The organism is Arthrobacter sp. zg-Y750 (assembly GCF_020907365.1).
In the GTDB taxonomy this organism is placed as follows: domain Bacteria; phylum Actinomycetota; class Actinomycetes; order Actinomycetales; family Micrococcaceae; genus Arthrobacter_B.
This window is the reverse complement of record NZ_JAJJOC010000008.1, coordinates 1-162274: the sequence shown is the minus strand read 5'-3', so window position 1 is coordinate 162274 and position 162274 is coordinate 1. Positions and strand designations below refer to the sequence as shown.

Below are 162274 nucleotides of genomic sequence, written 5' to 3'. Positions count from 1 at the left end.
TGTTCATACAGACACAATGCCGGGGCCAAGGAAAATTGGCCGCCAGGCACTGCACTAAATTCGAAACCAGCTAAAAAAACCATTCCAGCCCACGGGGTGGGCGGAACAGTCGATTCAACCAATTAAAATAAATTGGTATCAATAAAACTTGGCACACTATTGAGTTCTCAAACAACAGACGCAATCCGAAAATACTCGGGAAAACAATGTTTTCCTTTTCTTCTTCGCTGCAAGGTTTTCCATCTTATTCCATTCCGGCGTTTTCCGCAATTCCCGGTTTTCCTTATCGGAAGCCCCGGGAAGGCGTGTCTACCGCCGTTCCGGCCCAGCAAAAAGCCTGAGTCTTTCCTGCCGGCCCGTGAAGGGCGCACCAGGGAAACTCTGTTTTTTGGTGGGTTTGGCCGCCATGCTTCGGGCGCTTATTTCAGCGTCCCGGCCGCGGCGACTCGTCTATCTTTGCACACCCGGCCCGGTCCCCGCAAACCGTTTCGAAGTGACCTGTCACACCCCTTCCGAGGGTCGCAGACCTCCGCCCGGCGGGCAGCGGCAAGGCCCGGAATCCGACACCCGCTCCCCGTGCGCAATCCCTTATAGAGGCGCACGTAGAGAGGTGGATATAGAGGGGTACATGCTTACGGGTTTTCGGGACCACTATGGATGAAGTACAGCTCCTCTGCTGCCAAGCCGGTGGCCGGAACGCCGAGCCTCCGCGCTTCAGCCAGGACGTCCCGGCAAATCACCTTCGGTTCCTGAGTCTCCGGGTCTGCGTGCGCCTCGAAGTTGGCGCGGGCCGGCGGGAAGTGGGCAAGGACCCAAGCCAGGATGGTAGCCGTCAACCATGCGGGTGCCCTGAATGGAAGCACCGAACCTCGGTGGCGGCGCAGATCGACGCCGCGGGCCTGCAGCAGCGCCAGCAGTTCCCGGCTGGTCCTCATCGCTCTGCGCAGGCCGGCCTTGTTCCCCACCAGCCCCGCCATCGACCCCGCCTTCAGACCCTGGGCGTGCAGTCCTGCGTCCGAAACGAAGTGGGTCCACAGCCAGCCGCGAAAGTCGGGTTGCTCGCGAACCCGGAACCCGGACTGGCGAAACATTGCCCGGACCGCCCGCTCCCGCTCCTGCGGAGGACGGCCGAACGTGCCAAAGATGACCGTGGCCAGCAATGTTCCCCGCAAGACGCCGTCGGAGCCGAACCCGCCTCCGCCCTGGGGGAAGCCCCACACCACACACTCAGGATCAAGAGCCGCGACGGCCTCGAGCGGCTCATCCCATACGTTGCCGAAAACCAGCACCGACGCGCTGCCGATGCGGGGAGCCAGGAACGCTGCCGCTTCCGTCAAACGGTAATGCGGGACGCTCAGTACAACGAGGTCGAAGCCGTCCTCAGGCGTCAACTCCTCCCGGAAGCGGAGCGGCATCTCTCCGGTGCGGCGCCTGCCCCACGGCCGGCGCCGGGCATCCAGGAGGTCCAGTTCAACGCCGTCGCCGTAGTGCGCCGCGCGGCCGGGCCGGACATGGAATTCCACCTCGTGGCCAGCTTGCTCAAGTGCCCACCCGTACATAGTGGCAATAACGCCTCGTCCGAACATCAGGATCTTCATGCAGTACCTCCCGGAATCGGTGGAAGTGGAGACTGTCTCCACTTGGTACGATATGGAGATCGTCTCCATTTGTCGATCCCGAGGAGTGCCATGACCGCCACCAAGCAGCTGCGCGCCGATGCCCGGCGGAACAGGGATGCTCTCATCGCTGCGGCGCGGCATGTATTTGACGCCGGCGACGTCGAGCTGCGCTTTGACGACTTCGCCCGCTTGGCCGGTGTTGGCACGGGAACCCTGTATCGCCACTTCCCCACCCGGGAAGCGCTGGCTGAGGCCGTTTACCAGGAAGAGATCGACTCCCTGTGCGAACGGGCAGGGGAATTGCAGGACGCTATGCCCGCCGAAGAAGCACTGGAGGCATTCCTGCACGGGATGGTCGATCATATGGAGTCGCAGAAGGGACTCGGGGCAACCCTGGCGGTCCTCCTGTCCGGCAGTACGACGGCGATCGCCGACGGCACCCGGAAGCTCACGTCAGCGGTGGACACCTTGGTGACCGCAGCCGCTGCCGCTGGGACCATACGGAAGGACATAGGAGCGGGGGCCGTCCTGCTTGCCTTGCACGGCATCGGAACCGCCTACGGCCAACCGGGTTGGCGCCATGACGCAGACGGCATGATCACCCTTCTGATGGACGGAATGCGCACAACCGGCTCCGGCCGCAGTTAACAAGGGCCTGCAAGCCCGCGCGGTCCCGCGGCTCAAGGAGCCCGCCAGCGCGCATTCGGCACCCTCAAATATCGGGTAGACTGGTTCCCGGCCCCTCATGTGGTGTCATCCTGTGAACTCCCCCAGGACCGGAAGGTAGCAAGGGTAAGCGGGCTCTGGCAGGTGCATGGGGGGTCTTTAATTTTCCCCGGAGAGCGCTTCGTCACGCACCGGGCGCCGGAGTGAAAACCGTCAGTGCCAACCGATAGGCTTCTATCTGTGAGTACAGCCCTTTACCGCCGCTACCGTCCCGAGAGCTTCGCGGATGTGATCGGCCAGGAGCACGTCACGGAGCCGCTGATGGCGGCCCTGCAAAAGAACCGCGTGAACCACGCGTACCTGTTCTCCGGTCCCCGTGGTTGCGGCAAAACCACTTCCGCGCGCATCCTGGCGCGCTGCCTGAACTGCGCTGAAGGCCCCACTCCCGTTCCCTGCGGCAAGTGCGACAGCTGTATTGAGCTTGCCCGTGACGGTTCCGGCAGCCTCGACGTTATCGAGATCGACGCCGCCAGCCACGGCGGCGTGGACGACGCCCGCGACCTCCGGGAGCGGGCCACCTTCGCTCCGGTCCGTGACCGCTACAAGATCTTCATCATTGACGAGGCCCACATGGTCACCTCGGCCGGCTTCAACGCGCTCCTGAAGATTGTCGAAGAGCCCCCGGAACACATCAAATTCATCTTCGCCACCACGGAGCCGGACAAGGTCATCGGGACCATCCGCTCCCGCACCCACCACTACCCCTTCCGCCTGGTCCCGCCGGAGCCGCTGCTGGCCTACCTGGAAAAGCTCTGCGCCCAGGAACAGGTAGCCGTGGCACCCGGTGTGCTTTCCCTGGTGATCCGGGCCGGCGGCGGGTCGGTGCGTGACACCCTGTCCGTCCTCGACCAGCTCATGGCCGGTGCCGGCCCCGAGGGACTGGACTACGAACTAGCCGTTTCCCTGCTGGGTTACACGCCGGTATCCCTGCTCGACGACGTCGTTGACGCTGTGGCCGCAGCGGACGCAGCAACGGTATTCCGCGCCGTCGACCGTGTCATCCAGACCGGCCAGGACCCGCGCCGATTTGTCGAAGACCTGCTGGAACGCTTCCGCGACCTGATCATTGTCAACGCCATGCCGGACAGTGCCGCTGCCGTGCTGCGCGGCATGCCGGAGGACCAGATCAGCCGGATGCAGACCCAAGCTGCACAGCTGGGCGGCAGCGAGCTTTCCCGGGCCGCGGACATCACCAACACCGCTTTGACCGAGATGACCGGCGCCACCTCGCCGCGCCTGCATCTGGAGCTGCTCTGCGCACGCATCCTGCTGCCGGCCGCAGACCAGACCGAACGCGGAACCGCTGCACGGGTGGACCGCCTCGAGCGGCGCCTGAGCTACGCCGGCGATCCCACCGAAGCCATGGGCCGCGCAGCCGCTGCTGCCTCGCCGGTAACCACCATCCCGGCCGCCGCACCCACCGCATCGCAGTCGGGTGCTTCCGCGCCGTCCGTGGATGAAGCACCTTCCTCGCCGCGGGGCATCGACTTTGCCGCCACCCCCTCCCCCGGGGAAACTTCGGACCAGGGCGGATCGGATGCACCTGCGGCAGATAGTGCTCCTGCTGCGGGGGGCAGCTCCCTGGACTGGGGCGGTACCTGGTCCACTCCCGTGGATGCACCCGGCCAAAGCTCTCCCGCTGCCAGCAGCACTGCCGGCGCTGCGTCCGCACCCGCGCAGAGCCCGGCCGCTGACCGGAGCGGCTCGGCTCCGTCGTCCGCAGCTGCGCCAGCGGGACCGGCCGGAAGCAACGGTTCCTCCACCAACGGCTCACAGGCGCCGGCACAGCAGCCCACCGCCCCGCAGCCGGCACAGCAGCCTGCCGCCGGCAGCCCTGCAGCCCCCTCCCGTCAGGCACCCGCCGCCGGGCACGGAGCTGCTCCCACAGGCGGAGGCGGGCAGATCGAGATGATCCGCCGCGCCTGGCCCGAAATCATGGATGCCCTCACGAGTATCCGCCGGGCCACTTGGCTGAACGTCAGCAAGAACTCCAGCCCTCGCTCCTTTGACGGCAAGGTTCTGGAACTGGCGTTCTCCAACCCGGGTGCTGCCACCAACTTCAACCGGCCAGACCACTTGGATAACCTGCGCAAGGCCATCCATCAGGTCCTGGCGCTGGACTGCCAGATCAATCCGATCCATGACAGCTCGGCGTCAGCGGGTGAGTCGGGCCCAAAAGCCGATAGCCGGCGCGCGCCGGCATCCGCCCCGGCTGCAACGGTTCCTGCGGGTGGCCCCGGCAGCTCCGCAGCCAATGCACCGGCTGGGCAGGCACCCTCCGCGCCGTCGGCTGGGCGCCCTGACGCGCCGGCCACTGCCGAGCACCCGGACGAACCGGTTGCGCCTGGCACCCCTGCGAGTGCCATTGCTGGCACCGTTGCAAGTGCCCCTACGGTCGGCCCGGCCGGCGCCGCACGTACGGCAGAAGCCCGTCCGGATGCTGACACCGCAGCGGCTGGCAACGCCCGCACAACATCGCCTGGCTCCGGAACTCAGGACGCCGGGGGCTCCGGCGCGCCGGCTTGGCCGCTGGCAGCTGCGGCAGTTTCGTCCTCAGCCGCGACGGTAGCACCCTCGGTTGCGTCCTCCCCCGCAGCCCCCACCCACGCCGCCGGCCGGAATCCGGAAGCTGCGGACACGAAGGCATCAGAACCTGCTGCGGCCGCGCCGGTGAATGCGGCATCTGCTGCGCTGCGCCGTCGGACCGCCTCGCCGTCCAACGCGCCGGGAGCTTCTGCCTCCCGGGGCACAGGCGCCGGCCGTGGCGGCGGACGGGCAGCCCAGTCCGGACCGCGCCAGCCGGCACCGTCGGATGAGCCGTGGCCGGACGAGCCTTCCGATCCCTTCAACGACGCACCGGAAAGCAATGCCTGGGAAACCGCCGAGGCACCTGCCGACGTGTACTCCGGCGGCCACCTCTCCGATTCCGAGTGGGCCACCACCAACTGGGCGGGCACCGGATCGAGCGCCGCTCCAGCGACCGGAGCAAACGGCCAGACGGGAGCAGCCTCCGCGCCGGCGGCTGCGAAGCCCGCAGCGGAGGCAGCGGCCCCAGCAGCACGAGCTTCGGCTCCTGCGGCGCCGGCCGCTCGGGCTTCCGCTCCTGCTGCACCGGCCGCTCGGGCTTCCGCTCCTGCTGCACCGGCCACACCCGCAGCACCCGCCGGCCCCAACCAACCGCTGAGCCGCTACCAGAAGCTGCTCAACGAAGCCGCCCAGCGCGGCGGCGGAGCCCCCGTCAGGGGGAGCCGCCCAGTAGACTCGGCATACGTCGAAGACGTTCCCAGCGCCGATGACATCACGCTGGAGGACTCGGGACTGGTGGGCCGCAAGGCCATTGAGCGGATCCTGGGCGGCCGGCTGATCGAGGAACGCAGCGTCGACGGCCGCTGACCGGACGGCACCAACGACGGCGCTCCCCGCCAAGTATTCCGGCAGCGGCTCCAGCCGGTTGCCGGCAGCAGATGATTGAGCAACAAATGCAATTCAACCCAGCAGAGAAGGTTACGTGTACGAAGGTGCGGTTCAGGAACTCATCGATGAACTAGGCCGCCTGCCCGGCGTGGGGCCGAAGTCCGCCCAGCGCATTGCGTTCCACATCCTCGAGTCCGATCCCGATGACATGAAGAAGCTGGCCACGGCCATCGTCACGGTCAAGGAGCGGGTGAAATTCTGCACTGTGTGCGGCAACGTCACGGAGCAGGAAACCTGCGCCATCTGCCGCGATCCGCGGCGCGATCCCACCATGATCTGCGTGGTGGAGGAATCCAAGGACGTCATCGCGGTGGAACGCACCCGGTCCTTCCGCGGCCGCTACCACGTGCTGGGCGGCGCCATTAACCCCATCGGGGGCATCGGCCCGGACCAGCTGCGCATCCGTGAACTGCTCAGCCGGCTCTCCGACGAACAGATCTCCGAAATCATCATCGCCACCGATCCGAACCTCGAGGGTGAAGCCACCGCCACCTACCTGGTGCGGATGCTCAAGACCCTTGGCATCAAGGTCACCCGCCTTGCCTCCGGGCTGCCGGTGGGCGGAGACCTGGAATACGCCGACGAAATCACCCTGGGCCGGGCCTTCGAAGGCCGCCGCAGCATGTCCTAGGCGATCCGCGTTCCGGCAGAGAGGTTCCGCACCGGCGTCACCAGCCGGCGTCGTCCCAGGAAGAGCAGCAGCGCGGCCACGGCAAGCTGGATTCCCAGCCCCAGCGGCCAGATCGGCGTGACGGCCAGTGAGCCGGCCGTGACGCCCGGTTTCTTCTCGCCGTTCACGCACGGCATCCCGCTCTCGGGACCGGCCTGGGCCTCGCGGACGAGAATGCTGATGCTTTCCATGACTCCGCTCTCGACGCCGGGTTTTCCGCTCTGCGCCGGCATGGCGTCGGCAACAAGCACAAAGGGATTGGCGGCGAGGATCCAGGCGACCCGTTCGGTGCGCAGCGCCGGCATATCCTGCACTTCTCCCACGCACTCGTAGTTTTCCGGGTCGAAAGGCACGGACTGGGAGTACTGGACCGGACTGGCACGAACCGTTCCCTCGGTCAGTGTGGTGCTGAGCCCAAAGGCAATCAGGGTACCCAACCCCAGTAGGGCCACCAGCATGTAGGTCACCACAATGGAGAACAGCGGACGGGCGGCCAGCGCCGAAACTCCCACCCCAACGGCGCACACAATCCCCAGTTCCACGGCCAGCATCACTACGGCCACGAGCGCGGAGAGCGGACGGACCCCGCCCAGGACGAGCGCCCAGAGCAGGAACGGTACGCTCGCTACCAGGAAACCGAGCGAAGCAACCCATGCCGCCAGCCACTTGCCGGCCAAAATTTGGCCGGGCCGCAGCAGCGTGACCTGCAAAATAGCCAGAGTGCCCGCGGCGCGGTCACCGTTGACCCCGTTGGCTGACAGGGCCGGGGCCAGCAGCAGGCCGAAGAACAGGACAAAGCCGACCATCAGCTCGAACAGGACCGGGCCTCGCTGGCCCTGCTGGGAGCCGGCGTTCAAGGCCGTCAGCATCGCGACGAGCCCAATGACGAAAAACCAGACTGTCAACAGGACGTACCAGCTGCGCGTTCGCAGCCGCTGCTTCATTTCCAGGGCAAACACGGACCGCACGCCGCTGGCGTAACCAAGCGGGGAAACAACCGGACTTTGGCTCAGGGTACTCATCGGCGATCGGTTTCCAAACTCATGTAGGTCTCTTCCAGGGCGCCGCCGGACGGGGCGAAGGCGGTGACGCCGACGTCGGCAAGCACCAGGTTGCGCAGCAGTTCGGCGGCTGCGTCCTCGCCGGACACCCGGATCTGTACGTGGGGCCGCTGCTGGTCCTGCGGCTGCCGGTATTGGAGCTGCTGCGCATCCACCTGCCGCAGCAGTTTCCCGGTGTCCAGCGCACGGACGGTGTACCAGCGTTCCTGCGTGCCGGCGTCGGAAAGCGACTGGGTCTTCACGGTTTCACCGCGCGCCACGAAAACTGCCCGGTCCGCCATTTCATCCAGCTCGGAGAGCACATGCGAGGAGACCAGAATCGTTTTACCCTCGCCGGCCAGCCGTCGCAGCAGCACCCGCAGGTCCACCCGAGAGGCCGGGTCAAGGCCGGACGCGGGCTCGTCCAGCAGCAGTACGGAGGGATCGTGGATCAGCGCCCGGGCCAGGCTCAGCCGCTGCTGCTGCCCCCGGGACAGAACGCGTGCGGGCTGGTCCGCGTATTCGGTCAGGTGCACGGTGTCCAGCAGTTCGGCAGCACGGGCAGCGGCAACGGACCGGCCCAATCCGTAGAAGGCCCCCATGGTGGTCAGGATTTCCGTGGCGGTCAGCGATTCCCAGGTTCCCAGCGTGTCCGGCATCCAGCCCACGGTGGCGCGCACCGCACCGGCTTGGGTCAGCGGGTCGAACCCGTTGATCCGCACGGAACCGGCATCGGGTGCCAGCAGGGAGGCAAGAATGAGCAGGAGCGTGGTTTTGCCTGAACCGTTCGGGCCGATCAGCGCCGTCACTTCCCCGGCGGGTGCCGTGAAATCCATGGCACGGATCGCCTGCACGCTACCGAAACTGCGCTGGATTCCCTCGGCGACTATGCCCGTGCTCTCGGCACTGTTATTCCCCATGGCGCCCACCATAGGGTCCGGCAGTCCGGGACTACGGTACAAACTCGCCGCAAAGTGACGTTAAGTGCATGTTGCCGTGATATTTCAGCCCGGCCCAAGCGCAGCTATAGACTTTCTGGACGGACGTCGCGGGTAGCGCGGCCCGTTTTCCAGGGGAATACCTGCCACGCCGAAGATGCCGGGCACACCAGAGAACAACAAAACTCAGAAAGTGTACGCATGAGCCTGATAGTGCAGAAATTCGGCGGTTCCTCCGTAGCGGACGCCGAAGGCATCAAGCGCGTGGCCAAGCGCGTGGTGGATACCCATGCCGCCGGCAACGAAGTGGTGGTAGTGGTTTCCGCCATGGGCGACAGCACCGATGAGCTCCTCGATCTGGCCGGACAAATCACCACCCTGGGCAACGCCCGGGAAATGGACATGCTGCTCAGCGCCGGAGAACGCATTTCCATGGCCCTGCTGGCCATGGCCATCAACCAGCTGGGCGGCTCCGCGCAGTCCTTCACCGGCAGCCAGGCCGGCATGATCACGGATGCCATCCATGGCAAGGCCCGCATCATCGACGTCTCCCCGCACCGGATCAAAACGGCCATTGAGCGCGGCGACATCGCCATCGTGGCCGGCTTCCAGGGCGTCAGCCAGGACAGCCACGACATCACCACCCTCGGCCGCGGCGGCTCGGACACCACTGCCGTAGCGCTGGCCGCCGCCTTGGATGCCGATGTCTGCGAGATCTACACCGACGTCGACGGCGTGTACACCGCCGATCCGCGGGTGGTTTCGAGCGCGCAGAAGATCGAGAAGATTTCCAGCGAGGAAATGCTGGAACTGGCCGCTTCCGGCGCCAAGATCCTGCACCTGCGCTGCGTGGAATACGCCCGCCGCTTCGGTGTGCCGCTGCACGTCCGCTCGTCCTTCAGCTCACACGAGGGAACCTGGGTACTGCCCAGCCCCGACGACAAGATCAAGATTCAAGAGGGAGAACCCTTGGAACAGCCCATCATCTCCGGTGTTGCCCACGACCGTTCCGAAGCCAAGGTCACGGTGGTGGGTGTCCCTGACATCCCCGGCAAGGCGGCTGAGATCTTCGGCATTGTGGCCGGCGCGAACTCCAACATCGACATGATCGTGCAGAACGTCTCCACCAAGGGTTCGGGACGGACCGACATCTCCTTCACGCTGCCGATCATCGACGGTAAGGAGGCCATTGATGCGCTGAACGCCGCCAAGGACGAGGTCGGTTTCGACACGATCCAGTACAACGAGCAGATCGGCAAGCTCTCACTGATCGGCGCCGGAATGCGTTCCAACCCGGGTGTATCGCACCGCTTCTTCGAGGCCCTGCACCACGCCGGGGTCAACATCGACATGATCTCCACCTCGGAGATCCGGATTTCCGTAGTGACCAGTGCCAAGCTGCTGGACACGGCCGTGCGCGCGGTCCATGCGGCGTTCGGGCTCGACGGCGAGGACGAGGCCACGGTTTACGGCGGCACCGGGCGCTAGGGTTCCGGCTTAACCGGTTGGAGCGGGGATTCCGCGGGTAGCCGCCGCCGGGTGCGGGCCCGGTGGATCCACAGGGCGGCTGCCGCCAGCACGGCTCCTGTCAGGGCGCCGGCACTGTTGGCCAGCCAGTCCGTGGCGGTGCAGCTGCGGCCGAGCACGGGGACGAACGCCTGGACCGCCTCGATCAGTGCCGACAAGCCGACACCGGCAACGAACATGGCCACAGGTAGTGGGAAACATGGTCAGCAGCAGGATGGCGGCCGTGTACAGATTCAGCAGTACGCGGGCCGCGCGCGTCCTGGTATCAGCCACGCCCCCAGCAGGGGTCCGGCGATGACGAGCGCTGCGAACGCGGTCTGCACCAGCCACATATGGGTGCCCAGGAAGTGGCTAATGACGCTCGCGGGAGACGATGTAACTGCTGCCGTCGGCCCGGGTCTTGGTCTCCCACATGACCTTTTCCTGTTCCTGCTGTGCCTTGAGCAGTGCCTTATTTTCCTCGGTCATGGGGTGCTCGGTGGAACCCTGCTGCGCCGGACCGAAGATCAGCCGCACTTTGCCCGTGGTCCGCATGAACCGGGACACGAAGCTTTCCTTCTCAACCATGCTGCACCTTTCGAACGGGCTTCCGTTCACATCCTACTAATGATCACGCGGGAAGGTTCCGGCGGCGGCAGGCGGACGCTCCGCAGATGCCGACGACGTCCATGCCGGCAGGCAGGATAATGGAGGCGTGATTCCTTCCGCCCATCCCGTTGTCCTCCCCCAGGACCAGTGGCTGCCTCGCCAGGCAGCGCACGAAGCACGTGTGCGCCCCTTCACCGAGGACTACCTGCAGCGCCGCTCCGCCGGACGCAAGCACCCCGTGGAAGATTTCCTCTTCACCTACTATTCCCAAAAGCCGGGCCAGCTGCTGCGCTGGCACCCGGGCGCCGGCGTCGTCCTGACCGGTGAAGCTGCGCACGAGCGTGCCGGCTGGAAGTTCTACCGAAACCTCACGGCAGACGAAACGGCCGCGGCCGGCCTGGACGCCGCCGCCCCGGCCGTGACCGTGGACGTGGCCGGGTTTGCCGCGGCACGAGGTGAAGCGGCGGCCTTTACCGCCATGCTGCTCTCCCGCACGGCCGCCCGGAAACCGGTGCTGGGCTGCTTCGGCATGCACGAGTGGGCCATGGCGTACAAGTCCGAGGACAACGGGATCCGCCACGACTACCTGCAGCTGCGGCTGGGTGCGCAGGGCACCGACGAACTGGTGGAGCGCAGCAAAATCCGCTGCACCCACTTCGACGCCTTCCGGTTCTACACCCCCGAAGCCGTACCCCTGAACGAACTGACCCCCACCCGTGAAAACCAGCGGGACCTGGAACAGCCCGGCTGCCTGCACGCCAACATGGACCTGTACAAATGGGCGTACAAGCTTGTCCCGCTGCTGCCCAGCGAGCTGGTGATGGACTGCTTCGAGCTGTCCTGGCGGATCCGGATGATGGACATGCGCGCCTCGCCCTATGACCTTGAGGACTGGGGTTATGCACCCATTCCGGTGGAGACACCGCAGGGGCGGGCGGAGTATGCTGCCGCGCAACGGGCATTTGCCGAGGAATCACAGCAGCTCCGGGCCCGCATCCTGGACCTGCTGGCCCAATTGGGAGAGCAGCCATGGAGCCAGAGCCCACCGGCCGGGTCCTCCGCACAGGAGACCAGTCCTACCAGCTGATCCTTACGCGCGGTTTTCCGGTGCCCCCGGCGGACATATGGTCCGCCCTCACCGATCCTGCTCAGGCGGCGGCGTGGTTCGGCCGCTGGGAAGGGCACCCGGCCCGGAACAGCAGTTTTGACCTGCAGATGCTTTACGAAGAGGGTCTGCCCTGGAGCCGGGTGCAGGTCCGGGATTGCGCGGCGCCTGAGCTGCTGCGGCTGCTGGTCGGGGACGACGACGGCGCCTGGGACCTGGAGATCCAGTTGCAGGACGCTGCCGGCGGAACGCGGATGGAATTCATCCAGCATCTGGCCGACCCCGCTGCGGCCGGCAGCTACGGTCCGGGCTGGGAATACTACCTGGACCGGCTCAAAGCGGCACTGAACGGCACTCCTGCGCCGGAGTTCGGCGATTATTATCCGGCGCAGGGTCCTTACTTCGAGGAGCAGGCCCGGACCGCACTGGGAGCGGGTTACGCCGGTTGAGCGTGCGGGCCGATTTGGGTGGTCCGCCGCTTGACGGGGCCACTAGGCTGGGGCCACCGACTGATGGAGGTCTCACCATGATCCGTCCCCGCCGCACCGGCTTCCCCCTGCTGCTGCTCTGTTCCGTGCTGGTTTTGGCCGCCTGCGGCTCTAACGCCGGCACCCCTGGCGATGACAGCTCGGCCTCAGCCTCTGCCACTCCCGGGGTTTCGCCCTCCGCAGCATCCCCAACTGCCTCCGCTCCGGCCCCCACCTCCGCCCCGGCCCCCGCCCCCGGTCAGGCGGCCGCAACCTCCCTCACGGTGGAATTCATGGCGGACGGCCAGAACACCACTGACACTTGGACCCTGCAGTGCGAGGGCACCACCCCGCTCCCCGGCTCAAATGTTCCCGATCCTGCGGCGGCCTGTGCCGTGCTGGCCGGGCAGGGGGCAACGCTTTTCGCCGAACCGGAGGCCGGCATGATGTGCACGCAGATCATTGCCGGCATGCAGCGCGCCCATGTAACCGGGACCGTCAACGGGAGCGCGGTGGACGCGTCCTTCGCGTTAACCGACGGCTGCCAGATCTCCCGCTGGGAAAACCTGACCGCCCTGCTGGGCCCGGCCAACGGCAGCCTGTAACGGGCTGCAACCGGGCAGCCCCTAACCTGCTGCGGTGTCCCCCGCGGCCGGAGCAACGGCGTCCCGGCTCTCCCGGTCCCGCTTCCGGCGGATGTAGACCTGCTTGCGCACCCGCGCCACCACCGCACCGGTCTTGTCCGTGATGTCCACCGAGAACCACTCAAGGACCTTGTCCCCGTTAGCAGCCAACTTACGGAGACGCTCGACGTCGGCCTTAGCCAGCGTGAACTCGGCGGTGACCTCGCCGTTGCCGGGCTTGATGAAATCGACTTCCGCGGACTTGTCCCACACCACGTGGTCTTTGCCGAGGTGGTGCAGCAGGAGCATCATCCAGAACGGGTCGGTCATGGCGAAGAGAGAACCGCCGAAATGCACACCGGCAACGTTCCGGTTCCACCAGTGCTCGCGCAGCTGCACCGAAACGCCCAGATAGTCCGGATCCAGGCGGGTGACCCGGATTCCGGTGAAGGCGAACGGCGGCCAGATGTTCATAAACCGGCGGACAGTACCCGGTTGTGCTTTGAGCAGTTTCACCGCTCCACTGTAGCCACCCGTGATCCAGGTCTCCGTCAGGCGGGGCCTGTACATGCCACCGCGGTTCGTGGCATATTATGAGTAAGCATGCTTACTATCCGTTCTGGACGATGGAACTGTCCGTCCGGACCTGACTTGAAGGTCTCGTATTATGTCCATTGAAATCAGTCCCGAAGATCTTTCCGGGGCAGGCTCTGCCGCTCCGGGTGAGTTCTACGGCCACGGCATCGGGCATTCCTTGGTCTGGGCACGCGGCCTGGCCGAACCCGCGGACGCCGAGTACATGCACTGCGGCGAACCCATGCAGCCCCGCGACGGCCGCCAGCTCTCCATCTTCGAACCGGTCAGCACCGAATCCATGCCGGCGAACGCCCCCGCCGAAGTGCAGCTCGAGACCACGGTGCTGCGCTGCCGCTGCGGGTTCCAGCTGGAAATCCCGGCCTGACCGGGCACGTCCACGTAACGCGCGTAACGCCGCTAGACTGAGTCGTGCAAGCTCGCGGAGCGCTGAATCAGCGTGAGACGGCAGGGTCCGCGGCCACCCATTTCACTCACAGGAGTTGCCGGATGCCCCGGATCGTTGTTGATGTAATGCCCAAACCCGAGATCCTGGATCCGCAGGGAAAAGCCATTGCCGGGGCGCTGCCCCGCTTGGGGCTGACCGGGTTCACCGGCGTCCGGCAGGGCAAGCGTTTTGAGCTCACCGTGGACGGGGAGGTCACCCCGGAAATCCTGGAGCAGGCCCGCAACGCCGCCGCGACGCTGCTCTCCAACCCCGTGATCGAAGACGTTACCCGCGTCGAAGTTCTCCCGGAGGCCTGACCTTGAGCACTCCCCTCATTGGTGACTTCTCCGTCGCCCCCGAAAATGACGCCCTGCGGGCGGTCCGGGTTGGTGTGATCACCTTCCCCGGCACACTGGATGACCGCGACGCCGCGCGGGCCGTGACCATCGCCGGCGGCACCGCCGTCGGGCTGTGGCATGCCGAAGCGAACCTGCAGTCGGTGGATGCCGTAATCATTCCCGGCGGCTTCTCCTACGGCGATTACCTGCGCGCCGGTGCGATTTCCCGCTTCGCTCCGCTGATGGAAAAGGTGGTGGATGCCGCCGCGGGCGGCATGCCCGTGCTGGGCATCTGCAACGGCTTCCAGATCCTCACCGAGGCGCACCTGCTGCCCGGCTCCATGATCAAGAACAACCATTTGAAGTTCTCCTGCGCGGACCAGCTGCTGCGCGTGGAGAACAACACCACCGCCTGGACCTCGGCCTACGAGCCCGGTGCGGGCATGGTCATTCCGCTGAAGAACCAGGACGGCCAGTACGTCGCGGATGAAAAGACGCTGGACGAACTCGAGGGCGAAGGCCGGGTGGTGTTCCGTTACGACGGCGAAAACCCCAACGGCTCCCGCCGCGGCATTGCCGGCATCAGTAACGCCGCAGGCAACGTCGTCGGCCTGATGCCGCACCCCGAACACGCCGTGGAACCGGGCTTCGGCCCGGACTCCTCCGCCTACGGCGAGGTGGGCCTGGGCTACGGCACCGATGGCCTGCGCATCTTCTCCTCAGTTCTCAACTCGCTCGTTGCCGGAGGCAAGTAATGACCGTTTCCCCTGCAGCGGACCAGAAGAAGTTCCGCATCGACACCGTTGAGCACGCCGCGGCCACCCCGGACACCGAGCTGCCCTGGGCTGAACTGGGCCTGAAGGAAGACGAATTCAGCAAGGTCGTGGAGATCCTTGGCCGCCGGCCCACCGCGGCGGAACTGGCCATGTACTCGGTCATGTGGTCCGAGCACTGCTCCTACAAGTCCTCCAAGGTGCATTTGAAGCAGTTCGGTGACAAGGTCACCGAGAAGATGAAGGAACACCTGCTCGTGGGCATCGGCGAGAACGCCGGCGTCGTCGACATCGGTGAAGGCTGGGCCGTGACCTTCAAGGTCGAATCCCACAACCACCCCTCCTTCGTGGAGCCCTACCAGGGTGCCGCCACCGGCGTCGGCGGCATTGTCCGCGACATCATCTCCATGGGCGCACGCCCGGTGGCCGTGATGGACCCGCTGCGCTTCGGCGCCATTGACCACCCGGACACCGCCCGGCTGGTGCACGGCATCGTCTCCGGCATCGGCGGCTACGGAAACTCCCTGGGCCTGCCGAACATCGGCGGGGAACTGGTCTTCGACTCCGTTTACCAGGGCAACCCGCTGGTCAACGCCCTGGCCGTGGGCGTGCTGCGGCACGAGGACATCCGCCTGGCCAACGCTTCCGGCGCCGGCAACAAGGTGGTGCTCTTCGGCGCACGCACCGGCGGCGACGGCATTGGCGGTGCCTCCGTGCTGGCCTCCGAGTCCTTCGACGCAGACAAGCCCTCCAAGCGCCCCGCTGTGCAGGTGGGCGACCCGTTCGCCGAAAAGGTACTCATTGAGTGCTGCCTGGAACTGTTCAAATCCTCCGTGGTGGAAGGCATCCAGGACCTGGGCGCGGCAGGGATTTCCTGCGCGACGTCGGAACTGGCCTCCAACGGCGACGGCGGCATGCACGTGGAACTGACCAACGTGCTGCTCCGCGATCCCACCCTCACCCCGGGCGAGATTCTGATGTCCGAGTCCCAGGAACGCATGATGGCCGTAGTGACGCCGGAGAACGTCGAGGCGTTCGAAGCCATCATGGACAAGTGGAACGTGGAATACTCCTGGCTCGGCGAGGTCACCGGCACCGGCCGGCTGATCATCGACTGGGACGGCGAGACCATTGTGGACGTGGATCCGCGCACCGTGGCCCATGAAGGCCCGGTCTACCAGCGCCCCATGTCCCGGCCCGCCGCACAGGATTCCATCCAGGCCAGCTCCTTCAGCGCGGAACGCCCGTTCGGCAGCGCCGCGGTCAAGGACGCCATCCTGGAACTGATGGCCTCCCCCAACATGTGCGACAAGTCCTGGGTCACCAACCAGTACGACCGCTATGTGCAGGGCAACACCGCCCTGGCCATGCCCGATGACGCCGGGGTGATCCGCGTGGATGAAACCACCGGACTGGGCGTGGCCATTTCCACGGACGCCAACGGCCGCTACTCCTACCTGGACCCGTACGAGGGTGCCAAGCTGGCGCTGGCCGAGTCCTACCGCAACGTCTCCACCGCCGGTGCCACGCCACTGGCCGTCACCGACTGCCTGAACTTCGGCTCCCCCGAGGACCCCGAAGTGATGTGGCAGTTCGCCGAGTCCGTGCGCGGACTGGCCGACGGCTGCAAGGAACTCGGCGTACCGGTCACCGGCGGCAACGTCTCGCTCTACAACCAGACCGGCGGCGTCGCCATCCACCCCACCCCGGTGGTGGGCGTCCTGGGCGTGTTCGACGACGTCGCCCGCCGCACGCCGTCGGGCTGGCGGCAGGATGGACAGGCCATCTACCTGATGGGCACCACGCAGGACGAGCTGGACGGCTCCGAATACGCCAACCTGCGCGGACACCTGGGCGGCCGGCCGCCGAAGGTGGACCTGCAGGCCGAGAAGCTGCTGGGCGAACTGCTGGTCAACGCCTCCCGCGACGGCATGATCGACGCCGCGCACGACCTCTCCGAGGGCGGCCTCGCAGCGGCCCTGTCCGAAATGGCGCTGCGCTTCGGCGTCGGCGCCCGCATCGGGCTCGGCGAGGTTTGTGAGCGGGACGGGGTGGACCTGTTCACCATGCTCTTCTCCGAGTCCCAGGCCCGCGCCGTGGTGGCCGTGGCCCGCAGCGAAGAGGTGCGCTTCAACGACATGTGCTCGGCCCGCGGCTTCCCGTACGCCCGGATCGGCGTGGTGGACACGGAGATCGGCGCGCTGGATTTCCAGAGCAACTTCGTGCTGCCGCTGGACGAGCTGAAGGCTGCGCACGAAGGAACGCTGCCGCGGCACTTCGGCTAACCCTGCGCGGATGAGCAGCAAGGGCCCGGCGGTCTTCCGCCGGGCCCTTGCACGTTCCCCATGTAGGCTCCGGGGGTATGGAGAAAACACTCGAGGCCCGGACCGCGAGGGCACGGCTGCTGTGCGGGCTGGCGAGCCTGGCAGTCGGCTCCGTCCCCCTGATCCTGTCCTGGCCGTACCTGTTCACCGGCGGCGATGAGCAGATTTCCGCCTGGCTGGCATCCGCAGCCGGACTCATCGCAGTCGGCACCGGGGTATGGCTCTTGACCGGTGCCCGGAGCCGGGGCGAAGAGCAGGTGCTCACCCAGGACCGGTCCCGGACCGGATACGCGGCCGTCATGATCGGCGTATGCGTCCTCCTGCTCGCCGGTTCGCTCAGCCTTGATCAGCCCACCGTTTCCACGGGCGTGGCACCCCTGCTGATAACGAACTGTTTCCGAATGCTTTTCGAGCGCGATGAGCGTGCAAACAAGTAGTGTCCGACACCGTTCAGGGCGTCGGATGGGGGCAAATGCGCACGCAGCGTGCAAAATTAGCTCGTGAGCATAATCCCCGAAAACCGCGCAGCCGACGCCGGCCTCCCCACTGAGCGTTTGTCGTTGGACCTGATGACGGTGAACGAGGTGGACGCCCTGATCATCCAGACCCGGGGGACGGACTGGGCGCCGGACTTTCCGCAGCCCGCGGACTACGACGCAGCCCGGCGTGCGTTTGAAGCCGGGCTGCTGACTCCGGCGGCCGCTGCCTTCGGCATCCGCATGATCCGTGAACGCTCCACCTCCCTGGTGGTGGGCACCATCGGCTTCGAAGGGATCCCGCTGGACCGGGCTGTGGAGGTCACGTACAACGTGGTGCCGTCCTGCCGGGGCCAGGGGTATGCGGCCGAGGCGCTGATCACCCTCACCCGGTTCGTCCTGACCCGTCCCATGGTGGAAGAGGTCCTGGCCTTCACCGAACCCACCAATGAAGCTTCCCAATCGGTGCTCCTGAGCGCCGGATTCCTGCCGCAGGAAGAAAGCGACATGGTGCTGCGGTTCAGTTTCCGCCGCTCTCAGCTGTCGGACACCAGCCGGTAGGCAGCCGCAAAATACCGGTTGGTGAAGAACTGCTGAACCCGGACGTTGACGGCGTTGGCTGCACCGATCACGGCGTTGGCCGGACGGCTGTAGGCCGCGATCCGGAAGTACAGGCGCCCGTCGTCGTCGAGCTCCGCATAAAACCCCTCTTCGCCCCTTTCCGGGTGCCCGCGCAGTGTCCCGTAGCCGAACCCGGCCCGTTGCCCGGGCAGCGGCGTCCCGGCGTCATCCAGCACCGGTTCCGCCGCCCACAGCACCCGGCACGGAGCGTAGTACCGCACCTTCCCCAGCCCGATCCCGGAGGCCATTTCAACGCCGGGCGCAGCCCGCGGCGTCGCCGGAGCCACCCACAGGCCCGCCCCGCGGTGCACGTCCCAACCCAGCAGGCTGTCCGCAAGCCGCAGGAACGCTGCCGCCGGATCAGCCACGGCCAGCTCCTCCTTGCGCAGGACCAGCCGGTATTCCGCCGGCCAGCGGTCCGTCATGGGCGAGGGGTACGGCCGCTCGGTCCGCCCGGGATCCGGATAGGTCAGCTCCCGGTACTGGCTGTTCATGCCTCCGCGAGTCCCTTCCAGGCCAGTGATTCGCGGTCCTTTTTCGGCAGCGAAGCCACCACCAGGTCATAGGAGTCTTCCACCAGGTCCCGGATCATGTCCCGGGCCAGCCCGGCGGCCACCTCCACCTGGTTCCAGTGGGTTTTGTTCATGTGCCACGCGCCGGTGATCTCCGGATGAGCGGCACGCAGCTGCAGCGCCAACTCCGGCTCGCATTTGAGGCTGACCAGCAGGGGGTCCACCTGTAGTGACGACATGGCGAACATCTTCGCCCGCCCGCCGGCTGCCCGAACCTTGAACACGGATGTTTCCGGCCCGAAGGGAAAGTCCTCGAACGCCCCGGGCAGGGCCAAACACATCTGCCTCAGCTCATGCGCATCCATGCCGAAAGCCTAGCCCTGGTTGCCGCGCCGCGGCACTGCCGCCCACTACGGGTGACAGGATAGAGGAAGGAGGTACGTGTTCGGCGTATCGCAGGCAGAGCAGAGGACGGTTGGTGTGGCGCAGGAGAACGGCAACGGCGGGCCCGTGGCGGAAACAGCGGAGCGTGCCGCGGATTCCCGGACCTTCGAGCGGATTGCCCGGCTGGGCTATGTGGCCAGCGGGATAGTGCACGTGGTCATTGGCGCCATCGCCCTGCAGATCGACGCCGGCCGGTCCGGCAACGCGGACACCAACGGCGCCGTGGCCGCTCTGGCGCACCAGCCGGCGGGTTACCTGCTGCTCTGGTTCTGCTTCATCGGCTGCTTCGCCCTGGCGCTGTTCCAGTTCAGCCGGATCTTCTTGGCGGGCCAGCGGCTGTCGGACAAGGAGCTGTGGAAGGACCGCGCCCGCGACGCCAGCCAGGCCATTGTGTACGCGGGCATCGGCAGCATCTTTGGCTCCTTCGCCTTGGGCCGCGGCAGCAATGACGGCAGCTCATCCTCCGTCAGCTGGACCGCACGGCTGCTGGCCGTTCCGGCCGGGCAGTGGCTGCTGGGGATCGCCGGCCTGGTGGTTGTGGGCATTGGCGGGTACTTCATCTTCAAGGGAGCCACCCGGCGCTTCCGCGGCAACCTGACCGGAGTGGCCGGACGGGTTTGGAATCGTGCCGTGGATATCACCGGCGTAGCCGGCTACATCGCCAAGGGCATCTCGCTGGTGGTCCTGGGCATCCTGCTGACCCTGGCCGCCGTGAAGTCGGATCCGGAACAGTCCACCGGCCTCGACGGCGCCCTGCACACGCTGCGCGACCAGCCGTTCGGTGTGGTTGCCCTGGCTGCGGTGGGCATCGGCCTGATGCTCTACGGTCTGTACATCGGCATCATCAGGGCCCGTTTCGCGAAGCTGTAGGCGTTACAGGCCAAAGCGCGGGGCTTCGATCACAGGGCAGGTGTCCATCACGACGTCGAGTCCGGCGGCCTTCGCGCGGGCGGCCGCCGCTTCGTCCACTACGCCCAGCTGCAGCCACACCGCCTTGGCACCCACCGCGATGGCCTGATCCACAATGTCACCCACCCGGGAGGAATTCACGAAGCAGTCCACCACGTCGATACTGCCCGGAACCTCGCTGAGTTTCCGGTACCCCTTGTTGCCGTGCACGTCATCCCCTTTGAGGCTGACCGGGATGATCTCCATGCCCAGGGTGTCCTGGACGTAGCGCGAGACGCCGACGGCGGTGCGCAGCGGGTTGTTGGACAGGCCCACCACGGCCCACCGGCCAGGGGTGGTCAGGAGCCGGCGGAGAACCTCCGGATCGTTGGCGTGTGCGGTGCTGGCGGAATTGAGCTGGGACATCTGCCGTCCTTCGTGGTTGCCCGAAGATGGGGCTCCAGCTTACGCCCGGACCAATCAGTCCAGGAAAGACTCGATGGCCTCTGCCACCGCGGCGTCGGGCACGCCGCCCGCATCCGCGTCCAGCAGCCGGAACTCCCCGGATTCCAAGGCATCGGCGGCCCGTTGGGCAAGATCCCGCGTCTCATCGGCGCTGCCGCTGCCCGCCAGGATGAGGACCGGGACGCTGATGCCGCCGAGTCCCTCGATTTCGGTCTGCATCACGAGCAGTTCGTCCTCGCCCTCCGCCGGGGCGAGGGCGGGTTCCAGCGCCACCACCCGGTTGACCACCACCGACTCCTCGGCGGCCCGCAGCGCCAGGAACGCTCCCTCGTCAAAGCCGTAAAGGTCCGTTGATTCGCCGGCCACCTGGAGCACGGCCAGCAGGTCATCCACGTCGGATTCGGCCGTGTATTCCTCACCGATCCCGCTTTCCCCGATACCCCGGCGGTCATAGGTGTACACAGTGTGGTTCCGGGACAGGATGTCTGCGAGGGCCGCCGTCGCGCGGCTGCTCCGGTGCGCCAGGAGGGGACCGACTATGGCCAGCGGCGGGCCGCTGCCCTGGCGGGACCAGGCGATGGGCGTTCCGTCTGCGGACGAAACAGTTCCGGAGGCGCTGGGTTCCATGACCGCTCCTGCTCGTTGGATGCTCTTTAGTGCTCACTGGGCCGGTGCTGCTGGGCCGGGGCCGGAATTCAACGGTAGGAGCCGGTGCCGGACAAGGTCAATGCCCTGCACACTGCCGTGCCCGATGCCGGGAACATGTCGTTTTGTGAACCGGCTCACAGGCCAACACTTGTCGGATGTGCGGATCCGGCGTTTAGTTGTCCGTGACCATCCCGAGCGGCTGAGAGACCTGGATCGATGAAGCCGCAGCAACCCTGGTTGCCGCATTTCCTCCTTGAAGCGCGGCAATAACGAGGCTGGTGTCGCAGGAAGCCGTTATCCCGGCTCAGGACACTTTCCGTAGGGTGCTACTGCCAGGAACGATGGAGTGTTTCTATGACAGCAGTTCTGGCTTTTTCCACGCCCGCTTCCGGCACCGCCCAGCCGGCCGGGCCCGCCCTTCCGATCACGTTTGACCGGCTCGGCCGCAGCTTCGGCACCGGCAATGACGAACACGTAGTCCTGCGGGACGTCAGTTTCGACGTTGTCCCGGGGGAGGTGCTGGCCGTTCTCGGGGCCAGCGGCTGCGGCAAATCCACCCTGCTGCGCGCTGCGGCCGGCCTGGACCGGCCTTCCTCCGGCGCCGTCCTGATCGGCGGCAAGCCGGTGAACGGCATCAGTGAGCAGTGCGCCGTCGCCTTCCAGGAGCCGCGGCTGCTGCCGTGGCAAACCCTGCAAGCCAACATTGCAATCGGCCTGCCCAAATCCTCAAGCGCCAGCCGGGGCAAGGCCCGCGTGGCCGAACTTTTGGACCTCGTGGGGCTGACCGCCTTCGCCAAGCACCGGCCGCGGGCGGTGTCCGGCGGCATGGCGCAGCGGGCTTCACTGGCCCGGGCACTGGCGCGTGAGCCCGGTGTCCTGCTGCTGGACGAACCCTTCGGGGCCCTGGATGCCCTGACCCGGCTGAAGATGCAGGACCTGCTCCTGTCCCTGCACCGGGCAGCCCCCGCCACGGTACTGCTGGTCACCCATGACGTGGATGAGGCCCTCCAGCTGGCGGACCGCATCATTGTGCTGGGCACCGAACCGGGGGCACCCGGCGCAACCATCACCAACGTTGTCGCTGTACCCGGCGACCGTCCGCGGGACCGCGCCTCGGCGGAACTGGCCCGAATGCGCGGCGAGCTTCTGGCCCTGCTGGGCGTCGAACGCCGCTAGCTTCCCGCTTTCCAGCCTGCTTTTCAGGCTCCTCTTTCCGGCCCTCAGCCGTCCTCAACTGCTCCCTGCCTGCCCTGTCCCCGCATGCGCGTACCCGCGGGCCCTCTGCTAAGGAACCCACATGTTCAGCCGATCTTTCCTCCCTGCCCGTTTTTCCCTCCCATCCCGCACGGCCCGCACCCTTGGAGCCCTCGCCGCCGTCGCCGCCCTGTCCCTGACCGGCTGCGTGGCCGGAGAAGACACCACCGGCGCGTCCGCCGTCCAGGACGCCGACGGCGGAACGCTCACCATCGACTTCGCTACCTACAACCCGCTGAGCCTGATCATCAAGGACCAAGGCTGGCTGGAGGACTCCCTGGCGGATGACGGCGTGACGGTCGAGTGGGTACAGTCCGCCGGCTCCAACAAGGCCAATGAGAACCTGCGTTCCGGGGCCATCGATATCGGTTCCACCGCCGGCTCCGCGGCCCTGCTCAACCGGGCCAACGGCTCGAAGATCAAGGCCATTGACGTGTTCTCCCAGCCGGAATGGTCCGCCCTGGTGGTGGGCGCGGATTCCGGCATCACCTCCGTGGCGGACCTGGCCGGCAAGTCCGTGGCTGCCACCAAGGGCACCGACCCGTACTTCTTCCTGGTCCAGGCCCTGGACGAGGCGGGACTCAGCCTGTCCGACGTCACGGTGGAACAGCTGCAGCACGCCGACGGGCGTGCTGCCCTGGACAACGGTTCCGTGGATGCGTGGGCGGGGTTGGATCCCATCATGGCCGGGGCGGAACAGAACGGGGCCCGGCTGGTCTACCGCAATCTGGACTTCAACACGTACGGCCTGCTCGCGGCCAACGAATCCTTCCTCGAGGAGAACCCGGAGCAGGCGCAGGCAGTGGTCAACGCTTATGAAAAGGCCCGCGCCTGGGCCGCGGAGCACCCGGACGAGACGGCAGGGATCTTGGCCGACGTCGCAGGACTGGACCCCGCCGTCGCCAAGACCGTGATCCTCGAACGCAGCAACCTGGACGTGGACCCGGCTCCGGGAGAGGACCAGCGCCGCGTCCTGGCCAAAATCGGCCCGACCCTGGTGGAAACCGGGGACGTCGCCAGCCAGGAACAGGTTGATGAGGCGCTGGCCGGCCTGCTGGAGGATACCTACGTCAGCAAGGCCGACCCTGATGCCGTGGCGGCGTCCCGATGAGTACTGCTGCCGCCCCGGTACCGGTTCCACCCACCCTCTCCCCGACCGGCACACCGGCAGTTCCTGCAGTACCGGCGGCCGCAGCGGCACCGGCCCGCGCCGGATCATTACTGCACCGCCGGCCGGTGCGGCTGGTCCTGGGCCTGCTGGTTCCGGCCCTGCTGCTGGCCGCCTGGCAGCTCGCCGCCGCTGCCGGGACCTTCAGCCCGGTCCAGCTGCCCTCCCCCGCCGCGGTGTACACCGCTGCCGCGGACCTGCTCCAGCGCGGACAGCTGGGCCGCCATGTTGCCATTTCCACCCAGCGGGTGCTGATCGGCTTCGCGCTCGGCTCCGCTTTGGGCCTGGCATTGGGGGCACTGCTGGGTCTGTCCCGGCTGGCCGAGACCCTGCTGGGACCGGCCATCGGCGCCCTGCGGGCCGTGCCCTCCCTGGCCTGGGTGCCGCTGCTGATCCTGTGGCTGAAGATCGGCGAGGATTCGAAAATCACCCTGATCACCATCGGCGCGTTTTTCCCGGTGTTCACCACAGTGGCCCTGGCCCTGCGGCATGTTGACCGGAACCTGGTGGAGGCCGCGCGGGCCTTCGGCCTGCACGGGCTGAAGCTGCTGACCACCGTGCAGCTGCCCGCCGTGGTGCCGGCGGTTTTCTCCGGACTGCGGCTGGCCCTGGCCCAGTCCTGGCTGTTCCTGGTAGCCGCCGAACTCATCGCTTCCTCCATGGGGCTGGGGTTCCTGCTGACGGATTCCCAGAACAACGGGCGGACCGACCGGTTGTTCCTGGCGATCATCCTGCTGGCCGTGCTCGGCAAGGCGACCGACGCCGTCCTGGGGCTGGCACAGAACCGGGCGGTGAAGAAATGGACGTGAGCGCCGTTGCCGGACCGGCCGCGGCATGCTGAGGACGGAAAGGGCGGGGCTAGTGCTTGCGGGTCAGCGTGACACGGTCCAGCACCACGGATCCGCCCATGGCCTGGTGCACGCGCAGGAACTCCGTGGCCGACACCTCCAGGATGTGGCTGTCGGTCCGGGCCGGCAGCAGGTCCTCATGCCTGCCCTCCATCAGTTCCAGGAACGTGCGGGTCGCTTCCCAGCGCGCCATCGGTTCCGTGAACGTCATCCGGTGCGCGGCCGAGGCCATCTTGTAGCCGGTTTCCACAACAATCACGTATTCGTCCACTGCGGCCTCCCTGCGCCCCATGCATCCGTGTCCGGCCCTGCCTACCGCAACCTAAGCCCACACCCGGCGCAAACCGCAACGGGGAACCGCCCCGCGGCGGCCCGGCACCGCCAAGTTCAGCAGCACCCTCCGTCAACAGCAACGAAAGGCCCCCATGAGTGAGCACCAGTTCGGATTCCGCACCCGCGCCCTGCACGCCGGCGGCACCCCCGACGCCCTGCACGGGGCACGCGCGGTACCCATCTACCAGTCCACGTCCTTTGTCTTCAAGGACACGGCCGACGCCGCGAACCTGTTCTCGCTGCAGAAGTACGGCAGCATCTACTCTCGGATCGGCAACCCGACTGTTGCGGCCTTCGAAGAACGCATCGCCTCCCTCGAAGGCGGAATCGGAGCCGTGGCGACGGCGTCGGGCATGTCCGCTGAGTTCCTCACCTTCGCCGCACTCTGTTCCGCCGGCGACCACATTGTCGCCTCCGCCCAGCTGTACGGCGGCACCGTCACCCAGCTTGACGTCACGCTGCGCCGCTTCGGCATCGAAACCACATTCGTGCCCGGCACGGACCCGGCGGACTATGCCGGCGCGGTGCAGGAGAACACCAAGGCCGTTTATGCCGAAGTCGTGGCCAACCCAAGCGGAGACGTCACCGACATCGAAGGCCTGGCCCGGGTGGCGCACGACGCCGGGGTGCCGCTGATCCTGGACGCCACCCTCAGCACGCCTTACCTGGTGCAGCCCTTCACGCATGGTGCGGACATTGTGATCCACTCGGCCACGAAGTTCCTCGGCGGGCACGGCACCACCCTGGGCGGCGTCATTGTGGAAAGCGGCCGGTTCAACTGGGGCAACGGGAAGTTCCCGGCCATGACCGAACCGGTGCCCAGCTACGGCAACGTTTCCTGGTGGGGGAACTTCGGGGAATACGGTTTCCTGACCAAGCTGCGCTCGGAACAGCTGCGCGACATAGGCCCCTCACTCAGTGCGACGTCGGCGTTCGCCCTCCTGCAGGGAGTGGAGACGCTGGCCCAGCGCCTCGACGAACACGTGCGCAACGCCCTGGCGGTGGCGCAGTGGCTGGAAGCGGACCCGCGGGTGTCCTGGGTCAGCTACGCCGGACTGCCCTCCCATCCGCACCACGAACGGGCGCGCAAATACCTGCCCAAGGGCCCCGGGTCAGTGTTCAGCTTTGGCGTGGCCGGGGGCCGGGCAGCTGGACAGGTGTTCATCGAATCCCTGCAACTGGCCTCGCACCTGGCCAACGTAGGTGATTCCCGGACGCTGGTGATCCACCCGGCCTCCACCACCCACCAGCAGCTCTCCCCTGACCAGCTCTCCGCCGCCGGAGTATCCGAGGACCTGGTGCGCATTTCCGTGGGGCTGGAGGACCTGGCGGACATCCTCTGGGACCTGGACTCGGCCCTGATCGCAGCCGCCGGCACCAGTGCCGCCGGTGCCGCCGCCAGCGGTGCCGCCGACCTTTCGAAGGAGACCGCCGATGTCCGCTGAAACTCCTTCCGGCACCGCCGGAGATTCCGGAACCAGGACTTGGACCGGTCCGACGGCGGCGGAACGCCTGGCGCTGCTGCGCGGGGCCCGGACCATCGCCATTGTGGGAGCCTCGGACAAACCATCGCGTGCCTCTTACTTCGTGGCCACGTACCTGCTCTCCTCGTCCCGCTACCGGGTTTATTTCGTGAACCCCGCGGCGAAACGGATCCTGGGCCAGCCCGTTTACGCCGCGCTGGCGGACCTTCCCGAAGCACCGGACATTGTGGATGTGTTCCGCCGCCACGAAGACCTGCCCGGGGTGCTGCAGGAAGCAAAGGCTGCGGGGGCAAAGAACCTGTGGCTACAGCTGGGGTCCTGGCACGAAGAAGTGGCCAGGGACGCCGAAGCAGCCGGCATGGGGGTGGTGATGGACCGGTGCGTGAAGATCGAGCACGCCCGGTTCCACGGCGGGCTGAACCTCGCCGGCTTCAACACCGGAGTGATTTCCTCCCGGCGCCAGCTAACGGTGTAGGCGGTGTAGGCGGGTCCGTGCGGAGGCGGACTACCGTCCTCCGCCGGGCCAGCCGTAGCCGTTGTTGTTGCCCTGTCCGTTGTGGCCCCGGCCGTTGCTGTTGTGCGCGCCGTTGCCGGACTGTCCGCCGTTGAACATCGCCGCCGCACCGCCGCCAGGGCCCATGGTGTCCCGTACACCGCCGTCGTTGCGCCGGTTCTGGCCCGGGATATAACCAGTGGGCGGCCCGTCGAATGTGCCGGGGTTCTTCCCGGCGTCTTTCCCGCTGCCCGGATATCCGGGCACGTGCTGAACTGGGGGTGCGGGCACTGCTTCCACCGGTGCGGCTGGCGCCGGCATGGGAACCGGTGCCGGATCAGGCACCGGCTCAGGTGCGGGAGCAACATTTTCCGGTGTTGACGGCACACTTTCCGCGGCCACCGGGGCAAAAGTTTCTTCCGGAACAACGAGTTCTGTCGTGCTTCGTTCGGCTGTGGGCGCAGGCTCCGGCGTAAAGCTGACAACTGGTGCCGGATCCGCGCGCACCAGGAAATCCTGCGTGGCAGCAACGCCGGTGGCTCCGGCCGCCATGGCGCCGATCAGCGCGGTGCTGAGAATGATCCCCCGGCGGCGCTTGGACTTCAGGGGCACCGGAGCACCGTCCAGCAGTGCGGCCAGCTTCCCGCTCGGTTCCGGTGCAGCGGTATGCGCCTGCGCCCGCAGGGACAGGAGGCCCGCGAGCAGTTCGGGGGATTCCTCCACCCCGGCTTCGGTCAGGAGGCCGCGGATATACCGGGCGTCTTGGTCGTCAGGATGCTCGCTCATTGTCCGGTGCCTCCTTCCCTTCCAGTTGGCCTTTCAGTATCCCCAACGCACGGCGTTGCAGCTGCTTCACCGCTCCGGGAGTGCGTCCCATGATTTTGGCCGACTCGTCGATGGACAGGTCCGCCACCACCCGCAGCAGCAGCACTTCCTGCTGCTGGGGTGTTAGTCCCTGCAGCAACGAGGCGACGCCGGTGTCTGCGCCCAGCGCGCTTTCCTCGGCGGACTGCGTTGACCTGCTGTCCAGTTCCGGGTCAAACACGGCCGTCGCCGGTTCACGTTCCCGCCGGCGGATGTCATCCACCATGCGGGCATGGGCTACGGAAAAAGCGAAGGTACGTGCCCCGCGAAGACCGCCGGATAGTGAGTCCAGCTTGGCGAACAGCGTCAGGAACACTTCCTGGGTGAGGCCCTCGGGATCTTCACAGCCTTTGGACCGGAGGTAACCGAGGATGCCGGGTGCGAAGTCGTCATAGAGTTCCCGCAGCGCGGCCGGTTTCCGGGCGCGCGCATCACGGAGCGTCTGCTCGGTAAGCGCTGCGGCCACGACGGATCACTTTCGTAGGAAGCGGGGTGGTGCAAATGCTACCTTGCTCCGAGCCGTAGACGCATGTGCAACGGCCGCACCGATGCTCGTTGGGGGGATAAGCCTCGGCGCGGCCGTTACAAACAGGTAATCGTCGGGGGGTACGAAAAGGTTACGCACCTGGAAAAAGTTTTTTCAGCAGGTGCTTCGGTGCTTATCCGGCGTCAATAATCCGGGTGTTTTCGGCGAAACGGCGGTTCTTGAGCACGGGCAGGAACTCCCGGACCTCGCTGATGCGCTGCCGGGTGACGTCCGCCGTCGCCACTGCCTCGCGTTCCTCCGCCAGGGAGGCCTGCGGCACACCCATGGGATCAAGGATGACGGAGTGGCCCACAGTGTGCCGGCTGGAAGTACCTGCTGCCGCCACCCAGACCGTGTTCTCAATGGCGCGTGCCTTCAGCAGCGTCTCCCAATGATCAATCTTGTGTTCGCCCCGGAACCAGGCGGCCGGCACCGCCAGCAGGTCCGCCTCCTGGTCCGCGAGCGCCCGGGCGAGTTCCGGGAAGCGCAGGTCATAGCACGTCATGACCCCCACCCGCAGTCCGCCCGCCTGCAGAACCTTCACGCCGCCGTCGCCCGGCTTGATCCGGTCCGATTCGGCGTAGCTGAACGCGTCATAAAGGTGCAGTTTCCGGTACGTGCCGGCAATCCGCCCGGTCGCTTCGATCAGCACCAGGGTGTTGTACGGGCGTTCCTCGCCGCTGGACTCGTACCCACCGGCCACAATGGCGATCTCCAGTTCGGCGGCCAGCAGGGACAGCTGCTGCACGAACGTGCTCCAGGACGCGTCGACGGCGGCGGCGAGCGGCCCCTGGACCTGCCCGATGCTGAACATGGACTCTTCGGGAAAAATGACAAGCTCCGCGCCCTCGGCCCGGGCCTTGCCGGCCAGGGCACGCATGGTATCCAGGTTCTCGCGCACTTCACCGGACGGACTGAACTGACCGACGCTGACTAACACTGCGGACCACCTTCGTCTCGGGCTTGGGTGCTCCCAGCCTAGACCAGGTTGCATTGCCCGGCCCCCGCGCTCCCCTACACTTGGTCGGCATGGAAGAACTCACCGCCCCCGTTGACCTTGGCACCCCCGGCGGGCTCCTGAACCCCGCGGCGGTCGCGTTTTCCCGCACTCCGCTGCACCGCCCGGTAGTACCCTCCGGGGCCCGCGGGGGTTGGCGGACCAAGCGCTGGGAATACTGGGGCATCCTCACCCCGGAACTGGCCGTCGGTCTGACCATTGCGCACCTGGACTATGCCGCCACCCTGCAGCTCTACGTCTTCGAGCGCAGCACCGGCAAGGAGATCAGTGCCGACCCCCTGAAGCTGCTGCCCTCCTATGCGGACATTTCCCTGCCGGATACCCTGCCGCCGCTGACCGCGTTCGGTTCCTTCGGCGGATCATCGCTGCGCTTCCACGACGCCGACGGCGGCACCCGCCTGACCGCGTCGTCGCCCCGGGTTTCCGTGGACCTCTTCGCCGAGGCGGACGGCGATGTGCTGGGCGTGGTGGTGCCCTGGTCCGGGCGCCGCTACCAGTACACCCTCAAGGACGTGGCCCGCCGGGTCTCCGGCACCGTCACCGTGGACGGCCGGGAGTATTCCGTGGGCGGCGAGGATTCCTTTGCCGTCCTGGACCGCGGGCGCGGCCGCTGGCCGTATTCGAGGCGCTGGAACTGGGGCGCGGGTGCCGGCACGGTGGACGGGGTGCGGCTCGGGCTGCAGGTCGGCGGGAAGTGGACGGCAGGCACCCCCGCCACGGAGAACGCCCTCATTGTTGACGGACGCCTGCACCATTACGACGGCGAACTGGAGTTTCAGTACGATCTGGCCGATCCGGCGTCGGCCTGGCGGGTCCGCGGCGAGTGGATCGATGCCGTCCTCACCCCGTTCCACCGGCGGGTGGCCGCCACCAACGCCGTGGTGATCAGTGCCCGGACCTGGCAGGCCTTTGGCACATGGACCGGAACGGCCCGCACTCCGGACGGCACCGAGTATGCGCTGGACGGGCTGGGTGGCTGGATCGAGGAGGCCAGGAACCGCTGGTAGCCGGCGGAAGGCCCCGCAGCATCACATGCTGCAGGGCCTTCCTCAAGGGACCTACTCGTTGATCAGGTCCCGCACCACAATGGTCTGGTCCCGGTCCGGGCCCACGCCGATAGCGGAGAACCGGGTGCCGGACATCTTTTCCAGCGCCAGCACGTAGTTCCGGGCATTTTCGGGCAGGTCCTCCAGGGTCTTGGCCCCGGTGATGTCCTCGGTCCAACCGTCGAAGTACTCGAAGATCGGCTTCGCGTGGTGGAAGTCGGTCTGCGTCATCGGCATCTCGTCAAAGCGCACGCCGTCGACGTCGTAGGCCACGCATACGGGGATCTTCTCGATGCCGGTGAGGACATCGAGCTTCGTCACGAAGTAGTCCGTGAACCCGTTGACGCGGGACGCGTGGCGGGCCAGGACGGCGTCGTACCAGCCGCAGCGGCGGGGCCGGCCGGTGTTCACACCGAATTCGCCGCCGGTCTTCTGCAGGTACAGGCCCATGTCGTCGAACAGTTCCGTGGGGAACGGTCCGGCGCCCACGCGGGTGGTGTACGCCTTGATGATGCCCACGGCCCGGTTGATGCGGGTGGGGCCGATGCCCGAGCCCACGGACGCGCCGCCGGCGGTGGGGTTGGAGGAAGTGACAAACGGGTAGGTGCCGTGGTCAACGTCCAGGAAGGTGGCCTGGCCGCCCTCCATGAGGATTACCTTGCCCTCATCCAGGGCAGTGTTCAGCTCATAGGTGGAGTCGATGACCATGGGGCGCAGCCGGTCCGCGTAGGAGAGGAAGTACTGGACCATCTCTTCGGCGTCAACGTCACGGCGGTTGTAGACCTTCAGCAGCAGCTGGTTCTTCTGCTTCAGGGAGCCTTCGACCTTCTGGCGCAGGATGGATTCATCGAAGATGTCCTGCACGCGGATGCCCAGCCGGGCGACCTTGTCCATGTACGCCGGCCCGATGCCGCGGCCGGTGGTGCCGATGGCCCGCTTGCCCAGGAAGCGTTCGGTGACCTTGTCCATCACCTGGTGGAACGGGGCCACCAGGTGCGCGTTGGCGGAGATCCGCAGCTTGGATGTGTCTGCGCCGCGGGACTCAAGGCCGTCGATCTCGGCGAAGAGCGCCTCAAGGTTCACCACGCAGCCGTTGCCGATCACGGGAATGGCGTTGGGGCTGAGGATGCCTGCAGGCAGCAGCTTGAGTTCGTATTTTTCACCGCCGACGACGACGGTGTGGCCGGCATTGTTTCCGCCGTTGGGCTTGACGACGTAGTCGACGCGCCCGCCGAGCAGATCGGTGGCCTTACCTTTACCTTCGTCGCCCCACTGGGCGCCGACGATGACTATAGCTGGCATGGGATCCTCCCCCATTAGTTACGGGGCAGAGCTGCTAGGTGCAGATCCGCTACCGTGCATGAGAACGCCCCTGAACTCGCCGGTCAAGCCGTGATGGCCTGGCTACGCGCAAGTCGCGGGGCTCTTACCTGCCAAGTTTAGCCGATCACGCTTTGCCCGCCCCGGAATTACGACATCAGGGGCAGTATCCGGTGCGGCGGCGCAGGTACCGTAGCGTCATGGACCGATTCCGCGGGTACATTGCCGGGCTGGGAACCTCCTCCGGTGTGCGGCTGGTGGTGGGGCATTGGCTCGACTCACCCTTTGGTGCCTTCACGGACGTTATGGCGGAGCACGACGACGGCGTCCGGACACTGCTCGCCCCCTCAGACGCGGTGGCGGAGTATGTGGGCGGGACGTACCGGTTTGACCGGACCGTGGTGGCACCGGTGGACGCGGTGCTGTCCGCGAGCGCATTGCGGGTGGCCGCCGGTCCGCTGCGGCTGGAGGTGGAATTGGGTCCGGTGACGGTTCTGGGCCGGCTGCTCGAACATGTGCCGGCTCCGCTGGCCGTTGCGCCATGGTGGCTGCGTGCCGTCAACCCCGTGGCCGGATTGATTGTTCCCGGCGTGCAGACCGCCGGTTCCGCCGGCGGTGGGCGGCGGGAGTTCTACGGCGTCCGGTCCATCCGCTCCCTCGTTGCAGCGACGGCTGCCTGGGACGGTGCTGATCTGGGGCAGCTGCGCCGGATCGATCCGCCCGTGAAGTTCGGTTTCAGCTCCGTTCCGGCCACACCACAGATGGTCGCCGTCACCACCACGATCCTGCCCTGAGACCACCACCCGGCGTTCATAGTGCACCTAATGCCGTGTGGCCCCACCCTGGGCAGCATTAACTGCACTATGGAATTAACTGCACTATGAACGCTCTGGGCGGCACTTGACGGCCCGTGGCGGCGGATTCCCTGCAGTTTGGGAAATCCCCTCCAGTTTGGGCATTTCCTGCCACTGCGCAGCGCAGGGATTTCCCAAACCGGTCGATTTTTCCCATCCCGGAGCTTTTAACCTGCCTGACAACCCCAGACAACCCCACCCACCCGTCCTGGGTTGTTGCCGGAGGACAACTTTTGCCCGTGCGAACTAATTGGCGGCTCTGCGGACCAATATCTGCCTGCGGGGAAGCGCGCCGATTACGCGAGTACCTACGCTTTCAGGGTCATCCTCTCCTGGATGCCCTCCTTTACTCAGAAAGCAGGGAATCGCATGAAAAAGACGACAGCAGGACTCACTTTTACGGCCATCACCGGGTTCGGGCTCCTCACCGCCGGACCGGCGCTGGCGGTAGATCCGGCAATGGCCAGCCTTCCTCCATTCGCAAATTGTGACGAGGCGCGGGCAGAGGGACGTACCAACATCCCATCGACCGACCTTCGATTCAGCCCCGGCTTGGACCGCGACGGAGACGGCATCGGGTGTGAAGAGGACCCGACCGAGCCGCCCACTCCGTCCCCAACACCGACCCCCTCCCCGACAACCGTCCCACCAACCGTGACCCCTACGACGCCCGTAACCCCGGGCGGGCAGGTCGGCCAGATGCCGGCTGGCGGGGCCAACACCGGCATCACCCAGGAGCCCGAGGAATCCAATGCCGGAATCCTTGCCCTGAGCGGTGGCCTGGTCCTGGCTGCGGCCGCCGGCGGAACCTACGTGGTGCGCCGCCGTCGTACAGCTGACTAAGACCCACCGTTTACACCGGACTCTCCGAAAACCAACAGGACATCCCATGGCACATGCATCCGGCACTGGGGACGGACAGACATGACCAGCACCGTTAGGGGCGGCCGCCGCAGGGGCCTGCGGGCAACTGCGGCGGCTGCCGTCCTGCTTCCGGCAATGGTCCTCGCCGGGGGATGCGCCGCGAACTCGGACCCTAAGGGTGGGGTTCCCCTGCTGGCTCCGTCGCCGTCGGCCACGGCACAGGTGTCGTCCCTGCCCGCGGCCCCGGTGACGTCCGCCGAGCCCGCCGCACCCCCACTGCCAGAGTCCACGCCGGTGTCGCTGACTATCCCCTCGATCGGCGCGCAGTCGAAAGTGATCCGCCTTGGCCTCGATGCCCAGGGCGCGCTGGAAGTGCCGCCGGGAGAGCCCGGGTCGCCCGCAGGATGGTACGAACACTCCCCCACCCCGGGTGAGCTCGGCCCTGCCGTGTTGCTGGGCCATGTCAACGCCGAGGGCGGCGGACCCGGAATATTCGCGGACCTGCGCCGGCTGGCCGCCGGGGACCGGATCGAAGTTGCCCGCGAAGACGGCAGCACGGCTGTATTCACGGTGCAGGCAGCGGAGCAATACGCGAAGGACAATTTCCCCACGCTGAAGGTCTACGGAAACACGGCAGGCCCTGAACTGCGCCTGATCACCTGCGACGGTTACGATCCGGAAACCGGAAAGTTTGACGACAATTACGTGGTCTACGCCGTGCTGGCACCGGTAGACGTGCAGTAACCCTAGGACGGTGACCGGGCGGATTACCCCGAATCCGGCCGGACCGGCTGGCGCAGCACCGTCCGCAGTTTCGCCGGGGCGGTGCGCCGGGGATCGTTCAGGTAGACCTCGTGGTGATCGCCGTTGAACGCCAGATCATGTTCCGGCATCCAGGCATCGTGCAGCCGCGCCAGGACCGGCGCCTCGTCGTCGTAGGGGCCTACAAAAAGGATCTGCGCGGACAGCCCTTCATCGAGGGGCAGCAGCCGCACCCGGTCGATGCCGGGCGGATCCTTTTTCGCGGCCACCGCGGCCACCGCCTGTTCCACCATCCCGGCGGTGATCCATTCCGGCTGGGCAATCAATGCGGTCCAGTCCCACGAATCCTTGTCCCCGGCAGTGAACGCGCTCATGTCCGCCGCCCGCCATAGCGCTTCGAGCGGCGGCACCGTGAAGTCCTGCTCCAGCTCGTTCTTGGACCGGAACTTCACTGCGTACGCGACGGGATAGAGGCACTCCAGGGCCTGGGCGTATTCGGGCGAGATATTCGGGTTCCCGTGTCCATCCACGGCCAGGTACTGCAGGTGCGGCACCTGCACCAGGGTGAAGTCCCGCCGGCCGGGCGAGTACAGCTCCGGGTAGGACTTCCGGAAGTCGAACTTATCCATGCCCGCACCGGCCTTTCGCGTCGGGTCCAGCCTACGCACCGTCCCCGGCGGTGCACTACACCCCTACTACCCGGCTGATGCCCGCGGGAACAACCTGTGCCGGGGACTGCAGATCCACCCGCCGTACCCGGCACTGCGTACACCGGACATAGAGGAGGACGCCGGCGGATACCTGGTGGCGGGATTCCGTTATCCAGGAATGTTCGTGGCTGACACCAACTACTTGGAGATCGTGGTTCGAGACCGGACTGATATGCATGGACTCAACAATGCTGTAATGGCCTTATGCATCTCAACCCTTACGGCGAGTACGCCGTGCTGCTGGCCGCGTCACTGGCGAACAACTGGCCGGGCAACCGGGACGCCCTGGTGGAGCGGACGTTGGAGGCCGGCATGACCATGACCTTCCCCGCCCGCCCGGACGATCTTGCGCGCACCCGCACCTTCATTGACGAGTGGCTGGCAGTAGTGGACACACCTGCTCCGGAGCAGCGGGCGGCACTGCTGAACGCGCAGATGGCCGACGCCGCGGCCTACCCACGGCTCACGAACCACGACGGCGAAGGCTGGCACCTGCACTACCGCGACAATGACGAATCCCTGCCGTCGGTGCTGCGGGCCATCATCAGCGTCGGGACTTCCCTGCATCTGGTCACCCGCGGCATGCACCGGCTCGGACGGTGCGCCGCGGAGCCGTGCCGAGCGGTGGTTGTGGACGTCACCCGCAACGGCCGGCAGCGGTATTGCTCGGTCCGCTGTGCCAACCGGGCGGCTGTCCGCCGGCACCGTTCCCGCCCCCAAGCCGGATAAGGATGGGCAGGCGGGCACAAAAAACCGGCGGGCCCTGCCTCAGGGACCGCCGGTTTTCCAGCAGGAACGGCTAGAGGGCCTGGCCTTCAATGGCTGCCTTGGCCTGCGGATCGGAATCGTCGAGGAACTTGCGGATCCGGTCCACTTCCTCGGTCTCGCCGATGGCTGCTGCGGCGCGGCCGAGGGCGTACAGCGAGCGCAGGAAACCGCGGTTGGGGACATGCGACCACGGGATGGGGCCGATGCCGCGCCAGCCGGCACGGCGCAGGGAGTCCAGTCCGCGGTGGTAACCCACCCGGGCGTAGGCGTAGGACTCGACGTTCCGGCCCTCCTCGAACGCCTCGTCGGCGAGTGCAGCCCACACCTGGGAGGAGGTGGGGTACTTGGCGGCAAGGTCCACCGGTTCGTCGCCTGCTTCCAGGCGGGCGACGACGTCGGTCTCCTCAGGCAGGTACGTGGCGTCGGGGCCGAGCAGGTTCTTGCGGAATTCGTCTGACATTAGAGCGCCTTGCCTGCCGATCCGAGGTTCTGCGCGGCTTCGACCACGCGGGCGGCCATGCCCTTTTCGGCGGAGGCACCCCAAACACGCGGGTCGTACTGCTTCTTGTTGCCCACTTCGCCGTCCACCTTCAGCACGCCGTCGTAATTCCGCAGCATGTGGTCGGCCACCGGGCGGGTGTACGCGTACTGGGTGTCGGTGTCGATGTTCATCTTCACGACGCCGTAGGAGACGGCGTCGGCGATCTCCTGGGCGGAGGAGCCGGAGCCGCCGTGGAAGACCAGGTCAAAGGGCCGGTCCTTGCCGAGGGATTCGCCGACTGCGTCCTGGATCTCCTTGAGGATCTCCGGGCGCAGCTTCACGCCGCCGGGCTTGTACACGCCGTGCACATTGCCGAAGGTCAGGGCCGTGAGGTAGCGGCCCTTGCTGCCGTCGCCGAGGGCTTCGATGGTGGCCATGCCGTCCGCCACGGTGGTGTAGAGCTTTTCGTTGATGGCGTTTTCCACGCCGTCCTCTTCACCGCCCACAGTGCCGATTTCCACTTCGAGGATGATCTTCGCGGCAGCGGTGCGCGCCAGCAGTTCCTGCCCAATGCGCAGGTTGTCGTCCAGGGTTTCGGCGGAACCATCCCACATGTGCGAGTTGAAGATGGGGTCCTCGCCGCGCTTCACCGCAGCTTCGGACGCGGCCAGCAGCGGCAGGACGAAATCTTCGAGCTTGTCCTTGGGGCAGTGGTCGGTGTGCAGTGCAACGTTCACGTTGTAGCTCTTGGCTACTTCCTTGGCGTACGCCGCAAACGCGAGGGAACCGGCAACCATGTTCTTCACGGTGGCGCCGGACCAGTAGGCCGAGCCGCCGGTGGAGACCTGGACAATGCCGTCCGAGCCGGCCTCGGCGAACCCGGCCAGGGCTGCGTTCAGGGTCTGCGAGGAGGTGACGTTGACTGCCGGGTAAGCGAACCCTCCTGCCTTGGCACGGTCGATCATCTCGGCGTAAATCTCCGGGGTTGCAATAGGCATGCTGACTCCAAGTGTCGTGCGGCAGGGCCTGGCGCCCTCTCTGGCTTCCTACATCCTAGCCACAAGTACCCGCGCGGCATCAGGTGCGCCCGGCGGATAACCGCGGCCGGTTGAGGGGCGGCAGGTCCGGGGCCTACCCCTGCTCTGGCAGCATCAGCCAGGAACGGTCCGGGTTGATGTCCACATGCACGTAGGTTCCGGCTTCCATCAGGTCCTCAGGGGCAGGATCACTGACCACGGAGGTGACGTTTCCGGCCTCGCTCTCCACGTCATACTCAATCCAGGAACCGTAAAAAACAGAGTTCAGCACCCGACCGACCCGCCCGGATACCTGCCGCTCGACGTCGGAAGCCGCCGGCTCGATCTTGGTCACCGCCACCGATTCAGGCCGGACCAGCAGGGTTGCGGCGGAGTTGTCGGTGACGGCATCGTGCGCGGGCACCAAGTACTCGCTGCCCAGGACCGTCACCTTCGCCATCTTGTCCCCGGCGGTCCCTGATACAACATGTTCCTGGATATCGATGAAATTGGCCCGACCGATGAAGTCGGCAACAAACACCGAGGCGGGGCGCCGGTACACCTCGGTGGGAGCGGCAACCTGTTCGATCCGCCCCTGCCGCATTACGACGATCCGGTCCGAGAGCGTCATGGCTTCATCCTGGTCATGCGTCACGTAGACGCTCGTGATGCCGAGCTTGTGCTGGAGGCTGCGGATCTCAGTGCGCATCTGGACGCGCAGCTTGGCATCGAGGTTGGACAGCGGTTCGTCGAAGAGCAGCACCTTGGGCTTCATCACCATGGCCCGTGCCAGGGCCACACGCTGCTGCTGACCGCCGGAAAGCTGGTTCGGAGCACGATCCGCGTACGGGGAGAGGCTCATGGAGGCGAGGGCGAAGTTGACCTCTTGCTCAAGGGTTTTGGCCGGTGTTTTCTTCAACCGCAGCCCGTAGGCGACGTTGTCGAAAACGCTCATGTGGGGAAAGAGCGCGTAGGACTGGAAGACCATCGACATGGGCCGCTTATCCGGAGTCAGGTTGACCATGTCCTCGCCGTCGAGGGTCAGCTGCCCGGTGGTGGGCTGCTCGAAACCGGCGATCATCCGCAGCGTTGTGGTTTTGCCGCAGCCCGACGGGCCGAGGAGGGTGATGAACTCTCCAGGGCGGATCACCAGGTCAATGCCGTCTACAGCGGGGGCGGCATCCGGGCCGGCGAAGGTCTTGACCAGGTTGTGTAGGCGAAGCTCGCCCGTTTCCGCCGGTCCGGTGCGTGCGGTGGGCCGGTCATCAAGTGTTGTGCGTGCCATGCTGTCCTCAGGTTCAGGTAGTCAGGGTGGAATTTTGGCGGGGTGCTGATGGTCAGCGGGAGCGGGTTTTGACCCTGGGTTCGCGGATCAGGAGGTTCATCAGGCCGATGACCGTCAGGACAATCGCAATCAGGATGGTGCAGTAGGCGAAGGCGTTGCCAAAGCGGCCCGCGTCTACCTCCGAGAGGATCTGGGAGGTCATGATCTTGGTTTTGGGCGTGGTGATGAAAATGATCGGCGACAGCGTGGTCATGGCCCGGGCGAACGCATAGGTGAGGCCGGAGAGCAGGGCAGGCCGGATCAAGGGCAGGGTTATGGTGCGGAACGTCGTCAGGGACGAGGCACCCAGGGAAGTGGACGCTTCGTCGATGGCAGGATCAATCTGCTGCAGGGCGGCGACGCCGGAGCGCTGGCCCGAGGGCATGGAGCGGATCACGTAGACCATCACAATTGCGAGCGCACCGCCGAACATTCCCGCGCCTCCAGCCAGCGCCGGCAGGAACTGCAGGTTCCCGATGATGAAGGGCTTGTTGAAGGCGACGGCGTACCCGATGCCCAGGACAGTGCCGGGCACGGCCAAGCCGAGCATGCCGATGAAGTCCAGGACGCCCCTCCCACGATTGACCTTACGGACAATCAGCCAGGCCATCACCATGCCCAGGACGCCGGCCACGGGGGTGGCGATGAGCGCCAGGATGGTGGTGGTAAACATGGCATCCGAGCCTATGCCCGAAAGGACATAACGGTAGTTGGCCAGGGTGACGCTGTTGTTGATGCCCAGGATCTTGGTGAAGGCACCCACGAAGACGGTGAGGTAAATGCCCACGATCAGGGCTGCGACGAGTCCCACGAAGGCCAGCAGCGGGACCCGGCCGGCCGCAGAAGTGATCATCAGGATGTTGCCCGACGGTTTGCCGGAGACCGAAACCACGCTCTTACGTTCGGCCCAGTACCGCTGCACCAGGAACACCAGGAGGCCGGGCAACAGCAGGACGAGCGAATAGGCTGCCCCGGCGGCGACGTCGTATTCCCCCGTGATCGCGATGTAGGCGCGCGAGGAAAGGACGGTGAAGTCGCCGCCGATCACCAACGGGTTGGCGAGGTCGGCAATGGCCTCGACAAACAGCAGCAGGAAGCAGCTGGCGAAGCCCGGGACGAGCATCGGGATGGTCACGCTGCGGAAGATTTTCCATTTGCTCGCGCCCAGGTTCGCCGCGGCCTCGTCCAGCGAAGGATCCAGGCTGCGGAGCATTCCCAGCAGGTTCATGTATGCCACCGGGAAGAAGGACAGCGACAGCACCAGGGTGAGTCCCGTCAGCCCGTAGATGTTGTATTCCAGGCCGAGGAGCTTGTTGGTGACCAGCCCGCCGCGCCCAAAAAGGGTGATGACGGCAGTTGCCACGGCGAACGGCGGGGAAACAATGGGCAGCAGGGCAATCAGGTGGAGGAGTTTCTTGCCCTTGAACTTCAGCCGCGCCTGGGCGTACGCGAAAGCGAAGCCGATGACCGTGCCAACTGTCCCCACCAGCAGGCCCAGCACCACGGTATTGAGCAGGATGGTCCGGTTGGTGCTTGAAGTGAAAATCCGGCCGAGGGTTTCACGGCCGTCCGAGCTGAAGGCCTGGGCCAGGATCCGGACCAGCGGATAGGCGATCAGCACGGCGAGGATGAGCACCACCAAGGCGATGACCACCTTGGTGAGCGGATCCAGGCGGGCGCCGGCCGCCCTGATCCTGCTGCTCCGGCCCGGTGCGGGGACGGGAACAGCAACCGGCTGCAAGGTTTCTAGACTCACGAAAATCTCCTACTGTGCACGGCCGGGGTCCCGGCCGTGCACCTAGTGGATAAAAGGCATGGCAGGAGGCGGCTACTCTCGCGGTTGGGCAGCGATCTCGGCGTCGAAGCGCTGCGTCAACTCCTTCTTGGCCTTCGAAGCGGCATCGAAGTCGTAATCGACCAGCTTCACCTCGTCGAGGTTGACCATGCGCTCATCCCTCGTTGAGTCCGGATTGGTGGGGATCTGGTAGGAACCGACAGTGACGCCGAGGTTCTGCGCCTCGGGGGTCAGGGTCCAGTCCACATATGCCTTCGCAGCAGCGGGATTCTTGCTCCCCTTGACCACGCCCACCCCGCCGATTTCATAACCGGTGCCTTCTTCGGGGAAGGACACCACCAGATCCGTCATTCCGGCCTCCTGGTACTTCACGCAGTCATGCGAGAACACCAGGCCTACGGCAACTTCTCCGCGCCCTGCCGTCTGGCCGGGTGCGGTGCCGCTCTTTGAGTACTGCAGGATGTTGTTGTGCAGGCCGCGCATGTACTCCATGGCCTTGTCTTCATCTCCGCCGTTCAGCGTGACCTGGGTCCACAGTGCCGTGAAGGCCGTTCCGGAAGTGGAGGGATGCGCGGTGGAGACCTGTCCCTTCAACTTCGGATCCAGCAGGTCCCGCCAGGATTCCGGGGCGTCCACGCCCAGCTTGTCCAGGACGGACTGGTTGGAGCAGAACCCGAGGGCGCCTACGTAGACACCCGTCCAGTACCCGTCGGCGTCCTTGTATTTTTCCGGGATGGCATCTGCGTTGGGTGAACTGTACTGCTCAAGCAGGCCGGCATCCCGGGCCATGCCGTACCCGTCCGCCGGTCCACCGTGCCACACGTCAAACTCCGGGGAGTCCTTGGCTGACTCCAGACGGGCAACGGTTTCTCCCGAGGAGAGCCGGACAAAACTGGTTTCCACTCCGGTTTTCTCCTGGAAGGCCGCCGTCATGGCCTGGCACCAGTCCTCCATGGCCCCGCAGGCCACGGTCAGGCTTCCCCCGAGCTCCTCACCTTCGGAGGCGGGTTCGGCGTCGTTCACTACACAGCCGCTCAAGGCGAGCAGCGCAGCGGTCCCCATAGCGAATGTGAGCGCGGCTTTGCGCTTCATGGCGTCCCTTTCGTTGAGGGGCGACTCTGCCCCTGACTACGCGGCCGGGTAGCACCGGCCAAGCCCCAATCTATGGAGGGAACGCACCCAGCCGGTGCCCGGTTCGGTCACAGTTGGTCACAGTGCCGTGACTTTTACAGCGACGGCGCCTTCGTGCCCGGCCTCGCCGGCACCGGTGCCGTGAAGGTCAACTGATACCCGGCGCCCCGCACCGCCCCGACCGCTTTCTGATAACCGTGTTCGGCCAGTTGGAGCCGCAGCCGGTAAACCGCCGTCTTCAGCATCTCCTTGGCCCCGGGGCCCTCCTCCATTTGCCAGCCGGCCAGCAGGAGGTGGCGGAAGCTCACCGGTTTCCCCTGTTCCGAGGCCAGCCTGACCAGGAGACGGAATTCCGTTGGTGTCAGGTTGAGGATCCGCCCGTTCAAGCTGGCCGAAGAGCCGGCAATCTGCAGCGGCCCGTACACCAGGGTCCCCGGTGCAGGTTGGCTTCGGGTACGCCGGACGATCGCCTCGGCGCGGAGCGCGAGTTCGCGGGGATGGAACGGCTTGGTGACATAGTCATCCGCTCCGGCTTCCAGTCCTTCCACACGGTCTTTGGTCTCCCCGCGTGCGGTGAGAAGGAGAATGGGAACGCTGCTGACCTCCCGGATACGGCGGCACAGGCTCAGCCCCGATGCCTGCGGCAGCATAACGTCCAAAACCAGCAGGTCCAGGTCCCGGACCTTGAAAATCTGCCAGGCCTTCTCCGCATCGCGGGCCGTTACGGTTTCGAATCCCTGTGTTTCCAGTGCGAAGCTGACGATGTCGATCATCTGCGGTTCGTCGTCGACCACTAGGGCAAGGGGCTGGGCGGTCATTGCAGTGCTCCGTTCCTGCCGGCTGTGACGGCCGGTTGGGGCGTTTCCCGCGGAAGGCTCAACAGCATGGTTGTCCCGCGTTTGGGTGTGCTGTCCACAAAGATGTCACCTCCGTGCATTTGCACGATCGCCCGCGTGATCACCAGCCCAAGCCCCGTTCCGTCGCGCAGCGGACGGCCGCTTTGGAACCGTTCAAAAAGCTGCTGTCTTTCCTCGTCAGGAATCCCGTCGCCGTCATCCGAGACCGAAATGAGGATCTGTGCGTCTGCGTTGACCACCCTCACCGTGATGAGCTTGGCGTTGTAGGCATGCCCCACAGCATTGTTGATGAGGTTGGTCAGGGCCTGGCGCAGCAACTGCGGATCGGCCCAGACGCGCGGCGGAGCTCCGGGACAATCCAGTGCGAGCGGCAGCCCGTGCAGGTGCCGGAGTTCGGCGATCACGGAAGCACTGAGCGTACGGAGGTTGACCCGCTGGGGGTGAAGCGTGAACATTCCAGCGTCCATCCGTGCCTGGGCGAGGAGGTCCTCCGCCAGTGCGATCACGGAGTGGCAGTTGGAACTAATGGTCTCTACGAACCGCGTCTGACTGGCTGTGAGCGGCCCCGGTGATCCTTCGGCAAGCAGGTCCGAAGCGCCCTTCATCAGCGCCAGCGGAGTCCGGATCTCGTGGCTGACCACGGAAATCTGATCGGCATTGCGGCGGGCAATGCTGCGCAGCCGCTGCACTTCGGCCCGGTCCGAGGCCCAGGCCCGCAGCAGGAGGTAAATGACGAACAGCGCCAGCACCAGGATGGCTTCCAGCACTCCGGCCTCCTCTGCGAGGAGGCCGGAGGGGCCCAGGGCTGCTGTGGCGGCCGCTGTCAGGACCAGGAGTATGGCCACTCCGACGACGGAGGCTCGGGGCAGTTTTGCCCGCACCAGCGGAACCAATCCGGCCAGCGGAACCAGAGCGACGAAATACCATAGCCAGTCCACCCTGTGATCCTAGTCGCACCCGAACCGCGGCCGGTTTTTGCGTGCCCGACCGTCGTACCCGCCCGCTCCCGGGTTAGCCGGCCTTCTGGCCGAAAACGTGGCGGCGGATCCAGCTGTGCATGGCGATGGCCGCGGCCGAGCCGGCGTTGATGGACCGGGTGGAACCGAACTGGGCAATGGACAAGGTGGCGTCTGCGGCGGCGTGGACCTCGGGGCTCAGGCCCGGTCCTTCCTGCCCGAACACCAGGACGCAGTTTTCCGGCAGCTCATAGGTTTCCAGCGGCACGGAATCGGGAAAATTGTCGATCCCGATGATGTGCAGGCCTTCGCCGTGCGCCCAGACGACAAAGTCCTCGACCGTGGGGTGGTTGCGGATGTGCTGGTAGCGGTCGGTGACCATGGCGCCGCGGCGGTTCCACCGGCGTCGTCCGATGATGTGCACTTCCTTGGCCATAAACGCGTTGGCGGTGCGGACAACGGTGCCGATGTTGAAGTCGTGCTGCCAGTTTTCGATGGCCACATGGAAGGGATGCCGTTTGGTGTCCAGGTCCGCCACGATCGCGTCATGTTTCCAGTACCGGTATTCGTCCACCACGTTGCGGGCATCGCCGTTCGCCAGCAGTTCCGGATCCCAGTGCTCCCCTTCGGGCAGCGGCCCTTCCCAAGGGCCTACACCCACCTGGTGCATTGGGGCGGCGGTTGCATCCGTGGCGTCATCAAGGGGTTCCCGGGGGCTGCTGTCTATCACCCTTCCAGCCTAAGGTGAAAGACTGGCTGTGCCCGCCGCAGCGTGCCCGTCACGGGCCGGTTGTGGGCGGGGCCACCTAGGCAATGAAGCGAGAAATGGGAGACCGTGGGCGAAAACGAGAACATTGAGTGCTGGCTGACGGACATGGACGGTGTCCTGGTCCACGAAAACCATCCGATTCCGGGCGCGGCGGAGCTCATTGAGCGCTGGGTAGCAACGAGCAAGCGGTTCCTGGTGCTGACCAACAACTCCATCTACACGCCCCGGGACCTGGCCGCACGGCTGCGCGCCTCGGGCCTGGAGGTCCCGGAGGAGAACCTGTGGACCTCCGCCCTGGCCACAGCGGAGTTCCTCAAGGACCAGGTCAAGAACTCCGGCGCCCCGGGCCGCTGCTTTGTGGTGGGCGAGGCCGGGCTGACGACGGCGCTGCACGAGGCGGGCATGATCCTCACGGACACGAACCCGGACTATGTGGTGCTGGGCGAGACCCGCACCTACTCCTTCGGCACCATCACCAAGGCCATCCGGCTGATCCTGGGCGGCGCCCGGTTCATCGCCACGAACCCGGACGTCACGGGCCCTTCGCAGGAAGGCGTCCTGCCGGCCACCGGTGCCATCGCGGCGCTGATTACCGCGGCCACCAAGATGGAGCCGTACATTGTGGGCAAACCCAACCCCATGATGTTCCGTTCCGCCATGCGCAAGATTGACGCGCACTCGGAGACCACCGCCATGATCGGCGACCGGATGGACACCGACATTGTGGCCGGCATCGAAGCGGGCCTGCACACGGTGCTGGTGCTCAGCGGCATCACGCAGCGCGAGGACATCAACCGGTACCCGTTCCGGCCCACGCAGATCATGAACTCGGTATCGGACCTGATCAACACCATCTGACCGGGCTCCGTCCGCGGCTGCAAGCCGGTCATTCCTCCGGCCGGACACCGCCGGAGGGGGCCGGCTCGTAAAGCCGCAATACCTGCAGCAGGACCTCTTCGTAGATCTCCGGGTTCCACTGCGGGCTGGCATGTGCGGGGCGGGCCCCTTCGGTCACCGGGGAACCGGGCAGCAGGTTCGAACCGAAGGCGTCCGTCCAGCCCGCCCGGGCCGACGCGGAATTCACGGTTTCATCCCGCGGATTCCCGATGAACGCGGCCTTGGTGCCGGCGAGCGCCGCCGTGAAGCGTGCGGCGCTGAAGTGGTAGATGAACGAGGCCTGGGACTGGATGAGGGTGCTGGAAGGGGCCAGAGGTGAGAGCTGGGCCAGTGTCTGTTCGCCGATGGTCCGCCAGGACCGCTCGTCTTTGTGCACCAGGCGCTCGCCCAGTTCGTAGCCGCCGCGCAGTCCCAGCGGCACCCGGTAGCCGGCGTCGTACAGGAACACCGCTCCCTCGAACATGGCCCGGTCCAGGACGTCCTTCTTCCCGGACGGGCTGGAGTCCAGGATGATCAGTTCGACGGCGACGCCGCGCTCGCGCAGGCCGGCCGCCACCTGCACGGCCACCATGCCGCCGAAGCTGTGCCCGTAAAAGTAGATCCGCTCCAGCCGCAGGTCGAGGATGCAGCGGTGGACGGCGTCGAGGATGTCCTGCACCCTCAGGCCCAGGTTCGAGTAGCCAACCGCGGCCAGCTGTCCGCGGGTGGTGAGCGCCGGGCGCAGCGAGCCGAGGATCCAGCGGGTTTCCTCCCAGCTGATTTTGTACCCCGGGAAAAGGAACCACATGGCCCGGGGAAACCTCCGCTGCGCCTCTTTGTCCGGCACCCGCAGGATTTCCAGTTCCTCGCGGTAGCGCTGGATCCGCGAGGTGACGGCCAGGTCCGTGGCCAGCAGCAGTCCGGCGGCGGAACCGGCCAGGAACCGGCGGCGGGAAATCCGGTGCAGGTCTGAGACCTTGCGGAGGAATGCTCCCGGGTCGCCGGGCGTCCCAGGGGCGGGCAGCATTTCCGGGTCCCGGACGCTCTCCGGTTCCGGGTCGCCGCTGCCGCGCCGGTTGCCGCGGCTACTCGAGGCCGAGTTCATCCTTGCCGAACACAAACAGGTACGGCACCCCGGCCTCGGCCTCGATGCGTTCCTTGGCACCGGTATCCCGGTCCACAATCACGGCTACGGCCACCACGTTGCCGCCGGCCTTCCGCACACCCTCGACGGCAGTCAGGGCCGAGCCGCCGGTGGTGGAGGTGTCCTCAAGGACCACCACGTTGCGTCCGGCGACGTCGGGGCCTTCCACCTGGCGGCCCATGCCGTAGGACTTCTGCGCCTTGCGCACCACAAAGGCGTCCACCGGGCGGCCCGCGCGGGCGGCGGCGTTCATCAGCGCGGTGGCCACCGGATCGGCGCCCATGGTCAGGCCGCCGGCGTTGGTGAATTCGATTCCTGCGCTGTCCAGCAGTTCCAGCATCACCTCGCCCACCAGGGCGGATGCTTCGTGCTGCAGCGTGACGCGGCGCAGGTCTATGTAGTAATCGGCCTCTGCACCGGAGGACAGCACCACCTTGCCGCGGACCACCGCCAACTCCTGGATCAGGTCCAGCAGACGGGTACGGGCGGGCGCAATGGCGGGCGATGTCATGCCTTAATCCTAGCCATGGCCGTGCCGCGCACGGATGTTTGTGCATCTTTGCGACGGCGCGGCGGACCAACTCGCGCCGGCCGTTGCCCGGGCAGGGCGCCGGTGACGGATATAGGCTGAGGTCCATGCGGAAACTACAAGAGGAAATCATTGCCGAATTGGGAGTTCAGCCCACTATTGATGCGGCCGCGGAAATCCGCCGCCGGGTGGACTTCCTCAAAGAATATCTGCACGCCTCGCACACCAAGGGCTACGTTCTGGGCATCAGCGGCGGCGTGGATTCCACGCTCGCCGGCAAGCTGGCCCAGATGGCCGTGGATGAGCTGAAGGCCGAAGGTACCGAGGCAACGTTCATTGCCCTGCGCCTGCCGTACAAGGTCCAGCATGATGAAGCGGACGCCCAGGCTGCGCTGGAATTCATTGCCCCCGACCAGTCCCTGGTCTACAACGTGGGCCCGGCAGTGGACGGTTTCGAAGACGAGTACGTGAAGATGACCGGCGAGAAGATCACCGATTTCAACAAGGGCAACATCAAGGCCCGGGTGCGCATGACCGCGCAGTACGCCGTGGCAGGCCAGCACAACCTGCTGGTGATCGGCACGGACCACGGCGCCGAATCCGTTACCGGTTTCTTCACCAAGTTCGGCGACGGCGGCGCGGACCTGCTGCCCCTTTCCGGCCTGGACAAGCGGCAGAACCGTGCACTGCTGACCGAGCTGGGAGCCCCGGAGAAGCTGGTAGCCAAGGCCCCCACCGCCGATCTGCTCGATGACAAGCCCGGGCAGACGGACGAGACGGAGCTGGGCCTGAGCTACGACACCATTGACGGCTATCTGGAGGGCGAGGACACCCCCGCCGACGCGGCGGAAAAGATCGAGGCCCGCTTCGTGATGACCCGGCACAAGCGCACCATCCCGGTCACGGTGCACGACACCTGGTGGAAGTAACACCTGACCCTGCCTGTGCTGCACCGCACTGCGCCGCGCATCCGGCCCCGCCGGGCCCGCGGCGCAGTGTGGGAGCGGGCCGGATTGGGTAACGTAGCAGTGTGAAGATTGCTACCTGGAACGTAAACTCCATCCGCGCCCGAGCCGACCGCATCGAGGCCTGGCTGCAGCGCTCCGACGTCGATGTCCTGGCCATTCAGGAGACCAAGGCGAAGGACGAGAACTTCCCCTGGGAACTGTTCGAGAAGAACGGCTACGAAGTGGCGCACTTCGGCCTGAGCCAGTGGAACGGCGTGGCCATTGCCTCCCGCGTGGGCCTCGACGACGTCGAACGAACCTTCCCCGACCAGCCGCACTTCGGCAAGACCGCGGAGACCACCGTGGCCGAAGCCCGTGCCATCGGTGCGACCTGCGGCGGAGTGCGCGTGTGGAGCCTGTACGTTCCCAACGGCCGGGCGGTGGAGGATCCGCACATGCCGTACAAGCTGGAATGGCTGAAGACCCTCAAGAACCATGCCGCCGAGTGGATCACCAAGGATCCGTCCCTGGAACTGGCCCTGATGGGTGACTGGAACATCGCCCCGGAAGACGACGACGTGTGGGACATCGACTGGTTCCGCGCCCAGAACGCCACCCACATCACCGATCCCGAACGGCAGGCCTTCAAGGACTTCCTCGACGCCGGCTTCACCGACGTGGTCCGTCCCTTCCACCCCGGGCCCGGCGTCTACACCTACTGGGACTACACCCAGCTGCGTTTCCCCAAGAAGCAGGGCATGCGCATCGACTTTGTCCTGGGCTCCCCCGCCCTGGCGAAGCGGGTCACCGGCGCGGTGATCGACCGGGAGGAACGCAAGGGCAAGGGCGCCTCGGACCACGCTCCCGTGATTGTGGAACTGGACTAGCCGTGGCGCGGCATCCCTCGCTGTACCGGACCTTCCCGTTCGTCTCTTACCTGCGGGTCTACGAGCCGCTGGATGCCTTCGATGACGTCCAGCAGCTGGCCATCATGGAGCAGCGGGCCCGCGGCCGGCACGAAACCGAGGTCCTGGAGCGCACCGACGCCGTCCGCCGGCTGGTACGGGTGGTTTCGGATCCGTTTCCGCACAACGCCACGGACCTGGTCCGGGTGCTGCACTACCCCGCGCAGGAGGGGGTGACCAACCGCCTTTACTGCCCAAACCAGCTGGCGGTGCGCACTTCCCTGGCTGCTGAATCCCTGGGCGAGTCCATCCGCGGACCGCTGGTGGACGTGCTGGTGCCCGAGGTGGCCCGCGAGGCCCACGCAGCGCGGCTGAATCCGGATTCCTTTGCCGATTCGCTGGCCAAGCTGCACACCCGCTCCGCTACCTGGGGGGTGCCGTTCGGCTGGTTCGTGCTGCTGCACGAGGAGGACCACACCGAAGTGGTGGAGGACGACGGCCATGTGCAGACCGTGCGGCTGTCCGCACCGGTGCTGCAGTGCATCGAACGGGCCCGGGCGGCGTCGGCGTCGCTGTCCATGGCCGCGCCGGAACTGGACCTGCTGGATGAACTCGCGGAACTGATCGCCTGGCTGGAGGTCTTCGACCCGGATGCCGTCCTGGAGTTGGACTACGGCCCGGTGGCGGACCTGGTGTTCCCCGACGATTCGCCCTCGGACGTCCGGTTGGGCATCGAGTCCCTGGCCGACGGCGACATGACCGGCGCGGCCGCGGCCTACCGCCGCCTCGCCTCCCGGTGGATTCCCATCCGGCAGCTGGCCCGGGCCTCCTAGCGGCGGGCGGCTGGCCGCCCTAGCGGACCCGGTCCTCCCGGCCCAGACGGATCCGCCGGCCCGCTTCCAAGCTCAGCAGGACCGGTGTTTCATGACCCAGGGCCAGGTCCAGGCTTTCCACCAAAGCGGTGGCATCAGCGGCAATCAGGTGCGGGGCTGCCCCCTGGCGCGGGGTGATCCGCACCCGCAGGGCACTGCGTCCCCTCACCCGGTAGGTGCTCACTGCGGAACCCGCGACATCCGGGTCCTGCTGCAACGCGTTGCGCAACGCCTGCTCAGCCACGCCGCCGCTGATCGCCACCCGCCCGGGGGCGCCGTCGTCGTCGTATTCGGAGACCAGCGTGTCCGTGCGGCCGCCGCCCTGGGCAGCCATCCACAGCACCATCAGCACTATGCCCACAAAGGACAGCACTGCGGCGGCCACCCAGATCCAACTGGCACCGCTGCCGGGCATGACCGTGGATGAGAAGGCGGCGGCTCCTTCTGTGCCCGCCCGGGCGGCGAAGCCGTGCCAGGCACGGGCAGCGGCCGGCCAGGCGGAAATCAGGGCCAACCCGCCGCCGACACCCATCAGCAGCAGGCCCAGCAGTGCGAGCAGGAAACGGTTCAGGGCCCGCGGTGTGGCGTTCACTGTCCGATCACCCCGGACGAGGCAACCTGCACGCGTACAGCCGGCTGCGGGTTCAACTTGGTCAACTGCAGTTCCTCCTCCACAGCGGCCCGGACGGCCTCGGGGTCAACAGGGGTACCCGACGTCGGCCGGATCTGCACATCCACCGCCGTGCGGCCCACGGTGACCAGCACCTGCTGCGGCGTGACGCCGGCACTGGTGCGGGCGCAGCGGGCCAGGGACGCGGCCAGGACTTCGCCGTCCACCACGACGGCGGCACGCGGGTTGGGCAGCGCGTAGCGGGCACGCCATCCCGGCAGCACCGCCTGCAGGAAAAAGAGCAGGCCGGCAAGGAAGATCAGCCCGCCGGACAAGCCGAGGATCAGCGGGTCAGAGCGGGCGGGCAGGTTCGCCAGCCAGCGCCAGAAGGTGGGCGGGTCGATCAGCCAGGCGTCCTGCCCCAGGGCCTGAAGCACGGTTTCCAGCAGGACATAGGCGAAAAAGAGGATGCCGATGGCTGCCGCGGTCACCGCTGCCGGCGTGCGGGCGGAGTGGGTTTCGCGTTTGACGATCCGGTCCGTCAGTTCAACGTCGGCGCGCTTCACCGCACCCGCCTGCCTTCGGCCGGGAGGGCGCCGGTGATCCGGATATCCACGCGGGACAGCCGTGATCCGGTGAGCTCGGCCACGCGCTGCAGCAGCACCGGCTTGGCGGCGTGCGCCCGCTGCCATACCGTGCCGCCGGCAAGCTCCAGCATGGCCGGCGTCAGGGTATTGAGCGGCGGCAGCGCTATGGGCAGGGATAGGGACAGTGCCAGCAGTCCCTGGTCATCTCTCCACAGCACCCGGATCTGCTGCGCCGGCACACCGAAGTATTCCGCCGCGGCGGCCTTTGCCGTGCTGGTCAGTGCCTGGGTGCTGATCCGGTTGTGCCCGGCGAGGACGGCTCCGGTGTCCAGCGCCGGCGGTGCGGACATAACAGTGCTGCTCACGAAGAGGAGCGGCGGCCGGTCAGGGCGTCCGAAACGCTGCGGAAATCAATCTTGCCCTCCGCTGCGCGGCCGAGCAGCGCGCCGAGGGCAATAAACAGGGCGGTCAGCAGAAAGCCCCAGAAGTCGAATATCAGCGCCGCGAAAGCCAATACGGCGCCCGTTGCCATGCCCACCACAGTTGCTTTCATTTGCCTGCCTCATAACCTGCGTCTAACGGCCAAACGGCCTGGTGCGTCCTTTCGAGGAACGTGCTTTTGACCCTATACCGCTTTGGCGCCGGCCACCGGTTTGGCGGCAGCCTCAGCATTGTCGGTGGGCAGGTGGACATCGGTGATGTCCACGTTCACCTCCACCACGCGCAGCCCCACCAGTTGCTCCACGGATCCGTAGACCGCTGCGCGGACATTGTTGGCCACGGTGGTCAGCGCGTTTCCGTACACGGCAACCAGGGCAATATCCACGGCCACCTCCCGTTCCCCGACCTCCACGTGAACTCCCTGCGTGGCGCTGGAGGCACCGACAGCGTCACGCACGGCACCCAGTGCCCGCCCGGTCGGGTTGCCCAGGGCGAATACGCCGGGCACTGCGCGGGCGGCGATGGCGGCGACCTTTGCCACTGCCTGCTCGCTGATGGCGGTGCGGCCGACGACGACGGCGGCATCAGTGGCGCCGGCGGGGTCAGCAGACGGTGTGGCCGGGGCTGCGTGTGCCGGGGAAACGGGGGTAGTTGCCGGTGATGTGTTGCGAAGCTCATCCATGGCTTCAGCGTATCCCGGGCGCCGGACCTTTGTGCAGGGCGCGTGGCGCGCATGCGGGGAACGGGAATTCCCACGCTTCGGTACCAGAGGGGCCAATGTGACCCCACGGGTAACAGCAGTCCCACAGCGTGGGAAGTTTGGAGCAGCCGCGCCGGCGCTCTCCGAATTGGCGGGACGGGACCCCGGACAAAAGGACCCCGGACAAAAGAAAAACCCCGTCCTGCCTCTTGCGAGGCAGCTACGGGGTTTTAGCTGGTGGCTCCGACCGGCGTCGATCCGGTGACCTTTCGATTTTCAGTCGAACGCTCTACCAACTGAGCTACAGAGCCTGGCATCATCAACCGATGATCACCGTGATCTTCCAAATCGCTTCAGAAAATCTGAGCGACCCTGACGGGACTTGAACCCGCGACCTCCGCCGTGACAGGGCGGCGCGCTAACCAGCTGCGCTACAGGGCCTTGCTTTTCACGAGTGTAAACTCTACCAGATTATTTCCAGCGGATTTACCACTCCTGAGTACCCCCAACGGGATTCGAACCCGTGCCGCCGCCGTGAAAGGGCGGTGTCCTAGGCCGCTAGACGATGGGGGCCAACAGAACACACATTGCTTGAAGCGGCTGGAGAACCAGTCGTTTCGCGCCGTTGTGGACTCTAAAACTATAGGTCTATTTTCCGGAATATCCAAAACGGCTGAGGTGAGGCGTGCGCCACTACAGTGGAAGGGTGCCAATCGAGATGAACCCGGACGAGTTCGAGGCCTGCGTGGAAGCAGCGCTGGACTCGATCCCGGCGGACCTGTCCTCCGCCATGAACAACGTGGCCGTCTTCATCGAAGACGAGTACGTACCCGGCCCGCACGAGGACCCGGACACCGAACTGCTCGGCGTGTATGAGGGCACGCCGCTGACCGAGCGCGACTCGTGGTGGGATGCCGGTTCCCTGCCGGACCGCATTGTGGTGTTCCGGGGTCCGCTGCTGCGGATGTGCTCCAGCCGGGAGGAAGTAGTGGACGAAGTGCGCATCACCGTGATCCACGAGGTAGCCCACCACTTCGGGATCGACGACGAACGCCTGCACGAATTGGGTTGGGGCTAGCCTTAAAGCATGAGCGCCCCCACCGGCCACACGCATTCGCACGGCCTCGGCTCCGGAACCGCCACCGGAAAGCACCGCCGCCGCCTGCTGACCGTTTTCGTCATCACCATGTCCGTGGTGCTGATCCAGGCTGCCGGCGCCCTGCTGTCCGGTTCACTGGCGCTGCTGGCCGACGCCGGGCACATGCTGTCCGACGCCGCCGGGGTGTCCATTGCCCTGCTGGCCGCCTGGATTGCCGGGCGGCCGGCCACGGCCCGGCGCACCTACGGCTACCAGCGGGCCGAAGTCCTGGCCGCGCTGGCCAACGCCGTGCTGCTGATTGTGATTGCCGCAGTCATTTTCATCGAGGCGGTACGCCGGTTGGGAAGCGACGCCGCGGATGTCCACACCGGGCTGATGCTGGCTGCGGCTGTAGTGGGCGGGCTGGCAAACCTGGCGTCCCTGCTGGTGCTGCACTCGGGACGGAAGGAGTCCCTGAATGTGCGGGGCGCCTATCTGGAGGTGCTCGGCGACCTCCTGGGCTCGGCCGCAGTGGTGGTTTCCGCCGTCGTGATTATGGCCACCGGCTACCAGCGGGCGGACGCCTGGGCCTCGATCCTGATTGCCCTGATGATCCTGCCCCGCGCCTGGTCGCTGCTGCGCGAAGTCATTGACGTCCTCCTTGAGGCGACCCCGGAAGGGGTGGAAGTGGCACTGATCCGCGACCACATAGTGTCGGTGGACGGGGTGGCCGACGCGCACGATATCCATATCTGGACCATCACGTCCGGGGTGCCGGTATTCTCCGCGCATGTGGTGGTCGAGGATGAGCATCTGACGTCGGAGGGCATGGACCGGGTCCTGGACCGGCTTACCCGGTGCCTGAGCAGCCATTTCGACACCGAGCACTGCACCTTCCAGCTGGAGCCGGCCAGCCACGCCGTGCACGAGGGCCAGCAGCACGCCTAGCGGCCGGCCTTTCCCGCAGGGAACCCCGCGGCCGGGGCTACTCCATCACCATGGGTCCGAAGTTGGGGCGGTCCAGCAGGCGGGGGTCCTCATGGTCCGGCACCACCATCATGGGCCCCTTGGCATGGTGCAGCACGCTCTGGCTGGTGGACCCGAGCAGCATGCCGGCAAAACCGCCGCGTCCGCGGGTACCCATCACCAGCAGTTCCACCTTGGCGGTGCGCTCCACCAGGATTTCCGGCGGTGTGCCGTCCACCAGTTCAACGCTCATTTCCAGGTTCGGGAAGTGGCTCTGCAGCCAGTCCTTCCCGGCGTCGAGCTGCTCCCGCAGCTCTGCGTGCAGGGCCTCGATGTCCAGCGGCGCAGGCACCCACGCCAGCGAACCGGTGAACGGGGGAAGCGCGCACAGGATGCGCAGCGGCAGGCCCATGCCCTGCGCCTGTTCCGCGGCCACCAGCGAAGCTGCCCGGCCCTGTTCGGAACCGTCCACTCCCACCACCACGGCTTGGTGCACCGCACCGGGATCGGGTGAGTTGGCCGGGGGCCGCACCCCGGAGTCCGGCAGCCGCCCGGCGGTGCGCAGCGGGACCACTACGGTGGGGCACTTTGCGTGTGCGGGCAGGGCGCTGGAAACGGATCCGAGCAGGCGCCCGACAAATCCGCCGCGGCCCCGGGAACCAACCACCATCAGGTCGGCGTCTTCGGACAGTTCCAGCAGCACGGCGGCCGCGTCCCCGGTCTCCACCCGCGGGATCACTTCCACGCCGTAGTGGCTGATGCGCTCGACGGCGTCATCCAGGACCTGCTGCGCGCCCTCGCGGATCATCTCGTCATCCACCGTGGTGTACCCGGCGTCCATGGAGGACGCGGCGAAGATGGGCACCGTGTAGGCGGTCACCACGTGCAGCGGGCATCGCCGCCGCCGGGCCTCCCGCGCCGCCCAGAACAGGGCGCAGATGCTCTGATCGGAACCGTCCACACCCACCACAATGCCCGCGGGTCCTTCCGCACCGTTCCCGGCTCCCCAGGTCGAATCAGTCATGTGCTGCTCCTTCCGGTCCCCAACCGGTACACCTTCCGGCTGTCCTTAGCAGTAGCGTACCGCGCACGGGCTCCGGGCTACGCTACCGCTGGCCAGCATCTGCCTATATGGTTCGGCGGCAGGGCGCTGAGGCTCTGGGGGTGGGCTGAGGTTCCGGAACCAGGACTCTCGGAAAGAACCGCCGATGAACATGCCTGACACAGATACCAACGACGACGCCGCGGCGCCGCTCACTGAACTGACCGGCGCCGTGGTCATCGGCTGCGGCCTCAGCGGCATGGCGGTGGCCCGGGAGCTGAGCCGGCAGGGTGTGGACTCCATTGTCATCCATGGTCCGGTGGCGGATGCGGATGCCATCCGTGAAACGTCCGGAGAGCCCGCGGTTTTCCCCGAGCGGGTGGAGCTGGTGCGGCTGCTGCAGGCCTACGCGGCAGGGCACCACCTTGATGTACGGGAGGATTCCGAGGCCCGGGAGATCAGCCTCGCCTCTCCCGCGGACGGCGTGCTGCCGGCACCGGTGCCAGCCCCCGCCGCGGGGAAATGGGCGGTCCGCACGGGCAGGGAACTGCTCTTGGCGGACTACGTTGTCCTCACCAGCTGCTCCCGGGCCGATCTGCGGAAGCTTTCCCGCGCCGTGGGCGCCGGCTCAGGCCCCGGGGCAGCCACGGCCCTGCGCGGCATTGGCGTGTATTTGGTGGGCGTGGATCCACTGCCCGTCGGAAGCCTCATCCGCCAGGCCCGGGCAGCGGGCGAAGCGATCGCGGACGCCGCACCGCCTGCTTAGTCCTCGCGCAGCCGCCTGCGGACCACCAGGGCAATCAACACGGCAACGGCAATCAGCACCACTACGGCCGGAACCGCCACAAGCCACGGAGATCCGCCCTCCTCCGGCTGGTTCAGGACCGGGGTCTGCGTCATGCCGGTGGGCCCGGCGGCATTGGTCTGCGCCGTGCCGGTAGGTGCACCGGAGGCGGAAACGGAACCGGACCCGGTGTCTGCTCCGGCGGCCACGCTGAAAGCGAAGGTCCCCTCAATGGGATGGGCGTCGGAAGACACAACACGCCACTGCACCGTGTAGCTGCCCGCGGGCGCACCGGGCCTCAGCTGCTGGGTTGCACTGTTGTCCAGGATCCGCACGTCCCCCTCAGCCCAGTCCATGCCTTCCTCGTCCAGCACCCGCACTTCGGAACCGATGGCGGCAGGGACGTTGGAAAAGGTCAGTTCCACGAACTGCGGCGGAGCGGGAAGCACTGCACCGTCCACGGGGGTGGAGCCCGTCAGCTCATCGTGCGCGGCAGCTGGCGGAGCGGTCAGCAGCAACCCGGCAAACAGCGTCAGTGCTGCAACGGCGGCGGCGGCGCAACCGGACCGGGAAAGGAAACTGCGTGCAAAATTCATCACAGCTTCAGCCTAGCGGCACGGGATCAAAGGGACCGCCATGCGCCCGCGATAAGATCAAGATGCAGGATTTCCCCTCACCATCCCACCATTTGTTCAGTTCAGAGGACGCGTCATGCTCAAACAAGGTTCAAAGCTGGACCGCTACTTCGAAATCACTAAACGTGGTTCAACCCTTTCCACCGAAGTACGCGGCGGCCTGGCCACCTTCTTCGCGATGAGTTACATCGTGGTCCTGAACCCGCTGATCCTTGGCGGCGAAGACTCCATGGGGAACACCCTTCCCGGCCCGGCCGTCGCCGCCGGCACCGCACTGGTGGCCGGTGTGCTGACACTGATCATGGGTATCTGGGCCAAGCACCCCTTCGCCATTGCCACCGGTTTGGGCGTGAACGCGTTCGTAGCCGTTACGGTCGCTTCCAATGACGGACTCACCTGGCCGGACGTCATGGGCCTGGTGGTCATTGCCGGCCTGGCAATGGTCATCCTGGTTCTCACCGGTTTCCGCACCGCGGTGTTCCGCGCGGTTCCGCCCAGCCTGAAGACCGCCATTGTGGTGGGCATCGGCCTGTTCGTGGCGCTCGTGGGACTGGTCAACGCCGGGTTTGTGCGCCGCAACCCGGACGACGCGGGCACCACCGTTCCCCTGGGGCTGGGCAACGGCGGCGAGCTGCTGGGCTGGCCCACCCTGGTATTCGTCTTCGGCCTGCTGCTGACCATTGTGCTGATGGCACGCAAGGTCCGCGGCGCCATCCTCATCGGTATCGTGGCCTCCACCATCTTCGCGGTAATCGTTGAGTGGCTGGCCAGCCCGGGCAGCCAGGGCGCCGGAACCGCCACCGGCTGGTCGCTGGTGACCCCCAGCATGCCGGAATGGGGCGCACCTGATCTTTCCCTGATCGGCGACGTCAGCCTCATTGGCTCCTTCCAGACCCTGGGCGGCATTGCCGCCTCGCTGCTGGTCTTCGTGATCCTGCTGAGTATCTTCTTCGACGCCATGGGCACCATGGTGGGCCTGGCCAGCGAGGCCGGGAGCCTCGACAAGGACGGCAACATCCCCAACGTTGAGCGCGTGCTGCTGGTCGACGCAGCGGGTGCAGTGGCCGGCGGCGGCGCCGGTGTTTCCTCCAACCAGATCTTCGTGGAATCCGGCGCCGGCATCGGTGAAGGTGCCCGGACCGGCCTCGCCTCCGTGGTAACCGGCCTGCTGTTCATCGTGGCCATGTTCCTGACCCCGCTGATCTACCTCGTCCCCTTCGAGGCCGTGGCTCCGGCCCTGGTGGTGGTGGGTTACCTGATGGTCTCCCAGGTGGGCAAGATCGACTGGACGGACATTGGACTGGCCCTGCCGTCCTTCCTCACATTCGCACTGATGCCCTTTACCTACTCCATTGCCAACGGACTGGGTGCCGGGTTCATCTCCTACACCGTCATCAGGCTCTGCCAGGGCCGCGCCCGGGAAATCCACCCGCTGATGTACGTGGTGGCTGCTGCGTTTGTCCTGTACTTCGGAGTGGGTCCCATCACCGAGCTCCTCGGAGTCTAGGCCGGTTCCGAACAGGACGAATAAGGGGATCTGCGGCTGCTGCCGCAGATCCCCTTATTCGTTCATCATTCGTTCGTCCGCGGATTGGCGGGACAGGTCAGGCTACGGGGAAGCGCTCCCAAACCCGGTGGTTGGCGAGCAGCCCGGTCACTCCGGACACAACCTCGGCAGCAGCGCCCACAACTACGCCGGGCGTTTCCGCAGGGATGCCCGCAGCCGCAAGGACTGATGCTCCGTCGCCCCAGGCCCCAATAGCCTTGACATGGCGGAAGGCTTCGGCCAGGAGCATGGTGACCCGTGGGTCCTGGGACGGATGGCCCTCCGGGTTGCCGGCCTTCGCGTCCAGGCTGTCCGCCGCGTCGGGTGCCGGAGCACCCGACGCTGCTGCAACAACGGCGTCGAACTCGGTGGAGCGGGCCGTCAGGTAGGTCCGCTGGATCGTGACTTCCCCGCCGAGCTTGCCGCCGTGCGGAGCGACGACCAGCGGAACCATGCCCGCCGCGTTCAGGGAAGTGAGCACGTCGGACAGTGCTCCCAAGTCGGTGGAATCGTCGGCAATTACGCCCACCACGCGCCCTGCCACGGGCCACGAAGCCCCGATCTGGCTCAGCGCGGGGCTTGGGTCCGTGTCTTCAACCGCGGTGTCAGGGGCAGGCGCTTCGAGTCCCAGTCCGGTTGCCACTTCGGCGGCCAGCCGTTCGTCGATGTTCGCCAGTGACTGGAGCTGGCGCAGGCGGATGTTCTCCTCATAGCACTTGCCCAGCTCAAACGTGTAGGCCTGGACCACGTGGTCCTGCTCCACCGGCGTCAGGGAGCGGAAGAACATCCGCACCTGGCTGTAGTGGTCATCGAAGGTGGCCGGGTTCTCGCGGACCTTGCGGGAGGCGGGCACCGGCGCGGGAACATCAATGAACGCCCCCATGTCCGCCCCCGCCATGAATGGGCATCCGCCGTCCAGCGAATTGGGCTGGTACGGTGCGACGCCGGCATGGTCGGCATCCTGGTGGAAGCCGTCCCGGAGCATGTCATTGACGGGTGCATGCGGCCGGTTGATGGGAATCTGGCTGAAGTTCGGTCCGCCCAACCGCGTCAGCTGGGTGTCGATGTACGAGAACAGCCGGCCCTGCAGCAGTGGGTCGTTGGTGACGTCGATGCCGGGCACCAGGTGACCGGGATGGAAGGCCACCTGCTCGGTTTCGGCGAAGTAGTTGGTGGGGTTCGCATTGAGCGTCATGGTGCCGATGATTTGCACCGGCGCCAGTTCCTCGGGTACCAGCTTGGTTGGATCCAGCAGATCGATGCCCTCGAACATTTCGTCCTCGGTGTCCGGGAACACCTGGATGCCCAGGTCCCACTGCGGGAACGCGCCGGCTTCAATGGCATCGGCAAGATCGCGGCGGTGGAAGTCCGGATCCATGCCGTTGATGATCTGTGCCTCTTCCCAGACAAGGGAATGCACGCCTTGCCGGGGCTTCCAGTGGAACTTCACCAGCGTGGTTTGGCCGGCGGCGTTCACCAGGCGGAAGGTATGGACGCCGAAGCCTTCCATGGTGCGGTAGGAGCGCGGAATTCCGCGGTCCGACATATTCCACATGGTGTGGTGCTGTGCTTCGGTGTGGAGGGAAACGAAGTCCCAGAAGGTGTCATGTGCACTCTGGGCCTGCGGTATTTCGCGGTCCGGATGCGGCTTGCCCGCATGGATAACGTCGGGGAACTTGATGGCGTCCTGGATGAAGAACACCGGAATGTTGTTGCCGACCAGGTCATAGTTGCCCTCGGCTGTGTAGAACTTGGTGCTGAATCCGCGGGTGTCCCGAACGGTATCCGCGGAGCCGCGGGAGCCGAGCACGGTGGAAAAGCGCACAAAAACGGGGGTCTCCACGCCCTTGGCGAGGAAGCCCGCCTGCGTGACTCCTTCGGCGGTGCCGTTGGCCACGAATGTTCCGTGGGCCGCCGCGCCGCGCGCATGCACCACCCGCTCCGGAATACGCTCATGGTCAAAGTGGGTGATTTTCTCCCGCAGATGGTGGTCCTGCAGCAGCACTGGGCCGCGGGGTCCGGCTTTGAGGGAGTGGTCGGTATCCCGGAGCCGGGCTCCCTGGGCGGTGGTCAGGAACGGTCCACTCTGGGCGCGTGCAGCCTTCGCGGCGCCGGTTGGAACACCCGTGGCGGAGACGGTTTCAGGCCCGGTCTGATCCGGCTTGGGCGGAAGCGGTTCGCGCGGCGAGGTGGGTTCGGCCAACTCGGGCGCCTGGGATGCCGGAGCGCCGGGGACGGGCGGATTGGTTTCGGATGAGTTCTTGCTGAACATGCAGCCTCCATCATGGGTCGGTCCAGGCCCCGCAGAAGCGGCGCCCATTCCTCCACCCTACCCAGGTAATAAGTATGCTGACTACTTGCCGGGCCGGGACCTCTCCCCGGGTGCCCCTGCCCCAGGCAGTTCGGGGGCTTCCCCGTCCTCCGGAGCGGGGGCGTCATGCAGGGGACGGGCACCGGCAGCGAAGCTGCGCATTTTCGCGTCGTCCCACAGGTGCGCGGGCACACCGCCGCCCAGCAGGGTGCGCGGCAGCGACGGGTCCTGCGCAAACGGGGCATCGCTGCCGGCGAGGATGATGTTGCCGTAGCGGCGGCCCTTCAGCATGGCCGGATCGGCGATGGCCGCCGTGTATTCGAAGGCTGCGCAAATGGTTGCTGCCTCGGCCCGCGCTCCGCGCAGATCCGGAGTGTCGCCGCAATTGACCACATACACACCGCCCGGCGCCAGTACGCGCCGTACATGCTCGGTGAACTCCGCCGTCGTTAGTGAAACCGGGGTCTTGGCGCCGGCAAACACGTCGCGGATGATCAGGTCCCGGCTGTCCTCGTGCAGCGTTTCGGTGACGGCGCGGGCCTCCCCCACCCGCAGCCGCAGCAGCGGCGCCCGCGGAAGGTCGAACCAGCCGCGGACCAGCTCGGCCAGCCGGCCGTCCAGTTCCACGGCCACTTGCCGGGCCCCCGGATATACAGCGGCAAAATAGCGTGCCAGCGAGCACGCGGCACCGCCCAGGTGCAGGGCCCGCAGGGTGGCATCCGGTTTCCAGCGGGACTCGACCAGGGCCGCGATCCACCGCATGTATTCGAAGTCCAGATGGCGCGGATCGGCCAGGTCAATGTGGGAGCTGTGCACCCCGTTGACCATCAGGATCCACCCGTCCGGGTTAAACGAATCAGGCACCAGCTCACACGTGCCGGTGTCAATCGGATAGCTGCCGGCCACGGGGCCGGTTCCCCCGCCGGCCGGCGCTGCCGGTTCCTTGCCCGGCCGTTGGCGCCCCATCAGCGCCGCACCATGCGGATTTCGAGCATGCCGGTTCCGGCCCATACCTGGGGAAGGTTTTTGGACGCACCGTCCGGGATGAAACCGTTGCGGCGGTAAAAGGCCTGGGCGCGTGGATTGTCTTCCAGCACCCATACATATGCCGGTTTGTCGCCGACGGCGTGCTCCAGCAGACCCTGGCCTACGCCGCTTCCATATGCCTGCGCGAGGATGTAGATGGACCACAGCTCCAGCGGAACATCAATGCCGGTGTCACGGGCAGGACCGGCAGAGGCAAAACCGAGGAGCCGGCCGTCGCCTGCGTGCGCCACCCAATTTCCGATCTCCGGGTCCAGTGCCTGCTCGGCCAGCCGGGCACGCCGGTGGTCGACGGCGGCGGCACGGTCCGCTTCCCGGCGGGTGAAAACCTCGTCGCCCAGCACATGGGCGTAGCTTTCCCGCCAGGCCTGCAGATGGACGGAAACGAAATCCTCGGCGTCGCCTGCCGCGGCGCGCCGGATGCTAAAGCTCATACCTACAGCTTAGGACGGCCGCCGGCGGGTTACCCGACCACGGCCAGCGCGAAGCCGTCCCAGCCCTTGGATCCCACCGTCTGCAGGGCCGTAGCCTCCAGCCGCGGATGAGATCCGAGCACGGACAGGGCTTCCCGGGTGCCCTGCACGGCGTCGTCACCGGAAGCGTCCAGGACACTGCCGCCGCGCACCACGTTGTCCACCACAATGACGCTGCCGGGCCGGGACAGCTTCACTGCCCAGTCCACGTAGGCCGGATTGTTGGCCTTGTCCGCATCGATGAAGAACAGGTCAAACGGCCCGGCAAGTGCCGGCAAGATGTCCAGTGCCGCACCCACCCGCACCGTGACACGGTCCGCGAGTCCGGCGGCGGCCAGGTTGGCGCGGGCCACCTCCGCATGGCGGGGCTCATATTCACAGGTGACCAGTTCTCCCCCGGGCGGCAGTGCCCTGGCCAGCCACGCGGTGCTGAAACCGCCCAGCGTGCCGATCTCCAGGATCCGCCGGGCACCGGACAGGCGGGCCAGCAGCATCAGGAGCTTCCCCTGCGCAGCGGAGACCTCGATGGGCGGCAGTCCTGCGGCGGCGGTCGCTGCGACGATGGCTCTCAGGTCATCGTCCGGCTGCACGATCACGCCGGCCAGGAAGTCCTCTACCTGTTTCCACTGCTCCATTGCAGGCTCCGTTCATTCGGATAAGCGGCCGCTAGGCGTGGCCGCCGTATTCGTCCTGTTCGGCCAGCACCTTCTCAAGCCGTTCCACCTTGCCGGTGAGCTCGCCGGCGTGCCCGGGGCGGATGTCCGCCTTGAGCACCAGCGATACCCGGCTGCCGTACCGGCCCACCGCTTCCGTGGCGCGGCGGACCACGTCCATGACTTCATCCCACTCACCCTCGAGGGTGGTGAACATGGCATCGGTGGAGTTTGGCAGCCCGGACTCGCGGACAATCCTCACGGCGGCGGCTACGGCGTCGTGCACCGAGGCATCACCTGTTCCGGCGGGAAGGGTCTGCGGTCCGGTTCCGGACGGGGCAACTGAGAAGGCAACTAGCATCCGCCCAGTGTGCCACCCCGCCCGGAACCGCGCACGGGGAAACGCGCTACGCTTCCGCGGCGTCCCTGCCTGCGCCGGCACGGGCCACGTCTGAGAACTTCTCGTTCAGGCGGGAGTGCCGCTGGCCGTAGGCGAAGTAGAGCAGGAAACCGATCAGCAGCCAGCCGGCAAAGTAGAGCCAGGTTTCCACGGCCAGGTTGGTCATCAGGTACAGGCACAGCACGGCGGAAAGGACCGGAATGACGGGCCCGAACGGAACCCGGAAGGCCGGCCGCAGGTCGGGGCGCTTCTTCCGCAGGACCAGGATGCCCAGGCTGACCACCACAAAGGCGGACAGCGTGCCGATGTTGATCATTTCCTCCAGCACGTCCACCTGCGTGAACCCGGCCACGAAGGCCACCAGTGCGCCGCAAAGGATCTGCAGCCGCGCCGGGGTGGAGTGCTTGTCGCTGGTGCGGGACAGTCCACGGGGCAGCAGGCCGTCGCGGCTCATGGCCAGCACCACCCGGGCCAGGCCCATCAGCAGCACCATGATCACCGTGGTGAGTCCGATGAGTGATCCAACGGCGATGACCTTCGCGGCGGCCGTGTTGCCCACCATGGTGAAGGCGGTGGCCAGGTTCGGGTTTTCCGCCGTCGCCAGATCCGTGTAGGAGACCATGCCCGTCAGGGCCAGGGATACACCGATGTAAAGCAGTGTCACTACGGCCAGCCCGGCGAAAATGCCGCGCGGCAGGGTCCGGCCTGGATCCTTGACCTCTTCGGCGGAGGTTGCCACCACGTCGAAGCCGATGAAGGCAAAGAACACCACGGCGGCGCCGGCGAAAACGCCGAGCATTCCGTACTGGGCCGGCGCTGCGCCGGTCAGGAAGGAGAACAGGGACTGCTGCATAACGCCCGAGCTGCCTTCACTGGCAGTGGACACCGAATCCGGGATGAACGGGGAGTAGTTCTCCGCCTTGACGTAGAAGAAACCGGCAACGATCACAAAGAGGACCACGCCCACCTTGATCAGCGTAAAGACGTTGCCCACCTGTGCGGAGAGCTTGGTGCCCATCACCAGCAGGATGGTGAACGCGGTGACAATCAGGAACGGACCCCAGGTGAGGTCAATGGGTCCAAGGTGAAGGGTTGCCGGGATATCCACCCCGATCAGGGCAAACACCTCGCTGAGGTAGATGCCCCAGTACTTGGCGATCACCGCTGCGGCGGTGAACAGTTCGAGGATGAGGTTCCAGCCGATGATCCAGGCGACGAACTCGCCCATGGTGGCGTAGCTGAAGACGTACGCCGAACCCGCAACGGGAATGGCGGTGGCGAACTCGGCGTAACACATGATGGCCAGCGCACAGGTGACGGCCGCCAGCACGAAAGAGATGGTGACGGCGGGGCCGGAGAACTCCGCCGCAGCTTTGGCACCCACCGAGAAGATGCCGGCACCCACAGCGACGGCGACGCCCATGATCATCAGGTCCCACGCGGTGAGTGACCGCTTCAGCCGGCGGCCAGGTTCGTCGGCGTCCGCCAGGGAAGCTTCGATGGGTTTGGTACGGAAGAGACTCACGTGGTCCTCGCCTTGTCTTGAGGAATATAACCGGTCAATCGTAGGCTGGGCGTCCGGCGGCACTTATTTTAGTCTCACATCCTGAGACAGAAGAGTCCACGAAGCCTTGTACCGCGCCTGGGGTGAAGCGTGCTCCGCTGGCAACTGCCGCACGCTTTTGCGAGTATGGATGTGACCTGATCCACCCCGCCCCCGGGATGGGAAGAACCCCGCTACGAACGGATCACAGCTATGGCCCGCGGAATCTATGTAAGCGCCATGACGCCCGGATCCGGCAAGTCCCTGATCAGCCTCGGCTTGGCCGACATGCTGGGCCGCCACGCGGACCGGGTGGGTTTCTTCCGCCCCATCGTCGAAGGCGACGATCCGGCGCAGGACCCCATGGTGGAACTGATGCAGAGCCGCTTCGACCTTGGCCCCGCCACCTGCCGCGGGGGGCTGACCCGGGCCCAGTTGCGTGCACTGCTGGTCGCCGGTGAGCGCGGCGAGGTGGATGCCCGCTGCCTGGCCGTCTACAGCGAGATCGCCGCCAACTGCGACGTCGTGATCGTGGAGGGCACGGACCTTTCCGGGCACGACGTCGCCCTCGAGTTCGATCTCAACGCCCGTCTGGCCAATGACCTGGGCACCGTGGTGCTCGCCGTCGTCAACGCCCAGGAAATGAGCGCCGCAGAAACGGCGGATGCCGTGGACGTGGCCCGCCGCCAGCTGGCCGATGCCAAATGCGATCTGCTGGCCATGATGGTCAACCGCGCCGCGCCGTCGGAAGTCGAACCCATCGCTGCGGCCATGCGCCCGGGCAACAGCGGACGCCCGGTTTATGTCATTCCGGAACAGAGCGAAATCTCCCAGCCGTCCATCGCCGAGGTACAGAAAGCGCTGCAGGCGCGCCAGGTGGCCGGCAGCGCCACCCTGGAGCGGGATGTTTCAGCAGTGAAGGTGGCGGCCATGACGGTTGGCAACTTCATCCCGCAGCTCACTGACGGCACGCTGGTGATTGTGCCGGCGGACCGTGCCGACGTGATGGTGGCTACCCTTGCTTCCTCCTTCTCCTCCGACTTCCCGGTGGCGAGCGGCATGATCCTCACCGGCGGCATGGAGGTGGAGCCGGCCATCCTTGAGTTGCTGGCCTCCGCGCCGTTCCCGGTGTTCGATGTCAGCACGGATACCTATACGACGGCGCGCCGGGTCAGCCGCGTCCGCGGAGAGATCTCCAGCGGCCACCGGCGCAAGGTGGCGGCCGCCCTGGGTACCTGGTCCCGGCACGTGGACGAAGTGGAACTGCTGGAACGGCTGGCGCTTCCCCGGCCGGCCACCACCACCCCGCTGCGGTTCCTCAACGAGCTCATTGTGCGCGCCCGCGCCAGCCGGCAGCGCATTGTCCTGCCGGAGGGACTGGACGTGCGGATCCTGCAGGCAGCGGAGATCCTCAGCCGGCGCGACGTATGTGCGCTGACGGTCCTGGGACCGGAGGGGCAGATCCGCGAACTGGCGGCAAGTGAAGGCATCGACCTCTCCAACGTCAACATCATCAACCCCGCCACCAGTGCCCTGCGGGACGAATTTGCCCGCGAATACGCGGCACTGCGCCAGAAAAAGGGCGTCACCCTGGAGGACGCGCAGGAGCGTATGCTCCATGGGGCATACTTCGGCACCATGATGGTCCAGCTGGGCCGGATGGACGGCATGGTCTCCGGCGCCGCCCACACCACCGCCAACACCATCCGGCCCGCCCTGGAGTTCATCCGCACCAAGGAGGGCGTAAAGATTGTGTCCTCGGTGTTCCTTATGCTGCTGGCAGACCGGGTCCTGGTCTACGGCGACTGCGCCGTGAATCCGGAACCGGACATGGAGCAGCTGGCGGACATCGCACTGGCCTCGGCCGCCACCGCCGAACAGTTCGGCGTCACGCCCCGGGTGGCCATGCTCTCCTACTCCACCGGTTCCTCCGGCACCGGCGGTTCCGTGGAGAAGGTCCGCAAGGCCACCGAGCTGGTCCGCCGCGCCCGGCCGGATCTTCCGGTGGAAGGCCCCATCCAGTACGACGCCGCCGTAGACGCCTCGGTGGCGGCCTCCAAGGCGCCGGGATCCTCCGTGGCGGGGCAGGCAACGGTCTTCATTTTCCCGGACCTGAACACCGGCAACAACACCTACAAGGCCGTCCAGCAGTCCGCCGGGGCGGTGGCGGTGGGACCGATCCTGCAGGGGTTGCGCAAACCGGTCAACGACCTCAGCCGCGGCTGCACCGTGGAGGACATCGTCAACACCGTGGCCATTACCGCCGTCCAGGCACAGGAGGACTAAATGCTGGTGCTGGTCATCAACTCAGGCTCGTCGTCACTGAAATACCAGGTGCGGGACACAGACAGCCAGGAGCTGCTCACAAAGGGCCTCATCGACCGGATCGGTGACGTAATCCCGGACCACACCGCGGCGCTCGAGGAACTCAGTACCCGGCTGCGGCGGGAACTGGACGGGCGGAGCATCGACGCCGTGGGCCACCGGGTGGTGCACGGCGGCGAGCGCTTTAGTGAACCGGTCCTGGTGAACAACGAGATTGTCCGTTCCATTGAGCGGCTGAGCCCGCTGGCACCGCTGCACAATCCGGCCAGCGCCATGGGTATCCGGGCAGTACACGACAAGTGGCCGTCAATTCCCCAGGTTGCCGTTTTCGACACCGCCTTCCACCGCACCCTGCCGGAACGGGCCTGGCGCTACGCGCTGCCGGACAGCCTGTACCGCCGGCACGGCATCCGGCGCTACGGCTTCCACGGCACCAGTTACGGCTTCGTGGCTCCGGCCGCCGCGCGTTTCCTGGGCATAGAGCCCGAACGGTTCCGCGCCGTCATCGCCCATCTGGGCAACGGCGCCTCCGTTGCGGCCATTCAGGACGGCAAGAGCATCGACACCTCCATGGGATTCACGCCGCTGGAGGGCCTGGTGATGGGTACCCGCAGCGGAGACGTTGATCCGTCCATCCTGGTGTTCCTGGCCCGCCAGGGTTATGACGCCGACACCCTGGACAATATGCTCAACCGCGAATCCGGGTTAAAGGCCCTGGCCGGCGAGTCAGACATGCGCAGCATCGAGGAGGCCGCGGACGCCGGCGATGAACGCTCGCGGCTGGCCCTGGCCGTTGCCGCCTACCGGCTGGCGAAGTACATCGGCGCCTACCATGTGGCCGTGGGCGGTGCGCAGGCGGTGGTCTTTACCGCGGGAATCGGAGAAAACTCCGGGAAGTTCCGGGAGTTGGTGGTGGACCAGCTCGGTCCGCTGGGTATCCGGCTGGATCCGGAGGCCAACCTTGCCCGGGGGAAGCAGGCCCGGCTGATCAGCACGCCGGACTCGGCAATTCCGGCCCTGGTAGTGCCCACGGATGAAGAGGAAGCGATCGCAGAAGCCACGGCCGCCGTCGTCGCCGGGAGCCGGAAACCCGCCGCTTCATTCTGATCCGCCCCTGCTGCCCGGCGGTTGCCCTGCCGGCCTTGCCGCCGGCAGGGCCAAAGACGGGGTAAACGGCAGACAGCAGGGCAACGGCCGTTGTACGGTGGGATACCCGGTTGAGCAGTGGCCGGGAGCACTGTCGGCGTGGAGATGACATGGAAGATCCACTGCGGGTCCTGGTCAGCGTAGATACGAAGAACGCAGCCGCCTCCATTGAAGTTCGGGGTGCCCTGACCGGCTCCAACTGCGGCACCCTGCTGAATATCCTGCGCCATACGGCAACGCTCGGTGCCAACATCCTTATTAACCTCACGCGTACTGCCGGCATCGAGGACGCGGCACTGGAGGTCCTGGCAGATGCCGCCCGCGAGGTCGAACGCGCAGCTCCCACCGTCCCGGCGCTTCATGTGGGCGTACAGCTGCCCCCGGCAGACGCCGCACGGGCCGTATTGCAGCCGCCACCCTTGTCCGCGCGGCAAACGCTGGATAATGCAACCGCGCTGGACATGATCCTGGCGCGGGACCCCCGGGTACTCCCCGGACCGCGCCCGAGCCGGACCGGCCGAAACTCCTAGCCTCCACGAGCCCGCTCACCTGCAGACTTTCCGCAAACCCCTGACTGCGGCCTGTTTTGTCAGTACGCTTATGAATTGGCACAATGGGGATAAGTTCTTTCAACGCACTCAGAATGCAACCAGCAGGAGGATCGCACGTGAAAGCAGTCACATGGCAGGGAAAAAACTCCGTAAGCGTGGAGCAAGTACCTGATCCCACCATCCAGGAACCCACCGACGCCATCATCCGGGTCACCTCCACCGCTGTATGCGGCTCCGACCTCCACCTTTACGGAGTGCTCCTGCCCTACATGAAGGAAGGCGACATCCTCGGCCACGAAGCCATGGGCATTGTGGAAGAGGTCGGCTCCGCCGTCACCAGCCTGAAGAAGGGCGACCGCGTGGTTGTTCCCTTCCAGATCGCCTGCGGCAGCTGCTTCATGTGCCGCCAGGGCCTGCAGACCCAGTGCGAGGTCACCCAGGTCCGCGAAAAGGGCTCCGGCGCTGCCCTCTTCGGCTTCTCTGAGCTGTACGGCTCCGTTCCCGGCGGGCAGGCCGAGTACCTCCGGGTGCCGCTGGCCGACTACAACCCCATCAAGGTCGGCACCGAACTCCCGGACCACCGTTACCTGTTCCTCTCCGACATCCTTCCCACTGCCTGGCAGGGCGTCCAGTACGCCAATGTGCCCGACGGCGGCACCCTCGCCGTGTACGGCCTGGGCCCGGTCGGCCAGTTCGCCGCCCGCATCGGCACACATCTGGGCTACCGTGTCATTGGCGTCGAGCCGGTGGAGGAACGCCGGAAGCTCGCCGGCCAGTACGGCGTGGAAACCCTGGATCTGCACAAGGACGTCGCCGACGAACTGCGTGAAATGACGGACGGCCGCGGACCGGACTCCGTGGTGGACGCCGTCGGCATGGAGGCCCATGGCTCCCCCGTGGGCAAGGCAGCCCAGACCATCGTCGGACTGCTGCCGGACAAGCTGGCGCAGAAGGCAATGGAAACCGCCGGAACGGACCGCCTGTCCGCCCTGCACGGTGCCATTGACGCGGTCCGCCGCGGCGGCACGGTGTCCCTAAGCGGCGTTTACGGCGGCACGGCCGACCCGATGAACCTGATGGCCATGTTCGACAAGCAGCTGAACCTGCGGATGGGCCAGTGCAACGTCAAGCGCTGGACCGAGGACCTGATGCCGCTGGTCGAGGATCCCGCCGATCCGCTGGGCGTCACCAACCTGGTTACCCACCAGGCCTCCCTTGAGGATGCACCGGAGCTGTACGAGAAGTTCCAGAAGAAGGAAGACGGCTGCATCAAGGTTGTCTTCCAGCCGGGCGCCAGCAACTAGGGCACCAGCAGTACCAAGCACCACCGGCAAAGGCCGGGGCAGCCGCAAGGCACCCCGGCCTTTGCCGTTTAAGCGCTACAGCGTTAAGCGGCCCTCCGCGGCGGAAGCCGCCGGAGGTCGGGTGTGATGCTCTTCCCGTCGAGGTCCAGGCGCAGATAGGTGCAGAAGGGCTGCCGACGCCGGTCGGTGGGCGAGCCGGGGTTCAGCAGGCGCATCCCGGACGGGGCGGTGGAATCCCAGGGGATGTGGCTGTGCCCGAAAATCAGCAGGTCGGTATCCGGGAACTGCGCGTCCATGCGTTCTTCCCGCAGCCGTGCGGGACCGGTTTCATGCACGACGGCGAGCCGCACCTCCTCGACCACCGCCGTCGCCACCAGCGGCAGGCGGGACCGCAGCCCGGCGCCGTCGTTGTTTCCGTAGCAGGCCAGGAGGCTGCGGGAACGGGCCTGGATCTCCTCCAGCAGTTCAACGTTCACCCAGTCCCCGGCATGCACCACGAGGTCTGCGGCTTCAATGTCCTGCCAGAGCACCTCGGGAAGTACCTTGGCACGGGTGGGCAGATGGGTGTCCGAAAGGACCAGCAGCTGAGTGGCCACGTGCTATTTCCGCAGGTTCCATGCCCAGAGGATCAACGGGACCTGGAGCGGCAGCCGCAGGCTGTGGACCAGCTTTTCCTTGTCCCGGCCGCGCGGACCGAAGGCGCGCTGGAGGGCGCAGATGTGGCCGGCGATAAAGGCCACGTACATGGCGGCGGTGCCGGTGGCCGCCAGCCGCCGAGTTGCGGGCAGGAGCAGGCCCAGTGCCGCAGCGAACTCCAGCACACCGCTGGCATGGGTCCACTGCCGGCGGGTCATCACGCCGTACCTGCCCTCCGTATCGGTGCTGATGCTGCGCGGCACCACCGCGTTGTAGAAACGCGGGTTGCGGAAGTGGTTGACGGCGCTGGTGGTCAGCAGTGCTGCCATGGCCGCGGCGGAGAGCGTCTTGCGGTTCATCGGGTTCCTTCGGTTGGGGCTGCTGTCCGGGAGCGGGCAGGGGACGGCGGCCGGGATTCGGCACCCGCGAGGGCGTCCGCAGCCCGGACCAGTGCCAGATGCGAGAAGGCCTGCGGGAAGTTCCCGGCCATGTGTCCACTGGCTGCATCATATTCTTCGCTGAGCAGGCCCAGCTCATTCGAATAGCCCACCAGCTGGTCCATGAGCCTGCGCGCCTCCGGCAGCCTGCCGGTGAACGCATACTGTTCCACCAGCCAGAAACTGCACGCCAGGAACGGGTTCTCACCCGCCGGGAGCCCGTCCGCACCGGTTTCGGTGGTGTAACGCAGCAGCAGTCCGGAGGGGTCCAGCAGTTCCTTCTCCAACCGGGCCACGGTGCCCAGCATCCGTTCGTCGTCGTAGTCGATGAACCCCACCTGCGGCAGCTGCAGCAGCGCCGCGTCCACCGTGGTGCTGCCGTAGTACTGGGTGAAAGAGTTCAGCTCCGGATCAAAGCCCCGTTCCATCACCTCCCGGCGCAGTCCGTCCCGGAGCCCCTCCCAGACCTCCACCGGGCCTTCCAACCCGTATTTCCGGGCGGCCTCCGCGGCCCGGTCAAACGCAGCCCACATCATCACCCGCGAGTGCGTGAAGTGCTGCGGCTCCCCGCGCATCTCCCAAATTCCGTGGTCCGGCTCCTCCAGGTGCTTTTCGAGGAAGTTCAGCAGTGCACGCTGCAGCGGCCAGGAAAAGTGGTCCTCCGGCACGCCGCGGTCCCGCAGCCGGGCCAGCGCCACCATCACGTGTCCCACCACGTCCGCCTGGTACTGCCCCACAGCCCCGTTGCCCAGCCGAACCGGTGCCGCGCCGCCGTAGCCCGGAAACTGCGGCAGGATCTGTTCGGGCAGGTCCCGCCCGCCGTCCACGGCGTAAAGGATCTGCAGGTCCTCCGGATCCCCGGCCACGGCCCGGAGCAGCCAACTGCGCCATTGCAGCGCTTCGTCCTGGTAGCCGTGGGTCATCATGGCCACCAGGGTCAGGGCGGCATCCCGCAGCCAGCAGTAGCGGTAGTCCCAATTCCGTTCCCCGCCGGCCACCTCCGGCAGGGAAGTGGTGGGAGCGGCCACAATACCCCCCGTGTCTTCGTGCGTCAGGGCCCGCAGCACCAGCAGCGAGCGCCGCACCGCATGCTCGTAGCCGCTTGACTCCAGGCAGCGGTTCCCCCAGTTCTGCCAGTACGCGGTGGTGCGGGCCAGGGCCGCATCCAGGTCCTGAGGCGCAGGGACAGGGCGGTGAGAGGGGTACCAGGTCAGTTCAAGGTCGAAACACTCCCCCGCCGCGACGTCGAACCGGCCAATGTGGCTGTGGTTGCTGGCCACCGGCAGGTTGGTGCCGCGCAGCACCAACGCTCCGGGGCCGGCGATCGCGGAGAGGTGCTCCCCGGCGCTGTCGGTGCCGCGGAAGACCCACGGCAGCACCAAACCGTAGCCGAACCGGATCTTCAGTTCCTGCTGCATGGGGACGGTGCCGCTGATGCCCTCGATCCGGCGCACCAGGGAGGCGCGGCGGTCTCCGGTGGGCATGTAGTCCGTGACCCGTACCGTCCCCGTGGGGGTCTGCCAGTGGGTGCGCAGCACAAAGGTGGATTCCAGGTAGGCCCGGTGGGTGACCACGGCAGCCGGATCGTCCGGCGCCAGGCGCCACCGGCCGTGGTCACTGTCGCCGAGCAGGGCGCCGAACACCGACGGCGAATCGAACCGCGGCAGGCACAGCCAGTCCATGCTCCCGGTGCGGGAAATCAGCGCTCCGGTGTGCAGGTCGGAGATCAGAGCATAGTCCTCGATGGGACAGGGAAGCTGCGGCGGTGCGGGCGCCGGCTCGGCAGGGAAGTCCACGGGGGATGCCATGGCACTACTCAACCACACCGCCCTCGTAGCGCGGGTGCCCAAATCACTGATTAGATTGGGAAGAGGTGGTCCGGCTCGCCGAAGTTGACTTGCCGGGCCCGCACTGGAAGATGAGGGAGCGGTATTGAAAGACGCGTCAGCCATGTCCATGCAGGCCGGGGAGGTGCACGCGTGAGCACCCAAGCGGTCCCCACCGATGAAGAACGCGCCTACGCCCTGCGGCGGATGAAAATGCTGGCCACGGGCCTGCTGATCCTGCTCGCGGTGATCTTCCTGTTTTCCTTCGCCCTGCAGGACCGCTATCCCTGGCTCGAGTACGTCCGCGCCGCGGCGGAAGGCGGGATGGTGGGCGCTCTGGCGGACTGGTTTGCCGTCACCGCCCTGTTCAAGCACCCCATGGGGATCAAAATCCCCCACACCGCGATCATCCCGGAGAAAAAGGACCAGATCGGCGCATCGCTGGGCCAGTTCGTGGAACAGAATTTCCTCTCCGAGGAGATCATCCGGACGAAGCTGGACTCTATGCAGGTGGCACGCAAGGCGGGCATCTGGCTGTCCCGCCCCGAGGGGGCGGAGCGGGTGGCCACCGAAGGCGCCGCGGCAATCCGGGGCGCACTGCGGGTACTGGACGACGACGCCGTCCGCGACGTCCTCGAATCCATGTTCCGCCGGCACGTGGTGGACCCGCAGTGGGGACCGCCGGCCGGACGAATGGCCCAGCGCATCTTCGAGGAGGGCCACCACCACCAGCTGGTGAACCTGATCGTGGACAGCCTGGCAGACTGGGTGCTGGCCAACCCCGAGGTGATCGGACGCCTGGTAGCCGAACGTTCGCCGTCGTGGGTTCCCGCGTTCGTGGATGATCTGGTGGGTGAACGGGTGCAGATCCAGGCCGAGCGGTTCCTGATCGACGTGCAGGAAAACCCCAACCACCAGCTGCGCGTGGCGCTGGATAACTACCTCACCGGGGTGGCCAAGGACCTCCAGGAGGATCCGGCAACCATGGCCAAGGCCGACGCCGTCAAGGAGCAGGTGCTGGACGATCCGCGCGTGCGCGAGCTGATGACGCAGACCTGGACCACCATCAAGAACGCCCTGATGACCGCGGCCGAGGACCCGGACAGTGAACTGACCCGCAACTTCAAATCAGCACTGCAGGACTTCGGTACGCGCCTGGTGGAAGAACCGGAGCTTGCCGCCAAGATCAACGGTTACGTTGCCGACGCCGCCGGGTACCTGGTCCGGACCTACCGCAGCGACATTGCCGGCGTCATCACTGAAACGGTGGAACGCTGGGACGCGAAGGAGACCTCGGAAAAGATTGAACTGCAGGTCGGCAAGGACCTGCAGTTCATCCGAATCAACGGCACCGTGGTGGGATCCCTCGCCGGTGTGGCGATCTTTACGGTCGCCACGGCGGTCTTCGGCTAGGCGGTCTTGGGCTGGTTCTCCAGCCGCTCCAACTCCCCGGCCAGCTCGCCCGGAATAGTGGCCGGCGGTTCACCGAAGGCTGCACGGGTGGCCTTGATGATGCCCTTGCCCATTGCCCGGTTGCCGAATCCGCCAACGACGGCGCCCACACCGAGCGGCAGGGCACGTCCCAGCATGGCAGTGCCCTGGCGCGCCATGACCCGCTTCAGGAACTGCTTGCGGATGCTTGAGCCGACCGACCCCATCAGGCCAGAGGGCATGGCGCCGATGGTGCTGCCCCAGGACTGCGCGCTGCCGCGGCCAGCAAGGGACTGCATCATGGAGGTTCCTTCTTCACCCAGCATGATGGCCATCACCATGGTCCGGGACTTCTCCGGATCGGCGAGCCGTACACCATGCAGTTCAGCCACTGACTGCGCGTACAGGGCGGTGGCTTCCAGGAAACCGACCGTCGCTGCGGCGGAGAGTCCGAGGGCGGCCACGGTTCCGACGGCGGGAACCACCGCCGTGGCACCCACGGCCGCGCCGCCGCCCATCACCGCGTTCAGGTAGTGGCGGTCAAGGATGGCAATCAGCTCTGCGGCGGACGCTTTGGGGTGCTTGCGCTGCATCCGGCGGATGTTCGCCAGGACCAGTGGGCGCTGGACCTCCACGGCCCGCTCGATCGCCTTCACTACGTGCGGCTTGGGTTGCCCGTCGGGTCCGAAGGTGGCCTTCCCGGCCAACTTGGCTGCGGGGTTGAACTTACGTCGCTTCACAAGAACTCTCCTTGGGGAAATCCGGTGCAGGCTTCAACTCTACGGGGCGCGCCCGGAGCCGGGGGTCCCCCTGCACCTGGTTGCTTAAAGCAAAGGGCGGGGTCCGGCGGAAAATTCCGCGCGGGCCCCGCCCTTACTAATCAACACGCCGGGTTAGCGGCGCTCACGCACTACTTAAGCGCGGTTGCTGCTCTTGCGGGTTACGAAGCCGTAGATCAGCAGAACGATGATCGAACCAACGATCGCCAGGACCCAGGTCCACAGATTCGTCAGGCTGAAGAGCTCTCCGCCGTTGTTGAAAATGAGGCCGCCGAGCCAGCTACCCAGAAGAGCGCCAATAACACCCAGGATCAGGGTGGCGATCCAGCCGCCGCCCTGACGACCCGGGAGGATCATCTTTGCAATTGCACCTGCGATGAGACCCAGAATAAGGAACGCAATGAAACCCATTTGATTCTCCTTGCTGTGTGAGTGACAGTGATTTCAGCACTGCTTTGTGGGCAGCGCTTTCCTCCAGCCTACTTGATAAGCATGCTTAGGCGTAGTTTTTCCGAGAATTTTCATCTGGGTGAATGTGTGTTAGTTACCGCGGGCGTGTGGCCTGCGGCTGAGATACGGCATGGCTACGGCGTGTCGGAGCGCAGATACGCGGACAGAAATACGGACACGTCGGAAATCTCCGCGGCGGAAAGCGCGTGGCCCATTCCCTCGTAGGTACGGGCGGTGAGGGCCGTATTCTCCTCGAGCCACTGGCCGGTGTACTGCAGCGCATCGTCATTGATTACCCAGTCCTGCCGGTCCCGTCCCCAGAAGAACGGCACGCGCACAGGCAGCGGTTCGGCGACGGCCAAGAGCTCGTTCGGGGCTACAAAGCCCGACAGCCCGACGACGGCGCGGAAGTCCCGGGGACGCAGGCGCAGCAGTGTGGCGGCCATGGCCATGCCCTGGGAAAAACCGACGAGCGAGACCGCAGTGAAGCCGTATTCGGTCCGGACCCGGTCAATCCAGGCCAGCACGGACAGCGCCGTCTCCAGCACCTCCGAGGTGTCAGAGTTCAACAGCGGATCGAGCAGGAACCAGCCGCTGCCCTCGCCGACCGGCAGCGGTCCGCGCACCGCCGCCCCCACAGCGGTGTCCGGCAGCGCGGCAAAAAGCCGCTCCATTGCCTGTTCCCCGGATCCGTACCCGTGCAGGAGGACCACCAGGGAGCGTCCATGGCGCCGGTCCGCGGGCAGTGACCAGATGACGTTTTCCGCCGGCACGGTTTTCATCGGCCCAGCCTAGCCGGGGCACACCGTTTCCGGGCGGCGGGGGCCGGGCGGTCCGTGTCCCATTGCCACGGGCAGCGGACCAAAAGTAAAGTCGCATCAGCGAAGAAGCAGTGGCAGTCGCCACGGATCGCAGGTGTGCAGGTATCCGTACAGCGGCCGCCCCAGGACCGGGAAGCATCCCGAGTTCCGCCCGAATACCGGCCGTTTCCACGGGAACCACGGCCTGGATGGATCTCATTTATGATCGTTACCCTTACCGCCAATCCCAGCCTGGACCGCACTGTCGAGCTCCCGGGCGCGCTGGTGCGGGGCGCCGTCCAGCGTGCGGCGGGAACCACAGAAGAATCCGGAGGCAAGGGCGTCAACGTGTGCCGGGCACTGACGGCGTCCGGGGTCGCCTCGCTTGCAGTCCTGCCGGGGGCTGACGAGGATCCGGTGACCGCCGGCCTGCGGCAGGCCGGAATTCCCTACCTGAATATGCCCATCACCGCTCCGTTGCGGAGCAACATCACCCTGACGGAACCGGACGGCACCACCACCAAGGTCAATGCCCCGGGCCCCTCGCTCAGCCCGGTGGAGCAGGAAGCCCTGATCGCATTGGTGGTGGGGGCCTGCACGCCGAAAGAGGGCAGCGGACCGGTGTCCTGGTTGGTGCTGGCCGGATCGCTTCCGCCCGGAGTGCCGCCGAACTTCTATGCCCTGGTGGCGCAGGCGGTGCGGGAGCGGCTGGGCACTGAAGCCCCGCTCATCGCGATGGACTCCTCCGGCCCGCCGCTGACGGGTGCATTGATGCACGGCGCAGCACCGGACCTGCTGAAGCCCAATGCCGAAGAACTGGCCGAGGCGGCCGGTTTCTCCAACGAGGCGGCACTCGAGGCGGACCCGCTTCTCGCCGCCCGGGCCGCCGGCGTCCTGCGCGAACGCGGCGTCGGTGCCGCCCTCGTCACGCTCGGCGCCAAGGGCGCACTGCTGGTGACTGCCGACGGGAGCTGGTTGGCAACCCGCCCTCCGGTGCAGGCACGTTCCACGGTTGGTGCCGGCGATTCGGCCCTTGCCGGTTACCTGCTCGCCGAAGTGGCCGGCGTCCCCCCGGCGGAGTGCCTGCGCCAAGCCGTGGCCCACGGAGCAGCCGCGGCTGCCCTGCCGGGAACGGCAGTTCCCACCCTGGCCCAAACGGATCCCGGTGAAGTGACCGTTACCGCACTCAACATTGAGCCACAAGGCCCGATTGCCGGGAGGGCCGCCGCTGCGCCTCAAAAGGAGGAAAGCTAATGTCGGACCTCATCACCCCGGATCTGGTCACCCTGGACTCGGATCTGGGCGCGGACAAAGGCGGGGTCATTGAGCATCTGGCCCGCAACGTGGTCTCCGCCGGCCGTGCAACCAGCTATGACGAGCTGTACGCCGACGCCATGGCCAGGGAAGGCAAAACGGCCACCGGCGTTCCCGGCGGCATTGCCATCCCGCACTGCCGGTCAGCTGCCGTCACCAAGGCCACCCTGGCAATGGCCCGGCTTCGTCCCGCAGTGGACTGGGGCGCGAAGGACGGTCCGGCGGACATCGTCTTTTTCATTGCCGCTCCCGAAGGTGCGGATCAGGAGCACCTCCAGCTGCTGGCCAAGCTCGCGCGCTCCCTGATCCGCAAGGACTTCACCGGTGCGCTCCGTTCCGCAGGCTCCCCGCAACAGATTGTGGAGCTGGTGGACGGCGCGCTGGGCCTTGGCCCTGCCCCGGCGGAGGCGGGGTCCGCTGCCGGGGCGGGCGGGGCGGCAGCGGCCGGCACGGCCACCGGGGCCACGGCTGCGGGCACCGACGCCGGCTCCCGCGGCGGCGGGCAGGCCGCCGGTACGGGGGGATCCGGCGGAGACCGTGGAGGTGGTCACGGAGCAGATGCCCCGGCATCCGAGGGCGGTACGGGGGCCACGACGTCGGACACCTCCAAGTCCCCGCACATTGTTGCGGTGACCGCCTGCCCCACCGGTATTGCCCATACCTATATGGCGGCGGATTCCCTGGCCGCAGCGGCCGCCGAACGCGGCATCGACCTGCAGGTGGAAACCCAGGGCTCGGCCAAGTCCACGCCGTTGGACCCCACCGTGATCCGCAACGCCGACGCGGTGATTTTTGCCACCGACGTGGACGTCCGGGACAAGGGCCGCTTCGCGGGCAAACCCGTGATCAGCGGGCCGGTGAAGCGCGGCATCGACGAGCCGGGGGTGATGATCGATGAAGCCCTTGAATCGATCAACAACCCCAACGCGCGGCGGGTGTCCGGCGGCGGAGGCGGCGGCGAGGAACGCGAAGGGGCCGCCTCCGGAGGGGAGAGCTTCGGCGGCCAGCTCAAGCGCGCCCTGCTGACCGGCGTCAGTTACATGATCCCGTTCGTCGCCGGCGGCGGACTGCTGATTGCCCTCGGGTACCTGCTGGGTGGTTATGAACTGGCCCTGGCCTCGGACGGCGGGGACGGTGTCGCCAACGGCGACGTGATGCTGGACGGGACGTCGCTCTTCAGCTTGCCGCCCGAGGGGCTGATCCCGTACCTGGGTGCGGTGTTCTGGAAGATCGGCAACCTGTCCCTGGCATTCCTGGTGCCCGCACTGGCCGGCTACATTGCCTACGCACTGGCGGACCGCCCCGGCATTGCCCCGGGCTTCACCGCCGGTTCCGTGGCCCTGTTCATGGATGCCGGGTTCATTGGCGGCATCATCGGCGGCCTGCTTGCCGGGTACATGGCCCGGTGGATCGGCAACTGGAACGTACCTTCCTGGATGCGGGGACTGATGCCGGTGGTCATCATCCCCCTTCTGGCCTCTCTCATCGCCTCCGGCCTGATGATCCTGGTCCTTGGCGGCCCCATTGCCGCGCTGACCCTTGGGCTGAACAACTGGCTCACGAGCCTCACCGGTGTGGCGGCCATTGGGCTGGGTGTCATCCTGGGGCTGATGATGGGCTCGGATCTGGGCGGGCCCATCAATAAGGTGGCCTACGCCTTCGCTGTGGCCGGCCTGGGTGAAGGCAGCTTCGAGAACCAGGTGCCGTGGGAGATCATGGCCGCAGTGATGGCGGCGGGCATGGTTCCCCCGCTGGGCATGGCCTTTGCTTCAACGGTGCTGGCCAAGAACCGGTTCAGCATGGCTCTGCGGGAGAACGGCAAGGCCGCCTGGCTGTTGGGCGCCGCCTTCATCTCGGAGGGTGCCATTCCGTTCGCCGCGGCCGACTTCTTCCGGGTTATTCCCTCCACGATGCTCGGAGGCGCCGTGGCCGGTGCCATCTGCATGGCAACCGGCGTAACCTCACAGGCACCCCACGGTGGGATATTTGTCTTCTTCGCTATCGGCAACCTCCTGATGTTCGTGGTGGCGATCCTGGCCGGGGCTGCGGTCACAGGCTTCGTTTACGTGGGCCTGAAACGGTTTGTCGCTCCCCGCAGGAAAGTGGAGGAACCCGTTGCTGCGTAAGGCACCGACTCAAACAGGAAGGCATGGATGATGCGGACCATCAAGGGAATCGGAGTCAGCGCCGGGCGGGTCCTGGGTCCTTCGCGCCGGATGCCCCCTCCGGTGCCCGAGCCGGACGCAGACGCGAAGTTCGGTCCGGAGGCAACGGTGGACGGTGAGAAGGCCCGGCTGAAGGACGCTGCGGAAACCGTCCGGGAGGATCTGAAGCACCGCGCCGAAACCGCGTCCGGAGACGCTAAGGCGGTGCTGGATGCCACCGCCATGATGGCCACGGATCCCATGCTGCTCAAAGCCGCCGGCAAACACATCAACGCCGGCATGGCTCCCGACCGGGCCGTCTGGGAGGCGGGCATGGAAGTGGCCGCGATGCTCCAAAGCCTGGGCGGGTACATGGCCGAACGGACCCAGGACGTGCTGGATGTGCGCGGCCGGATTGTGGCTGAACTCAACGGGCTGCCGGCCCCGGGAATCCCCGGCTCCGACGCGCCCTTCATCCTGACCGCTGTGGAACTGGCGCCGGCGGATACCGCCACGCTGGACCCGGCCAAAGTGGTGGGCCTGGTGACCAGCGAGGGCGGACCGCAGTCCCACACCGCCATCCTGGCCCGCTCGCTGGGACTGCCCGCCGTCGTCGGCGCTCCGGGTGCGGACGGTATTGCAGACGGGGCGGAAATCTACCTGGACGGCGCCTCCGGCACAGTGGTGGAGGACCCCGGTGCGGCCGAGCGTGAGGCCGCGCAGAAATACGCCTCCCGGTCCGCACTTCCGGCCTTCAACGGCACCGGAACCACCGCGAACGGGCACCGGGTACCGCTGCTGGCCAATGTGGGCTCCGGCAAGGACGCCCGCGCCGCCGCAGAGGCGGGCGCCGAAGGCGTTGGCCTGCTCCGTACGGAATTCTGCTTCCTGGGCCGAGATTCCGAGCCCAGCGTAGAGGAGCAGGTGGATGCCTACGGAGCCGTGTTCGCGGCCTTCCCGGGCCGGAAGGTAGTGATCCGAACCCTCGACGCCGGCGCGGACAAGCCCCTGCCTTTCCTCACGGACGCATCGGAACCCAACCCGGCCCTCGGGGTGCGGGGTTTCCGCACCGACCGGACCTCTCCCGGCGTGCTGGCCCGCCAGTTGGAAGCCATTGCCGTAGCGTCCGGGGCGCACGAGGCCGACGTCTGGGTCATGGCCCCCATGATTTCAACCGCCGAAGAAGCAGCGGACTTCGCGGTGCTCTGCACGGCAGCCGGGCTGGGCATGCCCGGTGTGATGGTGGAAGTTCCTGCCGCGGCCGTGATGGCCGAAGCCATCCTGTCCCGGGTCCGGTTCGCGTCCCTGGGCACCAATGACCTGACGCAGTACACCATGGCCGCTGACCGCCAGCTGGGCTCCCTGGCGACCCTCAATGACCCCTGGCAACCGGCGGTCCTGCAGCTGATCTCCGCCACCGTTGCCGGTGCCGCCCGCGCGACGGCGGCTCTGCCGGCGGAACCGGGCACCGCGACGGCCGCTGCCGGAGCCAAGACCGTTGGAGTGTGCGGCGAGGCAGCCGCAGACCCGGCCCTCGCCGTCGTCCTGGCCGGCATGGGGGTAAACACGCTCTCCATGACGCCGCGGGCCTTGTCCAGCGTTGGTGCGGTCCTGGGCTCGGTGACCCTGGAGCAGGCGCAGGAGCTCTCCGCCCGCGCACTGGCGGCGCATTCCGCAGCCGAGGCCCGCACCATTGTGCGCAGCAGGCTGCCCGTCCTTGAACAGCTGGGCTTGTAAGCGCGGCCGGACATCCGGCACAACCACGGAAGGAAAAACAATGGCAGAACGCAAAGCCACAGTGGCCAGCCGGGTGGGGCTCCATGCCCGTCCGGCATCAATATTCGCCGAAGCTGCCGCAGCCTCACCGGTGGACGTGACCATAGCTATGGAAGGGACTCCGGCTGAGGAGGCTATGGACGCCTCCAGCATGCTTTCGCTGATGAGCCTGGGTGCCTCGCACGGAGACGTGGTGGTGCTCCGCTCGGACGGCCCCGGCGCTGAAAATGCCTTGGAGGATCTGGCCCGGGTGCTGGAAACCGACCTGGACGCACAATGATCCCGGGGCTGGCGATCCAGCCTTCCGCCTTAAAGTGACGAAGCCAGCGGCGCTGCCGCTGGCTTCGTTGCAACCTCACGCTGACCCCCCACAGGCAGCGGATGTTACATATTCATTATTCTGACACATGCGCATGAAAATGTGAACAAGTTTATCTAATCGTCACTTTACGTATGTTTGCATCAGAGGCGTTTGCTTAATTCGCTTCTTTGAGGCGATCCGCTGGCTGCCCAGCAAGGCCAGGCCCACGGTCGTGAGAATGATCGAGGAATACGGCACCAAGTGGTCCCAGGGATTCACGTCCAGGGGCGTAACGTCCTGGATTGCATAAAGCACGACGCCGATCAGACCGACACCCAGCAGTCCGGCTCCGGCCCGCATCAGGGACGGACGCCGGCGGTGCGCGGCTATGCGCAGGGCAGGGCCAACTAGACAGGCAGCTACATATCCCGGATAGACCCGCCCAAGCATCCCGTAGAGCATCACCGGCAGCTGCCCGCCGTAGCTCCGCAGGCCCGGCGAGGATACCGGCAGGTCCGCAAGGATAAACAGCACCACGGTGGCAATCCCCACTGCGATTACGACGGCGACACCGGCCGGGCCGGCGATCAGGCGGCCTGCTCCGGGGGCACGGAAGGCAACAGCAGCCTTCACACCAAGGATCAGGAAGAAGCCGTACATCGCGAAACGGATAATCACATTTGCAATGTTGATGCCGCCCAACGCGTTGTCGACGGCCAAATAGACTGGCGAGATCCCCAGTGCAATGGCAATGCAGAGCATCAGGAGTGCCCAAAAGAGCAGCGGGTTCCGCCCCTTCACCGCCGAGGGCAGGCGGGTCAATGCGAAAAGGCCGGATACGGCGAGCGCACCAACCTGAAACGCGGTGGCAATGCTCATCCCAGGTTCTCCAACAACGTCAGTTCATTTTCATTATCGTGTTCAAGCTTTTTCATGATCTTCCCCAAATAATCCAGCCGGTCCCGGGCCAGCAGGACCAGTTCGGAATCGCTGAGGGACGCCAGCGCCTGCTCTTGTCCGCCCTGGGGCCATCCGGCCTCATCCGGGGTGACCAAACCGATGGCGACCAATCCGCCGGGCAGGGACACGCCGGCGATCCGCGCCGCTTCCACGGCAAGCTCGGGTGCGAGGCGGCCTGCAGAGAGCTGCGCCGAAATGTTCTGCGGCGCAACCCCGGACTTGGCGCTGAGGCGTTGGCGCAGGTCCCCCGGATCCACCGCCTCGAACCAGGAGCGGATGGCGTTCCCGTGTCCGAACCCGGCGAGATCGGGCCCCTCCGGCCCAGCCGGTCCTTCCTGGGTAGCACGGGCCAAAATCATCTTCAGGATGCAGACGTAGGACACCTGGCTGATCAGTTCGGCGGTGGTGGGACGCCACGGTCCGCTGAGCAGATCGGCGTATTCCTCAAAGTCAGAGAGGGCTTCCACCGGGTTCTTACCGTAGGCGCGGGCCACGCGGACCACGGTGATTTCGGAGACCTTGCCGCGGACAATCTGCTGGGCAAGCGTGGAGCGCTTGATGCCGGTCCGGCGGCAGAGGGCGGCATTGGACTCACCCGGAGCAACTGCAGCCCGCCAACTCTGGAAAGACCTGGCAGGCAGCGCCATCCCGTCCCCCTCAATTGGATTTACTCCGACAACTGGAAGTATACTGTTGGAACTGGCTTCCCCTTCTGCGTTCCCCCCATATGCAGAGCGGGAAGCCAGCTCCAATTAACGCACACTTTGCGGATGGTCCTCAGCCCTGCGGCCAGGACACGTGATGGCTGTACTCCGGGTGTTTGCCGAGGTAAGCGGCCATATAGGAGCAGTAGGGCTTGATCCGCCGGCCGTCGCTGATGATGTCATCCACGGCATATTTCGCCAGCCGGGACGAGTAGCCCTGATGCCGGAAGGCCGGCTCCACCACCGTGTGGGTCAGCGCCACCGCATCAGGTTCAATCCGGTAGTCGGCAATACCCACCAGTTCTCCGTCCAGCCGCAGTTCGTACCGGTCCTGCCCGTCATTGCGCGAGACACTGATGTCTTTGGTTGTCATAGGCCGAGACTGCCACGTCAATCCCCCGCGGTCCACCCCGTTCCCGGCGCGGCCGCAGCTACGCTGCCCGGCCTCCCCCGGCAGCCCTTTCCGCCGCTTCCAGGCACCCGGCCAGCCGATCCACCGCTTGGCTGTATGCTGCTGCGTCCTCCGGTGTCCGCACCCCTGCACGCAACTGGTCCGCTGTTTTCAGGGCCCGGATGAAGTCCCTGGTCTCCGGGCTGCGTACATCCTGCAGACGGGGATACTCTGCGGCGAGCCACGGGTCCAGCTCATAGGCACTCCAGCGGGAAAGAACATCCCGGTGCCGCAGCGTGGTGCCGTGCACCTGAACCGCGGTGCGGTTCCGTTCCTGCTCCACCGCGCGGCGGCGGTTCCGCCACACCACCCACGCTGCCGCCGCCGTACTGCCCGCCGCGACCGCCCATCCCGCCACAGGGGTGTAATCCGGGGAAGCGGCCACCGCCCAGGCTGCGGTCATGAGCACACCCAGAAACGCCGTGAATCCCACCCAGAACAACCGCTCCCCGTCGCGGGCACGAAGCGCACGGTCAACGCCGGCGGCACCGGTCACCAGGACCAGTGCGAGCAGGAGCAGCGGAGGGATGACGGACCACACCGTACCGGACATCAAATGCTCCTTCCCGCTGGCCCGGGGCCGGCTCTTTCCTCCATTGCATCCAACGGGGCGGCAAAGGTCAATGCCGCAACTGCCGTTGCGGACAGGGTGCCTTGAGCCCATACCAAGTATGCTGACCTGTGGATTTGTCCCAGCCGTCCCGATGACTACTGCCGTCAAACGCGCCTTCAGACGTAAGGAAAGCAATGAAGATTCCCGCCCCGAGAGGGCGCGTCAGCGCCACCCTGATCGACCTGCTCCACGCCGGCCGCAGCACTGCCGGTTACGCTGCCCTGGACTCCGCAGTAACCGAGGCCCTGTCGGCCGGCGGCGACCTGCTGCGCGATGAAGACCTGCAGCTGGCCCTGTTCTGCCTGTACGAGCTGCACTACAGCGGCCTGGACGGCGTAGCGGACGACGCCGAATGGGAGCCGGACCTGATCCGCATCCGTGCCCGGCTGGAGGCCGCTTTCGAAGAGGTGCTCCGCCGCACCGTATCCCTTCCCGAGCTGCCCGCACCGCGCAGCGAAGACGTTGCCGAAACCCTCTTTGCCCTCGCCGCCAAGGACGACGGACCCAGCGTGTCCCGTTTTATCGCCAGCAAGGCAAGCGTCGAGCAGCTGCGCGAATTCCTTGTCCTGCGCTCGGTTTACCAGCTCAAGGAAGCCGACCCGCACAGCTGGGCCATTCCGCGGCTGCCGGTGGGCCGCGCCAAGGCCGCCCTGGTGGAGATCCAGGCGGACGAGTACGGCGGCGGCCGCCAGGAGCGTATGCACTCCAAGCTGTTCGCCAACACCATGGAGGGCCTGGGACTGGATGCCGGCTACGGGCACTATATCGACCTGGTGCCGGCCCTGACCCTGGCGTCATCCAACGCCATGTCCCTCTTTGGCCTCAACCGCCGGCTCCGGGGCGCGATCGCCGGGCACCTTGCCGCCTTTGAGATGACGTCCTCAATTCCCAATTCGTTCTACGCCCGGGGTTTCCGGCGGCACGGATTCAGCGACGAAGTCACCTATTACTTCGACGAGCATGTGGAAGCCGACGCCGTGCACGAACAGATCGCCGCCAGGGACCTGGCCGGCGGCCTGGCCGAAGCCGAGCCTGACCTGCTTGAAGACATCATTTTCGGGGCAGCAACCGTCCTGGCCATTGATGCCATGCTGGGCGAAGACCAGCTGCTGGCCTGGCAGGCCGGCAGCCCGGCGCTGCTTGCGCCCCTGCCCGACGGCGGCCCGGAAGAGGCCGGCCCTGCAGGATCCGCCTTGGCTGCGGCGGCCATCGCCGGCGGTGTAACCCCGTGAGCACCGAATCCGGCGCTCCCGTTCCCGACGGCGAAGGCACCCCGGCTCCGGGCGCTCCGGCGTCGATCGTTGCCTGCCCCAACGGCCCGCTCCTGGTCCGCGGCAACTTCGAGATAGTCACTCCGGACGGTGTCCCCGTGCCCAGGGACCGGGAAACCGTGGCGCTGTGCCGGTGCGGGGCCTCCGCCATAAAGCCTTATTGCGACGGCACGCACAAACTGATCAAGTTCGATACCGCCCGGCGTCGTCCGGTCCCCGGACCTGCACGCAAGGCGGGGCAGGACGCGGCAGCGGAATAGGACGGCTTCCCGTTTTACCCGCTGCACCAACCGCTGCCAACCAACCGCTGCCAACCAACAGAAATGGCCTGCCTTCCGAAGAAGGCAGGCCATTTGTATTGGGTGCGCCCAGCAGGGCTCGAACCTGCGACCCACGACTTAAAAGGACGTTGCTCTACCAACTGAGCTATAGGCGCACGCCGGGCTGCTGTGCAGACCGACTGTCCCACTTTATCGCACACCGCACAATCGCGGAAAACCCGTGCCGCCGGCCGTCCGGAAGTACCCCCGGGCAGGGGAAATCGGTTCCGCGGAGCGGCCTTGCCGAGGGCTGTCCACCGTCCCGGAACCCGCCTCGATTCTGCCCAAGGGCGGGAGTATTCTCGGATTATGAGTGAGTCCAATTCAACGCCGCGCCATCACAAGCCAAAGCCTCTTGCACCTGTGGACTTCGCCAATTTCCCCGGCGGCGCCGATCCGGCCCGCGTCTCGGAAGCGGCCCACCTGGCCGCGCAGGCCCTGGTCCACCACGGCCGGGAGAGCACCGATCCCGAGGTAACCCGCCGCCTGGTGGAACTGGCGGACCAGCAGGGGTTGGAAGCCGTGGCCGAGATGTGGGCCGAAAGCCCTGCCCGGTCGCTGCCCGGCGCGCTGTGGCGGCTCTATGCCCTGCGCACCTCCATCCAGCAGAACCCGGAGCGGGTGGCCTCCTTCTACGCCGCAGGCAAGGACGTTGCCCAGGTCTCCAAGGTTGTCGCCGGAGTGGCGGAACCGCTGGGCGCAGACGAAGTACGAACCATGGCTGACACCATCCTCTCCGGCGCCTTTGAGGGGGATTTCGACGTCGCGCTGGAACGCTTCGCCGCGTTCTGCCGGGTGGTCGCCCTCGGCCAGACGAACCACGCCGATTCCTCGGAGGCTTCCGACGCCAACCGTGCCACCATGCTGACCCGCAACGCCCGCCAGCTTGTCCGCACTGCAGAGGACCTGGAACATTCCGCGGCGGCGTGGCGGCGGGGTGAACTCGACTGAGGGGAAAACGGCCGCGCAGCACCGTGCCGGTGTGGCGGCCATCACGGTCCCGCCGCTGCGCGGGCAGCCGTGTTGACATCCCCGGCTGAGCGTAGAAAACTGAAATTGGTGTCGGACTGCGGAACCCCCGGGCTTCAACTCTGAGCCGCTTCGAGCGGCCTTCCGCCGAGAGGCGCTCCCGGTCCGGCACCGTTACTTTTCCCCCGCAGCCTTCCGTAGCCCGCACGGGCCAATCGGATACTCTTGGGCCTGTGAGAATTTCTGTCCCGCCCCCCGCCAATGTGCGGCAGCCGGCGTGAAACTTAGACTCTTCCCGCAGGAAAACGCCGGACTTGAGCTGCTCGCCCGGATGGCCGCGCAGTTGCTGCGCGGAACCGGCGTGCTGGCCGAAATCCTGGGCGCGGACCCTGAGGAATTCGACCGCCTCACCGAACAACTGCACCAGATCGATGCCGATACCACTGATCTGCACTTCGCCTTGATGACGCAGATGCGGACCAGCTTCGTCAATCCGCTCCCGCGTGAGGACCTGTACGAACTGTCCCTGATCCTGATGTCCGCCATGGACTGCCTGGATGCTTCCGCTGAAACCATCTCACTGTACAAGCTGGCGGGCGTGTCCCGCCGGGCATCCGAACAACTTGAAGTCATCGGCCGGCAGGCTGAGCTGACGGCCTCGGCCATGCGCCGGCTGGCATCCTTGGACGATCTTGAGGAGTACTGGATCGAAATGCTCCGCCTGGCCCGGCGTGCCGAGCGCACCCGCCGGATCTGGGTGGCGGAGCTGATGCGCGAGCACAAGCCGATGGCCTATGCCAGGCACCGGGACCTGGCTGACCAGCTTTCCGGCACGACGGCGCAGCTGCGGCGCGCCGCCACATTTGTGGGCGGCGTCCTCGTGCGGGAATCCTAGGTGGCCGCCGTCCTCCTGGCGGGCGTTGTCCTGCTGGCCGGCGCCTACGCCTTCCTCAACGGCTTCCACGACGCCTCCAACTCCGTGGCGACGTCGGTCCGGACCAGGGCGCTCACTCCCACCGTGGCGGTCTTGCTGGCTGCCGGCTTCAATATGCTCGGCGCACTGGTCAGCACGGCACTGGCCGTAGCCCTGACGGTCCGCTTTGTGGACCTGCCGCCGGGCCCCGAGGGGCTGGGCATCCTGATTGCCAGCCTCGGAGCGGCCTGCGCGTGGGGCGTCTGGACCTGGTGGCGGCGGATGCCGTCGTCGTCCACCCACGCCCTGGTTGGCGGGCTGGTGGGTTCCGGTGCCGCCTCAACCCTGGTGGGCGGGCAGAACATTGCCGAGTCCTACCGCCTGATCTGGGAGCAGATTGCCCTGCCCCTGCTGCTCTCCCCCGTCATCGCCTTTGTGCTGGCCTACCTGCTGGTGTTTCCGGCGACCTGGCTGATGCGGTACAGCTCTCCGCGCCGCGGGGACGCCGGAAACCGGATTGCCCAATCGGTCTTCACGTCCGCTTTCTCCTTGGGGCACGGCATCCAGGACGGGCAGCGGACCATGGCCGTGCTGGTGCTGGCACTGCTTGCTGCCGGCCAAACCACGGACACCGGCATACCGTTGTGGGTGCAGCTGTTCGCGGCGCTGGCCCTGGCTGCCGGCACCCTGTTCGGCGGCTGGCGGATCACCCACACGCTTGGCTACCGGCTGGTACGGATGGACCCGCTGCGGGGCATGAGCGCCCAGGCCGTCAGTTCGGCCATGCTCTTCCTCGGCGCACTGTGGCTGCACATCCCGCTGTCCAGTACGCAGACCATGACGTCGGCCATCGTCGGGGCCGGCGCCAACCAGCGTTTTTCCACGGTGCGGTTCATTCCGCTGCGCGAAATCCTGGTGACCTGGCTGACCACCGCCCCGGTGACGGCACTGCTGGGCGGCATCCTGCTGCTGGCACTGAGCCCGCTGCTCTAGGCCCGCTTCTCTAGGCCCGCTTCTCTAGGCCCGCTTCTCTAGGCCCGTCCGCTTACCCGAAGCGCCCGGAGACGTAGTCTTCCGTGGCTTTCTCGGCCGGGTTGCTGAAGATGACGGGCGTGTCCGCATACTCGATGAGCCGTCCCGGCTGGCCGGTGCCGGCAATGTTGAAGAAAGCCGTTTTATCCGACACCCGTGCCGCCTGCTGCATGTTGTGGGTCACGATCACCACGGTGTAGTCGCTCTTGAGTTCCTCGATCAGGTCCTCAATCGCCAGCGTGGAGATGGGGTCCAGGGCCGAGCAGGGCTCGTCCATGAGGATCACCTCCGGGGATACGGCAATGGCCCGGGCAATACACAGGCGCTGCTGCTGGCCGCCGGACAGTCCGGAGCCGGGCTTGTCCAAGCGGTCCCGTACTTCCTTCCACAGGTTGGCTCCGGTGAGGGAGCGTTCCACCAGGTCATCGGCGTCGGACTTGGAAATCCGTTTGTTGTTCAGCTTCACGCCGGCCAGCACGTTGTCCCGGATGGACATGGTGGGGAACGGGTTGGGCCGCTGGAAGACCATGCCCACATGGCTGCGCACCGTCACCGGATCAACGCCCGGGGCGTAAAGGTTCTCCCCGTCCAGCAGCACTTCGCCCTCCACGCGGGCGCCGGGCAGGACTTCGTGCATCCGGTTCAGGGTGCGCAGGAAGGTTGACTTGCCGCAGCCTGAGGGGCCGATGAAGGCAGTAACCGAGCGGGGTTCAATGTTGATGTTGACGTCCTGGACGGCAAGGAAATTGCCGTAATAGACATTCAGGTCTTTGACGTCGATGCGCTTGGACATGGGTTCCTTCAGGGTTGTTTCGCGTCTAGCGGGAGGTGCGGGGGGCGAAGATGCGTGCGATAAGGCGTGCAGCAAGGTTCAGCAGCATGACCATAACGATCAGGATCAGGGCCGCCGCCCAGGCCCGCTGGGTACTGGGATCCGTATTTGTCGGCGAGGTGGGGCTCATCAGCTGCCGGTAGATGTAGGTGGGCAGTGTGCTCATCCAGCCCGCAAACGCGTTGAAGTTGATCGTGTTCACAAATCCTGCCGTCACCAGCAGCGGCGCTGTTTCGCCGATGACGCGGGCAATGGCCAGGGTAACGCCGGAGGCAATGCCGGAGATGGCGGTGGGGACAACCACCTTCAGGATGGTCCGCCACTTGCGTACTCCCAAGGCGTAGGAGGCTTCCCGCAGTTCATTGGGCACAATCTTCAGCATTTCCTCGGTGGACCGCACCACCACCGGGATCATCAGCACGGACAGGGCGACGGCGGCTACAAAGCCGGTCCGGGTACCCGGCCCGAACACCAGGCCGAAGAAGGCCGCGGCAAACAGGCCGGCCACAATTGAGGGAATGCCCGTCATCACGTCCACAAAGAAGGTGATGGCCCGTGAAAGGGCGCCGCCGCGGCTGTATTCCACCAAGTAAACGGCGGCCAGCAGGCCTACCGGCACCGAGATCACAGTGGCCCAGAAAGTGATCAGCAAGGTGCCCACAATGCCGTGGTAGACGCCGCCGAGCACCGCTGTGCCGTTCTCCGCCGAGGCATTGTCCACGGCGCCGGTCATCCCGCCCATGGAGGTCAGCAGGAAATCCGGGCTGAGGCCGGGCAGTCCGCGGACCAGGACGGTGAAGATCACCGAGACCAGCGGCACCAGGGCCAGCAGGAACGCGCCGCAGACCAGGTTCGTCGCGAGCCTGTCCACGGCGTGCCGGCGGCCCTCCACCAGCCACGTGACGGCGGTGCCGCCCAGGGCAAACAGCACGGCGGAAAATACCGCGAAGGAGGCAACGGAGAACCCAATCAGGGCCGACAGTGCCGCTCCCAGCACCAGCGCCGCAGCGAGGACCAGCCAGGGCGTGTACCGGGGCAGCCGGTTTTTGGTCAGCATGGATCCGGGACGGTTGAGGACGGGCGGTGTATCAATCATCAGTTGGCTCCCGAAAATTCTTTGTGGCGGCTGATGATCCAGCGGGCAACCATATTCACTGCCAGCGTGATCAGGAACAGCACGAGTCCTGCGGCAATCAGCTCCGAAAGCCGGAGCCCGTAGGCTTCGGGGAAGTTCAGGGCAATTTCGGCGGCGATGGTCTGGTTGCCGGGCCGTATCAGGCTGGCGATCAGGCTGCCGGAGGAGAGCACCAGGGCCACTGCCATGGTCTCGCCCAGCGCCCGCCCCAGGCCGAGCATCACCGCACTGATCACGCCGGGACGCGCGAACGGGAAGACCGCCATGCGGATCATTTCCCAGCGGGTGGCGCCCATGGCCAGCGCTGCCTCTTCGTGGAGCTTGGGGGTCTGCAGGAAGATCTCGCGGGTCAGCGAGGTGATGATCGGCAGCACCATCACGGATAGCACTATGCCGGCGGTGAGCATGGTCTTGCCCGTCTGGCTGGCGGGCCCGGCAAATATCGGGATCCAGCCGGCGTTCTCCGCCAGCCAGTTGTACGGCCCTACCAGCGCCGGGGCCAGCACCGTCATGCCCCAGGCACCGTAAACCACGGACGGGATCGCGGCGAGCAGGTCCACCAGGTAGCCAAGCCCCTGCGCGAGCCGGCGCGGAGCGTAGTGGGAGATGAACAGGGCGACGCCGATCCCCACGGGGGTGGCGATCAGCAGGGCGATGGCGGCGGCAATCACTGTTCCGACGACCAGCGGCAGGATGTATTTGCCGAACCCGCCGCCGGAGATCTCGGCGGGGTCGGCGGCGAAAGTCGGCAGGGCCTGCCACAGCAGGAACACGGCCACGCAGAAGAGCACAAAAAGGATCAGGCAGCCGGCGGCAACGGTTACGCCGGAGAAAACCTTGTCTCCTGCACGGCCGGTGCCGCTTTCACCTGTTATTGACTTGCTCGACACTGCTCAAACCCTTCGACGTGATGGCGGGGCTTCTTCTATCAGTTTAAGTACTGCACCGCGGAAGCGGAGGGTGCCTGCCCTCCCCGCCCGCATAGGAGGAAGGCAGGCGTGCCTGCGTTGCTAGGGACCGACCTTGATGGTCTCCAGCGCTGCTCGAGCCCGGCCGCGCAGGTCCTCGGACAGGGGTGCGCTGCCGGCAGCGTCAGCCGCCGCGTCCTGGCCTTCGGTACTGATGACATAGTTTCCGAAGGCCTTCACCAGGTCCACCGTGCCCTGGTCCGGGTAGGCCGTGCAGAAGACGTGGTAGCTCACCAGCACCACCGGGTAGGCACCGGACTGCGCGGTGTCCCGCTCCAGGTCCATGGCCATGTCCGCTTCCGGCCGCCCCGGCCCGGTGACGTCGGTGGAGGATTCGACGGCGAGCGCAGCCGCCTCGGCGCTGACGGGAACGTAGTCCCCGCCCACTTGGACGTGCACCAGTCCCAGGTCCCCGACGGCGGAGGCATCGGCGTAGGTCACGGCGCCTTCGGTTGCGGTGACGGTGGAAATGACGCCGCCGGTCCCCGACGCATTTTCACCTGCCGGCACCTCTGCGGGCCATTCGCCCGAGGCCTTGTCCGGCCAGGCATCCGGTGCCGCCTTGGCCAGGTAGTCGGTGAAGTTCTTGGTGGTGCCGGATTCATCGCCCCGGTGCACGGCCGTGATGGGGGTGGCAGGCAGGTCGACGCCCGGGTTCTGGGCCGTGATGGCCGGATCGTTCCAAACCGTGATTTCGCCGCGGAAGATTTTCGCGATGGTGGCCGCGTCCAGGTTCAACTCCTTGACGCCGTCCAGCCGGAAGGCCACCGCGATGGGAGAAATGTAGACGGGCACGTGGATGGCGCCCTCCGGGCCGCAGACCTCTGCAGCGGCGGCGGCTTCGTCATCGTCGAGATACGCGTCGGTGCCGGCGAACTGCACACCGCCGGCCAGCAGCGCTTCCCGGCCGGCACCGGAGCCGTCCGGGGAGTACTGCACGGATGCCTGCGGGTTGGCGGCACTGAAACCGGCAATCCATGCCTGCATGGCTGAATCCTGGGAGGTGGCGCCGGCACCCGAGAGCGTGCCGGCAACGGTGCTTTCGGTGCCACCGGAGGGTGTGGCGGCCGGCGCCGCGGTATCCGTGCCGCAGGCGGCCAGGCCCAGCACGGCCGCAAGGGAAATACTCAGTACGGAGGCATAGCGGCGTGGATGTGAAACCTTCACCATCGTGTCCCTTTCAAGGGGTTGTCCGGCACCGATGTGCCGGAAGCTGTTCGCATGGACTTGCTGGAACCACGAACACGTTCCTGTCCCAGCGTGGCGAAGCAAGGTGAACGGAAAGTTAACGCCGTCAGGGCATCCGGGGAACATCCCATTGCCTGTCGGAGGTGACGCCGGATACAGCTTGCCTGTCCCTCCCCCTAGACTGGATCCATGCCCCAACGCAGCTCCTTCGCCAAAAGCCGGGGTTTCCTGCGGAACCGGGCCCGGGTAGGTCTGCAGCGCAGCCGAAACTCCGTGGTTCCGGCCCTGCAGATGACGGTCTGCGCCGTGGGTGCGTATGCCTTCGCGGAATACGTCCTGGGCCACCAGGGCCCGCTCTTCGCGGCCACAGCCGCCCTGATCTCGCTCGGCTTTTCCCGGGAACCGCGCACCCGCCGCGTCCTGGAAGTCGGGGTGGGCTGCACCTTGGGCATCACGGTGGGGGAAATCCTGCTGACGCTGCTGGGCAACGGGCTGATTCAGGCCGCAGTGGTCCTGTTTGTATCCGTGATGCTGGCGCGTTTCCTGGACCGGGGCGTCATCTTCACCACGCAGCTTGGCCTGCAGTCCCTGCTGGTGGTTCTGCTGCCTCCACCGGACGGCGGCGTTTTCACCCGCAGTGTTGATGCCATTGTGGGCGGGGTGTTTGCCCTGCTGGTAACCATGCTGGCGCCGCGGGATCCGCGCCGCGAACCCAAATCCAATATCCGCGAACTGCTGAACGAGCTCTCCGCCGTGCTGCGCCAGTGTTCCGAAGCGATCGCCAAGAGCGATTCCACCATTGCCTGGCATGCGCTGGTCCGGGCCCGCAACACCCAGCCGCAGCTGGACACCTTGGCCCGCAGCGTCCGGGACGCCCGCGAAGTGGCACGGATTTCGCCGGCTTACCGGCGGTACTTGGCGGAACTGGGAGATCTGCGCGGATCCATCGGTTACCTGGACCTGGCGGTCCGCAACAGCCGGGTCTTCGCCCGCCGCACGACGTCGGCCATCAACCATGCCTCGCTCAACGACGACGCGATCGAGAACGTGGCGGAGATCCTGACCGACACGGCCGACGCCGTCGACATCCTTGCCCGGGCACTGGGCGGCGGGGAAAGCGGAGACGCACGGCTGCGGCACCTGCGGCAGGCACGCAACGAACTGGCCGTCGTCGGATCGCGGCTGCATCCCGCGGCCCTGGGTATTACTGACCTGCAGGGCGATGCGCTGATCATGCTGTTCCGGCCGTTGGTGGTGGACCTGCTCGAGTCCACCGGCCTCACCCACGAAGAAGCGGTCGGCTACCTTTCCGAGGTCTGACCCGCGCTGGTGGCCGGCCATGCCCGCTTCTGCCCGCAGGCAGGACTGTCAGTGCCCCGGGATAGCCTGAGGTCATGGCAACAAAGACTGCACGGCCGAAGACCGCCAATTTCCGCTGCTCGGAATGCGGCTGGACCACGGCCAAATGGGTGGGACGCTGCGGCGAGTGCCAGGCGTGGGGAACGGTGGAGGAATCCGGCGAGGTCCTGGCCCGCACCACAGCCGCCACCGTGGTGGCCCGTCCGGCGCAGCGGATCGGCGAGGTGGATGCCACCACCGCTGCCTACCAGGCCACCGGTGTGGGCGAACTGGACCGGGTGCTGGGCGGCGGCTTGGTGCCCGGCGCCGTCATCCTCCTGGCCGGCGAGCCGGGGGTGGGCAAGTCCACACTGCTCCTGGATGTGGCCTCGCGCGTGGCAGGCGCCGGCCGCGACGTCCTGTACGTGACGGGCGAGGAATCCACGGCGCAGGTGAAGCTGCGCGCCGAGCGCATCGGTGCGGTATCGGACAACCTCTACCTCAGTGCCGAAACAGACCTGGGCCAGGCGCTGGGGCAGGTGGAGCAGGTGGCTCCGGGGCTGCTGATCGTGGACTCGGTCCAGACCCTGAGCAGCACCGCGGTGGACGGCAGCGCAGGCGGCGTCAGCCAGGTCCGTGAAGTTGCCGCGTCACTTATCAATGCCGCCAAGACCCGCAACATGACAACCCTGCTGGTTGGGCACGTCACCAAGGATGGTTCCATTGCCGGCCCGCGGCTGCTGGAACACCTCGTGGACGTTGTATGCCAGTTCGACGGTGACCGGCACTCCCGGCTCCGCCTGCTGCGGGCGGTCAAGAACCGGTACGGACCCACCGACGAGGTCGGCTGCTTCGACCTGACCGAAGACGGCATCGAGGGGCTGGCCGATCCCAGCGGCCTGTTCGTATCGCGCACCAAGGACCCCGTGTCCGGCACCTGCATCACCGTTACCCTCGAGGGCAAGCGGCCTCTGGTCGCCGAGGTGCAGTCCCTCGTGGCTGAAACCGGGAACGCCCAGGCCCGGCGTGCCACCAGCGGCGTGGACGCCTCCCGGGTGGCCATGCTCCTGGCCGTCCTGCAGCAGCGGGCTTCCATGAGCCTGGCCAAGGATGACAGTTACGTGTCCACCGTGGGCGGCGTGAAACTGGGCGAGCCCGCCACGGACCTCGCAGTGGCCCTGGCCGTTGCCTCGGCAAAAATGAACAAACCGCTGCCGGCGCAGCTCATAGCCTTCGGCGAGGTCGGCCTGGCCGGCGAGGTCCGCCCCGTCCCGGGCATCGGACGCCGCATCAACGAGGCTGAGCGCCTTGGTTTTACGCACGCCGTGGTTCCCGCTTCCCCCAACGGACCGGGAAACGTGCCCGCCGGGTTCAAGGTCCGCGAGGTCTCCACCCTGGCCGAGGCACTGGAGTTGCTGTTCTAGCCCCTGGCCGGACCTGACTGAAGCGACCGGACGTGACCGGACCTGCCGGTGGCGGTGCCGGTGCGGCTGACCCTTGCCAACTCGCACTAGTATAGGGACGGGCAAGCCTTGCCCAGGATCGTCCAGGGCCCCCGGGCCGGAAGGAAGTGACCATGGCCCGCAGCCCGGAAGACGCGCTGAAAGCAACACTGGCGCGGGTTGCACCCGGAACCGAACTGCGCGACGGGCTGGAACGCATCCTGCGCGGACGCACCGGCGCCCTGATTGTGCTCGGCTTTGACCGGACCGTGGATTCCATCTGCTCCGGCGGTTTCGACATCGGCATTGACTTCTCCCCCACCCGGCTTCGTGAGCTCGCCAAGATGGACGGCGCGATTGTATGCGACCGCGATGCCAAGAACATCCTCCGGGCGGCAGTGCAGCTGGTCCCGGACCACACCATCGAAACGCATGAGTCCGGCACCAGGCACCGGACCGCCGAACGGGTGGCCATCCAGACCGGATTCCCCGTGATTTCGGTCAGCCAGTCAATGCAGATCATCCAGCTATACGTGGGCGGGCTCCGGCACGTCCTGGAGGGTTCGGAACCGGTCCTGGCTCGTGCCAACCAGGCGCTGGCCACCCTGGAACGCTACCGGGCACGGCTGGACCAGGTCACCAATTCCCTCTCCGCACTGGAAATCGAAGCCATGGTCACCGTCCGCGACGTCGCGGTTACGCTCCAGCGCCAGGAAATGGTCCGCCGGATCTCCGAGGAAATTTCCCAGTACGTCCTGGAACTCGGCCTGGATGGCCGGTTGCTCTCCCTCCAGCTCGAGGAACTGACCACCGGGCTCGGCCCCGGCAGCGAAATGATCCTGCGGGACTATGCCGACCTCAACAACGGCCAGCGGAACATCGAGGAGCAGATTGCCACTCTGCAGAACATGAGTTCCTCGGAAATGGTTGATCTGGGCAGGATCGCCTCGGTAGTTGGTTTCCATCCCGGCCAGGACTCCCTGGAAGCAGTGGTTCAGCCGCGCGGTTACCGCCTGCTGAGCAACATCAAATCCGTGCCGCCGGCAGTGTCCAACCGCCTTGTGGACCACTTCGGCGGTCTCCAGAACCTGATGGCCGCCAACATTGATGACCTGATGACCGTCGACGGCATCGGTGAGCAGCGGGCGCGCACCGTACGCGAGGGACTGTCCCGGATCGCCGAGACCAGCCTGCTGGACCGGTTCATGTAGCCGGCCGCCGGGCTACTCCAGCTGGAAAACGGCGTTTTCGCTGCTGGTCTGCCCCAGCCGGGCGGTGAAGATGTAGTACCCCGGGTTGGGGTTGGAGGCCACGGCGGCACAGCCCGGTGCGGACCGGTTGCGCTCCCACGGGAAGTTGGCCGTCTCCGAAGCGCCCGGCTCCACCTTCTTGACGTAGTCCTGGGCCCCGTCCTGGCAGTCCATTGACGAGAAGATCCGGTCGGATCCGCTGGCAACGATGAACTCCATCTGCGTGGTGCCGACGTTGATCTCGCACGCCGTGTCACTGGTGTTGGTCACGGTCATGGTCAGCAATGGGCTGGAGCCGGCCGGATAGACCACCGCGTCGGTGGAGGCGCTCACCTTCACCTTGTCGGCCGGGCAGGCGGACCCCGCCGGCTTCGCGGCCGTCGGGGTGGCAGAGGGCGTTGCCGGGGCGGGCGCCGCGGCAACGGGTGTTCCGGCGGGTACGCTGCCTGCCGGACTCTGGGTTGGTCCGGGAACGGTTGCAGGGACGGACTGTTCATCCGGGGACAGGGCCCTGACCACCGAGGTCACGGCGAGGATCAGCCCGACCAGGACCAGCACGGCAAGAACGCCGGCCACCAGCCTGCGCCGGCGGTAGACCGCCGGGCTTGGCCGCCTGGGCGCACCCGGGCGCTGCAGCTGCTCAGTTCCTTTCCCGTCCATGCTTCAAGGCTAGGTATTAGGGGTGCGATTACTGGGCACACCACGCCGATCAGTAGAGTATTGCTGGTCATAACAAGGGAGCGCCGGATGGATCCGCAGGCAGAAACGCTGCGCCGCAGTATTACTGAGTGGTTCGCGGCCAATGCCCGCACGCTGCCGTGGCGGGATCCCGAATGCAGCCCTTGGGGCGTATTGGTCAGCGAAATCATGCTCCAGCAGACACCTGTGGTCCGTGTCCTGCCCGTCTGGGAGGAATGGATGCGGCGCTGGCCCACCCCCGCAGCTCTGGCCGCCGAGCCCAGCGGTGAGGCCGTGCGGGCCTGGGGCCGGCTCGGTTATCCGCGCCGCGCGCTGCGCCTGCATGCCGCGGCCACCGCCATTACCGCGGATTCCGCCGGCGAGGTTCCCTCCACGCACGCCGCACTGCTGGCCCTCCCCGGCGTCGGGGACTACACCGCGGCGGCGGTGGCGGCTTTCGCCTTCGGCAGGCGCGAGTGCGTGGTGGACACCAATATCCGACGGGTGCATGCCCGCGCCGTGACCGGCGACGCCCTGCCCTCGCCTTCCCTCACTGCTGCGGAAATGCGGCTGGCCCGTTCCCTCCTGCCCGCCGACCGCGTCGAATCAGTAGCCTGGAACGCGGCGGTGATGGAACTGGGCGCGCTGATCTGCACCGCCCGCAGCCCGCAGTGCGCCGAATGTCCGGTCCTGGACCGCTGCGCATGGGTGGCCGCCGGCCGTCCCGAACCGCACTTTACGGCCAAAGGCCAGGCCTGGGCGGGAACGGACCGGCAGGTACGCGGCGCCATGATGGCCGTGCTGCGGCACGCGACGGAACCGGTACGCCGGGAACTGCTGCTGCACGCTCCCGTTGACCTGGCAACGGAGCCGCGGGCGGCAGCGGAACTGTCTCCGCTGCAGGCCCTGCACCGGCTGCAGGCGCCCCAGGAGCAGCTGGAACGTGCCTTGGCCGGGTTGATCAAGGACCGGCTCGCCGCCGAAGATCACCACGGAGTGTCGCTTCCGCTGTGATGCCGGCTGCGGCGGCCGGCCCCGCGCTACATTTCTCCGAAACCGTTGCGGACCTCTGCACCGAGCAGCTCAATGGCCCGGTCAGCGTCCGGTCCCGTTGCGGTGGCACTGAGCGTTTCACCCGGTTTCAGCCCGAGGGTCATCAGCATCATGACGGATTTTCCGTCCACGCCGTTGATGGTAATTTCCGCATCGAGATCCGCCAGCAGCTGCGCCACCGCAGCGGCCGGGCGCGCATGCAGGCCCATCGGGTTCACCAGCGTCCACGAACCGCTGGCTTCATCCGCCGCAGCGGTTCCGGCGTCAGTCCCGGCCGCCTCGGTCCCGGAGTCAGTCCCGGCTGCCTGCCCGGCGTCAGTGCCGGGCGCCGCAGGCTGCACAGCTGCTTCGGCGGCAGCCAGCACCTCGGGCAATGGCTTTCCGGTCTGCGCGGCGACGGCGGCGGCCACGGTACCTTCCACCAACGCGGCGTCGGCCATCCGCACCCGCTTCTGCTGATCCGGGTCGAGGAACTCCAACGCCATCTCCGCAGTCATCACTGCCGAACCCAGGTCCGTGAGCAGGAGCACCCCGTCACCGGTGTCGGCCGAGGCGATGCCGGCCTGGATTTTCTCCAGGCTGGTGCCGATGCCGTCGTCGTCGGTACCGCCGGCGGCCGCAAGATGCACGTCCGCCGCCATTTGCGCTGCCAATTCGCACACTCCTTCGGCCAATTTCCGGCTGTGCGAAACAACCACCAGCCCCACGCTCATGCCGCGGCCTCCGCCGCTTGCACGGCCGCCTGCAGGATCAGGGCCGTGGATGCCGCCCCCGGATCCAGGTGCCCGGCGCTCCGCTCACCCAGATAGCTGGCCCTACCCTTGCGGGCAACCAGCGGCTCGGTTCCGGCCAGGCCGGCCTCCGCGGCATTGGCGGCGGCAATCAGGATCCCAACGGGCGTGGCATCGGCCGCTTGCGCCGTGGCCGCGGCATCCACCGCGGGCGTCCAGGCATCGATCATCGTTTTATCGCCGGTTTCCGCCTTCCCGCGTGCCACAATGCCATCGCGGGCGGCAGTCAGGACGGCCACCAGCTCCTGCGGCCCCAGGGCGGCAGAGCTTCCCGCGGCCGTGGAGGCTCGCAGGAAGGCAGTTCCGTACAGCGGCCCCGCCGCCCCGCCCACCTTCGACATCAGCGTCATGGCAGCGGTCTTGAACACCTCCCCCGGAGTGTCCGGCGTGCCGTCGGTATCCATCTTCTCCACAATGGCGGTGAAGCCGCGTTCCATGTTCTCCCCGTGGTCCGCGTCTCCGATTTCCCGGTCCAGGGTGGTCAGGCGCTGACGGTTTTCGGTCATGGCCTGCGCGCTCAAACGCATCCAGCGGTCTGCCCATGCTGCGTCCAGTTCCATCCCCTACACTCCCCACCGCATGGCCGGCGTGTTGACCGGCGAGTCCCACAGCTCCGTCAGCTCATCATCCAAACGCAGGACAGTGACTGAGGCCCCCTCCATTTCCAGGGCGGTGATGTAGTTGCCCACCAGGGACCGTTGAATGTCCACCCCGCGTTCTGCCAGGATCTGGGCGGCGCGGCGGTACACGATGTAGAGCTCGCTCAGGGGTGTTCCGCCCATCCCGTTCACAAAGAGCAGCACCTTGTCCGAACCGGTGATGCCCAGGTCGCTCAGCACGGGTTCCATCAGCTGGTCGGTTATCGAATCCGCATTGGTCATGGGCACCCGGTGCCGGCCCGGTTCCCCGTGAATGCCCACCCCCATCTCGATCTCGTCCTCGGCGAGGGTGAAACTCGGCTCACCGGCATGGGGCACCGTGCACGGGGCAAGGGCCACACCCATGGACCGGACATTCGCGTTGACCCGTTCGGCAACCTCCGCCACCTTCGCCAAATCATCCCCGCGGTCCGCCGACCCGCCGGCTATCCGCTCCAGCAGCACGGTGCCGGCCACCCCGCGCCGTCCGGCGGTGTAGGTGGAGTCCTCCACTGCGACGTCGTCGTTCACCACCACGGTACGGACGTCGATGCCTTCCACGCCGGCCAGTTCGGCGGCGGTTTCGAAGTTCAGGATGTCCCCGGTGTAATTCTTGACCACGAGCAGCACACCCGAACCCGAGTCACTCTTCACGATGGCGGGAAGGATCTGGTCCGGTGTGGGTGAGGTAAACACAGCGCCGGGAACCGCCGCTGTGAGCATGCCCGCCCCAACGTATCCGCTGTGCAGCGGTTCGTGGCCGCTGCCGCCGCCCGAGACCAGGGCCACCTTGCCCTGCACCGGCGCGTCCCGCCGCACCACATAGTCGGGATCCAGGTGGACTTCCACCAGGTCCCGGTGGGCCTGCCCGAACCCCTCCAGCGATTCCGCAACCACGGATCGGGGGTTGTTGATCAGTTTCTTCATGGCGCTGGAACTCCTTCGTAGAACTTCCTCCGGCACAGAACGACCCCCACGTCCGGTCTCGACCCTACCCGCGCCGGGCGCGGTGCAACAGGGTCAGCGCGGACAGCCCGCCCGGGCGTCCGGACAACAAAAACATCCGGACAACAAAAAGCGGGAGGGGTTACCCCTCCCGCTTTCCATGCCTTGGCGCCCGCTTCAGCGGGCCGGCTACGCTACTTGCCCTTGAAGGCGTCCTTCACGTTTTCGCCGGCATCCTTGAGCTTGGACTTGGCCTGGTCGCCGTGGCCCTCGGCCTCCATGCGCTCGTTGCCGGTGGCCTTGCCAACGCCTTCCTTCACCTTGCCGCCAAGGTTCTCAGCCTTATTCTGCATCTTGTCATCTGCGCCCATTACTGAACTCGCTTTCTGATCGGCTTCCGGAATTACCTGCCGCGAAGGTCCATAGTGCGGCTGGCTTTCCGTCGGCATCGGATGATGCTAAGTACCCTTACACTATCGCGTAAGCCGCCCAATCGCCACCGGAGGCCGGCCGGGACTTACGGCAGCGGACACTAGAGCCAGCGGATCATCCGCGTATTTCCAAGGGTGTTGGGCTTCACCCGGGCCAAATCCAGGAACTCCGCAACACCCTCGTCATGGGAGCGCAGCAGCTCGGAGTACACCACTGGATCCACCGCATTCTGGTTCTCCATGACCTTGAAACCGTGCCGCTCGAAGAACTCCACCTCGAAGGTCAGGCAGAAGACGCGCGCCACTCCAATATCCAGGGCATCCCCCAGCAAGGTCTCCAGCAGGGCATGCCCCACCCCTTGTCCGCGGGCCGCGGGATCGGTCGCCAGTGTGCGCACCTCGGCAAGGTCTTCCCACATCACGTGCAACGCTCCGCAGCCGATGACGTTGCCGTCGCCGTCCTCCGCGATCCGGAATTCCTGCAGCCCTTCGTAGTAGGCAACCGCTTCCTTCGCAATCAGGACCCGCTCGCGGGCCAGCGGCGCCACGAGCCGTCGGATGTCATGGACATCTGCGGTTCGGGCACGGCGGACGGTGATTTGCGAAGCGGACATCATCGGACCAGTCTAGGACTTCCAACCGAGCCTGCCGCCGCGCGGCCGTAACAGGCGGACTCGCGGCGGTGGACCGGGTTCCGGGTCGGGAGCCTGCCGGGAACACAAAGGGAGCCCCGGATTGCTCCGGGGCTCCCTTTGGTGGAACCTTGCGCCTGCAGGGCGGGCTTAGGGGTTACTCCCCGACGCCGGCCTCGATGGCAGGATTAGCTTCCTCGATGGCCTTCGGCACGCCGTGGCCAACAAAGGTGAACTGTGCTTCGTCACCTTCACCCTCGACGTCCACCGAAATCAGCTCGCCGGGCTTGATCTCCCCGAAGAGGATCTTCTCGGACAGCTGGTCCTCGATTTCGCGCTGGATGGTCCGGCGCAACGGACGGGCACCCATGGCGGGATCGTAGCCGCGGGTGGCCAACAGCACCTTGGCCGCCGGGGTGAGCTCGATGCTCATGCCCTTCTCGGCCAGGCGCTTGCCCAGGCGGTCCAGGAAGAGGTCCACAATCTGGACAATCTCGTCCTGGGTCAGCTGCGGGAACACCACGGTGTCATCCACACGGTTGAGGAACTCGGGGCGGAAGTGCTGGCGCAGCTCTTCCGTGACCCGGGCCCGCATCCGGTCGTAACCGGTCTTGGTGTCCGTGCCGGACTGGAAGCCGGTCATGACGCCCTTGGAAATGTCCTTGGTGCCAAGGTTGGTCGTCATGATGATGATGGTGTTCTTGAAGTCCACCATCCGGCCCTGTGCATCCGTCAGGCGGCCGTCTTCGAGGATCTGCAGCAGCGAGTTGAACAGGTCCGAGTGGGCCTTTTCAACTTCGTCGAACAGCACCACGGAGAAGGGCTTGCGGCGGACCTTTTCGGTCAGCTGGCCACCCTCTTCGTAGCCCACATATCCCGGAGGGGCACCGAACAGGCGGGACACAGTGTGCTTCTCCGCGTACTCGGACATATCCAGGGTGATCAGGGCGTCTTCGTCTCCGAACAGGAACTCCGCGAGTGCCTTGGCCAGCTCGGTCTTGCCGACGCCGGTGGGGCCGGCGAAGATGAACGAGCCGCCCGGACGCTTGGGGTCCTTCAGCCCGGCCCGCGTGCGGCGCATGGCCTGCGAGATGGACTTGATGGCCTGGTCCTGGCCGATGACGCGCTTGTGCAGTTCGTCTTCCATCCGCAGCAGTCGGGTGGACTCTTCCTCGTTCAGCTTGACGACGGGGATGCCGGTGGAGTTGGCAAGCACCTCGGCAATGAGTTCTTCATCCACCTCGGCAATGTCATCCAGGCCGCCGGACTTCCACTGGCGTTCCTTCTCGGCGCGCTGGTCCTGGAGCTTCTGCTCCTTGTCGCGCAGCGAGGCGGCACCTTCGAAGTCCTGGGAGTCGATTGCCGACTCCTTCTCCATCTTCAGGGCGGAGATCCGCTCATCGATTTCCTTCAGCTCCGGCGGCGCAGTCATCCGGCGGATGCGCAGGCGGGCACCGGCTTCATCGATCAGGTCGATCGCCTTGTCCGGGAGGAAGCGGTCACTGATGTACCGTTCCGCCAGGGTTGCGGCCGAGGCCAGCGCAGCGTCGGTGATGGATACCCGGTGGTGCGCTTCGTAGCGGTCACGCAGGCCCTTGAGGATCTCGATGGCGTGTGCCACCGAGGGCTCGGCAACCTGGATCGGCTGGAAGCGGCGCTCGAGGGCTGCATCCTTTTCGATGTGCTTGCGGTATTCGTCCAGCGTGGTCGCACCGATGGTCTGCAGCTCGCCGCGGGCCAGCATTGGCTTCAGGATGGAAGCGGCATCGATTGCGCCCTCGGCGGCACCGGCACCTACAAGGGTGTGGATTTCGTCGATGAACAGGATGATGTCGCCGCGGGTGCGGATTTCCTTGAGGACCTTCTTCAGGCGTTCCTCGAAGTCGCCGCGGTAACGCGAGCCGGCAACGAGGGAACCCAGGTCCAGGGTGTAAAGCTGCTTGTCCTTCAGGGTCTCGGGCACGTCGCCGCGCACGATCGCCTGGGCGAGCCCTTCAACGACGGCGGTCTTGCCGACGCCGGGCTCACCGATCAGGACCGGGTTGTTCTTGGTCCGGCGCGAGAGCACCTGCATCACGCGTTCCATTTCATGCTCGCGCCCGATAACCGGGTCGAGCTTGGCTTCGCGCGCCGCCTGGGTGAGGTTGCGGCCGAACTGGTCCAGCACCACGGATCCGGCGGGCTGGCCTTCCTGCTGCTGGCCGCCGGTGGAGACGGGCTCCTTGCCCTGGTAGCCGGACAGCAGCTGGATGACCTGCTGGCGCACACGGTTCAGGTCGGCACCGAGCTTGACCAGGACCTGCGCGGCAACACCTTCACCTTCGCGGATCAGGCCGAGCAGGATGTGTTCGGTACCGATGTAGTTGTGGCCGAGCTGCAGGGCTTCACGGAGCGAGAGCTCCAGCACCTTCTTGGCCCGCGGGGTGAAGGGGATGTGGCCGGTCGGGGCCTGCTGGCCCTGACCGATGATCTCCTGCACCTGCTCACGGACAGCACCAAGCGAGATGCCCAGGGATTCAAGGGCCTTAGCTGCAACACCTTCGCCCTCATGAATGAGGCCAAGCAAAATATGCTCGGTGCCGATGTAGTTGTGGTTGAGCATGCGGGCCTCTTCTTGGGCAAGCACGACAACGCGACGGGCACGGTCGGTAAATCTTTCAAACATGAGGCACACTCCTAGCTAACGCGTAATTCGATGCTACGTGCCTGAGGGGTGCAATAGGGGCTTGTTCGCCGTCGGCGTGAGACCTGCGCGGAAACCCGCCTGTGCAGGCCTAGCCCTGGGCGGCGCGGTAGGCGTCGATGATCTCGCTGTTGACGCGGCCGCGCTCGGAAACGTTGTATCCGTTCTTGCGGGCCCATTCGCGGATCTGCGCCGCTTCGTTGCTGCGGGCGGAGCCGGCGCTGCGCGGACGGCCGGTGCGGCCACCCACCTTGCGGCCTGCATCTACATAGGTCTTCAGCGCATCGCGGAGACTTTTCGCATTGTCCTTCGACAGATCAATCTCGTACTGTGACCCGTCGAGGGCGAACCGAACGGTCTCATCCGCACTTCCACCGTCGAGGTCGTCCACGAGAATGATTTTTACCTTTTGTGCCATGACAGGCTCCTAAGCAGCTAAAAACGGGAAGACTTAATATGAGACCACTTAGAGTATGGCGCAATTAGCAAAGCCCCGTCAAAGCACTCGGGTATTAATTCTCTTCTTCACCTGTTTTCTTCAAAGGTTGCTGGTCTACACTCTGGTCAACTTCACGTTCCGCCTCGGCCAGCGCCTTCCGTTCGGCGCGGTCCGAGTTCAGGAGAGCCTTCATCACGAAATAAAAGAGAGCTGCAACACAAACTGACGGCAAGAGTACTTCTACATATTCCATGTCTAACCCATTTCCGGCTTAAGGAGGGGAAACAGAATTGTTTCCCTGATTCCGGTATTCGTGAAAAGCATCACAAGGCGGTCAATTCCCAGGCCAATGCCACCCATGGGAGGAGCGCCGTATTCCAGTGCCCGCAGGAAGTCCTCGTCCAATGCCATGGCCTCGTCATCGCCGTTGGCGGCAAGACGTGACTGCTCGGTGAGGCGCTCCCGCTGGATTACCGGGTCAATCAGCTCCGAGAACGCCGTACCCCGTTCCATGCCCCCGATGATCAGGTCCCAAGCTTCAATCAGCCGGGGATCGTCCCGGTTGGGACGGGCCAGCGGCTGGGCTGAGGGCGGGTAGTCATAAACGAAGGTGGGCTGGAGCAGCGTCGGTTCAACAATTTCGCCGAACAGCTCAATGACAAGCTTTTCCGCATCCCACTTGGGATCCACCTTCACGCCGTGCTTATCGGCAATCTCCCGCAGCTGCGCAGCGTCGGTGTCAGGGGTGATTTCGGTGCCTACGGCTTCGGACAGGCCGGGGTAGACGCTCAGCCAGCGCCATTCGCCGTCGAGGTCGATGGTTCCCGCAGCGGTCTCGATCTGCCTGCTGCCCATCAGGTCGGCGCAGTGCAGGATGATTTCCTTCATCCGGTCGGCCATCACGTACTGGTCGGCATAGGCCTCGTAGCATTCAAGCGTTGTGAATTCCGGGGAATGGGTGGAGTCCACGCCCTCGTTGCGGAATATGCGCCCGATTTCGAAGACGCGCTCGATACCGCCCACCACGGCACGCTTGAGGTACAGCTCGGTGGCGATGCGCAGGGTCATTTTCTGGTCAAAGGCATTCAGGTGCGTCTCGAACGGCCTGGCAGCGGCACCGCCGTGCACCAGCTGCAGCATGGGGGTTTCCACTTCCACGTAGCCGTGGCCGTGCAGGGTGTCGCGGACCCCGCGGATGATGGCGGCGCGGTTGTAGACCATGTCCCGCGCCTCATCGCGGACCATCAGGTCCACGTAGCGCTGCCGGACGCGGGTTTCCTCATTCAATCCGGCATGCAGCACGGGCAGCGGCCGCAAGGCCTTGGAGGCCATGGACCAGGACTGGGCCATCACGGAGAGTTCACCTCGGCGGGAGGAAATAACTTCGCCGCGGATGAAAACAATGTCGCCCAGATCCACCAGGGACTTCCAGTCCGCCAGGGACTCCTCGCCCACCACCGAGAGGCTGAGCATGGCCTGCAGCCGGGTGCCGTTGCCCTCCTGGAGCGTTGCAAAGCAGAGCTTGCCGGTGTTGCGGATAAACACAACGCGGCCGGTGACTCCCACCGTCTCCCCGCTGGCTTCATCAGCCTGCAGGTGTCCGAACTTTTCCCGGACCTCTTTGAGTGAGGACGTGCGTTCCACCCCTACCGGGTATGCCTGGTCTCCGCGGTCAATGAGCCGCGAACGCTTTTCGGCGCGGATGCGCATCTGCTCGGAGGTATCAGCGGCTTCGGGAACGGAGTTAGATGTGGTCACGGTTATTAAGTTTACAGAGCAAAGCGCCGCTGCCTCTCCCGCACTCCGGGCACCCCGTCGGGATGCGTGCGGAGCACGGGAGAAATGCCCGGGTATTCCTCCAGGACCACGGCCCGCGGGCCCTGCTCAGGCCAGGACGGCATTGTCGATCAGCCGGACCGGGCCCACCCGTGCGGCCAGCAGGGCCAGGGCCGGCCCAGCCAGGGGTTCGTCCGCGGCGAGCGGTTCCAGCGTGCGCGGATCCACTACTTCGAAATAGTCCAGGTCCACGCCGGGCTGGGAGCGGACCAGGTCGACGGCGGCTGCCAGGTCCAACGCTTCGCCGGCGGCAGCCCGGTCCTTCAACATGGTCAGGGCCTTGGACAGCACCAGTGCTGCCTGCCGCTGGCCGGCGTCCAGGAACCGGTTGCGGCTGGACTCGGCCAGGCCGTCCGCGGCCCGGACAATGGGCACCGCGGTGATTTCGACCGGGAAGTCCAGGTCGGCGACCATCCGGCGGATCAGGGCAACCTGCTGGGCGTCCTTCTGCCCAAAGTAGGCCCGGAAGCGGGCGGGCACCGGCGGGGCGGCGTAGTGGAAGAGCTTGGCCACCACGGTGAGCACTCCGTCGAAGTGTCCGGGCCGGGATGCTCCCTCCCAGCGGGTGCCCATGGTGCCGGCGCTGAGCCGCACCTGCGGCACCCCGTCGGGATACACCTCCTCCACGGAAGGGGCGAACACCAGGTCCACCCCGGCCCGGCCCAGCAGTTCCAGGTCCGCGTCGAGGGTGCGGGGGTAGCGCTCAAGGTCGGCGGGGTCGTCGAACTGGAGCGGGTTGACGAAGACCGAGGCGGTGACGACGTCGTTGTCCGCCCGGGCGGCGGACATCAGGGAGGCGTGGCCTTCGTGCAGGGCACCCATGGTGGGCACCAGGGCGAGGCTGGGCAGACGGGCGGGATTCGCGGCCGCCGCCCGGGTGAGCAGCTCCGCAGTGGCGGAGCGCAGTTCTGCAGCAGTGGTGACGAGGCGGGGGGTGTTCAACGCTGTCCTTCTGGGTTTGGTTCTTGTGGGTTTGGGCTTCTGGAACTTATTCTTCCGGACTTATTCTTCCGGGCCCGGCAGTTCCGGCTGCAATGCCTTGAGGATCGCATCACGCTGTTCGGTACTGAGCAGGCCTCGGTCCGCAGCCCGGGAGGCGGTGGCCGCTGAAAGCGCGCCGTATGCGGCGCGGAAGTCTTCGGTGCCGGCATCGGCAAGGGCACGGGTGTGCGCCTCAACGGTGCCGACATCGCCGCGGGCCACCGGCCCGGTCAGTGCACCTTCACCGGAGGCGAGGGCATTTTCCAGCGACGCGCGCATCAGCGGTCCCAGCAGGCGGTCCGGGTGTTCGACGCCGAGGGACGCCAGCAGCTGGGTGGACTGGGCGGCGAGCGTGACCAGGTGGTTTGAAGCATGGGCCAGGGCCGCGTGGTAGAGCACCCGGTCTTCGTCGTCGATGACCACCGGCTCGGCGCCCATTTCCACCACCAGCGCCTGGGCAATGGGCAGGACGGCCGCCGGGGCGCTGATGCCGAAGGAGCAGTCCGCCAGCCGGGTCAGGTCCAGGCTCATGCCGGTGAAGGTCATGGCGGGGTGCAGGGCCAGCGGGATGGCCCCGGCCGCCCGGGCAGGCGCCAGGATCTCGGTGCCGAACCGGCCGGACGTGTGGGCCACCAGCTGGCCGGGCTGCCATGCACCGGTTTTGGCCAGCCCGGAAACAAGCGGGCCCAGGGCGTCGTCCGGGACGGCCAGGAGCACGAGCTCGGACCGTTCCACAATGTCGGGAATGTCCAGGATCGGCACCCCGGGCAGCAGGTTCTCGGCCCGCTCCCGGCTGGCTTCGGACACGGCGGAGACGCCGACGACGGCGTGTTCGGCAGCTCGCAGGGCGGCACCGAGCACGGCACCGACGCGGCCCGCGCCGATCACCCCGATACCCAGCCGGCCGCGGCGCCGTCGTTCTTCTGCGCTGTGGGACTCAGGGGTGTTCATGCTCCTCCTTGGAGAGGGATAGCGGGTAGTTGGGGTTGTGCCGCAGCCACTGTTCGGGCAGGTCGCGGTGCCGGGCCGCACGGGCCCGGGCCGCCTGTTCGTCCAGCAGCGCCAGGGCGGTGCCGGCGTCGAGCTCCACCACTTTGGGGGACACCGGGCCGGGCGTGGAATGCAGCACCAGGCTGGCCAGCCGCAGCCGGCGCTGCACCGGACCCTGTTCCAGCGCCAGGGACTGGGTGCGGCTGTGCGGAACCACGTCCAGGGAGCGCCAGAAATAGCCGCGGCGCGCCAGCAGCGCGGAACCGGTCACCAGGAAACCGTTCCGGCGGCGGGACAAAGGGGACAGCCAGCGTGCCCGCCGCGGAGAGACGGTATATCCGGCACGTTCCCCGCTGCCGTTCATTCCGGCCGTGAAAACTTCCACGGGGTCCTTGGTCCCGGGATCGGGAAGCACCAGGGCAAGCATGCGGAACACCTCCTCGGCTGTGCCCACCGGCAGGAGCCGGGTACGGGCGGCGCTGTCCCCGGTGGAGGAACCTGCACCGTAACCGGCCACGTTCACTGACACCGAGTACCAGCCGGCGAGCCGCCACAGCGGTGACTGCCGCACGGCCACAGCCTGGATGCGGCCCGGGGGAACCGTTTGGGCCCGCGTGTCCAGCAGGCCCGAGCGGATCCGGATCCCGTCACGGGACACGGAGGCCCGGAAGTTGAAGGAAGAACTGAACATGCCCCAGTAGGCACTGCCAAAACCGAAGATGATCGGGACCATCGCGGCCACTGAGCCGAGCTCGCCGGTGACTTTGGTCAGGATAACCACGGCAGCCACGGCCAGCAGCAGCAGCACCGTGGTGCTGGAGAGCACGGCCGAGCCGATGACCCGCCCGGCGGAAAGGGACAGCACCTCCTGCTCACCGGGCACTGTGGACGCACTGCCGCCGGCGGCGGCCTCCTCCGGATCTTCACCGGCGCCGGACGCCCCCCGGAGGATCCGTTCCCGCAGTGCCTGCGCATCCGGAAGCCGGAGGTAAGCCAGGCGCACTGCGGATTCGCCGGCGTCGGCCACCTCGAAACGCAGTTCGGCCAGGCCGAAGATGCGCGCCAACAGCGGCTGGACAATGTCTATGGCCTGGACGCGGTCCAGCCGGGCCTGGCGCTGCTGGCGGAAAAGCACGCCCGAATGTACCCGGATGTGTTCGGAAGCGAGCTGGTAGCGCGTGAACCACCAGGACAGGAAAAAAGCGCCGGCAATCAGGACCAGCACCGCGCCCAGGATCAGCAGGGTCCAGAACAGTGCTTCGCCATGCGGGAGCCGCATGCCGCCGCCCGAGAACCAGCCTTCGGCCTGGTCGCGGCCCACGAAGTAGGCCACGGCAGCCAGTGCTATCCAGCCGTGGACCAGCGGGGATACCGGATGCACCCGGTTCCAGGCCGGTTCCGCGGCGGTACCCGCCGGTTCAGGGGCGTCCGGCGGCCCGTCCGGGACGGGAGCTGCTTCTCCCTCGGTCACAGTCCGGCCAGCTGCGCTTCGCCGCGCGCGGACAGGTGCTCACGCAGGCGGGCGCCCTCGGCGGCGGGCAGTCCGGCGATGGAGGCGTTGGTGCCCGGTGAGGCGGTGTGCAGTTTGAGGGTACACAGGCCGAACGCCCGCTCCAGCGGACCCACCGCCACATCCACGTACTGCATGCGGCCGTACGGGACCACCAGGGTGCGCTGGAAAAAGATGCCGCGGCGCAGCAGCAGGTCCTCGTTGCGTTCGGCATAGCCGATGGCCCGGACCTGGCGCGGCAGCAGCAGTCCGCGCCACAGCAGGGTCACGGCGAAAAAGACCGGCAGGGCCCAGGCCAGCCAGGTAGGGTATCCAGGCCAGATCCCGGTCAGCAACAGCACCAGCGGCACGCCGGTCACCAAGAGGGTGATGACGGTTTCCAGGCCCCAGCCCAGCAGCCGCAGCCGCAGGTACCGGGGCGAGACCCGCTGCCATTGAAGTGCCGGCGGGTCAATGGCTTCGCTAGGCAAGTTGTCCTCCGCCTTCTGAGCCGCCGTCTTCCCCGGTGCCGCTCCCGGACGCAGGTCCGGTGCCGTTCCGGTCATCGGGCGGCAATTTGCAGAACCGCTCCACGGTCAGCCCGGTCGCCACCATCAGGATCCCGCCCGCGGTGACGGCCAGGGAAGCCAAGGTGGCGGCATGGCCCGGCCGCAGCTGCCACAGCGGCAGCAGGTCCAGGAAAACGCCCGCGTGCCAACCCAGCAGCAGGGCACCGGCGTAGGCCACGGCCTGCGCCAGGACCACTGTCCGGGCAGCGGCCAGCGGGTCCAGTTCACGGTCCCGCCGGCCGTTGCGCCACCGCCGCACCCGCAGTCCCAGGACAAGCGTGGCAGCCGTCACCAGGATCATGGCCACCAGCGCCACCGGGTTGAGGACGGGCGAGGGGTAACCGTTGTCCGCGAGGAAGGTGTTCACGGCCCAGCCCACAATCCCGGCGGCAAGGGCAATCACGGCCAGCCACCGGTAGCGGATGGTGATCACGGGCTCATTCTCCTTCGAAGATTTCCAGTCCGGGGAGATCCTCGGCTTTGGCGGCCAGTTCGGCCACCGGCACCCCGTTCAGCACGGCGTCCGGCTCCATCCAGGCCCAGGGCTGCAGGACAAAAGCGCGTGAGGCCGCGCGCGGGTGCGGAATGGTGAGATCTTCATCCTCAAGGCGCAGGTCACCGTAGGCAATGATGTCGACGTCGAGCGTGCGCGGGCCCCACCGTACTATCCGTTCGCGGTGATGGCGTGCCTCAACCGCTTGGCAGTGTGCCAGCAGGGCGTGCGGTTCCAGGCCTGTTTCCACCGCCACCACCAGGTTCAGGTAGTCCGGCTGCTCGGGCCCGCCCACCGGGCGGGTGCGGACCACCGGTGAAACGGCGGTCAGTACTACCTGCGGATGGTCGGCCAGCTCGGCGACGGCGCTGGAAAGGGTGTCCCGGCTTTCGCCCAAATTGCTGCCCATGGCCAGGATGGCGTGCACGGTGCTCATGGGCGCTCCCGGTAGATGGTGACAGCGACGTCGCCGAACTCCACGGCGATGGGCGCCTTCGGTTTGTGTACGGTGACTTCCACTGCTGCGAGGACACTGAAGGACGTGAGAACGGCACCGGCGATGCGGCCGGCCAGGGCCTCGATGAGGTTCAGGGGTTCGCCCGTAATGACCTGGACCACCAGTTCGGCCACCTCGCCGTAATGCGCGGTCTTGGTCAGGTCATCGCTTTGGGCTGCCGGGGCAAGGTCGGTGAACAGCACCAGGTCCACCACAAACGGCTGGCCGTCACGCCGTTCCTCAGGGAAGACGCCGTGGTAGCCGGTGGCCGTGATCCCGCGCAGTGAGATCCGGTCCAAACCCGTGGTTTCCGGTGTTTGCCGCAGTGCGGGCCGCCCCGGAGCCGTGCCGGTCATCCCTTAGCCTTTCCAGGCAGCGGCGACTTTGACCGCGTCCAGATTGGCGGGCACGTTGTGCACGCGCACCGCCCAGGCGCCGGAGCGGGCGGCCAGGGCGGATACAGCGGCCGTTGCGTTGTCGCGTTCCAGCGGCGGGGCAGCCTTGCCGAAAGATGTGAGCAGCGAACCCAGGAAACGCTTGCGGGAGGCACCCACCAGGACACGGTGGCCGAGGGACCCCAGCCGGTCGAGGCCGCGCAGCAGCTGCCAGTCATGCTCAGCATTCTTGGAGAAGCCCAGCCCGGGGTCAACAATGATCTGCTCGGGGGCTACCCCTGCGGCATAGAACCGGTCACGCACCTTCGCCAGTTCAGCGACCACTTCCTCGACGACGTCGTCGTAGCTGGCATTGGGATCATCGCTGCGTACACTGCCGCGGCTGTGCATCAGCACATAGGACACGCCTGTGCGGGCCACCAGTGCGGGCATGTCAGAATCGATTTCAGTGCCGGACACGTCATTGACTATCGCCGCGCCGGCATCGATGGCCTGCTGGGCAGTGGAGGCGTTCATGGTGTCAACGCTGACCAGGGCGCCGGCCCGGACCAGGGCCTGAACCACGGGCAGCACGCGTGCCTGCTCTTCTTCGGGCGGAACCCGGACGGCGTCCGGCCTGGTGGATTCGCCGCCGACGTCGATGATGTCCGCACCCTCGTAGTGCATTTTGAGTCCGGCGCGGATGGCCGCGTCAGTATCGGCGAACTGTCCGCCGTCGCTGAAGGAATCGGGCGTGACGTTCAGGATGCCCATCACCAGGGTGCGGTCCGTCGGCAGGTCCGCCAGCTTCCGCGGCGAACGGGCGGGGCGCAGTACGGGCAGCGGCGACGTGGCCGGTCCGGTGCCGGGCGCGGCAGCGAGTGAATCCATGGTGGTCCTATCGTCCGAGTATCAGGCTCATTGCTTCGGCGCGGGTCGCGGTCTCGCGCAGCTGGCCGCGCACCGCCGAAGTCACGGTTTTGGCGCCCGGCTTGCGGACCCCGCGCATCGACATGCACAGGTGCTCGCATTCAATAACCACTATGGCACCGCGGGGGGAAAGATTAGTCATCAGTGCGTCCACGATCTGGGTAGTCAGCCGCTCCTGCACCTGCGGACGGCGGGCGTAGACCTCCACCAGGCGGGCCAGCTTGGACAGGCCCGTCACCTTGCCCTCGTGGGAGGGGATGTAGCCAATGTGCGCCGTGCCGTGGAAAGGCACCAGATGGTGCTCGCACGTGGAGTAGAAGGCAATGTCCTTCACCAGGACCATTTCCTCATGGTCCAGGTCAAAGGTGGTGGCCAGCAGGTCCGAGGGACTCTCGTGCAGCCCGGCGAAGATTTCCGTGTAGGACTTCGCCACCCGGCTGGGGGTGTCCTTCAGTCCGTCCCGGTCCGGGTCCTCCCCGATGGCGATGAGTATCTCCCGGACCGCCCGTTCGATGCGGGGCTGGTCCACCGGGGAGTCTTCTGCCGCGGGCAGTAGTTCGTCGTCGAAATCCGTCACTGGTCGATCCTATCGCGCCCGGGCATGCGTCCCGGCGGACGGCAGACGAAAGCGGGCGGCCCCGAAGGACCGCCCGCACTGTGGTATTTCCCGGTGCCTACGCTTCCGGTGCCGAGCTGCCGGAGCTTCCGCCGCGGCCGGAATGGCTGCCCTGGCCGCTGCTTTCGGGCTGCGGCAGGCCGTTGCCGGAGACATCGAAGTCCTGCGGCAGGTCGGCGTCGGCAATCTGGTCCTGCGGAGCAACCGATGCAGGGTCCGGAGCGCCGAGCTCCTTGGCTTCGCGCCGTTCCTTCGGGGACACCACGGGCGGCATGCTGTGCACCGGGCGGGTGGGCTTGGACAGCCAGACCTCGCGGACGTCGCGCTTGCGCACGTCGGAGAAGACCTCGGCGATTTCCTGCTGGTTCAGCGTCTCGCGTTCCAGCAGTTCCAGGGCCAGCCGGTCCAGCACGTCGCGGTTCTCCGTGAGGATCTGGTACGCCTCGTCATGGGCGTTGTCCAGCAGGCGCCGGACTTCTTCATCCACCACGTAGGCCACCTGGTCGGAGTAGTTCCGTTCCTGGCTCATGTCCCGGCCCAGGAACGGTTCGCCGCCGCCGGAACCCAGCTTGACGGAGCCGATCCGCTCGCTCATGCCGTACTGGGTGACCATCTTGCGGGCCGTGGAGGTGGCCTTTTCGATGTCGTTGGAGGCACCGGTGGAAGGATCGTGGAAAACGATCTCCTCCGCTACCCGGCCACCCATCGCGTAGGCCAGCTGGTCCAGCAGTTCGTTGCGCGTGACCGAGTACTTGTCGTCCTGCGGCAGCACCATGGTGTAGCCCAGGGCCCGGCCGCGCGGCAGGATGGTCACCTTGGTGACCGGGTCCGTGTTCCGCAGCGCCGCCGCCACCAGGGCGTGTCCACCCTCGTGGTACGCGGTGATCTTGCGTTCCAGTTCCTTCATCACGCGGCTGCGCTTCTGCGGCCCGGCAACCACGCGGTCGATCGCTTCGTCCAGGGCGCGGTCGTCAATGAGGTCCGCGTTGGAGCGGGCGGTCAGCAGCGCGGCTTCGTTGAGTACGTTGGCCAGGTCCGCGCCGGTGAAGCCCGGGGTCTTGCGGGCCACGGTCTCCAGATCCACGCCGTCGGCCATGGGCTTGCCCTTGGCGTGGACCTGCAGGATGCGCAGGCGCCCCTGCATGTCCGGCGCCTCGACGCCGATCTGCCGGTCGAAACGGCCCGGGCGCAGCAGGGCCGGGTCCAGGACGTCGGGCCGGTTGGTGGCGGCAATCAGGATGACGTTGGTGTTGCCGTCAAAACCGTCCATTTCCACCAGCAGCTGGTTCAGCGTCTGCTCGCGTTCGTCATTGCCGCCGCCCACGCCGGCACCGCGGTGGCGGCCGACGGCGTCAATTTCGTCCACGAAGATAATGGCCGGGGAGTTGGACTTCGCCTGCTCAAAAAGATCGCGGACACGGGAGGCGCCCACGCCAACGAACATTTCCACGAAGTCGGAGCCGGAAATCGAGTAGAACGGCACGCCGGCCTCACCGGCAACGGCGCGTGCCAGCAGGGTCTTGCCGGTACCGGGAGGACCGTACAGCAGCACGCCCTTGGGAATCTTGGCACCCACGGCCTGGAACTTGCCCGGGTCCTGCAGGAACTCCTTGATTTCGTGCAGTTCCTCCACGGCCTCATCGGCACCGGCGACGTCGTCGAACGTCACCTGCGGCATGTCCTTATTGGTCAGCTTGGCCTTGGACTTGCCGAACTTCATGACCTGGGAACCGCCGCCCTGCATGCGGGACATCAGGAACCAGAAAATCAGGCCAATAATGATGAACGGCAGGAACAGACCCAGGAAACTGGTGAACCAGTTGGTCTGCACCGGCTGGTCCGTGTAGTTCGCACCGGAATTATTGACGGCCTGGACTATTTCCTCGCCGCGCGCAGTGCTGAAGTAGAACTGGACGTCGCTGGTGCCCTGTTCCTTGACGGCGTCGTCCTTGAGGGTCAGATCGACCCGCTGCTCGCCGTCGTAAATCTTGGCCTGGGACACGTCCGGACCCCTGAGCAGATCCAGGCCCTCCTTGGTATCCACCTGTTTGGTGTTCCCTGCAGAAAGGCTGGGCAGGATGATCAAAAGAGCGGCCAAGGCCAGCACGATCCATATCAGCGGACCCTTGAAGAAGTTCTTGGATTTCATTCGTCGTCAGGGCTTGTGCCCCGTCCCTCCTGATCAACAACGCTGCTTTGCGCGGAATTTACCTACTAGCTATACACCGTCCCCCAGAAGAACACGGTCCAAGGCGGGGTTTAGTTCCCTGTGGGCGTAGCGGTATTTCCGTGACGGTCATCGCTTTTGCGAGGCCGCGGGACGGGGAGTCCGGCGTTTACTCGTAGACGTGCGGTGCCAGCGTGCCGATGAAGTCCAGGTTGCGGTAGCGCTCGGCAAAGTCCAGGCCGAAGCCCACCACGAATTCGTTGGGGATTTCGTAGCCGACGTACTTGACGTCGATTTCCACCTTCGCAGCGTCCGGCTTGCGCAGCAGGGTGCAGATTTCCACGCTGGCCGGGCCGCGGGATTCCAGGTTCGTGCGCAGCCAGGACAGCGTGAGGCCGGAGTCGATGATGTCTTCGACAATGAGCACGTGCTTGCCCAGCAGGTCCGTTTCCAGGTCCTTGAGAATGCGGACGACGCCGGAGGACTGGGTGCCGGAGCCGTACGAGGACACTGCCATCCAGTCCATGGTGACGTGGCTGTGCAGGGCCCGGGAGAGATCGGCCATCACCATGACGGCGCCCTTGAGGACACCCACAAGGAGGACGTCGCGGCCGGCGTAGTCGCGGTCAATTTCGGCCGCCAGTTCCGTGATCCGGGTTTGGATCTGTTCCTTGGTGTAGAGAACGTGCTTGAGGTCTGACTGGACGTCGTGTGAATCCACGAATGACTCCCGGGTGCGCAGTGTTGCAGCTTTGGATGTTAGGTGCTGCTCTTTTTCCTAAAAACAAGATTGCCATAGCTTGCGGTGCCGTGGTGAACCGATGTAGAGCGGGGCTGGCGGTACACACTGACTTTGCCCACCAGCTGCACGGGCCCGGCCGAGCCGGTCCGGCGCAGCAGCGACTCCACGGCGGCGAGCCGCTCATAGCTGGGCTGCGCACCGCCCAGGGCGAGCGCGGCGAGCGCCAGGACGCGCTGCCGCACGGCAGGAGCGAGCCCGCGAAGCTGTGCTTCGGGCAGCAGCAGCTCTTCGGCTCCGGCACCCTCGCCGGCCGGCGGAGCGGCCCGCAGTTCCTCGAAGGTACGCGCAGCCACGGCATCCATATAGTCGGCGTCGGCGGAGAGGATACGTGAGGAACGGAACAGCGCCTCGGCGATGCCGGGCCCGAGTTTCTCCTCCAGGAACGGCAGCACCTCGGTGCGTACCCGCGACCGGGCGTAGGCCGGGTCGCTGTTGCTGGGATCCTGCCACGGGTCCAGCCCGGTGTGCGCGCAGATTTCCAGGGTCTGTTCCCGGCGCAGCCCCAGGAAGGGCCGCAGGTAGATGCCGCGCACCGCGGGCATCCCGGCCAGGGAACGGGTGCCGGAGCCCCGCATCAGCCCCAGCAGCACCTGCTCGGCCTGGTCATCCAGCGTGTGCCCCAGCAGGACGGCGGAGGCGCCCAGCTCGGCTGCGGCGGCATCCAGGGCGGCGTACCGGACCGTACGGGCGGCCGCTTCCGGTCCCATCCCGGAGGCGGGCACGGTAACCCGGCGGACCAGCACGGGGTCCAGCCCCATCCGCTCGAGCTTGCCGCGGGCCTGCGCTGCCACCTCGGCGCTGCCTTCCTGCAGTCCGTGGTCCACAACGACGGCGCCCACGCGGTAGTCCCCGCGCCGGGCGAAGAAGGAGGCGGCTTCGGCCAGTGCCAGGGAATCGGGTCCGCCGCTGCAGGCGACCAGGATCAGCGGCGGGCGCTCCCCGCCCGGGGCCAGGCCGGCGTCGCGCAGTGCATCACGGACCGCGTTCCGGGCGTTGCCCAGGGTGGGCAGGAGCCGCTTGCGGACCCTCGGGGCACGCTGGGACATGCCGGACAGGTTTCCGGTTTTATTCTCTTCCAGCACGTTCGGTTACAGTCCCATCCGAGTGATCCAAAGGTCGGCCGAGTGAATTTCCGCCTCGGACGGCAGGTTTTCTGCGCGTTCCCATACCCGGTTGAAGCCCTCCATGCCCACCTGGTCGGTGACGGCGCGGACAAAGCGGGCGCCGTCGCTGTACTGGCGCATCTTGGCGTCCAGGCCCAGGACCTGGCGGAGGAACCGGTCGATCCAGCCGCGCTTGGCACCGCGGTTGTTGAACCGCTGCCGGATGGTCTTGACGCTGGGCACAATGCTCGAGTCGACGGCGTCCATCACAACGTTGGCATGGCCCTCCAGCAGGGACATCACCGCGGTCAGGTGCGATAGCCGTTCCTTGTCCTCCGGGTCCTGCAGCAGGGACAGCAGGTCCGCCGGCTTCTGCGGCACGCCGTCGCCGTCGTTGCCGTCCTTTCCGTCCTTGCGGGCAGTCAGGGCCTTGACTGCGGTGCCCAGGCGTTCGGAGAGGGTTTCCGCCTTGTCCATCATGCCGTTGGAAAGCTGGCTGATCTGCTCCAGCATGTGTTCGCGCAGCCAGGGGGCAGCGGCAAACTGAACCCGGTGGGTCTGCTCGTGCAGGCAGACCCACAGCCGGAAGTCGTCCGGGTCTACGTTGAGTTCCCGCTCCAGGGTGATGATGTTCGGTGCCACGAGCAGCAGGCGCCCGCCGGGCTTGCCCACGCCGCCCAGCGCGGCAAACGGATCATACTGGCCCAGGACCTTGCTCGAAAGGAAAGCCAGGACAGCACCGAGCTGCGCGCCGGTCAGGGTGCCGCCCAGGGCTGTATTGGCTGCTTCCAGCTGCTCCGGACGTGTGGTGGCCAGGTGCTCCAGGGCCGGACCCATCAGCACGGAGAAACTCTGCGAGTTCGCGCGGGCCCAGGACGCACGGTCCACAATCAGCACGTCGGAGTCGCGCAGGTCCCGTGCTGCTTCGAGGCCGGTAATCCGGTGCACGTGGGCCACTGATGCGTCGGCGGCGGCACGCAGGTCGGCCACGGCATCGCGGATTTCACGGGCGGACATCTTCGGGCCGGGCGCCACCATGGCTGCTGCGGTGGACGCGGCAAGGTCCCAGTTCACCAGGGACGGAACGGAGGATGCGGACGGAGACTTCTCGGTGGACGGACTGTGGTCAGGTGCCAGGCTTCGATCGTTGCTCTCCATTGGTCCATTCGACCACATGAGGACAATGTCCACACCTCCTCCGCAGGCGGGCGGAAGCTGATGCGGGTCAGCGGCAGCCGCAGCCGGCGAGAACCGCGGCGGCCGCATCCACGGCATCACGGGCCGCCATGGTGTTCCCGTCCAGCCCGGTGGCCACGAAGGTGAAGACCAGGACCCTTCCGTCCGCGTCAGTGGCGTAGCCGCTCAGCGCCGTGACGGCCAGCAGGGTGCCGGTCTTGGCCCGGACAATACCGGCGGCACCGGAGTCGGCGGCCTCGTCGTAGCGTCCAGCCAGCGTCCCGCTCAGCGCGGCAACGGGCAGGCCGCCGGCCACCGAGCGCAGATCCGGATCCGAAGTGGTCAGCAGGATCCGCATCAGCGAGGTCAGCTGGGCCGCCGAAACGGAGGTTTCGGCGGACAGTCCGTTGGTGTCGCCGAGCACCATGGCCGAAGTGTCCACTCCCAGTTCGGCTATTTCCGCCTGGACGGCCTCGATGCCCCCGGCAAAGGAGGCGTCCCTGCCGGTGGCGGAAGCGGTCAGCCGGGCCAGTGCTTCGGCCAGGTAGTTGTCGGAGTTCAGCAGCATGTAATCCACCTGCTCGGCGAGCGGTGCCGAGCGGACCTCTGCCAGGGCTGCGGCGTCGGCGGGGGCGGTGCCGCGTTCCGCCACGGGTTCCACGTCGATGCCGGCCGGGGCCAGGGCCTCGGCGAGGGCGTCCCGGTAGGACTGTGCGGCGGCCAGCGCGGCGTCGTCCACCCGCGGCCCTGGACCGGTGCCTTCCTCCGCCCACGCGGAGCTGACGGCAAGGGCATGGACGGGGGCAATTTCGCCGGCTTCCACGTCAGCGGCTCCCCACGCGTCGGACAGTGCGGGCCCGGTGAACAGCGTGTCATCAACGCGGACCCGCACCGGCGAACCGGTGCCGTCTGCGGTGAGGGCGGCAGCGGTCCGCTGCGCCAGGGTCGCCAGGCCGGCGCGGCCGGCCACCGTGTCCGGGCTGGAGGCCCCGGCCGTCAGCAGCACATCGCCGCCGCCGCGCAGCACCACGGTGCCGGGCTCTTCCCCGGCCAGCACGGTGGTGGCAAAGCGGGTGTCGGCATCCATGGCGGACAGTGCGGCCGCAGCGGTGAGGACCTTCAGGTTCGACGCCGGTGCGAGACCCGTGCTCCCCCCGCGCTCATATAGCACCGTGCCGGTCAGCGCATCCGAAACCACCGCATGGAAACTGCCGCTGCCCTCGATGGACAGCTCCTCGTCCAGCAGCTGGCCCAGCCGCACTGCGTCCGGCATCGGGTCTTCGGGGCGCGGTGCGGACACCGGGCCGGTGCCTTCGAGCTCCGACGGCGGCTCCTGGTAGTCCGGCACCGCCTCGGCCCGCTCCACCCCGGACCCGGCCATGGACTCGGCAACGGGAGGCAGGACATAGCAGGCCAGAGGAACCAGCAACACCGCAAAGGCAAGCGCCAGCAGCGCGCCGGAGAACACCCGAGACATGTCCTCACCGACTCTTTCCGTCCGCCGGTTTCCCCGGCCCGTCCGCCCCCATGCACCGTTCAGCGCACAGGACATATATCTTTAAGACTAGACCGACGCCGGCGTCTTCCCTGACCCCGCCCCGCGGGCCGTCCACGGACGCGTCGGCGCATGATCCTTTAGCAAGTCTTTCCAGTGGTTCCTCCGCGGGCCACGCCAGTGAGGAGTCGCAATTATGAAGCTCGACGTAACCATCGAGATCCCCAAGGGATCCCGGGTCAAGTACGAAATTGACCACGAAACCCACCGCCTGCGCCTGGACCGGGTCCTGTTCACGTCCATGGCCTACCCCACGCACTACGGGTTCTTCGAGAACACCCTGGGTGAAGACGGCGATCCGCTGGACGCCCTGGTGATGCTGCAGGACTTCGACCTGATGCCCGGCGTCCTGGTGGAATCCCGCCCCATCGGTGTATTCAATATGGTGGATGACGGCGGCGGAGACGCCAAGGTCCTCTGCGTGCCGGTGGATCCGCGCTTCGACCACATCCAGGACCTCTCCGACGTGTCCGACTTCCTGCTGGACGAAATCAAGCACTTCTTCACCAAGTACAAGGACCTGGAGCCCGGCAAGTGGGTTGAAGCCGCTGACTGGGCCGGCCGCGAAGCAGCCGAAGCTGAGGTTGAGGCTTCCCTCGCCCGCTTCAAGGCGCTTGGCGAAGGCCACGAAGAGGACCAGTCCCAGGGCCGCGACGTCGACGCCAACCCGGTCAACAACTAGCGTTTCCTTCCACCGGCCCGGCCGGTACGACGGCGGCTGTTCCCTTTCGGGGGGCGGCCGCCGTCGGCGTTTAACCCGGCTTCTGCTGCCGCCTCCGGTGTCTGCTGCCGCATGGAACGGGCAGCAGATGTTTGGCAGCGGATCCCCGAAAGAGGCCTTACCCCCGGCGGTCCTGCCGCCGGGCCCAGGCACGCACATCCGAGGCGTGGGTCCGTGCAGGGAAAAGGGCCACGGCAACCGCAACCGCAAGGACCACCCAGCTCGAAGTCAACCACGCCGCCCAGAGGCCCAACAGGATGACCCCGCAGGCAAACAGCAGGGGCAGCAGCGGGGAGCGGTTCGATCCAGGGCGGTTCGGTCCAGGGCGGTTCGGTCCGGTGTGCTCCGGCGGGGTGCTGGTCATGCGGCAGACTCTACCCGCGTCCGGTTCCTCCGGGCCGGGCTGCAGGAACCAGGCTTCCCAGCCTCCGGTACGCATGGGGCTGATGGGACCCCGCCAGCCCCATCTGTAACGAAGCGTGGGAAGTCCGGCAGACAGCGGCACGGCTCGGGCGCGCCGCAACCGCATTCGGTTGTTTGTGCACGGGGTCTGCGATGCTGATGCCATGCATTTTGTGCTGACCATCAACCAGCGGGACTCCCGCGAGGCAGGGGACCTGGTCCCGCAGCTGATCCGCTCACTGCGGCACCTGCCGGCGGCCCTCCCCTTCCAGCGCACAGTGGGCGACGAGGCTTCCGGTGTGCTGAACGACGCGTCCGCGGCGGTGGCTGCCGCGCTGTCCGCAGTTAGGGAACGCCGCTGGCACGTGGGCATCGGCGTCGGGGAACTGCATGTTCCATTGCCCGCCGACCTCACGGACGCCCGCGGCTACGGACTGGTTTATGCCCGGCGCGCCGTAGAACGGGCCCAGCGCAGCGGCGACCGGGTTCCGCTGGCCGTCGAGGGACCGGACGCGGAACTGGCCGCAGAAGCCGAAGCGGTGCTCCGGCTGCTGGGCCTGATCGTGGCGGCACGGACCGAAGCGGAATGGAAGGTACTGGACCTGATGACCCCCGGCGCCCGCGGGCAGCAGAAATTCGTGGCCCAGGAACTGGGCATCACCGCCCAGGCGGTGAGCAAGGCGGTGGTCCGCTCGCATTGGAACGAGGAATGGGCCACGCGCCCCGCGGCCGCCCGGTTGCTGGGACTGGCCTACGGCCCGGCGTCGCTGCCGCCGGCCGTGCTGCCCTACCGTGCCTGAGCGGACTAGACGCCGCGTTCCAGCACACTGTTGAGCACGCTCGCGGCGCCGTCTTCGTAAACCGTTCCGGTTACCTCGGCAGCCACAGCGAGCACTTCGTCCGGCGCCTGGCCCATGGCGACCCCGCGCCCGGCCCAGCCCAGCATCTCAATGTCATTCCGCCCGTCGCCAAGGGCAACGGTCAGGGCGGGATCCACCTCAAGCCGGGAGCGGACCTGCTCCAGCGCGCTGGCCTTGGTAACACCGGCGGCGGCGATATCCAGCCATGCCGTCCAGCCCACGGAATACGTCACCCCGTGCAAGCCGATTGAAGCCACTGCGGAGCCAAACTGCTCCGCCGTGCTGTCGGTGCTGAAAACCACCACGCGCACAGCGCGGGCATCCAGCAGGGACTCGAAATCCACGGCGTGGGCTTCGGCCCCGAAACTCGCGTCCTGGAAGCGTTCAGTGGACAGGAAACGCCCCTCCGCATCTTCCAGGGCGAACTTGGCCGTGGGGAGTTTGTCGCGCAGCGCGGCCAGCGCAGGTTTCGGATCGAACACCACGCGGTCCACCACTTCGTAGCCGTCCTCCAGCGCCGGATCCAGGCGCAGGGTCACAGCGCCGTTGGAGCAGACGCAGTAGCCCTCGGTCAGTCCGAGCAGCTCAAGGATGGGCAGGGCCGCCCCGTAGGACCGTCCGGTGGCAATGACCAAGTGGTGCCCGGCGGCGATGGCGTCCCGCGCGGCACGGCGCACGCCCGGGGACATGTGTCCGTCGTGGTCCACGAGGGTCCCGTCAACGTCCAGTGCAACAAGGTGTCTTTTGTCAGGAATTTGCTGGTCTTCGATGCCAGCAGTACTCAGAGTTGTCATCGTTTTATCTAAGCAGATTCCGGGCAAAGGCGGCTAGGACGCAGACCACGCGCGGTTCTCAGGCCGCACAGAAGACCCCTTACAGAACCGGCAGGACTTCCAAGCCGCCAAGGTAGGGCTGCAGCGCAGCCGGCACGTTGACGGAGCCGTCCGGGTTCTGGTGGTGCTCCAGGATGGCCACAATCCAGCGGGTGGTGGCCAGCGTTCCGTTCAGGGTAGCGACGGCGCGGGTTCCCTTGCCTTCGGCCTGGCGTTCGCGGATGTTCAGGCGCCGGGCCTGGAACGTGGTGCAGTTGGAGGTTGAGGTCAGCTCGCGGTACGCGTTCTGGGTGGGAACCCAGGCTTCGCAGTCGAACTTCCGGGCGGCGGACATGCCCAGATCACCCGCGGCCGTGTCGATGACCCGGTACGGCAGTTCCACCTTGGCCAGCATTTCCTCTTCCCAGGCGAGCAGCCGCTTGTGCTCTTCAGCAGCATCCTCGGGGCGGGTGTAGACGAACATTTCCACTTTGTTGAACTGGTGGACGCGGATAATGCCGCGGGTGTCCTTGCCGTGCGAGCCGGCTTCCCGGCGGTAGCAGGAGGACCAGCCGGCGTAACGGACAGGGCCGCCGTCGAGCTCAAGGATTTCATCGGCGTGGTAGCCGGCCAGCGGCACCTCGGACGTGCCCACCAGGTACAGGTCGTCTTCAGCCAGGCGGTAGATCTCGGCGTCGTGGGCCACGTCGAAGCCGGTGCCCTGCATGGTTTCCGGGCGGACCAGGGTGGGGGTGATCATGGGAACGAAGCCGGCCTTCACGGCCTGGTCCATGGCCATGTTCAGCAGGGCCAGTTCCAGGCGCGCTCCGACGCCGCGCAGGAAGTAGAAGCGGGAGCCGGAGACCTTGGCGCCGCGCTCCATGTCGATGGCGCCCAGCATCTCGCCCAGTTCCAGGTGGTCGCGGGGCGCAAAACCCTCGGCCTCGAAGTTCCGCGGCGTGCCGACCATCTTGACAACCTCGAAGTCGTCTTCGCCGCCGGTGGGAACGCCGTCGGACACCAGGTTCGGGATCCGGCGCAGGAGGGCATCGGATTCGGCCTGGATGGTGTCGGCTTCGGCGCCGGCAGCCTTGACGGCTGCGGCCAGTTCCTTCACCTCGGCCAGCAGGGCCTGCTTTTCCTCGCCCTTGGCCTGCGCCACGCGCTTGCCGAAGGCGTTCTGCTCGGCGCGCAGGGTTTCGTAGCGGGTCCGGGCGTCACGGCGGGCAGTGTCGGCGGAAATGATCGCGTCCACAATGCTCTCGTCGGCCAGCCGGGCGCGCTGCGAGGCTCGGAATTTTTCGGGGTTTTCGCGGAGCTCATTTACATCGATCACGTCTCAAGAGTACCGAAAAGCGGCCGGGCCTTTGGTTCGCCGGGCGGGGACTATTCTGGGAAGCATCATGCCCGTAGAAATTACCCTCCTCCTTGTGCTGTTCGCGGCCCTGCTGGCCTCCGCGGCAACCTGGGCCATCCTTGCAAAGCGAAGCCGACGGCGGCTTGCGGCCGAGGCGGCCGTCTTCGCCCCGCGCGGGGCAGCCCACCAGCGGGTGGCGATGGTCATTAACCCGATCAAGGCGCAGGCAGACGAGGCCCGGGCACTGCTGGAAGCGGCCTGCGAGCTGGCCGGCTGGGACGCTCCCCTGATCCTGGAGACCACCGTGGATTCTCCCGGCTACCTGCAGGCGGTGCGGGCACTGGAAGCCGGTGCCGATGTCGTTGTGGCGGCAGGCGGGGACGGTACCATCCGCGAGGTCTCCCGGGCCGCGGCGCATTCCAACGCCTCGCTGGGGCTGGTGCCGCTGGGCACCGGCAACCTGCTGGCGCGGAACCTCGACATTTCGGTGGCCGACCTGACGGGCAATGTCCGCAACGCACTGCACGGGGATACCCGCCGGATCGACATGGCCACCATCCAACTGGAGGATTCAACCGCCGGAACGGCCTCCCGCAACGCTTTCCTGGTGATGGGCGGCATCGGCTTGGATGCCGAAGTCATTGCCGCGACGCGCGACGAGCTGAAAAAGCGGGTCGGCTGGCTGGCCTACAGCGAAGCCGGTGTGCGCCTGCTGCCGGGGCGCCGCACCCGCATGAACATCAGCATTGACGACGCCCCGGTCCATTCGCAGAAAGTGCACAGCGTGCTGGTGGCCAATACCGGACGGCTGCCTGCTGGAATCGACTTCATCCCGGATGCCGTGGTGGATGACGGGTTGCTGGACATCATCATCATGAGTCCGCGCAGCGTCCTGGGCTGGGCCTGGGTGGCCGGCAAGGTGATGACGCGCTACCCCAAGGACCTGCCGGTCATCCACCACCACCGGGCCCGGAAAGTGACCGTGTCGGTGGCCGAACCCACGCAGACCCAGCTCGACGGGGACCTGACCGGGGCTGCCACGTCCATCACCGTCCAGGTGGATCCCGGGGCCTTGCTCGTGCGGGTACCGCAGGCCCCCGCGCTGCCTGTACCGAAGAACCGCAGCAACGCCGCCGCAACGGCCTAGCCAGGGAATATGCAACGGGGCCGCACCCTTTCGGATGCGGCCCCGTTGTTACCGGAGTTGATGCCGGCGGCGGAACCGGGACGGACTACTTCCCGTCCTGGGTTCCCTCGGAATCGGTGTAGCCGCCTTCGCGGTTGCGGTCCGTCCGGGCGCCGTCGGCGTCGGTGTACTCGCCTTCTTCCTTAGGCAGGGAGGATCCGGAGGACTGTTCCCGGATCAGTGCCTCTTCCTCGGCAAAGCGGATGTCGTTGCCCTGGTCGCCGACATCGCCGCGGTAGTTGTCATCATTGGTGGAAACACCGCTGGGCTTCGGGTCCTTGAGCTGTTCTTCTTCATTGGGGTACTCGCTCATGCCGGCACCTTCCTTCTTGGGGTGGTTGTCCAGTGCGCCAATACTGCGCGCGCCTTCCATCAGCATACTTATTGCCGGGCGCCGCGGAAACCCGGTTAGTCCTCGAGCATCAGGCGCACCGCGGTCTCCGACGCCGAAAACCCGGTAACCGGGATGACGTCGCCGTCAAAGAACCGGTCCACCACGCGGGGATCAATGTAGGACTTGCGGGCGATAGCCGGCGTGTTGCCCAGGTGGTCCGCGACGTCCCGGGCGGTTGCCGCCACGGCCTTCAGCTTGGCCCGTTTAGTGACGGCTTCGGGCGCGAGCCGGGCCAGGGACATTGCAGCAACTACCGTGGCCTGCCAGGTGCGGAAGTCCTTGGCGCTGAAATCCCCGCCGGTTACTTCCTTCAGGAAAGCGTTCAGCGCTGCGGCGTCCACACTGTGCCAGCTGCCGTCCGAGCCGATGTAGGCCAGGGCCGTGTCGGCGCCGGGCCGTTCGAGCATGGGCTCCAGCGCTGCGGCGAGGTCCTCGTCATTGATGGACGTGTGCCATTCCTGGCCGCTCTTGCCCGGGAAATCGAAGCGGACCTCGGTGCCGGCCAGATTCACGTGCTCAATGCGCAGGGTGGTCGTGCCGTAGGAACCGTTGGCCTCGGCATACCGGGTGCCGCCCACCCGCAGGGCACCGGCGTCGACAATGCGCAGCGCGGCGGCGAGGGCACGTTCGGGACCCACCCCTTCGGCACGCAAATGCTTGGTAATCAGGCGGCGGGCCGGCGGAAGGGACTGCGCAAAGGCCAAGGCGCGGTCGAACTTTTCCCGGTCCTTCATTTCCCGCCAGTGCGGATGATAGATGTACTGCTTCCGCCCGGCCCCGTCCGTGCCGGTGGCCTGGATGTGGCCGTTGGCGTAGGGGCTGATCCAGACGCTGGTCCACGCCGGCGGGATCGCCAGCGAACGGATGCGTGCCAGCACCTGCCGGTCAGTGATCACCCCGCCGCGGATGTCCCGGTAGCTGAAGCCTTTTCCCCAGCGCCGCCGGGAGTAGCCGGGATGCTCGCAGTTGCTGCGCCTCAGTCGAGCCATGGTGCTTCCCTTTCACCCGGCGCCGCAGCCGGTCCGGCCGCGGCATGCTTCCAGCCCTAGTATCCGTTCAGCAGGGATTCGAGCCAAATATCCGCGTCCCGGAAAGCTTCGTCGCTGGTGTGCCGGGAGACCTCGGGCTCCCGGCGGTCCGCCCGGGGGTAGGAGCCCAGGAAACGCATTTCCGGGCTGATCCGGTGCAGGCCCTTCAACGCATCCGCCATCCGGGCATCGGCCACGTGTCCGTCGGCGTCAATGCTGAAGAAGTAGTCGCCGAGGAACATGCCGGTGGGGCGGGACTCGATCCGGCTCAGGTTTACCCCGCGGGTGGAGAACTGCTCAAGGATTTCCATCAGGGCACCCGGGTGGTCCTCCGGCAGCGGGATCACCAGGGTGGTCTTGTCCGATCCGGTGGGTTCGGGCAGCAGGCCAGGCTGGCTGATCATCACGAACCGGGTCACGGCGTCGCGCACGTCTCCGATGTCTTCCCGCAGCACCGTCAGCCCCAGCCGTTCGGCGACCAGCGGCGCGCAGATAGCAGCGTCGAAGGAGGGCTCTGCACCGCTAAGTTCCACGGCGGCTGCGGCAGTGGAGGACGCAGGGAGATATTCCGCTTCGGGAATATTCGCCGCGGCCCATTCGCGGCACTGGGCCCAGGCATGCGAGTGGGTAGACACCGTGCGGACATCCTCAAGCGCCACTCCCGGCCGGGCTGCCAGCACAAAGGTAATAGGTACCAGGATTTCGCGCAGGATCCGCAGAGTGGCGCCGGCCGAAAGCGCATCGAGGGTGGCGCTGACGCCGCCCTCCACCGAGTTCTCGATCGGAACCACGGCGGCATTGGCCTGACCGGAGCGGACCATTTCCAATGCGGTGTTCACGCTGGCGGACGGAACACGGACGGCATCCTTCGCGCCGGGCACCTGCAGCAGGGCCGCTTCCGTGAACGTTCCTTCCGGGCCGAGATAGGTGTACACCACGGTCTCGCCCGACGGGCCGGAATGGTGCGGAGCAGCTTGGGCGTGCGCCGTGTGCGTCATCGAACGGTCGGCTCCTGGCCATTGTCCGAAACCATGGGCTTGCCCGCTTCCAGCCAGGCGCCCATTCCGCCGTTGACGTTAACGGCCGAGTAGCCCTGTGCGTCCAGCCACGCAGTGGCGCGGGCGCTGCGGCCGCCGGTGCGGCAGATAACGGCCAGATCCTGGTCGGGGTCCAGGCTGTCAAGGCTTTCGGGCAGCTGGTCCAGCGGGATATGGACGGCGCCGTCCACGTGACCGGCCTCCCATTCATAGTCCTCCCGCACATCGAGGATTTTTGCGCCCGCCGGAATGCTGTCTACGGATACGCTCTGCATCTCACTCATTGCTGCCCTCACTGTTGAACCGGGTTGTTCCGCGCCGCCGCCGCACCCGGGCTTCCGGGGCCGCGGCGTTCGTTTTGTCCAGCCTATAGTGGGACGCGGCCCGAAGAAATAAACGTCCAGGTCCCATGCACCGGAGGTACAAATTGCCCGCTCCCCACGAGATGACCGCCGTCGAGCTGCGGGATGAACTGGCAGCCGGCCGGCTCGGCGCCGAAGAGGTGACCACCCACTACCTGCAGCGGATCGAAGAGCTCAACCCCGCGCTGGGCGCCTTCCTCACGCCCACCCCTGAGCTTGCCGTGGCCGAGGCGCGGGCCGCTGATGCGCGGCGCGCCCGGGGAGAAAAGCTGGGCATGCTGCACGGCATGCCGCTGGCCCACAAAGACCTGACCGATGTGGCCGGCGTCCGTACCACCATGGGCAGCGCCGCGTTGAAGCCGTGGACGGCGGACACCGACGGCCCGCTCCCGGCCGTACTGCGCCGGGCCGGAGCCATCAGCCTCGGCAAAACCCAGGTGCCGGAATTCGGGCTGAGCAGCTACAGCGAAAACCTGGTGGGCCCGCCGGCGCGGAACCCGCGGGATCTGCGGTTGAGCCCCGGCGGATCCTCCGGTGGCAGCGCAGCGGCCGTAGCTGCCGGGCTGATTCCCTTCGCACCGGGCACCGACGGCGGCGGTTCGGTACGCATCCCCGCCGCCGCCACCGGGCTGGTAGGGCTTAAGCCCAACCGCGGCAGGGTCCCCTCCGGCTCCGCCCAGCAGGATTTGGGCCAGTTTGTGGTGGCCGGTCCACTGGCCCGAACCGCGGCCGACGCCGGACTGCTGCTGGACGCCATGGTTGCCGGGCCGAACCACCGCGCCACCAGCGCACCGCCGTCCACGGACGGCTTCCTGGCCGCTGCGCAGCGGGCCGAAGGCACATTCCGGATAGGCGTCAGCACCCTCTCACCTTTCGAGTCCAGGCTGGAGATCCGCCTTGATCCCGAGGCGCTTCAGGCGCTCGACGCCGGGTCGGCCGCGCTAACTGCGGCAGGCCACGACTTGGTGGACACGGACCTGCGCTACGACGAACGGTATCCGGATGCGTTCGAGGCGGTGTGGACGGCGTTCCTGGCTACGGCTGTGCTGGAGCCGGGGGCCGAATCGGAACTCACCGGCATTGCAGCGTCCAAGCGGCAGCGGGCACTGGGCCGAAGCGCTGCGGACCTGGTCACGGCCATTGACATCCTGCGCACCTTCGAAACTGACACCATCCGGCAGTTCGGTGCCTATGACATGATCCTCACGCCGTCCCTGGGCATGACGCCGCGGCCCATCGGCTGGTACACGGACGGCGGCGGGGAGGAAGACTATGTACGGCAGTGCCTCTACTCGCCGTTCACGTCCATGGTTAATGTGTGCGGACTTCCCGCCATCTCCGTCCCCGTGTACAACACGGAGGCCGGACTGCCGATGGGTATCCAGCTCATCGGCCGTCCGGGGGCCGAAGCCGACCTGCTCGCCGTCGCCGCGCAGCTTGGCTACTGACCCCGGTTCCCCATCCAGGCGGGGCCGCTAATCCGTGAACAGGCCGGCGAGCAGCCGGTCGGACTCCCGTTGGCCCGCGAGGTCATAGGCTCCCCCGGTGGCCAGGAGTTCATCGGCACCGGTTGCGGCCACGAGCCCACCCAGCTTCTCGCGGACCTGGTCCGGGGTGCCGTGGATGGAATTGGCCAGTGATTCCCGGATAAGTTCCTGCCGGCGTTCCGGGCCTTCCGCAGCGCTGCCGCTCCCGGCCAGGGCGGGGAACACACCCTTGGTACGTGAATCGGCCAGGGCCGCGGCCTCGGGGAGGAGCAGTTCAGCGGCTGCCCTTTCCGTGCCGGCAACCGCCACGTTCACCGCGGCCAGCACGTAGGGGCGCGGGAACCGGTCCGAGGGTCGGAAGGATGTCCGGTACCGTTCCAGCACCTGCCCGGGGTTGTTTCGGAACAGGCCCGGCCCGCCGAAGACCAGGCCCAGGCCCGCACGCGCAGCGATATCGGCACCGGCTCCGGTGGCCAGCACAAAAACCGGGGTTTGGCCGGAGTCCCGCGGCCGCGCCGTGATCGGTGCCGTGCCGTCGAGGTAGGCCAGCAGTTCCGCCAGGTCCGCTTCGAACCGTTCGGCCTCAGCCTTTCCTGCCTTTAGTGCCCGCCGCACCGCCTGCGTGAAACCCACCGAACGGCCCAGCCCCAGGTCAATGCGGTCCGGGTAGAGGGCGGACAGGGTGGCGGCCTGCTCGGCGACCAGCAGCGGCGGATGGTTGGGCAGCATGATGCCGCCGGAACCGATGCGGATGCTGCTGGTCCGGGCGGCAAGGGCGGCCATCAGCACCGCCGGTGCTGAACCGGCAATACCGGCCACGGCATGGTGTTCGGCCACCCAGAAGCGCCGGTACCCCAGCGCTTCAGCAGCTTCGGCACGCTCGAGGACTGCCTGCAGGGCATGGGCCTCGGAAAAGCCCAGCCGTGAGTTGGCGCGGTCAAGGATCGAGAGGGGGACGCGGGTGGGCATACCGGTGGCAACCCTGCACACTCCCCCGGAATTCCGGCTGCTTGTAGGCAGCGCCCCGGGTTTGCGCAAAATCCGGGCGTAACGGGGGCCCTATTGCACGTAATCTCGCGGAAATCGACCTGCAAACGGGTGACCTTCAGCACATGGTTAAGGGAAACCTGCCCGGTTCGGGGCGGAATACGCCGGTTTTCCCGGCGCTTACCCCCGCGGGGAGTGGGACCATTAATCCGTGAGCCATACCCCCAGTAACCCAGGCGTCCAAGAAGCGCGTAAAACCTTCTTCGGCCATCCCCGGATGTTGGCCAATCTTTTCAGTGTCGAGTTGTGGGAACGCTTCTCGTTCTACGGCATGCAGGGCATCCTGCTGTACTACATGTACTACAGCGTCACCGAGGGCGGCCTTGGCATCGATAAAGCCATCGCCACCTCACTGGTGGGCGCATACGGCGGTGGTGTGTACCTGTCCACCATCATTGGTGCGTGGCTTGCGGACCGGGTCCTCGGATCCGAACGCGTGCTCTTCTACTCCGCCGCGATTGTTGTGCTCGGCCACATTTCGCTGGCCGTGCTCCCGGGCGCAGTGGGGCTGGCCGCCGGCCTGATCCTGATTGCCCTGGGTTCCGGCGGCGTCAAAGCCAACGCCACTTCGCTGGTGGGGACCCTGTACGACGAAAAGGATGAACGGCGCGACGCTGGTTTCTCCCTCTTCTACATGGGCATCAACCTCGGCGCCCTGGTCGGCCCCCTCCTCACCGGCCTGCTCCAGGTGAAGCTCGGCTTCCACTACGGCTTCGGCCTGGCTGCCATTGGCATGGCCATCGGCCTCGTCCAGTACGGCCTGACCCGCAAGTACCTGCCCGAGGCTGCCCACCAGGTGACCAACCCGCTGCCGCGCCGCAAGTACGCCACCATGGGCGGCGTTGCCGCCGGCGTTGTGGTCATCGTTGCCCTGGCCGTGGTCTTCGGCCTGCTCAAGGCGGAGAACCTCGCAGTGGTCATGGCGACCGTGGCCATCCTTGCCTCGATCGCATACTTCGTGATCATCCTGCGCAGCCCGAAGGTGGGCGCCGTCGAACGCCGCCGCGTGTACTCCTTCATGCCGCTGTTCATCGCCAGCGCCGCTTTCTGGGCCCTGTTCCAGCAGCAGTTCACCGTGGTGGCGCTGTACGCGGACACCTCGCTGGACCGGTCCATCTTCGGCTTCACCATGCCGGCGGCCTGGGTGCAGTCCATCAACCCGATCTTCATCATCATCTTCGCGGCCGTCTTCGCCGCGGTCTGGACCAAGCTGGGCGACCGGCAGCCGTCCTCGCCGCTGAAGTTCTCCCTGGGACTTGCCGTAATGGGCCTGGCCTTCCTGGCCTTCATCCCGTTCTCCGGCGGCGGCCCCAACAGCACCCCGCTGCTGGCAATTGTCGGCATCCTGCTGCTGTTCACCTTCGCTGAGCTGTTTATCTCCCCGATCGGCCTGTCCGTGGCAACCAAGCTGGCGCCGGAAATTTTCCGGACCCAGATGGTGGCGCTGTTCTTCCTTTCGGTCTCCCTGGGCACCACGCTGGCCGGCTGGCTGGCACAGTTCTACGACCCCGAAACCGAGGTCAGCTACTTCCTGTTCAGCGGCGGAACCGCCATTGTCCTGGGCATCGCCCTGGCAGCGGCGACCCCGGCCATCAAGAAGCTGATGAGCGGCGTGCGCTAACCGGCACAACAGTTTCAGTTCCACCAGGACGGCGGCACCGGGCAACCCCGGGGCCGCCGTTCTTTTTGCCTGCCGTCACATGCTTGGCCTGCGCCCGGCGTCGTGGTTAGGATGGGCACCAGCTTCAGGAGACACGGCCGCCAAGCTCCGACTTGGCCGTGCACCAACCCCATGCTTCGCGGGTGGTTCGGATGACGAAGCGGCCTGCACCGCCTTTTCCAGGCATCCGGTGCAGGCAAGAGCACGTGAATCCCAAGGATTATTTCCATGCGCAAAAGCACCGACCGTATCCTGGCCACCCATGCCGGTTCCCTGCCCCGCACCCCCGAACTCCTCGCGGCCAACGCGGCTCGGGACGCGGACCCCTCCGACACCGGGGGCTATGCCGAACTGCTCAGCGACGCCGTCGCCGACCTGGTGCTGCGCCAGCAGCGGGCCGGCATCGACATCCCCAACGACGGCGAGTACGGGCATTCAATGTCCGCCGAGGTGGACTACGGGGCCTGGTGGTCCTATTCCTTTGCCCGGCTCAGCGGCCTGACCGTGGCGGAGACCGGCATCTGGGAGATGGAGCCCGTCCGTTCCGAGCCGGGAAAACCGGTCCTCACCAGCTTCGGTGACCGCCGCGACCGGGGGCGCTTCCGCGAGGCCTACACCGACCCGTCGTCGAGCATCACCACCGGCGCCCAGAAGGTCTTCCCGAAGGTCACCGGCAAGGTGGAATACACCGGGTACGACGCCGTTGCCGGCGACATCCGCAACCTCAAGTCAGGGCTGGCGGCGGCGGGGCTGGAGGAAGGTTTCCTCGCCTCGCTTTCCCCCGGTTCCTGTTCACGCATCGCCAACGAGTACTACGCCACCGAGGAGGAGTTCATCTACGCCTGCGCGGACGCGATGCGGGAGGAATACAAGGCGATTATCGACGCCGGCCTGATTGTGCAGATCGACGATCCGTCCATTGCGGAGAACTGGGACCAGATCAATCCCGAGCCGTCCGTCGAGGACTACCTGCGCTTCACCGAAATCCGGGTTGAGGCCCTGAATTACGCACTGCGCGGCCTTCCCGAGGAGCAGATCCGCTTCCACCTGTGCTGGGGCTCCTGGCACGGACCGCACACGACGGACATCGAGTTCCGGCACCTGGCGGACACCCTGCTGAAGATCAACGCCGGCGGTTACAGCTTCGAAGCCGGCAACGTACGGCACGAGCACGAATGGCGGGTCTGGGAAGACACCAAGCTGCCGGACGGCAAGGTGATCATTCCCGGCGTCGTCTCCCATGCAACGAACGTAGTGGAGCATCCGGAGTTGGTGGCGGACCGGATTGAGCGCTTCGCCCGGCTGGTCGGCCGCGAAAACGTGATTGCGTCTACGGACTGCGGGCTGGGCGGCCGCGTGCACCCGCAGATCGCGGCGGCCAAGCTCGAAGCCCTCGGCGAAGGTGCGCGGCTGGCCAGCAGCCGTCTATGGTGACCCGGTGCGGGCAGGCTTGGTGTGCCCTAGAGTGGGATTCGTAAGGCTACTGATGAATTACCTTCAAGGAGCTGATGATGACTGATCCGAAAGCCGGCGACCCTAAGAACGAGTCCGCGAATCCGATTGAGAACGCGGTGGAAAACCTGATGTCCACCTCCGCGGAAGTTCCCGACGGCAGCGGCAGCCAGGACCACTCCGACCCGCGCACGGAGGTCCACTCCAACCTTGCGCAGGGCCTGAACTCCGACAACGAGAATTTCAAGGCCAAGCACAACGACAAGTGAGGGCTTCCTAGCTGTCCAGCCCGGCGGCGGCCAGCGCCAGCATTCCGCTGGCCGCCGCCAGCAGGCCCAGGCCGCCCAGGGTGCTAAAGGCGCTGCCGCCGTCTTGGCGCCGGCCCCGGCTAAACAGGACCGCTGCGCTCAGCCAAGCTGCCAGGAACACCAGGACCGGCAGGACACCGGCGGCGAATCCGGCGGCCTGCTCGGCCCAGGCCGGGAGGTCGAACTGCCGGCGCTGGCTCCAAAAGAACCAGAAAACCGGGGCGGCGCATACGTAGATGATGTTCAGGACCGCCATGGCTGCCCGGGTGCCGCGGCGCATTCCGGGCTGAAGCTGCGCCGGTACCGCACTGGCCGCCATGGTGTTCCCCTCTCCGCCGCGCCCTCGCGGCTGTCCGATCGAGCATACGGCCGGACGGGCAGCTTTACACGTAGGCGGGTGTCTGCCGCACCTGCCGTTTCTTTGGCATGCTTAGGGGTATGTCTAATCGTGCAGGAAAACCCGCTGAACCATCCGACCTTGTAGATCTCACCGCGCTGTTGGACGCCTATTACGACGTCGCGCCGGATCCTTCGAACGTGGCGCAGCGCGTTGCGTTCGGTACTTCCGGGCACCGGGGATCATCGCTGAACGGCGCCTTCAACGAGCAGCACATTGCCGCCATCACCCAGGCGATCGTTGAGTACCGCCGTTCTGCGGGCATCACCGGACCCCTGTTCATGGGCAAAGATACCCATGCACTTTCCGAACCGGCGCAGAACACCGCACTGGAGGTCCTGGCGGCCAACGGCGTGAACGTGCTCATTGATGCGCGGAACGGCTTCACCCCCACCCCGGCCGTCAGCCACGCCATCCTGAAGTACAACGCCTCACGGACGGACCAGTCCGACGGCATTGTGGTGACGCCCTCGCACAATCCCCCCGCTGACGGCGGCTTCAAGTACAACCCGCCCACGGGCGGGCCTGCCGGTTCGGACATCACCAACTGGATTGCCGACCGCGCCAACGAACTGCTGGAAGCCGGCCTGAACGGAGTGAAGCGCATTCCGCTGGGCGAAGCACGCCTGGCCGATTCCGTGGGCACGTACGACTTCCTGCAGAACTACGTCGAAGACCTCCCCTCGGTGCTGAACCTGGATGCGATCCGCAGCGCCGGCCTGCACATCGGCGCCGATCCGCTGGGCGGTGCTTCTGTGGACTACTGGGGCGCCATTGCGGAGCAGCACCAGCTGAACCTGACCGTAGTGAACCCCAACGTGGATCCGCAGTGGGCATTCATGACCCTGGACTGGGACGAGAAGATCCGCATGGACTGCTCCTCCCCGTACGCCATGGCCTCCTTGATTGCCCGCGCCGACGAATACGACATAGCCACGGGCAACGACGCCGACGCCGACCGGCACGGCATTGTCACCCCCGACGGCGGGTTGATGAACCCGAACCACTACCTGGCCACGGCCATCGACTACCTTTACCGCAACCGCTCGGGCTGGAGCGCAGACGCCATGGTGGGCAAGACCCTGGTGTCCTCCTCCATGATCGACCGCGTGACGGCGGACCTGGGCCGGGTGCTGATGGAGGTTCCCGTGGGCTTCAAGTGGTTTGTCCCGGGCCTGCTCTCCGGCGAGACCGCTTTCGGCGGCGAGGAATCCGCCGGCGCTTCCTTCCTGCGCCTGGATGCCAGCCCGTGGAGCACCGACAAGGACGGTCTCCTGCTGGCCCTGCTCGCCTCGGAAATGACCGCAGTGACCGGCAAGACCCCGTCCCAGCGGTACCGCGAACTGACCAACAGGTTCGGCGACCCGGAATATGCCCGGGTGGACGCCCCGGCCACCCGGGAGCAGAAGGCGGCGTTGGCCAAGCTCTCGCCGTCGGACGTCACCGCCACCACCGTGGCCGGCGAGGAAATCACCGCCCGCCTGACTGAAGCTCCCGGCAACGGTGCACCCATCGGCGGACTGAAAGTGACCACGGAAAACGCCTGGTTCGCCGCGCGCCCCTCCGGAACGGAGGACGTATACAAAATCTATGCCGAGTCCTTCAAGGGGTTGGAGCACCTGCACCAGGTGCAGGCTGAAGCCAAGGCCATTGTTGACGGCGTCATCTCCTAGCGATACCGCGTTAACGGCAAAAGGGCGGACCAGGAGGTCCGCCCTTTTGCCGTTAACGGGCGCTAGAGCAGCCGGCGCAGGATCTGTTTCTTCACTCCGTTGTACGGCGGGTACGCGAACCGGAGCGTATCCAGCAAGGTGCCCTTGCTGAAGACCGGGCGCAGCTGGCTGAACGTATCGAAGGAGTACTTGCCGTGGTACGCGCCGGTTCCGCTGGCCCCGGCGCCGCCGAACGGCAGCCCCGGCACGGCCAGCTGCACGGTGCTGGCGTTGTGGTTGATGCTGCCTGCCCGTACGCCGGCCTCGAACGCCTGCCGCGCAGCTGCCGAATTGGTGTACAGGTAGGCGGAGAGCGGAACCGGGCGGGCGTTGATGAACTCCATCGCCTCGTCCAGGTCCTTCACAGTCAGCACGGGCAGGATGGGTCCGAAAATCTCTTCCTGCATCACCGGCGACTGCGGATCCACGTCCGTAAGGATGGTCGGTTCAAGATACAGGCCGGCACGGTCGCTGCGGCCGCCGGCCAGGATTGTCCCGCTGTCCAGCAGCCCCACCAGCCGCTCCCAGTGCTGTTCATTCACGATCCGGCCGAAGTCCCTGCTCTTGGCCGGGTCCTTCCCGAACAGTTCCGCCACGGCCTTGACGAGGTGTTTGCGCAGTGCGGGCGCGGCTTCCTCGGTGACCAGCACGTAGTCCGGCGCCACGCAGGTCTGTCCGGCGTTGAGCAGCTTGCCGAACACCAGACGCCGGGCGACGCCGGCCCAGTTGCCGTCCAGCACCACGGCTGGGGATTTGCCGCCCAGCTCCAAGGTGACCGGAGTCAGGTGCTCGGCTGCTGCCTGCAGCACAATCCGTCCCACACGCTCCCCGCCGGTGAAGAAGATGGAATCAAAGCGTTCCCGAAGCAGTGCGGTGCTGATGTCCTGCCCGCCCTCGACCACCGCGACGGCGTCGGAATCCAGGTAACGCGGTACCAGGTCGGCGAGTACCGCAGAGGTGGCCGGGGCCAGTTCACTGGGCTTGAGCACGGCCGCGTTACCGGCCGCCAAGGCGCCCACCAGCGGGGCCAGCACCAGCTGCACCGGATAGTTCCACGGCCCGATGATCAGCACCACGCCCAGCGGCTGCGGCTCTGTTTTGGCCGACGCAGGCAGCAGCCCCAGCGGCACCGGAACCCGGCGGCTGCGGGTCCACTTGTCCAGGTGCTTCAGCGCATGCTCGGCCTCGGCCCGGACCAGCGAGAGTTCCGTGACGTAGCTTTCCAGCGGGTTCTTGCCCAGGTCCGCTGCCAGTGCGTCCGCCAGTTCCTGTTCGCGTTCCCGGAACAGGCGGATGAGGCCCGTGAGCTGGGCACGCCGCCAGGCCGGCGGACGGGTACGCCCGGATGCGTAGGCCTTCCGGACCCGTGCCAGGACGGCCGGCACCAATGCCGCTGATTCGGCGGACAGGGAGGATTCCGGGTCCGAAAAGGCGGAAACCATTTCGCTCATGCCTTGGCCTCTTCCTTCGCGCCATCGTCCGCCGGTTTCCGTCCGGTGAAGTGGTCCATGGACTGGTAGACCTTGAAAACACGGCCGGCAACCACGTCCCAGGCCGGCTGCGGCAGCACATTGCGCAGGGCACTGCCCAGGGCCACGGTCCACGGCAGCTGGATCCGTGCCTTGCCGGCCAGCATCGCCCTCCAGGCCCGGTCCACCACGTGCTGCGGTTCCATCAGCGGGGTCAGCAGCGGCCCCCGGGCACCTTCGAACATCCCGGTCTTGATGTAGCTGGGGATCAGGGTGGTGACGGCCACATGGCCGTTGCCGGATTCGTTCAGCTCCAGGCGCATGGAGTCGCTCCAGCCGATCACGGCCCATTTCGACGCCGTGTACACACTCATCTTGGGCACGGACAGTGTGCCTGAGGCGGAGGCAACGTTGAGGATCCGGGCCGGGGTGCGGCGTTCGATCATCCCGGGCAGGAAGGCCCGGGTCACCTGCATGGGTGCCAGGGTGTTCACGGCCATCACGGCGTTGATGTCTGCCTTCGGGGCGTGCTCCCAGAAGTATTTGCCGCGCACAATGCCCGCGTTGTTGATGAGGATGTCCGGAACGCCGGCGTCGCGGATCACCTTTTCCGCCGCAGCCTCAATGTCCGGCAGTGAACTGACGTCCACCGCATAGGGGTAGACAGCCGATGCGCCCTGCTCGCGCAGTTCGGCGGCGGTGCCTTCCAAGGCCTCGGCGTTGAGGTCCCACAGCACCACCGCGGCCGCGCCTTCGCGGACGGCGCGTTCGGCATAAAGCCTGCCCATGCCCATTGCCGCGCCCGTGATAAGGACCACCCGTCCTGAAACTGAAATGCTCATGCTGCTCCATCGTCTAGCGGTACGGATTCAACGTTGTGACCGGTCCGCGCGGCGCGCGGGTCTTATTGCAACGTAACATCCCGGCAATCGTTGCCGGTTAGAATTTTGGTAAAACCCCCTGTCTTCGGAAGGCACAACCATGAGCAGATTCGGTACGGCCTGGACCCTCCATGGAGACGGTAAGACCATCAAGCCCGGCGCCTATGTTGCCCCTGAGGAGCGCCTGAGCTGGCCGCGCACCATCGGCATTGGTTCCCAGCACGTTGTGGCGATGTTCGGCGCGACGTTCCTGGTTCCGCTGCTGACCGGCTTCCCGCCTGCCACCACCCTGCTGTTCTCCGGTATCGGTACGATCCTGTTCCTGATCATCACCGCCGGGAAAGTTCCCAGCTACCTCGGTTCCTCCTTCGCCTTTATCGCCCCCATCACCGCGGCCACCAGCCAGCACGGGCCCGGCGGTGCGCTGGGCGGCATCATCATGGCCGGCGCGGCGCTGTTCCTCATCGGCCTGGCCGCGCAGGTGGCCGGCACGCGCTGGATCCAGCTCCTGATGCCGCCGGTGGTCACCGGTACCATCGTGGCGCTGATCGGGTTGAACCTGGCCGGCTCGGCCCGGACCAACTTCGAAAAGGGGCCGGTGACGGCTGTGGTCACGGTGGCCGTGATCCTGCTGGCCACGGTCCTCTTCCGCGGCTTCTTCGGCCGGCTGTCCATCCTGATCGGCGTCCTGGCCGGCTACGGGGTGGCCATGCTGCGCGGCGAAGTGGATTTCGAGGCGATCAGTTCCGCGGCCTGGTTCGGCCTGCCGGACTTCCACGCGCCGAGCTTCCACTTCTCCGTGATCGGCTTGTTCGTGCCGGTGGTGCTGGTGCTTGTGGCCGAGAACATCGGGCATGTGAAGTCCGTGGCCGCCATGACCGGCCGGGACCTGGACCCGTACGCGGGCCGGGCGCTGATGGCCGATGGCCTGGCGACCATGCTGGCCGGTTCAGGCGGCGGTTCGGCCACCACCACCTATGCCGAGAACATCGGCGTGATGGCCGCCTCCCGGGTGTACTCCACCGCGGCCTACTGGGTGGCCGGCATTGTGGCCGTCCTGCTCAGCCTGTTCCCGAAGTTCGGTGCGCTCATCGCCACCGTTCCGCCCGGTGTGCTCGGCGGCGCCGGCGTCGTGCTGTACGGCATGATCGGCATCCTGGGTGTGCGGATCTGGGTGGATAACCGGGTGAACTTCTCCAACCCGATCAACCTGTCCGCCGCCGGCCTTGGCCTTATCGTGGCCATCGCGGACTTCACCTGGGTCATTGGGGACCTGACTTTCGGCGGCATTGCCCTGGGCACCGGCGCGACCCTGGTGGCCTACCACGGCATGCAGGCCATCGCCCGCTGGCGGGGCACCGACCCCGACGAGCCGGCGGAGGACGCCGGGGCCACCCCCAGCCGGCTGGGCTAACGGCGGCGGAACGGCGGCCGCCGGCGCTCAGGCGCCTTCGAGGACCTGCCGGGTTGCCCAGGCAACGTATTTTGCCGCCTGGGACATTGCATCCTGCGGCCGCTGCACCACATCCAGCAGGCTGACGGCCGCAACAATCCCGTACTCCTGCAGTTGGTCCGGGGTCAGTGTGATCTGCCCGGCCACCGCAACCACGGGAATACCGGCATCCCGGGCCCGGGCCGCAACTTCCAGCGGAGCCTTCCCGTAGCGGGACTGGTTGTCCAGGGAGCCTTCGCCGGTGAGGACCAGATCGCAGCGGGTCAATGATTCATCAAGTCCGGTGAAGGCCGAGAGCAGTTCGAATCCCGGGTGCAGGGATGCCCCGGTGAAGGCCAGGAACCCCGAGGGGAAGCCGCCGGCCGCACCCGCCCCGGGGACATCGACGTCGACGCCGGTGGCCTCCTTCAGGAGCCGCGCCCAGTTGTCCAGCGCCTCTTCGAGCAGCTGCTGCTCCGCTGCGCCCGCGCCTTTCTGGCCGCTGAAGACCGCCGCCGTTCCTTCATAACCCAGGAGCGGGTTCCGGACGTCGGCGGCAATCCGCAGGTCCACCCCCGCCAGCCGCGGATCCAATCCGGACGCATCCACTGATGCCGCGTTCAGCAACCCCGCGCCGCCGGGCGGCACAGGATTTCCATCCCGGTCCAGGATCTTCAGGCCCAGCGCGCACAGTGCCCCGGATCCGCCGTCGGTCATGGCCGAACCGCCGATGCCCAGGATGATGGTTTTCGCCCCCGCGTCCAGCGCGTGGGCGATCAGCTGTCCGCTGCCGTAGCTGCCTGCAGCCAGTGCCGTCTCCGGGGAAGGATCCAGCAGGACCAGCCCCGAGGCGCGTGCGGTTTCGATCAGGGCCGTGTCGCCGGACAGGGCCCAGACGGCCGTGGTGTCCCGGCCCAGCGGCCCCGTGACGCGGGCCGTGCGGGGTTCGGCACCGGCGCCCAACGCGGCGTCCAAGGTGCCCTCGCCGCCGTCGGCCACCGGAACCACCGTCACGGTGGCCTCGGGGTACACCGCGAGCACTCCCTCAGCCATGGCTGTTGCGGCTTCTGCGGAGGTGAGGGAGCCTTTGAACTTGTCCGGGGCAATAACTACGCGCATGTCTTCATCCTGCCAGCCGGGGGTGACATGGCGGCTACCTGTCTTCGACGCCGCCGCACCCCTACCGCCACTGCCCGCGGTCCTTGAGCACCTTCACCAGGAGGTCTGACCGGTCCGAGACGATGCCGTCCACACCCAGGTCCAGCAACCGGTTCATGGTCTCTTCGTCATTGACGGTCCACACATGGACCTGCAATCCGGCACGGTGGCAGCGGCTCAGGAAGGACGAGGTGACCACGCGGACCGGTCCGAATGCCACCGGCACCTGGATGCATTGGAACCGGCCCAGCCGGGATACCAGGCCGGCGGCGCCCAGCGGCGCCAGCAGCCGCAACAGGACGGTCAGGGCAGTGCCCGCCGAGCTGGCCGCGGGCCGGCCCAGATGCTTCAGTGTGCGGAGGCGGCGTCGGTCCGAGAAGGACGCCACCAGCACCCGGTCCTGCGCCGAGTGTTTTTCGATCAGCGCGGCGAGCAGTTTTGCGCCTGGTGCGTCCTTGACATCCACGTTCAGCCGCATATCCGGCCATTCGGTCAGCAGTTCCTCGAAAGTGGGGATCCGTTCGGAGCCGGCCACCAGGACCTCGTTGAGCTCACGGCTGGTGAGTTGGCTGATCTTTCCCGCCACTCCCCCGGAAATCCGGTCCACCGTCTCGTCGTGGAAGGCCATCAGGACGCCGTCCCGGCTGGTGCGCACGTCCGTTTCCAGGTAGCTGATGCCTAGGTCGGCGGCGGCTCGGAACGCGGCGAGTGTGTTCTCGTACCCGTCCGGAGAAAAGCCGCGGTGCGCCAGGGCAATGGGCTCGGGCCGGTCCGCTGCGCCGGACGGCGGATTGTCACGGGGCGCACGGAAGTACGGATGCATTGCGTTCACGCTCGTACTTTATCCAACCTGCGGCACGCACTGGGCCGGGCAGCACCGCTCCCGGACTCCGCGGCCCTAGAATGGCAGGACCCCGACCCCGGCTGGCTCCGGGCTGATGGAGGTTCCGTGGTTGACGTTCTTCCCGCCCCACGCCGCTTTGAGCGGTTTGTGCACTGGCCGCTGCAGTGGCTTCGGGGCAGTGTCCGGCGGTCGCCGGCCACCTTGGTTTTTATTGCCTCCTTCTGGGTGCTCGGAGCGCTCACTTCCTCGCTGGTTACGGGCCCGGAAGGGCCCCTGCAGGACTGGGCCACCCTTTCCGCGCATACCTTGACCGGGAACCCGGCGGCCCTGCTCCTGTGCTGTCTCTGGGCCAGCGGAATCGGAGGCTATATAGGCGGCACGCTGCTGGCCCTGATGGCCGGTTTGTCCTGCGAGCGGCTGCTGGGCACCGGACGGTTCCTTATGGTTGGTTTCACCGGGCAGATTGTTGGCGCGCTGCTTGCCATCGGTTTCGCGTCTGCCACCAGTGCCTCGATCGGTGACTGGTCCCGCGCATTGGTGTCCGAATCCTATGTTGGTCCGCTTGCCTTCATCGCCGCGGTTGTGGCCGCAGCCAGCGCCCAGGTCAGCACTTTGTGGCGCAGGCGCCTGCGGATCACCATGTTCACCCTGCTGGTATTGCTGGCCCTTTACGCCGGGAGTTTCACAGACCTGATGGTCCTGGGTGCGGCCGTTACGGGTGCGTTCATGGGACCGTTCCTGGCCGGACGGCGGCCCACGGTCCCGGAGCGGCTGGTCACCAGCCGGCGTGAGGCCGCAGTCCTGGTGGCGCTGGTGGTCCTTGCCTCCGCCGTCGGACCCGTTATTGCCGCGCTCAGCACCTCCGCAGTGGGACCGCTTGCAGTGCTGCGGTATCTGTTCACCAGCGTCGAGGTGAATACTCCGAACGAGTTGGCGGAGCTCTGCAATGGATCTGCCGCCGCCCGCGAGTGCGCCGTGGCCCGCATCCAGTTGCGCGCCGGACCGGCCGGGTTCTTCCTGGCCGTCCTGCCCCAGGTCCTGTTGGCCACCTTCTCCGAGGGGCTGCGGCGCGGCCGCCGGTTTGCCTGGCTGGCAGCATTGCTGCTGCAGGGCACCATGACGGTGCTGGCCACCGTCCGGCTCGGGCGGGCCCTCGCCCGAGGTGAGCTTGCCCTCCTGCCGCCGGGACCAGGCATTGTCATTGCGCTGGTACTGCCCATGGTGGTTCCATTGGCGGTCTTTGTGCTGCTGCTTTTCACCCGCCGGTTGTTTCCGGCCCGCGCCCCCGACGGAACCTACCGCCGGGTGGCCGCGGCTGTCGGGACATCCGCGGCGGTGCTGGCCTCTCTGTATCTCGGTGCCGGACTGCTGAACCGCGACGGTTTCAGCCCGGCTGCCACCCTGGGGCTGCTCGCAGCGGACCTGCCCGGGCGGTTTCTTCCCATTGCCGAGGTGGCCTACAGTACGCCTGCCCTTGACCCGGAGAATCTTCCCGCCGTCCTGGTCTACGAAGGCGTGGGCGTGCTGTTCTGGGTATTAACCTGCCTGCTCTTGCTGCGTTCCTTCCTGGTCCCGCCACGGAACCTGACAGCCCGGGATGAAGAGCGGGCCCGTTCGCTGCTGAAGACCCATGGTGGAAGCACCATGGCCTGGATGACCCTCTGGCAGGGCAACACCTATTGGTTTTCCCCCACCGGCAACTCCTATGTGGCCTATCGGGTGGACAGCGGCGTGGCGGTCACGGTGGGAGACCCCGTGGGGCCGCCCGGTGAACTTCAGCAGACGGTGGCGGGCTTTGCTGAGTCCTGCACGGACAACGGCATCACGCCCTGCTTCTACTCGGTGGGCGGGAAGGTGCGTGAGTTGACTGCTGCGCTGGGGTTTTTATCCCTGCAGGTGGCCGAGGAAACCGTGCTTCCGCTGGGCTCACTGGCTTTCAAGGGCAAGAAATTCCAAGACATCCGCACCGCACTGAACGCTGCCCGGAAACAAGGCATCAGCGCGCAGTGGATCAGCTATCCCACCGCTCCCCTGGCCGTGCTGGACCAGTTGCGGGCCATCTCCGAGGAATGGGTGGCAGATAAGAAGATGCCGGAAATGGGCTTCACTTTGGGCGGGCTGCAAGAGTTGGATGATCCGGAAGTCCGCTGCCTGGTGGCCGTCGACAATGACGGAACGGTCCATGCCGTGACATCCTGGCTGCCCGTGTACCGGGACGGGATTGTGGCCGGCTGGACGTTGGACTTCATGCGCCGGCGCGGTACCGGTTTCCGTCTGGGAATGGATTTTCTGATCGCGTCCGCAGCCCTGTCCCTGCAGGATGAAGGGAGCCGGTTCCTGAGCCTTTCCGGAGCACCCCTGGCCCGGGCGGTGGCCCGGGAGCCGGACGTCGACGGTTCACCGGTGATGGACCGTCTGCTGGATCTGCTCGGCGCAACCCTTGAGCCGGTTTACGGCTTCCGTTCCCTTCTGGCCTTCAAGTCCAAGTTCGCCCCGCAGTACGTGCCGCTTTTTATGACCTACCCGGATCCGGCCGCACTGCCGGCCATCGCCAACGCCCTGACCCGGGCCTACCTTCCGGATCTGTCCCTGGGCCAGGGGCTTGTCCTCGCCCGCCGGATCGTGGAACGGACAGGATGATGTCCCTGTCACTGGTCGACGGCATCCTTCCGATCGTCCTGCTGATCCTGGGCGCTGTCTCCCTGGTCTGGCTCGGTGTCAGCGGGCAGCGCCTGGGCTGGAAGCGCGCCCTGGCCGTTGTGCTGGCGGCATGCGCCTTTACCGCGCTGATTTACGTGCTGGCGGAGTATGTATTCCATTGGTGGAATGCTTCCCTGCCGCGGCTGCTCTACCTGTTCAGCGCCCTGACCATCCTCGGGGTCCAGCTGGCGGTGTTGCGCGTGCTCGCGCCGGGCATCCGGATCCGCCGGCGGGTAGCCGGCGTCGCGGCGGGTCTCCTGGTGCTGCTGGCCCTGGCCGGCACGGTGAATATCGCCTACCACCAGTACCCGACGGTAGCCGCACTGTTCACCCCGCCGCCGGTCACGGATGATCCGCTGCCGCGGCCGGCGGAGGTCCGCCGGGACCTGCCTGCGGCGTCGGCGGAAAACTGGACTGCGCCCCCGGGCATGCCTGCCGCCGGCAAGGTGTTCCACCAGCAGATCCCGGGGGGCCGGTCCGGATATGCCTCCAATCCGGCGCTGATCTACCTTCCGCCGGCTTATCTGGCCGATCCGGGCAACGTGAACCTGCCGGTCCTGGTTCTGGTCCACGGGCAGCCGGGGTCCCCGGAGGATTGGCTGGTCAGCGGCGGACTGGCGGAGATCATGGATTCATTTGCCGCGCGGCACCACGGCCTGGCCCCGGTAGTGGTGCTTCCGGACCTCAGCAATGCCGGGAACAGCAACTGGCCGTTGTGCCTGGATACCACGGTCAGCAACTCGGCCACCTATTTGGCCCAGGACCTGCCGGCCTGGGTACAGGACAATCTGGGCACCGGCACCGCGGGGCCGCAGCAGTGGGCGATCGGCGGTTATTCCTACGGCGGCACGTGCGCCGTCCAGCTTGCCGCAAACTATCCGGGGGTTTATCCCACCTTCCTGGATATCGCCGGGGAGGACGAGCCGACCGTCGCCGGCGGCCACCAGGAACTGTTGGACACCTACTTCAACGGTGACGAGGACGCGTTCCGGAAACAGAACGCCGCGGACCTGTTTGCCGCAATGCGGTTTCCGGATACGGCGGGAATCGTCGTCGTCGGCCAGGATGACAAGGTCTACGCGCCGGAGGGAAAGACGGTGTACGACGACGCCACGGCGGCCGGTGCCAATGTGCAGTTCCAGACGCTTCCGGGCGGGCACTCCTGGCAGGTGTGGGGGGCCGGATTGGAAAACAACCTGAGCTGGTTGTGCACCCGGCTTGGGATACTGGAACCATGACCCGCGACCCTGGACCACACACCCGCACCGGCCGGACCGGCGGCGGACCGGGCAGCCGGATCCGGGACCTGCTGCAGTGGATCAGCCGGGTATCCTCCCCGCATGTAACCCTGCTGCTGATCCTGGCCGTGGGTTTGGTGCCCGCACTGGCCCTGACCCTGGTCTCCGCCGAGGTTTACGAATCAGTGGCCGAATCCGACGGTATTGCAGGCCTGGACCGGCCGGTTCTGGAATACGCCCTGACGCTGCGGTCCCCCGGCCTGGACGCCGCCGTCACGGGGTTCACCAACCTGGCCGGCAGCATCGGCATGCCGATCATCGCCGGGCTGATAGTGCTGGGGATGTGCCTGCGCTGGCGGTCCTGGACACCGCTGGTGCTCACTGCAGCGGCGGCGGCCGGCTCCCTCCTGATGACGATTTCCGGGAAGGCGATTATCGGGCGCACCCGCCCGGACCTGGCCGACGCCGTTCCTCCGTATGAGTCCTCCGCCTCATTTCCGAGCGGGCACACCCTGAACTCAATCGTGATCGCCGGGATCCTTGCCTATTTGGTGATCCTGCATGTGCACACCCGCCGCGCGAAGGCCGCTGCGGTGCTGGCGGCCGCCGTGTTTACCCTGGCCGTGGGGCTAAGCCGGGTCTATTTGGGCCACCACTGGCTTACGGACGTTCTGGTTGCCTGGACCCTTGGAGCGGCCTGGCTGGCGGTGGTGATTACCGCACACCAGCTTCTGCGGCGCCTGCACGGTCGCCGAGAAGCCGTTCCAGGATCACCGCCACGCCGTCGTCGTTGAAAGCGGGGGCCGTGAAGTCCGCCGCCGCACGGGCTGCGGCATGGCCGGAGGCCATCGCATAGCCGTGCCCGGCCCAGTCCAGCATCTGGATGTCATTGGGCATGTCGCCGAAGGCCACGGTCTCCTCGGCGGTGATCCCCTTCTGCGCGGCGTAGTCCGCGAGTGTGACGGCCTTGTTCAGCCCTGGCAGGGACATTTCCAGCAAGGGCATGGTGGGTGCGGAGTGGGTGGTGGCCACCAGTGATGAGACCGCCGGTGCCACCCGGTGCAGGAACTCGTCCGGCGAGATCCCGGAGGCACGGGCCAGGAACTTGGCCACGCCGGCCTGGCCGTTCAGGGATTCGTGAAGCGGGCGGGGAACAATGCCGCCGAGGATTTCGGTGGATCCGGTGTCTGAGAAACCGGGTTCCAGATGGATCCCGTCCACGGTTTCGGCTGCGAAGGTGACTGCGGGGAACAGGTCCCGGATGACTTCCGCGGCGGAGAACATCTGCGCAAGCGGAAGCAGGCTGCTGGCCAGCACCTTCCCGGCCCCGAGGTCATACGTGATGGCTCCGTTGGAGCAGATGACGGTACCTGTGTGGCCGATCCGCTCGCGCAGCGGATCCAGCCAGCGGGGCGGGCGTCCGGTGACGAAAACGACGTCGATCCCCGCGTCCCGGCAGGCCTGGAAGGCGCGCACCGTCCGGTCGCTGATACTGTTGCCGGCTCCCACAATGGTGCCGTCCATGTCACTTGCTATCAGCCGCACCGGGCTACGCTGCTCCTGCATGCCTTTTAGCTTACGTCCGGCGCCGGCGTCAGTCCGCGGGGATTTCGGCCGTGCCGACCATGACGGCGCGGCCCAGGGTATGCGTATACAGGGCGAATCCCAGGGCGGCGGGACTGGAGTCAGGGGCCACGTCCAGTTCCTCCGTGTCCACCGCGTGGACCACCACGTAGTAGTGGTGCCGGCCGTGTCCGGCAGGCGGGGCGGCACCCACAAAACCGGCGAACCCGGCGTCGTTGGCCAGCTGCACCGTGCCCCCGGGCATCTGCCCGCTGTTGGCTGCGTCCCCGGCGAGGCCGTTGACGGCCGCGGGGATGTTGAACGCCGCCCAGTGCCAGTAGCCGCTGCCGGTGGGCGCGTCCGGGTCATACATGGTGAGGGCGAAACTGCGCGTCCCTTCCGGGAACCCGGACCAGGCCAGCTGCGGGGAGGCATCCTTGCCTCCGGGCACACCCAGCCTGGCGCTGTACTGGGCGGGCGCGAAGGGACAGCCGCTGGTGAATTCCTCGCTCTCAACGGCGAACTGCGGCACCTGCGGAAGGTCCTTGTACGGGTCTCGGCTTTCCACTGCTTCTCCTCTGGCGGTTCTTGACCGGGCGGCCCGCGGGCCGGAACCGGGGGACTTACGGAAGTTCGTTGCGGTAAGGCGGGTTCGCCCCGGCGCGGGAGACGGTCACTGCGGCGGCCCGGGCGGCGAAGGAGAGCAGCTTCTCGACCTCATCGACGCGGATCCGCGCCAGATCGCTGCGCCGTGCACCGCCGTCGAGCTCCCGGTCCATCAGGCCCACCAGCAGCGCGGACATAAAGGAATCACCGGCGCCCACCGTATCCACCACGGTGACCGTGGGCGCGGGGACAGCGCATTCTCCTGCCGCCGCCACGGCCCACGGCCCCTTGGACCCGCGGGTCAGGACCACTAGGGATGGCCCGGCGGCAAGCCAGCGGCGGGCGGATTCCTCCGGGGACTCATCGGGGTACAGCCATTGCAGGTCCTCGTCCGAGGCCTTGACCACGTCGGCAAGGGCTACGAACTTTTCGGCCTGTTCCCGGGCATAGGAGACGTCGGTGATGATGGAGGGCCGGCAGTTGGGGTCATAGGTGACGGTGGCGGCGGGCCGGGCGTGCTCCACGGCGCGGAGCACATGGTCGGCACCCGGTGAGAGCATGGCGGCGATGGAGCCGGTGTGCAGCATGGTGGTGCCGTCCAGCAGCACCGGCAGGTCCAGGCCAGGCAGTTCCCATTCGAGGTCGAAGGTGTAGCGGGCGCCGCCGGCCGGATCGAGGACCGCGGTGGCCACGCTGGTGGGCAGGTCGTCGGCGGCGAAGGCGGTAAGCACGGAGTTGGCGCGCAGGTGCTCGGCGATCAGGGCGCCGTAACTGTCGGAGCCGAAACGGCCCACAAACTGCACCGGCCGCCCCAGCCGGGCCACGCCCACAGCGACGTTCAGGGGACTGCCGCCCGGGTGGGAGCGCCGCGGCGCAGTGTCGCTGACCACTTCATCCACCAGGGCTTCACCGATCACTGTAAGCATGCTGTCAAACCTAACAGAGCCGGGTACCCGTTTCCTTAAGGAACCCGGTTTCCTGCTGCTTCGTGAAGCGCCTCGACGACGGCGGCCCAGGCGGCGGTGCCGGGGGTGATCATGGCGAAGTGGTCCCCCGGGATGGTGCGCAGCTGCACACGGGTGCCGGCTGCGGCGGCCGCCTGGGCCCAGGAGGTGGAGAATCCTGCCGGAACCGTGGTGTCTTCCGCTCCGTGGAGCACCCAGGCCGGTACGGGCAGCGGCAGCGCCTGCATAGGGTCCGCGTCCACATAGCGTTGCGGGTCCCGGTCCGGTGGGCAGCCCAGGAAGTTTTCCACGGCGCCGTCGCTGAGGCCCAGCCGGTGCGCCGCGGCCAGGTCCAGCACCCCTGACTGGCTCACGACGCCGGTAACGGTTACCGCGGACGGTTCGGCCTTGGCGGCTTTTGCGGCCAGCACGGCCAGGTGGCCGCCGGCCGAGTGGCCCAGCAGGGTGACCCGGGACAGGTCCGCGCCCTCGGCCTCTGCCGCCGGGGACAGGGCGTTGATGCCGGCCAGGACATCTTCGAGCGTTTGCGGCCAGCCGCCGCCGTTCCCGGCCCGCCGGTACTCCATGTTCCAGCAGGCAAAGCCGCGGGCGGCGAGGTCCCGGGCCAGCGGCCGGCCAAGCTCAGCGGTGTATTTGGAGCGCCAGTAGCCACCGTGGATGATCACGACGGTCCCGTTGCGCGGGGCACCCTCCCGGCCGGACGGGCCTGAGGCCGGGAGGGTTAGTTCGGCATACTGTTCCGGCCCGGGACCGTACGAATACTTCATGGCAGGCACGTCATCCTCTTCACGGTCCGGACGGGGCCGGGTCCTAGACGAACTGGTACAGCAGGGCGGCCATTCCGAAGCCCACGAGGGACAGGACCGTTTCCAGCACCGTCCAGGTCTTCAAGGTGTCCTTGACCGACATATTGAAGTACTTCGCGATAATCCAGAAACCGCCGTCGTTCACATGGCTGGCAATGATGGACCCGGAAGAAATCGCCATGGTAATCAGGGCAAGCTGCGGCTGGGAGTACCCGCCTTCCAGCAGGCCCGGCGCGAGGATGCCGCCGGTGGTGACAATGGCAACGGTCGCGGAGCCCTGGGCAATACGCATCCCGGCGCTGATCACAAAGGCCGAAACCAGCAGCGGAAGTCCCGCCGTGGCCAGCGATTCGGCCACTGCGGTGCCAACACCGGTTGCCGTGAGCACGGCTCCGAAGAACGCCCCGGCGCCGACTACCAGCAGGATCATGCCCACCGGGCGAAGCGAGGAGGAGGTGAGCTCCGCCAGTTCGGAGGAGGTCATCCCGCGGTTCGTACCCAGGAGCCACATGGCAATGAGCACAGCCACGGTCAGGGCGATTGCCGGGTTCCCGAAGAACTGCAGGGCGGAGCGGAACGGGCTTTCGGGCAGGAAGATGTTGCCGAAGGTTCCACCCAGGATGAGCAGCATGGGCAGTCCGATGCAGGCCAGCACCACCGCCAGGGACGGAGCCCCGAATCCGCGGTCTTCAGCGGTTTCGGGGACAATGCGGTCTTCGGGCACGTTGATGTGCACGCGCTTGCCGATCCAGGTACCCCACAGGATGCCGGAGGCGAACCATGCGGGAATGCCGCAGGCGAGACCCATGATGATGATCCAGCCCAGTTCCACGTGCAGCAGCCCGGCGGCGGCCACCGGGCCGGGGTGCGGCGGCAGGAAGGCGTGGGTGACCGAGAGGCCCGCCAACAGGGGCAGGGCGTAGAGCAGCAGTGACTTGCCGCCGCGGACCGCCGCAACGTACACCAGCGGAGCCAGGACAAAGATACCGATGTCGAAGAACACCGGGATGCCCAGGACAAACCCGGTAATACCCATGGCCAGCGGGGTGCCCTTCTCCCCGAAGATTTTCACCAGCCGCCCCAGCAGCACTTCTGCGCCGCCGGACCGCTCGAGGATGGCACCCAGAACCGTGCCCAGGCCAATGATCAGGGCAATGTGGCCCAGGATGCCGGCGAAGCCCTTTTCAATGAGGGCGTCGCTGCTCTTGGTCGCTGTGCCCACCAGATCATTGACCGGCACACCGCCGGCCAGAGCCACGAGGACGCCGGTGGCCACCAGTGCAATGAAGGGTTCCAGCTTGATCCTGATGATCAGGAAGAGGAGCAGCGCAATGCCGGCAGCCGCCAGCAGGAGGAGGCCGGCAGTATCTTCGCGCAGCCAGCTAATTACATCTTGCATGAGGTTCTCTCTACTCGGTGTTCGAGACAGGAAGGAAAGGAAAGGTCTAGCGGAGTGTGCCGGTGAAACCGGCTGCACGGACCTGGATGTCCGTCCAGTCACCGGCAGCCACTGCAGCCGGTGGGACGACACTGGTCCCGCAGCACACGGCAATGGCCCCGGCACGGAGGTAATCGGAAGCATTGCCGGCGTCGATGCCGCCGGAGGGAAGCAGCGCAATACCCGGATACGGACCCTGGAGATCCTTCAGGTACGCGGGCCCCAGCTGCCGGGCGGGGAAGATCTTGACGGCGGTAGCGCCCAGGTCCACCGCCTGCGCCACTTCCGTGGGCGTCATGGCGCCAAGGCTGAAGGGAATGCCCGCCTCTGCTGCGACGGCGGCAACCTCCGGCCGCAGTCCGGGAGTCACCAGGAAACCCGCCCCGGCGTCAATGGCAGCACGGGCCTGGTCTGCCGTCAGCACCGTGCCCATGCCCACCAGGGCACCATGGTCGAGGGCGGCGTCCACCGCCGTGCGCAGTTGCTTGAGCGCGTCCGGGATGGTGTAGGTGAGTTCCACGGTGCGGATGCCTCCCGCGACCAGCGCGGTGCACAGCGCCGCCGGGTCGGGGATGCCGGGAGCCCTGACCACGGCCAAGGTGGCGTCCTCGCGGAGCTGGCGGGTGAATTCTTCCGGGGTCATATGCTTGTTTTTCCAATCCGGGTTTTGCCGTCGGGATGGCGGCGGAGGGCACGGCCGGCACGGGCACCGGTCGGCTTTCCGCCGTCAATCGCCGCGGTGCCGTTGACGAATACATAGGGGATGCCGGCAGCCGGCTGGCGCGGCTGGTCGAAAGTGGCCCGGTCCGCAATGGTCCGGGGGTCAAATAACACCAGGTCGGCGGCCCAGCCGGGGCGGACAAGCCCCCGGCGGTCCAGCTTCAACCGGGCAGCAGGACGGCCGGTGAGGTGGTGGACGGTCTCTTCGAGCGTCAATAGCCCCAATTCCCTGCAATAACGGGAAAGGTAACGGGGGAAAGTGCCCCATGACCGGGGATGGGGCTTGTCCCCCACCAGGATGCCGTCGCTGCCGCCCGTGTGGGAGCGGTGGGTCATGATGGTCCGGACGTTCTCCTCGTGTCCCACATGCTGGAGGATGCCGGTACCCAAGCTGTCCGCGCGCAGGATGTGCACGAAAACGTCGAAAGGTGCTGTATCGCTCTCTGCCGCGATGGCGGCGATGGTCCGCCCCACAAAACCGCCCAGAGCCGGGTTGCGGACGCCGCTGATTTCCAGCGTGTCCCATTCCGCCACCACTCCGTGGCATCCGTCGGACCCGTTGACTTCCACATCCTTGCGGATGCGTTCCAGGCTCGCCGGGTCCGCCAGCCGCTGCAGGGTTTGCGCCGTCCCGCCCGATGACGCCCAACTGGGAAGGATCGCCGAAAGCGTCGTAGCGCCCGGCAGGTAGGGATACGTGTCCAACGTGATGTCGACGCCGTCGTCAAGCGCCTCGTCGATCAATGCCAGGAGTTCACCGGCACGCCCCTTGTTTTCGGCAAAGTTCATGGTGGCGTGGGAGAGGTGGAGCGCGCACCCGCTGTCCCGGCACAGGCCGATCATCTCGGCGTAGGCAGCGAGTGCATTTTTCCCGTAGGACCGGTGATGCGGAGCATAAAAGCCGCCGTGCTCAGCTACCACCCGGCACAGGGCCGCCAGTTCCTCGGTGTCGGCGTACATTCCGGGCGTGTATGTCAGGCCCGAGGACATTCCCACGGCCCCCTCCACCAGCCCGGTGCGTACGGCGTCCTCCATCTGCTCCATCTGTGCAGCGGTTGGTGTGCCCTCCGCAAAACCCATCACCATTGCCCGGACCGTGCCCTGCGGGACCAGGTACGCGGCGTTCGTGGCTATGCGGCCGCATGGACCGGCAGCGTCAAGACGGTCCAGATACTCACCGACACTGCGCCAGTCGTAGGCAAATCCCTGCGGGTCGTCGTTCCACCCTGCAATCTTCTGGCGGATGCCCTCCAGGGTTGGAGTGTCCACGGGAGCGTAGGACAGTCCGTCCTGTCCCAGCAGCTCAGTGGTTACCCCTTGGCTGAGCTTGGCGTAGTGGCCCGGCTCCGCGAGCAGCTGGAGGTCGGAATGGGCGTGCATGTCGATGAACCCCGGAGCCAGGACCAGCCCGGAAGCGTCAATAACCCGCTCAGTGCCGGGGGCTGAAGGGTCCGCTTCGCCGGCAGCTGTGACCGCGGCAATTGCGGTTCCCTCCACCACGACGTCGGCGGCACGGCGCTCACTGCCCGTGCCGTCCACCAGGGTTGCGTTGCTGATGAGGATGCTCATGTCCGGCCCCTTAAAAGAATGTCTGGATGAGGTCCACAACCGCGCCGTCGCGGTCCGTGTCGGCCAGCACCGGAATGAGTGTCCATTTGTCCAGGGCCGTGCAGGGGTGGGACAGCCCCAGCCGGACCACGTCCCCCACCCGGATCGATTCCCCCGCATCGACGGCCAGGAAGCAGTGCTGGTCATTGACCGCCGTGATCCGGCCCTTCAGGGGCCGCATCGGACCGCCCAGCGCCAGGCCAACCAGCTGCGGCTCCGGCAACCCTTCGTCCACCGGGAGATCACGTTTGCCGGCATCGAGAATGGCCAGCCCGGGTTCCGGCCGGGACACTACCCGCGCCCAGCCGTGCATACCGGCCGCAAGCGGCGTTCCGCCGTCGCGGGAAAGCGGTGAGATTTCCCGGTAAAACCCGTCATCGTGGATGACGTAGGCTCCGCTGCGGATCATGAGCTGCACGGCGGGTCCGTTGGCATCGCCCGGGGTGCAGAGCGGAGACAGGACCTGGACCACATCGTCGAAATACGCGCTGCCGCCGGCGGTGAGGATTACTCCCGCACCCGGGGTGTACAACCCCTCCTCCAGCACGGCAGCGTGCAGGTGCGCCATCTGCTGCAGGTAACCGCGCACCGCTGCCAGTCCCGCGGCGTCGGCGGTATGCGCCAAGGCGCCTTCGTACCCGGAAATTCCCACCAGGTTCAGGACGGGCGACGAACCCGCCGCTCTGGCAACCTCCAGCGCCGCCTCGACACTCCGGGCTCCGGTCCGCCCGCCATGGCCGCCCAGCTCCACCAGCACATCCAATACGGCACCGTCGTGCCGCTTGGACAGGATCAGTTCGAGGTTTCGGACACTGTCCACGGAGTCCACCCAGGACAGGATGGGCCGCCCGGCGGCCGCTTCATCCGCGGCCCAGCTGATCGCTTCGGGGTCGGCCAGGGTGTTGGCCAGCTGCAGCCGGTGGACGCCAAAGGCACGTGCCACGCGCAGCTGTGCCAGGTTCGCCAGGGTGATTCCCCACGCACCCTCCTCCAACTGCCGGGCCCACAGCTGCGGTGCCATGGTGGTTTTCCCGTGCGGCGCCAGCAGCACATTGTGGTCCCTGCACCACTGGGCAAGCCGGCGCAGGTTGTACTGCACGGCTGTCCCGTCCAGGGTGAGCAGCGGGGTGTGGAAGTCCGAAAGGTGCGGAGCGGACGCCAGGAAGTCCTTTACCGTGCGGCCCTGTGAGCTTGAGGGGGCTGCCTTGTGCCGCCAGCCCAGGACGGTGGACTGCAGGTCTGATACCGCGTCGGCGTTAATGGCCGGCGCCTGGATGGGGGTTGACACCGCTGCGGATCCCTTCAAAGGACTGCGGAGCAGATAGCCACCCCGTTGCGTATTTTGCAACGTTCGTTGCAAATCTGATGGTGATATGTCTAACATGGTGGCGAATCGTGAGTCAAGGAACGCTCAGCAGTGTCCGCCGCATTTTCTCCCGGGCTTCAGTGCCCGGCGATCGCAGGACGACGCAGCCCAGGGTGAGAACAGGAAACAAGTGCTTTCAGCCGTATGCCTAGGCGAGTCAATGGCCATGCTGACTCCTGCAAGCGAACAGACACTCGAGCAGGCAGATGTCCTGCAGGTGGGGCTGGGCGGGGCCGAATCCAACGTCGCCATGGGCCTGGCCGCCATGGGCATCGAGACCCACTGGATAGGCCGGGTGGGCGAGGACGGCTTCGGCTCCCGGATCCTGGCCGACCTCCGCGCCCACTCCGTGGGGACAACAGGCGTCCAGCGCGACCCGCTGCGCCACACCGGGCTCTACGTCAAAGTTCCCGCGAAGGAAGGGCAGAGCGGGTCCGGCAGCTCAATGCTGTATTACCGGCAGGACTCCGCAGCCTCTGCCATGGGACCGGACCTGCTCTCGGACAAAGTGGTCTCCGGCCTGCTGGCTGATGCCCGCCTGATCCACCTCAGCGGCATTACGCCCGCCCTCTCCCCCGACTGCCTGGAATTGTGCCGTGCAGTGCTTTCCCTGCCGAGGAACGGCCGCATCATCAGCTTTGACGTCAACTGGCGGCCCGCCCTTTGGCACGGCAGGGACCACGGCGTCCTCCAGGAGCTCGCGAACCTTGCCGATGTGGTCCTGGTCGGCAGTGACGAAGCCGAACACGCCTTCGGGACCGGCAACGAGCAGGAGCTTCGTGCACTCCTCCCGGACCCGGAGGTACTGGTGATCAAGAACGAGGCCTTCACCGCCGTCGCCTTGGAGCGCAGCGGTGCCCGTGAAGAAGTTCCAGCCTTGTCGGTCGAGGTGCTTGAACCCGTGGGGGCAGGTGATTCCTTCGCTGCCGGATACCTGAGCGGGATGCTGCTGGGGCTCGATTTAAAGGCAAGCCTGCGGCGCGGGCACATCAGCGCCGCCTGCACGCTGACCGTTCCCGGCGACCGCGGCCCGCTCCCGCCGGCGCCGCTGCTGACGGCACTCGTCGGGTGCAGCGACGCGGACTGGGGAAACACCTCCGTGGCTGCGGGCGAAATCCGTTCTCCCGCCGTTGATAACCTTGCAAGTTCGACTATTTCCCCAATCCCTGGAAAGGCGGACCCGTGAGCCAAAGCCTTATACGGGCCATGGACCTGCTGGGCGAGCTTGCCGAGCAGCCTGCAACCCTGGACGAACTGGCATCCCGGGCCACCGTGCACAAAACCACCATCATGCGCCTGCTGCATGCAATGGAAGAGCGGCGTTTCGTGGTCCGCGACAAGGAGCAGCGTTTCCGTCTGGGACCCAAGTTCTTTGAACTGTCCTCGCTGGCACTGGAGCAACGCGACATCCGCGCCGTCGCACGTCCGCACCTGGCCGACCTGAACGCCCGCACCGGACACACGGTCCACCTGGCCGCCTTCGAGGGCAACGACGTCATCTATATCGACAAGTTCGAGTCCCACCACCCGGTCCGGATGTATTCACGGATCGGCCTGACGGCGGCGCTGCATTCGGCGGCGGTGGCGAAGGTCCTGCTGGCAGACCTGCCGCGTGCCGAGCAGGAACACATCGCGGCCGGGCTGGACTACGTCAGGTTCACGCCGAACACCCTGGCCGGCCCGGAAGCGTTGCTGGCCGAACTGGAACAGGTCAAGGCGCAGGGCTGGGCGCATGACAACGCCGAGCACGAATCCTTTGTCCACTGCATTGCCGCCCCCATCCGGGACGGCCGGGGAAACGCCGTTGCTGCCGCGTCCTTCTCCGTACCCATAGTCATGCTCAGCTACGAGGGACTTCTCGGTATGCTGCCGCAGCTCCAAGCCTGCACCGAGGCCATTTCGTCGGACCTCGGCTGGATCAAACCCCGAAAGGACAACCATGAGTGAAAAGACCGTTGTACTGACCGAGAACGCCCCCGCACCCGCGCACGTTTTCTCCCAGGGAGTTCGGAAGGGTGGCTTCCTGCAGGTGTCCGGACAGGGCCCCATGGACCCGGCCACCAACAAATACATTGCCGAAGGGGATGTCCGGGCACAGACCCGCCGGACCCTCGAAAACGTCAAGGCAATCCTTGAAGCCGGCGGCTCCTCCGTGGAGGACGTGCTGATGTTCCGCGTCTACCTCACCACCCGCGGGGATTTCGCGGCCATGAACGAAGCCTACGGCGAGTTCATCAAGGAAAACGTACCCAGCGGCGCCCTTCCGGGGCGGACCACCGTTTTCGTTGACCTTCCGCACGAAGTCATGCTCGTGGAAATCGACGCCCTGGCAATCACCGGCTAGTAGCGGAGCACCGGTGCCGCCCGCAGCGGCACCGGGCCTGCCTGCGCTGCAGCCCCGCTCAGAGCGGAGCGGTCAAGCGCCCGCGTGCACGGCGGGAACCCAGCTTCGCGGAAATCCGCAGGCTGGTTTCCACGGCCATTTGCCCTACTTCCCGCACCCGCCGCGGTGTCATGCGCGAGGAAAGCGCTGAAACGCTCAGCGCGGCCACTACGGTGTCTTCGTGTCCGAAAATGGGCGCCGCCACGCACCGGACGTCCGGTTCGTTTTCCCTGTCGTCAATGGCATAGCCGCGCCGCCGGACCGCTGCCAGTTCCGCCCTAAGGACCTCCGGATCGGTAATGGTCCGGGGAGTGATGGGGTGCAGTGTCTTCGCAAGGATTGGGGCAACAACATCCTCGCGGCTGTAGGCCAGCATGGCCTTTCCCACCGCCGTGCAGTACGCCGGCATGGTTGCCCCCACCCGTGAAGCCATGCGGACGGTGGCTTCATCCTCCACCTTGTCCAGGTAAACAACGTCCTCTCCGGACAGCACCACCAAGTGGCAGGTGCTGTGAACCGAACGCATCAGGAGCCGCAGCTCGGCATTTGCCGCGCTGCGCAGGTCCAGCCTGTCCACGTAGGACTGGCCAAGCTGGAGGCAACCGTGGCCCAACCGGAAACGGCCGCTTTCATGGTCGCGGTCCAGCAGGTTCTCTTCGAGCAGCGGCGCGGCCAGGCGCAGGACAGTACTTTTGTTCAGGCCGGACGCCTGGCTCAGTTCATTCAGCGCCAGGCCTTCCGCATTGTCCGAAAGCTCCGAAACCACCCGCAGGAGCGTCAGCGCCTTGCGCAGCGAGGCGGAGGAATTCCGTCCTTCCTGCCCATCAACCGCTACCACCATCAGCCTCCCATTTCTGCGGGCTCATCGGCATGATCCCGGATCCACCCTGCCACGCCGGGACGCTGTTGCCACGGATGCGGACCCTCCAGCGGACGATATTCCACCCCCATGGCGCCCAGCCGTGCCAAGTGGGACGGTTCCAGGCGCTGCAGGAACCCTGCATAATTGCGGCGGTCCTGCGGCGACCACAGAACCTCCGCCAGCGCACACAGCCGGGGATAGGCGGCAAACTGTACCCGTCGGGGCGAGTCAAGGTGTTCGGTCCAGATATTGGCCTGGGCCCCCAGCAGCCGTCCCGAAGAAGCACCGGCAACGGATGCAGGAAGCGGCTCGAACCCGTAGACGGATTCCAGTGTGGTCAGGAATCCGACGGGAACGGGCTCTTGGTCCCCGTCGGCCTGCCGATGGTCCAGGTATAGGTGCTGCTCCGGGCACATCACCACGTCATACCCCTTCGCCAGCGCGTCCAGGCCGCCCTGGAAGCCCCGCCAGGAGCTGACCAGGGCGCCGTCGGGCAGGCCGCCGTCGCCCACCTCGTCCCAGACTGCGGCAGTGCGCCCCCGCCGGGACAGGTGCTGCGCCAGCTGGCCGACGAACCAGCTGTGCAGGCCCGCCACGCCGTCCAGTCCCAGGTCCCGGGCCTTGGCCCGCGCAGTTTCGCTTCGTTCCCACTGGACCACGGGCACCTCGTCACCGCCCAGGCTGATCCACTGTGCCGGAAATACCTCCAGCACCTCGTCAAGCACGTTGCGGTAAAAATCCAGTGACGCTTCGGAGATGTCCAGAACCGTCTCGTTGATGCCCCACCGCGTCCACACCTCCGGGACAGCCGTACCGGATCCCAGCTCCGGATACGCGGCGATGGCTGCCTGGCTGTGGCCGGGAACGTCAATCTCGGGAATGACCGTGATGTGGCGTTCAGCAGCAAATGCCACGATTTCCCGCAGATCCGCCTGCGTGTAGTACCCGCCGTGCGGCACGCCGTCGTAAACCCCGGCCCGCCATGTTCCCCGCGAAGACTCGCGCCGCCAGGCCCCGGTCCTGGTCAGTTCCGGGTAGCGGCGGATTTCCATCCGCCACCCCTGGTCATCGGTCAGGTGCAGGTGCAGCACGTTCAATTTGTGCAGCGCCATCACGTCCAGGAAACGGAAAATGTTGTCCTTGGGCATGAAGTGCCGAGCGACGTCGAGCATGACGCCCCGGTACCCGTAGCGGGGGCCGTCCGCCACGCTGCCCTGCGGAACCCGGTGGGTGACCGGCCCCGCCGTGGCCGGCGCCTGCCGCAGCGCGTCCGGGCCCATCAGCTGCAATAGTGTCTGGGCGCCGTAGAAGGCACCCGCTGCTCCAGCGGCGCGGATGACGATCCGGTCCTCAATGTCCAGCCGGTACTCTTCCGCCGCGAGGGAAGGATCCAGCAGAAGCTCGAGGGTGGGATTTTCCGCTGCGGGCAGCAGCTCCCAGCCGGTGGCCGATCCCAGTGCCGAGGCGAGCCAGCGGCGGACGGATCGCAGTCCGGGGTCGGCGGACAACGTTGCCTCCGGGCCCACTTCCAGGTCCCCGCCCCCAAACTCCGTGCTCCGCGGCAGGGGAATAAGCGTATGGTTCTCTGCGGTCATGCGGCCTCCGTCGGATGGCATCTGCACTCAGCCCTTCACTGCCCCGGCAAGACCGGATACCAGCCTGCGTTGCACGGCTATAAAGAAGATCAGCACCGGAATGGTCATGATCACGGAACCGGCCATGATGGCACCCCAGTCATTCTGGTCGGGTTTGAAGAAGGTCAGCAGGGCCATGGGCAGCGTTTGGTTCTCCTGCGCGGAAATGATGAAGGTTTTGGCGAACAGGAAGTCGTTCCAGGTGGAGATAAAGGAGAACACGGAACAGGCCACCACGCCCGGCGCTACCAGCGGGAAAAGGATGGAGCGCACAAAGCGGAAGCTGCCGGCGCCGTCGATCCGGGCGGCTTCTTCGATTTCCACCGGCACCGCAGCCACGAATCCGCGCAGCATCCAGATGGCAAACGGAATGCTGAAGCCAACGTGCACGAGGACCAGGGAGCCCAGGTGGTTCAACCCGACCAGGGGAATTGCTTCACCCGCATTGCGCAGCAGGAAAAACAGCGGAATGGTCAGTGCTTCCACCGGGACCATTTGGGCCACCAGAATGATAATCAGCAGTTTTGTGCGCAGCTTGAAGCTGTAGCGGGTCAGGGCGACGGCGGCCAGGAACGCCAGGATCGTGGAAATAACCACCACCGCCAGTGCCACAATCACGCTGTTCAGGAAGTACTGGCCGAAGTTGTTGACGGACAACACCCTGCCGAACGAGTCCAGGGACGGTTCCAGCGTGTAGGGCGCGGAATCGCCCGCATCCAGTGCGGTCCGCGGTTTCAATGCGGAGAGCACCATCCAGAAAAGCGGAAAAGCCACGCAGGCGGCTATCGCCAGCGCAACTGCATCGGCACCGAAACGCGGCCGGCGGCGTGTTCGGGCGGGACGCACTGTGGCCGCTGCTGCGGCGGGCCGTGTGTCGGTAGTGGGAACGGCGGTCACAGGACCTCACCTGACTTCCGTAGAAGACGCAGATAAACCAGGGTAACCACCATCAACAGGACGGTCATGATGACCCCCAAGGCTGACCCGAGCCCGTACAGGCTCGCGGCGAAGGCCTGCTGATAGCCGTAGACGTTGAGCACAAGGTTCTGCCCGGCTATGCCGCCGCCCCCGGTCATGATGTAGATCTGCGAGAAGATTTTGAAATTCCAGATAATCGACTGGATTGTCACGATGATGACCACTGGACGCAGCATGGGCAGCATGATGCTCCGGGCAATCCGGGGCATGGACGCTCCGTCAAGGGTGGCGGCCTCCACCAATTCCGCAGGGATCGCCTGGATGCCGGCGTAGATGGTCACGAGCACAAACGGAAAGGAACACCAGACAACTTCGCTGGCTACCAGGCCGAATCCCGACCATTTGTCATACGTCCATGAATGGCCTGCGAACCCGTCAAACCCCACGGAGACCAAGAGCTTGTTGATCAGGCCCAGCGTCGGGTCAAAGAGGAAAAGCCATACCGCACTTCCGGTCACTGCGGGGGTGGCCCATGCGCCGAGCGACACAATAAACAGTACCGAGCGGACCCATGGCCGCAGGCGGGTGGCCAGGACGGCAAGGGCACCTCCCACCGCGAGGGTAAGGACTACGCATGCCGCCGCGAAAACCACGGTGTTGCCCAGGACGGTCCAGAACTGCCGGTCGGCAAACAGCTTCCGGTAGTTTTCCAGGCCGGTGAACCGCAGGGGTGCATTTCCGCTTACCTGCGCCTGGCCGTAGTCATACAGCGAGACATTTACCAGCTGGAAAATCGGGTATGCCAGCAGGGCAGCGAGCACCAGCAGCGCCGGGGCCAGATAAAGCCACGGTTCCAGCCGGCTGCGGTTCATGGCCCGGGGGGGGGGGGGGGGGGGGGGGGGGGCGCCGCGGGGGGGGGGGGGGGGGGGGGGGGGGGCCCCCCCCCCCCCCCCCGCCCCGCCCGCCCCCGGCGG

General features: G+C 66.5%; 167 protein-coding genes, 4 tRNA genes, 1 other RNA gene and 1 riboswitch. Of the genes, 66 read left to right on the top strand and 106 right to left on the bottom strand.

The annotated features are described in order from the left end of the window. Positions 1-632: 632 nt before the first annotated feature. Positions 633-1598 carry a ketopantoate reductase family protein gene (locus LOC57_RS06330; RefSeq protein WP_229958752.1) on the bottom strand — a complete coding sequence of 322 codons (966 nt, stop codon included), beginning with the start codon at positions 1596-1598 and terminating at the stop codon, positions 633-635. Between the two features lie 90 nt (positions 1599-1688). Here LOC57_RS06330 and LOC57_RS06325 point away from each other — a divergent pair, with 90 nt between their 5' ends. The 4 genes from LOC57_RS06325 to recR all read left to right on the top strand — a co-directional run bounded on the left by LOC57_RS06325 (position 1689) and on the right by recR (position 6450). Continuing rightward, positions 1689-2267: a TetR/AcrR family transcriptional regulator gene (locus LOC57_RS06325; protein ID WP_227912429.1), complete on the top strand. Its 579-nt coding sequence runs from the start codon at positions 1689-1691 to the stop codon at positions 2265-2267. An 86-nt stretch (positions 2268-2353) separates the two neighbouring features. Continuing rightward, positions 2354-2449, top strand: an RNA gene (gene ffs / locus LOC57_RS06320) — signal recognition particle sRNA small type. A gap of 76 nt (positions 2450-2525) precedes the next feature. Next, positions 2526-5738 (top strand): DNA polymerase III subunit gamma and tau, encoded by a 3213-nt coding sequence (locus tag LOC57_RS06315; protein ID WP_229958750.1) that lies wholly within the window; start codon positions 2526-2528, stop codon positions 5736-5738. Positions 5739-5853: 115 nt separating this feature from the next. After that, a complete protein-coding gene (gene recR, locus LOC57_RS06310; RefSeq protein ID WP_227912431.1) occupies positions 5854-6450 on the top strand; it encodes a recombination mediator RecR in 597 nt (198 codons plus the stop codon). Here the strand turns inward: recR and LOC57_RS06305 are convergent. Both LOC57_RS06305 and LOC57_RS06300 read right to left on the bottom strand, forming a co-directional pair. Next, on the bottom strand, positions 6447-7511 hold the full coding sequence (locus LOC57_RS06305) for an ABC transporter permease (protein WP_229958748.1): 1065 nt from the start codon (positions 7509-7511) through the stop codon (positions 6447-6449). The two genes, recR and LOC57_RS06305, sit on opposite strands and share 4 nt — an antisense overlap. Further along, positions 7508-8449: an ABC transporter ATP-binding protein gene (locus LOC57_RS06300; RefSeq protein ID WP_229958746.1), complete on the bottom strand. Its 942-nt coding sequence runs from the start codon at positions 8447-8449 to the stop codon at positions 7508-7510. Before LOC57_RS06300 ends, LOC57_RS06305 begins: the two co-directional genes overlap by 4 nt. Before the next feature lie 219 nt (positions 8450-8668). On the opposite strand from LOC57_RS06300, the gene LOC57_RS06295 reads away from it, so the two are divergent. Further along, positions 8669-9955: an aspartate kinase gene (locus LOC57_RS06295; RefSeq protein WP_227912434.1), complete on the top strand. Its 1287-nt coding sequence runs from the start codon at positions 8669-8671 to the stop codon at positions 9953-9955. On the opposite strand, the gene LOC57_RS06290 is transcribed toward LOC57_RS06295, so the two are convergent. Together LOC57_RS06290 and LOC57_RS06285 are read right to left on the bottom strand one after the other, a co-directional pair. Next, on the bottom strand, positions 9952-10173 hold the full coding sequence (locus LOC57_RS06290; RefSeq protein WP_229958744.1) for a VanZ family protein: 222 nt from the start codon (positions 10171-10173) through the stop codon (positions 9952-9954). The genes LOC57_RS06295 and LOC57_RS06290 overlap by 4 nt on opposite strands. A 172-nt stretch (positions 10174-10345) precedes the next feature. Continuing rightward, the gene (locus LOC57_RS06285; RefSeq protein WP_227912435.1) at positions 10346-10561 is read right to left on the bottom strand and encodes a hypothetical protein; all 216 of its coding nucleotides are present in this window, start codon (positions 10559-10561) and stop codon (positions 10346-10348) included. A 127-nt stretch (positions 10562-10688) separates the two neighbouring features. Between LOC57_RS06285 and LOC57_RS06280 the strand changes: the two genes are divergently transcribed. From LOC57_RS06280 to LOC57_RS06270, 3 genes are all read left to right on the top strand, one after another. Beyond that, positions 10689-11669 (top strand): 3-methyladenine DNA glycosylase, encoded by a 981-nt coding sequence (locus LOC57_RS06280; RefSeq protein WP_229958742.1) that lies wholly within the window; start codon positions 10689-10691, stop codon positions 11667-11669. Further along, entirely contained in the window at positions 11612-12136 is a 525-nt protein-coding gene (locus LOC57_RS06275; protein ID WP_227926033.1) for an SRPBCC domain-containing protein, read from the top strand. Before LOC57_RS06280 ends, LOC57_RS06275 begins: the two co-directional genes overlap by 58 nt. A 77-nt stretch (positions 12137-12213) precedes the next feature. Continuing rightward, the gene (locus tag LOC57_RS06270; protein ID WP_229958741.1) at positions 12214-12759 is read left to right on the top strand and encodes a serine protease inhibitor; all 546 of its coding nucleotides are present in this window, start codon (positions 12214-12216) and stop codon (positions 12757-12759) included. A 21-nt stretch (positions 12760-12780) separates the two neighbouring features. On the opposite strand, the gene LOC57_RS06265 is transcribed toward LOC57_RS06270, so the two are convergent. Then, complete coding sequence (locus tag LOC57_RS06265; protein ID WP_229958739.1) at positions 12781-13293, bottom strand: DUF4442 domain-containing protein; 513 nt, start codon at positions 13291-13293, stop codon at positions 12781-12783. Positions 13294-13444: 151 nt separating this feature from the next. Here LOC57_RS06265 and LOC57_RS06260 point away from each other — a divergent pair, with 151 nt between their 5' ends. The 6 genes from LOC57_RS06260 (at position 13445) to LOC57_RS06235 (ending at position 18270) form a co-directional block, all read left to right on the top strand. Beyond that, on the top strand, positions 13445-13738 hold the full coding sequence (locus LOC57_RS06260) for a hypothetical protein (RefSeq protein ID WP_227926030.1): 294 nt from the start codon (positions 13445-13447) through the stop codon (positions 13736-13738). Positions 13739-13860: 122 nt separating this feature from the next. Next, entirely contained in the window at positions 13861-14115 is a 255-nt protein-coding gene (gene purS, locus LOC57_RS06255; protein WP_227912441.1) for a phosphoribosylformylglycinamidine synthase subunit PurS, read from the top strand. After that, positions 14112-14891, top strand: a complete 780-nt coding sequence (gene purQ, locus LOC57_RS06250) for a phosphoribosylformylglycinamidine synthase subunit PurQ (protein ID WP_442860163.1) — start codon at positions 14112-14114, stop codon at positions 14889-14891. Before purS ends, purQ begins: the two co-directional genes overlap by 4 nt. Further along, positions 14891-17194 (top strand): phosphoribosylformylglycinamidine synthase subunit PurL, encoded by a 2304-nt coding sequence (purL, locus tag LOC57_RS06245; protein ID WP_229958736.1) that lies wholly within the window; start codon positions 14891-14893, stop codon positions 17192-17194. Before purQ ends, purL begins: the two co-directional genes overlap by 1 nt. A 77-nt stretch (positions 17195-17271) precedes the next feature. After that, positions 17272-17670, top strand: a complete 399-nt coding sequence (locus LOC57_RS06240; RefSeq protein ID WP_227912443.1) for a hypothetical protein — start codon at positions 17272-17274, stop codon at positions 17668-17670. A 63-nt stretch (positions 17671-17733) separates the two neighbouring features. Continuing rightward, positions 17734-18270 carry a GNAT family N-acetyltransferase gene (locus LOC57_RS06235; protein ID WP_227912444.1) on the top strand — a complete coding sequence of 179 codons (537 nt, stop codon included), beginning with the start codon at positions 17734-17736 and terminating at the stop codon, positions 18268-18270. Here the strand turns inward: LOC57_RS06235 and LOC57_RS06230 are convergent. Together LOC57_RS06230 and LOC57_RS06225 are read right to left on the bottom strand one after the other, a co-directional pair. Then, complete coding sequence (locus LOC57_RS06230) at positions 18246-18824, bottom strand: DUF1990 family protein (protein WP_229958735.1); 579 nt, start codon at positions 18822-18824, stop codon at positions 18246-18248. The genes LOC57_RS06235 and LOC57_RS06230 overlap by 25 nt on opposite strands. Then, on the bottom strand, positions 18821-19207 hold the full coding sequence (locus tag LOC57_RS06225; protein ID WP_229958733.1) for an MmcQ/YjbR family DNA-binding protein: 387 nt from the start codon (positions 19205-19207) through the stop codon (positions 18821-18823). Before LOC57_RS06225 ends, LOC57_RS06230 begins: the two co-directional genes overlap by 4 nt. A gap of 115 nt (positions 19208-19322) precedes the next feature. Here LOC57_RS06225 and LOC57_RS06220 point away from each other — a divergent pair, with 115 nt between their 5' ends. Further along, positions 19323-20156 carry a DUF1206 domain-containing protein gene (locus LOC57_RS06220; RefSeq protein ID WP_227912447.1) on the top strand — a complete coding sequence of 278 codons (834 nt, stop codon included), beginning with the start codon at positions 19323-19325 and terminating at the stop codon, positions 20154-20156. 3 nt (positions 20157-20159) lie between these two features. On the opposite strand, the gene LOC57_RS06215 is transcribed toward LOC57_RS06220, so the two are convergent. Together LOC57_RS06215 and LOC57_RS06210 are read right to left on the bottom strand one after the other, a co-directional pair. Continuing rightward, on the bottom strand, positions 20160-20600 hold the full coding sequence (locus tag LOC57_RS06215; protein ID WP_227926026.1) for a CoA-binding protein: 441 nt from the start codon (positions 20598-20600) through the stop codon (positions 20160-20162). A gap of 54 nt (positions 20601-20654) precedes the next feature. Next, positions 20655-21266 (bottom strand): alpha/beta fold hydrolase, encoded by a 612-nt coding sequence (locus LOC57_RS06210; protein ID WP_229958731.1) that lies wholly within the window; start codon positions 21264-21266, stop codon positions 20655-20657. Between the two features lie 375 nt (positions 21267-21641). Between LOC57_RS06210 and LOC57_RS06205 the strand changes: the two genes are divergently transcribed. From LOC57_RS06205 to LOC57_RS06195, 3 genes are all read left to right on the top strand, one after another. Next, positions 21642-22463 carry an ABC transporter ATP-binding protein gene (locus tag LOC57_RS06205; RefSeq protein WP_229958729.1) on the top strand — a complete coding sequence of 274 codons (822 nt, stop codon included), beginning with the start codon at positions 21642-21644 and terminating at the stop codon, positions 22461-22463. A gap of 121 nt (positions 22464-22584) precedes the next feature. Next, positions 22585-23652, top strand: a complete 1068-nt coding sequence (locus LOC57_RS06200) for an aliphatic sulfonate ABC transporter substrate-binding protein (protein WP_229958727.1) — start codon at positions 22585-22587, stop codon at positions 23650-23652. Continuing rightward, entirely contained in the window at positions 23649-24518 is an 870-nt protein-coding gene (locus LOC57_RS06195; RefSeq protein ID WP_229958725.1) for an ABC transporter permease, read from the top strand. The genes LOC57_RS06200 and LOC57_RS06195 overlap by 4 nt, the downstream gene beginning before the upstream one ends. Positions 24519-24567: 49 nt before the next feature. On the opposite strand, the gene LOC57_RS06190 is transcribed toward LOC57_RS06195, so the two are convergent. Next, positions 24568-24849, bottom strand: a complete 282-nt coding sequence (locus tag LOC57_RS06190) for a hypothetical protein (protein WP_227926021.1) — start codon at positions 24847-24849, stop codon at positions 24568-24570. A gap of 133 nt (positions 24850-24982) precedes the next feature. On the opposite strand from LOC57_RS06190, the gene LOC57_RS06185 reads away from it, so the two are divergent. Both LOC57_RS06185 and LOC57_RS06180 read left to right on the top strand, forming a co-directional pair. Further along, a complete protein-coding gene (locus LOC57_RS06185) occupies positions 24983-26335 on the top strand; it encodes an O-acetylhomoserine aminocarboxypropyltransferase/cysteine synthase family protein (RefSeq protein WP_229958723.1) in 1353 nt (450 codons plus the stop codon). After that, the gene (locus tag LOC57_RS06180) at positions 26325-26849 is read left to right on the top strand and encodes a CoA-binding protein (RefSeq protein ID WP_229958720.1); all 525 of its coding nucleotides are present in this window, start codon (positions 26325-26327) and stop codon (positions 26847-26849) included. The genes LOC57_RS06185 and LOC57_RS06180 overlap by 11 nt, the downstream gene beginning before the upstream one ends. 30 nt (positions 26850-26879) lie before the next feature. Here LOC57_RS06180 and LOC57_RS06175 read toward each other — a convergent pair whose 3' ends face one another. From LOC57_RS06175 to LOC57_RS06165, 3 genes are all read right to left on the bottom strand, one after another. Continuing rightward, positions 26880-27653, bottom strand: a complete 774-nt coding sequence (locus tag LOC57_RS06175) for a hypothetical protein (protein ID WP_229958718.1) — start codon at positions 27651-27653, stop codon at positions 26880-26882. Beyond that, a complete protein-coding gene (locus LOC57_RS06170) occupies positions 27637-28197 on the bottom strand; it encodes an RNA polymerase sigma factor (protein ID WP_229958716.1) in 561 nt (186 codons plus the stop codon). The genes LOC57_RS06175 and LOC57_RS06170 overlap by 17 nt, the downstream gene beginning before the upstream one ends. Positions 28198-28390: 193 nt before the next feature. Beyond that, the gene (locus LOC57_RS06165) at positions 28391-29197 is read right to left on the bottom strand and encodes a carbon-nitrogen hydrolase family protein (protein WP_227912458.1); all 807 of its coding nucleotides are present in this window, start codon (positions 29195-29197) and stop codon (positions 28391-28393) included. A gap of 89 nt (positions 29198-29286) precedes the next feature. Between LOC57_RS06165 and LOC57_RS06160 the strand changes: the two genes are divergently transcribed. Then, a complete protein-coding gene (locus LOC57_RS06160) occupies positions 29287-30282 on the top strand; it encodes a DUF2804 domain-containing protein (protein WP_229958714.1) in 996 nt (331 codons plus the stop codon). A 51-nt stretch (positions 30283-30333) separates the two neighbouring features. Here the strand turns inward: LOC57_RS06160 and LOC57_RS06155 are convergent, their stop codons facing one another. Beyond that, entirely contained in the window at positions 30334-31623 is a 1290-nt protein-coding gene (locus LOC57_RS06155; protein ID WP_146359322.1) for an adenylosuccinate synthase, read from the bottom strand. A 218-nt stretch (positions 31624-31841) separates the two neighbouring features. Between LOC57_RS06155 and LOC57_RS06150 the strand changes: the two genes are divergently transcribed. The 3 genes from LOC57_RS06150 (at position 31842) to LOC57_RS06140 (ending at position 34103) form a co-directional block, all read left to right on the top strand. Next, positions 31842-32435 carry a hypothetical protein gene (locus tag LOC57_RS06150; RefSeq protein WP_229958712.1) on the top strand — a complete coding sequence of 198 codons (594 nt, stop codon included), beginning with the start codon at positions 31842-31844 and terminating at the stop codon, positions 32433-32435. A gap of 429 nt (positions 32436-32864) precedes the next feature. Beyond that, complete coding sequence (locus LOC57_RS06145) at positions 32865-33338, top strand: excalibur calcium-binding domain-containing protein (RefSeq protein ID WP_229958710.1); 474 nt, start codon at positions 32865-32867, stop codon at positions 33336-33338. An 81-nt stretch (positions 33339-33419) separates the two neighbouring features. Continuing rightward, positions 33420-34103 (top strand): class F sortase, encoded by a 684-nt coding sequence (locus tag LOC57_RS06140; protein ID WP_229958708.1) that lies wholly within the window; start codon positions 33420-33422, stop codon positions 34101-34103. Between the two features lie 23 nt (positions 34104-34126). Here the strand turns inward: LOC57_RS06140 and LOC57_RS06135 are convergent, their stop codons facing one another. After that, a complete protein-coding gene (locus LOC57_RS06135; RefSeq protein WP_229958706.1) occupies positions 34127-34750 on the bottom strand; it encodes a GyrI-like domain-containing protein in 624 nt (207 codons plus the stop codon). Positions 34751-35035: 285 nt separating this feature from the next. Between LOC57_RS06135 and LOC57_RS06130 the strand changes: the two genes are divergently transcribed. Then, entirely contained in the window at positions 35036-35560 is a 525-nt protein-coding gene (locus LOC57_RS06130) for a CGNR zinc finger domain-containing protein (RefSeq protein ID WP_227926012.1), read from the top strand. Positions 35561-35630: 70 nt separating this feature from the next. Here the strand turns inward: LOC57_RS06130 and LOC57_RS06125 are convergent, their stop codons facing one another. The 8 genes from LOC57_RS06125 to LOC57_RS06090 form a co-directional block, all read right to left on the bottom strand. Further along, positions 35631-36059 (bottom strand): DUF3151 domain-containing protein, encoded by a 429-nt coding sequence (locus tag LOC57_RS06125; protein ID WP_227912465.1) that lies wholly within the window; start codon positions 36057-36059, stop codon positions 35631-35633. Next, positions 36059-37078: a class II fructose-bisphosphate aldolase gene (gene fbaA / locus LOC57_RS06120; RefSeq protein WP_227912466.1), complete on the bottom strand. Its 1020-nt coding sequence runs from the start codon at positions 37076-37078 to the stop codon at positions 36059-36061. Before fbaA ends, LOC57_RS06125 begins: the two co-directional genes overlap by 1 nt. Positions 37079-37211: 133 nt before the next feature. Beyond that, entirely contained in the window at positions 37212-38381 is a 1170-nt protein-coding gene (locus tag LOC57_RS06115) for an ABC transporter ATP-binding protein (protein WP_227912467.1), read from the bottom strand. A 52-nt stretch (positions 38382-38433) separates the two neighbouring features. Continuing rightward, on the bottom strand, positions 38434-40176 hold the full coding sequence (locus LOC57_RS06110; RefSeq protein WP_227912468.1) for an ABC transporter permease: 1743 nt from the start codon (positions 40174-40176) through the stop codon (positions 38434-38436). 72 nt (positions 40177-40248) lie between these two features. Continuing rightward, positions 40249-41307: an ABC transporter substrate-binding protein gene (locus tag LOC57_RS06105; protein WP_227912469.1), complete on the bottom strand. Its 1059-nt coding sequence runs from the start codon at positions 41305-41307 to the stop codon at positions 40249-40251. Positions 41308-41441: 134 nt separating this feature from the next. Next, entirely contained in the window at positions 41442-42164 is a 723-nt protein-coding gene (locus LOC57_RS06100; RefSeq protein ID WP_229958704.1) for a response regulator, read from the bottom strand. Next, positions 42161-43141 carry a sensor histidine kinase gene (locus tag LOC57_RS06095; protein WP_227912471.1) on the bottom strand — a complete coding sequence of 327 codons (981 nt, stop codon included), beginning with the start codon at positions 43139-43141 and terminating at the stop codon, positions 42161-42163. Before LOC57_RS06095 ends, LOC57_RS06100 begins: the two co-directional genes overlap by 4 nt. A gap of 73 nt (positions 43142-43214) precedes the next feature. Then, positions 43215-43829 carry a TrmH family RNA methyltransferase gene (locus LOC57_RS06090; RefSeq protein WP_229958763.1) on the bottom strand — a complete coding sequence of 205 codons (615 nt, stop codon included), beginning with the start codon at positions 43827-43829 and terminating at the stop codon, positions 43215-43217. A 204-nt stretch (positions 43830-44033) separates the two neighbouring features. On the opposite strand from LOC57_RS06090, the gene LOC57_RS06085 reads away from it, so the two are divergent. Further along, positions 44034-44786: an HAD-IIA family hydrolase gene (locus LOC57_RS06085; RefSeq protein ID WP_227912923.1), complete on the top strand. Its 753-nt coding sequence runs from the start codon at positions 44034-44036 to the stop codon at positions 44784-44786. 28 nt (positions 44787-44814) lie between these two features. Here the strand turns inward: LOC57_RS06085 and LOC57_RS06080 are convergent, their stop codons facing one another. Further along, positions 44815-45909, bottom strand: coding sequence for an alpha/beta fold hydrolase (locus LOC57_RS06080; RefSeq protein ID WP_229958702.1), 1095 nt, complete (start codon positions 45907-45909; stop codon positions 44815-44817). Further along, positions 45890-46459: an orotate phosphoribosyltransferase gene (gene pyrE, locus LOC57_RS06075; RefSeq protein WP_229958701.1), complete on the bottom strand. Its 570-nt coding sequence runs from the start codon at positions 46457-46459 to the stop codon at positions 45890-45892. The genes LOC57_RS06080 and pyrE overlap by 20 nt, the downstream gene beginning before the upstream one ends. Positions 46460-46584: 125 nt before the next feature. Here pyrE and nadE point away from each other — a divergent pair, with 125 nt between their 5' ends. The 3 genes from nadE to LOC57_RS06060 all read left to right on the top strand — a co-directional run bounded on the left by nadE (position 46585) and on the right by LOC57_RS06060 (position 49162). Beyond that, positions 46585-47406, top strand: coding sequence for an ammonia-dependent NAD(+) synthetase (gene nadE, locus LOC57_RS06070; protein WP_227912474.1), 822 nt, complete (start codon positions 46585-46587; stop codon positions 47404-47406). A 101-nt stretch (positions 47407-47507) separates the two neighbouring features. Continuing rightward, positions 47508-48311, top strand: coding sequence for an exodeoxyribonuclease III (locus LOC57_RS06065; RefSeq protein ID WP_227912475.1), 804 nt, complete (start codon positions 47508-47510; stop codon positions 48309-48311). A gap of 2 nt (positions 48312-48313) precedes the next feature. After that, positions 48314-49162 (top strand): hypothetical protein, encoded by an 849-nt coding sequence (locus LOC57_RS06060; RefSeq protein WP_229958699.1) that lies wholly within the window; start codon positions 48314-48316, stop codon positions 49160-49162. Positions 49163-49181: 19 nt separating this feature from the next. Here the strand turns inward: LOC57_RS06060 and LOC57_RS06055 are convergent, their stop codons facing one another. The 8 genes from LOC57_RS06055 to LOC57_RS06020 all read right to left on the bottom strand — a co-directional run bounded on the left by LOC57_RS06055 (position 49182) and on the right by LOC57_RS06020 (position 52112). Beyond that, positions 49182-49793: a hypothetical protein gene (locus tag LOC57_RS06055; protein WP_229958697.1), complete on the bottom strand. Its 612-nt coding sequence runs from the start codon at positions 49791-49793 to the stop codon at positions 49182-49184. Continuing rightward, positions 49790-50377, bottom strand: coding sequence for a DUF6286 domain-containing protein (locus LOC57_RS06050; RefSeq protein WP_227912478.1), 588 nt, complete (start codon positions 50375-50377; stop codon positions 49790-49792). Before LOC57_RS06050 ends, LOC57_RS06055 begins: the two co-directional genes overlap by 4 nt. After that, positions 50374-50748, bottom strand: coding sequence for a hypothetical protein (locus LOC57_RS06045; protein WP_227912925.1), 375 nt, complete (start codon positions 50746-50748; stop codon positions 50374-50376). The genes LOC57_RS06050 and LOC57_RS06045 overlap by 4 nt, the downstream gene beginning before the upstream one ends. 11 nt (positions 50749-50759) lie before the next feature. Continuing rightward, positions 50760-50951 carry a DUF2273 domain-containing protein gene (locus LOC57_RS06040; RefSeq protein WP_227912479.1) on the bottom strand — a complete coding sequence of 64 codons (192 nt, stop codon included), beginning with the start codon at positions 50949-50951 and terminating at the stop codon, positions 50760-50762. Between the two features lie 72 nt (positions 50952-51023). Beyond that, on the bottom strand, positions 51024-51521 hold the full coding sequence (locus LOC57_RS06035; RefSeq protein ID WP_227912480.1) for an Asp23/Gls24 family envelope stress response protein: 498 nt from the start codon (positions 51519-51521) through the stop codon (positions 51024-51026). A gap of 253 nt (positions 51522-51774) precedes the next feature. After that, positions 51775-51850 (bottom strand) — tRNA-Phe (locus LOC57_RS06030). Positions 51851-51906: 56 nt separating this feature from the next. Beyond that, positions 51907-51980 (bottom strand) — tRNA-Asp (locus LOC57_RS06025). A 59-nt stretch (positions 51981-52039) separates the two neighbouring features. Continuing rightward, a tRNA-Glu gene (locus LOC57_RS06020) sits at positions 52040-52112 on the bottom strand. A 145-nt stretch (positions 52113-52257) separates the two neighbouring features. Between LOC57_RS06020 and LOC57_RS06015 the strand changes: the two genes are divergently transcribed. Further along, positions 52258-52617: a metallopeptidase family protein gene (locus LOC57_RS06015; RefSeq protein WP_227926053.1), complete on the top strand. Its 360-nt coding sequence runs from the start codon at positions 52258-52260 to the stop codon at positions 52615-52617. Between the two features lie 9 nt (positions 52618-52626). Further along, a complete protein-coding gene (locus tag LOC57_RS06010) occupies positions 52627-53565 on the top strand; it encodes a cation diffusion facilitator family transporter (RefSeq protein WP_229958695.1) in 939 nt (312 codons plus the stop codon). Positions 53566-53602: 37 nt separating this feature from the next. Here the strand turns inward: LOC57_RS06010 and LOC57_RS06005 are convergent, their stop codons facing one another. Beyond that, on the bottom strand, positions 53603-54607 hold the full coding sequence (locus LOC57_RS06005) for a universal stress protein (RefSeq protein ID WP_227912482.1): 1005 nt from the start codon (positions 54605-54607) through the stop codon (positions 53603-53605). Positions 54608-54797: 190 nt separating this feature from the next. On the opposite strand from LOC57_RS06005, the gene LOC57_RS06000 reads away from it, so the two are divergent. Beyond that, on the top strand, positions 54798-55391 hold the full coding sequence (locus LOC57_RS06000; RefSeq protein WP_227912483.1) for an FAD-binding protein: 594 nt from the start codon (positions 54798-54800) through the stop codon (positions 55389-55391). Here the strand turns inward: LOC57_RS06000 and LOC57_RS05995 are convergent. Continuing rightward, positions 55388-56005: a copper resistance CopC family protein gene (locus LOC57_RS05995; protein WP_229958762.1), complete on the bottom strand. Its 618-nt coding sequence runs from the start codon at positions 56003-56005 to the stop codon at positions 55388-55390. The two genes, LOC57_RS06000 and LOC57_RS05995, sit on opposite strands and share 4 nt — an antisense overlap. Before the next feature lie 115 nt (positions 56006-56120). Here LOC57_RS05995 and LOC57_RS05990 point away from each other — a divergent pair, with 115 nt between their 5' ends. Continuing rightward, on the top strand, positions 56121-57551 hold the full coding sequence (locus tag LOC57_RS05990) for an NCS2 family permease (RefSeq protein ID WP_229958693.1): 1431 nt from the start codon (positions 56121-56123) through the stop codon (positions 57549-57551). Between the two features lie 97 nt (positions 57552-57648). On the opposite strand, the gene LOC57_RS05985 is transcribed toward LOC57_RS05990, so the two are convergent. The 6 genes from LOC57_RS05985 to LOC57_RS05960 form a co-directional block, all read right to left on the bottom strand. Then, on the bottom strand, positions 57649-59862 hold the full coding sequence (locus tag LOC57_RS05985; RefSeq protein ID WP_229958691.1) for a catalase: 2214 nt from the start codon (positions 59860-59862) through the stop codon (positions 57649-57651). Between the two features lie 81 nt (positions 59863-59943). Further along, entirely contained in the window at positions 59944-60867 is a 924-nt protein-coding gene (locus LOC57_RS05980) for a spermidine synthase (protein ID WP_229958689.1), read from the bottom strand. Further along, a complete protein-coding gene (locus LOC57_RS05975) occupies positions 60867-61379 on the bottom strand; it encodes a GNAT family N-acetyltransferase (RefSeq protein WP_227926002.1) in 513 nt (170 codons plus the stop codon). The genes LOC57_RS05980 and LOC57_RS05975 overlap by 1 nt, the downstream gene beginning before the upstream one ends. Positions 61380-61408: 29 nt before the next feature. Next, positions 61409-62053: an O-methyltransferase gene (locus LOC57_RS05970; protein WP_227912488.1), complete on the bottom strand. Its 645-nt coding sequence runs from the start codon at positions 62051-62053 to the stop codon at positions 61409-61411. A gap of 31 nt (positions 62054-62084) precedes the next feature. Continuing rightward, positions 62085-62432: a thiamine-binding protein gene (locus LOC57_RS05965; RefSeq protein ID WP_227912489.1), complete on the bottom strand. Its 348-nt coding sequence runs from the start codon at positions 62430-62432 to the stop codon at positions 62085-62087. Positions 62433-62478: 46 nt separating this feature from the next. Further along, positions 62479-63996 (bottom strand): amino acid permease, encoded by a 1518-nt coding sequence (locus LOC57_RS05960; RefSeq protein ID WP_227912490.1) that lies wholly within the window; start codon positions 63994-63996, stop codon positions 62479-62481. A 231-nt stretch (positions 63997-64227) separates the two neighbouring features. On the opposite strand from LOC57_RS05960, the gene pta reads away from it, so the two are divergent. The 4 genes from pta to LOC57_RS05940 all read left to right on the top strand — a co-directional run bounded on the left by pta (position 64228) and on the right by LOC57_RS05940 (position 69340). Beyond that, the gene (gene pta / locus LOC57_RS05955; RefSeq protein WP_227912491.1) at positions 64228-66300 is read left to right on the top strand and encodes a phosphate acetyltransferase; all 2073 of its coding nucleotides are present in this window, start codon (positions 64228-64230) and stop codon (positions 66298-66300) included. Continuing rightward, complete coding sequence (locus LOC57_RS05950) at positions 66301-67446, top strand: acetate/propionate family kinase (protein ID WP_229958687.1); 1146 nt, start codon at positions 66301-66303, stop codon at positions 67444-67446. It begins immediately after the preceding gene. Positions 67447-67595: 149 nt separating this feature from the next. After that, on the top strand, positions 67596-68015 hold the full coding sequence (locus tag LOC57_RS05945; RefSeq protein ID WP_227912493.1) for a hypothetical protein: 420 nt from the start codon (positions 67596-67598) through the stop codon (positions 68013-68015). Between the two features lie 137 nt (positions 68016-68152). Next, the gene (locus LOC57_RS05940; RefSeq protein ID WP_227912494.1) at positions 68153-69340 is read left to right on the top strand and encodes a zinc-dependent alcohol dehydrogenase; all 1188 of its coding nucleotides are present in this window, start codon (positions 68153-68155) and stop codon (positions 69338-69340) included. Between the two features lie 83 nt (positions 69341-69423). Here the strand turns inward: LOC57_RS05940 and LOC57_RS05935 are convergent, their stop codons facing one another. From LOC57_RS05935 to LOC57_RS05925, 3 genes are read right to left on the bottom strand one after another with little or no spacing between them, the layout of a single operon-like run. Beyond that, positions 69424-69936: a metallophosphoesterase family protein gene (locus LOC57_RS05935; RefSeq protein WP_229958685.1), complete on the bottom strand. Its 513-nt coding sequence runs from the start codon at positions 69934-69936 to the stop codon at positions 69424-69426. A 3-nt stretch (positions 69937-69939) separates the two neighbouring features. After that, complete coding sequence (locus LOC57_RS05930; RefSeq protein ID WP_229958683.1) at positions 69940-70335, bottom strand: DoxX family protein; 396 nt, start codon at positions 70333-70335, stop codon at positions 69940-69942. After that, complete coding sequence (locus LOC57_RS05925) at positions 70332-72221, bottom strand: glycoside hydrolase family 15 protein (protein WP_229958681.1); 1890 nt, start codon at positions 72219-72221, stop codon at positions 70332-70334. Before LOC57_RS05925 ends, LOC57_RS05930 begins: the two co-directional genes overlap by 4 nt. Before the next feature lie 171 nt (positions 72222-72392). Here LOC57_RS05925 and LOC57_RS05920 point away from each other — a divergent pair, with 171 nt between their 5' ends. Continuing rightward, positions 72393-73652 carry a DUF445 domain-containing protein gene (locus LOC57_RS05920; RefSeq protein WP_442860708.1) on the top strand — a complete coding sequence of 420 codons (1260 nt, stop codon included), beginning with the start codon at positions 72393-72395 and terminating at the stop codon, positions 73650-73652. Here LOC57_RS05920 and LOC57_RS05915 read toward each other — a convergent pair. The 3 genes from LOC57_RS05915 to LOC57_RS05905 form a co-directional block, all read right to left on the bottom strand. Next, positions 73649-74410 carry a hypothetical protein gene (locus LOC57_RS05915; RefSeq protein WP_229958679.1) on the bottom strand — a complete coding sequence of 254 codons (762 nt, stop codon included), beginning with the start codon at positions 74408-74410 and terminating at the stop codon, positions 73649-73651. The genes LOC57_RS05920 and LOC57_RS05915 overlap by 4 nt on opposite strands. 174 nt (positions 74411-74584) lie before the next feature. Continuing rightward, complete coding sequence (locus LOC57_RS05910; RefSeq protein WP_229958677.1) at positions 74585-74860, bottom strand: GlsB/YeaQ/YmgE family stress response membrane protein; 276 nt, start codon at positions 74858-74860, stop codon at positions 74585-74587. 173 nt (positions 74861-75033) lie between these two features. Further along, the gene (locus LOC57_RS05905) at positions 75034-75681 is read right to left on the bottom strand and encodes an alpha/beta hydrolase (protein ID WP_229958675.1); all 648 of its coding nucleotides are present in this window, start codon (positions 75679-75681) and stop codon (positions 75034-75036) included. A 240-nt stretch (positions 75682-75921) separates the two neighbouring features. On the opposite strand from LOC57_RS05905, the gene LOC57_RS05900 reads away from it, so the two are divergent. The 4 genes from LOC57_RS05900 to LOC57_RS05885 are packed head-to-tail and all read left to right on the top strand — an operon-like array spanning position 75922 to position 81213. Further along, positions 75922-76953 (top strand): 1-phosphofructokinase family hexose kinase, encoded by a 1032-nt coding sequence (locus tag LOC57_RS05900; protein ID WP_229958673.1) that lies wholly within the window; start codon positions 75922-75924, stop codon positions 76951-76953. Beyond that, positions 76953-79139 (top strand): PTS fructose transporter subunit IIABC, encoded by a 2187-nt coding sequence (locus LOC57_RS05895; RefSeq protein WP_227912502.1) that lies wholly within the window; start codon positions 76953-76955, stop codon positions 79137-79139. The genes LOC57_RS05900 and LOC57_RS05895 overlap by 1 nt, the downstream gene beginning before the upstream one ends. Before the next feature lie 30 nt (positions 79140-79169). Beyond that, the gene (gene ptsP / locus LOC57_RS05890; RefSeq protein ID WP_229958758.1) at positions 79170-80894 is read left to right on the top strand and encodes a phosphoenolpyruvate--protein phosphotransferase; all 1725 of its coding nucleotides are present in this window, start codon (positions 79170-79172) and stop codon (positions 80892-80894) included. Between the two features lie 40 nt (positions 80895-80934). Next, complete coding sequence (locus LOC57_RS05885) at positions 80935-81213, top strand: HPr family phosphocarrier protein (protein WP_227912504.1); 279 nt, start codon at positions 80935-80937, stop codon at positions 81211-81213. A gap of 162 nt (positions 81214-81375) precedes the next feature. On the opposite strand, the gene LOC57_RS05880 is transcribed toward LOC57_RS05885, so the two are convergent. The 4 genes from LOC57_RS05880 to LOC57_RS05865 form a co-directional block, all read right to left on the bottom strand. After that, positions 81376-82113 carry a hypothetical protein gene (locus LOC57_RS05880; protein ID WP_229958671.1) on the bottom strand — a complete coding sequence of 246 codons (738 nt, stop codon included), beginning with the start codon at positions 82111-82113 and terminating at the stop codon, positions 81376-81378. After that, complete coding sequence (locus LOC57_RS05875) at positions 82110-82841, bottom strand: hypothetical protein (protein WP_229958668.1); 732 nt, start codon at positions 82839-82841, stop codon at positions 82110-82112. Before LOC57_RS05875 ends, LOC57_RS05880 begins: the two co-directional genes overlap by 4 nt. Before the next feature lie 130 nt (positions 82842-82971). Continuing rightward, a complete protein-coding gene (locus LOC57_RS05870; protein WP_229958666.1) occupies positions 82972-83271 on the bottom strand; it encodes a GNAT family N-acetyltransferase in 300 nt (99 codons plus the stop codon). 58 nt (positions 83272-83329) lie between these two features. After that, positions 83330-83902, bottom strand: coding sequence for a hypothetical protein (locus LOC57_RS05865; protein WP_227912508.1), 573 nt, complete (start codon positions 83900-83902; stop codon positions 83330-83332). Between the two features lie 194 nt (positions 83903-84096). Between LOC57_RS05865 and LOC57_RS05860 the strand changes: the two genes are divergently transcribed. Both LOC57_RS05860 and LOC57_RS05855 read left to right on the top strand, forming a co-directional pair. Then, positions 84097-85194 carry an iron-containing redox enzyme family protein gene (locus tag LOC57_RS05860; RefSeq protein WP_229958664.1) on the top strand — a complete coding sequence of 366 codons (1098 nt, stop codon included), beginning with the start codon at positions 84097-84099 and terminating at the stop codon, positions 85192-85194. Further along, a complete protein-coding gene (locus LOC57_RS05855) occupies positions 85191-85493 on the top strand; it encodes a CDGSH iron-sulfur domain-containing protein (RefSeq protein WP_442860155.1) in 303 nt (100 codons plus the stop codon). The genes LOC57_RS05860 and LOC57_RS05855 overlap by 4 nt, the downstream gene beginning before the upstream one ends. A gap of 103 nt (positions 85494-85596) precedes the next feature. Here LOC57_RS05855 and LOC57_RS05850 read toward each other — a convergent pair. After that, positions 85597-85669: transfer RNA gene (locus LOC57_RS05850), tRNA-Lys, on the bottom strand. A gap of 193 nt (positions 85670-85862) precedes the next feature. Here LOC57_RS05850 and LOC57_RS05845 point away from each other — a divergent pair. From LOC57_RS05845 to LOC57_RS05835, 3 genes are all read left to right on the top strand, one after another. Beyond that, positions 85863-86504: a hypothetical protein gene (locus LOC57_RS05845; RefSeq protein WP_227925987.1), complete on the top strand. Its 642-nt coding sequence runs from the start codon at positions 85863-85865 to the stop codon at positions 86502-86504. 295 nt (positions 86505-86799) lie between these two features. Further along, a complete protein-coding gene (locus tag LOC57_RS05840) occupies positions 86800-87417 on the top strand; it encodes a DUF47 domain-containing protein (RefSeq protein WP_227912511.1) in 618 nt (205 codons plus the stop codon). After that, positions 87418-88428, top strand: a complete 1011-nt coding sequence (locus tag LOC57_RS05835; RefSeq protein WP_227912512.1) for an inorganic phosphate transporter — start codon at positions 87418-87420, stop codon at positions 88426-88428. It begins immediately after the preceding gene. Positions 88429-88480: 52 nt separating this feature from the next. Here LOC57_RS05835 and pstB read toward each other — a convergent pair whose 3' ends face one another. From pstB to pstS, 4 genes are all read right to left on the bottom strand, one after another. After that, positions 88481-89260, bottom strand: coding sequence for a phosphate ABC transporter ATP-binding protein PstB (gene pstB / locus LOC57_RS05830; RefSeq protein ID WP_227912513.1), 780 nt, complete (start codon positions 89258-89260; stop codon positions 88481-88483). 25 nt (positions 89261-89285) lie between these two features. Next, entirely contained in the window at positions 89286-90395 is a 1110-nt protein-coding gene (gene pstA, locus LOC57_RS05825) for a phosphate ABC transporter permease PstA (RefSeq protein ID WP_227912514.1), read from the bottom strand. Next, positions 90395-91324: a phosphate ABC transporter permease subunit PstC gene (gene pstC, locus LOC57_RS05820; protein ID WP_229958663.1), complete on the bottom strand. Its 930-nt coding sequence runs from the start codon at positions 91322-91324 to the stop codon at positions 90395-90397. Before pstC ends, pstA begins: the two co-directional genes overlap by 1 nt. A 120-nt stretch (positions 91325-91444) precedes the next feature. Continuing rightward, positions 91445-92572, bottom strand: coding sequence for a phosphate ABC transporter substrate-binding protein PstS (pstS, locus tag LOC57_RS05815; RefSeq protein ID WP_442860707.1), 1128 nt, complete (start codon positions 92570-92572; stop codon positions 91445-91447). Between the two features lie 207 nt (positions 92573-92779). Here pstS and LOC57_RS05810 point away from each other — a divergent pair, with 207 nt between their 5' ends. From LOC57_RS05810 to disA, 3 genes are all read left to right on the top strand, one after another. Next, positions 92780-93910, top strand: a complete 1131-nt coding sequence (locus LOC57_RS05810) for an FUSC family protein (RefSeq protein ID WP_229958659.1) — start codon at positions 92780-92782, stop codon at positions 93908-93910. A gap of 74 nt (positions 93911-93984) precedes the next feature. Then, complete coding sequence (radA, locus tag LOC57_RS05805; protein WP_227912518.1) at positions 93985-95352, top strand: DNA repair protein RadA; 1368 nt, start codon at positions 93985-93987, stop codon at positions 95350-95352. Positions 95353-95504: 152 nt separating this feature from the next. After that, positions 95505-96581: a DNA integrity scanning diadenylate cyclase DisA gene (disA, locus tag LOC57_RS05800; protein WP_229958656.1), complete on the top strand. Its 1077-nt coding sequence runs from the start codon at positions 95505-95507 to the stop codon at positions 96579-96581. Positions 96582-96593: 12 nt separating this feature from the next. Here the strand turns inward: disA and LOC57_RS05795 are convergent, their stop codons facing one another. Further along, entirely contained in the window at positions 96594-97280 is a 687-nt protein-coding gene (locus tag LOC57_RS05795) for a hypothetical protein (protein WP_227925983.1), read from the bottom strand. A gap of 87 nt (positions 97281-97367) precedes the next feature. Here LOC57_RS05795 and LOC57_RS05790 point away from each other — a divergent pair, with 87 nt between their 5' ends. After that, entirely contained in the window at positions 97368-98312 is a 945-nt protein-coding gene (locus tag LOC57_RS05790) for an A/G-specific adenine glycosylase (RefSeq protein WP_229958654.1), read from the top strand. A 26-nt stretch (positions 98313-98338) separates the two neighbouring features. Here LOC57_RS05790 and dhaM read toward each other — a convergent pair whose 3' ends face one another. The 23 genes from dhaM to dacB all read right to left on the bottom strand — a co-directional run bounded on the left by dhaM (position 98339) and on the right by dacB (position 120409). Next, the gene (dhaM, locus tag LOC57_RS05785) at positions 98339-99064 is read right to left on the bottom strand and encodes a dihydroxyacetone kinase phosphoryl donor subunit DhaM (RefSeq protein ID WP_229958652.1); all 726 of its coding nucleotides are present in this window, start codon (positions 99062-99064) and stop codon (positions 98339-98341) included. Beyond that, on the bottom strand, positions 99061-99702 hold the full coding sequence (gene dhaL / locus LOC57_RS05780) for a dihydroxyacetone kinase subunit DhaL (RefSeq protein WP_227912523.1): 642 nt from the start codon (positions 99700-99702) through the stop codon (positions 99061-99063). The genes dhaM and dhaL overlap by 4 nt, the downstream gene beginning before the upstream one ends. Positions 99703-99705: 3 nt before the next feature. Continuing rightward, positions 99706-100707, bottom strand: a complete 1002-nt coding sequence (gene dhaK / locus LOC57_RS05775; protein WP_227925980.1) for a dihydroxyacetone kinase subunit DhaK — start codon at positions 100705-100707, stop codon at positions 99706-99708. A 212-nt stretch (positions 100708-100919) separates the two neighbouring features. Next, the gene (locus LOC57_RS05770) at positions 100920-101096 is read right to left on the bottom strand and encodes a CsbD family protein (RefSeq protein ID WP_227912525.1); all 177 of its coding nucleotides are present in this window, start codon (positions 101094-101096) and stop codon (positions 100920-100922) included. A gap of 161 nt (positions 101097-101257) precedes the next feature. Continuing rightward, positions 101258-101773: an amino-acid N-acetyltransferase gene (locus tag LOC57_RS05765; protein ID WP_227912526.1), complete on the bottom strand. Its 516-nt coding sequence runs from the start codon at positions 101771-101773 to the stop codon at positions 101258-101260. Positions 101774-101945: 172 nt separating this feature from the next. Further along, positions 101946-104453 carry an ATP-dependent Clp protease ATP-binding subunit gene (locus LOC57_RS05760; protein WP_227912527.1) on the bottom strand — a complete coding sequence of 836 codons (2508 nt, stop codon included), beginning with the start codon at positions 104451-104453 and terminating at the stop codon, positions 101946-101948. Between the two features lie 109 nt (positions 104454-104562). Then, positions 104563-104889, bottom strand: a complete 327-nt coding sequence (locus LOC57_RS05755; protein ID WP_227912528.1) for a histone-like nucleoid-structuring protein Lsr2 — start codon at positions 104887-104889, stop codon at positions 104563-104565. 94 nt (positions 104890-104983) lie between these two features. Continuing rightward, positions 104984-105163: a hypothetical protein gene (locus LOC57_RS05750; protein WP_227912529.1), complete on the bottom strand. Its 180-nt coding sequence runs from the start codon at positions 105161-105163 to the stop codon at positions 104984-104986. 2 nt (positions 105164-105165) lie between these two features. Further along, complete coding sequence (lysS, locus tag LOC57_RS05745; protein WP_229958756.1) at positions 105166-106620, bottom strand: lysine--tRNA ligase; 1455 nt, start codon at positions 106618-106620, stop codon at positions 105166-105168. Between the two features lie 174 nt (positions 106621-106794). Further along, entirely contained in the window at positions 106795-107688 is an 894-nt protein-coding gene (panC, locus tag LOC57_RS05740) for a pantoate--beta-alanine ligase (RefSeq protein WP_227912530.1), read from the bottom strand. Positions 107689-107748: 60 nt separating this feature from the next. Next, the gene (locus tag LOC57_RS05735; RefSeq protein ID WP_227912531.1) at positions 107749-108678 is read right to left on the bottom strand and encodes a Rossmann-like and DUF2520 domain-containing protein; all 930 of its coding nucleotides are present in this window, start codon (positions 108676-108678) and stop codon (positions 107749-107751) included. Further along, a complete protein-coding gene (locus LOC57_RS05730; protein WP_229958650.1) occupies positions 108665-110188 on the bottom strand; it encodes a PH domain-containing protein in 1524 nt (507 codons plus the stop codon). Before LOC57_RS05730 ends, LOC57_RS05735 begins: the two co-directional genes overlap by 14 nt. Further along, positions 110185-110697: a PH domain-containing protein gene (locus LOC57_RS05725; protein ID WP_229958649.1), complete on the bottom strand. Its 513-nt coding sequence runs from the start codon at positions 110695-110697 to the stop codon at positions 110185-110187. Before LOC57_RS05725 ends, LOC57_RS05730 begins: the two co-directional genes overlap by 4 nt. After that, positions 110690-111208, bottom strand: a complete 519-nt coding sequence (locus LOC57_RS05720; protein WP_229958647.1) for a DUF3180 domain-containing protein — start codon at positions 111206-111208, stop codon at positions 110690-110692. Before LOC57_RS05720 ends, LOC57_RS05725 begins: the two co-directional genes overlap by 8 nt. 4 nt (positions 111209-111212) lie before the next feature. After that, positions 111213-111704, bottom strand: coding sequence for a 2-amino-4-hydroxy-6-hydroxymethyldihydropteridine diphosphokinase (gene folK / locus LOC57_RS05715; protein ID WP_227912535.1), 492 nt, complete (start codon positions 111702-111704; stop codon positions 111213-111215). Then, entirely contained in the window at positions 111701-112120 is a 420-nt protein-coding gene (folB, locus tag LOC57_RS05710) for a dihydroneopterin aldolase (RefSeq protein ID WP_227912536.1), read from the bottom strand. The genes folK and folB overlap by 4 nt, the downstream gene beginning before the upstream one ends. Before the next feature lie 3 nt (positions 112121-112123). After that, positions 112124-113029, bottom strand: coding sequence for a dihydropteroate synthase (gene folP, locus LOC57_RS05705; RefSeq protein WP_227912537.1), 906 nt, complete (start codon positions 113027-113029; stop codon positions 112124-112126). 7 nt (positions 113030-113036) lie between these two features. Continuing rightward, complete coding sequence (gene folE, locus LOC57_RS05700) at positions 113037-113645, bottom strand: GTP cyclohydrolase I FolE (protein WP_227912538.1); 609 nt, start codon at positions 113643-113645, stop codon at positions 113037-113039. A gap of 97 nt (positions 113646-113742) precedes the next feature. After that, positions 113743-115833 (bottom strand): ATP-dependent zinc metalloprotease FtsH, encoded by a 2091-nt coding sequence (ftsH, locus tag LOC57_RS05695; protein ID WP_227912539.1) that lies wholly within the window; start codon positions 115831-115833, stop codon positions 113743-113745. 187 nt (positions 115834-116020) lie between these two features. Beyond that, on the bottom strand, positions 116021-116572 hold the full coding sequence (gene hpt / locus LOC57_RS05690; RefSeq protein WP_227912540.1) for a hypoxanthine phosphoribosyltransferase: 552 nt from the start codon (positions 116570-116572) through the stop codon (positions 116021-116023). 38 nt (positions 116573-116610) lie between these two features. Beyond that, positions 116611-117699 (bottom strand): tRNA lysidine(34) synthetase TilS, encoded by a 1089-nt coding sequence (tilS, locus tag LOC57_RS05685; protein ID WP_227912933.1) that lies wholly within the window; start codon positions 117697-117699, stop codon positions 116611-116613. A 42-nt stretch (positions 117700-117741) separates the two neighbouring features. Continuing rightward, on the bottom strand, positions 117742-118914 hold the full coding sequence (locus LOC57_RS05680; protein WP_227912541.1) for a zinc-dependent metalloprotease: 1173 nt from the start codon (positions 118912-118914) through the stop codon (positions 117742-117744). A gap of 67 nt (positions 118915-118981) precedes the next feature. Then, positions 118982-120409 carry a D-alanyl-D-alanine carboxypeptidase/D-alanyl-D-alanine endopeptidase gene (gene dacB, locus LOC57_RS05675; protein WP_227912542.1) on the bottom strand — a complete coding sequence of 476 codons (1428 nt, stop codon included), beginning with the start codon at positions 120407-120409 and terminating at the stop codon, positions 118982-118984. 214 nt (positions 120410-120623) lie between these two features. On the opposite strand from dacB, the gene LOC57_RS05670 reads away from it, so the two are divergent. Continuing rightward, on the top strand, positions 120624-121169 hold the full coding sequence (locus LOC57_RS05670) for an inorganic diphosphatase (protein ID WP_227912543.1): 546 nt from the start codon (positions 120624-120626) through the stop codon (positions 121167-121169). Between the two features lie 157 nt (positions 121170-121326). Here LOC57_RS05670 and LOC57_RS05665 read toward each other — a convergent pair whose 3' ends face one another. Further along, positions 121327-121572 (bottom strand): hypothetical protein, encoded by a 246-nt coding sequence (locus LOC57_RS05665; RefSeq protein WP_229958645.1) that lies wholly within the window; start codon positions 121570-121572, stop codon positions 121327-121329. A 202-nt stretch (positions 121573-121774) separates the two neighbouring features. Here LOC57_RS05665 and LOC57_RS05660 point away from each other — a divergent pair, with 202 nt between their 5' ends. Next, a complete protein-coding gene (locus tag LOC57_RS05660; RefSeq protein WP_227912545.1) occupies positions 121775-122410 on the top strand; it encodes a hypothetical protein in 636 nt (211 codons plus the stop codon). Between the two features lie 5 nt (positions 122411-122415). Here LOC57_RS05660 and LOC57_RS05655 read toward each other — a convergent pair whose 3' ends face one another. Both LOC57_RS05655 and serS read right to left on the bottom strand, forming a co-directional pair. Continuing rightward, positions 122416-123264, bottom strand: coding sequence for an HAD family hydrolase (locus LOC57_RS05655; RefSeq protein ID WP_227912546.1), 849 nt, complete (start codon positions 123262-123264; stop codon positions 122416-122418). 79 nt (positions 123265-123343) lie between these two features. Then, entirely contained in the window at positions 123344-124618 is a 1275-nt protein-coding gene (gene serS, locus LOC57_RS05650) for a serine--tRNA ligase (RefSeq protein WP_229958643.1), read from the bottom strand. A gap of 67 nt (positions 124619-124685) precedes the next feature. On the opposite strand from serS, the gene LOC57_RS05645 reads away from it, so the two are divergent. Beyond that, entirely contained in the window at positions 124686-125786 is a 1101-nt protein-coding gene (locus LOC57_RS05645) for a diacylglycerol/lipid kinase family protein (RefSeq protein WP_227912548.1), read from the top strand. A gap of 85 nt (positions 125787-125871) precedes the next feature. Here LOC57_RS05645 and LOC57_RS05640 read toward each other — a convergent pair whose 3' ends face one another. From LOC57_RS05640 to LOC57_RS05625, 4 genes are read right to left on the bottom strand one after another with little or no spacing between them, the layout of a single operon-like run. Then, positions 125872-126198 (bottom strand): hypothetical protein, encoded by a 327-nt coding sequence (locus LOC57_RS05640; RefSeq protein ID WP_227912549.1) that lies wholly within the window; start codon positions 126196-126198, stop codon positions 125872-125874. A 35-nt stretch (positions 126199-126233) separates the two neighbouring features. Next, positions 126234-127208: a DNA topoisomerase IB gene (locus LOC57_RS05635; protein WP_227912550.1), complete on the bottom strand. Its 975-nt coding sequence runs from the start codon at positions 127206-127208 to the stop codon at positions 126234-126236. Positions 127209-127264: 56 nt separating this feature from the next. Next, on the bottom strand, positions 127265-128245 hold the full coding sequence (gene pheA / locus LOC57_RS05630) for a prephenate dehydratase (protein ID WP_227912551.1): 981 nt from the start codon (positions 128243-128245) through the stop codon (positions 127265-127267). Beyond that, positions 128242-128568 carry a rhodanese-like domain-containing protein gene (locus LOC57_RS05625; RefSeq protein WP_227912552.1) on the bottom strand — a complete coding sequence of 109 codons (327 nt, stop codon included), beginning with the start codon at positions 128566-128568 and terminating at the stop codon, positions 128242-128244. The genes pheA and LOC57_RS05625 overlap by 4 nt, the downstream gene beginning before the upstream one ends. A gap of 143 nt (positions 128569-128711) precedes the next feature. Here LOC57_RS05625 and LOC57_RS05620 point away from each other — a divergent pair, with 143 nt between their 5' ends. Continuing rightward, on the top strand, positions 128712-130094 hold the full coding sequence (locus LOC57_RS05620) for an amidase (protein WP_229958641.1): 1383 nt from the start codon (positions 128712-128714) through the stop codon (positions 130092-130094). A 27-nt stretch (positions 130095-130121) separates the two neighbouring features. On the opposite strand, the gene LOC57_RS05615 is transcribed toward LOC57_RS05620, so the two are convergent. Further along, positions 130122-131102: an MsnO8 family LLM class oxidoreductase gene (locus LOC57_RS05615; RefSeq protein WP_229958639.1), complete on the bottom strand. Its 981-nt coding sequence runs from the start codon at positions 131100-131102 to the stop codon at positions 130122-130124. A 295-nt stretch (positions 131103-131397) separates the two neighbouring features. Between LOC57_RS05615 and LOC57_RS05610 the strand changes: the two genes are divergently transcribed. The 3 genes from LOC57_RS05610 (at position 131398) to LOC57_RS05600 (ending at position 134561) form a co-directional block, all read left to right on the top strand. Further along, on the top strand, positions 131398-132801 hold the full coding sequence (locus tag LOC57_RS05610; protein ID WP_229958754.1) for a peptide MFS transporter: 1404 nt from the start codon (positions 131398-131400) through the stop codon (positions 132799-132801). 122 nt (positions 132802-132923) lie between these two features. After that, positions 132924-133049: riboswitch (SAM riboswitch) on the top strand. A 19-nt stretch (positions 133050-133068) separates the two neighbouring features. Beyond that, the gene (locus tag LOC57_RS05605) at positions 133069-134274 is read left to right on the top strand and encodes a cobalamin-independent methionine synthase II family protein (RefSeq protein ID WP_229958637.1); all 1206 of its coding nucleotides are present in this window, start codon (positions 133069-133071) and stop codon (positions 134272-134274) included. A gap of 77 nt (positions 134275-134351) precedes the next feature. Further along, positions 134352-134561, top strand: coding sequence for a hypothetical protein (locus tag LOC57_RS05600; RefSeq protein WP_227912557.1), 210 nt, complete (start codon positions 134352-134354; stop codon positions 134559-134561). Between the two features lie 7 nt (positions 134562-134568). On the opposite strand, the gene LOC57_RS05595 is transcribed toward LOC57_RS05600, so the two are convergent. Then, the gene (locus tag LOC57_RS05595) at positions 134569-134919 is read right to left on the bottom strand and encodes a hypothetical protein (protein ID WP_227912558.1); all 351 of its coding nucleotides are present in this window, start codon (positions 134917-134919) and stop codon (positions 134569-134571) included. Between the two features lie 119 nt (positions 134920-135038). Here LOC57_RS05595 and pgm point away from each other — a divergent pair, with 119 nt between their 5' ends. Next, positions 135039-136670 (top strand): phosphoglucomutase (alpha-D-glucose-1,6-bisphosphate-dependent), encoded by a 1632-nt coding sequence (gene pgm / locus LOC57_RS05590; protein ID WP_227912559.1) that lies wholly within the window; start codon positions 135039-135041, stop codon positions 136668-136670. Between the two features lie 62 nt (positions 136671-136732). Here pgm and LOC57_RS05585 read toward each other — a convergent pair whose 3' ends face one another. Together LOC57_RS05585 and LOC57_RS05580 are read right to left on the bottom strand one after the other, a co-directional pair. Further along, positions 136733-138160 carry an aldehyde dehydrogenase family protein gene (locus tag LOC57_RS05585; RefSeq protein WP_229958635.1) on the bottom strand — a complete coding sequence of 476 codons (1428 nt, stop codon included), beginning with the start codon at positions 138158-138160 and terminating at the stop codon, positions 136733-136735. Then, positions 138157-139020, bottom strand: a complete 864-nt coding sequence (locus LOC57_RS05580; protein WP_229958632.1) for an SDR family NAD(P)-dependent oxidoreductase — start codon at positions 139018-139020, stop codon at positions 138157-138159. Before LOC57_RS05580 ends, LOC57_RS05585 begins: the two co-directional genes overlap by 4 nt. Positions 139021-139159: 139 nt before the next feature. Between LOC57_RS05580 and LOC57_RS05575 the strand changes: the two genes are divergently transcribed. After that, positions 139160-140473 carry a uracil-xanthine permease family protein gene (locus LOC57_RS05575; protein ID WP_227912562.1) on the top strand — a complete coding sequence of 438 codons (1314 nt, stop codon included), beginning with the start codon at positions 139160-139162 and terminating at the stop codon, positions 140471-140473. 27 nt (positions 140474-140500) lie between these two features. Here the strand turns inward: LOC57_RS05575 and LOC57_RS05570 are convergent, their stop codons facing one another. Together LOC57_RS05570 and LOC57_RS05565 are read right to left on the bottom strand one after the other, a co-directional pair. After that, positions 140501-141610: a glycerate kinase gene (locus LOC57_RS05570; protein ID WP_229958630.1), complete on the bottom strand. Its 1110-nt coding sequence runs from the start codon at positions 141608-141610 to the stop codon at positions 140501-140503. A 61-nt stretch (positions 141611-141671) separates the two neighbouring features. Continuing rightward, entirely contained in the window at positions 141672-142472 is an 801-nt protein-coding gene (locus LOC57_RS05565; protein WP_231700561.1) for a glycerophosphodiester phosphodiesterase, read from the bottom strand. A 126-nt stretch (positions 142473-142598) separates the two neighbouring features. Between LOC57_RS05565 and LOC57_RS16495 the strand changes: the two genes are divergently transcribed. The 3 genes from LOC57_RS16495 to LOC57_RS05550 are packed head-to-tail and all read left to right on the top strand — an operon-like array spanning position 142599 to position 147225. Beyond that, entirely contained in the window at positions 142599-145133 is a 2535-nt protein-coding gene (locus LOC57_RS16495) for a bifunctional lysylphosphatidylglycerol flippase/synthetase MprF (RefSeq protein WP_229958626.1), read from the top strand. Beyond that, the gene (locus tag LOC57_RS05555; protein WP_229958624.1) at positions 145133-146431 is read left to right on the top strand and encodes an alpha/beta hydrolase; all 1299 of its coding nucleotides are present in this window, start codon (positions 145133-145135) and stop codon (positions 146429-146431) included. The genes LOC57_RS16495 and LOC57_RS05555 overlap by 1 nt, the downstream gene beginning before the upstream one ends. Then, positions 146428-147225: a phosphatase PAP2 family protein gene (locus LOC57_RS05550; RefSeq protein ID WP_229958622.1), complete on the top strand. Its 798-nt coding sequence runs from the start codon at positions 146428-146430 to the stop codon at positions 147223-147225. Before LOC57_RS05555 ends, LOC57_RS05550 begins: the two co-directional genes overlap by 4 nt. Here LOC57_RS05550 and LOC57_RS05545 read toward each other — a convergent pair. The 8 genes from LOC57_RS05545 to LOC57_RS05510 are packed head-to-tail and all read right to left on the bottom strand — an operon-like array spanning position 147146 to position 155425. After that, the gene (locus LOC57_RS05545) at positions 147146-147997 is read right to left on the bottom strand and encodes an HAD family hydrolase (RefSeq protein WP_229958620.1); all 852 of its coding nucleotides are present in this window, start codon (positions 147995-147997) and stop codon (positions 147146-147148) included. The genes LOC57_RS05550 and LOC57_RS05545 overlap by 80 nt on opposite strands. Positions 147998-148025: 28 nt before the next feature. After that, positions 148026-148562, bottom strand: a complete 537-nt coding sequence (locus LOC57_RS05540; RefSeq protein ID WP_229958611.1) for a YbhB/YbcL family Raf kinase inhibitor-like protein — start codon at positions 148560-148562, stop codon at positions 148026-148028. 55 nt (positions 148563-148617) lie between these two features. Next, on the bottom strand, positions 148618-149526 hold the full coding sequence (locus LOC57_RS05535) for a carbohydrate kinase family protein (protein ID WP_227912570.1): 909 nt from the start codon (positions 149524-149526) through the stop codon (positions 148618-148620). Between the two features lie 35 nt (positions 149527-149561). Then, positions 149562-150332 (bottom strand): alpha/beta hydrolase, encoded by a 771-nt coding sequence (locus tag LOC57_RS05530; protein WP_231700554.1) that lies wholly within the window; start codon positions 150330-150332, stop codon positions 149562-149564. Between the two features lie 43 nt (positions 150333-150375). Then, the gene (locus LOC57_RS05525; protein ID WP_229958608.1) at positions 150376-151770 is read right to left on the bottom strand and encodes a GntP family permease; all 1395 of its coding nucleotides are present in this window, start codon (positions 151768-151770) and stop codon (positions 150376-150378) included. A gap of 46 nt (positions 151771-151816) precedes the next feature. Beyond that, positions 151817-152452: a bifunctional 4-hydroxy-2-oxoglutarate aldolase/2-dehydro-3-deoxy-phosphogluconate aldolase gene (locus LOC57_RS05520; RefSeq protein WP_229958606.1), complete on the bottom strand. Its 636-nt coding sequence runs from the start codon at positions 152450-152452 to the stop codon at positions 151817-151819. After that, positions 152449-154098, bottom strand: a complete 1650-nt coding sequence (locus LOC57_RS05515; RefSeq protein WP_229958604.1) for an N-acyl-D-amino-acid deacylase family protein — start codon at positions 154096-154098, stop codon at positions 152449-152451. The genes LOC57_RS05520 and LOC57_RS05515 overlap by 4 nt, the downstream gene beginning before the upstream one ends. 10 nt (positions 154099-154108) lie before the next feature. Then, entirely contained in the window at positions 154109-155425 is a 1317-nt protein-coding gene (locus LOC57_RS05510; RefSeq protein WP_229958602.1) for an amino acid deaminase, read from the bottom strand. Between the two features lie 208 nt (positions 155426-155633). On the opposite strand from LOC57_RS05510, the gene LOC57_RS05505 reads away from it, so the two are divergent. Genes LOC57_RS05505 through LOC57_RS05495 form a run of 3 tightly spaced genes read left to right on the top strand, consistent with a single transcriptional unit; the run spans position 155634 to position 157847 of the window. Further along, positions 155634-156689 carry a sugar kinase gene (locus LOC57_RS05505; RefSeq protein WP_331460637.1) on the top strand — a complete coding sequence of 352 codons (1056 nt, stop codon included), beginning with the start codon at positions 155634-155636 and terminating at the stop codon, positions 156687-156689. After that, positions 156686-157450, top strand: a complete 765-nt coding sequence (locus LOC57_RS05500; RefSeq protein ID WP_229958598.1) for an IclR family transcriptional regulator — start codon at positions 156686-156688, stop codon at positions 157448-157450. The genes LOC57_RS05505 and LOC57_RS05500 overlap by 4 nt, the downstream gene beginning before the upstream one ends. Continuing rightward, positions 157443-157847 carry a RidA family protein gene (locus tag LOC57_RS05495; RefSeq protein ID WP_227912577.1) on the top strand — a complete coding sequence of 135 codons (405 nt, stop codon included), beginning with the start codon at positions 157443-157445 and terminating at the stop codon, positions 157845-157847. The genes LOC57_RS05500 and LOC57_RS05495 overlap by 8 nt, the downstream gene beginning before the upstream one ends. Positions 157848-157905: 58 nt before the next feature. Here the strand turns inward: LOC57_RS05495 and LOC57_RS05490 are convergent, their stop codons facing one another. From LOC57_RS05490 to LOC57_RS05475, 4 genes are all read right to left on the bottom strand, one after another. Continuing rightward, positions 157906-158727, bottom strand: coding sequence for an IclR family transcriptional regulator (locus tag LOC57_RS05490; protein ID WP_229958596.1), 822 nt, complete (start codon positions 158725-158727; stop codon positions 157906-157908). After that, positions 158727-160343, bottom strand: a complete 1617-nt coding sequence (locus LOC57_RS05485) for a beta-N-acetylhexosaminidase (protein ID WP_229958594.1) — start codon at positions 160341-160343, stop codon at positions 158727-158729. Before LOC57_RS05485 ends, LOC57_RS05490 begins: the two co-directional genes overlap by 1 nt. A gap of 27 nt (positions 160344-160370) precedes the next feature. Next, a complete protein-coding gene (locus LOC57_RS05480) occupies positions 160371-161156 on the bottom strand; it encodes a carbohydrate ABC transporter permease (RefSeq protein ID WP_227912580.1) in 786 nt (261 codons plus the stop codon). Between the two features lie 119 nt (positions 161157-161275). Then, entirely contained in the window at positions 161276-162172 is an 897-nt protein-coding gene (locus tag LOC57_RS05475) for a carbohydrate ABC transporter permease (RefSeq protein ID WP_227912581.1), read from the bottom strand. Positions 162173-162274: the final 102 nt, after the last annotated feature.

Excerpts from the sequence above, each read along its gene's own strand:
- LOC57_RS06330 (WP_229958752.1), bottom strand. The coding sequence starts at position 1,598 with ATGAAGATCCTGATGTTCGGACGAGGCGTTATTGCCACTATGTACGGG.
- LOC57_RS06325 (WP_227912429.1), top strand. The coding sequence starts at position 1,689 with ATGACCGCCACCAAGCAGCTGCGCGCCGATGCCCGGCGGAACAGGGAT.
- LOC57_RS06305 (WP_229958748.1), bottom strand. The coding sequence starts at position 7,511 with ATGAGTACCCTGAGCCAAAGTCCGGTTGTTTCCCCGCTTGGTTACGCC.
- LOC57_RS06300 (WP_229958746.1), bottom strand. The coding sequence starts at position 8,449 with ATGGGGAATAACAGTGCCGAGAGCACGGGCATAGTCGCCGAGGGAATC.
- LOC57_RS06295 (WP_227912434.1), top strand. The coding sequence starts at position 8,669 with ATGAGCCTGATAGTGCAGAAATTCGGCGGTTCCTCCGTAGCGGACGCC.
- LOC57_RS06290 (WP_229958744.1), bottom strand. The coding sequence starts at position 10,173 with ATGTTCGTTGCCGGTGTCGGCTTGTCGGCACTGATCGAGGCGGTCCAG.
- LOC57_RS06285 (WP_227912435.1), bottom strand. The coding sequence starts at position 10,561 with ATGGTTGAGAAGGAAAGCTTCGTGTCCCGGTTCATGCGGACCACGGGC.
- LOC57_RS06275 (WP_227926033.1), top strand. The coding sequence starts at position 11,612 with ATGGAGCCAGAGCCCACCGGCCGGGTCCTCCGCACAGGAGACCAGTCC.
- LOC57_RS06270 (WP_229958741.1), top strand. The coding sequence starts at position 12,214 with ATGATCCGTCCCCGCCGCACCGGCTTCCCCCTGCTGCTGCTCTGTTCC.
- LOC57_RS06260 (WP_227926030.1), top strand. The coding sequence starts at position 13,445 with ATGTCCATTGAAATCAGTCCCGAAGATCTTTCCGGGGCAGGCTCTGCC.
- purS (WP_227912441.1), top strand. The coding sequence starts at position 13,861 with ATGCCCCGGATCGTTGTTGATGTAATGCCCAAACCCGAGATCCTGGAT.
- purL (WP_229958736.1), top strand. The coding sequence starts at position 14,891 with ATGACCGTTTCCCCTGCAGCGGACCAGAAGAAGTTCCGCATCGACACC.
- LOC57_RS06240 (WP_227912443.1), top strand. The coding sequence starts at position 17,272 with ATGGAGAAAACACTCGAGGCCCGGACCGCGAGGGCACGGCTGCTGTGC.
- LOC57_RS06230 (WP_229958735.1), bottom strand. The coding sequence starts at position 18,824 with ATGAACAGCCAGTACCGGGAGCTGACCTATCCGGATCCCGGGCGGACC.
- LOC57_RS06225 (WP_229958733.1), bottom strand. The coding sequence starts at position 19,207 with ATGGATGCGCATGAGCTGAGGCAGATGTGTTTGGCCCTGCCCGGGGCG.
- LOC57_RS06215 (WP_227926026.1), bottom strand. The coding sequence starts at position 20,600 with ATGTCCCAGCTCAATTCCGCCAGCACCGCACACGCCAACGATCCGGAG.
- LOC57_RS06210 (WP_229958731.1), bottom strand. The coding sequence starts at position 21,266 with ATGGAACCCAGCGCCTCCGGAACTGTTTCGTCCGCAGACGGAACGCCC.
- LOC57_RS06205 (WP_229958729.1), top strand. The coding sequence starts at position 21,642 with ATGACAGCAGTTCTGGCTTTTTCCACGCCCGCTTCCGGCACCGCCCAG.
- LOC57_RS06200 (WP_229958727.1), top strand. The coding sequence starts at position 22,585 with ATGTTCAGCCGATCTTTCCTCCCTGCCCGTTTTTCCCTCCCATCCCGC.
- LOC57_RS06195 (WP_229958725.1), top strand. The coding sequence starts at position 23,649 with ATGAGTACTGCTGCCGCCCCGGTACCGGTTCCACCCACCCTCTCCCCG.
- LOC57_RS06190 (WP_227926021.1), bottom strand. The coding sequence starts at position 24,849 with ATGGGGCGCAGGGAGGCCGCAGTGGACGAATACGTGATTGTTGTGGAA.
- LOC57_RS06185 (WP_229958723.1), top strand. The coding sequence starts at position 24,983 with ATGAGTGAGCACCAGTTCGGATTCCGCACCCGCGCCCTGCACGCCGGC.
- LOC57_RS06180 (WP_229958720.1), top strand. The coding sequence starts at position 26,325 with ATGTCCGCTGAAACTCCTTCCGGCACCGCCGGAGATTCCGGAACCAGG.
- LOC57_RS06175 (WP_229958718.1), bottom strand. The coding sequence starts at position 27,653 with ATGAGCGAGCATCCTGACGACCAAGACGCCCGGTATATCCGCGGCCTC.
- LOC57_RS06160 (WP_229958714.1), top strand. The coding sequence starts at position 29,287 with ATGGAAGAACTCACCGCCCCCGTTGACCTTGGCACCCCCGGCGGGCTC.
- LOC57_RS06155 (WP_146359322.1), bottom strand. The coding sequence starts at position 31,623 with ATGCCAGCTATAGTCATCGTCGGCGCCCAGTGGGGCGACGAAGGTAAA.
- LOC57_RS06150 (WP_229958712.1), top strand. The coding sequence starts at position 31,842 with ATGGACCGATTCCGCGGGTACATTGCCGGGCTGGGAACCTCCTCCGGT.
- LOC57_RS06145 (WP_229958710.1), top strand. The coding sequence starts at position 32,865 with ATGAAAAAGACGACAGCAGGACTCACTTTTACGGCCATCACCGGGTTC.
- LOC57_RS06140 (WP_229958708.1), top strand. The coding sequence starts at position 33,420 with ATGACCAGCACCGTTAGGGGCGGCCGCCGCAGGGGCCTGCGGGCAACT.
- LOC57_RS06135 (WP_229958706.1), bottom strand. The coding sequence starts at position 34,750 with ATGGATAAGTTCGACTTCCGGAAGTCCTACCCGGAGCTGTACTCGCCC.
- LOC57_RS06130 (WP_227926012.1), top strand. The coding sequence starts at position 35,036 with ATGCATCTCAACCCTTACGGCGAGTACGCCGTGCTGCTGGCCGCGTCA.
- LOC57_RS06125 (WP_227912465.1), bottom strand. The coding sequence starts at position 36,059 with ATGTCAGACGAATTCCGCAAGAACCTGCTCGGCCCCGACGCCACGTAC.
- fbaA (WP_227912466.1), bottom strand. The coding sequence starts at position 37,078 with ATGCCTATTGCAACCCCGGAGATTTACGCCGAGATGATCGACCGTGCC.
- LOC57_RS06115 (WP_227912467.1), bottom strand. The coding sequence starts at position 38,381 with ATGGCACGCACAACACTTGATGACCGGCCCACCGCACGCACCGGACCG.
- LOC57_RS06105 (WP_227912469.1), bottom strand. The coding sequence starts at position 41,307 with ATGAAGCGCAAAGCCGCGCTCACATTCGCTATGGGGACCGCTGCGCTG.
- LOC57_RS06100 (WP_229958704.1), bottom strand. The coding sequence starts at position 42,164 with ATGACCGCCCAGCCCCTTGCCCTAGTGGTCGACGACGAACCGCAGATG.
- LOC57_RS06090 (WP_229958763.1), bottom strand. The coding sequence starts at position 43,829 with ATGCACCAGGTGGGTGTAGGCCCTTGGGAAGGGCCGCTGCCCGAAGGG.
- LOC57_RS06085 (WP_227912923.1), top strand. The coding sequence starts at position 44,034 with ATGGACGGTGTCCTGGTCCACGAAAACCATCCGATTCCGGGCGCGGCG.
- LOC57_RS06080 (WP_229958702.1), bottom strand. The coding sequence starts at position 45,909 with ATGAACTCGGCCTCGAGTAGCCGCGGCAACCGGCGCGGCAGCGGCGAC.
- pyrE (WP_229958701.1), bottom strand. The coding sequence starts at position 46,459 with ATGACATCGCCCGCCATTGCGCCCGCCCGTACCCGTCTGCTGGACCTG.
- nadE (WP_227912474.1), top strand. The coding sequence starts at position 46,585 with ATGCGGAAACTACAAGAGGAAATCATTGCCGAATTGGGAGTTCAGCCC.
- LOC57_RS06045 (WP_227912925.1), bottom strand. The coding sequence starts at position 50,748 with ATGTCCGCACCGCCGGCGCTGGACACCGGAGCCGTCCTCGCCGGGCAC.
- LOC57_RS06040 (WP_227912479.1), bottom strand. The coding sequence starts at position 50,951 with ATGAAAGCAACTGTGGTGGGCATGGCAACGGGCGCCGTATTGGCTTTC.
- LOC57_RS06035 (WP_227912480.1), bottom strand. The coding sequence starts at position 51,521 with ATGGATGAGCTTCGCAACACATCACCGGCAACTACCCCCGTTTCCCCG.
- LOC57_RS06015 (WP_227926053.1), top strand. The coding sequence starts at position 52,258 with ATGAACCCGGACGAGTTCGAGGCCTGCGTGGAAGCAGCGCTGGACTCG.
- LOC57_RS06010 (WP_229958695.1), top strand. The coding sequence starts at position 52,627 with ATGAGCGCCCCCACCGGCCACACGCATTCGCACGGCCTCGGCTCCGGA.
- LOC57_RS06005 (WP_227912482.1), bottom strand. The coding sequence starts at position 54,607 with ATGACTGATTCGACCTGGGGAGCCGGGAACGGTGCGGAAGGACCCGCG.
- LOC57_RS06000 (WP_227912483.1), top strand. The coding sequence starts at position 54,798 with ATGCCTGACACAGATACCAACGACGACGCCGCGGCGCCGCTCACTGAA.
- LOC57_RS05995 (WP_229958762.1), bottom strand. The coding sequence starts at position 56,005 with ATGAATTTTGCACGCAGTTTCCTTTCCCGGTCCGGTTGCGCCGCCGCC.
- LOC57_RS05990 (WP_229958693.1), top strand. The coding sequence starts at position 56,121 with ATGCTCAAACAAGGTTCAAAGCTGGACCGCTACTTCGAAATCACTAAA.
- LOC57_RS05985 (WP_229958691.1), bottom strand. The coding sequence starts at position 59,862 with ATGTTCAGCAAGAACTCATCCGAAACCAATCCGCCCGTCCCCGGCGCT.
- LOC57_RS05980 (WP_229958689.1), bottom strand. The coding sequence starts at position 60,867 with ATGGGGCGCCAACGGCCGGGCAAGGAACCGGCAGCGCCGGCCGGCGGG.
- LOC57_RS05975 (WP_227926002.1), bottom strand. The coding sequence starts at position 61,379 with ATGAGCTTTAGCATCCGGCGCGCCGCGGCAGGCGACGCCGAGGATTTC.
- LOC57_RS05970 (WP_227912488.1), bottom strand. The coding sequence starts at position 62,053 with ATGGAGCAGTGGAAACAGGTAGAGGACTTCCTGGCCGGCGTGATCGTG.
- LOC57_RS05965 (WP_227912489.1), bottom strand. The coding sequence starts at position 62,432 with ATGCTAGTTGCCTTCTCAGTTGCCCCGTCCGGAACCGGACCGCAGACC.
- pta (WP_227912491.1), top strand. The coding sequence starts at position 64,228 with ATGGCCCGCGGAATCTATGTAAGCGCCATGACGCCCGGATCCGGCAAG.
- LOC57_RS05950 (WP_229958687.1), top strand. The coding sequence starts at position 66,301 with ATGCTGGTGCTGGTCATCAACTCAGGCTCGTCGTCACTGAAATACCAG.
- LOC57_RS05945 (WP_227912493.1), top strand. The coding sequence starts at position 67,596 with ATGGAAGATCCACTGCGGGTCCTGGTCAGCGTAGATACGAAGAACGCA.
- LOC57_RS05930 (WP_229958683.1), bottom strand. The coding sequence starts at position 70,335 with ATGAACCGCAAGACGCTCTCCGCCGCGGCCATGGCAGCACTGCTGACC.
- LOC57_RS05925 (WP_229958681.1), bottom strand. The coding sequence starts at position 72,221 with ATGGCATCCCCCGTGGACTTCCCTGCCGAGCCGGCGCCCGCACCGCCG.
- LOC57_RS05910 (WP_229958677.1), bottom strand. The coding sequence starts at position 74,860 with ATGGGTTTCATTGCGTTCCTTATTCTGGGTCTCATCGCAGGTGCAATT.
- LOC57_RS05905 (WP_229958675.1), bottom strand. The coding sequence starts at position 75,681 with ATGAAAACCGTGCCGGCGGAAAACGTCATCTGGTCACTGCCCGCGGAC.
- LOC57_RS05900 (WP_229958673.1), top strand. The coding sequence starts at position 75,922 with ATGATCGTTACCCTTACCGCCAATCCCAGCCTGGACCGCACTGTCGAG.
- LOC57_RS05895 (WP_227912502.1), top strand. The coding sequence starts at position 76,953 with ATGTCGGACCTCATCACCCCGGATCTGGTCACCCTGGACTCGGATCTG.
- ptsP (WP_229958758.1), top strand. The coding sequence starts at position 79,170 with ATGCGGACCATCAAGGGAATCGGAGTCAGCGCCGGGCGGGTCCTGGGT.
- LOC57_RS05885 (WP_227912504.1), top strand. The coding sequence starts at position 80,935 with ATGGCAGAACGCAAAGCCACAGTGGCCAGCCGGGTGGGGCTCCATGCC.
- LOC57_RS05880 (WP_229958671.1), bottom strand. The coding sequence starts at position 82,113 with ATGAGCATTGCCACCGCGTTTCAGGTTGGTGCGCTCGCCGTATCCGGC.
- LOC57_RS05875 (WP_229958668.1), bottom strand. The coding sequence starts at position 82,841 with ATGGCGCTGCCTGCCAGGTCTTTCCAGAGTTGGCGGGCTGCAGTTGCT.
- LOC57_RS05870 (WP_229958666.1), bottom strand. The coding sequence starts at position 83,271 with ATGACAACCAAAGACATCAGTGTCTCGCGCAATGACGGGCAGGACCGG.
- LOC57_RS05865 (WP_227912508.1), bottom strand. The coding sequence starts at position 83,902 with ATGTCCGGTACGGTGTGGTCCGTCATCCCTCCGCTGCTCCTGCTCGCA.
- LOC57_RS05860 (WP_229958664.1), top strand. The coding sequence starts at position 84,097 with ATGAAGATTCCCGCCCCGAGAGGGCGCGTCAGCGCCACCCTGATCGAC.
- LOC57_RS05845 (WP_227925987.1), top strand. The coding sequence starts at position 85,863 with ATGAGTGAGTCCAATTCAACGCCGCGCCATCACAAGCCAAAGCCTCTT.
- pstB (WP_227912513.1), bottom strand. The coding sequence starts at position 89,260 with ATGTCCAAGCGCATCGACGTCAAAGACCTGAATGTCTATTACGGCAAT.
- pstA (WP_227912514.1), bottom strand. The coding sequence starts at position 90,395 with ATGATTGATACACCGCCCGTCCTCAACCGTCCCGGATCCATGCTGACC.
- pstS (WP_442860707.1), bottom strand. The coding sequence starts at position 92,572 with ATGGTGAAGGTTTCACATCCACGCCGCTATGCCTCCGTACTGAGTATT.
- LOC57_RS05810 (WP_229958659.1), top strand. The coding sequence starts at position 92,780 with ATGCCCCAACGCAGCTCCTTCGCCAAAAGCCGGGGTTTCCTGCGGAAC.
- radA (WP_227912518.1), top strand. The coding sequence starts at position 93,985 with ATGGCAACAAAGACTGCACGGCCGAAGACCGCCAATTTCCGCTGCTCG.
- disA (WP_229958656.1), top strand. The coding sequence starts at position 95,505 with ATGGCCCGCAGCCCGGAAGACGCGCTGAAAGCAACACTGGCGCGGGTT.
- LOC57_RS05795 (WP_227925983.1), bottom strand. The coding sequence starts at position 97,280 with ATGGACGGGAAAGGAACTGAGCAGCTGCAGCGCCCGGGTGCGCCCAGG.
- LOC57_RS05790 (WP_229958654.1), top strand. The coding sequence starts at position 97,368 with ATGGATCCGCAGGCAGAAACGCTGCGCCGCAGTATTACTGAGTGGTTC.
- dhaM (WP_229958652.1), bottom strand. The coding sequence starts at position 99,064 with ATGAGCGTGGGGCTGGTGGTTGTTTCGCACAGCCGGAAATTGGCCGAA.
- dhaL (WP_227912523.1), bottom strand. The coding sequence starts at position 99,702 with ATGGAACTGGACGCAGCATGGGCAGACCGCTGGATGCGTTTGAGCGCG.
- dhaK (WP_227925980.1), bottom strand. The coding sequence starts at position 100,707 with ATGAAGAAACTGATCAACAACCCCCGATCCGTGGTTGCGGAATCGCTG.
- LOC57_RS05770 (WP_227912525.1), bottom strand. The coding sequence starts at position 101,096 with ATGGGCGCAGATGACAAGATGCAGAATAAGGCTGAGAACCTTGGCGGC.
- LOC57_RS05765 (WP_227912526.1), bottom strand. The coding sequence starts at position 101,773 with ATGATGTCCGCTTCGCAAATCACCGTCCGCCGTGCCCGAACCGCAGAT.
- LOC57_RS05760 (WP_227912527.1), bottom strand. The coding sequence starts at position 104,453 with ATGTTTGAAAGATTTACCGACCGTGCCCGTCGCGTTGTCGTGCTTGCC.
- LOC57_RS05755 (WP_227912528.1), bottom strand. The coding sequence starts at position 104,889 with ATGGCACAAAAGGTAAAAATCATTCTCGTGGACGACCTCGACGGTGGA.
- LOC57_RS05750 (WP_227912529.1), bottom strand. The coding sequence starts at position 105,163 with ATGGAATATGTAGAAGTACTCTTGCCGTCAGTTTGTGTTGCAGCTCTC.
- lysS (WP_229958756.1), bottom strand. The coding sequence starts at position 106,620 with ATGCGCATCCGCGCCGAAAAGCGTTCGCGGCTCATTGACCGCGGAGAC.
- LOC57_RS05735 (WP_227912531.1), bottom strand. The coding sequence starts at position 108,678 with ATGAACACCCCTGAGTCCCACAGCGCAGAAGAACGACGGCGCCGCGGC.
- folK (WP_227912535.1), bottom strand. The coding sequence starts at position 111,704 with ATGAGCACCGTGCACGCCATCCTGGCCATGGGCAGCAATTTGGGCGAA.
- folB (WP_227912536.1), bottom strand. The coding sequence starts at position 112,120 with ATGACCGGCACGGCTCCGGGGCGGCCCGCACTGCGGCAAACACCGGAA.
- folP (WP_227912537.1), bottom strand. The coding sequence starts at position 113,029 with ATGGATTCACTCGCTGCCGCGCCCGGCACCGGACCGGCCACGTCGCCG.
- ftsH (WP_227912539.1), bottom strand. The coding sequence starts at position 115,833 with ATGAAATCCAAGAACTTCTTCAAGGGTCCGCTGATATGGATCGTGCTG.
- tilS (WP_227912933.1), bottom strand. The coding sequence starts at position 117,699 with ATGTCCCAGCGTGCCCCGAGGGTCCGCAAGCGGCTCCTGCCCACCCTG.
- LOC57_RS05680 (WP_227912541.1), bottom strand. The coding sequence starts at position 118,914 with ATGGAGAGCAACGATCGAAGCCTGGCACCTGACCACAGTCCGTCCACC.
- dacB (WP_227912542.1), bottom strand. The coding sequence starts at position 120,409 with ATGTCTCGGGTGTTCTCCGGCGCGCTGCTGGCGCTTGCCTTTGCGGTG.
- LOC57_RS05670 (WP_227912543.1), top strand. The coding sequence starts at position 120,624 with ATGAAGCTCGACGTAACCATCGAGATCCCCAAGGGATCCCGGGTCAAG.
- LOC57_RS05665 (WP_229958645.1), bottom strand. The coding sequence starts at position 121,572 with ATGACCAGCACCCCGCCGGAGCACACCGGACCGAACCGCCCTGGACCG.
- LOC57_RS05660 (WP_227912545.1), top strand. The coding sequence starts at position 121,775 with ATGCATTTTGTGCTGACCATCAACCAGCGGGACTCCCGCGAGGCAGGG.
- LOC57_RS05655 (WP_227912546.1), bottom strand. The coding sequence starts at position 123,264 with ATGACAACTCTGAGTACTGCTGGCATCGAAGACCAGCAAATTCCTGAC.
- LOC57_RS05645 (WP_227912548.1), top strand. The coding sequence starts at position 124,686 with ATGCCCGTAGAAATTACCCTCCTCCTTGTGCTGTTCGCGGCCCTGCTG.
- LOC57_RS05640 (WP_227912549.1), bottom strand. The coding sequence starts at position 126,198 with ATGGAAGGCGCGCGCAGTATTGGCGCACTGGACAACCACCCCAAGAAG.
- LOC57_RS05635 (WP_227912550.1), bottom strand. The coding sequence starts at position 127,208 with ATGGCTCGACTGAGGCGCAGCAACTGCGAGCATCCCGGCTACTCCCGG.
- pheA (WP_227912551.1), bottom strand. The coding sequence starts at position 128,245 with ATGACGCACACGGCGCACGCCCAAGCTGCTCCGCACCATTCCGGCCCG.
- LOC57_RS05625 (WP_227912552.1), bottom strand. The coding sequence starts at position 128,568 with ATGAGTGAGATGCAGAGCGTATCCGTAGACAGCATTCCGGCGGGCGCA.
- LOC57_RS05615 (WP_229958639.1), bottom strand. The coding sequence starts at position 131,102 with ATGCCCACCCGCGTCCCCCTCTCGATCCTTGACCGCGCCAACTCACGG.
- LOC57_RS05610 (WP_229958754.1), top strand. The coding sequence starts at position 131,398 with ATGTTGGCCAATCTTTTCAGTGTCGAGTTGTGGGAACGCTTCTCGTTC.
- LOC57_RS05605 (WP_229958637.1), top strand. The coding sequence starts at position 133,069 with ATGCGCAAAAGCACCGACCGTATCCTGGCCACCCATGCCGGTTCCCTG.
- LOC57_RS05600 (WP_227912557.1), top strand. The coding sequence starts at position 134,352 with ATGACTGATCCGAAAGCCGGCGACCCTAAGAACGAGTCCGCGAATCCG.
- LOC57_RS05595 (WP_227912558.1), bottom strand. The coding sequence starts at position 134,919 with ATGGCGGCCAGTGCGGTACCGGCGCAGCTTCAGCCCGGAATGCGCCGC.
- pgm (WP_227912559.1), top strand. The coding sequence starts at position 135,039 with ATGTCTAATCGTGCAGGAAAACCCGCTGAACCATCCGACCTTGTAGAT.
- LOC57_RS05585 (WP_229958635.1), bottom strand. The coding sequence starts at position 138,160 with ATGAGCGAAATGGTTTCCGCCTTTTCGGACCCGGAATCCTCCCTGTCC.
- LOC57_RS05580 (WP_229958632.1), bottom strand. The coding sequence starts at position 139,020 with ATGAGCATTTCAGTTTCAGGACGGGTGGTCCTTATCACGGGCGCGGCA.
- LOC57_RS05575 (WP_227912562.1), top strand. The coding sequence starts at position 139,160 with ATGAGCAGATTCGGTACGGCCTGGACCCTCCATGGAGACGGTAAGACC.
- LOC57_RS05570 (WP_229958630.1), bottom strand. The coding sequence starts at position 141,610 with ATGCGCGTAGTTATTGCCCCGGACAAGTTCAAAGGCTCCCTCACCTCC.
- LOC57_RS05565 (WP_231700561.1), bottom strand. The coding sequence starts at position 142,472 with ATGCATCCGTACTTCCGTGCGCCCCGTGACAATCCGCCGTCCGGCGCA.
- LOC57_RS05555 (WP_229958624.1), top strand. The coding sequence starts at position 145,133 with ATGTCCCTGTCACTGGTCGACGGCATCCTTCCGATCGTCCTGCTGATC.
- LOC57_RS05550 (WP_229958622.1), top strand. The coding sequence starts at position 146,428 with ATGACCCGCGACCCTGGACCACACACCCGCACCGGCCGGACCGGCGGC.
- LOC57_RS05545 (WP_229958620.1), bottom strand. The coding sequence starts at position 147,997 with ATGCAGGAGCAGCGTAGCCCGGTGCGGCTGATAGCAAGTGACATGGAC.
- LOC57_RS05535 (WP_227912570.1), bottom strand. The coding sequence starts at position 149,526 with ATGCTTACAGTGATCGGTGAAGCCCTGGTGGATGAAGTGGTCAGCGAC.
- LOC57_RS05530 (WP_231700554.1), bottom strand. The coding sequence starts at position 150,332 with ATGAAGTATTCGTACGGTCCCGGGCCGGAACAGTATGCCGAACTAACC.
- LOC57_RS05525 (WP_229958608.1), bottom strand. The coding sequence starts at position 151,770 with ATGCAAGATGTAATTAGCTGGCTGCGCGAAGATACTGCCGGCCTCCTC.
- LOC57_RS05520 (WP_229958606.1), bottom strand. The coding sequence starts at position 152,452 with ATGACCCCGGAAGAATTCACCCGCCAGCTCCGCGAGGACGCCACCTTG.
- LOC57_RS05515 (WP_229958604.1), bottom strand. The coding sequence starts at position 154,098 with ATGAGCATCCTCATCAGCAACGCAACCCTGGTGGACGGCACGGGCAGT.
- LOC57_RS05495 (WP_227912577.1), top strand. The coding sequence starts at position 157,443 with ATGAGTGAAAAGACCGTTGTACTGACCGAGAACGCCCCCGCACCCGCG.
- LOC57_RS05490 (WP_229958596.1), bottom strand. The coding sequence starts at position 158,727 with ATGGTGGTAGCGGTTGATGGGCAGGAAGGACGGAATTCCTCCGCCTCG.
- LOC57_RS05485 (WP_229958594.1), bottom strand. The coding sequence starts at position 160,343 with ATGACCGCAGAGAACCATACGCTTATTCCCCTGCCGCGGAGCACGGAG.
- LOC57_RS05475 (WP_227912581.1), bottom strand. The coding sequence starts at position 162,172 with ATGAACCGCAGCCGGCTGGAACCGTGGCTTTATCTGGCCCCGGCGCTG.